Source organism: Rhodanobacter aciditrophus, assembly GCF_042679525.1.
Classification (GTDB): Bacteria; Pseudomonadota; Gammaproteobacteria; order Pseudomonadales; family Marinomonadaceae; genus Marinomonas; species Marinomonas aciditrophus.
Genome location: NZ_JBHTMN010000014.1, coordinates 111,614 through 338,194, shown reverse-complemented (window position 1 = coordinate 338,194; position 226,581 = coordinate 111,614). Strand labels below are relative to the sequence as shown.

Sequence of the window (226,581 nt, the reverse complement as noted above, 5' to 3'; positions counted from 1 at the left end):
GCAGATTAGATGTGATGCAAATAAGAAAACCCCCGCCGAGGCGAGGGTTTCCTAGAAGAGTTAATAATCGTTAGAGATTATTTTTTGAACTCTGGGTATGCTTCCATACCACATTCAGAGATATCAACACCTTCGTACTCTTCTTCTTCAGTAACACGAACACCCATGATTGCTTTGATAACCAACCAAACAACCAAGCTTGCTACGAATACCCATACGAAGATTGTTAGAGCACCAGCGATCTGGCCACCGAAAGAAGCGCCGTCGTTCGTTAGAGGTACTGCTAGAAGACCCCAAAGACCTACAACACCGTGTACAGAGATAGCGCCCACTGGATCGTCGATTTTTAGTTTGTCTAGAGTCAGGATAGAAACCACAACGATCAGACCACCTACAACACCGATTAGCGTAGCGCCAAGAGCGGAAGGAGTAGAAGGCTCAGCAGTGATGGCAACAAGACCAGCCAAAGCGCCGTTTAGAAGCATTGTTAGATCTGCTTTGCCGAATAGGATACGTGCTAGGATCAATGCGCCTACTGCACCACCTGCTGCTGCAGCGTTAGTGTTTAGGAACACCATTGCAACAGAGTTAGCGTTAGCGATATCGCCAAGTTTTAGAACAGAACCGCCGTTGAAACCGAACCAACCCAACCAAAGGATGAATGTACCCAAAGTGGCTAGAGGTAGGTTTGCACCTGGGATCGCACGTACTTCGCCGTTAGGGCCGTATTTGCCTTTACGAGCGCCAAGTACTAGAACACCTGCAAGTGCTGCTGCAGCACCGGCCATGTGTACGATGCCTGAACCTGCGAAGTCAGAGAAGCCCATGTCGCCTAGGTTGTACATGCCGAATACGTCTGCACCACCCCAAGTCCAAGAACCTTCTAGTGGGTAAATAACACCAGTCATTACCACTGCGAAAGTTAGGAAAGCCCAAAGCTTCATACGCTCAGCAACTGCACCAGATACAATAGACATTGCTGTTGCAACGAATACTACCTGGAAGAAGAAGTCAGAAGCGCCAGAGTAAATAGAACCGCCTTCGAAGCCACCTTCACGGCCAGCGAAGTCAGATAGCGTAGACGCTACGTCTACGTCTTGAATACCAGAAAGGAACCAAGTGCCGCCGTACATGATTGCGTAACCGCAAACCAAGTACATGATACAAGAGATCGCAAAAAGCGCGACGTTCTTAGTTAGGATTTCAGTTGTGTTTTTAGCACGTACAAGGCCTGCTTCTAACATTGCGAAGCCGGCTGCCATCCACATAACTAGTGCGCCACACACCAAGAAGTAAAAGGTGTCCATGGCATATTGTAAGTGAAAAATTTGATCTTGCATGTTTCGCCCCCCTAAAGGCTTGTAAGATTCGAGCAGTAATTAAACCGCGTCTTCCCCAGTCTCGCCGGTACGAATACGAACCGCTTGCTCAAGATTAACGATGAAGATTTTACCGTCGCCGATTTTGCCAGTGTTGGCAGCGTTAGAGATGGCTTCAACAACCTGGTCAGCCATGTCGTCTGCAATGGCTAGCTCGATTTTTACTTTTGGTAGAAAGTCCACAACGTATTCCGCACCGCGGTATAGTTCTGTGTGACCTTTTTGACGTCCAAAGCCTTTAACTTCTGTCACGGTAATACCTTGTACACCGATTTCAGAAAGTGCTTCGCGAACATCATCCAGTTTGAATGGCTTGATGATGGCAGTGATAAGCTTCATACCTACAGTCTCCTTAATTAAGTCTGGCTTATTGTCGTGTCGCAGGTGTTTAGAACTATACAAGGAGTGTGCCATGTTAAAGAAAAGACCGATAAAACCTGCTAATCCCTTGCTATTAAAGGGCTTGCAAGTTTAGACCTCTTTTTTTGCTCATTCACTGTAAGGAGTTTGCAAAGAGTGGTGCTGGTGCGGTTGTTCAATTTTGGTGCATTATGGCGTAATAGGCTGGTCTAAATTGTGATTTGCAGTGTTATTTGTTTGTTATTACAGATTTTTTAGTGAATAAAACTGCGCCCCTATTGGGCGTTTATGGTTTTTTTTAGGGTCTTTGTGTTGGCTTTGATTCGGGTTGTGCACTTAAAGGATGCGTTTGAGGAGTGCGATTATGGGGCATAATTGTGTACAGACATTCTTAAGTTGGACTCTTATAATGAAGAGAACAGGAATCAAACCAAGAGGTCAGTATGATTGATCAATTTATAAAGCAACTGGGCACTGGACTTGAACAAGCTGCCAGCACCCTAGGTAAGCTGCCAGCAGAAGAAATCCAAGCACAACTGCATCAAGTGGCTAAAAACACCTTAACCAAAATGGACCTTGTCACTCGAGAAGAGTTTGAGGTGCAAGCGGAGATGCTGCAAAAGTACCGTGAGAAACTTGTCCAATTGGAAGCGCGTCTAGCGGAGCTGGAAGCTACAGAAGACAAGTAAAGGTTATTTCCAGCCTTGTAACCATTGATCTTGTTGCAAGGTCTGCCAAGGCATTGGGTAGGTGTTCTTGTTATATACGGCTTCGAGCACCACTTCAGTGACGATCTCATCTTCATCTCTGATGAGTTCGGTCACAATAAAATGCTTCTCTTTATTTTTTGGAACAGCGGACGTCCACTTTGAGAGTAGTAGCTTGTTTGGGTTGAGTTTTTTCATATAGATCCTCCTATATGTAATACGTGACCTAGGGATAATTAGATTGTTTAGCCATTTCAAGGAGTGAGTATGAGCTTAGCAACTGTATACAGCCGTGCCCGTGTGGGGGTTTCGGCGCCTCTCGTTACCGTGGAAACGCATATTTCCAACGGCTTACCGTCTCTCAATATTGTAGGCTTGCCCGAAGCCGCTGTACGTGAATCGAAAGATCGTGTGCGCAGCGCCATTATCAACAGCCAGTTTGAATTTCCCTTACGACGGATCACGATCAACCTAGCGCCAGCGGACTTGCCCAAAGAAGGGGGGCGCTACGATCTTGCGATTGCCATCAGTATTTTAAAAGCTTCCGGACAGTTAGCTGAGTGCCAACTCGGCGAATATGAATTTGTGGGGGAGCTGGCACTCGCAGGGGATTTACGTGGGGTTCCCGGCGTCCTGCCTTCTGCCATGGCAGCTAAGGCTGCGGGACGCAAAATGGTCTGTCCATCGGAAAATGCAAACGAAGCAGGATTAGTCGAGCATAAAATCTACCATGCACACCATCTGACCCAAGTCACGGCGGCCTTGCTGGGGTTATCGAAACTGGAATTATGTTCTGCTGTGCCAAGAGCAGAAGTGCCTGTTCAACACCTGCGAGATATGGCGGATGTAAAAGGCCAATACCAAGCGCGGCGGGCCCTCGAAGTCGCCGCTGCCGGGGCTCATAATTTACTGTTCATTGGCCCTCCGGGAACCGGCAAGACCATGCTGGCGTCACGATTGCCAGGCATCATGCCAAGAATGATTGAATCGGAAGCCTTAGAAGTAGCGGCGGTGCAATCCGTCTCTGGGCGCAAAATGGGGATCGACTGGCATTGGTCAGAGCGGCCTTTTCGCAGCCCCCACCATTCCAGCTCCGCGGTGGCTTTAGTGGGCGGAGGATCAGTGCCTAAGCCTGGAGAAGCCTCTTTGAGCCATCGTGGCGTACTCTTCTTAGACGAATTACCCGAGTTTGATCGCAAGGTGTTGGAAGTGCTGCGTGAGCCATTAGAGAATGGCGAGGTGCACCTTTCTAGAGCCCGTGGACAAGTCTCTTACCCCGCCCGTTTTCAGTTGGTGGCTGCCATGAACGCTAGCAATGAAGCCTACAGTGGAGGCCAAGAATACTACCAATCCTCCGCCAGTCAGAAATACCTGAAAAAACTGTCGGCGCCTTTTTTAGACCGCATTGATTTGCATGTGGAAGTCCCCCCGCTACCCACGGATGTGCTCGTCAACGAACAAGAATTAGGAGAGGCCAGTGATTCCATTCGTCAACGGGTAGAAGCCGCAGTTACTCGACAACGGGCCCGACAAGGGTGCCAAAATGCTTTGTTGAGTGGCCGTGAACTGGAACGCATCTGCGCCCTCAATGATAGCGATAAGGTTTTTATGCAACAGGCACTCGATCGACTTAAGCTGTCTGCGCGGGCCTATCATAGAGTACTACGGGTTGCCTTAACCCTAGCGGATTTAGAGCAAACTACCGTGACCAGAAAACACCTGATGGAATCCCTAAGTTACCGAAAAATGGAGAAAAACATGCTTGGAAATGGGGGAGCTAGTCGTTAATCACTCAATCAGCCTTTTCTCGCTTAAAAATGATAGAAAAGGCTGTCAAATCTATTAGATGGTGTAGGATTAAAGATACTTTCCTAACGAGAGAACACCATGCAAATTAGCTTAAAACCAAGGATGGCTTGGCCGATGTTTGGTGCATTGGTTACAGCAACATTATCTACCCAAGTTATGGCCGCAGGCCAAACAGAGCTTGGGATCTCCTACTCATCTATTGAATATGTGGAACCGGGTGTCATGCGCGAAGAGGGCAACCTTTTTGGCTTCCAAGGACGCTTTACTAACTATGGCTCCACCTTTGTCGCATTGGAAGTGGACTACGCCTTCGGTGATATGGACTACGAAGGTTCTGGAACCCTCCAAGATATCCCTAATAATCTATTCGAAATGCGGGCCTTGTTTGGACCGCGCTTGTATCAGTCAACTCGGTCCCAACTGCACGCCTATGCTGGGATTGGCCAACGTTACTTATCTGATGACAGTAGTGGCATGAAAACCAGTACTCGAACCACGGGCTATACGCGGGAGCAATACTATTGGTACATACCAGTGGGGTTGAACTGGCAACGTAGCTTAGCCAGTGGCTGGGAAGTGGCATTACGTGCGGAGTACGACTACTTTATCGCCGGGCGTAATTACTCAGGTATTGATGAAGTCTGTGGTGGCAGCAGTGGGGTCTTTACTCAAGAAGGTGGTAAAGGCTATCGCTTTGCTTTGAAATTTACCATGCCTGTGTCTGATGGTGGGGGCTCCCTTGCCATAGAGCCTTACTATCGCTATTGGGACATAGGGGATTCGGACACCGACTATATTTCTACACCTAGGTGCACAGGTCCTGGGTATGGATATTACTATGAACCCCAAAATACCTCTGAAGAAGCTGGTATTGGTATACGTTGGGTGTTTTAACGTAAGTCAGTAAAGAAAAAAGAGCGGCAATAGCCGCTCTTTTTTATGGCGCTGCAGTCTCTATGAGCGATCTCGCAGCTCCGCCAGCACATGCTGAAAGAATGTTCGCACCTGCCCCCATTTCACTGGTGTCCATTCAGGGCTTAAAGCAATGTCGTCAATCTGAGTGTGTTGTGATTCTAACGAGCGTCGGCGCAATTCATCCCGAATTTGATGAATGTGTGCTTCGGTGTCATCAAGGATGATTTCGAGCTCTTGTTGAGACAGGCGTTCTAGACGGTTCATAGTGTCTTTCCTTTTTGTTCGTCAATGAATCAGAAGATTAGGCTGACCAAGATCAGTAACATTGGTACCAGGATGAATACGCCCAGTACCCAGATTGCGGCGTAGACTTTCTGCTCCGCGGCAATATCGGCTAACCATTCAGCGCCCCTGATGGGTAAGTTGCGTAAAAAAGGTAAGCCGAAAATCACCGCCACTGCGAACAGGTTAAATAGCAAGTGAACGAGCGCAATTCCCAGAGCGGATGCAGCCAGTGAACCTGTGATAGCCGTAGCCGCTAATAGAGCGGTGACAGTGGTACCAATATTGGCTCCGAGCATGAAGGGGTAGATTTGTTTTAGGCTGAAAGTGCCAGACCCCGCCAGAGGAACCATTAAACTTGTGGTTGTGGAGGACGACTGAACAAAGGTGGTCACCAATGCGCCAGAGGCGATCCCGGTAATCGGACCACGGCCAATGGCCGAATGCATGATGGCTTTAGCTCTGCCCACCATCAGCACTTTGAGCAGTTTGCCAATGTAGGTGATGGCGAAGAAAATCAAGACTAAGCCAATGAGGATCATGGCAACCCCAGCAAAGCTGCCTGGCAGCACACTTGTGGCAGTGTCTACCGCATTAACTAGGGGTTTGGTAAGGGATTTGATCACATTGATATTTGACATGGAGTAGCTTTCAGGGCTGATAAAGAAGCCCGTGAGCCAGCTGGATACCTTATCTAGTAATCCAAACATGATCTCCAATGGTAGGAAAATAGCGACGGCTATCAGGTTAAAGAAGTCATGGACTGTGGCCGCTGAGAAGGCTCGGCGAAACTCATCTTTATCCCGGACATGGCCTAAGCTCACTAGGGTATTGGTAACTGTGGTGCCAACATTCGAACCCATAATCATAGGGATGGCAATGTGAACCGGTAAACCACCCGCCACCATGCCCACGATTAAGGATGAAACCGTTGAGGATGACTGAATCAAAGCCGTGGCGATGATGCCGATGACCAAGCCCACATAAGGGTTGGAGGCAAAGGCAAATAACTCCTGTGCATGGCCGCCAGTGGCCGCTTTAAAGCCAGAGCCTATGATGCTCACAGCGCTGATTAGGATGTAGATCATCAGCACTACCAGTAACCATTGTCGCCATCTATGGCTATTGGATACCTGTGGGCTGGTTAACGCTTCTGCATTACTCATGAGAATTCCCTCTCTTTTTTAATCCATTAATAAATCAAGGCTTTTAATTAGTACCGGGATGGCACATATAATTCATTGGGAAGGGTTTGGCGCTCGTAGTCCGGGTCAAAATGACGTTCAGGAAGAGAGATTTTTTCATGCTCCACCGGACGATAGGGGATGTGATCCAGCAGATGATGAATGCAATCAAGGCGGGCGCGTTTTTTGTCGTTGCCTTCCACTATGTACCAAGGGGCTTCGGGGATATTGGTTTTAGCAAACATCTCTTCTTTGGCTTTGGTATAGGCTTCCCAGCGAACACGGGATTGCAGATCCATTGGGGAGAGCTTCCACTGTTTCATGGGATCATGGACCCGCATTAAGAAGCGCATTTGTTGCTCTTCATCGGTGATGGAAAACCAATACTTCACCAAGATAATCCCAGAGCGCACCAGCATGCGTTCAAACTCAGGTACATCATCAAAAAACTGACGCACTTGAGTTTCATCGGCAAAGCCCATCACCCGTTCTACTCCGGCTCGGTTGTACCAAGAGCGATCAAATAAAACGATTTCCCCTGCGGCGGGCAAGTGCGGCACATAACGCTGAAAGTACCATTGGGTGCGTTCTCGATCGGTGGGTTTAGGTAGGGCAACCACGCGACAAACCCGTGGATTCAGTCGCTGGGTAATGCGTTTAATCACCCCTCCCTTACCGGCTGCATCACGACCTTCAAATAACACCACGACCTTTTGTCCGGTGTGAGCCACCCAATCCTGTAGCTTAATTAGCTCTGATTGCAGTGGCAGTAAAGCTTCGAAATAAGTGCGGCGGTTGAGGGTTTCTGGGCGGCTGGATTTATAGATTCTACGCAGAGCGAGGGATAATTCCGGGTCCGAGAGCTCCATCTCCAAATCTTCGTCAAAGGCGTCAGCCAGTTCATCTTCTAGCCAGCTTGCGGCATTGGCGGCATCCTGCATATTGAGTTCCTTTCAATTAATTACTGGATAAGAACACCATAGGCGGCGGCCATTAAGGATTTATGACTAATGGACGAAAAGGAGGAATCATTTTAATGAATTAAGGGCAAGAGGGCGTTTGCTGGAAACAGATGAATGGGGCCTTTTGGCCTCATTCATCTTTGGGTTTCAGTGATTAAAAGTCGTACTGTGCACTGAGGTAAATACGGCGTCGTTCCCCAAGGTTGGAGCCGATGTTGCGGTTAAAACCAGAGGTAGCGTAAATCTCATCCGTAAGGTTTTTGATTGTCGCTTGTAGCGTCCAGTCATCAATGCGGGTTTGCCAAGTGGCGTCGTAAACTGTGTACGGCTTCACTTTTTGATGGTCACGGTTGTACTGCTGGCTTACGTATTCGGCGCCCACAGACACCGACGATGATAGGGCAGGCAAGTCGTAACGTGTCCAGACACCCAGTTGATGCAAGGGCGAGTTAGAAAAACGTCGAGAGTCCCCCGCAGCAAATTGAATGCCGTCATCATTGTCTTCTTTAATAATTGTGTCGTTATAGGCGTAGCTCACATTGGCAACCCAGCGGTCGGTAATGTCGGCTAACAGATCTATTTCCGCCCCTTGGCTACGTACCTTACCGATGGCGATCATTTTATCGCTGTCGTCTGGGTCTTCTTGCAGGACATTTTCGCGAACAATGTGGTACAGGGCGAAGTTCACGTTAAGGCGATTGTTAAGCCAGTAAGTGCGCACCCCCGCTTCCATTTGTTGGCTTTCTTCTGGGTCAAATGGCCCCCCTGACGATGCCTGCTGATCACTGGCGCTTTGTGGTTGGTAACCTGTAGAGAAAGAGGCATAGGGCTTGATGTTATCTGACCATTCATAGGTCGCCCCGATGCGCTTGTCGATGCCGTGATCTGAGTAGTTGGCATCGTTACTGCGGTTGCGGTAGTCGGTAAATTCTTCTTCAAATTGGTTGAAGCGCCCCCCAGCTACCAAGTCTAAACGGTTGGTCACTGCCCATTGATCTTGCACCAGCACACCTAGTTGTTGTGACACGGTCTGGTTGTCTTGGTTGAGGGACAGGGTGTAGCTGCTCACGTCTGCATCATAAACAGGGTTGAGTAGGCTCAGTGCATCAGGGTCGTTGGATCGGTAATAGAGGTAATCATAAGTGTTACGAGTGTAATCTGTGCCGACTAATAGTGTGTGATTCCCTAGATCAAAGACAAAGTTACTGGCCAAGCTAATGCCTTCATTGCTACGCAATTGATCTCGGTATTGGCGGTTCACCGCATCGTCCACACCATCGCTGTCGGTATCGGTTAACCCTCTAGATTCATGGTATTGCTGAGTTTCTTCGCCCTTGTAGTAACGCAATCCTAAATCCCACGAAACGGTATCGTTTAAGTACTGCTCTAGCTTTGCTTGGAAGGTTTCTGCATTTAGGGTTTGGTGGTCACCTGGTTCATTTGCGTTCCATGAATCATCCGCTAGAAAGTTGCCCTCGTCGTCCGTTGGAATGCCGCGCAAGCGAGCGCCATAAAGGGTCTGGTCGATGTTGGTGTATTGAACTGTCAGAGTTGAATCGTCATTGATGTCCCAAGCGTACCCTAGGTCAATATTTTGGTTTTCTTGATCGACGTTGTTGCGGTAAGAGCCGCTTTCATCTTTGTAAAGGGATATACGATAACGCTGACTAGCGTCTTCATTTACCGGTCCCGAGCTAGACAGCTGGGCGGATCGATAGCCTTTATTTCCCGTGCCCAGTTTGATGAAGTTTTCGGAGTCATAAGTGGGCTTTTTGGAGACATAATTGATCACACCACCGGGTTCTCCTGCACCGTATAATGCCCCTGCGGGCCCCTTAATAGCTTGCACCTCTTCCACATTGGTGAGCTGCGGAATGGTGAAAAAACCTTTATACGGATTGCCGCGCATGCCGTCATAGAGTTGCTCATCTTGGTGAAAGCCACGAAACGTCACCGTGGACACATTGTCTTGGGAAACCCCTGAAATGGAGCGATACAGATCGGTCACCTGATGAGCTGCTTGATCCTCAATTAAGGTGCTGGTGAACACTTGAACCGATTGTGGTGTTTTATCAATGTCCGTATCCGTACGTGTGCCAATATCCGTCGTATCTTCCTTGTAGTGGGATAATGCGCGTCCCGTGACGACCAAGGTGTCTAGCTCTTGGTCCGTGGACTCAGAAGTTGTGGTGTCTGCCATCAATGGCATAGACAGCGCAAGGGAGAAAGAAAGTGTTAGATATTTCATAGGGCCTTTGTTGTCATGAAATAGAGGGTGGATGAAACAGCTCAATCTTCCACTACGCACATGGGCGTATGGGAGACAGGGTCGCGGTGGATTTGTGCCTTGAGGGAGAAAACGTCCTGTAGCATGTGTGTTGTTAACACATCTTCCGGGGCGCCTTGGTATTTCAGCTCCCCTGCTTTCATCACCACCAGATGGTCGCAATAGCGTGCTGCTTGGTTAATATCGTGCAGCACTGTGATGATGGTTTTGCCTTGTTTATTAAGTTCTTGTAGCTGGTGCATCAATTCCACTTGGTGGTTGATGTCCATGTAAGTGGTGGGCTCATCAAGCAATAGGTAAGGCGTATCTTGGGCCAGTACCATAGCCAGCCATACCCGTTGACGCTGCCCTCCAGAGAGTTCGCTTACTAGGTGTTCTCGAAGCTCGAATGTGCCAGTTTGGCGCATCATTTGTTCGACGATCTGATGATCTTGTTGGCTTAGTTTGCCCCAAAAACCTGTGTAGGGGCTGCGGCCATAGGCCACCAAATTCTTTACCTTAATTCCTTCAGGAATTGGCTGTGTTTGCGGCAGCAGTGCCAGCCCTTTAGCCAATTGCTTAGAGGGGTAATCATGGAGGTTTTGTCCTTGCCAGCGGGCCTCCCCAGACATGGCTGGTAGGATACGAGCAAAGCACTTCAATAGGGTGGATTTGCCACATCCGTTTGGTCCCAGCAGAGCGATAAACCGACCTTCTGGCAGGGTGAGGTCCATTTCTTTGACAATGCTATGGCCGTTGTAACCGACACTGAGTTGGTGTGCGCTTAGGGACATGATTATTTCATCCTCATCAGGAGCCATAGGAAATACGGAGCGCCAATGATGGCGGTTAATATGCCAGCGGGCAGTTCAATAGGGGGATCAAGAGTGCGGGCTGCTAAATCCGCTGCCAATAACAAACAAGCTCCCGTGAGCATGGTGGCAGGTAGTAGGGGCTGATGTCGGCCGCCCACTAACTTGCGGGTTAAATGGGGGGCGACCAGTCCTAAGAAGCCAATCGGACCACAAATCGAGACGCAGGCCGCGGTGAGTGCCACGGCAATGGCAAGGGCACACAAACGTAATACTTGTGGTGAGACACCAAGACTGGTGGCGCTGTCATCTCCAAGGTCTAATAAGTTCAAGTATTTACTTAACCCCAAAGCGAGTGGAACCAGTACAAACCATGGCAATAGAGCGTGTAGCTGCGACCAACCCCGCCCCCATAAACTGCCTGTTAACCAGAGTAGAGCGTTGTTGATTTCAAGGGGCTTGGTAAGCATTAAGAAGTCTATACAGCTGGCCCAGAAGGCCGCGAGAGCCACCCCCGTAATAGCCAGTTTGATCGCGCTACTGCGCTTGCCGCACAGCCACCAGAGTACCAAGGCTGCTAGCAAACCGCCTACCAGTGCCACTTCGGGCAACCAGCGTGTGGAGGCTTGGCTAAAAAAGGTCATATAGAATACCGCAGCAAGCCCCGCCCCATGGCTGACCCCTAATACATCGGGAGAGGCCAATGGATTGCGAATCACCCCCTGTACCAGAGCCCCAGATAAGGCCAATCCTGCTCCCACTAAGATCGCGAGAAAGATCCGTGGCAAGCGATATTCAAAAACCGTGAAATGTTGCTCAGAGCCTGCAAACAACCCTTGCCATACTTGTGCCAAAGAGAGGGGGACGGCGCCAAACACTAGGTTGGCAACGCAAAGCAGAAGCAACAATAAAACAGCCAGGGGGAAGAATCGTTGAGCATTCATAGGGTGCGTTTTCGAACCAAGTAAATAAAGAAGGGGGCGCCAATTAGAGCGAGAATTGCCCCAGCAGGGGTTTCCATCGGATAGCCCACCCCGCGACTTAAAGTATCCGCCAAGGTCACTAAACCGGCTCCAAGTATCATGGCAACGGGTAAAAAACGGCGAAAATCCTGGCCCACTAACAAACGGGCTATGTGGGGTACGATCAAACCGACAAAGCCAATACTGCCTACAGCACTGATAGAAGCCCCCACCAGCACCAGTACCAAAAAGCTGCCAAGTAACTTGCTTCGTAGAAGGTGCACCCCCAAGTTGCGAGCGTTATCTTCTCCTAATTGAAGTAGGTTTAAGGCTGGCGTGAGCAGCAAGGCTCCTAACAGCCCAAGCGCAGCAAAGGGCCAAAAGGTTCCCCAGGTCTGCCAGCGAGCATCGGCTAGACTCCCCGCAAGCCAAGTCATGACCCCCGCCGCTTGGTCCTCTTCCATAATGACCACCGCCTTAGTAAGCGCTGCGCACAGGGCTGAGATGGCGACCCCAGCTAACACTAAGCGACCGTGTTCATTGCCGCCGATGCGCCAGGCACTACCGAGTAACATCACCAACAGCCAAGCAATGCCGCCGCCGATCATAGCGGCAATGGAAGTACTTAATGCTCCGTACAAAAAAGGTAAGGTGGAGACCAAGGCCATCCCCAGAGCCGCCCCAGCGTTGACACCTAATACAGATGGAGCAGCCAGTGGGTTGCGGGTAAGCCCTTGCATAATGGTGCCAGCGGCGGCTAAGCAAGCCCCCACTAACAAACCGGTTAATAACCGGGGGAGACGCAAATCCATGACAATTCGATGAGCCACCGTTTGGCTATCAAAAGCAACAAAGGCATGCCATACGTCCAAGCCGCTCACAGGCACAACCGACCAGGCAAACAGGTTTGACCAGCTAATGAGCAAAAGGCCTAGACACAAGGCTGTGACTAGGCTGAAGGATTTGAAAGAGGTGAGCATTGTCGGGCTTATTGTTTCCCTAGAATCTGTAATAGGTCATTGGCGATTTGCTCTGCGGCCATAATGCCTCGACAACGGGACCAAACATTAGGGTTTACTTGGTAGACATGGTGGTTACTGACAGCACGCAGAATGCTCCAAAGGGGCTCGTCTTCCCATAGATCCACAATGCTTGGGTCAGTGTAGTTGCCAACAATGAAGTACTCTGGGTTGATGGCGACCAGTTGCTCTAAACTGGTCTGACGATAGGCCGTATCATCACGGCCTGAATCAGGGGTTTGCATGCCAAGGGCTGCAATCACTCCCCCTGCGTAAGAATCATGGGTATGTAGAAACAACGCATCGGCCCGGGCCACACCAAATTGAACGTTGGCATTTGCAGGAAGTTGCTTGGCAATCTCTGCCATGGTTTGTTTGTGCTGAGCAAGACGCGCTGTCATTTCTGGCTCTTTGCCAATGGCTTTACCAATGATGGCGGCCGCTTTTAGGTTGTCTGAGTAGGTTTCTCTACGGGAAGGCAAAATCAACGTTGGCGCGATCTTTTGCAGATCGTCATAGACCGCTTCGTGGCGGGCAATGTCAGCGATGATTAGGTCTGGTTTTAACGACGCAATCACTTCTAGGCTCGGCTGGGAGCGTGTTCCCACGGATTCCCAGTCACCGACCACATCACGCACGGCAGTCAGTACGCGACTTTTGTCTTTGTCATCGGCGATGCCAATCGGTGCGACGCCCACAGCAGCAAGGGCATCGGCAAAGGAAAACTCTAACACGACAATGCGCTTTGGCTCGTAGTCAATGGTGAAGCTGCCTTTACTGTCTTGAACCGTAACGGCTTGCGCAGAGGTGGCACAAGCCAACACTAATGCAAAAGCCAAGAGAAAGCGTGATAAGAAGGGTACTGCCATGGAGTGAGTCTCTTATTTAACGTGCTAGTTTATTTAAAAGATAATGATAATGCTTATCAAATAATATTTAAAACAAAACTTAGTTTCAAAACTCACCGGTGCTTGAGATAGAGGCGGATAGTGGGGATGAAACCTGAGGTCGGCTCTCTCAATCTAGGAATAAATGGGGAAGGAGTTGTATGGAAACTGCCAGCTTATTGTTACAGACTGTAAACTAGCGGCGCTGCGAACCCGCTTAGATGAAAGTGGGTATTCCCAGCTGAAACTCTAATAATAAACGATCGGGAGCCCCCCAAATGATCATTCAGCTTTTCCCTGTTTGGGCAGTTTTGTTGTCTGTCCTCGCGTTACTTCAACCTGAATTCTTTGTCGGTTTAAAAGGCTACATCCTGCCTTTGCTGATGGCCATTATGTTGGCAATGGGTCTAACCTTGAGTCCAAAAGACTTCAAGCGTGTAGGCAAAAATGGCAAAGCAGTCGCTGTCGGCGTCTTGCTGCAATTTTTAGTGATGCCAATCACTGCGTTTTTTATCGCCATGGCGTTTGGCTTCGATAGCGAGCTAACGGTTGGTATGTTACTGGTCGGCAGTGTGGCTGGCGGTACTTCGTCAAATGTTATGTGTTACCTAGCCAAAGGTGATACGGCCCTGTCTATTTCCATGACGGCCATTTCTACGTTACTGGGTGTTGTGCTAACACCTTTATTGGTGTCTGTGATGATAGGTACTTCGGTAGATGTACCCGTTGCTTCTATGCTAATGAGCTTGGTTAAAATCGTCTTTATCCCTGTGGCTATTGGTGTACTGATTAATACGGTTGCTCACAACGCCGTGCGCAAGGCCGAGTTTATCCTGCCGTACATCTCTATGTTTGCCATTGTGTTGATCATTGCCATTGTCGTGGCATTGAGTGCAGGCAAGATTGCAACGGTTGGTGCTCTGGTGGCGGCTGCGGTGATTCTGCATAACGGTATCGGCTTAATGCTGGGTTACTTTGTTACTAGCTGGATGGGCTTCGATAAGAAGGTTTGTCGCACGATTGCCTTTGAAGTGGGTTTACAAAACTCTGGTTTGGCTTCTGCCTTGGCGATTCAATTCTTCACCCCAGGGGCAGCCTTGCCGGGTTCTATCTTCAGTGTTTGGCACAATATTTCCGGTTCCTTGATTGCGAGTTACTGGAGTAAAAAGCCTTTAAAGGCGTCTGATGACGCGCCTGCGGCGGCTGAGTTAACCAACTAGCCAGACCCAGAATGTTGCAATAGCAACCTCAGAAAAACGGGCCGCCACAAGCTGCCCGTTTTTTATTTGCCCTGAACTCAGCGATAGTATCTCGAACGCCACCACCTGAGTGGTGTAGAATGACCGCCTAATCTTTCCAATATCGTGGTGTTTATGAGTCAGCCTCTTCCTTCCATTGCTCAACGCATGCGCAACCTCAATGAGCGTCAGCTTGAGGCGGTCAAGCAGATCGACGGTCCATTGTTGGTGTTGGCTGGTGCGGGGTCGGGTAAGACCAGTGTAATCACCACCAAGATTGCCTATTTGATCCAAACCTGTGGTTTCAAAGCAAACAGCATCGTTGCTGTGACCTTTACTAATAAAGCTGCCCGTGAAATGAAAGAGCGGGTGGTCAGTATGCTGAGTAAAGAAGAAAGCCGTGGTTTGAGCATTTCCACCTTTCACACCCTTGGGCTGAATATTCTACGGAAGGAGTATCGCAAAGCAGGGCTGAAAGAAGGCTTTACCTTGTTTGACGCACAGGATGCCTTAACTCTTGTCAAAGACATTCTCGATAAAGAATTCAACGGACAAATGGATGCCGCGGGCTTTTGCCAGCACTCTATTTCCAATTGGAAAAATGATCTGATTCCCCCCAATGAGGCCATGACCAATGCAGACACGGAAGAGTTGCAGCTCGCCGCTCAGGTGTATGGCCAATACCAACGCTATATTCGCGCTTACAATGCGGTGGATTTTGACGATCTGATTTTATTGCCAGTGAGCTTGCTGATTTCCGATGAAGCCTTGCGGGACAAATGGCAAAAGAAGATTCGCTATCTGTTAGTGGATGAGTGCCAAGACACCAACGCCTGTCAGTACGAGTTGATTCGCCTGTTGGCGGGCTTTCGTCGTTGTTTTACCTTGGTAGGGGATGATGACCAATCCATCTATGCTTGGCGAGGGGCACGCCCAGAAAACCTAGATCGATTGTCGGTGGAATACCCGAATTTAAAGCTGGTGAAGCTGGAGCAAAACTATCGTTCCACAAAAACGATTTTGAAGTCTGCTAACACCCTAATCGCCAATAACCCCCACGTTTACGATAAGGCCCTGTGGAGTGACCACGAGGTGGGCGATCCGATTCGTGTCATGGTGACCCGTAACGAAGATGCGGAATCCGAGCGGGTAGCGGCGGAGATTCAATCCCGCCATTTGCGTTACAACATTCCTTACAAAGATTTCGCTATTTTATATCGCGGTAATCACCAGGCCCGATTGCTAGAGATTAAGCTTCAGGCCTACCGTATTCCTTATAAAATGAACGGTGGCACCTCGTTTTTCTCCCGTGCCGAAATCAAAGACCTAATGGGCTATTTGCGCTTATTAGTGAACCCGACCGATGACAATGCCTTTTTGCGGGTGGTGAATTTGCCCCGTCGAGACATAGGTCCTGCAACCCTTGAAAAAGTCGGTAATCTTGCCACCGAGTATGGCATCAGCCTTTTTGAAGCGGCGGGCTACAAAGCCTTGGAAGAAAGCGTCAATGGCAAGCCATTACGTAGCATTCAAGAATTTGAGCGCTGGCTAAGCAACCTTCGGGAGCGCTTGACGAAAGGCTCTCCGATCCCAGTGATCGAGCAAATGATCCATGATATGGATTACTTCGGCTGGCTTCAGGAGCAGGCTAGCTCCCCTAAAGCTGCTGAGCGCCGCATCGAAAACGTCCGTTTCTTGATTGAATCTATCCAACGAATGATGGAAGCCGCTTGGGAAGAAGACGAAGACGCGGGACTTGATCACGCCATTTCTAAGCTGCTGCTGATCGACATGCTGGAGCGCCAAGAAGAGGAAGAAGACGAAGACAAGGTGCAGTTACTGACCTTGCATGCCTCTAAAGGTCTGGAATACCCCCATGTATTCCTGATTGGCTGTGAAGAGGAGCTATTGCCTCACCGAAACAGCATTGAGAACGACGACATTGAAGAAGAGCGTCGTTTAGCCTACGTGGGCATTACCCGAGCAAAGAAAACCCTCTGCATCACCATGGCGGCTAAGCGTCGTCAGTTTGGTGAAGAAATTGATTGCTTGCCCAGTCGCTTTCTAGATGAATTGCCGGAGGAAGATTTGGTCTGGGAAGGGCGCTCGGATGAGTCTGATACTCAAAAGAAAGAACGAGGCAAGGCGTCACTGTCTGCCCTCAAAGCCATGCTTAATGACTGATTAAAAATGGAGGCAAAGGCCTCCATTTTGTTATATGCACTTAAATTACCTCAAGGCTCTTCCTAAGTACTATTACTTGGAATGCTCCACCATATACTTGATGGCATTCAATATTTCCTCATCACTGCATTGACTGCAGGTGCCCCGTGGCGGCATAGCATTTAAGCCTCTGAGGGCGCTCGCTAACAGTTCATCATAGCCTTTTGCACTGCGTGGTGCCCAATCTCCTGCATTGCCAAATTTAGGTGCCCCAGCCACACCAATAGAGTGACACATGGTGCAGACTTGATTGTAGATAGCTTCTCCGGACCGTGGTGCACTGTTGGTAATTGTGATGGAGGGAGACTCTAGCGTGTTCTGGTCGTAGGTTGCCCCGGTAGCCGTAGTCAGCCCCATAAGGCCTGTGATGCTTAATACTAACAAGTTGCGTCGCAAAAATAGGGATAATGGCTTCACATTCATTTCCTCGGCTCAAGGCTTTTGATTGAGTTTTTCTGACTAGAGATATGTTACCACGCAGCCTTTAGATAAGGTGATCTCTTGTTCTCGACGCATCTGTTTGGGCATTGTGCAAGGCTATTCATGGTCACCTCATGAAATGCTCTATCAAAAAAAACATCCAAATATTTCAATTCTTTAATTTTAACCGATTGATTTTTATTGGTTTTTAATTCCATTCAAATTCTCTATACGTGATGCGTATAGGGTATATCGTTATTTCGATTGGTCATTTTTAAGCGGTTGAGTACTCTTCGAATACGCTGTTTTTGCAAACTGTTTACGCAGTTTGTGAAAGCGCTAAGGGGGCCTCAAGGAAGAGGGAAGGCCGCCTCGTTCAAGTGAGCGTTTGAACGAGGCCGCTTTTTAAATCACACAGCTTTTTCTCCCATATACAAATTCACAAAGAACAAATCGATTTCAGCCAACGACATTTGCTTTAGCTCAAGCTTTGACAGTGTGGTGGCTGCCCAGAATTCTCTCGTGCCTCGCACGATCATAATTATGCTAAATGGAGAGTTAACATGAAAAAACGGTTAGCCGCTTTACCTCTTGCCCTGATGGCAGCTGGCGCTATTTCCACTTCTGCACACGCAGCTTCTACGCTTGTGTACTGTTCAGAAGGTAGCCCAGAAGGCTTTAACCCAGCGTTCTACACCTCTGGTACTACGTTTGATGCCAGCTCTAAAAACATGTTCAACCGCTTGGTTGAGTTCAAGCTAGGAACCACTGAAACGGAACCTGGTTTGGCAGAGAGCTATGAAGTATCCGCTGACGGCCTTGAGTACACTTTCCATTTACGCAAAGGCGTAAAATTTCACAGCACCAAGGAATTCAAACCAACACGTGACTTCAATGCTGATGACGTGATCTTCACTTTCGCTCGTCAGTGGGATGACAACCATCCGTACCACACTGTGTCTGGCGGCTCTTACGAATACTTCAACGGTATGGGTATGGGCGACTTGATCAAAGACATCGTGAAAGTTGACGACTACACAGTGAAGTTTGTTCTGACTAAGCCTGAAGCGCCATTTATCGCTAACTTGGCGATGGACTTTGCGTCTATCTTCTCTGCAGAACAAGCAGACTACTTAATGAAGAAAGGCACGCCTGAGCAACTAGACATTAACCCAGTGGGTACTGGTCCGTTCCAAAAAGTTCAGTACCAAAAAGACTCTTTGATCCGCTACACAGCGTTTGAAGATTACTGGAAAGGCAAAGCAGGCATTGACCGTCTAGTGTTCTCTATCACGCCGGATGCTTCTGTTCGTTACGCGAAATTGAAAGCGGGCGAGTGTCACGTGATGCCGTACCCGAACCCTGCGGATCTTCAGCAGATGGAAGCGGACAGCGACATCAACTTGATGAACCAAGAAGGTTTGAACGTCGGTTACCTAGCGTTCAATACTGAAAAAGAACCTTTCACTAACACGAAAGTTCGCCAAGCCTTGAACCTAGCGACTAACAAGAGCGCCATCATTGATGCTGTGTTCCAAGGTGCTGGTAAAGTTGCGAAAAACCCGATTCCACCGACTATGTGGTCTTACAACAACGACGTAAAAGACTACGCCTATGACCCAGTGAAAGCGAAAGCTTTGCTGAAAGAAGCGGGCTACGAGGACGGTTTTAAAACCAACATCTGGGCTATGCCAGTTCAGCGTCCTTACAACCCGAATGCTCGCCGTATGGCTGAGATCATCCAAGAAGATTGGAAAAAAGTGGGTGTGGATGCAGAGATCGTTTCTTACGAGTGGGGTGAGTACCTAAACCGTTCTAAGAAAGGCGAGCACGATACCGTATTGCTAGGTTGGACCGGTGACAACGGTGACCCAGACAACTTCATGTACGTATTGCTTGGCTGTGACGGCGTAGGTGGTTCTAACCGTGCCCAGTGGTGTAACGAAGAGTTCAACAACCTATTGTTAGATGCGAAAGCGACGTCTGACAAAGCAGAGCGAACTAAGTACTACGAAGAAGCTCAGCAAGTATTCAAGCGTGAAGCGCCTTGGATTACCGTTGCGCACTCCGTTGTTTACGAACCGATTCGTAAAGAAGTCAAAGGCTACAAGATTGATCCTCTTGGTGGTCACTACTTCTACAACGTAACGCTAGATAAGTAATACCCAGCACTTAGTGCTCATCCAAATCCCTCATCTGCGTGGAAGTAGATGGGGGATTTGCTGATCGGGCAGGCTCAAAAGGACTGTGCCGTTCATTACAAAACACAAGAGCTAGTCTTCTATGTTTCAATTTATATTTCGACGATTAAGTTTAGTGATTCCGACCTTTATTGGTATCACACTACTAACGTTCACTCTGATTCGACTGATCCCAGGTGACCCGATTGAGGTGATGGCGGGGGAGCGTGGTGTCAGCGCTGAGCGACACGCTGAGCTAAGTGCTCAACTGGGCTTTGATCAGCCTTTATATGTGCAATATTTCCGCTATGTAGGCGGCGTTCTACAGGGTGATTTAGGTAATTCTCTGGTCACCAAAGAGCCTGTATTGAGCGAATTCCTTACCCTATTCCCTGCAACGGTTGAGCTGGCCATCTGTGCGGCAATCTTTGCAATCTTGGTCGGCCTTCCCGCAGGCATTGATGGTGCGTAATCCTCACTATTGGGATCAGGCGTCAAACGGCAATGTTGAACGATTAGAGCTGATCCCGATTCGTTCTGATTCCACCCGTTTAGCGGCCTTGCTTACGGGGGATGTGGATATTATTTCACCGGTGGCTCCGATTGATTTAGAGCGGGTTAAGCGTACCCCTGACGTGGATGTGTTCCATATGTCGGGCACCCGCATTGTCATGTTGCAGATGAATGAGCTGCGTCGTCCTGAATTTAAAGACGTGCGCGTACGTCGAGCTATGAATCTTGCGATCAATCAGTCTTTAATCGTTGAGAAAATCCTTCGAGGGTACGGAGAAGCCGCCGCTCAGCTCAGTGCCGAGACCTTTTTGGGGCATGTTGATGCCATTCAGCCTGAGTACGACTTGGCGGAAGCCAAAGCCCTGATGAAAGCCGCAGGCTACGAAGATGGTTTCCGCGTTTCCATGATGGCTCCGAACAATCGCTACATGGGGGATGAGAAAGTAGCCCAAGCGGCGGCGGCCATGTTGGAAAAGATTAATATCAAGGTGGATTTAAAAACCTTCCCGAAAGCCCAGTATTTCCAACTGTATGATCAGCGAGCGGCGGACATCATGATGTTAGGTTGGCAGTCGGATACCTTTGATTCTAATAACATTTATGAGTTTGTGTTGGCCTGTGCTGACCCTAAAACCGGTTTTGGGGCTTACAATGCCAGCAACTATTGTAATGACGTAATCGACAGCGATATTCGCAGTGCCAATCGGGAAATGAACCCTGAGCGCCGAGTGCGAGAATTGCGTCAGATTGAAATGAAAGCCTATGAACAGGCCGCGGTTATCCCTTTGTTTTGGCAACCCATTATTTGGGCGGCGCGAAGCAATATTGAGCTGTCCAGCGTGGTAAACTTCTTAAATTTCCCTTATTGGGGGGATTTGTACATTGAGTAAAGGATTAAACATCTTCGACAGGACGTCGAGACGTTTCTAGGTAGAGCGACTGAATGCTGAGCTTTGTGTTTCGCCGTTTGATACAGGCGATTCTTGTGTTATTGACCATTAGTTTTGCGAGCTTCTTGATTCAAGGGAAGCTCGGTGATCCTGTGCGTCAAATGGTAGGGACCTCGGTGTCCGTGGAAGAACGAGATCAACTCCGGGAAGAGTTGGGTTTAAACGATCCTATGCTGGTGCAGTACACCCGATTTTTAGGTAATGCTCTGCAGGGGGATTTAGGAACGTCTTATTACTATAAAGAATCCACCTTGTCGGTGATTGGCAATCGCCTACCTGCGACCCTTGAGCTTTCTTTTTGTGCCCTGTTGTTAGTGACTCTGATTGCGACTCCCTTGGGGGTGTTTGCCGCCATCAAGCCAAAACATATCATGGCCCGTGGGGTGCTTTTGTTTAGTACTTTGGGCTTGTCGATCCCGATTTTTATCGTGGCCGTGTTTTTGATGTATTTTTTTGCCATTGAGTGGCGCTTGTTGCCCAGCTTTGGACGCGGGGAAACCACCTTGATATTTGGCTTTTGGCAATCAGGTTTGTTTAACAAAGATGGTCTGCTGCATTTGCTACTTCCGAGTTTGTCATTGGCATTTGTCATGACGCCGATTTTCATTCGCTTGATTCGTGCAGAGATGATCGACGTGCTGCAAAGTGACTACATTCGCTTTGCTTGGGCGAAGGGCATTTCTGCCCCGCGGATTTATTTTATCCATGCGTTGAAAAATACCATGTTGCCGGTCATCACGGTGGGGGGGCATCCAAGCCGGCACCTTGGTGGCTTATACCATTTTAACGGAGAGTATTTTCCAATGGCCGGGGATGGGTTTTTTGTTTATGGATGCGGTAACGCGAGTGGATGCGCCTTTGATTTCTGCTTATCTCATCGTGGTGGGGTTGATCTTTGTGGTTACTAATACCTTGGTGGATGTGGTGTATTCCATGGTGAATCCTAGGGTGCGTATTCCGGGGTACAGCTCATGAGTTTATTGCACCGTCCACCAGTGATCACCCAAGTGAATCCTACCCGTTTGCGTCATATTCTCAGTGCGATTCGAGGGGATAAGCTTGCGCTGTTTGCCCTGCTTATTTTTACCTTCTATTGCCTGGTAGCGCTGCTGGCACCTTTGTTGTCTCCCTATGATGTGACCAGTACAGGCTTTTTGGATTTGATGAATGCCGAGCTGCCACCTTATTGGCAGGGAGGCGACAGTCGCTTCTTGTTGGGCACGGATACCCAAGGGCGAGATTTGGTCTCTGTGATTCTCTATGGCACCCGTTTGTCGTTGACGATTGGTGTTTGTGCGGTCTTGATTCAGGTGTTTTTGGGGGTATGTATTGGCCTTTTATCTGGCTATATTGGCGGGCGATTAGACACCTTCTTGATGCGCTGTGCGGACATTCAATTATCCTTCTCCACCATGATGGTGGCCATTGTGGTGTTGGCGGTTTTTCAGGCTATGTTTGGCAATGCCGCGTATCAGCAACTGGCTATGTTGATGCTGATTTTGGTGTTGGGCATCGCCGAATGGCCGATTTTTGCCCGCACGATTCGAGCCTGTGTCTTGGCGGAAAAAGAGAAAGAATATGTGGACGCTGCCCGAGTCATGGGGGTCAGCAAGCTACGCATTATGTTTCGCCATATTTTGCCAAATACCGTATCGCCCATTTTGGTGATTTTGACCATTCAGATCGCCAACGCCATCGTTGCGGAAGCCGCTTTGTCTTTCCTAGGGTTAGGGATGCCGCCGACCCAGCCGTCTTTGGGAGCCTTGATTTCCTCTGGTTTTAACTATCTGTTTTCAGGGGCTTGGTGGATTTCAGTGTTCCCAAGTATTACGCTGATTTTATTGATATTTGTAATGAATTTGTTGGGTGATTGGTTACGGGATCACCTCAATCCGCAGACGACGAGGGGCTAGGGATGAGCTTACTAACCGTCAATCATTTAAATGTGAAGTTTAAGCAGCGCCACGGGGATTTAGATGCTCTCATGGATGTGAGTTTTAGTTTAAGTCGCGGTGAGCGTTTGGCCATTGTTGGGGAGTCAGGGGCGGGTAAATCCATCTTGGGCTATTCCTTAGTGAACTTGCTAAGCAAGCCCGGTTATATCGACTCTGGCTCAATCAAATTTCATGGGCGCGAACTTACCAGCCTCAGCTCTAAGCAATGGCAAGAGGTGCGTGGTAAAAAGATTGCCATGATTTTTCAGGACCCCATGATCACCTTAAATCCAGTGCTAACAGTGGGGGATCAGATGGTGGAAGCGATTCGCAGTCATACGCGCATTGGCTATGGGGATGCGAAAAAGCTCGCCATTGAAAAGCTTAGTCATGTGCGAATCTCTGCCCCCAGCCAACGCTTTGATCAATACCCACACGAATTGTCTGGGGGCATGCGTCAGCGGGTGATCATTGCCATTGTGTTGTTGCTTAACCCTGAAATCATTATCGCCGATGAACCTACTACCGCCTTGGACGTGACCATTCAGGCGGAGATCTTGCAGTTGCTCAAGCAGATCTGTGAGGAATACGGTGTGGCGCTGATTATCATCACCCATGACTTTGGTGTGGTGTCGCGCATTGCTGAGCGTACCGCTGTGATGTACGCCGGACGAATCGTGGAGCAAGGGCCCACCCTTGAGATCATTAACGATCCTCAGCATCCCTATACCCAAGGCTTACTAAATGCATTGCCCCAGATGGCTCTGCCGGGGCAACGCCTGAATCAGATTCAGGGTAATATGCCTTCCCTGAGTGAACACCCAACGGGTTGTGCATTTCACCCTCGCTGTCCTTATGCTACGGAAAAGTGCCGTGCCCAAGCGCCAGGCTTTGTGTACAGCGGTGTGTCCACGGTGGCCTGCTATGTGATCGAAGACATGCTGGCAGAGTTTGAAGCCTTAGACTCGAACGAGCCGGACAGTGATTGGCTTGCAAGAGAGGTGAACGGTGAGTAACCCTCTTATCGAAATCCGCAGTTTGGAAAAAGTCTTTCACGCCCGTTCTGAGTGGCTGTTGCCTCGATGGTTGCGCCGTAACCGCCGTGCCAAAAAACAGCACAGTGTGTTTGCTCTCAATGGCGTGTCTTTGACCGTTGAACGAGGTGAGACCCTCTGTATTGTTGGTGAAACAGGCTGCGGCAAATCCACCTTGGCTCGGGCCTTGGTAGGGCTTGAGAAACCCACCGCTGGGGAGCTTTACTACGGGGGTTACCGTACGGATATGCTCACAGACAAGGAGCGTATGCCGTTTCGTAAAAAGATGCAGATGGTGTTTCAAAATCCCTATGCGTCTTTGAATCCGCGCATGACTGTTTATCAGATTTTGAGTGAAGCCATCACACTGCACCATAAGGGATTTTCTCGCCAGCAGACGGACGATTTTATTGCTGAGCTCCTGACCTCGGTTGGGTTAAGCCAAGAGGCAGAAGACCGCTATCCACACGAATTCTCCGGTGGTCAGCGCCAGCGTATTTCCATTGCCAGAGCCTTATCGGTAGAGCCCGAACTGATCGTGGCAGATGAACCCTTGGCGGCGTTGGACGTGTCCGTACAAGCACAAGTGTTGAACTTGATGATGGACAAGCAGCAAGAGTTTGGCCTGACCTATGTGTTCATCACCCACGACTTGGCAGTGGTGGAGCATTTTGCCACCCGAGTGGCGGTTATGTACCTTGGCCGAATCTGTGAAGTGGCAAGCCGTGAAGCCTTGTTCCAGGCCCCTAAGCACCCTTACACACGAGCGCTATTGTCCTCTATTCCGCGGTTAGATGATTTATCCATTGAGCCCATTCACTTGACTGGTGAAGTCCCAACGCCCCTTGAGAAACCTATGGGTTGTAGCTTCTGCGCCCGTTGCCCGTTAGCGAATCAACGCTGTTATGAGCAGATTCCTGTGTTGCAGTTGCAACCAGATGGCAGCTCCGTGGCTTGCCATGCGGTAGAGGAGGGGCGACCATGGAAATAAGATGGTTAGAAGACTTCATCGCCTTGGCCAAAACGCGCCATTTCTCCCGTGCGGCAGACGAACAAAATGTCACTCAGCCTACTTTTAGTCGCCGAATAAAGCTGCTCGAAGAAGAGATGAAGGTCACCCTGATCGACCGCAACACCTTGCCTTTGTCACTGACTCCGGCGGGAGAGATCTTTTTGCAAAGTGCGGAGATGATCACCCGTCAACTTAGAGATGCCAAAGCTCGTTGCTTGGAAATCAAAGAGCAGGAGCAATCCCAGATTCGCTTCATCACGACCCAGTCATTGTTCCTCGGCTATTATCGGGATTTTGTGGAGCCACTGTGCCAGCGCTTGGGCATCAGCATTGATGTGAACATGAAATCCAGCGCTTGGGCAGGGGCTGACTTTATCAATGCCATGACCGGTACAGAGAGTGACCTGATGCTGTGCTTTTGGCATCCAGCCATTGGCTTTTTAAACGAACTGGACGAAGAGCATTTTGAGTACGTTACCATTGATCGTGAGATCCTAGTGCCCTGTGTTGCCACCAACGAGCAACAGCAGCCTCTGTTTGAACTGCCCGGCACCCGCAAGCAGCCTATTCCGTACATCGCTTACGACGATGCCACCTTCCTTGCACCAGCGGTGCAGCACCATTTACAACGCCAGCATGACGTTCCTCAGCTACAGATCTTGACCAGCAATATCCATGCGGCCAGCATCAAAGCCATGGTGAAAGAAGGCTTTGGGATTGGCTGGCTGCCTAAGCGACTGGTGAATGACTCCCTCAGCTTCGGCAGCCTTGCCTTAGCGGGAGAAGTGAACTGGAATGTTCCCCTAGAAATCCGCCTCTACCGAGCACGTCACAACGCCAACCCAAATTTACAACAGTTCTGGCAAAAAATGCAGGATGAGCATTTGCGGCGTTAATTGATAACAAGAAGCGTAGGTACAAAAAACAACCAAAAATAACAGCTCTCTACCTAATGTTGTGCAGGAATGTGACCCATACTCTATGCTCATTAAAGTGATTCATGGACGTCAAATCGCGGAATAGCCTGAGGGGGTAAGATGTTTTTTGGTTCACGTATACAGACATCAACACAACAACAAAAAACCGATAGCGAGCATGCGCTATTTAAGCTGAAAAGCGAGTTGGATGCGATTAAGTCCAATGCCGCTTTCATACGATTTGATCCAAACGGTGTGATCCTCGAAGCAAATAAGCTGTTTTTAGAAACGGTGGGGTATGCTTTAGAAGAGGTGGTTGGTCAGCACCATCGAATCTTTTGCCAAGAGTCCTTGGTTAAGTCAGAAGCTTATAGTGAATTTTGGGCCGATCTTGCTCAAGGGCATTCCTTTAGAGATACCTTTACTCGGGTTAAGAAGGATGGCACTTTGTTGATCCTAGAGGCGGCTTACTTTCCTGTTAAAGATGAACAAGGGGCGGTGTTTGAGGTCATTAAGATTTGTCATGATGTGACCGCCAGACAACGAAACCTTGAGTCTAAGGATGCCATTCTAGATGCGTTAGACCGCTCCCAAGCGGTGATTGAGTTTCTGCCGGATGGCACTGTTATTAATGCTAATCAAAACTTCCTTGCCGTTATGGGATACAGTCAATCGGATGTGGTTGGCAAACACCACCGTATGTTTTGTGACGATGCTTTTTATAAAGAGAACCCAAGGTTTTGGGAGTCATTGGCAGATGGCAAGCTTTCGTCTGGACGTTTTAAACGGGTAAACAGTGATGGCAAGGTGATTTGGCTGGAGGCCACTTATAATCCCATTTTAGATGAGACGGGTAAGGTCTATAAAATCATCAAATTTGCCTCTGACATCACGTCTCGAGTGAGCATTGCTATGACGGCGGTTGATATGGCCGCAGCGACATCAGAACAAACCAGTCAAATCACCACTAACGCAGTACAGGTACTCAATGAGGCTGTTAATACCTCTCACCGAATTGCGGCTCAAGTAGGACATGCATCCGAGATTGGAGAAGAGTTAAAAGAACAGTCGAAAAGTATTTCTGACATGGTGGTGACCATTCATTCGATTGCGGATCAGACGAATTTGCTGGCGCTTAATGCGGCCATTGAAGCGGCTCGTGCGGGTGACGCTGGGCGGGGCTTCTCGGTTGTGGCGGACGAAGTCCGTAAGCTTGCCAGCAACACGGCAGAGGCAACTGCTGAGATCTCTCGGGTTGTGGAGCGCAACCATGAATTGATCAATAACATAGACCAAGAGCTGGCATCCGTGTCAGGGATTGCTATGCACGGGCAAGAAAGCATCAACAATGTTTCCAATGGTCTTGAAGAAGTGCGTCAAGGAGTTGAGCAGTTCGTACAAATGGTAGAGGCCATGAAACCATCCTAATCTTTAATTTTATGGTTTAAGCGGTCTGAAGCTCTCTTTGAGTAGTGTCTTATTGCAAATGCTGACGGTGCTTGCGAGAAATAAATAAGCCGCTCGTCGAAGCGGCTTTAAAAAACTGTGGCGTCTCCACCAGGACTCGAACCTGGAATAGCCGCTTAGGAGGCGGCAGGTATATCCCGTTTACCTATGGAGACACTGGCGGCTAGTATACTGAATTCTCTTGGTGTCGCCAAGATAAGCTAGATATGTGGCTGATTTATAAGCAGTTATGGGTTTGTTAAGCGCGGCCTAAGGTGTGCTTGCTACTCACTGGGCGTGTGTTGCCGCTGGCGGTGTAGACTTTGTTTTTGCGGCTGTGGCCTTGGAGTGTTTCAAACATCACTTTATTGCGCTTTTGCAGGGTGCTGAGTATGCGGGCGTTAGTGAAGTTTTCTTTTTTACATTGCTCAAGAAGCTCGTTGCAGGCGTCGGCCATTTGTTTGACGTCGTCCATGGTGGCGGGTTGTTGGGCCAGCCAATCTTTGAAGACAAAGTCTGGAGCTTTGGCTTCTACCACACCGAATTTGATTAGCATTTTAGCGCGTTTTTGGTTAGCGGATTCGATGGTGTCGAGTAGGGATTTTTTTTCTGCGGCAAGTTGCAGGATGTCATCTGCTGTGGCGGTTGCAAGGGCGGAGCGCTCACGTGACAAAACCTCAAGCAGTTGCTCGAGGCTTTCTTTCATTTGTACAAACAGCGGGGCAAGCGGGATCATGGGGGCCAGTCGCTAATATTAGCTAAACAGGGCGTCCATAGACATCATGTTGCCAGCAAGCTTCTCAGTATCGATTTTGTACTCGCCTGCAGCAATGGCTTGTTTGATTTGCTCTACTTTGTCCATGTCGATGGCTGAACTCTCGGAGTCAGATCCTTTAGATTGCAGAGATTGAGCCACACTGCTAAGTTGCACTGTGTCTTCCGCTAGGGTTTCTTTGCTGTCTACAGATGAAGTAGACGCATTAGAAGAAGCGTTCGCTTCGTCTTTGGAAACTCGTTCGTTTTTGGTGGTTAGAGACGGTTGAGTACCGACTCCATTTAAGTTAATTGCCATGTTGCTTGCCTCCAGAAATTAGTCCGCTAACCCAGTTATCGGTTAAGCACAGCAAAACTTTAATAAAAAGTTCGAGTTTTTTAACTGAATTGAGCAAGTCGCTTATACGATCAATAGTTTACTAAAACCTCGCTGTCGCTGACAACTTTTCCGTACACAATTCGACCAGAACTGGTGTTTTCTACACGTATTTGTTGGCCTTGTACGCCATCTTCTAACGCGGTGCCATTCATTTTCACAATAATGCCGCCACTTTTAGCGGTTATGAGCACGCTACTGCCTTTTTTTACTAAGTTTGGCTTGTCAGTAAGTTGGTCGGTGATGAAGCTATTGATACGAATGTTGCGTGAGGCAATCAGGCCGTAGGGCGGGTTAGTGTCGGTATATAGGTGACCTCGCAAAGTGGATAAGTCGATTTCGCCTATATCTGTGTTACTTTTAGTGATGCGCTCTCCACGGGAGATGGGGGTGATGGCTTTAATGCCTTGAATGAAGATATGTTGCTCCACCGGTACGTAAGACTTCCAGAAAGGTTCCTCGCAGCTGATGGCGTAGGTGGTTCTACGGGTGGCTTCTGGACGTTGATTTTCTATGGTGATTTGCTCCGGTGAGCAATCAGGTAGGTAATTTAAAGCCACTTGGTTTTGTAGTTCAATGCTGATGCGAGCGTCCGGATAAATGGATTGTAGGCGCGGGTATTCTTCGTTTTTGATGAAGTGTTGGATTTGCGTTTCTATTTGTGACGCATGACTCCCAGTAGAAATAAAAAAGAGTAAGATGGTCAAAAGCTTGACTCGACCCATCGTAAATCTCCAGAGATGTGGACTTGGGTTAGTAAAAAAACAAAAATCACTCTATCATTTGGAGAGAGATTTTCATAACAATAGGGTTTCTCCCTTTTAATAGAGCGCATAATTTGAGGAGGCGTGTATGGCCGGAGTTCTCGAGAGTGTAAATCAGCGTACTCAACTCGTTGGAGAGAACCGTCTTGAGCTATTGCTATTCCGACTGAACGGCAAGCAGATTTACGGTATCAACGTTTTCAAGGTAAAAGAAGTTCTGCAATGTCCCAAGCTGACCACTATGCCACACAGTAGTCCAGTCGTACGCGGGGTTGCTCACATTCGTGGTGGCACGATTCCTATTTTGGATTTGGGGTTGGCGACGGGAGCGAGCCCTATTGAGAACATTGAGCACTGCTTTGTCATCATTACGGAATACAACCGCCGCATTCAAGGGTTTTTGGTCCGTGGTGTAGAGCGTATCGTTAACATGAATTGGAGCGATATTCAGCCGCCACCAAAAGGCTTATCCAATGACAACTATTTGACTGCCGTATGTCAGGTAGACAAAGAGATGGTTGAAATCATCGATGTAGAGCAGATCCTTTCTGAGGTGGCTCCGACTCGTCAAAACATCACTGCGGGTATCGTAACGGATGATGTTCAAACTAACGCCCAGAACCATCATATCTTGATTGTAGACGATTCCTCTGTGGCTCGTAAGCAGATCAAGCGTTGTATGGAAGATGTAGGCTTTGCTACAACGGTGTTGTGTGATGGCAAAGAAGCCTTGGATTATTTGCAAGGCATGGTCGCTGATGGTGTGGATATTACCCGTGAGTTTTCCATGGTCATTTCTGATATCGAGATGCCGGAAATGGATGGCTACACTTTGACCACTGCTATCCGTAATGACAGTCGTCTGCAAGACTTGTTTATCTTGCTGCATACCTCTTTGAGTGGTGTGTTTAACGAAGCAATGGTTAAGAAGGTTGGTGCAGATGGTTTCTTGGCGAAGTTCCAGCCGGATGAACTTGCACGTATTGCAATCGAAACGGTTGAAGCACAGGCTGAAGCTTAAGTTTAGTTGAATTTGCTTGTGCACTAAGGAGTCTGGATGCAGAGCAGTACGAATACGATTTCTCCCGGCGGGTACGATCGATTTCGCAAATACTTGCAGAAAGAGAGCGGTATTTCATTAAGCGAAAATAAGCAGTATTTGGTGGCCAGTCGCTTAGGTAAGCTACTGGAGCGTGAGAAATTCACTAAAATTGAAATGTTGGTGGATGCATTGGAGCGTGGTGGGCGTTCGGCGAAGCTTCGGGAAGAAGTGATTAACGCCATGACGACCAACGAGACCTTGTGGTTTCGTGATACGCATCCATTCAAGATTTTGAAGGATGTGGTGTTGCCTGAGTTCTCTCAGCGCCCTGTACGTATCTGGTCTGCAGCGTCTTCTACTGGCCAAGAACCTTACTCAATTAGTATGGTGTTGGATGAATATAAGCAAATGAAACCCAGTGCTTTGAAAGCAGGGGAGCGTATTGTCGCTACGGACATTTGTACTAATATTTTGATGCACGCAAAACAAGGTGAGTACGACAGTTTGGCCATTGCTCGAGGGTTGAGCCCTGATAAGCAAAATCGCTATTTTGAGAAGCTGTCTGAAAGTACTTGGAAAGTGAAACCTGCGGTGGCTTCTCGGGTAGAGTTCCGTTATCTGAATTTGATTGATTCGTTCAGCTCATTGGGAAAGTTCGACATCATTTTCTGTCGCAATGTACTGATCTATTTTACTGCCGAAACTAAGGCCGATATCTTGAAGCGTATGCATGCCAGTTTGAATCCTGGAGGGTTTTTATTCCTTGGGGGGTCAGAGGCATTGAGCGGTATGTCTTCTTTGTTTGATATTGTTCAATGTCATCCGGGTATCGTTTACCGGGCTAAATAACATTTCTTAATTTAGGCTATGCTAAAACGGCAACTCGATTTTCGGGTTGCCGTTTTTTGTTTGCCGCCTCTTGCCGCTTAAGGGTAGCTTATTTTTCAAGTTACTGAAAAATAAGGAATTTATATTTGGCACTTATCTTGCTAAACAAGTTGTAAGTAATCAAATTTTACCAACGAGGATTTCATGGCTATCTCTTTTAACGACGCATTTGCTGGACACGATAAGACGCTACTGTTTCGCAGTGCTCGTGCTTCCGTGTTAGCAAATAACATCGCCAACGCAGATACGCCCCACTACAAAGCTCGTGACATCACGTTTGATTCCATGTTGGAAGCAGAGCGTAGCAGATTGGAATTGTCAGGTGATGATGATCAGCACATTGCTGCGAGCAGTTCTTTTTCAACAGGCAGTGATGAGATGCTTTACCGCAATCCAAGTCAGCCGTCTCTTGATGGTAATACGGTGGATATGCAGCGTGAGCAAGCGGAATTTGCCCAGAACTCGTTGCAATTTGATACAAGTTTTATGTTTTTGGATAGAAAAATCAGCGGCATGAAGAAAGCGCTTACCGGAGGTCAATAATAATGTCTTTAAGTAATATTTTTGCCATTTCTGGTTCTGCGATGAGTGCCCAAACGGTTCGCCTAAATACGGTGGCCAGTAACATCGCTAACGCTGACAGTGTGGCGAGTTCAGTTGACCAGACCTATCGTGCCCGCAAGCCTGTGTTTGAGCAGATGCTGACCCAAGAGATGCGTGAACGTGGCTGGAATGCCCAAGGCGGTGTTATGGAAAATGCATCCGGTATGGGCGTTCAGGTAGCCGGTATTATCGAGTCTGATGCGCCGCTTCAACCGCGCTATGAGCCTGATAGTCCGATGGCTAACGAAGAAGGTTATGTGTTCTATCCAAATGTGAATCCGGTGGAAGAAATGGCGGATATGATGTCTGCATCGCGCTCTTTCCAAACCAACGTTGAAATCATGAATTCTGCAAAAAGCATGATGCAGAAAATGTTGACCTTAGGCCAATCCTAAGGAGGTAGGTTATGTCAGACGTTTCTTCTAATTCCGCTTTATCGAGTCTGATTTCGCAATATGGTACAGACAGTGCCAAGGCGAAGGCAGGCGTTTCAGAGGATACAACCACATCCGGTCTAACGGACAGTTCGTCTGCGTTAGCGGATCAGGATGTCTTCTTGCAGCTGTATATTGAACAGTTGAAAAACCAAGACCCAACGTCACCTCAGGAAACCGGTGATATGGTGTCTCAAATGGCTCAGTTTAGCTCACTGGAACAGTTGACCAGTATGGCGGCACAGATGTCGAGTATGTCTGAGTCTTTGATTTCCAGTCAGGCGCTTACGGCTTCTACTTTGGTGGGCTCTTATGTGTACGTTGACCAGGAAACTGCATCTGTGGTGGATGGTAGCTCAACTTACGTTAAAACGTCTTTCACGGATGATTCTGTCTCCAATACGCTGAAGATCTATAATAGTTCTGGTGAGTTGGTGGATTCGGTGTCTCTTACGGATGAAGAGTACGTTTGGGATGGCACAGACGCTGAGGGCAATGTGGTGGATGATGGTACTTATACCTTCATAGCAACCTCTACCAACAGTGATGGTGAGGTGACACAGCTGACGACACAGATTCCAGCACGCATTAATGGGGTGACCATTAACGGTGAAGATGGCACGACGTTAAACGTTGCAGATTATGGCAAGCTGGCTCTCACTGACGAGCTAGAGATTTTAGGTTAACGAGGGAATAATTATGGGTTTTAATACAGCACTTTCTGGTATCAAAGCGTCAGCTGATTTCCTCAGCACGACCGGTAATAACATTGCAAACTCTGACACCACTGGCTTCAAGAAATCTCGTATCGAGTTTGGTGACTTGTACAACACGAGTGTCATTGGCGCTGGTAGTAGTAACACTATTGGTAGTGGTGTGAGCGTGAATAACATCGCTCAAGAGTTTTCTTCCGGTAACATTGCTTACACAGATAACAACCTAGATTTGGCCATTGATGGCACAGGTTTCTTCGTCCTAGATGTGGGCGGCACCCAGGCTTACACCCGTGCAGGTGACTTTAAACTGGATGAAGAAGGTTACTTGGTCACTAATGACGGCGCCTATGTTCAGGGGTATAACGCTGTCAATGGCGTGATTGGTGGTTTCTTAGAAAACCTTGTGGTGCCAACAGAGCGTATTGCACCTGAGGCCACCAGTGAATTGACCATTGAAACTAACTTGAACTCTGAAGCGGATGACATTCCTGCGTATGTTTCTTCTACGTTTGATCCATCTGATCCAGATACTTACACCTACACTCAAACTCAGAATGTGACAGATACGGCGGGTGATCAGCATGTGGTGACCTTGTACTATGCGAAATCTGAGTCGCCAAATACTTACCAGGTATACGCAACCGTTGATGGTGATACCACAGATGCGGCGGGTAATGATTGGTTATCTGACTACTTTGTGACCTTCGATGATGAAGCAGGTACAACAAACGGTAGTGGCAGTTACGAAGCCATTTATTCAGGCACTACTGAGCCTGATGTGGGTGACCTAAGTACTTTTGTTAACTTGGCGATCAATGGTGTGGACGAAGATGGTGATACCGTGGCCTTAACATTGGACCCATCGGTAAATGGTACCTTAACGACTCCAGCAAGCTATGCGCGTCGTGACTTTGATCCAACGGATCCTGAGACCTACACCTACGGTAACACGAATACAGTTTACGATGCTCTGGGTGAGTCCCATACCATTGGTTACTACTTTATCAAGCAAGGTGAAGATAATACTTGGGAAATTAAGATTACGGTTGATGGAGAGACCACTAACGCTAATGGCGATCCATTCCTAGAAGAAGATACCAATGTGACCTTTGATTCTGAAGGTAACATCTCTGGTACTTATGTGGGTTACTCTCCATACGCGGTAGCAAACCCAACCCAATTGAGTATTACTGGATGGGATCCAACCGATGCGTTTGCAGAGCTGGAAATTGACTTGGGGGCTTCTACTCAGTACGCCCTGACAAGCTCGGATACCTTTAGTCAAAATGGTTTTGCGGCAGGTGAGTTGCAGGGTGTGAGTTTTGATGACAATGGTTTCTTGATTGCCAGCTACACTAACCAACAAACGGCAGTACTTGGGCAAATCGCTCTAGCTGCTTTTGATAACGTGGATGGTTTAACGCCAGCAGGTGATACGGCGTGGGTGGCAAGCTCTGACTCTGGAGCGGCAAATGTCGGCAAGCCGAATACGGGGACCTTTGGCAGTATTCAAGGGGGCGCGTTAGAGGAATCGAACGTAGACTTGACGGAAGAGCTGGTGGCCTTGATTGAGGCTCAGCGTAACTATCAGGCTAACAGTAAGACGCTAGAGACCGAGAATACCGTGACACAGACGATTATTAACCTTCGTTAATCGCTAAAAATATTGGATTTAAAAGCCCAGCTTATGCTGGGCTTTTTTGTGTTTGCTGTGTGGTTTGAAGTTGGCACGCTATTTGTTTATAGAAAGGTTAACGACAGTATTTTTATTAAGGGTGATGTATGGATAGAGCATTGTATTTAGCCATGTCTGGGGGGACTCAAGTCATGGATGCTCAAGGTATTCACGCCAATAACTTAGCGAACGTTGCGACCACAGGGTTTAGAGCGGATTTCGAGCAAGCTCGTTCTATGCAGGTAAACGGTCAGCACTATCCATCACGTGTTTACGCTATGACGGAAAACCCAGGTACTCGTTATGATTTAGGGGCGTTACAACAAACCGGACGAGACATGGATATCGCCATCCAAGGCGATGGTTTTATTGCAACCCTTGATGGCTTAGGGCGTGAGGTGTATTCCCGCGCTGGGGATCTTCAGCTGACGGCTGCGGGCCAGCTTGTGACAGGCACAGGTTTGCCTGTGATGGGAATTGATGGTCCTATTTTTTTGCCGCCTCTAGACTCACTTTCTATTAGCGAAGACGGCATGATTTCTATCATTCCTCAGGGTGGCGATGGCACTCAAATTACCGCATTGAATCGACTGAAGCTGGTGTCTGCGGAGCCAGAGCAATTGGTGAAGGATTCCGATGGCCTGCTGCGTACTCGTAATGGCGAAGAGTTGCCTCAAGACAATAATGTAAGGGTGTTATCTGGGTTCCTTGAAAGCAGTAATGTGAATGCGGTGGAAGAGATGACACAGATTATGGCGCTCGCCCGTCGTTTCGAAATGAATATCAAGGTAATGGATACGGTTCGCACCAACGAAGATGCGTCCGCTAGGATTTTACAGCGTAATGCCTAATAGGGATTACGACAGCTTTTTTGTAAGGGGATAATTATGCATTCTGCACTATGGGTCGCTAAGACTGGTTTGTCTGCTATGGACAGACAGTTGTCTGTGATTTCAAACAACCTTGCCAACGTTTCTACCACCGCTTTCAAGAAAGATCGTGCGGTATTTGAAAATCTGATGTATCAAACTTTGCGTGCGCCAGGTGGCTTGTCTGCTCAAAACACTGAGTTGCCTTCTGGTTTGCAGATCGGTGCGGGTGTGCGTGTAACAGGGACGCAAAAAAACTTTTCTGAAGGGGATTACAATGTCACTGATCGTCAGCTTGATGTGGCGATCCAAGGGGCGGGCTTTTTTCAAATCCTGCAGCCAGATGGCTCTATTGCTTATACCCGTGACGGCTCATTTCAATTAAACAGTGATGGGGATATTGTGGATTCTAGCGGTATGTTGTTGGAACCGAATATTACGATTGATCCCGATGTCGTAGAGATCACTATTGGCGATGATGGTGTTGTCTCTGTGCTGCGTGCTGGTGAAACGGATACAGAAGAAGTGGGCGCGATTAACACGGTCAACTTTATTAACCCGGCAGGTCTTAATTTCTTGGGTGGCAACTTGTATCAGCAAACCACTGCCAGTGGTGATCCTATTGTGGGTGTGCCTGGGGAAGATGGGTTAGGTTCTGTGAGCCAGGGGATGCTGGAGGCGTCAAACGTTAACTCGATTGAAGAGTTGGTGAATATGATTACTACCCAGCGTGCCTATGAAATGAACTCCAAGGTCATTTCTACGGCAGATGGTATGTTGAGCTTTGTGAATCAGCAACTTTAAAGGTATTAGTTATGCGTTATCTTCTTGTTTTGTTGCCGTGTGTGTTAGTTGGGTGTGCTTCCGTAGAACAAACACCAGTTTCGGATGAGCCCTACTATGCGCCAGTGATACAGCCAACCATGCAGTATTCTCAAAATACCGAAGGCGGTATTTATCAAACGGGCATGGGAGATGTATTCTTTGGTGATAAAAAGGCAAGAAGAGTAGGGGATGTGCTAACTGTTACTTTGTCTGAAAGTACCAGTTCTACCAAATCCAACGCTGCGAATGTGACCAAGTCATCGTCATCCACTATTCAGAACCCAACGATTTTGGGCGTACCTATTGGTTTGGATACGGAACTTCCTGGGATGAATAGCGACTTTGCTGGCAGTGCAGATGCCAACCAAAGTAACAGTCTGACAGGGAGCATTACTGTGACCGTTTATGAGGTTTACCCTAATGGGTTGCTGGCGGTGCGCGGTGAAAAATGGATTACCTTAAACCGCGGTCAAGAGTACATCCGCTTGTCTGGTTTAGTGCGTGAAGAAGACATCGGCTCTGACAATACGGTGGAGTCTATCCGTTTGGCGGATGCGCGTATTGCTTACTCTGGTACGGGCGAATTAGCCGCTGGCAGTGAGCAAGGCTGGTTAACCCGTATCGTTAACTCCAGTTGGTTACCATTTTAAGGTGCATGATCGATGAAGATTAAATCCTGTTTGGCTTTTGTGGTATTGCTTAGCGTGGCTTCCAGTGCTTTTGCAGAGCGCTTAAAGGATATTGCCAGTGTGGCAGGTGTGCGTGATAACCAGTTGTTTGGTTATGGTTTAGTGATCGGTCTAAATGGTACAGGTGATGATACGGATTTCACCAACCAAAGCTTTATTAGTATGTTGAACCAATTCGGCATTACCTTGCCGGATGGGGCCAGTACTGACGCGGACAACGTGGCGGCTGTGTCATTGACGGCAACCTTGCCACCTTTTTCAAAGCCTGGTCAGGCGATTGATGTCACCGTGTCTTCATTAGGGAATGCCAGCAGCTTGCGTGGCGGTACCTTGTTGCTGTCTGCTCTGAAAGGGGCGGATGGTCAGGTCTATGCTATTGCTCAAGGGAACTTGGTTGTGGGTGGATTAGGTACTAATGGTAACGATGGCTCCCGTCAGGCGGTTACTATCCCAACAGTTGGGCGTATTCCTAACGGTGCGACGGTAGAAAAAGCGGTTGCGAACAGCTTTAACCGTGGTGATACCCTTACATTTAATTTAAATCGCCCGGACTTTACCACGGCCAAGCAAGTGGTAGACACGATTAATGGTTTACTAGGGCCTGGGGTTGCCCAGTCACTGGATGCGACTTCTATTCGTGTGACGGCTCCACGTGATCCATCTCAGCGGGTTACTTTCCTATCCGTACTTGAGAATCTAGAGGTTGAATTAGGTCGTGAGCGGGCGAAGATTATTGTGAACTCGCGTACAGGTACCATTATTATTGGTCAGAATGTCACTGTGTCTCCTGCTGCGGTGACCCACGGCAGTTTGACTGTGACCATTATGGCGAATCCAGAGATTGGTCAGCCGGATTTGCCAAATGGGCAGCCCACTTTAGCGCCTCGTCAGGAAATTCAAACGGATGAGGACAGCGGACATATGTTTGTCTTTAACCCTGGTGCTTCACTTAATGATATTGTGAGAGCGGTTAACCAAGTAGGTGCTGCGCCAGGGGATGTGATGGCCATTTTAGAAGGCTTGAAACAGGCCGGTGCCTTGAACGCTGATGTGGTTGTGATTTAGGTTATCTTATGAGCCGGATAGACAATAATACCTTTTTCGCGGATTTTAACTCCCTCGCTAATTTGAAAACTCAGGCTCAAAAAGATCCTGATGCCGCGTTAAAGAAAGTTGCGCAAGAGTTCGAGGCAATTTTCATTAATATGCTATTTAAGAATATGCGTAGCGCCAATGAAACCATCGGTGGTGGTCTATTCGATAGCTCTCAAACTAAGCAATACACTGAAATGATGGATTCTCAGATGGCCCAGTCATTGGCTGGATCCGGGGGGATTGGCTTGGCTGATGCTTTGGTGCGGCAATTCCAAGGAAAGGGAAGTGGCAATAATAGTCCTGCCGATGCTCAAGAATCTGAAGCTGATTTCCTAACACGTCTGTCCACCTTAGATACGTCTCATATTCAAGCGGTGGCTAAAAAAGCCGCCCAAGAGTTAGCGGGGAATGTGTCCTTAGATAGCTCTTCTGAGACGGCCACATTAAGCGTTGATGATGTGGTGTTTTCTTCCCCTGATAGCTTTGTGGCGTCACTTTGGCCCCATGCCCAAAAAGCAGGTGAGCAGTTAGGGGTGGACCCGAAAGCCATCTTGGCACAGGCCGCCTTGGAAACAGGCTGGGGTAAGTACCCTATGGCTAAGGATGATGGCTCTCCAAGTTATAACATGTTTGGCATTAAGGCCGATCATCGTTGGGGAGGTGATCGAGCTTTGGTCAATACTTTGGAATTTCGTGGCGGCATTCCTAAACAAGAAAAAGCCTCATTCCGTGCCTACGATTCTTTTGCAGAAAGCTTTGCCGACTATGCGCAATTTTTGCAGTCCGGTGATCGGTATAAAAATGCCTTACAAGTCGGTGGCGATGCGGCAAGCTTTGCCGCTTCTTTGCAGCAAAGCGGCTATGCGACCGATCCTCAGTATGCTGAGAAAATCACTAATATCCTTTCTAGTAAATGGTTCAAATCCCTGTAAAACAATGGTTTAAGGGATATTTTGAACACCCTCTTGTAGGGCAGATCTGTACTTATTTTAAGTTGGTAAAGTAATTGCATTATCTGACGATAACAGAAGGGTAAGCCCTTCAGCTTTTTAGTTTTCACGAGGTTAGCGGAATGAGTTCCAGTCTTTATTCAATCGGTTTGTCAGGTTTGCAGTCGAGCACGGCACGCATCTCTACGACGGGTCAAAATACCGCTAACGTCGATACGGAAGGCTATAGCCGTCAATCTACTTCAACGGTGAGTGTTTCCGGTGGTGGTGTCCGTATTCAGGATACTGAGCGAGTGGTTAATCAGTATATTAACCAGCAACTTTGGTCAGATACCTCTACTTATAACTATTACGAAAGCTACCACTCCATGATGTCGAGTTTTGACGCCATCTTTGGGGAGGAGAGCGTTTCGATCTCGACTTATGTGGACAATGCCTTTAGTGCATTGCAAACAGCAAACAGCGACCCAACAGACAGTGCCGCTCGATCTAACGCTTATGCAAACTTAGATGAGTTGGTGGCTCAATATAATGAGCTGGCGGATTATATTTCGACCCAGAAAAATCTGGCTAACGAAGAAATCAACGATAGCATAGATACGATCAATAATTTGACGTCCCAGATCTCTGATCTGAACAGCCAGATCTACAAGTTGGAATCCTCTACGGGATCGACAGCTAATGAGCTCCGTGACACCCAAGAGCAATTAGTGAAAGAGCTGTCTGAGTACCTGGATGTCAAAGTGAAGTATGATGACAATGATTTGATGACAGTTAACTTGGCGTCAGGTCAGCCCCTTGTCTTACAAGGCAGTAGCAATGAGCTACGCTTATCATCTGACTCGAGTAATCCAGACAATGAACTAAGCATTAGTTTAGATTTTGGTAAATACGATGTTGGGGTGACTTCGGAAGATTTGGGGGGATCAGTGGGGGGCTTGATTTCCTTTAGGAATGAATTCGTAACCAGTGCCGAGCGCATGTTAGGTCAACAAGCTTTGGTTCTAGCTGACACCATGAACACCCAAAACCAGTTAGGCTTAGATGCAGATGGTGGTTATGGCATTAATTTGTTTTCCACCGGAGCAATTAATGTTACCCCTAACGCTAATAACAGCGATTCAGACCTGACCATTTCTGCACAGGTGACGTCAGGCTCCTCTGGGGATGTGACCACAGACACTTATGAAGTAGTCATGACGTCTGCCACGGCGTTTAAAGTGGTGACATACGATGTGTCTGGCAATATTACCGGTGAATCTGACAATGTGGATATTACTGGCAATACTGGACAGCCTTATGAAGTAGAGGGTTTAGGGGTGTCTATTACCCTTGATCCTGCGTCGTCATATGCATCAGGAGATAAATTTCAGTTTATTCCAACTAAGAATGCAGCATCGACTTTGGATCTGTCTGCTCGCTCTGGTGATGATTTAGCGTTGGCTGCGCCCATTGCGGTGTCTAGCAGTTCGTCTAATCTTTCTGATGTGGAAATAGCCATTTCCTCTATTACGAATACAGACCCGTCTTCGTCGGCTTTTGCCCAATCGGGAGGTTTGTATCCATCCGCACCTCAGACGTTAAATTTTACTGCCAGCGATGAGATGGAAGTGTTGGATGCTAACGGTAATGTGTTGGCAACTGTTACGGGTATTACTGATTATTCTAATCTGTTAGAGCAAGCAGGCTTAGCAGATGATGCAGGGTTTGATATTAGTTTGGACGGTACACCCACTGCAGGGGATACCTTCTCCATGAGCTTTAACGACTCTGGTGAGGCGGATAACTATAATGGTTTATTGTTAGCGAACCTGCAAAACGCTTCGACGGTAGGAGGCACACAAACTTACAGTGAAGCCTTTACGTCTTTAGTCACTGAAGTGGGGAGCTTGACGGCTTCTTTATCGACGAATGCGGATTCCAGTGAAGTCATTATGAATCGTTCGGAAGCGGCACGAGATGAGATTTCTGCTGTCAGCTTGGATGAAGAAGCCGTGAACTTGTTGCGTTACCAACAATCTTATACTGCCTCTGCTCAGATACTGACAGCGGCTCAAAGTACATTTGCAACGCTTATCAGTGCGTTGGGGTAGGTTATTATGCGAGTTACTAGTAATTTAATTTACAACCAGTCCATGCAGTCGATGGCCAAAGCCAATGAGCGCTTATTAAAAGTTCAAGAGCGTATCGCAGAGCAGTCAGATATTGTTCGCCCAAGCGATGACCCTAGTGGCGCTGGTCAGGTTATGCGATTGCAGGCTGATACTAAGTTGTTGGAACAGTACGAAGACAATATGACCTTGGCGACCAACTCTTTGGAGTATGAGTCTGTCGCACTGGAAAGCTTGAATGATGTGTTAGATGAAATAAATGTGCTGATGATCCAGGCGGAAAACGGCGCAAATTCTCAAGATGATCTTGATTCCATAGCGGGTGAAATTGAGAGCCTGGTTACTGCTGCAGCAGATCTAATGAACTCTAAGGATTCCAATGGTCAGTATGTATTCGCTGGTACTGACTCGAGCAGCCCCGCTTTCGAAAAAGATGCGACGGGTAAATATGTGTATTCGGGTAACGAAGCACAGAAAAACATGCAAATCTCCGAAACCATCAGTGTGGCCACCAATGACTCCGGTAAAAAAGTATTTGAGGACGTTTGGACGCGCAATACTTTCACTGCCAATGTAACAGCCGGCACTGCAACCTTATCTTTTGCAGTGTCGGATCAGGATGCCTATGATGATTTCGTTGCGAACAACTTCAGTGCTGTCGACGCGACATTGAATGACTTTACACTGACAACCGCAGCCGGTGCCCCTGATCAATTTGAATTGACCGATAGCAGTGGCAACGTTTTGGCCAGTGGCGATTATGAGTCAGGTAATGCGATTACGGTAAACGGTATGTCTTTCACACTCACTGGTGCTGTGGGTAGCACCGTTGATGTGACGATTGATACGCCTGAGCGCGATAATGTACTAAACCAAATCATGGGGGCTGTAGCCGCATTAAAAGATACATCTTTAACAGATGCGGAGCGTGATGCAGCTATGTTGGATGCTTCTAAAAGCATTTCTAATACTCAAGTCAGCATTGGTACAGCATCTTCGCGGGTGGGGGCAAGCTTAAATACTATTTCCAGCCGTACTGAATTTAACTCGTCGAAACAGATCTATAATGCCACAGCCCAAGAGAACATCGGTGGCTTGGATGTGTATGAGGCGACAACTCAGTTAGAGCTTACTGAGTCTGCTCTATCGGCCTCACAATTGTTGTTCACACGGTTGAGTGGCTTATCCCTGTTTAATTCGTTATAGATTAAGGGTATTTGATGGCGAAGTTTGATGTAACGAATCTGTTTGGTGTAGACATCGGCTTTGCCTATTTTAATGTCATTGAGCTGATAGACGCCTTGGGCATTAAAAATGATGTACTCAAGAGCAAGCGTGTTGCCAGTTTAATTAAACAACACAGTGCAAAGCATCACATAGTAACCATCGCCATCCGCCAAGTGACCTTGGCAGAACTTAAACCCATTCTTAACAGTAAATTCTTACCCTTTGACCCTTACTTTCAAGTGGGGGATATGCATACCGCTGAGCGTGAGCGATTGTATGAAGCGGAAGAAAAGCTGCTGTTTATTTGTTGGTCCCTAGCCACCGGTAAATCCATCAAAGGCTTGAAGCGCCTTAAACCAGATTTTAACACCCGTGATTGGCGTGAAATGTATGTTGCGGGGCGCAGTCTGTATCAATTGTTTCGTCAGATTCTGAACGATAATACTCGCGAGTATGTGTTGGACTATAAGCAAGGCAACGTGGATGAAGATGGTCGTGTGAATCAACCTGCTTCTGTCTCTGTACCCCCAACACCGCACGGGGGTATTTCAGAGGCAACTTCTTCGGCGACTGGGGTGATTGCTCGGCCTGATCGAGCCCTCTCTATCGAGCCAACGCCATACACAAAAGAAATCCCGGTAGCGCTTCGCTTGATGACCCAGGGCACGGCTTTGATTCAGGAGCAAGTGGCCCTGTTACAGACTGGCAAAGCCCTAGACTACCCCAAATTAAGTGGTTTTGTGCAAAAGCTGATTGCTAGCCATGAGCGTAACCCCTATGCCTTATTGTCATTGCGACACAACAAATCTGAAGACGCTTATTTAGCACAGCATACCTTGGGGTGTGCTGTGCTGGCCTGTCATTTGGCTAAAGGGCTTGAGTTAGAGCCTCGTTATGTTGAAGTGATTAGTATCGCTGCTTTGCTGTTTGATATTGGTCGCTTCAAATTACCTGCTCCCATTGTTAACAAAGCAGGGAAGTTGTCTGAAGCAGAGTACTCCTTAATGCGCAAGCATGTGCACTTTGGTGAGGGCTTGTTACAAGTGACGCCCTCAATCCCAAAAGTGGTGTATCAAATGCTTTGGGATCACCATGAAAGAGTTGATGGCTCTGGCTATCCGAATGGTAAAGAAGGAGATGAGATCAGTGTTTATGGCAAAATAGGCGCAATTGTTGATGCCTATGACTCCATGACCTCAGAGCAGCCTTTTAAGCACTCCATTACGCCAAGTGGTGCCTTGCGTAAAATGTCTAAAGAATCTGGCTTGGCCTTTGATAAGAAGCTTCTTGAACTTTTCATCAAAAGCTTGGGAAGTGTTCCTGTTGGCTCTTGTGTAGAGCTTTCTAATGGCCGCTTAGGTTTTGTGCTGACCCTGAACAAACAGCTTAAACCTTCACTTGTTAGGCAAGTCTATAGCTTACCTACTAAGACCTTTATACCTGCTGCGGACATTCCTGTGGACCGCAATGAAGATGTGTCAATTTCTAAAATTATCCTGCCATCCGACTACGACCTTAGATTTGTCGATCATATTAGTTAAATTTAGCTAAAGAATCGTCTCTCCTGCCGATAAAAGTACTGTAAGCAAGTTGTGTTATTGGGTTCCAAAAAAGTTAAAAAAAATTGAAAAATTTATTAAAGCTTTTTCACAACCAGACGATAACTTAACTAAGCAAGGCGCAACCAAATAATCAATTAAATCAAAAGGTTGCCTAAGAAATTTTACGTTCTAGGAGAAATTATCATGGCTCTTTATGTAAACACTAATACGTCTTCATTGAATGCTCAAAACAACCTAATGAAGTCAGGTAGCACACTTGATACAGCGTACCAACGTCTGTCTTCAGGCTTGCGCATCAACTCTGCTGCAGACGATGCTGCGGGTCTACAAATTTCTAACCGTTTGACCTCACAAATCAACGGTTTGAACCAGGCTGTTCGTAACGCGAACGACGGTATCTCTCTAGCACAGACTGCTGAAGGTGCCTTGGATGAAACCACAAGTATGCTACAGCGTATGCGTACTCTAGCTATTCAGTCTGCTAACGGTTCGAACACTGATGAAGACCGTGTTGCACTGCAACAAGAGATGGCTCAGCTTTCAGAAGAAATTAACCGAGTGGCTGATACAACTACTTTTGGTGGTCAGAACCTACTAGATGGCTCTTACTCAGGTACTTTCCAAGTGGGTGCGGATGCAAACCAAACGATTTCATTTTCTTTGAGTTCATCTAACTCATCGGGTACTGCTGGTGCCGGTTTTGCTGTATCAGGTATGAACTCTGCTGGTTTAGCTGCGACAGATTTGTCTATTTCTTCAGCGGACAATGCTCAGAGTATGATTTCTATTCTCGATGGTATGATTGCTGCGGTGGACTCTAAGCGGGCCGAGTTGGGTGCGGTGCAAAACCGTTTTAGCTCAACAATTAACAACTTAAGCAACATTTCTGAAAACGTGTCTGCTGCCCGTTCACGTATTCGTGACACAGATTTCGCTGAAGAGACTGCTTCTTTAACGAGCGCTCAGATCCTACAGCAAGCTAGCTCAACTATCTTGGCTCAGGCAAACCAGCGTCCTCAAACAGCCTTGTCTTTACTAGGAGGCTAGGCATAAAAAAAGAGCGGCTGATCAGGCCGCTCATTACGAAGCAAATTTCGAATGCCGGAGGCAAGAGGTTTGGCGAAGGCATTCGAAACCTTTCTCGCTTCTTTCTCCTAGAAGTGATTTTAAGCCAAGTGTTAGCGCACTTGGCTTTTTTTGGCGAAGACTTGGCGGTCTTCGCTCTTTATTTGTACAGCAAACCACGTGCCAAATTTTTAAATCATCAGTATCGATAGAATTTCAAGGAAAGGTCATTGAAAGGGCATATTTGCGCTTTTTTTACGGCGGTAGAAGAAAAAATAAAAATAAAAAAACTTGTTTGATAACAATAGATTGCCGTATCTGGCGGAGAAATATTGCCGCTAAAGGAAAAAAAATTCAAAAAAAGCCTAAAGCTTTCGTAAAGGACGCCGTTACCTACAACAAGAGGTTTATGGTGCAAATGAGATTTGGCGATCTCGGCACTCATTAGAGGTTCTGCTTGGCGGCAGGCCACAAAGGCGAAACTAGGAGGCTATTATGGCTTTATATGTAAATACTAATACATCATCGTTGAACGCTCAGAACAACTTGATGAAATCAGGTTCCACACTTGATACAGCTTACCAGCGCTTGTCTTCTGGCTTGCGTATCAACTCTGCGGCAGATGATGCAGCGGGTCTTCAAATTTCTAACCGTTTGACTTCTCAGATCAACGGTTTGAACCAAGCAGTTCGTAACGCGAACGACGGTATTTCCTTGGCGCAAACAGCTGAAGGTGCCTTAGACGAAACGACAAGTATGCTTCAGCGTATGCGTACCCTTGCAGTTCAGTCTGCCAACGGTTCCAACACTGATGAAGACCGTGTTGCACTGCAACAAGAGATTGCACAGCTTGGCGAGGAGATCAACCGTGTAGCATCCGATACTACTTTCGGTGGACAAAACCTACTGGATGGTTCTTACTCAGGTACTTTCCAAGTGGGCGCGGATGCGAACCAAACGATTTCATTCTCTTTGAGTTCATCTAACTCATCGGGTACTGCTGGTGCCGGTTTTACTGTATCAGGTATGAACTCTGCTGGTTTGGCTGCTACAGGTTTATCAATCTCTTCTTCTGACAATGCTCAAAGTATGATTTCTATCATCGATGGCATGATTGCTGCGGTTGACTCTAAGCGTGCTGAGTTGGGTGCGGTGCAAAACCGTTTCAGCTCTACTATTAACAACTTGAGCAACATCTCTGAAAACGTATCGGCTGCCCGTTCACGTATTCGTGATACAGACTTCGCCGAAGAAACTGCAGCCTTGACCAGCGCTCAGATCTTGCAACAGGCAAGTTCCTCTATTCTAGCCCAGGCTAACCAGCGTCCTCAAACTGCGCTATCCTTACTAGGTTAATATTGAGTAATGCCAAAAAGCTGGAGTATTACTCCAGCTTTTTTGTTTTGGGAGAGTACCCATGTCAATTAATTCCGATTTTTCAAAGTTATCTGTGACACCTCTGCAAACCGGCCAGGGGAATCAGCTGAGTGAGCAAGAATTTGTGAAAGAAAAGCAAATGGAAGCTCAAGTTGTACAGCAAACGGCCGATAGCAATCCTATGGACACAGGGTCTGAGAATGGCAGTGATCTTGCAAGCTCTAAGCAAGAGGCCGTCGACGAGCCAAAGGTTGAAGAAGTTAATGTCAAAATGCGACAGCTCAGTTTAGGGGTGTCATTTGAGTTAACAGACGAGTCCGAAAACATAGTTAAAGTGATTGATCAAGAAACTGGCGATTTGGTTCGTCAAATTCCTTCGGAAGAATTCTTGAAAATGTCTGATCGTCTTGATGAGATATTTGGTGAATTAAATAGCCTAAAAGGGAACCTGATCAATAGCGAAGTTTAAGTTAGCTCTTTGCTTATGAGCTAAGGGAGAAAAGTATGTCAGTTACATCACTTGGTGTTGGTTCTGGTCTAGACCTTGAAACCCTCGTAGAGAATATGATCTCGGTGCAGCGAGACACTAAGGTTAGCGCATACGAAGATAAAATCAGTGACTACGAATCAGAAGTTTCTGCCTACGGTGCGATAAAATCCGCATTAGAAAAGTTTGAAACCTCCGTCGAAACCCTTGCAGACAGTGATCTATTCACTGGTCGTACTGCTACCCTTACCCAGCCAACCAGCGGCGATATCATTTCAGTTGAGGCTGACAGTGATGCGTCTAATGGCTCCTACAATATCTCTGTTTCCCAATTGGCCCAAGGCAGTCGAAGTGTGTCCGCGGCAGGCTTATTTAGCACCTCTGATGATGTAGTCAGCAGTGTTGGTGGTGATTTAACTTTCACCGCTGGAGACGAAACCTTCACCATTAGCGTTGCGGCTGGTACGACTCTTTCTGAGCTTCGCGAACAAATCAATGATGATGAGAATAACTTTGGTGTGTCCGCTAACTTAGTAGATGACGGCTCAGGTAACGTTTATTTGACGCTAAATTCTGATGTGACAGGTGATGGCAATGATTTGGTCGTTACCAATACGGACGAATCTTTAGACAGCGTGTCTTCTGTGGCGACGGGGGCTGGTACCGCAGGGTTAAGTATTGCTGCGGATGATGCTGCTCAGGATGCAGTGATCGATGTGGATGGTATTGAAATTCGCAGCGACACTAATACCTTTGAGGGAGCTGTTTCAGGTTTAACGATCAAAACCTTGGCGGTGTCTGAAACGGACGCGAATGGTGATCCAGAAGCGGCTACAGCAACGGTAGATTACGACACTGAAACCGTTCAAGAAACCCTAGAAGGTTTTGTCTCAGCATATAACTCATTGCTCTCTGTCTTCGATACTTATACAGATTCGGATGCCATATTAAATGGCAGCAGCTTGGTTCGGGGACTTGAAGGTACCTTGAATAGCGATTTGATGACCATTTTTGATGATGCAGGCTCCTTAAGTACCATCTTTGATCTCGGTATTGAAATGGCCGATGATGGCACCTTATCTTTAGATAGCACTGCTTTCGCAGATGCTATGGAGGAAAGCTACGATGATGTGGTATCGCTTTTCTCTGGTGATACGGGGTTGGCCAGTATCATGGAAGACATGTTGAGTAATTACACTGGCTCAAGTGGCCTGTTGAAAGACATGGTTGATACGTCACAAGCTTCTGCGGATAAAACAGAAGAGTCATTGGAGAATTTCGAATATCGCATGGAGCTTTACGAAGAGCAATTACGTGCTCGATTTACGACATTGGATACGCTCTTGGCGAACTTGAGTTCCAATGGTGACTACTTGTTAACTCAGCTAAGCAGCTTAAGCAGTAGCTAATTAAGGCTCGTTGTAACATAAGAGGTTGATATGTACGCGAATAAAGGCATTCAGGCCTACAAAAAAGACTCACTTAAGTCTGATCTGGCGTCAGCAGACCCCCATCGAATTATTCAGTTGTTAATGCAAGGGGCTTTAGAGCGTTTGGCTCTTGGCAAAGGGCATATTGAGCGTCGAGATATGGCTGCCAAAGCGGCTACTCTTACGCGAGTGGTTGAAATTATTAACGCCCTGCGTGATGCGCTGGATCGTGATGCCAATCCTGAATTAGTTGATAATCTGGACTCATTGTATTCCTACATGATTGAACAGGTGAACGAGGCCAGTGCCCAACAAGACACCTCAAAGCTAGATTTAGTAATGAGACTTATGCTTGAGATTAAAGGGGCATGGGACCAGATTAGTGATGTAGCCAAGCAGGAAGCGGCACAAGCTCATGCCTAATGCCTTAAAAGATATTGAAAGCAGTGATATAGATGTGCTGGCTTTGGTGCCATATCTTGAAAAAGCGATTGCTGAAAAAGATATAGAGTCACTGCAAAAGATAGATCTTGGTCTACGGAAAATGATTCAATCGGGGGAGGTGTCACAACAAAAAGTGGCATCCCAAGCGGATGAATATCGCCATCTATATGAGCTAATTCGTCAGTCAGAAGCAGTTGTTAAATCCGAAAGAGCTGCTTTAAAAAAAGAACAATCTCATTTAATGAAAAAGAGAAAAGGCTCAAAAGGCTATTCAGAAATAGGGAAGCTGTAATGCAGGAAGATACCCTTGGCTTTAAAGTTGATGAAACTATTATCGAGAGACTGAAGCAGGGCAAGGAAAGGCTGGTTGATAATGATGATATATTTTCGGCCCAGTACAGCAAAAATATGGAAGTATTAAAGCATTACTTCCCTGATATTCACAAAGAAATGTTGGCCTACGAACCTAGCAATAAAAATATATTTTTAGAGCGAGACGGTGCTTTAAATCTTTATTTTCCAGATACAGGTTACACTCTTTTTTCGGAAGAACCCTTCACTCAAATCGACCAGAAATATCGACTTTTTCGAGAAAAACCAGCACGAACTGTTATAAATGTTGAGGCAAATCGAAAAAAACAATCTCGCCACGAATACTATCTTAGCCTTGTTCAAGAAAAGAAGATTGAAAAGAAAAAAGATTTAGCTTCCTATTCTGGGTTGCCTGATTTTATTGGTGGAGTAATTCTTTTTGGCTTTGATTTTGGCTATCAGTTGATTCGTATTCTTGATGAACATCATGTGAATCACATCTACATTTACGAAGAGAATATTGATCTGTTTTATTATTCGCTTTTTGCTATTGATTGGCAGTGGGTAGTAACGGAGATGGAAGCGCGTGATAGTACATTGCATTTCTTTCTCGGACTAGATGAAAAGAGTTTTACCAATAAATATTTAAGTGATATTCGCTACAATGGAATGTACATGGCAGCCCATACCTTCCTGTATATGGGTTACAGTCGTGAGCACATTAAATCAGTGCTCGATGAGTTCCATGACCAGTACTCCCGCCAAGTAATGGGGTGGGGTTTTTTTGATGATGGTATTATTGGTATTGGGCAATACCTTTCCCGCCGCACCTCAACATTCTTAGCGGTAACACCGAATTATGGTACTAAACAGGGCTTTAATAAAAACCTTGATTTACCTGTTTTTATTTTGGGGAATGGGCCATCACTAGATAAGAATATTGAGTTTGTTAAGGAAAATGCTGATAACGCAATTATTATCTCTTGCGGAACAACTATTAATACCTTGCGTAAATACGGTATTAAGCCTGATTATCAAGTTGACGTTGAGCGTTTGAAGCATACTGCAGAGAAACTGGCTTATATCGATAAGGAGTTTTTGTCTGGCATTACAGCTTTAACCGTGAATGTTATGCACCCCGACTTTTACGAATACTTCGATAAATGCTTAATAGGTTTGAAGCCTAGTGAGCCGATCTCATCGATTATGGCTCTAAGTAAAATTGTATCTGATGCAAACAGAAGTCGACTGATGACCATGAATTATTCGGCTCCTATTGTGGCGAATTTGGCAATGTCTTATGCCACGCTAATGGGCTTTTCTGATGTGTATTTGATTGGCGTGGATTGCGGTTTTAAAAACCCAGATGAGCATCATTCTAAGGCAAGTGGTTACTTCAAAGACGATGGTACTAGTACTGGTTTGTTGGAATATAAGCGGAATCTAGTTAAGCGGGAAGCCAATTTCGGTGGTGTGGCGTATACAACCGGTATGATGGACACATCAAGAATTCAGTTGGGTTTATCAATCTTACGCGCAAAAGAAAATAACAAGATGTTCCATTGTTACAATCTTTCTGATGGTATTAAGATTGAGGGGGCGTTGCCTTTAGCCGTAGATGATGCACTCATTATGCAATCTGGAGTTGAACAAAAAGAGGCGGTGAAGGCATATGTTTGGAAGCATTGTTCGGCAGAAGATTACGATGCAAATGTGGCAGCTGATGAAGGCTTAGCTGGAATCGAAGAGTCTTTTAGGGCCTTTTGCGATGACTCCCTCGGCTTTTTTGAGCAAGATATAAAAGATAAAAAAGATTTGTTGAGAGTGTTTGCTCAGTTCAATGCAAATATGATGAAGCAATATTATCTACAGACGCCTTATCATGCTGAGCTAATGTTTGGTTCTTTCATTTATTTTGCGAATGAGGTTCTAGATTTACTGCTGGGCTCTCCTGACGATTGTTTAGACACTGTGAGTGAAATGATAGAGCTGTTTAAAGAGCTCATTCAGGAAATGCCAGACATGCTAGCAAGTGCTCAAGACTATGTTGATAAAGGACGTGGACGTCTAGACGGGAAATTTAATGGTTAAAAATAAAGCGCCTATGGCGCTTTATTTTTTATGAACTCCCAAGAAATTGGCGTGCCACGCTCTATGTCTGAAGTCGCAATGGTGTCCAATACATCTGGTAGGTGTTTGGGAGCTAAGCCGTAACCGGGGCGAATGCTTCGAACATTATCTTCTGTCAGAGGTTCTCCTTGGCGAATGTCTTTCACCGCATACAGGGAACGACGAAACTGCACATTGCCTTTTTCTGCTTCCGTTAAGGTGTAATTTACTTTTCCTAGGGCCTGCCAGGCCATTTTGGTATCTCTGCAAAGAGCGCTTAACTCCTCTGGCTCCAATGAGAACGAATCATCAGGACCACCCCCTTGTCGATCAAGGGTAAAGTGTTTTTCAACAATCGCTGCACCCATGGCGATAGAAGTGATAGCGGTGATGTTTTCAATGGTGTGGTCTGAAAGGCCGACAACACACTCAAACCGCTCTGTCATATCAGCAACAGTGCGCAAATTATACTGATCTGCAGGGGTTGGATAGCCACTGACACAATGTAGGATCGCCAATTCGGTACAGCCTGCTTCTTTGGCAGCCTCGATCGCCTCTTGGATTTCATCTTGATTCGCCATGCCAGTTGAAATGATCAGTGGCTTTTTAGTGCGGGCGGCAGTTCGTATTAAGGGGAGGTCGATGGCTTCGAAAGAAGCAATCTTATAGGCAGGGGCATCGAGGGACTCCAGCAGTTCAATAGCAGTGGCGTCGAACGGAGAGCTAAAAATCGTTAGACCGAGCGATTTGGCTTTCTCAAATAAAGCTTTATGCCATTCCCATGGTGTGTAGGCTTGTTGATATAAGCTATAAAGCGTATTGCCATCCCATAGGCCACCGCGAATTTGAAAGTCTTCTTTATCACAATCTAGTGTAATCGTATCAGCCGTATACGTTTGTAATTTAACCGCATCAGCACCGGCTTCCTTGGCTATTTCCAGCAGTTTCAAAGCGTTTTCAAGCTTGCCGTTATGGTTGGCTGACACTTCCGCAATAATATACGGTGGGTAATCTGGGCCAATTCTTCGACCATCGATAGAGATAAATTTTGTCATAACTGGGCTCCGTTTATCGGTGGGCGCACATAGTGTTCGGAATCTATTTTGCCATAACCTGCCTTGGTGAATAAGGCATGGGAGGCCAGGTTGTCTAACAGCACCGTAGCATGAATGTGAATATGAGGATGGATAAGGTCCATTAAAGCGAGGCCTTTGGATGCGACACCTTTTCGGTAGTGATCAGGTGACACATAGATAGACACTAGATAGTGAAATGGGTGTAAGCGATCCAGTCTGACAGCGCCTAAGGCTTCATGGCTGTCTTTGATAAGGTAGAAGTAAGCATCCGCTTGAGCCAACTTACGTTGGAACCAAGCCTCATGGGTTGACCAGTCTGGTATATCAGGGGTTAAAGCATGCTGACGTGTCTTTGGATGACATTGCCATTGATAAATACGCTGGGCGTCTTGTGGTTGTGCGAGTGCTAAGTGATAACTATCCATACCTTGGGAAACGGCTTCTAATTGGTTTATTTCGGCGGCTACTCGATAGCCACCGAGTCCATCACAGATTGCCATCCCTCTTTTATGAAACCCCTGCCAATCGTTGACTAGTTGCATGACTGCTTCTGGTAACTTATGAATGTCTTCCTCTTTGAGCATCAAAGCAATATTGTGGCGACAAAGTTGTTCGCAGACATTCAATTGGTTTTCTGCAATAGGGATAATAATACTTGGAAGCCCCAAGCAGGCGCGCTCCCAACTTGTGGTTCCTGGCGCTCCTATTGCCATGTCATGGGACAGCATGAGGGCATCCATCTGATCAGAGAATGGGATATGCGTTACATTTGCTAAGCTGTCAGCTAGGCTCTTGATCTCATGATAATGAGGAGCATAAGGCGGTAAGAGCACAGTGATCTCTAGATCTAGACTACTAACTAATGAGTTCAACGCAGAACCTGTCATATTGTGCTGATCAACACCGCCAAAAGACATGAGAACTCGTATTGGGTGGTTGGAAAGGGCACGTTCATATGCATGCTCACGGGCGTTAGCAAAGGCTTGGCTGAGCAAAGCATATTGACTGCCACAAAGTACAACACCTTGAGCATCATATTCAGACTGGGAACGTCCAAGTGTCTGGTCGAGTATGATGTCTGCTGAATGGCGGCGTTTCAGGTCGTCAATAGCAAGGACGGGGACTGATAGTTGTTGCTGGATTTGTCGCTCCCAGTCTTGATCAAGAGCGTAGTGATCTACAACCACGAGTTCGATATCTTTTGCCTGATCACAAAACGCCGCAGCGTCTTCTGATTGGGTTCGAGTTAACCAACTGCCATATCCAGTGAGTAGGTTTTCTTTTGACACAGGTGTGTCTATCCCCCGTGTTGTAAACCCTCGTTCATGGATACGTGTGATTAAGTTTCCTGGTAGGGTTTGGCAATAGAATATCACCAAATGACCTTGGCTCTTAAGTATCTCGGCGAGAGCGAGGCAGCGCATTATGTGGCCACTGCCGATGTCCAGAGAGGCGTCAGCTCGTATGGCGATTTGCATGGGGGATCACATAGTGCTGGTACAAGGACTCGGCGAACAGCCAGTTTTCTAACGTATCAATATCCTGTACACGAGTTTGGGGTAATGCAACTATGGAGGCGTCGCCGTTGAAGATCGGTGTTTTATTGGTAAATGCGCTGACTTTACCCCAATAAAATTGGCCTGCATCGTGATAAGTTTTTGGAAGGTCTTGAGATCGAGTTTGCTCGAATTCCGGCATTACCATAGAGACCTTTTCGGATTGCAAAGTAATGGCTCTTTGAACAGGAAAAGCGTATTCCACTGCGCTAAACACATAGTTTAAAGCGTTAGAGCCGTTAAGTTTTTCCAGTCCTTGACGTAAGTCCTCGGCCAGTATTAATGGGGCAGTGGGGTAAATGCAACAGACGTTCTTTATGTCTGGTTGATTTGCTAAGAGCCAATTGGTCGCATGCGCCATCACATCAAGTGTGGTAGCAAAATCATCCGATAATTCTGCAGGGCGTTTAAACGGCACCTCTGCCCCAAATTCACGTGCAACGGCCGCGATTTCGTCGTCATCGGTAGAAACAATAATGCGGTCAAAGCAACCAGATGCCATGGCGGTTTCAATGGAATAAGCAATAATAGGCTTGCCATGAAAAAGCTTAATGTTTTTTCGCGGGATCCGCTTAGATCCTCCCCGTGCAGGAATAATCGCTACGTTCATGCAACAAACGCTCTATCAATGGCTTCTCTCAGAGCATTTGCAACGTAAACTTGCTCCTCATAGGTCAAATCTGGGTAGAGAGGCAAGCTTAAGCAACGCTGGTAGTATTCCTCTGATTGAGGGAAGTCTCCCCATGCGAACCCTTTTTCTTGGTAAAACGGCTGTGTGTGAACTGGAATATAGTGCACTTGAGTGCCTATTTGTTGTTCCCTTAAATACTGAAAAATCAACGCACGCTGGGGTTCTAACGCTTCAAAGAGCACAATCGGAAATAGGTGCCAACTGGAAAAGGCGTAATCTGCTTCGCTCGGTAGTTGGATTGGTAATCCTTGTAGCAGCTTGTAGTAGTTTTGTACCCGTTCACGGCGCTTTTCAATAAATTGGTTTAGGCGTTTTAATTGCGAAATACCTAAGGCTGCTTGCAGCTCTGTCATGCGGTAATTGAAGCCTAAATCCTGCTGCTCATAATACCAATCGCCGGGGGATCGGGTCTGAAATTCCCGTTTGTTTTTGGTCACACCTTGATGAACCAATAACCGCATAGCATCCGCTAACGGTTCTTTATTGGTGACGGCCATGCCGCCTTCTGCGGTGGTCATAACTTTAACTGGGTGGAAGCTGAAGACACAAATATCCGAGTACCGGCTGCCCACAGGCTGGCCTTTGAATTTGGCACCAATCGCGTGTGAGGCATCTTCAATAATATAAAAACCGTATTCTTTTGATAGCTCATGCAGAGCACGCATGTCACAAGGATGACCACCAAAATGCACTGGGATGACCACTTTAGGTAGGCGGTTTTGAAACTTGGCGAGTTCTAGCTTCTCTTTCAGTTGAATTGGACACAGGTTGTAGGTTTGAGGGTCAATATCCACAAAGTCCACTTGAGCATCGCAATATAAAGCACAATTGGCACTGGCAATGAAGGTATTGGGTGTGGTCCAAACTAAGTCACCTGGGCCAACGCCTAAGGCTAAACAGGCCACATGTAACGCTGATGTGGCACTGTTTGCAGCAATGGCATATTTACATTGGCTGAGTTCGGCAACCGAATTTTCAAATTCTGGTACTAATGGCCCCTGGGTTAAATAGTCCGACGTTAGAGCTTCACAGACGGCTTCAACGTCTGCAGCTGAGATGGATTGTCGGCCATAGGGGATAAATGCCTTACTCATTTTCGAACGCTTGAATATTTTCGACGGTTAAAAAATCAGGGTTGCTACCAGATTGGTATTCAAAGCCTGGCGCTACCAATTCACCTTTTTCGCCAATGGCATTGTTATCAAAGCTAAGCTCCCCGTGGAAAAACTTGATACTGGGAGCGATCACAAAGTGATCATGGAACTCATAAGTATGATAGGAGTCGTCTACAGGGCACATAACTTCATGCATTTTTTCCCCCGGACGAATGCCAATGTCTTCAATAGGAATATCTGGGGCGTAGGCTTGAGCTAAATCCTTAATTCGAACCGATGGGATTTTAGGGATGAAAATCTCGCCGCCACGCATACGCTCAAAGTTCTTCAGTACAAAATTGACGCCCATTTGCAGGGTGATCCAAAAACGAGTCATTTCTGGGTGTGTTACTGGGATGCTTTTCGCACCTTCTGCGACTTTCTTTTTAAATAATGGGACAACTGACCCGCGAGACCCCACTACATTGCCGTAGCGCACGACAGCAAAGCGAGTAGAGCCTTTGCCAACCGTGTTATTGGCAGCGACAAACAGCTTGTCTGAGGCGAGCTTGGTGGCGCCATATAGATTGATAGGGGCTGCTGCTTTATCCGTAGAAAGCGCAATGACTTTTTTGACATTGTTGGCAATGGCGGCTGCAATGACATTTTCAGCACCATGGATATTGGTTTTGATACATTCCATTGGATTGTATTCCGCCGCTGGCACTTGTTTTAATGCTGCTGCGTGGATTACAAAGTCCACATCTCGCATCGCTTGAGTGAGGCGGTCTTTATCGCGCACATCACCAATAAAGTAACGCATGCAGGGAGCATCGAATTCCTGTTGCATCTCGTACTGCTTGAGTTCGTCTCGGGAGTAAATGATCAATCGAGCAGGGCGGTAGTTTGCTAAGAGGGTTTCGACGTATTTTTTGCCGAATGAGCCTGTGCCGCCTGTAATTAAAATGCTTGCGTTATTGAACATGAGTCACTCTACCAATTGGATATAAAACTAATGATAACTTCTGTTATCGGCCGGGTACGAAATCTCTAAAGCACGATTTTGTCAATTTGCCTTATCTTCAAGTAATCAAAGGTGTGCGATATCTGCTATTGTAAAGCTAAATAAAACAATGTTTTATAAGTCGTAGCAAATTTTATTTTGGTACAGTCTGCGGCTTTTTTCCAACTATTGGCGCGTAGCATTGAGGAGCCCAATGTTTCAGTTTAAAGGAAACCGTCAGTATCTACATGGCACGGACTTTTATCGTTTTTCTCAGCAGTTAATGGCTCAGGCCTGTTCAGATTTCTCCCATATTTGCAGTCTTTCTTTTAGAAGCTTCGCAACACACCAATGCTCACTCAGTTTAACCGCTCCTGATGAGGCGGCTATTTCTCCCTGTAAAGGGGAAGCCATGACCCAAGCTGGTGAGAAGGTTTCATTTTGGTGGGTACAAACGGATAAGCCGGTAACAGAGCGCTATGAGTTTAATGAGGAACGTGCTGTCCATGGGGCGCTAATAAATGATGCTAAAGAAAGCATTTCAACGGCCGTTCAATATGAATATAGCACCATAGAAATGGTGGTAGCCCTGACAAAGGCGCTGCATTATGACTTTGCACCAAAGGTCGAGGGGAAATGGGTGTTTGCGCAGTTAAATGCCACAACGGCTTTGCCCGACTCATATAGCAGCCTGCAAATTAGCCTTAAAAATTATATACCTAACCGTTTTTCAGTGAGTCGAGTGCTGATTGATGACGCGGAGATTGGCACGATTCGGTTTATCGTTGGAGGTCCTTAATGACGATTGGTATTAAAGCAATTGGCAGTTATGTGCCAACGACAGCCCTAGATAACCTTGCTTTGGCTGAGTCTTTTGGAGAATCGGAAGATTTTGTGAAAGGAAAGCTGGGGGCGTTACGACTACCACGAAAGGAGGCGGACCAAGAAACCTCAGATTTGTGTGTGGAGGCGGTGAAAGCACTGCAAGCAAATACGTCTGAATTCGATCTTGATCAGGTCGATGCGATTGTAGTGGTCACTCAAAATGGCGATGGTTGTGGTCTACCTCACACAGCCGCGGTGGTGCAGAAAAAATTAGGGCTACGAACCGATATTGTTGCGTTTGATGTGTCCTTAGGGTGTTCTGGCTATGTGTATGGCTTGTATATTTTGCAAGGAATGATGCAGGCTTCGGGTTTGAAAAACGGCCTACTGATCACTGCTGATCCTTACTCAAAAGTAATTGATACGACAGATCGAGTGACTTCTATGTTGTTTGGTGATGCGGCCACAGCCACTTGGTTAGGCAGTTCTCCTGTCTTAAATCTCGGGGCGGTAGCTTATGGAACAGATGGTGAGGGCGAAGAGTTTTTGAAAGTTCATGATGGCATCTTATCCATGAACGGCCGCCAGGTGTTTAATTTCGCTGCCACTAAAGTTGCACCACACATCAAACAGGTGATCGAAAAGCAACAGCTGACAGAAGAAGATATTGATGCCTTTGTTGTGCATCAGGGAAGTGCTGCGATCGTTGATGCTATTTCGCGCCGCTTTCAACATAAAGAACGTTTTATTAAAGATATTGAAGATACGGGGAACACGGTATCCTCATCCATACCTTTATTGCTTGAGCGCCACATTCTAGCGTCGGTTAATACCTACCAAAACCTCATCGTATGTGGCTTTGGCGTGGGCTTTTCTTGGGCGACGGCCGTGTTATCAAGCAATCACTCATAAATTTTAAATACTATTCTAAAACATGCCGATGGCGGAGGGGACACCATGGTTACTCTAGAAAAATTAGTAGAATTAATGGCTCAGGCAGATATCAGTGTGGCAAAAGACGATGTTGCCCCAGAGACCACTTTTTCTGAGTTGGGGTTAGACAGCTTGGATATCTTTAATTTTTTTGTGGAAATCGACAATGAGCTAGGCGTTGCTATTCCTGATGAAGATTTTGAGCAGCTGAATTCTTTCGCTACCTTGCTTGATTACGTCAACGCAAAAGCCTAAGAGTTATTGGATGGATTATTCAAGACAAGATCTGCTCGATGCTTATCGTCGAGCAGGAGTGTGCGAAGGAAAAGTTGTTTACGTCACAGGAAACTTTGGACGGCTAGGTCGCTATGAATCCAAAGACAAGGCAACACTCTTTCAGGATCACTTTGATGTGTTAATGGAGCTGCTGGGGGAGACAGGTACTTTAGTGGTGCCCACCCATAGTTTTAAATTGGTGAATACCGATGAGCCATTCGACCCACATTTAACTCCCAGTGAAACCGGGCCATTTTCTGATTTTATTCGTCAGCAAGATATGGCATGTCGCCAGTTCCATCCTTTTTCATCTTCTACCGCCATCGGTGCACAAGCGCAGGAAATCTGTGGAGGTAAGTCTCGTCATGTTTACGGTGCAGGCACTCCCTTTGATGCCATGGTTAAGAGGGATGCTTTATTCCTTGCTCTCGGTAAAGAAGCGCGTAACAGTGTCAGTCTTGTGCATCACGTGGAGCTCGCTGCTGCTGTGCCATATCGCTATGTGAAAGAGTTTATGAAGCCTGTTGTGCGCCAAGAGGCCGTGCAGGTTGAACCCTTTTATCTGCATGTTTTGTATCGCGATATGGAGGTAGAGCGAGATCGGAATGTGACCATTATGGCGTCTTTTGAGCAGCAGCATGAGTTGCATAAAGTCCCCTTGGGGCGTTCCTTTATAGAATCTTTTTCTATGTCTCAGTTCTACGATCATGTATTGCAGTTAATGATCGAAAACCCATTTATTTGGCTCCGTAAGGAACCTCAGACTAAGCCTTTTCAAAAATGATTAACGAGCAAGAAAAAAACGCCATCTCTGGGCAGATGTACAATTGGGTTAAAGACTTGTTCCCTGTTTGTCGAAGCCTAACCGGCCCTGGAGTGAGAGAGACCCTTTCTTACATACAAAAGGTTGTGCCTGAATTAGGTGTCAAAGCAGTTCCCAGTGGCAGTCTGGCTTTTGATTGGACGGTTCCTCCTGAATGGCACATCCGCGACGCTTGGGTAGAGCATGAAAGTGGCGAGCGGGTGATTGATTTTGCTGATCACAATTTACATGTGTTGGGCTATTCCACTGCCTTTGATGGTACGGTGTCTTTAGAAGAGTTACAGGAACACCTGTACTCGATACCTGAACAGCCAGATGCGATTCCGTATGTGACGTCATACTACAAGGAGCGCTGGGGCTTTTGTCTTACCCATGAGGCTCGTCAGCGCCTGAAGCCAGGTCATTATCATGTGCATGTGGACTCTGATCTTACCCCAGGCGTGTTGAACTATGGTGAGCTTGTGCTGCCAGGGGAAACAGAAGAAGAGATCTTGCTGACCACTTATGTGTGTCACCCATCTATGGCCAATAATGAGCTTTCTGGCCCTGCTGTGCTGATGGCGCTGATTCAGACCTTAAAGGATATGCCGTCGAGAAAGTACACTTACCGATTGCTATTTTTACCTGAAACCATTGGTTCAATTGTGTACTTGTCACAGCATCTAGAGCATTTACAGCAACATGTGAAAGCTGGCTTTGTGGTGACCTGTGTAGGGGATGATCTGGCTTATTCTTACTTGCCAAGCCGAAAAGGCGGGACCTTATCAGACCGTGCTGCGCAGCATGTTCTGCGTTTTATTGGCAGTGAGGTGACCCACTACACTTGGCTAGATCGCGGTAGTGATGAGCGTCAGTTTTGTGCTCCAGGGGTGGATTTGCCCATGTGTGCCATGATGCGATCCAAATATGGGGAATACCCAGAATATCATACATCGTTAGATAACTTAGATTTTATCTCAGAAGCAGGACTATACGGCGGTTATCTTGCTTTACGTCGAGCCATAGAGGCAATTGAACACAATCATTATCCGAAGGTAACTGTGCTCTGTGAGCCCCAGTTAGGTAAACGCGGTCTATACCCAACCATTTCCTCTAAAGGCCATGCGGACCATGTGCGTGCCATGATGAACTTTATCAGTTACTGCGATGGGGAAATGGATTTGATTGAGATCGCAGAGCGAATCAATGAGCCTATTTGGGAAATAATTCCGATCATGAAAACTTTAAATCGCGAAGGGCTGATCACCTACTAAAGGTGGTCAGCAGGCTTCGCCACACATCCCACTAGGTGATCTTCCACCATGCCTGTCGCCTGCATAAAGGCATAGCAAATGGTCGGGCCAAAGAATTTAAAACCTCGTTTTTTCATGTCTTTTGAAATCTTCTCCGCCAGCGGCGTGACTGCGGGCACATCAGCGAGGGTTTTAGGAGTATTCACTGTGACTTTGTGGTCGTTAAAGCCCCAGTAATAGTCTGAAAATGAGCCAAATTCTTCTGCGATGCGTAAAAAGGCTTGGGCGTTGGTGAGGGTGGCGGCGATCTTACCGCGATGGCGAATGATGCTTGGGTCGAGTACTAAACGCTCTATGTCGTCCTCGGACATGTTCGCTACCTTAATGGGATCAAAACCGTGAAAGGCTGCTCGGTAACCTTCTCGCTTACGCAATATGGTGCTCCAGCTGAGGCCTGCTTGGGCGCTTTCGAGGACGATGAATTCAAACAAGGTGTGATCATCTTTTACGGGAATACCCCATTCTTTGTCGTGGTATTCAATGTACTCAGGGAAGCCTAGGCACCAGTCACAACGCATGTCCGCCATGGTATGTTTCCTTAGTGAGTTTAAATAAATCTGACTCTATTACCTATTTGGCGCTGGAGCAAATCTGTTTAGGGATGCATCGATTCAAAGCGTGTTTTAGCGTTATCATAGCAAGCAAACACCTGTATCAGGGGGCGTATCCTGATCGCGAGTACGATAAGGAAGAGAATTCATGTTTAAACCGACTTACCAGCAAAGCGATGTCGATGTTCAAAAAGACGAAGTGGTCTATGACGGCTTTTTTAAAATGCATAAGCGCACCTTGCGTCATCGTAAGTTCAATGGGGAATGGTCCGATACCATGACCCGAGAAATGATGGTGCGCCCCGATGCGGTGTGCGTGCTGTTATTTGATCCAGTGAAAGACAAATTACTGCTAATAGAGCAATTTCGTCCCTGTTTGCCCGCTCACGAATCCCCATGGTTATTGGAGCTGGTGGCAGGCATGGTGGAAGAAGGGGAGTCTGATGAAGATGTGGCGCGCCGTGAATCCCTAGAAGAAGCCGGAGTGGAAGTGCTGCGCATGGAATACATGATGCGTTTTGTGCCATCTCCAGGTGGGTTAGTTGAGCACTTGCGTATGTACGCAGGGGAGTTTGAGTCTGACAAGGTGGACTTGACTGCCACCATGGGGTTGGACGAAGAGCACGAAGACATCAAGTTGCATCTTATCGCAGCGGATGAGGTTCAAGGTTTGTTGGATCAAGACATTGTTAATGCGAGTACTATCATGGGCTTACAGTGGTTTATGTTGAACAAACACAAGCTACTCACAGCTTGGACAGAGAGCAAGTAACCTATGTTAGTGAAGTGGCTTCCTTGGCCTTGGGCAAAACCGTTTATCGGCTTGTTGTCGCTGGTCTTTGTGAACAGCAATATTTTGGTCTGCGGCATTGCCATTCATGCCATTGGCTTATTTGGCTGGCTCACAGGAAAGTCCAGCGCATGGTCACGCCCTAAGGTAGATATCTGGTATCGAGGTTGGGTCAGAGCCTGTGAGTGGTGGTTTCATCGGATGCTGGGGGTCACTTGGCAGTTGGATGAAAGCTTTAAGCCGAAGGCCGACCAGTGGCACCTAATTATTGCTAACCATCAGACGTGGGTGGATGCCTTTGTGTTGTTGGCCCAAGTGCAAGGGCGCGTCCCCATGCCGCGGATATTTATGAAAGATACCCTAGGCTGGCTGCCTTTGGTGGGCTCAGCAACGAAAATCATGGGCTTTCCCCATGTAAAACGTTACAGCAAGGCCAAGCTAGCACGACATCCTGAGCTGATGGGTAAGGATCTGGCCACCACACAAAAATCCTGTGAGTCGCTAATGTCGAGCCCCAGTGCTGTGATGAGTTTTGTGGAAGGGACTCGCTTTACCCTCGCCAAACATAAGGCCCAACAGTCTCCCTATGAAAAGCTACTTCGACCTAAAGCCGGGGGCATTTTCATGGTACTGCAAGCCATGCCAGGTAAGTTTACCCGCATCACGGACGTCAACATTGTTTATGGCGATAAAGTGGTGTCCTACTGGGATTTATTGTGTGGGCGCGTTGGACCTGTGCAGGTTAGGGTGCGCCATGTTCCTTTACCAGTCCGGTTTCAAGGGGCGCTTTCTGAGCAAGATAAGTCTGAGTTTTTTGAGTGGTTTAATGGCTATTGGCAAGGGAAAGATGATTCCTTAGTGGCAGATGAGGCGGACTGTTCTATCCTTGAAATGAATCGAAATGCCCCCATTAATGGTGAAAATGGTTTACAAAGTTAACAAAACGACAGCGAATGAGATGATCCATGCAACACCCATATGTACCGAATTTAGCCCAGCTACAGCTACTAGGAGAGTTGAATTATCGACGTCTCGGTAAGCTTGTGCGTGGCTATGAAGAGGACGATGCATGGCACTTCACTATTCATACGGCGGGGCAACAAAGTCATCTCTCGTTAGAGCTAACGGAAGAAAGCCGCTTTACGGCACAACTAACCCTGACGTTTTCACCGCAGATCTCCGTTAAATTACCCTTCAACAGTGATTTGGTCATGACTGTGCGCCTGTACCATGACGTAGGCATTGCTGAAATCACCGATGGTCATCGTCATTACCAAGGGGCTTATCCGTACCCCAATGACGATATGCATCATCGAGATGAGAAGTTTCGTCTAAATCAACAATTGTCTGATTTGCTTGAGCTGTGCCTGAAGCATGGCCACCGCATGACGGATCTGCCAAATATCCAATTTGCCTGATTTGGCTTAATGGCACGGAGCCTGCTATGCCCTTTTTGATGTATGTGCACGGCTTTAATAGCTCTGAAAAATCCTACAAATCTCAGCAAGTAAAACAGCGTATGGAAGCCCTTGGCTTAGGAGAGCACTTTGCTTGCCCTCGTTTGCCCTGGCAGCCAGCGAAAGCGATTGCAGAGTTATCTGATTTTATTGAACAACGCCTAGCAGAGGAGCATGAAGTGGCCTTGGTGGGAAGCTCCCTAGGCGGTTTCTACGCCACTTACTTAGGGGAGCGCTTTCAGTTGCCTGTGGTGTTGGTAAACCCTGCGGTGGAAGCGCCAAAACTCCTACGCCACTATCTTGGCCCTCAGCATAATCCTTATACTGACGAGCATTATGTATTGGCCGAGCGCCACATGGGGGAGCTGGAGGCCATCGATATCGCAGCGCCAGAGACTTCGCGCACATGGCTTATGGTGCAGGAGCAAGATGAGGTGCTGGATTACCGTGCGGCGCTTCAACGTTACCCCACACCGGCAAAGTTGACCCACGAAGAAGGGGGCGACCACAGCTTTGTAAAATTTGATCGTTTTATAGACGAAATTTTGCGTTTTAGCGGATTTTCTGTTTGAAATCTCACCATTACCTGATACTAAGTTTGCTACAACGAAAACCTCTGTTATAGACTCGTTTCAAGCTAGATTTTATTGGCGGAACCCCGCCCCGAATTTTGGAAGTACCCATGTCTGCAAAAGAATATAACGCCGGATCGATAGAAGTTCTCAGCGGGCTAGAGCCTGTACAAAAACGCCCAGGGATGTACACGGAAACAACACGCCCTAACCACCTTGCCCAAGAAGTCATCGATAACTCCGTTGACGAAGCCTTAGCAGGTCATGCGGATCGCATTACGGTCACCCTGCACAAAGATAATTCCTTGAGTGTGGAAGATAACGGCCGTGGTATGCCAGTGGATATTCACCCGGAAGAAGGCGTCTCTGGGGTGGAGTTGATCCTGACTAAATTGCATGCGGGTGGTAAGTTCTCCGGCGACAACTACCAATTCTCAGGTGGTTTGCACGGGGTTGGGGTAAGTGTGGTAAACGCCTTATCCACGTCTCTTGAAGTCTGGGTAAAACGTGGTGGTGTGCAATATCACATTGGCTTTGCAGATGGCCATAAGGTGTCCGAACTCAAGGAAGTTGGGACGGTCGGCAAAAAGAACACAGGTACAATGGTTAAATTCTCTGCGGACCCTAAATACTTCGACAGTGGCAAGTTTTCCCTGTCCCGTTTGAAGCATTTATTAAAAGCGAAAGCCGTTTTGTGCTCGGGCCTGCATGTGGTCTTCATTGACCAAAGTGGTGCAGAAGAAGCCCGTGAAGAATGGTTCTTTGAAGATGGCCTTAAAGACTATCTTGCGAAAGCAAATGAAGGCTTTGAGTTGATTCCTGAAGAGCCTTTTATTGGTGGCTTAGCAGAGAAAACTCAAGGGGTTGATTGGGCCGTACAATGGCTACCTGAAGGTGGAGAGCTGATCACCGAAAGCTATGTTAACCTCATCCCTACCGCCCAAGGTGGTACCCATGTGAATGGCCTGCGTACTGGCTTGTTAGAAGGTATTCGTGAGTTTTGTGACTTTCACAGCTTACTTCCCCGTGGCATTAAGCTTACTGCGGAAGATGTGTGGGAGCGTTGTAGCTATGTCTTGTCGGCAAAACTACAAGAGCCACAATTCTCAGGGCAAACCAAAGAGCGCTTATCTTCTCGCCAGATTGTTGCTTTCATTTCCGCAACGGTTAAAGATGCCTTCAGTCTTTGGCTCAACAAGCACGTAGACGATGGTAAAAAGATTGCCGAGCTGGTGATTAACAGTGCGCAAAAACGTATGCGTGCCAGCAAAAAAGTCGTGCGTAAAAAGGTCACTCAAGGTCCAGCGCTGCCGGGCAAGCTTGCGGATTGTGCAGGGCAAGATTCCGCTCGAAGTGAGCTTTTCTTAGTGGAAGGGGACTCGGCTGGTGGCTCAGCCAAGCAAGCCCGAGATAAAGACTTCCAAGCCATCATGCCCTTGCGTGGCAAGATTTTGAACTCTTGGGAAGTGGATTCTGGCCAAGTTTTGGCGTCACAGGAGATCCATGATATTTCTGTGGCTCTAGGGGTGGACCCTGTGGAAGATGACTTGTCGGGCTTACGCTACGGCAAAGTATGTATTCTGGCGGATGCGGACTCCGATGGTCTGCACATCGCGACCTTGCTATGTGCCCTGTTTGTTCGTCACTTTCCTGCCTTGGTTCGCAGTGGTCACGTGTTTGTGGCGATGCCGCCTCTTTACCGTATCGACTTAGGGAAAGAAGTTCATTACGCCCTCGATGATGAAGAAAAAGACATCATCTTGCACAAGCTGGCAGCAGAGAATAAGCGTGGCACCCCCAATGTACAGCGTTTCAAAGGCTTGGGTGAGATGAACCCAGCACAACTGCGTGAAACCACCATGGCACCTGATACCCGTCGTTTGATTCAACTTACCATGGAAGATCCAACGGTCACCGGCGAAGTGCTAGATAAGCTTCTGTCTAAGAAGCGTGCCAGCGACCGCAAAGATTGGTTAGAAACCTATGGCAACCTAGCGGTTGTGGATTAATCACTCTCTTGTAATAGGTTTTCAGCAAACTGCTGGAAACCTATTACACTTAATACCTAAGCAGTTGAACTAGAGACCTCTTATGCAGAACGATGCCTTACCCATTGAGGCGATGTACGAACGGTTGGACTATCACCTTCAAAAGCATGCCACGGAGCGCTCAATCATCTCTGTCTCAGAGCTTGATGGTTTTGTCTCGGCTATAGGGTGCAGCAAAGATGTGCTGGCGCCCAGTGATTGGTTGCCCGCTATTTGGGGGGCGCCAGAAGACCAGCCTAAATGGCCGATATCCGATGAAGAAGATGAATTCTATGGCTTGGTGATGCTGTTACATTTAGAAGCGGTTGATGGGTTGATTAATGGCAATCTTAACCCTGTCTATTTGGAGCACGAAGACCCTAAAGGTCAGGTGACCATCATAGTAGAAGACTGGTGTGCTGGATTTATGCGTGGTGCTCGACTTACGGGATTGTCCCATACTGGATCACGTGAGTTTATCGACGAAGTCATGGCCAGTGTACGCCTGTTTGGTACCCCGGCGGGGTGGCAAAAACTGGACGCGATGAGTGATGCGGAAGTGCAATTTTGGCGCGAATCGTTAGAGCCATCCATCGTGCGTTTGGCTCAGCACAATCACCCAGAGATTCAGATTGATTCCAGTGGCGATAGTACGCCCATCTTGCATTGACCCTAGCACATAGACAAAAAACATAGACAAAAAAGGGCGCTCATTGAGCGCCCTTTTTGATGGAGCTGTATGGGATTAACCCACTACTTTGGCGATGGACTCACATAGGTAATCGATGTTTTGATCACTTACGCCGGCCACACTCATACGGCCCGTATCAGCGATGTAGATTGAGTAATCGGAACGAAGCTTGCGCACTTGCTCTAGGGTAAGGCCTGAGTAAGAGAACATGCCGCGCTGCTTTTCAATGAAGCTAAAGTCTTTGCTAACACCGGATGCAGCAAGCTTTTGTACCAGTTGACTACGCAGTCCATTGATACGGTTACGCATTTGCGTTACTTCAGACTCCCACAGAGCATGTAACTCAGGGTTGTTCATAATGGTGTGAACCACTGCGGCACCGTGAGCAGGTGGCATGGAGTAGTTTGCGCGGATCGCTTGGCCAATGATGGAGAATGCGTTTTTCGCTTCTTCGCTTGTTTCTGCAATCACACTCAAACCACCGCAACGGTCACGGTAGATACCGAAGTTTTTCGAGAAAGAGTTGGCAATCAACATACTTGGAGTGCGCTCCGCCATGTAACGTAGGCCCGCCATGTCTTCGTTTAGACCATCGCCAAAACCTTGGTAAGCAGCATCAATCAAAGGCAACACTTTGCGCTGATTAACAAAGTCTGTCAGGGTGTGCCAGTGCTCTAGTTGTAGATCAACACCAGTGGGGTTGTGGCAGCAAGCGTGCAGCAACAATACATCGCCTTCTTTCATTTCTGCTTCTAGGAAGGTCATCATATCGTCGAAGCGAACGTCATTGGTTGCTGGGTCGTAGTACGGGTATTCAATGACTTCAACGCCTGCGGAGTTGAAGATAGAGGTATGGTTACCCCAAGTTGGATCACTGACAAATAAACGCGCGCCCGCTAGGTTTGCACTGATGAAGTCTGCTGCGACTTTAAGTGCGCCTGTACCGCCAGGAGTTTGTGTCGACTGAATGCGACCTTGTTTGATGACTTCGCTGTCTGCGCCAAGCAACAATGTCTGGATCAGTGGGGCAAAATCTGCCGCACCATAGACACCTAAGTAAGCTTTGGTTTCCTCATTAGCCACCATAATAGCTTCTGCTTTTTTAACAGATTCTAAAATAGGGGTGCGCCCTTGATCATCTTTATAAACGCCTACGCCCAAGTCGACTTTCTTTGGGTTTGGGTCTTGTTGATGGGCAACGATTAGGGCTAATAGCGGGTCACCAGGAACGGCTTTTAGGTGTTTGAACATGTCGGGATCTTTCCTTACTTATTTAGGCAAAGTATAACGATGCTTGATGAGATTAAACGCTCACATATTCTGCGCTTTTGACGATAAAATACAATTCGAAAAAGTGATGATATATGCAAACATTGAATAAACTGTCCAAAAAAATGAACACCTTTCACAGGCTGCCATGACCGCTACACTTAACGATCTATTTGAGACATTGGATAATTGGCTTGCAGAGTTTAAACCTTTGTGGGACATCGAAAGTTTTGCCGAGCTAGATTGGCCATGGCGGGCCCACTGTCCAGAGCTTTGCGAGTGGTTAACCCAGCAGCCGAACGTGCCCACCCCTGAAGCCGTGCAAAACGCTTTAGAAGAGTTCTGGCCAGAATTCAGAGCTGAGCCTAATTGTGATTGGTTATTTTCAACTGACGCTCAGGCACTTCCCTCGCCGCCTAGCTATTTCAGCCAGGGCATCAAAGGCCGAAAATGGGATCAGATTACGGCCTTTAGTCGAATGGCTCACCCCATCAGTCCGGCGGTGGAGTGGTGCGCAGGCAAAGGCCATTTGGGTAAGGTATTGGCCTATCAGCATCAGGTGCAAGTCCACAGCTTGGAATGGCAACAAAATCTTTGTGATACGGGACAGAAACAAGCTGAAGACTTATCCATCGATCAAACCTTCACCTGTACCGATGTACTGAAAGGAGAGGGGGCTCAGCCCTTATCGAAGGCTAACAGTGCTGTGGCGCTCCACGCCTGTGGCGATTTGCACCGGGTATTAATCGAACAGGCCATCGAGGCTGGTTTGCAATCCATTCAGCTGTCGCCTTGTTGTTATCATCTAACAAAAGAAACACTGTATACGCCGCTTTCTAAGCAAGGTCAAAACGCTAACGTTCAGCTTAGTCGCAATAACCTCAAACTGGCCGTGAAGGAAGTTGCTACGGCAGGCGCACGGGAGCAGCTCCTGAAACAAAAAGAGCTCACCTACCGCCTTGGTTTTGATGGGTGGCAGCGCAAAGCTCGAGGTGTAGACCATTATTTAAATGTGCCGTCTTGCGCTAAATCCTTATTAAATGAAGGCTTTGAAGCCTTCTGTGACTGGGCTATGACGCAAAAGCAACTCACTCATCTAAAGGGAAAATTATCAACGGCCGGCTTTGAGCAAGTGGGCAATGAGCGAGCCAAGCAGGTGGCCAAGATAGAAGCCATCACTCAGTATTTTCGCCGCCCTTTAGAACTCTGGCTCGTGCTAGATCGAGGGTTACAACTTGAAGAGGCCGGTTATCAGGTTCGTATCAGTGAATTTTGTGAGGCATCACTAACCCCTCGAAATTTGATGATCTCGGCTTTGCGCCCATAAAGATCCACAAGGTATTTATCGCTTGTTAATAAAAGTGATAATGATTTCTATTTACATTGTTTCTTGAAGTTTGTATTCTGCTTAGGGTTTTTACCTGAGTCAGGAGTCGAACAAAACAATGGACGCTAACACAAGCTCCCACCCATATTTGCCAGCGGATCAAGCTGAGTCTCTTTTATCTGACATTGCCACCTGGGGGAATACCACGACCATTATCATTCATGGGGGAAGTGTCTTTGAATTTAAGGGCGATTTTCCAGAAGGTAAAAACGCTCAGGGTTATTACAACCTGAAAGGTAAAACAGGCTTTGAGGGACACCTTAAGCTAGATACCTTGGATCGTATTGAACTCATCACCAAACTTCACCGAGGACGCCTCTCTCACGCATTTTCTTTCATTAAGGACGATGAGGCGGTGTTTAAAATATTTTTAGGTCGAGATGCGGACGGTAATTTGATCGAGCCTCAGGTTGCTCGATTTCACCAGCTTGAAGAGACTGCTAAAAATGACTGATGCAACAACAGTATCCAACTTAACTCAATCCACCGAAGACAAAATTCGTATTGAAATAGAGCGATTTATCTCAAGCCGTAAAAGTTTGATGTTATCCACTATCAATGAAAATAATCTTCCTTTTGCGTCCTATGCGCCCTTTGGCATAGGCAAAGACTGCTATTACATCCTTATCAGCGACATTGCGTTGCATGCTAAAAACTTGCGACACATGCCCAAGGCTTCAGCTCTGATTATTGAAGATGAAGATACAGCAGGTGAGCTGTTTGCACGAATGCGTGTGAATTATCAGATGGATGCGGAGTTGCTAGAAGTGAACTCCGAGGCTTGGAACCAAGGTTTGGCCTCTCTTGTGTCCCGTCATGGGGAGCGAGCGCAGAACTTAAGCCAGCTTTCAGACTTTAAAATGTTTCGTTTAACACCCACCAGTGGACGTTATGTAAAGGGCTTTGGCCGTGCTTACGCTATTACAGGTAATTCAACCATTTCGCATCTTCGTGAAGGGCACAAGCCTCGCTGATTTTAAGCTCTCCCTAACAGGTAAATGTAATGATAAACACATGTCATATGGTTTTTCGATGGATTCTCGCCTTTGGCTTCACTACGTTAGTTTCTGGAGCATGGGCTCAGGAGCGTCTCGTTTCCATCGGCGGCGCAGTCACCGAAATAGTGTATGCCCTAGACCAGCAGCACTTATTAGTGGGGCGTGATACCACTTCCACTTGGCCAAAAGAGGCGAATGCATTGCCTGACATTGGTTATGCTCGAGCTTTGTCCCCTGAGGGGGTGCTCTCCGTTGCGCCGACCCTGATTATTGCAGAGCAAAACACTGGGCCCCAAGAAACCATAGAAGTGTTAAAAGCCGCCAATATCCCCTATATCACCATTAAAGATGGTTACACCCGAGAGGGGATAGTCGGCAAGATTAGAGCGGTTGCAAAGGCTCTTAATGTACCTCAGCGTGGGGAGGAGCTTGCCCAGAAGGTAAATCAGCAACTGCTGAACGCGGAGCAAGCCGTCAGCCAAGTGACTGAGAAACAGAAGGTTCTCTTTATTCTTTCAACCCGTAGCGGGAAAATCATGGCCGCAGGGGCTGATACGGCTGCAAACGGTATTATTGGGCTGGCGGGCGGGGAGAATGTCTTCAGTGAGTTCACTGGCTACAAGCAGGTGAGCGACGAAGCGGTTACCCAAGCGAACCCGGATATTATTCTGATGATGGGGGCTCAAGCGGGGCGCGGTAATCATGACGCAGACAATGATGCGCTTTTTGCTATGCCTGCTCTACAAACAACGAACGCAGCTTTGAACCAGCGCGTGGTTCGAATGGATGCTTTGTTGCTGCTTGGTTTTGGTCCCCGCAGTGGGAGTGCCATCACTGAGCTACATGCTGCTATGTATCCTTAGTTGTTAGGTAAATGGATTTACCATGATTGCTATTTTGACTTCATTTTTTCCCGTCGAGAGCACCGGAGATAGAACTAAGCGGGCTAAGGCCCTGATTCTACTTTTGATCATTGCGCTTTTTTTTGTGGCTCTTGCGAGCTTAACGACGGGTGCCACCCAAACGCCATTGTATACCGCCCTGAAAACCTTGATGACGGGTCATGAGATTGGCCTTAGAGAACACATTATCTTGTTTGATATACGTGCTCCAAGAACGCTAATGGGGATGCTGGTGGGAGCCGCGTTAGCTGTGTCTGGTGCCGTGATGCAAGGGCTGTTTCGTAATCCGTTAGCCGATCCTGGGCTGATTGGTGTGAGTGCTGGTGCTGGCTTGGGCGCGATTTCAGCAATTGTCATTGGTGGCCTCTTACCCGGATATTTGCTCAGCAGTCTGGGTTATTATTTAGTCCCTGTGGCGGCCTTTTTAGGGGGCTGGATCAGCACGATTTTGCTGTATAAAGTGGCGACTCGTCAGGGTAGAACGTCGGTGGCCGTTATGTTGTTGGCCGGTATCGCCTTAGGTGCATTAACGGGTGCCTTGTCTGGGCTACTGGTCTATCAAGCGGATGATAGCCAACTTCGGGATTTGACCTTCTGGGGGCTTGGCTCTATTGCGGGAGCTACCTGGGATAAGGTGGCCATGACGGCTCCATTAATATTGCTGTCTTTAATGGTGACACCCTTTTTAGCGCGGGGACTCAATGGACTGGCCCTAGGCGAGGCCACGGCTATGCATTTGGGTATTCCGGTGCAAAGGCTAAAAAGCATCGCCATCTTAACCGTGGCAGGTGCGGTTGGGGCGGCTGTAGCGGCCTCCGGTGGTATTGGTTTTGTGGGGATCGTCGTTCCGCACTTGTTACGCTTGTTGATCGGTCCTGATCATAAATACCTAATACCGGCTTCGGCCTTGCTGGGGGCTATTTTATTACTGGTTGCCGATATGATCAGTCGAACCATCATTGCCCCAGCAGAACTGCCTATTGGGATTGTCATGGCCGTCATCGGTGGGCCATTTTTCCTTTATATTCTGCTCCGCAATCGCAACATTCTGGATTTGTAAATTATGATTGTTACCCATGACGTTGGGGTCGCTATAAGGCATAAAAGCATCATTGAAGGTGTTAATTTTGTCGCGAAGCCTAGCGAACTAGTCTCCATTGCTGGGCCTAATGGGTCTGGGAAAACCACCTTTCTGCGAGCCTTGACCGGAGAAATGGCTTACAGCGGCGATATTATGTTTGATGGTAATAACATGGTATCGATGCCAGATTGGAAGCTAGCAACCCGGCGAGCCGTATTGCCCCAATCAACTAGCCTGTCTTTTCCGTTCACTGTTTTAGAGGTCGTGCGTCTAGGGTTACGCAATGGGATGGATGGGAGCCATCCAGAGCTATTGAGCCTTGCCCTTGCTAAGGTTGGCTTGAAGGGCTTCGAACCCCGTTTTTACCAAGAACTCTCAGGGGGGGAGAAGCAGCGGGTACAGCTTGCCCGAGTATTGGTGCAGGTTTGGCATCCGGTGGTGGCTGGAGACGCCCAGTGGCTATTTCTAGATGAGCCTGTTTCTGCTTTGGATATTGGGCACCAGATTGAAGTGATGAGCATTGCTCGGGAGTTTGCTAATGCTGGTGGCGGTGTCATCGCCGTGATGCATGACTTAAATCTCGCGGCTATGTACTCTGATTCCATTGCACTGTTTGAGAAGGGGAGGCTGCTGATTCAAGACTCTCCTCCAGTTGTCATGACAAATGAGAATCTCACTCGAGCCTACCAATGGCCAATTCAAGTGAACCAACTGCCTACCGCCCCGATGTCATTTGTGTTGCCTCAAGCGTCCGCAAAATGAGGTGTACTCAGGTACTTTGAGAGTTAGCCTTAGGGCCAGTTTATCTCTGCAAGGGATTCAAATGCGGGCTTTGCAAAGAGAAAGCCTTGAAATAAATGAACTCCTAAGGATTCTAAGCAGCGATATTCTTCCAAGGTCTCAATCCCCTCTGCGATCACTGTAATGTTTAGCTCATTAAACATGGCCAGTGTATGGCGAATCAGGGTTTGACGGACTGGATTTGTGTCAATGTCACGTATCAGTTCCATGTCTAGTTTGGCGATATCGGTGGGCATGGTGCCGAGCAGTGTGAGTCCGTTATAACCGGAGCCAAAATCATCTATTGCCGTTTTAAAGCCAAGGTCTTGATAATGCCTAATGATGTTGATTAGGTGGTCATGGTCTTGAATGCGCTCATCTTCGGTGAATTCAAAGACAATTTTTTTGTAGTCAAAACCATATTGCTCAGCCGCCGCCAGTGTGGTCCGAATGCAGAGTTCAGGTTTGTAGATGGCGTTGGGCAAAAAGTTAATGCTGAGTTTGGAGGTGATTCCCAATTGGGCAGCCAGTTTTATGGCTTTCACACGGCAACTTTGATCAAACCGATAGCGGTTGCCATCATTGACGTGTTGGAAAACCTGTCCAGCGCCTTCGCCATTAATGCCTCGTACGAGGGCCTCTTGGGCGTAAATAGAATGAGTTCGTGTGTCGATAATTGGCTGAAATGCCATGGTGAATTGGAAATCAAGGTCACACCCTTTGGCGCACTCTTGGCAGCCGTACTGCTTAAAATCGGGTTGCTCCATAAAAAGCTCTCTTTCCTGTATGTCGTCACCTGTGGCTGTTAAAGATAAAGTAAAACGGGGCGCATTATCGCACTCCGTTTTGTTTGCCTATTAGATAGGATAGATCAGGGTAAATCAAAAATCAGGGCTTTGGCGCGTTGATCCGTGCTTTTTGCAAAGTGCAGGTCAGCCAGAGACTCTATTTTGGCACCGTCACCTTTTGTAAGCTGATGCTCTCCATTTAGGGTGATGCTTCCTTCCACTAGGTGTACGTAATAGTTGCGGTTTGCATCACCTTGCCAAGTGGCTTTTTGAGCATCCTCTAAGATCAGCTGTATCAACTGCATGTCTTGTTTGATCTGCAGGGTGTCTTCTTTGCCATCGGCGGTTATCACAGTGGTAAAGCCTTCTTCTTCGCCAAAGCTTTTCTGTTGGTAGCCTGGACTTCCGCCTTTTTGGTTTGGCTGAATCCAGATCTGCAAGAACTTTAACGTTTCCTCAGACGATGCGTTAAACTCGCTGTGAAAGATCCCTGAACCCGCAGACATGAGCTGATATTCACCCGCTGGTAGCTCACGGATATTGCCCGCGCTGTCTTTGTGGGCGATGACCCCTTGAGTCACCAAGCTGATGATTTCCATGTCACGGTGGCCGTGGGTTTCAAAGCCCATGGAGGGTGTCACCGTATCATCGTTGATGACGCGTAGTTGTGAAAACCCCATGTGGGCTGGGTCGTAATAGTGACCAAAAGAAAACGTATGGTGACTGTCTAGCCAGCCAAAATTAGCATGGCCACGATCCTGTGCTTTGCGTAAAGTGATCATGATTAACTCCTATAAATTGGTCTTGCGACGATATAGGAGTAGTTTATATATCGAAAAAATAAATTAAAAACGCAATATTTCGAGATTATCTATCAGTTTAACTGATGTATTTGCTAAGGAAGCCCGAATGACCTTGTTCATCGCCATTTTGCCTGTGTTCCTATTATTGATGGTTGGTGCTGCTTTTCAGCATTGGCGCTTTCCATTTGATGGCTTTTGGCAAGGGGTGGATAAGCTGGTTTACTGGTGCCTGTTCCCAGCGCTCTTGTTTTCTAAAACCAGTGTCATTGATTTCAACAACCCCATGTTGTTTGACTATGGGGTGACCCTTGTGGGGGCTATGTGCGTCACAGCTGTGTTTGTCTACCTGTTGGCCAAGGGGATAAAAGCGCCGAACCCAACAACTACCTCAATGATCCAAGCGGGGATCCGTTTTAATACCTTTATCACCTTAGCCTTGGCGGAGCGTTTGTATGGCGCTGAAGGTCTTGTCTATGCCGCATTAGGGGCGGCGGTGTTGATTCCTTCGGTGAATGTGTTTTTAGTGGTGTGCTTGGTGTCCATGCACGGTAAACCGGGTCAGTCGTTGCCGGCGTTGATTTCCAAGGAGTTGTTACGTAACCCGTTGATTTTGTCGATCGCGTTAGGGATCAGTTTGAATTTACTGGGGTTAACGCCTGTGTTGATTCTGTCGGATATGACGGAGATGTTGTCCCGTGCGACCTTGCCGCTGGTGTTGTTGGCAGTTGGTGCTGGGGTGCGTTTTACTGCGATCCGTAGTGTGGGGATGAGTTTTTGGATCTCTGCCGTGGGGCGCTTTGTGGTCTTTCCCGCGGTCGTCATTGGATTGTGTTTTGTGTTGGGGATTTCTGGCTTGGCGGCGTCTGTAGCGCTCTTGTTCGGTATTGTGCCTACGGCTACCTCGGCCTATGCCTTGGCGAAGCAGTTAGGGGGGGATGCGGAGCGTATGGCGGCGTTTATCACCTTACAAACTGGGATGTCGATGATAACGGTGCCAGTAAGCATTGCCCTAGCTCATAGTTGGTTGAGCTAAGGCAATTGCTAGGTGTTGAGATAGGTTAGTGTTTGTGGTGATGGTTGTGCTCATGGTGGTGGTGCTCAACATCCATCTCATAGAGCTCCGGCTCACCCGGATAGGAGACACCAATGTCTTGGCGAATCTCATCCATGGTCGAGAGTAAGTTCAGGGTGTCTTCCCAAAGATGGTTCGGGCTTTGCAGAACGCCTTCCTGTATGCAACGGTTTACTTCTTCCACTTCGAATTGATAACCCACCCCTTGGAAATCAAAGGTCATGGTGTGCTCTGAGCCGTCCTGTTTACATAGGGTGATGGCTTTGGCCTTGTACCATTCTTTATCAAACTCGATATAGCCATGGGTGCCAGAGATAACCGCGCGATTGGGTTGTTGAGTAATGATTGACGCTTCTAGTGAGGCCAGCTGACCACCGTCCCAGCCCAGTAGTAGCTGTTCTAGTAAGTCTACATCCGTATCCCCAACGACCGCCTGGTTCTGTACAAAGTCCGGTTTGCCGAAGATAAGCTGTGCCAAAAAGATAGGATAAATCCCAACGTCCAGAAGCGCGCCGCCCCCCAGCTCTCGGTTAAACAAACGATGACTTGGGTCTTGCTCCAAGGCAAAACCAAAGCTAGCTTGCACACTCTGGGCGTTGCCGATCTCTCCTTCTTCAACCCACTCTAGGGCTTGTTCTACTGCCGGATTGAAGCGTGACCACATGGCCTCCATTACGAACACTTCTTTGGCTTGGGCCAGCTCAAACAGCTCTTTGGCTTGGGCTTGGTTGAGGGTGAAAGGCTTTTCACACAGCACGTGCTTGCCCGCCAAGATACACGCCTTGGTGAGTTCGAAGTGAAACACGTGGGGCACAGCAATGTAGATGACGTCTACTTCGTGGCTGTTGATTAAGGAAAAGTAATCCACCATCGCCAGTTCGATACCAAACTGCTCGGCAAACGCATCAGCGCTTCCCTTGTCACGGGAAGCAACCGCTCGCAATTCGCCTGTTTTGGCATATCGAAAATCTGCTGCGAAGGCTTTTGCAATGGTGCCTGTGCCAATGATTCCCCAGCGTACTTCGCTCATAAGAGACTCCTAGTGGATATAAATGTGGTGGCAATGGTTGGATTATAGTTCACTCTGGGCTTCTAACGCAGCTAATCGTGCAGTCAAATCTGCTACCTGTTGCTCTAGCTGGGCGATACGTTGATCCACCTCATCATTCACTGGTTCTGATACTGGTTCTGGTGCAGTGCTGGCATAGGCTGCTAAATCTTGCTCGGTACAAAATAGCTCCCGGTAACGGGATTCGCGTTTACCGGGTTCTCTTGGCAGTTGCTCTGTGAAGGGGCCACCTGTCTTTTGGGTGAGATTCTCTAGCCCTTGTTCGACTTCTTGAATGCTCTGGAAGGCATATAGGCGTCCACTTCGAGAACGAAGCTCTCCCGGCGTCTGTGGGCCACGTAGGAGCAACATGCAAACGATGGCAGTCTCGCCACCAGTGAGTTGTAAATCTGAAAACTCGGTATTGCAGAAGCGGTGTTGATACTTGGCCACACGGCTTCCTTGATAAAAGTCTTCTGTCACTAGCCCACGAGATACGAGTCCATCTACCGTTTCCTGTACTTCGTATTCACTGTATTGGGTCACTGGGTCGCGACTCGATTTTTGATTACAGGCGTTTGTTAGGGCATTGATGCTCAAAGGGTAGTGATCCGGTGTCACGATGGACTTTTCCATTAAACAACCAATAACGCGGGCTTCTTTAGCCGTTAAGGCGTAATACGACATGGCAATCTCCTAAGACGATGAGTCCTTTTCCTTGATAAAGAGTGAAAAGGGCATAGTGAGCAAATGTGAAAAGCGCTTGGGCGCGAAAGAACGAGTACCGGGCATGCCTATGGCAAGTTTTTGATCTCCCTGTTGGCTATCGGGGGTGTAACTGCCAAACAGACGATCCCAGAAGCTGAGGCAGAAGCCATAGTTGCTGTTGGCTTCTTCTGTTAATCGAGAATGGTGAATACGATGCATGTCGGGGGTCACCACCAAGCGACGTAACCATTTATCCATTGGGTGTTTTAAATGGACATTGGTGTGGTTAAACATGGCGAAGCCATTGAGCAAGATATCAAACAATAGAACGGCCGCCGCAGGGACGCCCAGTAACCAGATTGCAACGGCTTTAATGACTAGGGACAGAAGAATTTCAAGGGGATGGAAGCGCACCGCTGAGGACACGTCCAATTCAGGGTCACTGTGATGTACCCGATGTAAACGCCAAAACCAAGGGACTGTATGAAACAATCGATGCTGCCAGTAAATAAGCGCATCCAAAAGAATCAAGGAGACAATCAACGCCCAAGCCTCGGGCAAATGGGTCAATGGTGCAAAAGTGGCACTGGGAAGTAGTGCTACTCCGGTTAAGATTAAAGGCTGACAGATGCGAACGAGAAGAGCGTCCAGTGCAAACAGACCTAGATTGTGGGACCACCGTTGGCGAGCATATTGAAGCGGCTTACGGGGCGCTGCCCATTGCCATGCTAGCAGCGCACTGATAAGAAAAATAAAAGCGTAAATTCGTAATGAATAGTCGATCATAGGTGTCCGTAAACCAGCTCGATGTCGCTAGTTTACACGAAATCCCTCAGTGAAGTGCCTGACTTGGTATCAGTTTTCTTTGTATATCGACCTTAACTACCGCCAGTAATTCCACTAGGACATTTAAATTCACCATGTCCAGATCATTAATGATGATGCAGTGGTCCCCTAAGTGGGTATTGCTTAGACGGTCAGCAAACTGGGTCATGTCCACATCGGCGGAATAGTACAAACATAGATTGTGCTGGTGAGGGGCGATGGCAAACAGCCAACGATCCGTCAGATAAAAAACGCTGACGCCTTTTTCTTGGATGAGGGCGGCCTCAGGGGCAATGGCAAAAATAAGTTCCGTGAGCGTTTGCAGATCCGTACTTACGTGATCATTTGGGGTTACGCTGCAATCCTTTAGCGCACTTGGGTTAAGTGTCGTCAACATAAGCACCTCCAACGGGGCTGATTGCATGGCGTATGTTGACGACTGGCTGGATGGGTTGGTTAAGACAAGCTATCGAGCGCTGCCAAAATACGATTCATGGCTTCTTCTAATTGTGATTTAGGACAACCGAAGTTTAGGCGAATAAAGTCCGGTGCGCCAAACCCCGCACCTTCAGAAATGCCCAATCCCGCCTTGCGGAAAAAGGCTTGAGGATCTTCAAGTTTGTACTCACTTATGTCCAACCATGCGAGATACGTAGCCTCGTGCTCTGCCATCTTAATCTTGGTGCCGGCAATTCGCTGTCGAATGTATTCACAATTTTTATACAAATATCCTAGTAGCTCTTGGTGCCAGTCTTGGCCTTCTCGATAGGCGGCTTCAGCCGCTACCAGGGCTAGCAAATTTGGTGCGGGAATCAGAGCGCCGCGCGCCTCATTGAAGCGTTGGCGCAACTTGGCGTTATCAATGACAGCAAAGGCATAGGCTAAACCTGCTAAATTAAATGTTTTAGAAGGGGCCATTAGCGTCACGGTTCGATTGGCGGCATCCTCATTTAGGCTGGCAAAGGGGATGTGTTGGGCGCCGTTTAAGATGAGATCGCAGTGGATTTCATCAGAAACCACTAGCAGGTCATATTGCTTAGCAAGAGCATGAATGGCTTCCAGTTCCTCGCGGCGATATACGGTGGCGCCTGGGTTGTGCGGATTACACAGCAAGATCATTTGGGCATCGGGCTTGGCACAAGATGCAGCCAGTTGCTCCAGGTCTACTGTCCAGCGATTCTCTTTGAGCCCAAAGGGAATTAGGTCTAATTCACGGCCAGCCATCAAAGGTGCTTTGGTTAAATGGTAATACACTGGGCTTGGTACAATGATCCGTGCGCTCGCTTCTGTCAGTGCTTGAACGCACAAATGTAGTGCGCACACTAGCCCTGGTAAGTGTACAAAGTGGGCAGAGTGGGGTGTCCAGTCATAGCGTGTTTGGCAATGCTCTTGAATGGCCTGCACTAATGACTTAGCAGGAAAGGTATAACCAAATATTCCCTCGTCCACACGCTTGTGGAGGGCTTCTTTTACGCACTCAGGTGCGTCGAAATCCATGTCAGCAACCCACATTGGAATCACGTCAGCTGGGTACTTGGCCCATTTATCGCTTTGCTGAGTGGTTCGGTCGTGAATTGTATCGAAACGAGACGCCAATCTCATATAAACTCCCTATCAGTGTCATGTGGTTTTGTAAGACTCAAAACATACTGCCACAGCAAAGTCGTTAGAGACACAATATTGCATAAACAGGACGTTTTTAGATAACTCAAATGGGCAGATTTAGGGTAGCGTGTAAAAAGTGATCATCTTTTTTACATAATAAGAAAAATATTTTTTCCCGCTGCATTCCTTTGTATCCGTACCTTCTGGTTGTTTGACGACTAATGTTTAGAGCTATTAAGGGTTGACCATTCCCTGACGTTCTGTCTACTATAGTTTTTATTAAATGGTTGTTTAATTAAAAGGAATGCAGATGCCTAAGGTTGGAATGCCAGAAATTAGAAAACCACAACTGATTCAAGCAACCATTACAGCAATTGATGAATTAGGGTTTCCTGGCGCAACGGTGAGCGTAATTGGTAAAAAAGCGGGCGTTTCCCCCGCGATCATCAACCACTACTTCGGTGGCAAAGATGGTTTGTTAGAAGAAACCATGCGTAGCCTGATTAAAGAATTTTTTGAGGTGTTGCATAGCGAGCTGCATAGGGCTCGAAAGGGCAGCACCCTAGATAAAGCGATGGCGATTGTGCGCGCCAGTATCAGTCAATCTCAGACGCACCCCCAAGTCGTCAAAGCTTGGATGGGGTTTTGGGCGTCAGCGATGCACAAACCAGCGCTTTTTCGCTTACAAAATGTTTATTCACGCCGCTTGCAAAGTGCGCTTGTGGCGGTATTTCGAGAGCAACTAGAGCTCGAAGATGCCCGCGAACTGGCCTTTACGGTAGCGGCTTTAATTGACGGTATGTGGCTTCGAGGCTCCCTAGCCGGGGGGATCGACAGTGACTACGCCGCCAACGTGATCAACAAGATATTGGTCACGGCATTGCCGGAAAAGGCGCAGTAGAGCGTGTTTTGAAAGCGAGGCGTGAATAAATTTTGATGACTATTTTGAATCGTGTGAGGGCTGACCTCCACACCAAATTTACCCGAAAGGAGATAATCAACATGAAATTCAAACACGCTACGTTAGCTTTGTGCATTATGGGGGCGTCCTCTTACGCTGCGGCAGAATGTTCCACTGTTCGATTCTCAGACGTAGGCTGGACCGACATCACAGCAACCACAGCGGTTGCGTCCACTGTGCTTGAGGGCTTGGGTTACAACACCCGCACACAGCTTTTGTCTGTGCCGGTAACCTACACGTCTCTTGCGAACAAGGATATCGATATCTTCTTGGGTAACTGGATGCCGACCATGGAAGCGGACATCGCTCCATACCTTGAAGCAGGCACAGTAGAAGACCTAGGTCCAAACCTTACGGGTGCAAAATACACCCTAGCGGTTAGCCAAAGTGCTTTTGATGGCGGCGTAAAGAGCTTTGCTGACATTGCTAAATACGCTCGTGAATTCAAAGGCCGTATCTACGGTATCGAGCCAGGTAACGACGGTAACCGTCTGATCCAAGACATGATCGATCAAAACGCTTTCGGTCTAGGTGACTTCCAGTTGGTGGAATCTTCTGAAGCTGGCATGTTGTCTCAAGTTAGCCGTAATGAACGTCGTAACACTTGGACAGTTTTCCTAGGTTGGGAACCACATCCAATGAACGCCAACTTTGACATGGCTTATCTTGAAGGCGGTGATGACTTCTTCGGTCCTAACTACGGTGGTGCCAACGTGCATACCAACGTACGTAAAGGTTACCTACAAGAGTGTCCAAACGTAGGTAAATTGATCACCAACCTTGAGTTCTCCCTACAAATGGAGAACGAAATCATGGGGGCAATCCTAAACGACAACGAGAAGCCTGAAGCCGCTGCAGAAAAATGGCTAAAAGCGAACCCAGCGGTTCTAGACGCTTGGTTAGACGGTGTGACGACTCAATCTGGTGGCAACGGTCTTGCTGCAGTGAAATCGTCTCTTGGCCTATAAGTCTTAATTCATTGCATATCAGGATGAGCGCTCCTGGGGGCGCTCATCCATGTGGTAAAAATATTTTCGGAGAACTTGTTATATGAATTGGCTTACGGACCATAAAATCCCCCTAGGCGATACCATGGAGACCTTTGTAAATTGGTTGATCGACGTCGCTGCATTCTTTTTTGACTTTATCTCGCTTACGCTTGAGACCCTGATCTTCAACTTGGTAGACGCCCTAGAGTGGATGAATCCGTTTGTCGTAGTAGCCCTTGTGGTAGCGTTTGTTTACTGGCTGCACCGAAGCATTGGTCTAGTGCTCTTTGTGGCAGCGTCATTCTTTTTGATCATGAACCTTGGTTACTGGCTTGAAACCATTCAAACATTGGTACTCGTGGTAACGGCCACCGCTATCAGTGTCTTGATCGGTGTTCCACTGGGTATCGCAGCAGCGCATCGACCTGCTATGTACACCATATTGCGACCTATTTTGGATCTTATGCAAACCATTCCAACGTTTGTGTACTTGATTCCGACTCTTATTCTATTCGGTCTAGGTTATGTGCCTGGTCTGATTTCAACGATCATTTTCGCCATTGCGGCACCGATTCGCCTAACCTACTTAGGCATCAGTAAAGTGCCCAATGAGCTGCGTGAAGCGGGCTTAGCGTTCGGCTGTACCAAATCTAAATTGCTTTACAAAGTGGAGTTACCAGCCGCAATGCCAAGCATCATGGCGGGCGTAACCCAATGTATCATGCTGTCCTTATCCATGGTGGTTGTGGCAGCACTGGTAGGTGCCGATGGCTTAGGTAAGCCAGTTATTCGAGCACTTAACACAGTGAATATTTCTCAAGGCTTCGAAGCCGGTGTTGCGATCGTATTGGTTGCCATCATGCTGGATCGAATTTGTAAAACACGTTCATCAAACGCGGAGGGTTAATCTATGCCAATGGTTCAAATTGAAAACCTAGACATCGTTTTCGGTAACCAAATGCGAGAGTCTCTGCGTCTATTGGACAAAGGCTTAAGCCGCCCTGAAATCCTAGCGGAAACAGGGGACGTTATCGGTGTACAAGATGCCACTATTTCTGTTGAAGAAGGTGAGATTTGTGTACTGATGGGCTTGTCTGGCTCAGGAAAATCCACACTGCTACGTGCCATTAATGGCCTAAACAAGGTGGCCCGTGGCCGTTGTTTAGTACGTGATGGTGGCCGCATGGTGGATATGGCGAAGTGTGATGAAAACACGTTACGTCATATGCGTACAAACCGCGTATCTATGGTGTTTCAGAGCTTTGCCCTGATGCCATGGCTAACCGTGCTAGAGAACGTTGCCTTTGGCCTTGAAATGCAAGGTGTGGGCAAAAAAGAGCGTGAAGATCGTGCCTTGAAACAGCTTAAAATGGTGGGCTTGTACGAGTGGCGTAACAAGAAACCAGATGAACTGTCTGGTGGTATGCGCCAGCGTGTGGGCTTGGCCCGTGCTTTTGTAATGGACTCCGACATCCTGTTGATGGACGAACCGTTTTCGGCATTGGACCCTCTGATCCGCTCCCAATTGCAAGACGAACTGATCGAGCTACAGAAGCGTCTGAAAAAGACCATTATCTTCGTAAGTCATGACTTGGACGAAGCCCTAAAAATCGGTTCTAAGATTGCCATCATGGAATCAGCTCGCATCATCCAAGAAGACGTGCCTGAGCAAATCGTATTGAATCCAGCCACAGAATATGTGGAAAAATTCGTAGCGCACACCAATCCACTGAACGTATTGCGTGGACGTGCATTGATGACGCCGGTGGAGCAACTAGGTACTCAAGAGGGTCAATGTAAGCTTTCTGACCACCTATGGGCGAATCTGCAAGATGGTAAGCTAGAAGGTGCCACCTTGCATGGTGAGCCGGTGACGATTGCTCGTTGGGACCACGGTATGGACATCGAAGACCTACCAGAAAACGCAGTGGTCGTGGCGCCAATCGATATCTCCATGCGCGACGCGGTGGAGATCCGCTACCAGTCTAAACTTGCACTCTTGCTGGAAGATAACGGTAAATGTGTAGGCGCTCTGGCAGACCATGACTTCTACCATGCCTTGCTGGGTAAACACTTCAGCCGAGCGTCTTAATATTGATTTGGTGAAATTAAAACGGAGACAATTAAAATTGCACCGGAGACAAAAAAGTTTGTGTGTCTCCATCTGGCTGAAACTTAAGGAGAATTTCTGTCTCCGAGAATTAGCCCTCTGTCTTAAAAATTAGCCTTTAACTTAAGGCCTAAAATACAAAGCCCTCATAGTTGCATGCTGTGAGGGCTTTTTTTGATAAGTGCACATGTATTGATGTCGGCAAGTTCTTAGAAGTGCGTTAGTATCAGTTATACACTCTGCTACTAAATTACGGACGATTTGCATGCCTCAAGGGATTAACAAAGCCAATCTTACTGAAACCGATATCATCACCAAGCTCGTCCTTCCTGCGGTCAAAAGTGCAGGATGGGATGATATGACCCAGATCCGCCAGGAAGTGAAACTGAAAGACGGTAAAGTGGTGGTTCGGGGGCAGATGGCTGCTCGTCAAAAAGTCAAAGCCGCAGACATCGTGCTTTACCACAAAACGGGGATGCCGTTAGCGGTCATTGAGGCTAAAGCCAACAAGTTTGAGATTGGCAAAGGTATGCAACAGGCCCTTGGCTACGCCGAGCTTTTGGAAGTGCCATTTGTGTTCTCAACCAATGGCAATGGCTTTTTATTCCATGAAAAAACCAATACCGCACAGATTGAAACTGAAATTTCCTTAGAGGATTTTCCAACGCCTGAGCAGCTGTGGCTCAAGTTCGCCCAGTGGAAAGGCTATGAAACCGATCAGTTGCCAATTGTGACGCAAGATTATCATGATGATGGTACTGGCAAAGCTCCGCGTTACTACCAGCTTCAAGCGATCAATAAAACGGTTGAAGCGATTGCCAGAGGCCAAGACCGTAACTTGCTAGTAATGGCAACAGGCACTGGTAAAACCTATACGGCCTTTCAGATTATCTGGCGCTTATGGAAGGCGCGTGCGAAGAAGCGCATTCTGTTTTTGGCAGACCGAAATGTCCTCGTGGATCAGACATTCATAAACGATTTTCAGCCGTTTGGCTCAGCCATGACGAAGATTAAAAATCGTAAGGTTGATCCATCCTACGAGATCCACTTAGCGCTTTACCAAGCCTTAACTGGGCCTGAAGAAGCGCAAAAAGCCTACAAGCAAGTAGACCCAGACTTCTTCGATCTGATCGTTATCGATGAGTGTCACCGTGGCAGTGCATCAGAAGACAGTGCTTGGCGTGAGATATTGGATTACTTCAGCAGTGCGACTCAGGTCGGTTTGACTGCGACACCAAAAGAAACAGAAGAAGTGTCCAACATCGAATACTTCGGAGATCCGATCTATACCTATTCACTGAAACAAGGTATCGAAGACGGTTTCCTTGCACCTTACAAAGTCATCCGTGTGGATATTGATATCGATGTTCAAGGCTGGCGTCCTAACAAAGATCAGACCGATAAAAACGGTCATGTTATCGAAGACCGCATTTATAACCAGAAAGATTTTGATCGATCCATTGTCATTGATGATCGAACCCAACTGGTTGCCGAAACGATCACGAACTACCTAAAACGCACCGATCCGATGGCCAAGACGATCGTCTTTTGTAACGACATTGATCATGCAGAGCGTATGCGTCAGGCTTTGGTGAACCTTAATCCTGAGCAAGTCAAAAAGAATGAAAAGTATGTGATGCGCATTACCGGCGATGATGACGCAGGTAAAGCTCAACTAGATAACTTTATCAATCCCAAAAAAGCGTACCCAGTGATCGCAACGACTTCCGAGCTAATGACCACGGGCGTAGACGCTAAGACCTGTAAGTTAGTGGTACTGGATCAAGGTATTCAGTCGATGACTAAGTTTAAGCAGATCATTGGCCGTGGCACACGTATCGATGATAGATACGGCAAACTTTGGTTTACCATTTTGGACTTCAAAAAAGCGACTGAACTGTTTGCCGATCCACGTTTCGATGGTGAGCCAGAACAAGTGAAAGTGACTTGCCCTGGTGACTTTGAAGATGATGAGATACTCGACACCATTATTGAAGGTGATGAAGACGGTATTCTAACCGATGAAAATATTGATCCAGACTCTGTTCAAGAACCGGAGAAAGAGTATCAACATGATGATTCGAGCTCATCAGATAACGGTGATTACAACCTGACAAATGATGACTGGAATGACGAAGACAAAGTTCGTAAGTTCCACGTCAAAGGTGTGAAGGTCAAAACCCTAGCTGAGCGTATCCAATACTACGATTCCGATGGCAAATTGGTCACAGAGTCCTTTAAAGACTACACCCGTAAGACCATTCATAAGCAGTTCGCCAGCCTTGATGAATTTGTTAAAAAATGGCAAGACGCTGATAAGAAGCAGGCCATTATCGAAGAGCTGGAAGAGCATGGTGTGATCTGGGAAATCCTAGAGCAAGAGGTCGGTAAAGACCTCGATCCGTTCGATATGATTTGTCATATCGTATATGATCAGCCGCCTTTGACCCGCAAAGAGCGTGCGAACAACGTCAAAAAGCGCAACTACTTCACGAAATTCGATGGTGTGGCTCAGGAAGTACTTAGCCGCTTATTGGATAAATACGCCGATGCGGGTGTGAATGAAATTGAAAATATCAATGTGCTAAAAGTGACACCATTCGATGAACTAGGCCGTCCCCTAGAAATCATCAAAAAAGGCTTTGGAAGTAAAGAGTCTTACTTCGCCGCCGTACACGATTTAGAAAACGAGCTATACCAGCCTAAATCCGCCTAATACAAAGCATTACAGCCAAAGAAACGTAACTTTTGGCTGTAATGATCTGACGTTTACGTCACTACAGAATTCAGTTAATAGAGAAACTTATGTCGATCAGTACCGTTATCAAATCCATTCAAGACATTATGCGTAAAGACGCCGGTGTAGACGGCGATGCCCAGCGCCTAGGCCAAATGTCTTGGCTACTATTCATGAAAGTCTTTGATGCACAAGAAGAAGAAGAGCTAGAATTTGAACTGGACGACTACAAAGCCCCGATTCCAGAAAACTACTTATGGCGTAACTGGGCTGCCGATCCTGAAGGCATTACCGGTGAAGAGCTTTTAGACTTCGTAAACGATGATCTGTTTCCTGATATGAAAGCGCTGAACGCTCCGCGAGATTTAAACCCGCGTGGCTTTGTGGTGAAAGAAGCGTTTAGCGATGCCTACAACTACATGAAAAACGGCACCTTGCTGCGTCAGGTGATCAACAAACTCAACGAGATTGATTTTACCGACTCTCAAGAGCGTCACTTATTTGGTGATATCTACGAGCAGATTTTGCGTGATCTACAAAGCGCGGGTAACGCCGGTGAGTTCTATACGCCACGGGCTGTGACTAAGTTTATTGTTAACCGTCTTGATCCAAAGTTGGGCGAGAACATCATGGACCCAGCGGCGGGCACAGGTGGTTTCCTTGCCTGTAGTTTTGACCATGTTAAAGACAACTACGTAAAAACCACCGAAGACCATCAAATCCTGCAAAAGCAAATCCATGGCGTAGAAAAGAAACAGCTGCCGCATTTACTATGTATCACCAACATGATGTTGCACGGCATCGAAGTGCCTTCACAAATCCGCCATGGCAATACGCTTAACAAACCGCTTTCTAGCTGGGACAGCGATATCGACGTGATCGCAACCAACCCACCCTTTGGCGGTACGGAAGAAGACGGTATCGAAAAGAACTTCCCAGCGGAGATGCAAACCCGTGAAACAGCGGATTTGTTCTTACAGCTGATTATTGAAGTGTTAAGGGAGCCATCAGCGGGTAAAGAGGGAGGTAGAGCGGGCGTGGTACTGCCAGACGGTACCCTATTTGGCGAAGGCGTGAAAACCAAAATCAAAAAGCTACTGACCGAAGAATGTAACCTGCACACCATTATGCGTTTACCCAATGGCGTGTTTAACCCATACACGGGTATCAAAACCAATATTCTATTCTTTACCAAAGGCCAGCCAACCAAAGACGTTTGGTTCTATGAACACCCGTACCCAGACGGTGTGAAGAACTACAACAAATCCAAGCCGATGAAGTTTGAAGAGTTTCAAACGGAAATCGATTGGTGGGGTAATGAAGAAGATGGCTTCGCCAGCCGCGTCGAAACCAACCAAGCGTGGAAAGTGTCTATTGATGACATCATCGCCCGTAACTTCAACTTGGATATTAAAAACCCATACCAAGAAGAAGTAGAAGTGCATGATCCAGAAGAGCTACTGGCAACTTACCAGCAGCAGCAATCGGAAATCAGCGAACTGCGCCTACAGCTGAAAAACATCCTAGGCGATGCCCTAATGAGCACGGCAAACAGCCAACAAGACGACTCAGAAGAGGAACGTGGCTAATGGCTGAGCTTCACTCTCTACAAAAAGACCTTCCACAAAAAGACAAGGTACAACAGCTGATTACCCAGCATATTGATCTCTGGACGGGCGCGGTCAAAGACAAATCCAGCGCCGGTCGTGGTGGCAGTAGTAAGCGAGAGCTTTACGGCATTAAAAAACTGCGCGAGCTAATTTTAGAATTGGCGGTACGGGGCAAACTGGTCGCCCAAGACCCAAATGACGAGCCTGCTTCGGTCTTGCTAGAACGTATTGCCGCAGAGAAAGCCGAACTAGTGAAACAAGGCAAAATCAAAAAGCCCAAAAAACTGCCAGAGATTAGCGAAGAGGAAAAGCCCTTCGAGCTACCGGAAGGGTGGGAACTATGCCGAATCGGTGAGCTATTTAATTCCATAATGAGTGGTGGCACTCCTAGTAAAAGAAATAATGATTACTGGGATGGAGATATACCTTGGGCTAGTGTAAAAGATCTCGGTTCTAGCCTATATCTAAGCCAAACTCAGGATCATATAACAGAGCTTGGTTTAGAAAATGGTAGCAAAGAAGCCCTGAAAGGAGATTTATTAATCTGTACTCGAATGGGGCTAGGTAAAATTGCTATAGTGGAGCATCGTATGGCTTTCAATCAGGACTTGAAAGCTGTTTCCTTGACTTCGTTTTTACTTCCTTTGTATTTTGTAAGGTTCTATTCAACACTCAAAATAATCGGTACTGGAACTACAGTCGCGGGTATTACACAAGAGCAGCTCTTAAACTACACTATGGCTCTCCCGCCTAAAGCCGAGCAACAGCGCATCGTCGCTAAAGTCGATGAGCTAATGGCGCTTTGCGATCTTTTGGAGCAGCAAACCGAATCCAGCCTCGATGCTCACCAAACCTTGGTGCAAACCCTACTGGATACTTTGCTACAAAGCGCTGATGCCGAAGAACTAGAGCAAAACTGGCAACGCCTAAGCGCCCACTTTGATCTGCTATTTACCACTGAGCAAAGCATCGACCAGCTTAAACAAACCATCCTGCAACTCGCCGTGATGGGCAAACTTGTACCCCAAGATCCCAACGACGAACCCGCGTCGGAGCTACTCAAACGCATCGCCGCTGAAAAAGAAGAGCTGGTTAAGCAAAAGAAAATCAAAAAACAGAAACCACTACCGCCGATCAGCGACGATGAAAAACCATTTCAACTGCCCAAGGGGTGGGAGTGGTGTCGAGCTGATGATATTTGTTATGGCATCACTTCAGGATCAACTCCACCGAAAACAGAGTTCAGCGATGGTGAAGGTGTACCTTATCTTAAAGTCTACAATATCAGGAACCAGAAAATAGATTTTGAGTACCAGCCTCAGTTTGTAAATGAGTCTTATCACATGACTAAGTTGGCGCGATCAATACTTAAGCCTGGTGATGTTGTTATGAATATTGTAGGCCCACCGTTAGGTAAGATTGCGATTATTCCGAGTACGTATGACGAGTGGAACTGTAATCAGGCAATTGTTTTTTTTAGGGCAATAGATTCGCGTTTAAGATTTTATATATATCAATATCTAGTAGCTGGACTATTCCTTAACTCAATAGAGCTAATTGGTACTGCTGGGCAAGATAATATCTCTGTGACAAAAAGTAGATCTATTGTGATTCCTATGCCGCCTTTATCGGAACAGAATCATATCGTAGCCAAAGTCGATCAATTAATGGCTCTTTGCGACCAACTAAAAGCCAAACTCGCCGACAGCAAAACCACCCAGCTAAACCTAACCGATGCCCTTGTGGCACAGGCGGTGTAGATCATTTGTAAGTAGGTAATAAAAAGGCGACTGAACAGTCGCCTTTGAAGTTGAACTTTACGCAAGCTCAAATTGATAGAAGGGTTTTAAGCGATTAAGCGCAATGGCGACGGCTTTTTCATGAAAGATTTTACTCTTTCGAGTTGCTGCTCCGACACCTGCTGGCCATTTGCTGATACCGTCCATTAGCGCTGCTTTATTGGGCTCGACTTCCTCTTTGTGGACTAGCCAATCCAGAGTTGACAGTAGCTCAAGGCCGAATGGGGTCTCGAAACCATCAATGAGTTTAATTGTTTCTGTCAAAGCCGCTTTATAAGGCTTCATTTCACTGCTTTTCAGATAAGCCTCTAAGCGTTCTTTTTGAGCATCATCAAACCAGATTACATCAAGGGGATCACTATCGCTGATACGCTTTTCACATTTTAGATAAGTACCATCCAAATGATCTAAAACATGACGAAGACGGTCTGCATAGGGGCCATAAATATTAGCTTCAAAACGCAAGTCTAAAGGGTTGTTTGTTAATTCTGGGTGACGCTCGATAGATCGTTCTAAGAACCAAGCCAGTTTTTGAACTTCCAGTAAGCTGCACTCAACGCCCAGCGTCCAATATTGACGAACAAGCTCTGCGATCATGGCGCGAGCAGGTGTCAGTTTGAGTTCACCTTTGCGTTTAGCTACATTTTGATATTGGGACGTTGGCTCGTAGACATATACATCCACATGATCCAAATCTGCAAGAATTTGCTCAATATGCGGTTTCACCTCATCCCAATTCAGTTTTCCATTGCCTGCACCTAATGGAGGAATGGCAATAGATCGCACATTGTTCTCAATAATAAATGACCTCAGATCCTTCAGTCCCTCTACAATCCATTCCATTTTGGAAGGGCTACGCCAGTGTTGCTTGGTTGGAAAATTTATAACCCATTGAGGGCCTGTGAGTTCATCTGTTGAGGTGACAAACATCTTACCTGTTTGTACTTGCTTAGCTTTACAGGCTTGCGCGTAGATAGCCATGTTTTTAGGAAAACGCTCTTTAAACATCAGCGCGATTCCTTTGCCCATTACACCTACGGTATTAACCGTGTTAACTAGGGCATCTACCTCTGCGTCGAGCAAGTTACCTTGTGTGTAATGAATCATATTAGAAATACCATTGCGTCATTTTGTAGACCTCTAGGGCAAGCGATCTTACCTGAACAGCTTGCTCCAGCTGAAGCTTAATTTCTTCAGTATAACAAATAATCCCTAATAAGCTCTGAACAGGAAGGTGCTGGTAGACAAGCGCTTCTGCTTGATAACGCTCTACTTTTTCTGGATCGTTTGCATCACGCTTGAAATCTCTATTTTGCAGAATGTTCCAGTCTAGGTTGCTTAAGTCGTTATATTCATTGAAAAACTCTGCCAACTGAGTGTAGGCATGTCGATCAGTGAATACGAAAGGAATACCGTGTTCCAGTAGCTTTGGGATTGATGAAACCAATATGACTATTTCTTCGTTACGTCTTTTTGCCACGCTGATTCCAGTATAGATGTTGTACATCATGGGAGAAAACGGCGTGAAGTAAAATGGAACGTAATCGCTTAATGTTCCGTATGGTTCAATAGGAACTGCCCTTTGTGTCCTTTTTTGAATCAGCTCAGGATTACCAATGGCTTCATAGTTAGGAGACTGAACAGCTGAATTTGCACAGTACAGCCCGTTTTCTAGAATCCAAGGGATATTACTTACATGGACAATACGCCATATAAGGCCTTTTTGAGGGTTCAAATTCTGATAGCGACCTGACATGTTTTACCCTTCAAAAAACTCTTCATCAATCTTTTTAAGATGGAGAGTTTGTTCGTCACGACTGCCAATGTTGTATCGTAACATGAGCTTAGCGAGCTCCTTTCCGTTCACAAGAACTATTCGGCTACTGAGTTGATGAGCTGTATCTTTGGCTGATGCGGTAAAGTCAGAGGTGGTAATAAACAAGCCTTTTTGTGCATTCTTTAGATTAAGTGCTCCAAAGAAATCGCGAATTTCACCAGCACCGACTTTGTTGGTTTCTGCATAGCGTTTGGCTTGGATATAAATCTGATCAACACCAAGAGGATCTTGGTTGATTACACCGTCTACACCGTTGTCACCTGATTTGCCCAACGCATGGGCGGTACTTTCTTTTGTGCTGCCGTAGCCCATAGAGAGTAAAAGGTTTATCAGTAGGTGTTCGAAGAATGCTGGTGTGACTTTACGAGTTCGTTCCAGAATATCTTCGACTAATGCGTCATTTATTTTTCTGTAAGAGGCAAGTAGTGCTTCATCAGGTGTGATGTCGTCATCATTTAAGCTCTCTGTTTGCAAAGGGGGTTGTAGGGGCAGCTTTTCAGAGTCATTGTTGCTCTGTAGTTTGAAGGCTATGAACTTTTCAAATTGGTTGAGGTAAGCGTTGTCGATTGTCTCTTTGCTTTTAACTGCCTGTATACCTTGATCAGTAATACTGAAGTGAGCTCGTCGAGTGGCTTCTAGCAAGCCGGCTTTGGTTAAATACGTTCGTGCCCAACCAATTCTGTTGTCTATAACGCGCTGTCTACCGCTGGGAAGGAGTTCGCTACGTTCTTCTTCGGAAAGCTCAAATTGCTCGGCAAGGACATCAATGACGTCTCGAAGTCTTACTTCTTCTTTGCCTTGCTGCTTAGCTTGGTAGGCAACCTCTAGGAAAGGGCGCATAAACTGCTGGTAATTTGGAATCACTGATACGTCCTTTTATCACGAAACTGCTGATACGGTTTATCCTAGAGCGTGCCTTATGTGGGTGCCCTAGATATTACTAATGCGGTCTTACAATAAATCTATCACGTTTTGTCTAGCCACCAAATTATAAGTACCCAATTAGGCCGGAAAAATGGCGCCATGTTGTCAGTGCATCTTCGATGTATGTCAATATTTGTCTGCCTGAAAGGAGGCTAAGGTACTGATGCGTCGATCGAATAGATATTTAAAAAGCCCCTAGTGTGAGAGCACTAGGGGCTTTTTTGTTGTCAGAAGTCAGCGGTTTAGGGAATCGGTTGTTGGGTGAGCTAGTCTTTTTTATCTTGGAAATTAAGGGCTTTTTGGTAGGCTGCGCGTACCCCAGAGTCCACCACTTGTAGGTAGTCCGCGGCTTTCATCTGGGACAGTCCCGCTGCGGTGGTGCCTTGGTAGGATTCGAGGAGTGAGACGGTGTCTGCTGGGGATTGTTGGAGATCCTGAATCAGCAAGCCGCTGCCTTTGAGGGTGGCGTTCACTGCACGTCTGGCCTTGTGAGACGGGATGCCTAGCCCGATGGCTGATTGCTCTAAGGCCTGTGCAAGCAAGGCAGGGTAGCCGGGTCCAGCGCCGGAAATGGCGGTGAGTACGTCAATGTGATCTTCTGAGTCATAGGGATCATGGGCCCCGAAACTGTCGAACAGATCCCCAATCAATTGTTCCAAGTCAGGAGAAAGGTCGCTCTTAGCAAACCAAGGGGTGTAAGACTGTTTTACCGAGCAAGCCCCGTTGGGGAGTGCACGGATGAGGTTTTTTGGATGATGTCGGGTGTGTAAGTCCTCACATGTTACGCCAGCCATAAAAGAAATCAGCGTTTTTCCGGTCATATCCAACGACAGCTCCGCCCAATCTTGTGGTCGGATGGACAATACGATCAGGTCGCTTGCCTCCACCAAGGCTTGGTTGTCCTGAGTAAAGGAGACTCGCTCTGGTAATGTCTGTGGAGCGGGGCGGCGGGAGGAGACAACAAAGCGAACCCCTTGCAGGTTAGGGTGATCGAGGGCGGCATGCAGGAGTGCTGATCCTAACCAACCTAAGCCACCAATAATACCTATGGTTCTGGACTGTGTTGTCATGATTCCCATTACTCCTTGTTTATGTAGCCATGGCGATGTTGGAAGCGGCGCAGTTCACTTTCTGTGGCGTCTTCTCCCGTGAACGCTTTCACATAGCCCGGCACCCATTGAATTCTCACCTCTAATGGCTCTTTGGTTTGCATGGTGATGTAACCGATTTGCACCAGATATAAGGTGCGAGCATGTACTACGGCATCAATGTTCGCTTTGCCGAATTTTTCGAACATGGCGATGAGGGCTGCTAGACGTTCGTCGTCTGCAGCCTGTACCGCTTGGCGGATCTCTTCTGATTGCAGCGACCAGCTTCGAATGGCAAATTCCAGCTTCGAGTCAAAAAGTTCTTGGTCGTACCAGCAGTCAAATATGTTTAAAGCCGCTTCCGGTAAGGTTTCAGCATAGGCTTCGACTTGCTTAATCAAACTGCCAGTATTTTTCCGTTGCCAGTAAGACACCAGCTCCCTGAGTAAGGCTTCTCGATCGGTGAAGAACCAATAAAAACTGGTTCGAGAAATGTTTAAGCGCTTAGCCAGTGTCGAAATTTTCACAGCTTCAATACCCGACTCCAACAAGATCTCTATGGCGGCTTCAAACCAAACTTCTGGTGAACCTCGCCAGCCTGAGTCGCTGCTTGCTTGCTTTTTCATGTTGCTCTAGCCCTTAACTTTTATAGAAATGTACAGAGTCGTTAAGTTGAAATTGTACATTTATGAATATTTTTAAAATAGCTTAATTTATTAATTGACGCATCTGTACATTTTTAATTAGGATCGAAAAAAAGCGGTTAATAAATAACCTAATAAAAAATATGCCAGTCCCATTCACAAAGACAAAGTCACAAAGACAAAAGTCACAAAGACAAAAGTCACAAAAGACATAAGGAGTGCGGTCGTGTCCAATGATCCTCTTTTGCAGCCCTATCAGCTCAAGCACTTGACCCTAAAAAATCGCATTATCATGACCTCCCATGAGCCGGCGTATCCAGAAGATGGCATGCCGAAAGGACGTTACCTTGCCTACCATGCAGAGCGTGCAAAAGGCGGGGTGGCCATGACCATGACCGCAGGTTCCGCTGCCGTCTCAAAAGACAGTCCGCCAGTGTTCAACAATCTACTGGTCTACAAAGATGAAGTGGTTCCTTACTTAAAAGATTTGACCGATGCAGTGCATGAGCATGATACCGCAATCATGATTCAATTAACCCATTTGGGACGTCGTACCCGCTGGGATAAAGCTCATTGGTTGCCAGTGGTGTCGCCGTCCCATCAACGGGAAGCTGCCCATCGTGCTTTTCCTAAACAACTGGAAGATTGGGATATTGAGCGCATTATAAAAGACTATGCGGATGCGGCGGAACGCATGAAAGCGGGTGGCATGGACGGGATTGAGCTACAAGCCTACGGACACCTAATGGATCAGTTCTGGTCACCTTTGACCAATACCTTAGAAGGACCATACGGAGGTTCTTTGGACAACCGTTTGCAGTTCACCTTTGATGTATTAACGGAAATGCGCAAACGAGTAGGCCCAGAATTCATTATCGGCATGCGCTATACAGGTGACGAAATGCTGGCAAATGGCATCAGTCCGGAAGAAGGGTTTGAAATCTCTCGTCGCCTGAAAGCCAGTGGCATGGTGGATTTCCTTAACGTGGTACGGGGGCACATTGATACGGATCCAGGACTGACCGATGTGATTCCGATTCAAGGGATGGCGAATAACCCCCATTTGGATTTTGCCGGTGAGATTCGTGCCGCAACGGGTATGCCTGTGCTGCATGCGGCTAAGATTCCAGACGTAGCCACCGCTCGCTATGCGGTGTCGTCAGGCAAGGTGGATCTGGTTGGCATGACCCGCGCCCATTTAACCGACCCTCATATTGTTAAAAAAATTATCGAAAAACGGGAAGAGCAGATTCGTCCCTGTGTTGGCGCCAACTACTGTTTAGATCGTATTTATCAAGGTGGCGAAGCCCTGTGTATTCACAATGCTGCGTCTGGCCGTGAGCAAACCATGCCTCACATTATCTCCAAGGCTGACACCCAGAAAAAAGTGGTAGTGATTGGTGCTGGGCCAGGGGGACTAGAGGCCGCTCGTGTGGCTGGAGAGCGTGGTCACCAAGTGGTGGTCTTAGAGGCGTCAAGCAAGGCCGGTGGGCAAGTGTTGCTGACCGCACAGAGCGAACGCCGTAGAGAGATGATGTCCATCATTGATTGGCGTATGGCTGAGTGCGAACGACTTGGGGTCACCTTTAAGTTCAATATTTGGGCCGAAGCCGAAGAAGTGGAAGCAGAGAACCCGGACGTTGTCATTGTGGCAACCGGTGGACTGCCAGACACGGAGGTATTGGCCCATGGCAATGACCATGTGATCTCTACTTGGGACATTATTTCTGGAAGCGTGAAGCCCGGCAAAAATGTGCTGATTTTTGATGACGCTGGAGACCATGCAGGGCTACAGGCCGCTGAAATCATTGCTAAGAGTGGAGCCAAGGTCGAAATCATGACTCCAGACCGCGCCTTTGCTCCCGAAGTGATGGCCATGAACTTAGTGCCCTATATGCGTACCCTGCAAGCTCTGGATACTCGCTTTACTGTCACCTACCGATTGCATGCGGTGGATAAAGAAGGCACGACCTTAAAAGCGCATATTGGTAGCGATTATGGCGGCGTGTCTCAGATAAAAGAGTATGACCAGATCATCGTCAACCACGGCGTCATCCCCCTTGATGACATCTACTTCGAGCTGAAGCCTAACTCTACAAACCTTGGGGAAATGTCCCATGATCAGCTCATTGCTGGCGTTGCACAGGATGTCCTGCGTAATCCAGACGGACGTTATCAGCTGTTTCGTATTGGGGATGCGGTGGCCACTCGCAATACACATGCGGCCATTTATGACGCCCTTCGTTTGGTCAAAGACCTTTAGTTAACCGATTGCGTGGGCAGCTCAGGTGTCTGTCCACGCATATTTTGCATAGGTAGAGGAATATGAAAGTACTGGTCGCGGTAAAACGTGTGGTGGATTACAACGTAAAAGTGCGCGTAAAAGCTGATGGTTCTGGGATGGATCTAGCGAACGTAAAGATGTCCATGAACCCATTTGATGAAATAGCCGTGGAAGAAGCCATTCGCCTAAAAGAATCCGGCGCGGCTTCAGAGGTGATCTTGGTGTCAGTGGGAGTCAGCAAGTCCGAAGAGACTTTGCGTACAGGGCTCGCTATGGGAGCCGACCGAGGTATCTTGGTTGAAGTAGGTGAGCAGGCAGTGGAGCCTTTGGCGGTGGCTAAGATTTTGAAATCTGTGGCTGAGTCAGAGCAAGTCAGTCTGGTGATTCTTGGCAAACAAGCCATTGACGACGACTGCAATCAAACCGGTCAAATGTTGTCGGCGTTACTGGATTGGCCCCAAGGCACCTTTGCCTCAGACGTGGATATAGCAACTCCAGACAAACTGAAGGTGACACGCGAAGTAGACGGTGGTCTGCAAACCTTGCAATTAACCTTACCTGCCATCGTCACAACGGACCTTCGGTTGAATGAGCCGCGATTCGCCTCCTTGCCCAATATTATGAAGGCTAAAAAGAAGCCCCTAGCCAAACTCACTTTATCGGATCTGGAATTGTCGGAAGACATCATTCAACCAAGGTTAACCATCACGAACACCGAAGCACCTGCACCGCGTCAAGCAGGCATTCAAGTGGCTAGCGTCGATGAGCTGCTTGATAAGCTTAAACATGAAGCCAGTGTGCTGTAAGGGGGATAAGGAATGACAACATTATTGATGGCAGAACATGACAACCAAACTCTATCTGAGCATACCGCCAAGGCATTGACCGCCGCTCAAAAAATGGGCCCTGTCGACATATTAGTCATGGGCGATCAATGCGAAAGTGTGGCGGAGCAAGCTTGCCTGCTTCAAGGGGTGGGGAAAGTGCTTGTCGCTCAACACCCAGACTTGGCCCATCAACTGGCTGAAACCACAGCGCAAGTTCTATTAGCCTGCGGGCAAGGTTACAGTGCCATCGTTGCGGCGGCGACCACCACCGGTAAAAACACCTTGCCACGTGTGGCAGCCAAGCTTGACGTGATGCAAATCTCAGAAGTGATTGAAGTGCTGGGTAGCGATACCTTTAAGCGTCCTATCTTCGCTGGAAATGGCATCCAAACGGTGACTTCCAATGATACGGTCAAAGTATTAACGGTACGCACTTCGAACTTTGAAGCGGCAGGTAAGGGCGCAGCATGTCCGATTGAACACCTATCCGTAACTCTGGAAACAGGACATTCAGCTCATCTATCAGATCAATTATCCGAATCCGATAGACCAGAGTTGTCTTCTGCTAAGAAGGTTATTTCTGGCGGTCGTGCACTGGGATCAGCGGAGAATTTTCAGACATTTATCTTACCGGTAGCCGATAAGCTAGGCTCCGCAGTAGGGGCCTCCCGGGCGGCGGTTGACTCGGGCTTCGCCCCTAATGATTGGCAAGTGGGGCAGACCGGCAAAGTGGTCTCCCCTGATCTATACATCGCCTGCGGTATTTCGGGGGCCATTCAGCACCTTGCAGGGATGAAAGACTCTAAAGTCATCGTAGCCATTAACAACGACGATGACGCCCCTATTTTCCAAGTGGCAGATTACCGGTTACAAGAGGATTTGTTTAAGGCTTTACCTGAACTGAGTGCGAAGCTGTAATCCTTAAATGGTATATGAGCGCCAAGCGGCGACCATTAAAAAGCCCCTAGCGTGGATGCGCTAGGGGCTTTTTTGTAAAAGGGTTCGCGTTCCCTATAAGCTCTGCTAAATTGGTGGCACTCTCAATACATTAGTGGAGCATAGGCAATGCTGGAATCCGTTAAGCGAAACAAGGATGTGCTGATCGTTTTAGCGTTGGTGGTCTTTGCTTGGGTAGGCGTTGTGGATCAATACGCAGAGCAGTACATCAATGGGTCTTTGGTCTCCGCTGGGGCATCGTTTGGTATTGCGCGGCTGTTTAATGCAACGGTTTCTGTCTTGTCTACCATTACCCTAAATGTGCCGATTGTGGGGTCGGTGCAAATTGGTCAGTTATTAGATCCATTGAACGACTTGGTGGAGGACTTTTCCTCGGTGATGAAGTACGCCATCTCGTCTTTATTGATTCAGAAATTTCTCGTAGAGATTCTCCAAACCCTTCATTTCAAAGTGTTTTTGTCCCTTTCTGGTGTGATGTATCTGGCTACTAAGTTTGTTTGGACGAGCCATCGTGTGCTGGCCTATAAGGTGTTTTTGTTCGCGGTGATTTGTAAGTTCTCGATTGCCATGGTGGCGGTGGCTAGTAGTTGGGTGGATGAAGCCTTTCTCGATGAGGCAGTACAGAAAGAATACGCCACCTTGGAGGCGTTTCCTGCTTCCCCTGATAAGTTGGACCAAGCACTGGATTTATCCCAAGAAATTAAAGCCCAAGTCGCCACAGAGTTGGAAGCAGAGCAAGCCAAACAACAGCTATTGGTGCAACAACGCCAGCGTCTAACCCTAGAAGAATCGGATCAGCTTGCCCAGATTGATAGGGTGGAAGAAGCCCTAGTGACTGCAGCAGAAGGACGCTCTGGTTTCAGTGGTTTATTCGAGAAAACAACCCAGGAGCGAGCCTTGGAGCGCCAACGTAATCGTTTGTTGGCTCAATTGCGCCGTATTCAAGGGGATTTGGATCGGGTCGAAAGAGACTTGGATGATGTGGAAGATGACATGTCAGACTTGCAAGATCGCTTAGAGGGAAAGGTGAGTACTTTCGCAAGCATTCGCGATGGCTTCAGTCGCATGACCATGGCCGCCAAAGATAAGGTGACAGGTTATGTTGACACCCTCAATCAGTCCATAGATCACTTCTTAAATTTAATTGCCTTATTTGTGTTAAAGACCATTATCATTCCCCTGCTGTTTTTGGTGATTATGTATAAGGTGTTTGTGCGCCTCTGGGGTATGACTCCGAGATCAGCTGTCGCTAAGGCCCACCAAGCGGTGAAAGAAACCCGTGAATAAATATGACGACATGGCCTGATCGCATCGGCCATGTCGTGTGACCTGCGTTAATCCAATAAGGATGGATCTTGGGCGATCATCAGGGCTTTCATTTCTTCGAAGTGCTGGCGTGAGAAGTCTTCGATTTTTTCCCAATCTTGAGCGGTTTTTTCTGCCACTTCGTCAGATAAGACATTAAGCGGCTGACCCGTTGAAAGGGCGGTCACCATGATCTGACAAGCTCGTTCTAGTGTCCAAATATCATCAAAGGCGACACCTACATCTGTTCCAGTCACCATGACACCATGGTTGCCCATTAATAGGCGACTATTGTCCTTTAACAAGCTACACAGGCGTGCGCCCTCTTCCACGGTATCTGCCATGCCGTCAAACATGGTGTCCACTGACACTCGGTTAAAATAGCGGGCAGTGTTTTGGTCGATGGGCAAAATGCGCGGATCTTTCAGGGTGGATACGGCAGTGGTGTAGACCGGGTGAAGATGCATGGCAACGCGTACATGGGGTAAACGCTGATGCAGTTGTCCGTGGATCGACCAAGCGGTGGCGTCCACTTCTGGGCGTTCTGCGGTGGAGGCGTCGTCGGCATCCAGCAACAGTAGTTCACTGGCTTTGACACGGGAGAAGTGCTTCCACTTGGGATTGATTAAAAACTGTTTGCCGTCTTCTGATACGGCAGCGCTGAAATGGTTCGCCACGGCCTCGTGCATGCCAAGGTGAGCAACAATGCGAAGGGAGGCGGCGAGGTCGATGCGAATCTGTTCTTCGGTTGAGAGGGCCATATCTGTCTCCAAAATGCGCGCTCAAGGTGAGCGCGCGGGTACTGCTGGGGGGTTATTTAGGCATCAGTTCTTCTAGATCTGCTGCCGTTGGCGCTTGGAAGTTGTACTTCTTCAGCAGCGCGGCGTATTCAGGGGTTTTGCTGAATTTCTCTAGACCTTCAATCAAGGCTTGTTTCACTTCGTCGTTGCCTTTTCTCACACCGAATCCGTTTAGAACAGCGTAGATGATGGTGTCGGAAGAAATAACGATACGGTTACCTAGTTTATCTACCACACCACGAGCTACGGCAGCATCGGTGATTTGAGCTTCTACCGCACGAGATAGCATGGCTTGAGTGGTTTGTGGGTCCGTTGGGTATTCGCTGATGGCAATGGGCTCTAGTCCGTTTGCTTCACAGTATTCTTTGGACAAGGTTTGAATCTTTTTCAACCAAGCGGTGCCGGCCATGGAGCCGATTTTGTGGCCACAGAAATCTTCTGGGGTTTTAGGCTGGTAGTCGTTGCCTTTTACCGCAAGGATGGAGACACCACTTTTAAGGTAAGGAATCATGTCGATGACTTTTAGGCGGTCAGCTGTGATGTACATGGACGAGTTGGTGATATCAAAACGACCACCACGCAGACCTGGGATAAGGTTCGCCCAGCGGGTATCGATGTTTTCCGCTTCACGTCCCATCACTTTCGCAAGACCGTCTAGAAATTCGATGTCGAAGCCAGCGGGTTTGTTGTTGTCCATGTATTCGTATGGGAAGAAGGTAATGTCAGATCCGGCAATGATTTTGCCTTCTTCTTTGAATGCTAGAGCACTCATAGACGACACAGCCAGTAGGGCGCTCACTGTGCCAACGGCAACCGAGCGAAGAGTTGAGCGAGCAATACGATTCTTAAACATCTTGGTGGTTCCTTTTGTGTGATTTTAATTATTCAGCGATTGAGTCTTTGCCAGCTTGCTGGACAAAAAACGAAGCGCCTTTGGGTTTTTGTGGCAGTTTTAGGGTATTGGGAGTGCTGCGAATTTCGCCGCTTTCTTTACCCCAAACAAGGGTGCCAGTGTGAAGACTCGGCAGTGGGTTTTCGCCGAAAGGCAGGGCATCTTCGGCGGCAAACACACTGATAAATAGGGTCCGCGGGAACTCTGTTTCATTCGGGCTTGAAGCATGCAGCAGACGGGTGTGCATAAAGCAAACGGAACCAGATGGACCGTAGCAAGAGACTGGGTTTTGACAGTATTCTTGTTCGATTTCTGGCTTCACATAACCCGTGAAACGCTCATTGTTCCAGTGTGAAAATAGGGTGCCTTTGTGGCTACCTGGGATCACCTGAAGGGGGCCGTTTTCTGGCGTCACATCACTGATCATCAGCAAGCAGGTCACTAGGTCATCATTACTATGAGGCGTAAATGGGAAGTCCTGATGCCATTTCACTTGCGTGGCAGTGTGAGGCAATTTGGAGTTGATTTTGCTGTGGTGCAAGCGTGCTCCATGACCGCCAATTAATTGACCTGCCATTTGCGCAACTTTTGATTCCAGCGCCGTGCGTTTAAAAGCTTCGGAAATCTCGGTCGGTGACGTGACGCGGCGCAGAGACGGGTGCTCTGGGGTATGGTCTTCTTCAATATCAAAGCGTGCACGACCGTCGATGGTGTCGCCCCAAGGTGCATCGTGGGAGCGGCTTTCCTCGACCCAAGCGTCAAAGTCCGCTTGTAAGTCTGCGACTTCTTTGTCAGTCAATACTGCATTGACAACGAGGTAGCCTTGTTCGTGGTACTGGTCTATTTGCCATTGTTCAAGCATGAAATACTCCAATCTGTTTCGGTTGAGCCGTTATGCTAGGGAAACGTCTTTAAGGAACGCTTCAATTCTTGGGTTGTTGCCTTCTCTGAGTACCGCTGGGGCGTCGTCACATACGATGCGACCTTGCTCCATAAAGACCACTCGATCAGAGACTTTAAAGGCGAAATTCATTTCGTGAGTGACGATCACCATAGTGATACCTTCCTGGGCCAGATCCTCGATGACCTGTAGCACTTCGTTTACCTTCTCTGGGTCGAGGGCTGAGGTTGGTTCGTCAAACAGCATGATTTGAGGACGCATCATCAAGGCACGGGCAATGGCAACACGTTGCTGTTGACCGCCAGATAACTGGTGTGGGTACTTCCAAACGTGCTCTAGCATTCCTACTTTGTTGAGAAGCTGGAAGGCCTGCATTTCTAACTCTTTGCGGGAGCCCATTTTGTGGTAGCGAGGGGCCAGCATTAGGTTTTCCAGCACGGTAAGGTGTGGGAATAAGTTGAAACTTTGGAACACCATGCCAATGTTTCGACGCAGGCTAGATTGCTCGACAAACTTGGTTTTATCTGGGCCATGGCGCAGCAGTTTCAAGAAGGATTGACCATTCAAATGGATCTCACCGTTGTCCAGTTGCTCCAAGCCATTCATTAGGCGAATAAGGGTGGTTTTGCCTGAGCCAGAGGGGCCAATGACGGAGACCACTTCACCAGAATTGATACTTAGGTTGACCGAGCCAAGTACTTCAACATTATTAAAGGCTTTGTGAAGCTTAGAGGCTTGTAGGGCTGGACCATCAAAGCTAGGCGCTTGAGAAACCGCTGGGGCTGGCGCACTTTTTACTTGTTCGATCAGTTCAGCAGAAGGTTGTTTAGTCTTGGTGTTTTTAGTGACGTCCAAGTAGTTCTCTAAACGATTAAGTAAGAAGTCGAACACAGTGACAATGGCAACATAGTAAATGGCCACGGCTGCCATGGTTTCTAATACTAGAAAGTTTTGGGTGTAAAGGCGTTGTCCCACCATTAGGACTTCTGTGAGAGAGACAACCGACACAAGGGACGTCAGTTTCACAATAGAGATGTACTCGTTGGTCAGCGCCGGCAAAGCAACCCGTAAAGCCTGAGGAATGACCACCAGCCATTGGGCTCCCACAAAGCGAATGCCAAGGGCTCTCGCCGCTTCACCTTGTCCTTTGGGAATGGAAAGTAAGCCCCCTCGATGGATCTCTGCCACGTAAGCACTTTCACACATGACCATGGCAATCAAACCCGCCCAGAAAGGGTCAGCTAAGATAGCGGCGCTGGCTGGGAAGACCTGAGGCATGTTGTAGACAAAGATCAACAACACCAGCAAAGGTAAGCTTCTGAATAACCAGATGTAAAATTTTGCGGGACCACTGAGCACGGCATATTTAGATTGCTTACCGAGCGCGAGTACGAAACCGACAATGATACTTAACACCCAGCTTGCAATACTGAGCTTAATTACAGTCCAGCTTGCCCACCAGAAGTCTGACAAGCTAAACAAACTGAACAGATAGTCCCAATCGAACATCATAGATTTGCCACCTTACTTTCAAAAAATGCATTAGAAGTTGTTGTCTGTCATAGCAATAAAACTCCTAATCTGTGCAATCACTATGTAGGCAGATCGGGAAGACTGGCAATTAGTATTTTCTTGGTTTCTAGTTTTAAAAAAACTATCTAGTACCTGGGGGTAGACCTATAAAAAAATTATGCACCGCGGTAGACAAAGGCGTTGTCACAAATGAAAAGAATGCCCCGTTTTAGAGCATTAAAATGATGATGAATTGGCATCTCGGATAGGACGTTTTTTGCTGCTTAATAATTTTATTCTTATAAATCAGCATCTTAATGTTATTTAAAAACTTTTAAATAGGCGGTGGCATTTTGGTTGCTAAATAAAAATCTATTCAATTCATATGATAAACAATATTTTGTAAATTAATCGGGGTGGTGTATGAGATATTTTACGTTGAAGCAATTGCACTATTTTACGACGGTCGTGGAGACGGAAAGCATTGCTGAAGCGTCACGCAAACTTCACATCGCACAGCCTTCCATTTCGATTGCAATTAAGAATCTAGAAGATTCATTTGGGCAGCAATTATTGATTCGACATCATGCCCAAGGGGTGTCTCTGACACCCAGTGGTCGTCGCTTTTATAACAAGGCAAGGGAGCTACTCAGGTTTTCCCATGAGTTTGAGCAAAATACCCTAGCTGACAGTGAAACCACCAGCGGAAAAATATCCATAGGCTGCTTCGAGTCCGTTGCACCTCTGTACATTCCAAAGTTGATTGCAGGTTTTAAAGCACAATACCCAGACATCGAAATTCAAATGCGCGATGGGGAGCAGCACGAAATCATGGTGGGCTTACACCGTGGGCAGTTTGATATGGCGTTCTTGTACGATTTGGAATTGGATAATTCTATTCAGAAGGAAATCCTTAATGCACCACACAAGCCTTATGCTTTATTGCCAGCCAATCACCCCCTCGCGACAAAACCTAGTGTTACTTTAGCGGAGTTAAGCCGAGAGCCTATGGTGCTATTGGACGTGATTCCGAGTCGCAACTATTTTCTTAGCATCTTCACCGAAAAGGGGCTGCATCCAGAAGTGGCTTACACATCGCCTTCCATTGAGATGGTGCGTTGTATGGTGGGGCAAGAACAGGGCTTTTCTGTACTGGTGACGCGCCCATGTAGCAAAACCACATACGATGGTAAGGCGCTGGCCTATGTGGATATTGAAGATGAAATGGAAAGCTCCACTCTGATCATGGCGCACTTAAAGACCAATGAACCAACAAAACCTGCGCAATTGTTTATGGATTATTGTCGCTCTGTGGACTTGGATTTCACGGGGGGCAAGGCTTAAATATGGGGATTTCATCTTCATAAAAATTGAGCTAGAAGAGTGCTAGGTTAATAATTTTTCTATTTAGATCGTATATTTATAATAATTTACTGAGGTTATGCGCTGCCCTAAGCTGATTTTACTCTCTATTGAGAACCTATTTAATCCGCATATAAAGGCGCGTATACATGACACACACTATCCAGAACATCGATACCCTTATCGTAGGAGCGGGTCAGGCAGGGATCGCTATGAGCGAGCACCTGACTCGTCAGCAGGTGCCTCACCTTGTCCTAGAAAAAAGCCGTATTGCGGAAGCATGGCGCACTCGTCGGTGGGACTCTTTGGTCGCCAATGGCCCAGCTTGGCATGACCGTTTTCCTGGAATGGAGTTTCCAAACGCACATCCTGATGCCTTCGTTAAAAAAGACAGCGTAGCGGATTACTTCGAAGCCTATGCTGAAAAGTTCGAAGCACCTGTGCGCACGGGGGTCGAAGTGTTGAGCGTGTCACAGACCGAAGGTGTCAGTGGTTTTGAGGTGGAGACGACTGACGGGACTTACCATGTACAACGCATCGTCTCGGCCACAGGCCCATTCCAAACGCCCATTATTCCTGCCATAGCACCCAAGGTTCAGACCGGTCTAAATCAAATCCATTCTGCGTCTTACCGTAACCCAGAGCAGCTCCCTGAGGGTGCCGTCATGGTGGTCGGTGCTGGGTCGTCTGGTGTGCAAATTGCGGATGAGCTTTTACAGTCTGGTCGTGATGTCTACTTGTCTGTTGGGCCCCATGATCGTCCGCCTCGTAGTTATCGAGGTCGCGACTTTGTATGGTGGTTGGGGGTGTTAGGCCTTTGGGATATGGCTGCAAATGAACCGGGCAAAGAGCATGTAACGATTGCTGTCAGTGGCGCACAAGGTGGCAAGACCATTGATTTTAGAGAGCTGGCGCAAGCAGGCATGAAGCTAGTGGGGCGCACAGAGTCCTTTGCTGATGGGCGAGTACGCTTTGCCAACGACCTTGCGACGAATATCCGTGGCGGCGATGCTAACTATCTTTCGTTGTTGGACCAAGCTGATGCTTACATTGCGAAAAATGGCTTAGATTTGCCAGAAGAGCCAGAAGCTCGCCAACTTTTACCTGACCCTGAATGCATGGCTCAACCAACCTTAGAGCTTGACCTAAAGGAAGCGGGGATTACTACCATTATTTGGGCCACGGGCTACTCCACAGATTACGGTTGGTTAAACAGTATTGATGCCTTTGATGAGCAAGGTAAGCCAGAGCATCATCGTGGTGTGTCCAAAGCATCGGGCGTGTACTTTTTAGGGTTACCTTGGTTATCCCGTCGCGGTTCTACCTTCATTTGGGGTGTTTGGCACGACGCGAAATACATCGCCGATCAGATTGTGATCCAGCGCCAATACCAACATTACACAGATCAAGAAGTTTAGGAGCTGCTACCATGCCAACTCATACTCGTATTCGCATGTTCAATACTAAAGAAACCTATCCCAACCAGTCCCTGGACAATGATTTGTGCCAAGCGGTTGTGGCGGGAAACACTGTCTATGTGCGTGGCCAAGTAGGCACCGATTTTGAGGGGAACCTAGTGGGTTTGGGTGACCCACAAGCCCAAGCAGAACAAGCGATGAAAAACGTGAAGCAACTGCTGGAAGAGGCGGGTAGTGACTTATCCCATATTGTGAAAACCACTACTTATATTACCGATCCGCGTTTTCGTGAGCCGGTATACCGTGAAGTGGGGAAGTGGTTGAAGGGCGTATATCCGATTTCCACTGGTTTGGTCGTTGCTGGCCTTGCTCAGCCTCAGTGGCTGATGGAGATCGATGTGATCGCCGTTATTCCAGACGCTGAATAAGAAGGGACTATTTATGACTATTTCAATAACTGCCATGTGTCCTGATTCGGGGCAATTAGGTATCGCCATCAGTTCATCAAGCATTGCCGTTGGCGCACGCTGCCCTTGGCTACAGGCAGGAGTTGGTGCGGTCTCGAGCCAAAACATTACCCTGCCAGCGTTAGGGCAGAAAACCTTAGAGAATTTGGCTAAGGGGCTGACCTCTGATCAAGCATTAAAAGCCGCCTTGGCTGAAGATAAGTTCAGCGCTTATCGCCAAGTCACCGTGATTGACACCCAAGGCAAAGCTGCTTGTTTCAGCGGTACGGAGACCTTGGGTATTCATCACATGAAAGCTGGCACAAATTGTGTGGCGGCGGGCAATATGTTGTCTGAAACGTCTGTCATTGAAGCCATGGTTGAAGCCTTTGAGCACTCCACTGGGGAGTTGAGTACACGGCTTTTAATTGCTTTAGCTGCTGGTGTTGAGAGTGGTGGTGAAGCCGGTCCAGAGCATTCTGCTGCCCTCAAGGTTGTTGACGACTACACTTGGCCTTTGGTTGACCTAAGGGTGGATTGGGCTGACCAGGACCCTGTCGGCGAGCTGGCGAAACTTTGGCAGGATTATGAGCCGCAAATGTTGGCTTATGTGACACGGGCGTTAGACCCTCGCAAGGCGCCAAGCTATGGCGTCCCAGGAGACGAATAATGACGGGTGAAGCCGGCATAGCTCATGCAGATGTGCATGAGCTGCTCAGCAAACTGCTTAGTTTTGATACCACCAGCCGAGAGTCTAATCTCGCCTTGATTCAGTTTGTGCGGGATTACTTGCAAGGCTTGGGGGTGGAGAGTGAACTGATCTTCAATGAAGAAGGAAGTAAAGCCAATCTCTACGCTCGTTTTGGGCCCGCAGGAGATGGCGGCGTTATGTTGTCTGGGCATACTGATGTGGTGCCAGTAGATGGTCAAAACTGGACCTTCCCTGCATTTGAGCTGACAGAGCACGATCAAAGATATTACGGTCGTGGCAGCACTGATATGAAAGGCTTCATCGCCTGTGTGCTTGCGGCAGTCCCCATGTTTCTCAATAAAGAGCTACGTATGCCGGTGTACTTGGCTTTTTCCTACGATGAAGAAGTTGGCTGTTTGGGGGTTAGAAGTCTAATTGATCACCTTAAGGCATCCCCTGAAAAACCAGCTCTGTGCATCATTGGTGAACCGACTTCCATGAAGCCTGTGTATGGGCACAAAGGAAAAGTAGCCCTTCGTTGTAAAGTGCATGGTAAGGCATGCCACTCGGCCTATGCGCCAGAAGGCGTGAATGCGATCGAATACGCGGCACAGTTAATAGGTAAGCTCTCCAGCCTAGCGGAGCCCCTCAGTAAGCAGCTGGATGAGCGCTTCGATCCCCCTTACAGCACAGTGCAAACGGGTGTGATTAAAGGCGGGGCGGCCCTAAATATCGTCCCTGAGTTCTGTCAATTTGATATGGAGATGCGCTACCTTCCAGGTGTGGATGCTGCAGCGACCTTTAATACTCTGGCGGATTATGCCAAGGGCACTCTAGAGCCGAAAATGCAGGCGGTTGCCCCAGAGGCTAGCATTCAGTTCGAATCGATCTCTGCTTACCCACCGCTGTTGACGGATCAACAGTCAGAATTCGCCCAATGGCTGGGTCAATGGGCTGAGAGTCAGTCTTACCAAACGGTGGCTTTTGGGACTGAGGGTGGGCTGTTTGATGAAGCCGGTGTGGCCACTATGGTGTGCGGTCCAGGCAGTATGGACCAAGGTCACAAGCCAGACGAATATGTTGAGATCGACCAACTAAAACACTGCTGTCGCATGTTGGAAAATCTTTGTTCTTGGCTGGATACTTCTGATGGGCTTTAAGTAGGCCATTCCGCATTATTTAAGGTAAAAATCTTCTGTTTATTTAATGAAGTTAGTCATCTGATGGACGATAACACTCAGCAGTCGTGTCGTCCTAAATAGATCATTATTTAAGCGGATTTTTACCATAGTTCCCCACTATTTTTTACGTTAGAATGCCGCAAATTTTGAAGTCTGTAGGTCTCTTTAGGGTTTAAGTTGTAATCTATATCTCCTAACGTACTACACTTTACTTTTTCTTGTCATGAAGCCCTTATAGCATCGCTATTTAGGTTTCGTGTCTTACTCATTTTGCCGATTCGGACGTAATTAATGCTCAAGCAAACCTTGTTGCCAATTTGGAGTCTTTTGTTTGGTGTGGCCATCATCACCATGGCAAGTGCACTGCAAAGCTCTTTGATTGGTATTCGTGCCTCTATTGAGTCGTTTAACACCACAGCCACTGGTTTGATTATGTCATCCTATTATGTGGGCTTTATCTTGGGGTCTTTGTTGGTACCAAGATGGGTGAAAAACGTTGGTCATATTCGAGTGTTTGCGGCGGTAGCGTCCTTGGCATCTATTACCATCTTGATGCAGTCTGTGGTGGTAGACCCTTGGTTCTGGATGTTGATGCGTATGGGAACCGGCTTGTGTTACGCAGGCTTGTTCATCGTGACCGAGAGCTGGTTAAACGCTATCGCCAGTAATACCACCCGTGGGCGTTTATTTTCGATTTATATTATTGAGATCTGGGCCAGCCAAACCCTAGGCCAGTTCTTACTGAATGCGGCCTCTCCAAGCGGATACGATTTGTTTATCCTTACCTCGGTACTGATTTCCATGGCTTTGGTGCCCTTGCTGTTGGTGCGAACGCCATCGCCAACCATTGAGGTACCAGAAAAGCTCAATTTGCTAGGCTTGATCAAGACGGCACCGTTAGGGGTGACGGGGGCCTTTGTGGCAGGGGTGACCTCTGGCGCCTTGCTGGGCTTAGGGGCTCTGTATGCCAAGTCTATCGGACTTAATATTGCTGAAATCTCCTTGTTCATTGGTGCCAGTTATGTGGGGGGGATGTTATTGCAATGGCCCATTGGTATGTTGTCAGACCGCCAAGATCGGCGTGTGACGATTTTGTTGGTGGGCATAATAGGCGCGATTACCGCTATGATCGTTCCTTTGGGTAACGCCAATGGAAGCTTTGTCTTGATGATGGTGGGGATGTTCTTTGTTGGGGCGTTTACTTTCCCCATGTACGCTCTTTCTTCCTCTCATATGAATGATCAGCTGCGCCCAGAGCAAGTCTTATCAGCAAGTAGTGGCTTGATCCTTTTAAATGGTGCCGGAGGGGTATTAGGGCCGTTAATTGCATCTGCGGTGATGGATATTTTCCGTATAGATGCTTTATTTATGTTTATCGCGCTGATGAACCTATCGGTGGCCCTATTTGCTATTTACCGCATTCAAAACAAACCACCAATGATTATCGAAGAGCAGGGGGACCACGTTCACGTGGGCTTGAGTGTCTCTTCGGTTGTGGCTGCGGAAATGTTGGTGGACGCAGATTCCAGTTCACCTGCCCCAGAGCCAGAATCCAATGAAGTTGAGATTAAGTTGTAATCTCGATCTGTTCTTATTTTGCCCCTTGTCTTTATAAAGTAAGGGGCGCCTTCCTAAAAATGGGCTATATGTCCTGAATGCGCATCAGCGAAACTATTTGTTGCGCATTTTTTTCCAAACGGTAGCACACCTCATTGGCGTGCTAGGTTACTATTTTGATGAAAGGTTTAGCGAAATGAGTTGCGGTTAGGGCTCATGTTGTATGTGATGTAACTGGCATGTAATGTGCTTGAGTAAAGACGTTAAAATCGAAAGTCGCTACAAATCAATGAAAAGGGTTTTATTGGTTTGCGTTCGGGTGATTCAAAATGTCACTTGATCAATGTTATTCTTAAGTGGTCTGCCGTGCTTTATTTTTTGGCGACCAACGCATCGGTTCTAAAAGGAAAAATTATGATTCGTAAATGTTTGTTCCCTGTTGCTGGCTATGGAACGCGCTTTTTGCCTGCTACTAAGTCTATGCCTAAAGAAATGCTACCTGTCGTGAATAAGCCGTTGGTGCAGTACGGTGTTGAGGAAGCGGTAGAAGCGGGATTGGACAATGTTACCTTTGTTACAGGTCGAGGTAAGCGTGCTATTGCAGACCATTTCGATATCAGCTACGAGCTTGAGCATCAAATTGCTGGTACAGCAAAAGAAGAGTACCTAGAGGGTATTCGTGGCTTGATTGATAACGTTAACTTCTCATTCACTCGTCAGCACAACATGCTGGGCTTGGGCCATGCCATCTTAACTGGTGAGCCGTTGATTGGTGATGAAGCTTTTGGTGTCGTGTTGGCGGATGATTTATGCATCGGTGAAGACGGCGAGAGTGTGATGGCGCAAATGGTAAAACTGTACAAACAGTTCCGTTGTTCTATCGTGGCCATTCAAGAAGTGCCAGAAGAAGAAGTACATAAATACGGTGTGATCGCTGGTGATTCCATGATGGAAGGCTTGTTCCGCGTGACGGACATGGTGGAGAAGCCTAAGAAAGAAGATGCACCGTCTAACTTGGCGATCATTGGTCGTTACATTTTGACCCCAGATATTTTTGACAAAATCCGTGAAACACCCCCAGGTGCTAATGGCGAAGTTCAAATCACGGATGCTATCTTGCGCCAAGCGAAAGAAGGTTGTGTCTTGGCTTACAAATTCAAGGGACGTCGTTTTGACTGTGGTAGTGTTGAAGGTTTCGTTGATGCCACTAACTACTGCTTTGAAAACTTCTACAAAGCTTAATTGGTAGCTTGTTGTGTACGAAAAAGCCAGCAGATTTTGCTGGCTTTTTTATGTTTTTCAAATGCTTAGGGCATTTTATTTGTTCAAGTGCTTGTTTAATAATGGTAACAAAGACTTGAATAGACGTGGGTTCGCACACAAAACGTTCCCGCTTTCGTAGTTTGGTGACCCATCAAAACCAGCAAACAGGCAACCTGCTTCTTTGGCAATGAACAAAGGTGCTTGTACTTCCCACTCACGTAATTCTAGACCCCATGCAGCATCTAGGCGACCTGCAGCAACGTTGGCAAGCATTAATGCTGGCGCATCGTGAAGTACCGCACGGGCACCTTTCATTGCGAGTTCGTTAAGGGCTGCGAATTGGCCTGTTGCGTAATCGATAGTGGTTTCAGTGCCTGGGAACTGAGAGCCTAGTGTTGTGCCCTCTAGAGAACGGGCAGCACCAGTACGGATGCGAGAGTTATTTAGGTAAGCGCCACGACCTTTGCTGGCGTAGAATTCGTCACGGGTTGTCGGATTTAGGACAACGGCGTGTTCCACTTTACCTGCAACCACATAGCTCATTGTGATCACGTAGCCAGATAGCCCTCGTGAGAACAAGTGTTGCCCTTGGATAGCGTCAACAATCCACTCACCTTCAGTACCTTCTTGTACTGTGCCTTGTAGACGTGTGGTGATGGTGTCAGCTGGGTAGGCTTTTGCCAAATGGTGAACGATAGTCTTTTCCGCGCCAGTACAAACGTTGTTGTACACTTCTGTTGCACTTTGACCTTGTTCTTTGTCGAACAAGAATTTTTCTTGAGCGTGGATGATGAAGTCGGCAGCAGTACGCGCTGCTTTCATAGCGACGTTAATTCGAGGTTGCATAAGATACCAATGTTGAACCAATAGGGCAGCCTCTGCCTGATAAGGCAGGAAGTTGCAGTTAAAGTGTTAAAGAGCGAAATGGGCTTTTGGCCGCATATTATGGGCGCGAATTCTAGCGGAATTAGTGCGGCTTATCCAGTTAAAAAATGGTTAAATTCTGTTCAAAATACACGCAACCTAAAATTCTTTGATACCATACCCTTTTTCGACTGACAGAATTTAGGTGTAACTCATCTTATGCAACAAAACGTTAAAATCGTCTTAGTAAATACCTCCCATCCGGGCAATATTGGCGGTGCCGCGCGTGCTATGAAAAACATGGGGTTGAGCGATTTAGTGTTGGTCGAACCCAAGCTCTTTCCCCATGAAGAGGCCACAAGCCGAGCGTCTGGAGCGACGGATATTCTTGAAAATGCCACGGTTGTCGCAACGCTTGAAGAAGCCATTGCAGAGTGTCAGTTGGTGATTGGCACCAGTGCTCGCGAGCGTCATATTCCATGGCCTTTGGTGGATCCTCGCCAAGCGGCAAATCTTGTGTTTGAAGAGTCTCTTAATACGGCTTTTGTGTTTGGTCGTGAAGATCGTGGGTTAACTAATGAAGAGTTGCAGCGCTGTCATTACCATGTGCATATCCCATCCGTCGAAGGCTTTAGCTCGCTAAACTTGGCAGCGGCAGTACAGGTTATTGCTTATGAATTACGTATGCAGGAGCTGAGCTTAAAAGACGCGCCCATTGTGAAGAGTAAATGGGATGTGCCCGCTGCCACGTCAGAGCAGGTGGACTTCCTATTGGACCATTTAGAAAAAGTGCTGGGTGATATTGAATTCTTAGATCCTAAAGCCCCGCGTCAAGTCATGACTCGCTTTCGTCGCTTGTTTCAGCGCTCCAAGCTGGACCAGCAAGAAGTGGGGATGCTACGTGGCATGTTGACGTCGATTGAGCGCCAAGCAAAGTAATCTTTTATGTTTGGGGGCATGCCCCTGACTGAACGAAAATGATCCTTGTAAGTTAAGCCTAAGGCCTGATATCGACCTGCTAGTGAAATCAGGTCGTTGAGCTTTATGGCTTAACTTGCTTGGCTCTTTTCATGACTTTGAATAAGCCATTATTAGAGGATACTCCAAGCTTGCGAAAGGCACTGTTTTTCTGGGTGCTGATAGTTTTGACGCTACGATTAAATTTTGCAGCAATTTCAGATATGGTCATTCCAGTCAAAAAGCAGCGTATCACCTCCTGCTCACGGGCAGACAAGGTCGACAGTAACGGATGAGCATTGTCGTAGGATCCTTTTGAAGAGAGTTTGTTTTTGTAATTCGTCTCAGACAGTTTGTAAGACATTTCCGAGCTCAAATACGTGACGTTAGAGGCCACTTGTCGAATCGCTTTTGGGAAGTTTGAGAGACCTTCGTTTTTACTGATAAAACCGTGAGCTCCCACTCTGAGTATCAGTGATACGTTAGCAAGAGTGTCATGGGCAGAAAGAACCAATATTCGACAATTTGGGAAACGTGTTCGAAAAGAGCGAATAAGTGATACACCATCAAGCTCTTTATGACCCAGAACAAAATCCAACAGCAAGACGTCAATGGAGGTGCTACCCGCTGCCTGCATCAACTCGTGGCTGCTCTCAAAATCACCAACAATCTCTATATCTGGGAACTTATTAAGGTAATGGATTAGGCCCTGACGAACAACTTCATGGTCGTCAAGTAACGCAACACGTATAGGCTTCATGGTGTTCAGCTGTAATGATGGCAGGAGTGAGACCCAAGAGGCTTTTCATAAGATTAGAAGCTCCAGGGTAGCTTAAAATAGCTACTACATTAATCAAACGTCATTTGTGAGCACAATAACAAAATAGCCCACCAATTCTGGTTTTACTCGTACAAAATCGCTCAATAAAGGGCTGGGCTCTCGTGGAAATGGGCTGATTCGTCTTCAAGCTTGGCTTGCAAAAGCACCTTGTCTATAAGGTCTGCTAATGGCAATTTAAGAACAGTCCTATATTTTTCTGCTGCCATTCTTAATAGATTAGCGCTTGAGGTTGCAGCGCTTTTCTCAAGCTGTCTGTGGCCTATGTACAAGTAGGATGTACTAGCCCCCCCTCATGCTTTTCCCCTTACTTGCGCCATAACGTTATCTAGTTGATAGGATATGTGAGCAAATGAATAAGAGTAAACTTACTGCGGTCTTAGTTTTGGCGGCTGCTTCGATGACTGCCCAGGCCAGTGATGGCACCATTACGTTTTCTGGCCAAATAACCGATAAGACGTGCACCATCTCAACACCAGGTGGTGGTGATTTTGCGGTTAACCTTCCGACAATGTCTATGAATTCTCTAGCAAGTGCTGGAGCCGTTGCTGGTCGTACGCCTTTTTCAATTAATCTTAGTGATTGCAGCTCTGGTAGTGTGGCAACTTACTTTGAGCCTGGCGCTACGGTTGACTTTGAAACGGGTCGTTTGAATAACCAAGCGTCCACTGACGCAGCCAGCAATGTGCAATTGCAGTTGTTAGGAGACAATAGCCAGTTCTTGCCAATTAAAGCTGCTGGGGTGGATGTTGCTCAGGATAATTCCCAATGGGTTACTGTGGGAGAGGATGGCAGCGCCACCCTTAACTACTACGCTGAGTATTACGCAACAGGTGCTGCCACTCCTGGTGATGTCGCCAGTAGTATCAAGTACACCGTAATCTACAATTGATTTAACGTCTTTAATGCGTTGATTGGCGCTTTTGCTAGTCAACGCATTGCTTCACCTAATACTTACCATTCTAGGTTTATCAATGAACGTATCGCTCTTAAGAGTGCTCTTGTTGTCAGTGCTCACGCTTCTTTTTTGCCAAAAAGTTTTCGCCAGTGTTGTGGTGAATGGCACTCGAATTATTTATCCAGCAGAGTCCCGAGAAGTGACGGTAAAGCTGGATAATCTTGGAGACTCTCCTTCATTGGTACAGGCTTGGGTGGATGATGGCGATGTGAATCAAACAGCGGATAACAGTGATGCGCCATTCTTTCTTACCCCTCCGGTTAGTCGCGTTGAGTCGGGGCGGAGTCAGACTCTACGAATCCTATTTACCGGAACCTCGTTGCCCTCTGATCAAGAGTCGGTGTTCTGGCTCAATGTGCTAGAGGTGCCGCCATCGCCCGAATCAGCTACAGGCAGTGAGAATTACTTGCAGGTCGCGTTTCGTTCGCGTCTCAAGCTCTTTTACAGACCGAAGGGCTTATCGGGGAATGCCAATAATGCCCCAGCATTACTGCGTTGGCGGCTAGTGGATGATCGCTTGCAAGTAGAAAACCCCAGTGACTACCACATATCGTTCACTGAAATTCGAGCTTTAACAGATCAGAGTGAGGTCATCCTTGACGACAAAGGGCTAATGATCGCGCCAAAACAAACTATGGAGTTTGTTGTTCCCAGATCTGCAGAGCGGTTGCGCTTCATTACCGTGAATGACTATGGCGGCCGGGTTCAACATGAGACTCGTTTAGATAGTTGAGCCACACCGTAATACTGTTATCAGGGAAGTATGAGAAGTAAACGAGAGAGGGAGTAGGCATGGATTGCCATCTTAAGTCGAGTCAGTTGATGATTTGTTTGTTGGTCAATGGATTGACCTTTACTAACTTGATACATGCCTCTTCTGACAATTCCGATTCTAATGGTCGACTTCCATCGAAAGTAGATGTGGAAGTGGCCCGTGCCCCGAAACAAGTGCAGTTTGACTCAAGCTTTCTGTCTGGCCAAGCCAAAAGTATTGACTTAACTGCTTTTGAGCATGGAAATCCTGTGTTGGCAGGTACCTATATGGTCGATGTCTACCTCAATGGGGCTTGGCAGGGACGTCGCAATTTGCATTTTAAAGGTGATGCCCAGGGGCGTGTTGATGCTTGTGTGACTTTGCCCATGTTAATCGAAATGGGGGTGGACAGCGAAGCAGTACAAGCCTCCATGCCTTCATCATCTTCTGATGCTCTCAGTTGTATGCCATTGCAGCAACGAATAAGCAGTGCCTTTGGTGTCTACGACAGTGGTAATTTGCGCTATGACATCAGTATTCCCCAAGCATTTATGCGTCGTGAAGCGCGTGGTTATGTCAGTCCTATGTTGTGGGACCGCGGTATCGATGCGGGTTTTATTGGTTACAGTGCTAGCTCAACTGCTAGTAAGAGTCGCATGGCAGGGGGGCAAAGCCGGAGTAACAGTTATTTAGGGTTGAATACCGGCTTCAATTTCGCAGGTTGGCAGTTTCGTCATGACTCTAACTTCACTTGGAGTGATGACAAAGACGGGGGTTCTGAATGGCAAGGTATCGCTACCTATGCTCAACGTGGCCTTCCAGAATTAGAAGGCATGTTGACCATTGGTGAAGCGTTTACTGGCGGTGGGCTGTTCGATTCAATTGGCTATCGTGGTGTTAACCTGACCACAGATGATCGTATGCAACCTGACTCTCTGCGGGGCTATGCTCCGGTTGTTCGAGGTATTGCCCAAACCAATGCTCGCGTTGAAGTGCGACAGAACGACCTGCTTATCTATTCAACAACCGTTTCCCCAGGTAGCTTTGTCATTGATGATTTATACGCCACGGGTTACGGCGGGGATTTGGATGTCAGTATCATTGAAGTAGATGGTCGGCGAAGTGAATTCAAGGTGCCGTTTAGCTCTGTGCCGCAAATGCTGAGGGAGGGGGTATCCCGGTATTCCCTGACAGCTGGGCAGGTCCGTGGCCTTCAAGTGAGTGATGAGCCTTGGCTATTACAGGGGACTTATCAACGGGGCGTGAATAATCAGGTCACCATGTTTAGTGGCAGTGAAATGAGTGAAGGCTATATGTCATTGCTATTTGGTGGTGCCCTGTCCACCCCAATTGGTGCTGTGTCTATGGATTTTACCTTGGCACGTACAGACCTCGGAGATTATGGTCATCATACAGGGAACAGTGTGCGATTGGGTTACAGTAAATTGCTCGATGCGACTGAAACCAACCTGACCTTAGCGGCTTACCGTTACTCAACCGAAGGTTTTTATAGCTTACGTGATGCCGTATACAGTCGTGACCTTGAATCCAGAGGTATAAACCCTATTGCTCAAGGTCGTCAAAAAAGCCAGCTTCAATTAACCCTGAATCAATCGTTAGGTGATCGTTTTGGCAATTTATACATAACAGGGTCGAAACGGGATTTTTACAACAGAAGCGGTACTGCGAAGCAATATCAAGTGGGTTATAACAATGCTTTAGGCTCAGTCAACATGGGCTTTTCTGTTATGCATACCAGTGGATCTGGTCGCTCTGATAACCAGTATTTACTGTCATTTAGTACTCCATTGGGGGGGGGGCAGTAGTCCGATGTCCATGCAGCTTGATTTTGGCGCTCGTGAACACGGAGGTTACGAGAATGCTCGCGTGGGCATTAATGGCTCAGCGGGGGAGAACAATGATCTGAGTTACGGGGTAGCTCTATCGGACTCTCAGTCAAGCGGATCCAGTGTGTCTGGTAATTTAGGCTATCGCAGCCGTTATTCAGCATTGAATGCTACCTATAGCCATACCTCTGACTACCAACAAGTGTCGGTAGGGGCAAACGGTAGTGTGGTATTGCATTCTGGTGGTGTGACTCTCGCCCCACAACGTGGGGACACCATGGTGCTAGTGGAAGCCCCTGGGGCTGAAAATGCACTGGTGTCGAATTCTTCCGGTGCACGGGTAAACCGTGATGGCTATGCGGTCGTGCCGTATGTTTCACCTTACCGACTTAATACCATCAGCCTAGACCCTCGGGGAATGGCCCATGATGTTGAGCTTGAAAGCACCAGTCAAGTAATAGCTCCTTATGCAGGGGCAATCAGCCACCTTCGATATGAAACCCGCAAAGGCAATGCATTATTAATCCAAATCCGTAATGCCGATGAGTATGGCTTGCCCTTTGGCGCTCAAATTAAGGATGAACAAGGCCAACTTGTGGGGATGGTCAGTCAAGGGCATCGTCTCTATGTGCGTAGCGAGCAAATGCAAGGTCGATTGTTAGTGGAATGGGGAAGCCACGCTGATCAACATTGTTATGTGGATTATCAAGTGCCATCAGATGCCGATGCGTCACAGAGAGGATTTATACAATTGGAGGCTTTATGCCGTTGATGTTAGCTCGTAAGAATCAAGCTTTGGTTGCTTTTTGCACGGCCTTATGTGTTCAGCAGGCCAGCGCAGCTTGTGAGCTCTACGATGATGATTTTGTCTGGCAGGATATCGCCATGGACCTTGGGCAAGTCGTTGTTCTTCCCAATACTCCGGTTGGTGGTGTGATTAAGGAGGTGATTGAACCGATTAATCGTAGTAGTGGTTATGATTTATATTGTGATGATTCGGGTGGCTCGAGGTTGTACCGTTTTATCAATGCGGCACAGCAAGTGGCTGTGCCAGGTTTTGATAATGTTTACTCTACGGATGTGGAAGGAATAGGGGTTCGAGCGTTTCGACGTACGAGCATAGACGCTTACTTCCCTGGTACACGTCCCATTAATCCAAATGACATTGGGGGGTTCTCTAGGAAGCACGTAACATCAGGGCAATTTGTGGTTCAGTTGATTAAAACATCGGAAAACCCCGGCTCAGGGCGGATTGTGCCTAATGGACGTTTCACAAGTTATCACTATGATGGCAGTCCAAATATTCCAATGCTGACTTCATCATTTTTTGGGACTGGGGCGACCGTTATCAGTCCTAGCTGTGAGGTAGAGGCTGGCAGTCGCAATATCGCAGTGGACTTTGGTGATGTGGCCAATATCGATTTCAATGGCGTTGGCTCTTATGTTGGGGGGCGTGATTTTGAAATCCGTTTAACTTGCCAAGGCGGTACGATCGACTCCTATAAGGTAAACATTCGCATAGACGCTGAGCAAGACGCTTCAAACATGCCAGGGGTACTAAAATTAAATAACGTGGCTGATAGCGCAACGGGGGTCGGTATTCAGATTGTGCAGCGTGATGGAAGTGCTGAGAAGGAAATACATTTTAACCAGGGTATCAATCTAGGTAGTGCCCAAACAGACTCTAGTGATTTAGTCCTGCCTCTTCGTGCCCGTTACGTGCAAACTGAATCCGGTCGTGTGGGAGCGGGGGTTGCCAATGGTTATGCGACATTTACGATTGAATACCCATAAGTAGATAACTCGGTCCCGCGCACCTTTTGTGACAATGACTGTGTTCGTATCCAAAGGATATGTGAATAAAAAACCCGCTTAAAAGCGGGTTTTTTATTAGTTGGTTCAGAGGTTTACTTCATTTTCGTCTCTGGACGACCATCTTGTTGCCAATGAGTGTGGAACTTCTCACCTGGCTCAGCATCGACACGCTCGTAAGTGTGGGCACCGAAGTAATCACGCTGGGCTTGTAGCAAGTTGGCTGGCAATACTTCAGAGCGGTAGCCGTCGAAGTAGGCCAAGGCAGAGTAGAAGGAAGGTGTTGGGATGCCTGATTGGGCAGCTAACACAACGGCTTCACGAAGGCCTTTTTGCTTTTCTGCCATGGCAGTTGCGAAGTATTCGTCCAGCAATAGGTTCTCTAGGTCGTGGTTCTTCTCAAATGCATCGGCGATTTTCTGAAGGAAAGATGCGCGGATGATACAGCCGCCACGCCAAATCTTAGCAACGCCGGTGAAGTTTAACGTCCAGTCGTATTCTTTTTGTGCCGCACGCATCAGCTGGAAACCTTGGGCGTAAGCACAGATTTTGGCACAGTACAGGGCGTTTTCGATGGCTTGTTCAACGGCTTCTGCGTCGATTTCAGCGGTATCGATGTCGGCAGTTAGGAAGCTTGCTGCTTTTTCACGCTCTGCAGTTAAGGTACTTAGAGCGCGTGCGTAGACTGATTCACTTATGATGCCAGCCGGTACACCCATTTGTGTGGCGCTGATAGAGGTCCAACGACCAGTACCTTTTTGACCTGCGCTGTCTAGGATCATGTCTACCAGTGGCGCACCAGTTTTGGCGTCATACTGCTGGAGGATGTCAGCTGTGATTTCAACAAGGTAGCTGTTTAGGATGCCTTGATTCCACTTCTCGAACAGCTTGCCGATTTCTTCTGGCTCGTAGCCAAGAAGTGAGCGAAGCAGGTGGTAGGCTTCACAAATCAGCTGCATGTCAGCGTATTCGATTCCGTTATGAACCATTTTGACATAATGACCTGCGCCATTAGGTCCTAGGTAGGCAGTACAAGGTTCACCCTCTGTTACTGGTTGACCTGGAGTGCGTGTCTCGATTGGTTTGCCGTTTTCGTCAACTTTCGCAGCAACGGCTTCCCACATTGGTTGTAGGTATTTCCAAGAGTCTGCATCACCACCAGGCATCAATGATGGACCAAAGCGTGCTCCGACTTCGCCACCAGATACGGCGGTGCCAAAGAATTTGAATTTTTCTTTGTATTCACTTTCACGGCGAATGGTGTCAGTCCATTGGCTGTTGCCACAATCCACAACGATGTCATCAGGCTCTAGTCCTGCATCAATTAGGTTTTTGCAAACAGCGTCAACAGGTGCGCCAGCAGGGACAAGCACTACCACAACACGTGGCGTCACCAGCATGTCGAGCATTTGCTTTAAGTTGTCACAACCAATGATTCTCGCGTCTTGGACAGAATCTGGGCGTTCTTTTGCTTCAGTATCTAGAACGTCCTGAACTTTGTCTGTATCGAGATCAAAACCTGCAACGCGATAACCATGGTCAGCTAGGTTAAGAGCAAGGTTTTTGCCCATGACACCAAGTCCAACGAATCCGATGTTGCAGCTCTGATTCACGTTTTGCATAGCTTAAGGTCTACCTTTGTTGAAAACAGGGGGAAGGTTAGAAAGAATCCTACCACGAAGCAGGCACAGTTAGCCTGCCGATTGGGAGAGGTAAAAGTTTAACTATTATGAAATTTATTATTGTGATGGGGATTTTAGACGAGTATGACGACAATTTCGACCCACAATTACGCAATAATATATTGGCTTTAACGATAGTTATCCTTTATGTCCTCTCGTCTTGGGCGCTTCATAGAAGTTATTAAACTACAGAAATGTAATTTAATTTCAATATGGGGTGTTTCATTCTGATCAACTTTTATCCTCCTATTTGCAGTAATTTCTATCAATTCATTTAAAAACAAGCACTTAATGGTTTGTCTTTCAGTCATCTATATGAAATAAAATAACACTTTGTTATATCAATATTTTTTTTTAGATTGTTTTGTTACTATGTATTCATCCCCCAATTACTAACTGACAAGAACATTTTTTCTTTTTGTTCAGAGGACCATAGCAAGATGAACACCAGAACAAACGACCAAACCATTCTACGTAACCTTAATACTGCCCAGCTTGTGGAATTTGCCATTGCTGACGGTGAAGGCGTTTTAGCTGATACTGGCGCGCTTGTAGTGAAAACAGGTGCTCGTACAGGTCGTTCTCCAATGGATCGCTTTATCGTTGAAGAAGAGACAACCAAAGATACGATTCACTGGGGCCCTGTTAACCGCCCATTCCCAGAAGAGAAGTTTGCACCGCTATGGGATCGCGTTGAAGCATATCTGGATGAAAAGAAATCGTACTTGTCAGATGTTCATGTGGGGGCAGGTGATGACTATTACATCCCTGTTCAGATGCGTACTGAAACCGCTTGGCAGCATCTGTTTGGCCGTAACCTATTTATCAACCCTGAAACTTACAACCCTGCTTCTAAGGGTGAGTGGCAAATTTTGAATGTGCCAACGTTTGAGTGTCAGCCTGAGCGTGATGGCACTAACTCTGACGGTTGTGTGATTTTGAACTTCAAAGAGCGCAAAGTTCTAATCGCTGGCATGCGTTACGCTGGTGAAATGAAGAAAGCTATGTTCTCTGTGCAAAACTACTTGTTGCCGGCTTACGATGTGTTGCCAATGCACTGTGCGGCAAACGTTGGTGCTGATGGGGACGTTACCTTGTTTTTCGGTCTGTCTGGTACAGGTAAAACTACCTTGTCTGCTGACGAGTCTCGTTTCTTGATCGGTGATGATGAGCACGGTTGGGGTAAAGACACAGTATTTAACATCGAAGGTGGCTGTTACGCTAAGACCATCGATTTGTCTGAAAAGAACGAGCCTGTGATTTGGAAAGCCATTAAATTTGGCACCATTTTGGAAAACGTTGTCCTAGACGAAGAAACTCGTTCTGCGGATTACACTGATACTTCTTTGACGCAAAACGGTCGTGCTGGTTACCCACGTCTTCATATCGACAAGCGTGCTGAAGAAAACCGTGCGGGTGAGCCTAAGGCTGTTATCTTCCTAACATGTGACCTAACAGGTGTATTGCCTCCAGTATCTGTATTGTCTAAAGAAGCAGCGGCTTACCACTTCCTAAGTGGTTACACGGCTTTGGTTGGCTCTACAGAAATGGGTGCAGGATCTGGTATTAAGTCTACTTTCTCTACTTGTTTTGGTGCGCCATTCTTCCCACGTTCTGCAGACGTGTACGCGGATCTGTTGATTAAACGTATTGAGGAGTTTGGTAGCAAGGTTTACCTAGTCAACACGGGCTGGACTGGTGGTGCCCATGGTAAAGGTGGTAAGCGTTTCAGTATCCCAACCACTCGTGCTGTGATTGCTGCGATTCAGTCTGGCGCTTTGGCTGACACAGAAACTGTTCACCTGGATCAATTGAACGTAGACATTCCTACATCTGTTGCCGGGGTGGATAGCGTTCTACTGAATCCTCGTGATACTTGGGCTGATAAAGCAGCCTACGATGAGCAAGCTAAAGGCTTGATTACTCAGTTCGTTGAGAACTTTAAGAAGTTTGAAACGGTTTCTCAAAGCATTGTGGATGCAGGTCCAAAGCTTTAAGCCTATCTTTACAAGAAAGCCGTGCATTCTGCGCGGCTTTTTTACATTCCCTTCCGGTTACCGTCTAGAGACTTGGTGTTTGTTCATGTAATCTTTCTGCATGTTTACAGACAGTCATTGCCACCTTGATTTTCAGTGCTTTAAGCCAGATTTATCGACACTTTTGAATGATTGTCATAAGGTGGGCGTAGACTCGTTTTTAGTGCCTAGTACGACCCAAGCATCTTGGGCAAATGTGATTGAGCTATCAAATCGTTATCCGCAAATCCGGATTGCTCTTGGCTTGCACCCATATTTTTTAAAGGATGGGCTTGGTGAGTACCGGGATGAGCTGGAATTAGCGCTGGCACACCCTGCTGTGGTTGCAGTGGGAGAAATTGGTTTAGATAAATGGCAAGGTATGCCTGACTATGGGCTACAGCAGCGTATTTATTATGAACAATTATGTCTGGCTAAGGGTTTAGGTTTGCCTATCATTCTTCATGCTCGTAAAAGCGAAGATGACTTGCTAAAGGTTATTCGTCAATTAAACTTCCAACATGGCGGTATCGTTCATGCCTTTAATGGCAGCTTGCAGCAGGCCAAGCAGTTTATTGACTTGGGTTTTGTGCTCGGTATTGGCGGTACAGTGACTTACCCTCGAGCTCAAAAGGCTCAACGTGTTCTGGCTGCTCTGTCGGACGCGGATTTTGTGTTGGAGACGGACTCTCCTGATATGCCCCTATATGGATATCAAGGGCAAAGAAATACACCGGAAAAAGTATTACTGGTTGCTGAGAGTGTCGCAAAGATACGTGGGCAATCCTTGACTCAACTTGCGCAAAATACCCGCGCAAATTTACAACGTGTGCTGCCGAACTGGCACGAGGTTTAAAGTTGACTAAACAACGAGATATTAATGCGCCAATGAAGGTGGTATTGCTGGGCAGTGATACGGAGTTAGGGCGCGCAATTTTAAATTACTACGACAATGATTTTGATTTTGACTGGCTTCAAACTCCCTGTGATGAAGTGATTTCTGTATTGAGATCGTCGATTATTGATACGCAATACTGTGATGCAGTGATTGATGCTTACTCTCTTCGCAGTGTGACCCAAGACGATTACCAAGAGTACTTGGAGATCTTGAAGCAAGTCGTAGGGCGAGAACAGTGTCCGTTGATGTACATGCTTAGTGGTGTGCAGGTTTTTACTGGTGATAAGGATGCGTCTTATCTTGAAAATGATGAAGCGAATGGCCGCAGTCGTCATGCGAAACGCTTGATCGAGGCAGAGAGCATTGTCTTGTCATCGGACAAAAACATTGTGTTACGGACTGGTTGGCTTTTTAGTGGCGCTCAAGATGATTTTGTCTCCAATACGATTAACTTGGTTAAGAAGGGCGTCAAAATCGAGTTTCATGATACGGCCATTGGTTGCCCAACTCCGGTAACGGATGTGGCGCGGGTTTTGCTTTCTGTAGTCAAACAAAGACATTATGGGGCACAAAATACTGGTATTTACCACTATTGCTGTTCCGAAGAGGTGAGCTGGATGGGATTGGTAGAAGCGGTATTGACCACTTCAAGCCAATTCGATGTTCAGGCTCAAACAGCCCTAGAAAGTATGGGGGATACTGCCTCCGCCTTAGAGATGGCGATAGAGGTTAAGCGTCAATCCCTCTCATGCCGTAAGATTTTTAACCATTTTGGCATAAAGCAGCGTTCGTGGCGTCCGGTATTACGAGGGCTAATCAAAGATTTGTATCAGCAGGCCTGATCTAAAGATTGGGGTAAATTAGGGAAGGTAACTAAGTGTATAAGGTGAACCTCAAAGCTGTACTTGTGGTATATGTCGTGCAATTGCTGGTGGCAGCGATTTGGTATACTGCAGCACCATCAGATGTCGCTTCAGACCTAGAGAGCTTGGCGTTGCAGCATATTAAAACTGAAACCTTGGTAGTGTTTGCGGTTGCGTTATTTCTCTATACCTATTTTAGTGGCTGGATGTTGGTGAAGAGTCACCTAACATCTGGTTTTGATATGATGTTGATGATCATAGGTAGTTGGGTTTTTGTGGTGATCCCTAATATTATCTTCATCAGTATGTTTTTAGATTTTTCTCATATCAGCATTGGCTATTTCCTTTCTTTTGGGTTTATTAGCTGTTTATTAGCGGCTTGTGTATTGCCCTTTTGGCGTGCATCTCGAACTATCTTTAAGAGTTGATCCGTCGATTGATTCGATTTGGATTGCTGCATATGGCATAAAAATGCCCGCTTTAATTGTTAAAGCGGGCATTTTGCATTTTAGATGGGCTATCTAGTGCTGTTAGTACAAGCTGCTTTCTGGCCACACAGACCATAGTGACAGGCCAGCGATGGCTGCACTCACTATGACTTGCGGGATGATGGCTTTAATTGTGCTGATGACAGTACCATCTTCTTTCATGACCCAGCCAAGTCCTATATTGACTATCAGTGCCAAATAAGCAACCAGCATGGTCCAAATAGGCAGATCGGCAAGTACATGTGCTTGGGCAAGTAAACCCGCTAAGACAAATGAGCCTAGGGTCACAGCGCTTGTGCTTGATGTATTCCAAACAAAGCGTTGGATGAGTACTAAGCCCCCCATGCTTGCGGCAAATACGCCAAGTAACTGGCCTATTAATAGGCTGCCCCCGATTGATACTACCGGTGCAGTCACGGCTGCGACCACGATCAAAGACAGTGCTGGCGCATGGGAGTAACGTTCACTCGCACCAAGTTTTTGTAATCCAGAAACAATGGCGGTGATGGCAGCAACGGCGAGCGCACAGACAATACTGATGGCTTGGCCTTGGTGTCTAAGAACTGGGTTGAGCAAGAGGTAAAAACTTACCACTAACGCAATCACCCCAACGCTCATTTTGGCTTTATCGGATAATGATGTTGTTTCAATAAATGAAACCAATAGGCCTAGTGCTAAGGTCACCGTTAAGAAGTCTAACGCTTTAGATGGCGGAAGATTCAAGCCAGTATGGATCAAAAATAGACCAACAAAAAAGCCTGCTGCGGAGCCGATCGTTGTGAGCTTTGTATTGACCTTGCCAAGTAGCAAGGTCAATACAGCAGCAACAAGAAAGGGGTAAATCGCAGTATTGAGTAGCATTATTAGGTTGGAGTTACCTGCTTCCTCGTACATAACTGCTCCTATTACTGGCGAATGCCTTCAACGAAGATTTCGATTTCAGTTTCGTCAGTCACACCAGGAATGAAGTAGCTAACGCCAAAGTCACTACGCTTGATGGTTGTGCTTGCTTCGAAACCTGCGCGGTAACCACCCCATGGGTCGTTGCCTTCACCGATCATTTCCACGTCAAACGTTACTGACTTAGTCACGCCGTGAAGTGTTAGGTCACCTGTTAACTCTTCGCCGTTAAAGGAAGTGCTGGTGAACGTCAGAGTTGGGAATTGTTTTACATCCAAAAAGTCTGGGCTACGTAGGTGCTTGTCACGTGCAGCATGGTTGGTATCAACACTGTCGGCCTTGATTGTGAAAGAAGCACTACCAGACTTTTTGTCATCATTGATAGTGAAGTTGCCTTCGAACTCGTTAAAGCGACCTGCTGTTGTACTAACGCCTAAGTGGCCTACTTCAAAAGTCACTGCAGAGTGAGCTGGGTCAACATTGTAATCTGCTGCTAAAACGCTTCCAGACGCTAGAACGGCTGTCGTTAAAAGTAATGCTTTCATAGGGGGTCTCCGCTATTCGTTGATTTATGATGAGACCAAGTATAATCAGTTTCTTTCAATACATAATTACACCGATATATAATTCACTGTTTCATATTGTGAAATAATGTTTGTGGAACTTTTTCGCTAATTAGGAGTACTGATGGATAAGCTGCAAGCGATGAAGGTATTTTGTCGAGTCTATGAAGCAGAAAGCTTCAAGATGGCCAGTGAATCACTGGACATCTCTCGACCTATGGTGACTCGTTATATCAACGCCTTGGAAGAGGAGCTGGGTGCTAAATTGCTGCATCGTAATACTCGTAATATCAGTATTACCTACGCTGGGAAGCAATACTATCGACACTGCGTGCCAATCTTAGAAGCGATTGAAGAGGCAGAAAGTGATTTAGGGGATTTAACCCATCAGCCCAAAGGTCATCTGCGTTTGAGTGTGCCGATGGATTTTGGTTTGTCCCATATGGTGCCAATTCTGAGTGAGTTTTCCAGTTTGTACCCTGAGATTAGTCTGGAAGTCGACTTCAGTGACAAGCGTGTTGATTTGACTGAGTCTGGCATTGATCTGGCAGTACGGGGCGGTGATTTAGGGGGCGATCATTTTATCGCTCGTCCTTTGTGTCGCATGCAAGGTTATGTTTGTGCTTCGCCTAAGTACCTTGAGCGTAAAGGTGTCCCTAAATTTCCTAATGAGCTGAGCCAGCATGATTGTCTGGTCTACACAAATGCGCCGAACACTGGTCGTTGGGTGTTTACAAAAGATGGTGTGACAGAAGAGGCTTCGATTAGTGGCACTCTCTCTGCCAACAACGGCGGTGCTTTGACTCGATTGGCGGTGGAAGGCGCTGGCATCATTATGCAGCCAGATTTTTTGGTAGAGAAGTATTTGAAAACTGGGGAACTGGTGCACCTATTGGATGACTATGAAACTTTCTCTGGGCAGTTTTATGCGGTCTATGCCGATAGAAAGCTGTTGCCAAAAAAGGTGAGATTACTGATCGATTTCTTAATTAAGAAGCTGCAGTAAGCGTGTGGCCAACCTTAGAATAGGGTTGGCCACACAGCTGTAAGGTATTAAACGAGGTCGTCGAATTCGTTGGCAACCTTTAGATCTACTGGCATTTCGTAGCCTGGAAGGGAAATTTGCTTATCGGTAATGTTAAGCTCTTCACCACCAAGAACGTTGAAACCAAAGCGGTAGATTGGCTCAATCTCACCACGAATTGCCGCTTCGTTGTAACGTTCTGCGGCTTTTTTAACTTCCGCATTTTTCGCTTCGTAAGCTTTCATTTGCTCTGCGCTATAGCGCTTTTGCAGCATTTCAATCGCTTTAAAAGGTGATAGCAAGACAGCTGTTGCATTGTTACCGCCAAAACCTTTGGAGTTCAGTAGTGCAGCTTTGAAGTGCTCTTTACCGTAGTCTTCGTGTTTTAGCTGGAATTTAAGCCCATCAGTGTAGACATCATCTGCCACAGCAGTAGACGTCAAGATGCCAGGCAATACACCGTGCTCCCAAACACCTAATGAAAGATGTAGCTGATCACCACCGGCTGTCCCTTGGGAGTGTCCAAGGTAAGCTTTCATAGCGGTCACTGGCATAGCTTCGGCGCCGAAGCTTGCTGCCGCTTGGCTCAATACATGGGACTCAGTGACACGGTTTTGCGGAGTACTTGTGCCGTGTGCTTGGATAAAGGTGTGTTGGGTCAGACCTTCTTCACCGATGATGTTTTGCAGGTAAGCCATTGCCTTACTCATGGTGAGGTAGTTGCCTACCCCTGGCGCAGAGATAGATTTTTTATAGCCGTCAGCAAACGCGTAGACGGCTGGGATAGCACCATAAATCGTCGCGCCTAACTCTAGGGCAAGTTCGTCGTCCATAAGTAGCGTCCATTGGCTAGATTCACCGATGGTAAAGCCACAGTTTTGGGCGAACGGACGGCAACTACGAGTATGGTCTGGCTCTTTTTGATTTTCTAGCTGATCTAATGCCAGCAGGGCAGTGTCTTCAGCCAGCGCACCCATGGTGCGGAAGCCTTCAATGATTTCAGGAGTAATAGGCGCATCACTGCCACCCACCATGGCAATACGGACCTTGCCTGATTTGATTTGCTCGACCGCACGCTCAAGGTTAAAGAAGTAGGTCGCACAAGCACCAATGGACGTGCCTACGTTGCCAACGGAGCCAAGTATGTAAGCATTTACAAAGTCTGCTGGCATTTGCGCATAACCCAAAGGCAAATGCTTAGAAGTCGTGCGTTTGCCCATTAGGGCGGACTTCAGCATACCGCCAAAGCCAAGGTCGTCCATTTGACCGATAGAGTTAGCAGCATAGACAGCCACTTGGTCTGGGGCCACATGATTGCGTACCGTGTCCCAGTCCAAGCCACTGCTTAGGACGGCATCGGATGCGCCATAAACTGTCATTTGTAGGCCGCGAGGATGGTTACGGCTCTGGTACAGTTTAGATGGGTCAAACCCGGTTGGTAGTTGACCTGCCGCTTTCACAGAAAGGGGCTTGGTATCCTTGATAAAGGTTTCTAGTGTGCCGTCTACCGTAATTTCGCTATGAGTTTTGGACAGCTCTTTTACTTGCCAGTTAGCAGGGATGTTCTCTGGTAAGGAGCGTGTCTTAACACTGAAGCTAAGCTTTTCGCCTTCGCTGACTGGCGATAGGGCAGAGCTCTTGTGCAGCACCACATTGTCTACGTCAAATAGACTAGGGTGGATGCGGCGAATCAAGGTGCGAGCGAGAAGCTCTTCACCAAAAGTATCAATCAGTGTATCAGCATCGAGTGCTTCCCCATCAGGGGTTAACCAAAGACCGTTTTGGTGCTCAGCTAGTTGAGTAATAGTTGCGAGGTCTAGGAGAACCTCCTGCTGAAGGGCTGTGGGAAGTAGATCAAAAATGATTCGACGGTATGCTTGATGAAAAGAAGTACGTCCAGCCGAATTGATTCCGCCAAAGCCTACGATAACAGGTAAACGGGCCAAAGGAATGTCCTCGATTTAGAAATGGGATAATAACGGAGGTTATTGTAATGGAAGGAAGGGAGCGACTGCCACCCTAAGCAATGGGAAAAAGCAGGTAAATCCCCCCTAGACAAGCAAAAGTTGTGTAAGGGGGCGGATTTGGCGTTATTCGTTAGGCTCTTGGTTGTCTGTGTGGACGTTAAAGCGCCATAACTCGTTGTAATCGATCAAGCTCTCGATCTCATCCACATACTCTTGCCCACGCTCAGAATATTTTTCTAAACCGTGAACCAAAGCTAAACCAGTAATCGTGCTTTCATTCGTTCTAAGCTCTGCGCGAATATTGCGTAACTCTCGATAAGCAGGGTTGCTATTAAGATTATCAATGTAGGCAAATACAGATTCGCGGGCGTCATTGAACTTACGTACTTCGTGATCGGCATCGTCAGAACGGGAGTTTGGTACTAAGCCACATCCTTTACGGAAACACCATTGGCCAAAGTAGTTGTTGCCCTCTGTTGCGAAACGTGAAGTACCCCAAGCGGACTCGTTAGCTGCCTGAGCCAAGACTAAGGAAGTGGGGATAATATCAACATATTTAAGCAGTGCTTGAATGTGCTCAGGACCGTATTCTTCGACTTTCTTAAGGCGGTGGATGCTGCGTTGGGCGCCGACCCAGGATAAGTCTTCCGCGCTAAAGGGTTGGCCCTTCGCCAAGATCTTCTCAATGCGAGCGCGATCTTCAAGCTGAAGTGCATTTTTCTCATGCACGAATGGCGTTAAGAAATTAAAGAAGGCATCTTTTCTGGTTGGAATATCTGAAATTTCGGCGAAGTTTGGTGCCTCACCGGTAATCGGATGGCTTTTAAAGTAAGCCTTTTCTTGCTCTGTTACAGGGGTTTCAGAGTCTTTGTCCTGCTTTGTGGACTGACTCTCTTTCTGTTTAGCCTTGGTAGGCGCATCTGTCTTGCTTGCCGCTTTTGATGGCTCTTGAGCAGGAGCCGGCGACGTGCTTTGAGGGTCAATTTTTATCCATAGGATAAAAATGACGATACATGAAATAACCCAAAGTAGCTTACGTTCCATAATCAACCATCTGTAATTAGCACCGATGCAAACAAGAGCGGTTAGGGGTAAACCGCTCAGTATTGCAAACTATGTATTAGCAGAACATTATCTAAAAAATTTCGGCACTTTGATAGTTTTGCGTCTAGGGATTGTCAAAACTGCTTAATTTTCCCTTAATTTCGAAGTTACATATCACTACGAAAAAGCGTGTCAGGCCCTTTAGGAACGACGCGAGTAGGGTTAATTGTGTCGTGGCTGTAGTAATAGTGTTGCTTAATATGAGTGAGGTTTACTGTCTTTGCCACGTTTGCTGTGTTGTATAAACCCTCTAAGTAGGCATTTAAATTTGGGTAATCAATGATGCGTCGTAAGTTGCATTTGAAATGGCCAAAGTAAACCGGATCAAAGCGAATCAAGGTGGTGAATAGCCGCCAGTCCGCTTCTGTGGCTTGCTCGCCAACAAGATAAGCTTGTGTTTCTAAGCGCTGCTCAAGGAAGTCCAGTGTTTCAAATAAGGGGGCTACTGCTTCTTCGTAGGCCTCTTGAGTGGTGGCAAAACCTGATTTATACACCCCATTATTGACGGTGTCATAAATGCGATCATTGATGTCATCGATCTCAGCGCGTTTTTCCTCTGGGTAATAATCATCTTGATTACCTGTTAGATCATTAAAAGCGCTATTAAACATGCGGATGATGTCTGCAGATTCGTTGGAGACAATGGTATTGGTGTGTTTGTCCCAAAGAATCGGCACTGTCACGCGACCAGAGTATTTGGGATCTGCTTTAGTGTAGATTTGATGGGCGAAGTCAGAGCCAAACAATGGGTCTCCAGTCGGAACTTGGGCGTCATCAAAACGTTCTTCCTGCTTAAATTGCCAGCCGTTCTCCAGCATGTGTGGGTGAACACAACTTACGCTGATGTGTGCTTCTAGCTCTTTCAGTTGGCGAAATATCAATGTGCGATGCGCCCAAGGACAGGCTAATGACACATACAGGTGATAGCGGCCAGACTCGGCAGGAAAGTGTTTTGAGTTGTCGGCGTCATAGTCTTTTGGTGCCACTAGCCAGTTACGAAATTGTGATTGTGAGCGGACAAATTTACCGTTAGTGGCTTTTGTGTCGTACCACTGGTCGTGCCATTTACCATCAATTAATAAACCCATAATATTCTCTCATCTTAAATTTACTGCTATTTAACTCTTATTATTAATGAAAATGCCTGCTTTTCGGGGCAAGATATTGATTTGGTTTAATCGAAAGGTTCGATGGGTTCGTTCATGCCTCAAAAAACAGGCCCCTTATTAGTCCCGCTATTTGTCTTACTTGCTGGCTTATTTGCTAGTGCCTATGTATTGGAGTTGCCAGCATTGGCACTCTCTTTATTACCGCTGCTGCCCTATATTTTGGCAGTGGTCATGGTATTTCTCGCTTGGCACTTTAATCGAGGTAAGGTGCTGCTCGCGGGTGGTTTACTGCTTTTGCCCGCTTTTTATCCCTATGTGTCCAATGGCGGTGTGCCATCAAGCTCGGCGACCATTACGGCCTTAGGGCTTGGCTTACTTTTATTACTAAAGGAAAGAGGCTTTTTTAATCGGTACGGGTTAAATCGCCTGCTGTTTCTTTCCATGCTGGTGGCTTGGAGCTTTTTTTACGAAAAGAGTTGGATCAATTTTAACTTTCTTCAGGTAATGGTGCCTGGATTCCAGATGTCCCTAACAACCTTAATCTGTTGGGCTGTCATTTTGATTACCATGCTGGTCAGTGTTGTGGTTTGGTGGCGGGGAGCAGACGGATTTTCGTCAGCGGTTTTAGTCAGTATGGTTGCACTCTTGCTGATCGAGTTTATGACGTTTTCACCACAGCAAGAAGCAGCGTTACGCAGTGCGCAAATTTTAATTTGGATTTGGTTCATCGTTGCTGAAAGCCATCGTATGGCTTTTCGAGACGAGTTAACGCAATTGCCCAGTCGCCGAGCATTGAATGAGGCAATGCTGGCATTACCCAAGTCCTATGCCATTGCTATGTTAGATGTGGATCATTTTAAAAAATTTAACGACTCCCACGGTCATGATAAAGGCGATGAGGTACTCAGAATCGTTGGCCGAGTCTTATTGAAGCATTCTGGTCCAGCTTCTGTTTATCGTTATGGAGGAGAGGAGTTTACCTTGTTGTTTAAAGGCCGCTCTTGTGACTATGCAGAGGCTATATTAGAGGATATTCGTGAGCAAATTCACTTGCAGCCGTTAGATGTCTCCAAAGATGACAAAGAAAAATTTGTAACGGTGACTGCGAGCATGGGATTGGCGATGGTCCAGCCAGATGAAAGGTCTTCTGAAGTTATAAAGCGTGCCGATGAAGCGCTTTATAAGGCTAAAAAGAAGGGCCGGAACTGCGTTGTGGTGGCCTAATTTAATAAAGTTGAACAGTCGGTCAAAAATATCTTGCGCTTTTAAAGCAAGATAGGTAATCTGACCGAATATTCAAGATTTATTGCAATGCCTGTTGCAATAACCTAGTTCGCAATGGGAGGTAACTCTCATGGCAACCGGGGCCAACGTGGTACAGCAGCGCAAAAGGTGTACGCCTAACACCGAACTGCTGTGAGGGGAACGGGGAGCTTTGCTCCCCTTTTTAATGCCTTGAAAACGCCCATAATACGGGCGTTTCAGGGTCTTAAGGCTTTATTTTTACTGTTTATTTATACAGTTTTTACCCATATTTACCCCGCTAAGTGGACACTATATGGACACTTTATTTCTCTTTTAGCTTTTCCCGTTGATCTTTATCTAATGCCTAGCTGTGCTACTATCCCCGCCGTTATTTGGATAACAAGGAATCAAGGATATGAAAGCACTTCTTTTGCCCGTTGCGGCGTCTGTTTTTCTTACTGCTTGCGGTGGCGGCGGTAGTTCTAGCGAGTCAACTTCTACGAATACCGCTATCAGTGGTGCGGTGGGATATTGGTATGGCACGTCCAGCATTTACGATAATACATATGAGTCGGTGGCGTTTGTGAACGAATCAGGGTTCACGTTTATTAACGCCGAAGGCTCTATTGTATATGGTGACCTTAATTGGAACGGTAACACGGGAACGGGGATTCTTTACGAGATAGACGGTGATGATAAATACACATATGACTCTACCGTTTCATTTAATAATGGCGCTTTATCTGCCAGCCTAAAGTATGGTTCTGATACGTTCACTTTTGCAGGCACAGGTGATACCGAAAATAACAACCAGTTTAAAAAGAGTCGTGATTTATCAGACTTAAATGGGACGTGGTATCAGTATGATGATGGGGCTAGTGACACGTTTACGATGACAAATGGTGTCGCTTCGTTGCGTTCGTTAGAACTGGGATGCCTAGTCACGGTTGTGCTAAAGGATGAAGACTACCGTTATTCCGCATTCTCAATGACGGCTACCGCCTCGGAGTGTACAGACGATAGTTTGAATGGTTCTTATTCTGCTGGTCTTGCTGCTAGTGGTGCAGAGGATGATGTGGAAACGCTGACGCTTTTTGCATATCGGGACGATGCTTGGATAGGTGGGGATTTTTATCGTCAGTAGAATTACTATTTATTCAGAATCCTCTAACTTAAGCACCACACCAAATATAGAGCTGTTATGCTTTACCTAAAGATAGACCAAGAAGATAGTTTTTTATCATTTGAGAAGGGAGTAACAGAATGGAAATTGTTAGTTATTGTGGCCGTTGGGTCAAAGCTGTAGAAAAGAATTTTGAGCTCTATGTCGCTCACGAAAACAATAGCACTTTGGACTATTTATTCGATCTAACTGCATATGATTCACTTTCCAACTGGGAAATGTTAGAGCACACGATTCATGACTCACGCGTTAGAGTATTCATGAATGAAAACCGTCTGGTAGGCTTTAAACTTATTCAAAATTCAAGTAAGTGTTTCTTTGTCTCTAGCACAATAGAAAAGTCAAACCATCTTTCCATTGATGATTGCGTTGAAAAAATTTGTGATGGGATCAATGTGATCTATGAAAAAAATGTGCTTCCATCATTGAGCTAATTCAGAGTTGTAGGGGCTTAATCTGCCCCTTTTTCTTTTCCGCTTTCTAGCTTTTGAATGCGTAGTTCGTGTTTGATCAGCACCCAGCCGATTATGATTGTGACCGTGTCGGCTCCTGTCCCTGTCAGTAGTTTGATAATTTCCAGTTCCACTATTCGCCCTCTGTGGCTTGTTCTACGCCGTTGACGATCAACGGGGCGGCAATGTTCCAGATTGCAGAGGGCACTGGCGTGAATGCTGTGCCGATCACGACAACTAACGCGCCTAGTGCTTTCTTGTTGTTGCTAATGAATTTGTTCAGTCCCTTCATGGTTTATTCCTGTGTTGGGTCGGGTAGGTTGTTTTCGATTTGTCCAGCTTGTACGGCCGCTTTCCAACGCTCGTATTGTTCGTCATTGAAAAGGGGCAGTTGGTGGCGGAACTTTTTGTCGAATGGATCGGTTTCCAGCGCGCTAGATACATAGTCCACTGCTTGATCTAGGTAGTATTCTCCTAGGAACCCAACGGCTTCGCCCACTTCACCCGCTGTTTCTATTGTGTCGTTGACGACTCGGGCGGCGCGGTTGTAGATAAACCATGCCCCCAAGCCGCCAACAACGGCCAAGGCTAGTAGTTGCTTGTCTGTAAACACAGCCATTACGCAACGTCTCCCCAAATTTCGGACACATAGTTTTGCGTCTCAGTTGGGGCGGATGCCAGCCACTTTTCACCCGCTGTTTTCATTGAGTTACTAACCGCCGTTGGTCCCCAGTTATAAGCCGCTAACGCGGTTTCCCAATCACCAAAACGCGTCTTAAGTTTCGCCAGATACTTGGCCGCGTAGTATATGCTTGCCACGGGGTTAAGCGGGTCTACCTCGGGATGCCAACGTGGGACAATTTGAGCGATACCTACGGCCCCAGCTGAACTGGTTGTTTCGCCTGCTATGATGTCTTGGCGGTAGCGGCTCTCTTGGTAGAGTAGTCGTGCTAACAGATAACGCGGCATACCGTATTGGTATTCAGCCGCCATGATGTCAGCAAGGTACGGTTGCGCCGCTTCGGGCGGTGTCCATTTTCGATTAAGCATGATGTACAGGCCAGCGGCGGCACACACCACCACTAGCCATGCCCCCTTGTTCATTACGCGGCTGGTTCTTCGGCTACTGGCTCAACGTCAGGCACTTCTACTTCTACGTCAAAGCGAAGCGTTAACGCGCCGATGATGTCAGTAGGGGTAGTGGTGCCGCGTTCGTAAGTGCGGACCAATACGCCTGTTTCGTTGGCTTCTGTTGCCAGTGAGATAGATGGATCACCGTTATCGTCTTTCTTGATCGTGGTGCGCCAGCCCTCAGACGCTAGACTGATTACGCCGCCAATCTGGTAAACGCCAAGCTCTAGACGTTCGGTTGTCATCTGTGGCTGTGTGCTGTTTTTATTTACGCCATCTGGTAGCAAGTTCAGCGCCGCTGTGGTTTGGATAATTGCCATGTTTTATGTTCCTTTTGTGATTCTTTCAGGAGTCTAAGCGCGGCGCTTAGACCGTTTTAATGAAGCCGTCAGCATCAACAATAGCCGTCTCGCCAATGACAGGAATTTCGCTCCACTCACTCCAGCCACCATTATTTGAATGGGCTGTGAATCGAGCACCACCATCACTTAGGAAGTCGATTACTGTTCGGTTTTCACCGTTGATTTCAGAACGGTAAACAACGAGTGAGCCATACAAATTAGCCAAGCCCCAACGAAGCTCAGGAGGTCGATTAGGGTTAGGGGTCTGTGATCCATTCTGAATTTTGTAAATGCCCGGCTCACGAATCACAAAAAAATCTTCTGTCGTGAGTGTTGGGCGAACCTTCATAAAAGTGTGGAGGTTGTTGATATCCGCGAATTGGCTAACGTCTGAGTTCAGCTTTGAAATCGTGGCGTTAATCGCTTCGATTTGACTATCTAGTAACGCCAAATCATTTAAGGTTGATTGAGAACCTACTTTCATTTGATTACCTCAGTAATAAAAATTTGATCGTTTGCGGCGACTGCTTGGGCAGTGACCGCGCCTGTGTATTTAGTTAATTCCACATACTGACCAGCGCGAAGCGGGATACCCGCCACAATCACCGTGTCTGTATTGTCTTCCGATGCCATGATGGTCACATCACGGCGGTTTGCATTGGCAGTGATCGTGAACGATTCCCCCGCCGTAAACGTTTTAGAAGAACTCGCCAATTCAGTGGCAGGCTTTTCTAGTGTTTCCAATGTCTGGGCTAGTGCCGTCACAATCGGGTTGCTAATGTCGCCTGTGTTGGAGACGTTCGCCGTCAGCGTTTGGGCCAGCGCGGCCACAATCGGGTTACTAATGTCGCCAGTGTTGGAGACATTCGCCGTTAGCGTTTGGGCCAGTGCCGCAACGATTGGGTTACTGATGTCGCCAGTGTTGGAGACATTTGCCGTCAGTGTTTGGGCCAGTGCCGCAACGATTGGGTTACTAATATCGCCAGTGTTAGAGACGTTCGCCGTTAGCGTTTGAGCAAGTGCCACTAAAATCGGGTCGGTGATTTCCCCAGCGTTTAGCATGTTGGTTTTCACCGTCTCACGCACAGAGAGAACTTCGGTTAGCTGTCCATCACCCGCCATATACAGGGCACCGGTTCCTGTTTTGATAACAATGTCACCCGCATAGTCGGACGCATTGCGCACGCTGAATGCCTTAAAGGGCTCATCCAGTCTCAACACCTCATTGACACCAAGAAAGTGGGGTTCCCCATCAATCACTATTTCAATTTCAGGTGAACCACTGGAATAACCGATATAGCGCCCCGTTGCGGTAATGTCCCAGCGTTCGTTCGGGTTTAAGCGCATTTCATGTTTCATTTAGCCCCCTTAGCGAGCAATGCCATTCCCAGCACAGCGACACAGCTAACACCGCCAATCACGTACATAAACTGTCTACTGTTTTCAGCCATCTTCGTTTGAAAGTTGAGGCCGTTTTCAGCAATCAGGTTTTGCCCATCCGTTGCTACAGCTGTCGCCATATGCTCCACGCGATCCGAGTTGTTACGGCTGATTTCATCAATCATGTTGGCGGCGTTTTTTGCGGTATCGACTGCCAACGTGGACGAGTCTTTCCATGCTTCGCCAACGTAGGCCATGCCCACTTCGGCTAAATCCGCGCTTTGTTCCATGGCGGCTAAACTCACTAGCTGGTTACTACCCACGCTTTGGGACACTAAATCCAACGCCCCCACAATTGCCCCGTAGTCGGTATTGGTGATTGTGTTGTTATTCCCAGCCACCACCGTTTGAGCGTTGGTGCCCTGCAAGTTGTAGTTATCAATGTCGTTGTTGGTCGTATTGCTACTTCGGCTTGATGAGCTAAATAATCCCATTACTTACCTCCACGCATTAACAACACTGCACTCAAAGCGACTGCACCACCCACCACCCACGGCACCCAATTTTGTTGGGCGCTTGTAGTGGCGGCAGGGTTGTAGTTCCCAAAAACAGCACCGCCCACGGTGTTGGTACCACCTTGGTTGGAAGCACTCGAACTAGGGGCAATCGAACCGCCGCCCATGTTCAGGCCGCCCATATCAAAGCCCGCCATTTGAGACGCCGCGGCCATTGTCATTGGGTCCATTAGCGTTTCCCCTTAGCCAAAAGCGAAAACACTCCCAATGCCGCTACGGTGCCACCGCCAATGGCTAACCATTTACCGTACTTCGTCATAAAAGCGGTTGGCTGGCTGGCGGCGGCACGTTCAGCCGCTTGTTGTGCCGCAATCGCGGCGGCAGTGTCGTCATACTTGATAACACTGGCGGTTTCCGACTGCTTGGGCATGTTGGCCGTATTTGCGGGTTCTGGGTTGGATGCTTCCACTTCACGCTCCACGTATCCGTCCACCAGTTCCCCCGCGCCGCCTTTCACTTTTTCCCACTGCTCTAGAAACCAACTCATTCCACACCCCTTACGCCAACGAGGCGTTAATGTCCGCTAGGATGTCGATGGTTTGGTTATCTGATTCGTGGTGCAATTTGAATTGCAACGAGTCGTACGCCGTCATCATCTCGTCAGACATAAAGCCCGAACCAACTGGGTTGAAGATGAAGTAACCCTCTTGAGGTGCTAGGTCTTGTTCCGCGACTTGGATGTATTCCAAGGTTTCGCGGTCTAGCTCCATACGTTTCACCACGGTGCCGCCTTTACGGGCTTCCATTTCGATCTTGGACACATTGCCCTTGATGTAGAGTGCGCGCAGTTTTGGGCCGCGGGGCAGTTTGTCGTAAACAATGACACCCTTACTCACGTTGTTGATGGTGTGACGTTCAAAGCGGCGCTCATTGGTTCGCACACGTTGGCCCATGCTGATAGAACCATCGACACCACGAATAGGCATGCCATTACCATCACGCAAAACCGTGATAGGTGAAGCAAACAAGGCACGTGCATAAAGGTAGTAGCCATTGCTTGCAGGCAATCCAGTGGAAAGACGAACACGCAATTCATGAGCATCATTCGGGCCGCTTGGACGCTCTAGTGAGTCTTGACCTGGCAGCGTACGGGCACGAACATCGGCAACATGAAAAGGGATAACCCCTTTAACCGTTGGGCGCTTGTGGTGGCGTTCCATCATTAACAGTTCGTCAGCAGACAATGGAATCGGCACGTCAGAACCGTTTGCCAGCTCTACCGCTTCAATGAATTGCGGATCAATGTTGGTGAAGATCAGGAACGAGCGAAAAACTGTGTTCGCTGGCAACGTCAAAGACAGGCGTTTGCCTTTTGTTAGCTCACCTGAAAACGGGTTTAATTCTTCGTACAAATGACGCATGGATTAACCCCCTGTAACGACAGACGCGACTTTTTTACCAGTCTTGCCTGATTTCTTCACCGCATAGACGGCGACACCAAAAGCCGCCAGACCGACACCGACAGAAACGACGGTTTTCCAGTCAACAGAGCTTTTGACCTTTTCTAATGTTTGGTTCATTTGTTCCCCTTGTGTATGAAAGGTTGTTTGTTTGCGTTTTGCAGGGGGAACGATAGAGGGCGAGATACTATGGCGGTCAACCCGCCGATAGTATCGCTATAGTATGGATAGTATGAAATTCGTTGAAAAAGTGCGCTTTTCGCCTAGCCAATGTACTTGAACGTCACTTTTTTGAAGGTGTCTTTGACGACTTTGTAGAAGTTGAGGGGATCAAGTGCCCCCATTTTTTCCGGTGCCAGTCCTGTTTGGCGTTTAATATAGTGCTGGTCATTAGCCCGTTGGATACCGATATAAGTTTCCCCCGCTTGGGTAATGAAAGATTTAGGCACTTCCTGAACCCGCTGGGTGCCAACGGTCAGAATGCCGCCATACTTACGAGAGCGCCGCCACATTTTGCCCGTCCACTTGGGCATAGATTGTTTTAGGCCCACGTCCGCCGCTTCCTCGATCACAATATCAAGCGGCTTAGAGCCATCCAACGCCGCCCACATACACATCATGAACCATTCAAACGTGACTTCATCATCGTCACCGTTCCAACCAATCCGCCCACCTTTTGCCATGACCGCTTTTAGGGCCATGAGAAATGCTTGCTTGTCGTTGTAGTGCTTGCAGGTGTGATCATTATCAGGGTCCCAAAACACCGCTCGTTTTGAGTTCTTCACAAGGTTCTTAATGGCCTGTGTTTTACCACCACCCGTAATGGCGGTGATAAAGCGGTGACGGTTCGGCAAGCTTGTATCTGCGTTAGTTGCCAAGTGCGCCCCCTTTTTCGGTTTCTGTGTCTTCTTGTTGTTTAGTGGCTTCCAATAAGTGCGAAGCACGCGCCGCCATGATTGCCGATCCAACATACAGCCCCGCTTTGATTTCGGGCTTTTCCATGAAGTCATCCACCCATGACGGCATAGAGTCACCGTACTTTTCAGCCAGTGGAACCAGCGCCGCCGCCCCCGCTTCTATTTTCTCGTCTTCTACTTCAGCCAGTGGATAGGCTTTAGACAGGCCCCACCACAGCATATTATTGAAGCGAGCCGCGAGGCGTTCCGCCCGTTCGTGGTTTTCAGCTTCTTCCTCAGCACTGGGAGCGGCTTCCTGTTCTGCTTCTTCCTGTGCGTCACTGATTAATGCATCAAGAGATAACCCCTCGTCAGGGTCACTTTCCCCCTCGAATACACTGTTTTGATCTTCTAATAGTTCATCTGTCTGCGTTTCAAATTCGTCTTTCATGCTTACCCCTTAGTAGCTTTTAGTAGTTCTGAACCCAACACCGATACACCCGCGAATACTACGAAGACACCTAAACCTAAGAGGGTGCTTGTTCCATTAGTTTGTGTTCGTGGCTTGATAGTCTCGCGGCGTGTGATTGCTGGCTTTGCGGCGGGTTCTGGCAGTGTAACTTTGAGTGTATCGGTACTATTCCCGATAGTGTCCGTTTTAGTCTCTGCAACTGGCTCTACCGTCTCGGCCCCATAAGGCGCTACGGTTTTACTATCGTGATAGTGTCCGACAGGTTTCATGGTGCTTTTCCAACGTGTCTGGATAGTCTTCCCAGTACGTTGATCCACACCACAGGCACTACAACGCACCTGTAAAAAATCACCCTTACGCTTGGTTTGTTCCACGTAGGCACAACGCCCACACTCACAAACGATTTCACCGATTACTTCCGCTTTACTGGCCATTAGCTTTAATCTCCTTTAATTCATCCACGACAGCAGACAGCACCGCATAGGCTAGGCGGCTGGATTCTTCTGCTAATTCGATTTTCTTACCCATAGAAAAGGCCCCCAGCGTATCCGCCGTGGTGAAGTTGTTGCCCAGCTTGTTGAGCCCTTTTTCGATTTTTTCCATTCTGGTCATTTGCTTAGTCATTCATTGGTTTCCTTTAGTGATAAACGGGGGGAGAATTCGGGGCGATTCCGCCCCCCGTACAGTTATTGACACGATTTCTAGGGAACGGCTTCGCCGCTCCTAAAGCCAAAGAGCCAGAGCCAATACGCTGCACTGTCCACTCGTACAGGCGTGTAATGACTAGCTCAGCGCTAGACGCTTGAAACAAGCCTTCTATGCACTGCTTAGGCTCGCCAAACTGGTTTAGCTCTTGGTTGTTGTAGAAAGGTTTGAGGGTTTGGTTACGGCCAGCCGACACGCCGCCCATCAATTCAGTAAAACGCTTCCAATCGTTACCAATGGCGGCTTGGTAAATGTCGATAAACGTTTCTGGTAGAGAGTCTTTCAAACGGCGGATTTCACGCCATACGGTCACAGAGACACCGCCCAAAAATTGAAACTGGCGGATACCGTGGCGGCTTTTCCAAGCCTGTACACGTTCGGCGGCATCGACAAAGGTGCATCCTGTGTCCTTATCAATGCCGACACACTCACCATTAGCGTCTAAGCCGTCTATGTTCTTAGCAATGTATTTGGCAACGTAAGAAGCCGCGCCGCCTTTTGCTGGGTCTAAGAATTTCTTATCAAAACGGCTGTGATCCGCGCCTTTTTCGTTACCGTCCACTTCATAAGCGTACTTTTCCATAATCGCTAGCATGCGCTTACTTTGTTTCGGGTGAACAAATAGGATCATGTGCCAATGGGGGGTGCCGTCATGGTGTGGCTCTACAGCGCGTAAACCGTAGAAGTGGATAGACTCACGAGCACACGCCGCCCTGATCTTTTTCCATTGGCCGTTTAGGTATTGCTGGGCATCCCGTGGGGAAGGGCAACCGAAGTCATAAAACTTGCGGTTACGGTGGCCTGATTTCTTATGTACTGGGTGATACTTGGACGGGCATGTAAGCGTTAAAAACCAGCCTATATGCCCATGTTCAACCGCCAAGAATTGAACGCCCTTAACCCTGACGCTCAATTCTGCCTTGTTGTGAATTGGGTTAGAAACGCTTTTACTGGCAAGGTCTGAAAGCAGAAAGCTTTGGCCGTATTGGTTAGTAGCCTCCCAGCTTTCCAGAAAAGCGCGGTTCGCTTGTTTCTGTTTGCGGTGGCGATGAATACCCCAGCGGGAAACATACGGGGACTCTTGATTGGAGACCTCACCGCATTCACGACGGATATTCTCCACGGCGCGGTAATGGCGTTTAGCTTGGCGTATCCACCACTCAGGGGTAAACATTCGAAGCATAAGAGCCTGTACTTTGTCGTCATCATGCCATTTGTCAAACAGTGCATTAACTGTTTCAGCCTCGCTTTTAACGAACTCAAAGAAGTGTGTATTTTGACGGACCAAAAAGGCTTTAGCTGACATTTCAAAACGGCGGCTTTTCTCTTTTGCCCATGCCGTGAGCTTGTCGCCTGTTAAGTCGGTAATCCACTCGTCACAGAAGTACAAACGATCCACCACACCGCGTAACCAATCCATAGCCGCTTGTTGGTTTTCACGCTTCTGACGGCGGTCTGCTTCACGTAGCACAATGTTACGCATCCCTGTTTTTTCAAGTTTGCTAATGAGCTTTACACGATCAATGGCACCACGTAGCCATGTATTAGAAGCTACATAGCCTTTTGTCTGGTCTAACTCGTCAAGACGCGAGCGTAAAAAGCCCACATCTTGAGGGCTTAAACCTGATAACAGTTCATTACGCCAAACGACACAATGAGCAGTAGGTGTAAACATAGTCACCCCCTACGGCCAGAACGGTGCGGCCATCCAGCGGCGCACAATTTTAAGCTCTCGATCATTCATGCACTTCATAGCGTGCATAAAATCAAAGTCGAACATGTCAGAGTTACCAAACCAGACAGAACCGAAGAAGCGCAATAAAACGCCGTCTTCTTTGGGGCGGTTGTGTAGCACTGTTTGGATAGACCTCATTTTGGGCATACGTTCGTCAGCGTCCCAGTATTGCTTTAGCTCGGGAGCTGCTTCGAGCATGTTAAAAAAGCGGTTTTCGGCTTCTTGATTGATCACGGCTTTTTCTTCCTTCATAGCGTGTAATAAGTGATAAAACAGGTTTTGCGGTGGTCGGGTGGTCATAAAGGCTGCAAGTTGGGAGCGGCTAAGTTCTAAAGGGGTCATTACGTCCCCCTTTAAAACGGCGCTAGCTCGTCCCATGGCTCGGCATCTAGGTCTTCGCCAGTCATGAGGAATTCAGGCTGGTGGCACTCTGGGCAGACGTTCCACCCGTCCAGAAAATGCAGTTCTGATTCAGAGCCTTTCCAGTTGCAGTCAATGCAGATTTGTTCGTAAGTAACGTCCATTGTTAGCTCCTAGAAATCTGGTGCGGTTTCAGCGCGTTGCATTTCTTTGAGTACATTCACATATACTCGTCCACCTTCCACAGGTTGATAACGAGCAATTGCACCTGTTTGCAGATCCTTCTTTACAGCTCCCTCTGTTTTATCACCAACCAAGAGAGCCCAGTTTTTAGCGCTCATATATGGCGGTAATCCAAATACAACTTGAGTCCCTTCAGACTCAATTTGTACGAATGACACCTTTTTTGGCTCTTTTGAATCTATAGACATTGGTCTACACTCCTTAACTTGTACGTTTGTGGTCGTTATAGCTACTTTTGGGTTTCATATTAGCTTTGATTGAGATGTTAGGTTTCAAATTACCAAAAGTAAAGGTTAAAAATAAACCAAAGGGCTTTTTTGAATGAATAATTCTATTGATGTGATTGAAAGGTTGAGACAGGTTCATAATGCTGAAAGCAACACTCAGCTATGTGAGGCATTAGGTGTGAGCGCTAGTGGCGTGAAAAATTGGAAAAATCGAAACGTCATTCCCTATAAGGAAGTTTGTACAACGGCTTTAGAAAAGGGGGTTTCACTTGAGTGGCTGTTAACAGGAAAAGGAGAAATGATGGAGTCAGGAAGCACAGCAAAGCATTACTCAGTGCCGCAATACGCTATTCAAGCCAGCGCGGGCGGCGGCTCATTGGTCGAAGCAGAGGCAATTGAGCAACATCTAACACTAAGTCGTGAGTGGTTAGCGCGGGAGGGAATTAATTCCAATGACCTGATTGGTATCTATGCGCGTGGCGACTCAATGGAGCCGACTATCACTAATGGCGATTCTCTACTTATTGACCGAACACAAAATATCGTAGGCAGTGACGGTGGGATATATGTCATCAACTACGAGGGTGAATTATTTGTTAAGCGAGTACAAAAGCTGCTAGATGGTCGTGTAGCGGTAACCAGTGATAATCATCATCACATGAGCATTGAAATATCAAAGCATGACTTAGACCGATTAACGATTATTGGCCGTGTTGTTTGGTTCGGTAGAAAGATAGTTTAAATAGTTTATACAGGAAGTTTGAGTATGAAATTTATAAAATTGTTCTTCTTCTTTTTTCCAAAAGAGAAAGATTTGAATTGGTATCTTAAGAATGAAAGATTGATTGCCAACTTTGTAGGCTTCATGGCTGTTATAAGCATGGCTATTCTCGTATTGTATATTTCAATTCCATTCACAATAGGCACTGAAATTAAAGGCGTGAAGATTCAAGATATAGGATCTTATCTTTCAGGAATTACATCTACAGGAGTCTTTGTTTGGCTGATTATTGGTTATTTGAACCAATCGGCCAATAATAATAGGCAAGCTTTAGAGACTAAGATTAATCTAGAGTTAACTCGAGAATCTCTTGAACTCACAAGGGCAATGTATCAAGAGGAACGATTAGGTGTGTTTAGTGCTAATCAGCCAAATTTCATTCAAGCTTTTGGGCACAAGTACGAACATGAGAATCAAACATGTATTGCTTTCTCGTTTAAAAATATCGGCTCTACATCAACCGATATCTATATAAAAAACTCGCAAGGATATTGCTGTTCAGAGGTTGTGCAGATATTGGAGAAAGGCGAGTCAGTGAAAATAAAGACTGAGTTCGCTTATTATTTGGATGTTGAGGATCAGGGGAAAATCCCAATGTTCAAAAAATGCTGGATTCATTATCGAGATAATATAGGTGTGTCTCGCCACGCTAGTGTTGAACTTTATTGGTTTTCTGTTCCTGTTTACGGGAAGCGAATTCCAAAAATACTAATAGATATGCCTGAGTCCCCAGAACAGTCTATTCCCACATTTGACATGGAGGTGGGAGGTGTCGATTAAGCAAACAAAGGACGGCTGGAAAGTAGACTTTAGGGCAGGGGGAGCGAATGGCAAACGCTACCGCAAGACGTGCAAAACCAAGGCGGAAGCCGAGCGTTACCAAAAGTTTGTAGAAGCGCAATTGGTGGCAACAGGTAAACCGTGGCAACCTCGTCCAGCCGATCGGCGTACCCTTTCTGAGATCATTGCTATTTGGTATCAGCATTTAGGTCAGCACTTGCGGTATAACGAACCCCGTTTAAGGAAAATACAACGTGTTGCTGAGGCTATGGGCGACCCTATAGCCTCAGAATTGAAGCCTAGCCAATTTAGTCAGTATCGCTCCCAGCGTATTGCCTCGGGTACAGCCCCGTCTACTGTTAACCGTGAGTTTCATTATCTGATCAGTGTCTATAACGGCTTGAATGACCTGGGGGAAATCGACTACGAAAACCCGCTTAAAAAGGTCACTGCGTTAAAGCAAAAAGACACCGAGATGCACTACCTAACGCGTTCTCAAATTGATGATTTATTGGTGGCACTACGTGACAGCTATAAACCAGAAACGGAACTGGTTGCCCGTGTTTGTCTTTCGACTGGAGCTCGTTGGGGGGAAGCGGAGGGTTTAACTGCCAGCCGTATTATCAATAACAAGGTGACTTTTACGGATACCAAGGGCGGCAAAAATAGAACCATTCCGATAGATCGCGATTTGTACAAATTGCTTAGAGCTAGAGCGAAAGAGCGCCCCTATGAGTTGTTCGACAATTGTCGGGTGTGCTTTCGTAAGACAATAGCGGAAACAGGAATTGAGTTACCAAGAGGGCAGAACACACACGTTCTACGTCATACGTTTGCCAGCCATTTTATAATCAATGGAGGCAATATTTTGGCACTACAAAGAATACTTGGACACTCTGACATTTCCATGACCATGCGTTATGCCCACCTTGCTCCAGATCACCTGCAGGACGCTGTAAAATTTAATCCGTTTAAATCAGATGGACACTAAATGGACACTCTGAAAACTATGGATAGAAAAGTCTTTTAGTTTCAATGTCTTGAGAATCGCAACAAAGTTGCTTTGCTCCCCATTTTTATGTCTAAACCTCCCGCAATCTCACTTCTATTTTCTTCTAGGCCACCCTATAAAATGCTAATATACGCAAATTAACGCGCAGTTTTAGTTCATTAATCTTGTGCGATGTTTAAACAGATGTTAGCCGAGGCACCTTTGTCCGAATCCCCTAAACGCCCTAAAGATCAGCTTAAAACTCATATTCGTGCTCAAAACCAGGCTCTTATTTTAGAGACGGCTGAGCAGGTGTTTGCACGCCAAGGGTTAGCGAAAACGACCACACAAGCTATCGCTGATGAGGCGGGGCTGCCTAAAGCGAATATTCACTATTATTATCGCTCAAAAAAAGATCTGTTAGAGGCGGTGCTTGAGCGTATCATGCAAGCATGGCTAGAGTCGGTCAGTCGCTTTAATCAAGAGGACGGCCCAAAGGCGAACCTGACCCGTTACATCAGTGAAAAGATAGACCAGTCTCGCTTGCGTCCCAGTGCATCGAAAGTATTTGCCATGGCATTAATCGGTGAAGAGCCCTTTGTGTTGGAGTATTTACGTCGGTTTTTCGTAGAAGAGTTAAAGAAAGAGCAGGCCATTATTGAAGCTTGGGCTGCACAGGGGTTAATGAAGTCTGTGTCGGTTGAGCATTTATTTATTAGTATGTGGGCGCTTACACAAACCTATGCGGATTTTGGGGCGCAGGTTAAGATTTTATTAGGTAAAGACGAGTTATCGGAAGATGACTTCGACGACGCAAAACAGTTTGTGACGCGGATGGTGTTAGTCACCTGCGGCATTGAGGAATCCTTATGAGTTTAGAAAGTGGTATCACCTTTTTTATCGCTATCTTAGTGTTCGGGATCACACCGGGACCAGGCACTTTTGCAGTATTGGCTAAAAGTTTAAGTAATGGTGTGCGCCGCACTTTGCCGCTGTCCATTGGTATGGTGTGTGGGGATATTTTATATCTGATCATGGCTTGCTTTGGCTTGGCTGCGATTGCTGAGCAATGGGAAACCTTGTTTGTGGCGATCCGTTATATTGGTGCCGCCTACTTACTCTATTTGGGCTGGAAAATGTGGACGTCTCCCGTAACGCCCATGGTTGAGGATGAGGCGTCGTCCCGTAAGCAAGGGTGGAGCGCGGCGCTGCAGGGCTTTTTGATTTCCTCATCTAACCCTAAAGTGATTTTGTTTTACATCGCATTTTTGCCCACTTTTATGGACATTACGGCGTTACGTGGTAGCGATATTGTCATCGCCTCGGGCTTGACCTTTGTGGCGTTAATGTTGGCTTTGACGACTATCTCCTTAGGGGCAGCACAAGCCCGTCGTTATATGAAGTCCGCTCGTTCCATGAAGTTTTTGAATCGTGGCGCTGGTGGCTTGATGGTCGGTGCGGGGTCGTTTTTAGCGCTGCGTTAGTGGTACAGAGATACCTTTCATATTTCTCCAATAAAAAAGGAGCAACCCTGCACCTTGCTCCTTTTGTATTGTAATTCTGCCAATTGACACTACATAAGTTTTAACATTCCGAAACTGACTTTAATCAGTCTGATTTGCTGAGATAGAGACTTATGAGTGACGAAGAGAAGTACATTGACCCTGTAGAAGACACAATTGATGGTGAGGAAGTCACTATCAGCGATCCCCGTGGTTTGGCATTGCTTGATGATGTCTTGCCCGAAATCCTTCATATTTTACCGGTTTCCAGTCGTCCATTTTTCCCTGCACAGGTGCAGCCTGTCATGGTGGATGCCGATCCTTGGGAATCCACCTTAGAAGATATTTCCGATCAGCCTCAAGCGGTGGTTGGGCTTATTTATGCTGAGCGAACCGGAAAGGGCGCTCCGCATGTGGATACTTTTAATCAAATTGGCTGTGTGGCGCGCATTCATCGTGTTGAAAAGCAAGGCGATAAGGTGACCTTCCTTGCTCAAGGTTTGAAACGGATTGAGGTCGTTGAGTGGTTAGACGACACTGCCCCATACCGTGCCCGTGTTCGTTATGTAAATGATTCTAAGGTAAAAGACGACGAGTCGAAGGCATACTCCATTGCAATCTTGGATGCTATCAAAGAGCTGATTCGCCTGAATCCTTTGTTTAGCGAAGATCTGCGTCAGTACCTTGGGCGCTTTTCTTTTAATGAGCCTGGTTTACTGGCGGACTTTGCAGCGTCAATTACCTCTGCTGAGCCGCAAGAGCTTTATGATGTGTTGGCAACGACTGCAGTGGTGCCTCGCTTAAGCTCGTCGCTCATGTTGCTGCGCAAAGAGCTTGAGATCGCCCGTTTGCAAAACGAGATCAGTGCGGAAGTGAATGACAAGATCAGCAAGCACCAAAGGGAGTTTTTCCTAAAGGAGCAGCTCAAGGTTATTCAGAAAGAGTTAGGGATTTCAAAAGACGACCGCACCACAGACATTGATATGTTTGAAGCGCGTCTAGAAGGCAAGACAGTACCAGAAGCCGCCCAGAAGAAGATTGATGAAGAATTGCAAAAGCTGAGCATCCTAGAGGTGGGTTCACCGGAATACGGCGTGACGCGCAATTATCTGGACTGGGCAACGTCTATTCCCTGGGGCGTTCACTCCGATGATAATCTTGATATTGCCAAAGCTCGAGAGGTGCTAGGAAGTCATCACTCGGGGCTAGGGGATGTGAAAGACCGCATTACTGAATTCCTAGCGTTGGGCGCTCATCGAGGGGAAATGGGCGGTTCTATTTTGTTACTTGTGGGCCCACCAGGGGTCGGTAAAACCTCTATCGGTAAATCCATTGCTGAGTCTCTGAATCGGCAGTTTTACCGCTTCAGCCTTGGGGGAATGCGCGATGAGTCTGAGATCAAAGGCCATCGCCGAACCTATATTGGTGCCTTGCCTGGTAAATTTGTACAGGCATTAAAAGACGTGGAAGTAGAAAACCCAGTGATCATGTTGGATGAGATCGATAAGATCGGCTCTTCGTTCCAAGGTGATCCTGCTTCAGCCTTGCTAGAGGCCTTAGATCCTGAGCAAAACAGCGAGTTTCTTGACCACTATTTGGACATGCGTGTGGACTTATCTAAGGCACTGTTTGTCTGTACTGCGAACCAGCTGGATACCATTCCGGCACCGCTTTTGGACCGTATGGATGTGATCCGCTTGTCCGGCTATATCGCAGAAGAGAAATTGGCCATAGCCAAACAGCACTTGTGGCCTAAGCTTTTGAAGCGCAACAAGCTGTTGAAGAAACAGTTGAACATCACTGATGCGGCGTTAAAGCACATTATTGAATCCTATGCCCGTGAAGCGGGTGTCCGTGGCCTGGATAAGTTATTACAGAAAATCCTGCGTAAGGCGGTGGTGCAGCTGATGACTGGTGAAAAAGACAGCATCAATGTAGGGGTGAAAGATGTAGAAGCCTTCCTAGGGATGCCGTATTTCCGCGCAGAGAAAACCTTGCGTGGAGTGGGTGTGGTCACTGGTTTGGCCTGGACCTCTATGGGAGGTGCAACCTTGCCAGTGGAAGCAAACCGAGTGCATGAGTTGAGCCGCGGTCTTAAGCTGACAGGCAAGCTCGGAGAGGTGATGAAGGAGTCGGCAGAGATTGCCTACTCCTATGTATTGTCCCATGCAAAAAGCTACCAGCGTAACGAGGAGTTCTTTGATAAATGCTTGGTGCATTTGCACGTGCCAGAAGGGGCGACCCCAAAAGACGGCCCAAGTGCAGGCATTACCATGGCCACGGCCTTGATGTCTTTGGCCCGGGGAGAGCCAGTACAGCGTCAATTGGCCATGACCGGTGAGCTGACATTGACAGGGCAAGTGCTCCCCGTTGGCGGTATCCGCGAAAAAATCATTGCGGCGAAACGGAGCAAGATCAATGAGGTGATATTGCCGGAAGCGAACCGCCGGGATTTTGAAGAGCTGCCAGAGTCAGTAAAAGCGGATATGACAGTGCATTTCGCAGAACGTTTTGCTGATGTTGAAAAAGTCGTATTTGCTAAGAGTGATCGAGGGCTTCATTAAATTCTCCCCATTAGATGCGTTCTCACCGCAATGAAGACGTGAGAGAATACGGGCCGAGCAAGCAATTGCTCGGCCCTTTTTATTTTCATTTATTCATCTTTGAGGACCCTGATGTCCAGGCAAGCAACGCTTACCCGAGGCTCTACGTTTAAACATGTGACTGTGATGTCTTTCACAGGCGCACTCGGTTTAATGGCGATGTTTCTTGTGGATTTGGTCGACATGTTGTTTTTGTCGATGCTGGGTGAAAAAGAAATCGTGGCAGCGGTCGGCTTTGCCAGCACTGTTATCTTCTTTACTGTGTCTTTGAGTATCGCTGTGTCCATTTCCGCCACGGCCTTAGTGGCCCGTGCCGTGGGGCAGGGAGACATCGAATTAGCACGTCGCCGAGCGACCCATGTGCTCGGTGTTGGGGTGATATTTTCCAGTGTGGTGGTGTGGCTTCTTTGGCCTCGAATTCCGGCTATTTTGCATTTCTTAGGTGCGGACATGCGTACCTTGGATTTGGCCACTGGCTATCTCCATATTCTTTTGTTGGGCATGCCTGCGGTCATGATAGGTATGATTGGCTCCGGTATTATGCGTGCTCTAGGGGATGCCAAGCGAGCCATGTACGCGACCCTCTTATGCAGTGTGGTCAATGCGGTTTTGGATCCTATTTTAATCTTTGTATTTGGCTTAGGAATCCATGGGGCGGCTATTGCATCATTGTGTGCAAGACTTTCTATGGTGGTGGTGACCTACTACGGTGTGGTGAAAGTACATCGTATGATCGGCGAATTTGATTTAATGGAATGCCTGCAAGATCTAAAGCCCATTGCCAAAATTGCCGTTCCCGCTATGTTAACGAATATGTCTTCGCCTTTGGCGAATGCCATTGTCATGGAGCATGCGGCCAGCTTTGGGGACGATGCGGTGGCGGGTGTCGCTATCATTGGGCGGGTTATCCCTGTGGTGTTTGGTGGTTTGTTTGCTTTGTCTGGTGCCGTGGGGCCTATCCTTGCGCAAAATTATGGGGCAAAACAATTCCAGCGAATGCATCATGCGATGACTAGCGCTGTGGTGTATGCCTTGGGCTATTGTCTTGTATTGTGTTCGGCCTTGTATTTGTCTCAGGGTTTTCTGGTCTCGATCTTTAATGCCAGCAATGAAACGGCAGATCTGATTCGCTTCTTTGCTACCTATGTGTCCTTTAGCTTTTTCTTCCAGAGTTTGTTGTTTATTGGGATTGCGGTGTTCAATAACCTTGGCAAACCATTAAACAGTACCTTGTTGAACTTTGGTCGGGCGACTTTGGGAACCTGGCCTTTGATTACCTTTTTTGGTCTCTTTATGGGGGCTGAAGGGGTGTTGTTTGGTCAGGCTATGGGGTCGGTGATTTTTGGATGTATTGGTTTTGTGATGGCGCGCCGCTATATCAATGAGCTGGAGTATCGCACGGAAATGACCTTGGCCGAATCCGTGCATTCCGATGAGATGTTGCCTTAGTTTTTGACGGCATGTAGGACGAACTCTTGATTGCCGTCGCCCCCTTTGATCTGGCTTTTGTTATAACTGATAACGCTAAATCCTAGCTCTCGTATCAGGTCTTTCATCTGTTGTTCCAGTTGTGCCACCTTTAGTTGATCCTTAACTATCCCGCCTTTACCAATGGCTTCTTTACCTAGTTCGAACTGAGGTTTTACCAGGGTAATAAGATGTCCTGAGGAACCTAATAGGGCAGGCAGTTGCGACAGTATTTTGGTTTGAGAGATGAAGGACACGTCCATGACTACGGCGTCGAATCCTTCCTCAGGGAAGTGTTCTCCTAGGTCTGCCTGTGTCAGATGGCGGGCATTTAATCCCTCGAGACACACAACATCATCCCGTGAGCGTAGACGAGGGTCGAGCTGGTCATGGCCCACTTCAACACCGACGACTTTTGTTGCGCCAAACTGTAACGCACAGTCGGTGAATCCCCCCGTGGATTGGCCGACATCTAATACCGTAAAGCCTTTTAAGTCCATTTGGGCCTGTTCTAACGCTCCTGATAGTTTCAGGGCGCCTCGAGAAACATACCGATCTTCGTCCGTCAAAGTGAGCTTGATTTCCCAGTCTTCTTCAATTTTGAAACTGGCTTTGGTGACCTGAGCCCAGGTGCCATTAATACAGACTTGAACTTTGCCTTCACTAATAAAGGATTGAGCTTGGGAGCGAGATTTAGTGAATTGCTTTTCGGTAAGTAATTGGTCGATGCGTTTCATGGGAATTATCTGATTTGAGTTGTGCTCATCATAGCAAAGTCATGCGATTCAAAGTAGGCTAGAGGCTTCCTACCCATGAAGTTTTAGAACTTAAGGAGATCCTTGGTATGGCACTGCCCACCTTAATAAGTGCAGCTCAGCTTAAGGCTGTTTTATCCCAGTCTGACTTGGTTGTTTTGGATTGTCGTTTCTATTTGAATGACCTATCGAAAGGTCAACAAGAATTCCATAAGGGGCATATACCAGGGGCGGTCTTTGTAGATTTACATCATGATCTAGCTGGTGCGGAAACGGAAACGTCAGGACGTCATCCGTTGCCTGATGCAAAAGCATTGTCTGCTTCAATTCAACAGTGGGGTATTGAACCCAGCTCGCAGGTGGTTGTGTACGATGACATGGGAGGAGCCTTTGCTGCTCGGGCATGGTGGATGTTGGTTCAGCAGGGAATCGAAGTGATGGTATTAGATGGGGGCTTTCCTGCTTGGGTAAATGCCGGCTATGACGTCACTTCCGTTAAAACCACTGCCACGCCGGCGAAATACTCAGTAGATGTGCAGTTTCCTTGGTTTATTTCTGAAGAGCATGTGGTGACGAATTTTGAATCAGGGCAGTTTCAACTGATTGACGCTCGGGCACAAGACCGCTTTCAAGGATTAAACGAAACCATGGATCCCGTTGCTGGGCATATTCCCGGCGCCTTGAATCGTCCATTTGCTGATAACTTGCGGCCCAGCGGCCAAATGAAATCACCGGATGTGTTGTTTGATGAGTGGAGTGCCTTGTTAGGGGAAGTGGATGTGCCGGTGGTCTATTACTGTGGCTCAGGTGTGACTGCCTGTCACAATGTGTTGGCGATGAACCATGCAGGTTTGGAGGCTAAACATGTGTACGTTGGCTCTTGGAGCCAATGGGCCAAGCGTATTCAAAGGCAGTTAGCCTTATCTGATGCTTGATAGTCATAGAGCTGTTATCAAAGTCTCTGTAAAATACCCCGTATTAAATACGTTAGTTAGGATTTATTGATGAAAATTGCTGTCGCTGGGACAGGGTATGTTGGCATTTCCAACGCCCTATTATTAGCAAAGAATAACGAAGTGGTTGCGCTGGATATTATTCCAGAAAAGGTAACACTACTTAATCAAGGTAAGTCCCCGATTCAAGATGATGAGGTTGAGCGATATCTAGCAGAAGAGACCTTAAACTTTCGCGCGACATTAGACGCTAAAGATGCTTTCGATGGGGCTGAATTTATCATTATTGCCACCCCAACTGACTATGATCCAGAAACCAATTACTTTAACACTCAGCATGTTGAGTCAGTAATCAAGACAGCGTTAGAGCTCAATCCAGCTGCCACCTTGGTCATTAAATCAACTATTCCCGTTGGTTTTACTAAAGATGCATCGGAACGTTATGGCACAGAGAATTTAATTTTCTCTCCTGAGTTTTTAAGGGAAGGTAAGGCTCTGTACGACAATTTATACCCTTCTCGAATTATCGTAGGGGAGCGTTCTGAGCGAGCGAAATTGTTTGCTAGTTTACTGGCTGAGGGTGCTGTTAAAAAAGACATTGAGATTTTGCTGACAGACGCCACCGAAGCCGAAGCCATTAAATTATTTGCTAACACCTATCTTGCTATGCGGGTTGCCTACTTTAATGAGTTGGACTCTTATGCCGCAACGCATGGGCTAGATTCTAAGCAGATCATTGAAGGGGTTTCTTTGGATCCACGTATTGGTGGTCATTATAACAATCCATCTTTTGGCTATGGCGGTTACTGTTTGCCAAAAGACACTAAACAGCTATTAGCCAACTATGAACAGGTGCCTAACAACCTGATTCGCGCCATTGTTGATGCGAACGCGACCCGTAAAGATTTTATTGCTAACGAAGTTATTAAACGCGCTCCAAAAGTGGTGGGTATTTATCGCCTAGTGATGAAAGCGGGGTCGGATAACTTCCGTGCTTCGGCGATTCAGGGTGTTATGAAACGGATCAAGGCCAAAGGAATTGAAGTGATCGTTTACGAACCCGTTATGACAGAGTCTTTGTTTTTTAACTCTCGTGTTGTGAAGGACTTAGAAGCGTTTAAAGCTGAGGCAGATGTGATTATTGCCAATCGGGTGACTGAGGAACTAGAAAATGCGCTTGAAAAAGTATTCACTCGAGATTTATTTGGTGGAGACTCTTAAGTGGCAAAAAAGGATCTCGCCTACTTTAAGAAACGTTTCGCGCGCATTGCCTATTATGTTCGCGAAACATTCGCTTTAAAAAAGCCTGTTGCCAAAGCAGAATCACTTTTAAAACACATTGAAGTGACTCCAGAACTCAAACAAAGAGTGGATTATTGTTGCAAGATAAAAACTCCCTTTACCGTTTCCAAACAGGCTACCCGTAACCAAGATTTTGCCAAAACTAAGAGCTTTGTTTATTTTGCTGATCTAAAGAGAATAGTGAGGCATTTTCCTAAAAATTTTTATTTCGACTATATCTTTGGTGATGTCATCGACGTGCCAGAGACCCCTTCGTTCGTTAAAAGTCGTCCGATTGTTGAGAACAATGACAACGCTGTGTTGTTGAAACTGAACGCAATTCGGCACTACCAGTTTTTTGAGGACTCGCAAGCTTTTTCAGAAAAGCGTCCACAAGCTGTTTGGCGCGGCATGGTCTATCACCAGCACCGTCGAGACTTTGTTGACATGTACCACGATAAGCCGTTTGCAGACGTTGGGCACAATGATGAAAAGCGCGCGGATGAGCCAAGCTATAAAGGGTTTATGAGTGTCGCTGAGCAACTGACCTTTCGTTATATTGTCAGTGTGGAAGGTAAAGATGTCGCCACTAATCTTAAGTGGGCGATGGCATCAAACTCTTTGGTTATGATGCGTAAACCACGTTTTGAAACCTGGTTTATGGAAGGGCGTCTTGAGCCCGGTGTGCATTATGTTGAGCTAAAAGATGACTTTTCTGATTTGGAGGAAAAGGTACAGTTTTACAACCTTCCAGAAAACCAAGACAAAGCACTTCAGATTATCGCCAACGCACATGCTTATGTGGCGCAATTTAAAGACAGCGACCAAGAGCTGTTAGTGAGCCTATTGGTCGCCCAAAAATACTTTGATATGCAAGCAGCACGATAAATGACGGTTTATCGTGCTTTGCGGTAAATCTCCAAATAGCCCTCTGCCATCACTTTCGGCGTAAAGTTATTTAGGTGGGCTAATGCCCCCTCTACTAGCGTTTTTTGTAGGTCTTGAGATTGGTCTAGGGCAATAATGGCATTTGATAGTGCTGAGGCATCTCCATTGGGTATTACTAGGCCAGTTTGTTCATCTTTTATAATGTCGGGGATGCCTCCTGCATCGGAAGCGATAATCGGTACCTTGGCATCGATGACATCCAAAAGGGTGGAGCCGAGCCCTTCATTTCGCGAAGGGAAGACAAAATAGTCAAAGGCATGGATATAATCTCCCACATTTGAGTGAAAGCCCAACCATGTGAGATTGGTTAAATCAGCGCTCAAGGTTTCCAGCTCTGCTTTATCTTTGCCATCCCCTAAACATAAGAATTGCAAATGGGGGTGGCTTTTCGCCAAAAGTCGAGCAGCTTCAATAATGATCTTTTGACCTTTATGTTTATCCACTAATGCGCCGATATGTCCTACCAGAGTTTTGCCGGGAAATTGGCTGCGGATTTGAGCACTTTGCTCAAGATCAAATGGCAGGTCGCCTTTCACACTGTAGACACGGTCAACATGTCCCCAGTTTTTATCTTCAAGAATGCCTTGGATAATATTGGAAATGGCAACACGGGAGAAAGCGTTGCTGTAAGTCTGTTTATTTAGCCACTTATCTTTAACGGGAGCGTCGACTCGTCGAGTCAAAATATAAGGGGTTTTCTTGAGCAAATGATGCAACCATGCCCAATGGACGGCTTTAGCTTCATGGGCATGGACAACATCCGCTTTGGGTGAGCTAAAATGACCGTCAAACTGGTGGTTGGCCGTAACATAGCTAAGGTTAGGGACATTTTTTAGGAATTGGCGTAATGGTGAGTCTTCTCGGCATACGAGTTGTTGCCTAACGTCTGCGCGCTTGCCTAATTCTGTTATTAATATGGCCGTTTGGCGCTCGCCGCCGCGAAAGCCCTTTGCTAAGTTCACATGGGTGATGTTAAGCATTTAAATCCCAAAGAAAATCTGTGTGTTGGGCGGTATAATACCTTAATTAATAGGTCGGACTCGATAATAAGTGAAAGGTGTGATGATCAAAAACGTATCGGCAGTATTGATAACCCGTGATGTGGCCCATTGCATCCGAAAAGCTTTGGATTCCTTATCCGTGTTTGAAGAAGTTATTGTGTACGACAATGGTTCCACGGATGGCACCTTAGAAATTCTTGCGGAATACAAGAATGTGCAATGTATTCAAGGGGAATTTTTAGGCTTTGGTCCAACTAAGCAAAAAGCGGTGAGCTATGCCAAAAATGATTGGGTCTTGTCCCTGGATGCGGATGAATCTTTAAGTGCAGACCTGATCGATAGCTTGGGTACGTTCGATTTCGACACCCCCGGCAAAGTAGGTGTTATTTGGCGTCATAATTACTTCTTAGGGCAGCGTGTACGTTACTCGGGCTGGGGCAAAGATTGGCTAGTGCGTTTATTTAATCGTTCTTGCCATAATTTTAACGACGCCATGGTACATGAGAATATCAACCTGTCCAAAGATAGCCAAACCATTCGTCTTGCTGGAACGATTGACCATGATGCGGTAACAGATGTGGGGCAAATGCTAGAGAAAGTGTCACGTTACTCATCACTTCGAGCGGCTACACAGAAAAAGCGCTATTCAATGCCTATGATCGTCGTGAAATCTCTGTTTGCCTTCTTCAGAACCTATGTTTTAAGGCTTGGCATATTAGATGGTAAAGCGGGCTTGGTGATCTCTGTTTCCAATGCCAATGGTGTGTTTTGGAAAAATACCAAGCGATACTTTCGAAAGTGACTTAAGAGCTCTTCCGTGAGCTCTCTTGCTGACTTTACTATTGATTTGCGATGGAGGCAGAGATTTGCTCTGGCAGTATCTGCTTTAAACAATTGGTATGCCCAAGAGGGCAGGTTCGTTTAAAGCAGGGAGAGCATTCAAGGTGTAGGTTGTGAATCACCTTGTTGTCCGTTAGTGGCGGGGTAAACAGCTCACTGGTGGAGCCATAGATGCCGTGTACCTTGGTGCCCACTGCGGCGGCGACGTGCATCAAGCCTGAGTCGTTACTCACGGCCACTTCAGCTGCTGCCAAGAGGTCAATGGCGTCTACCAGCTTGGTCGCGCCACACAGGTTGTAAGCGAATTCTCCTAGCCCCTCGGTAATGGCATTGCCATCGTCCACATCCTTTGGTCCCCCCAAAATCCATACTTGATAGCCTCTCTCGATGAGCTGCTTTGCTAGCTCACTGAAGTGCTCTAATGGCCATTGTTTGGCTGGTCCATATTCCGCACCGGCCATCATAGCCACCGCGGGGCGATCTGGGGCGAGGGAGTGAGTTTGATAAAGCTTGGCTTGATTGTTTGGGTCTACTCTCAGCTCAGGATTCGGGCGTTCTGATGGCGGATAGGCCTGATCTTTCTCGACCCCTAAAGAGACAAAGCGTTTGACGGTTTGATTTAAGACACTTTTATCTAGCTTACGGCGCTCGTTCAGGAGCCAGTAACGCTGCTCACCATGGAAGCCAACACGATGGGGCACATTGGCAAAAAAAGGCACCAAGGCGCTCTTCCAAGAACGTGGCAGAGTGATGGCGTGGTCGTATTGTTCTGGACGTAATGATTTGCCCAGTTGGCGACGAGTGGCGATACCCCATTCACCATGGCCCGTTGGCAAGGTAATGGCTTTTCTCACTTCAGGCATGCGTGCCAAAATTGGACTGGACCAAGCAGGTCCAATCACATCAATAATGGCGTCTGGGTCTTTGGCGGCCAAAGCTTTAAATAAGCTTTGGGCCATGACCATGTCACCGACCCAAGAGGGCCCAACGATTAAGTATTTAGCCACGTTGATCCAACCACACCATGTAGTCTTTTACACCTTGAGCGAGACCGCGGAAGCTGCCGTCATAGCCAGATTCCCGTAGGGCGGTGATATCGGCTTCGGTGAAGCTTTGGTAAGCGCCTTTTAAGTGTTCAGGGAAAGGAATGTATTCAATTTCCCCTTTTTGGTAATGGTCGATCACTGTTTCGGCGATGGTGCGGAATGGCTCAGCGTGACCGGTTCCTAAGTTGAAAATGCCTGACTTTTCTGGGTTATCAAGGAACCAAAGCTTGGTGTTGACTAGGTCTTCCACATAGATGAAGTCACGGCTTTGGCCGCCTGCTTCGTAGCCATCGTAAGCGCCGAATAGTTTCGGATTTTCCCCTGCAAGGACTTGATTACGCAGGTGGAAGGCGACACTGGCCATGCTGCCTTTATGATTTTCACGAGGGCCGTATACATTAAAGTAGCGGAAGCCCACGATCTGAGTGGTGGCGGTTGGCAAAATATCGCGCACGTATTGATCAAATTGAAATTTAGAGTAGGCGTACATGTTGAGCGGCTGTTCATGGTCTCGAGACTCTTTGAACACAGGGCCAGGTCCATAAACTGATGCTGAGGAAGCGTATGAAAAAGGCACTTTATGGTCTAAACACCATTTTAAAACCGCTTTGGAATATTGGTAGTTTACGTCCATCACGTACTTGCCGTTCCACTCAGTTGTGGCAGAACATGCGCCTTCGTGGAATACCGCAGTCGCTTGGATGTTCAGGGCGTCCTGCTTGATTAGGTCTAGGAAGTCGTACATATCCATGTAATCAGCAATGTCTAAATCAGATAGGTTTAGACATTTTTTGCCGTCTGTTAGGTCATCCACTAATAGGATGTCACGGATGCCTCGGTCGTTTAGGGCTTTGATGATGTTGCTGCCAATAAAGCCAGCGCCGCCGGTTACGATATACATATTAGAGTCCCGTTAAATGTGAGAGTGTCGCCATTTTAGCACTTCCGCTAGGCCCAAGAATATATGGTAACCAGTGGTGCCAGGTAATGGATAACCTTTACTGTTATTTTGCGCGTCTAGATATTCAATCCAGCGACCCTTGTCGATGAAATAGTGAGCCTCTAAAAAACGTAGGGCGTCATCAATGCGTTGGATCTTGTCTGCCATGGGAATGGCCGCAACACAGCAGGCTTTTAGGTACTCTGTGAGTGGCCAAATTCGCTTTTCTTGGTCAACTGGCAAGAGTGTGTTGCCGTCGATGGCATTGTAAATGCCGCCGTTGTTTGCCATGCCGTATTGGCTGGCTTGCTGCCAGAGGCGGTCCGCCAGGGCTAAATCTTGCTCACGCCCTGTGATGGCATAAGTTTGATGTAATAACCAAACCCATTCGAAGTGATGCCCTGGCTCGACTAGGTGTCCTGTCTCAGAGTCTAAGGACAAGTCATCGTTGAAAAATTCACGCAGGGTGTTGTTTTTAGGTTCAACAAAAGCCCTGTGGGCAAGTTCACACAGCTCAACAATGCGACCTGCATACTTTTTGTCTTGAGTCACTCCATAGGCAGCCACGAAGCCTTCTAGCAAATGCATGTGAGGGTTTTGTCGACGTACGCCAGTCGGAACAGGGTAAGCCTCTTGGTAGCCGCCAGCAGGGTGTCGCATGGTGTCATTAAGGAACTGGTCGGTACCTTCGATAAAATCAAGCGCCCGAGCATCTTGAGTGAGCTGGTAATAATGGCTGAAAGAAAACAGCACAAACGCCAGAGCATAAGCATCGCTTTGGGTGTCTTTGACCGTTAAATCGTCGTTTAAAGAAAAGATCCAGCGGTGGTCAACGTAGTAGTGTTCAATGATGAATTGGAACAACTTAGCAATAGTGTCCTCAAAACCAGATAACGCGCCACTTTGTGTACCATGGCAAAGGGTATAAAGCTGTCTACACTGGGTAAGCAGGCGGACTCGGCCAACAGGGTTTGGCTGCCACTCTAGCGTGAGGCTTTCGAGGCTGTAGCCTTGAGGTGTGAATCCATTAGCAACCCAGTTGGGAATTAGGCCTTGGAATACATGTTCGGCACAACGATCAATGCGTTTGTGCAACGTTTGAGGTATTTCCATGATGTATAATTTTGTGTGAGTCCAATTTGAATGACGGGTATGATAAGATGCTCGCCCTCAAAAATCGATGAAAAAGCGCTATGACATCTTCACATTTGAATTTCAAGAATAAGCATATCCTAGTTGTTGGTGACGTTATGTTAGATCGTTACTGGCATGGTGGCACCTCCCGTATCTCTCCTGAGGCACCGGTGCAGGTGGTGAAAGTCTCAAATGTAGAAGATCGGCCCGGCGGTGCGGCCAACGTTGCCTTGGGGCTGGCGAAGCTCGGGGTTAAGGTTTCCCTAGTGGGGGTTGTTGGCAATGATGAAAATGCCACGGCGCTACAGGCCGCGCTGGAAAAAGAAGGCGTCGATTGCCATTTTGTCACGGCAGAGAATTTACCGACGATTACCAAGCTACGTGTGATCAGTCGTCATCAACAGCTGATTCGTTTGGACTTTGAAGAGCGTGAAGACTCTTTAAGTCAAAACCAAGCGGTGGAAGCTAAGGTAGTAGAGTTACTGCAAGGTGCCAGTGCTGTCGTGTTTTCCGATTACGCTAAAGGCTGTCTTGCGGACGTTCAAACATTGATCGCTAAATCCAACGATGCGGGTGTGCCGAGTTTTGTGGACCCTAAAGGTAATGATTTTTCTATCTATCAAGGGGCTACTTTAGTCAAGCCTAACCTTGTTGAATTTGAAGCCATTGTCGGTCCTTGTGCAGACAGTAAAGAAATCGAGCGCAAGGGGCGTGAGTTACGTGAACGTTTTGGTTGGAAAGCCTTGCTGGTGACTCGCGGTGAAGATGGCTTAATCCTACTGGAAGACGGTAAAAATTCTTTCTCCCTTGCTACTGCAGCAAAAGAAGTATTTGACGTGACTGGCGCTGGGGATACGGTGGTCGCCGTGTTAACCGCTGTGTACACCACTAGCAAACGTTTTTCTGATGCGGTGGATTATGCTAACCAGGCCGCAGGTTACGTGGTGGGTAAACTCGGTACGGCATCCATCAGTGCCGAGACCCTAGAAGCCATCATGTTTGCTCGCTCCCATTCAAGTAACTTCGGTGTGTTGTCCCCAGAAGAATTGAAGGAACAGATTAACTTAGCGCAATTAAACGGTGAGAAAATCGTCTTCACCAATGGTTGCTTTGATATCTTGCACCCAGGGCATGTGGCTTACATCAAACAAGCTAAAGCCTTAGGAGATCGTTTGATTGTTGCCGTGAATACAGATGCTTCCGTAAAACGCTTGAAAGGCGAAAAGCGACCTGTAAATGACTTAACCCACCGTATGGCGGTGTTGGAAGGCATTGGTGCCATCGACTGGGTCACTTGGTTTGATGAAGATACACCACTGGAAATCATTGAAGCCTTAACCCCAGATATCTTGGTAAAAGGCGGTGATTACACGGTGGAATCCATCGTTGGGGCAGAGCATGTCATGGCCCATGGTGGCGAAGTGAAAGTGCTGTCTTTTGTGGACGGTTATTCGACCACCTCGATCATTGAAAAGGCGAACGCTTAATGTCTCAATCAGACGCTAAAAATGCCGCCTCTGGCGTGAAAATCTATTTTCGCCTGTTAGGTTATATTCGTTCCTCTTGGTGGATGTTTTTACTCAGTATTCTGGGGTATTTGATGTACTCCGCCATGGAGCCCGCTTTGGCTGCTTTGCTAAAGCACATTGTTGACGTGGTCTCTTCCGGCACTATCTCGGAAAACCGTATCCTGATTCCTGCAGCGATCTTGGGCGTATTTCTGTTCCGTGGCACAGGTACATTTTTAGGAAGCTACTTTATGGCGAAAATCGCTAATAAGGTGGTTTATGATCTACGTACAACCATGTTCGATAAATTGGTGGCCTTGCCTTCTAGTTACTACAACGACATGCCTTCTGGGCGCCTACTCTCTAAGCTTACTTACGACACTGAGCAGGTAATTGGCGCGGTGACGTCAGCCGTGAAAACCCTATTGCGTGAAGGCTTCACCGTAATTGGTTTATTGGGTTACATGCTGTACACCAATTGGAAGCTCTCTTTGCTGTTTTTATTGATCATTCCTGTGATTGGTTTTGTGGTGTCCTATGCCTCTAAGCGCTTCCGAAAATTAAGCAAAAACATTCAGAATGCCATGGGCGGTGTGTCTGATGTGGCGTCAGAGTCCATCAAGGGCCAAGAAGTGGTGAAGATTTTTGGTGGCTTTGAGTACGAAAGACAACGCTTCAGTAAAGCGGCGGATGATAATCGTCGCTCGCAAATGAAGATGGAGCTGACAAAGGCTCTGAACATTCCTGTGGTGCAATTCCTCGTTGCCATTGCCTTGGCTGTTTTGATTTGGTTGGCACTGGATCCTAACTTGAGCGCGCAAATGTCAGCGGGTGACTTCGTTGCCTTTATTGGTGCTGCGGGTATGTTGAGCAAGCCTGCTCGTCAATTAACCGATGTAAACAGCATACTGCAAAAAGGGATTGCAGCGGCTCAAAGTATCTTTGAATTCATCGATATGACGGAAGAAGTGGATCAAGGGACTAAGGCGCTACCTAAAGCTCAGGGCAATATTGAGTGGCGTGACCTGTCGTTCCAATACCCTAATACTGACCGTCTTGCGTTAAATGGCATTAATCTGACTGTACCGGCGGGCAAAACTCTGGCCTTGGTTGGGCGCTCTGGCGGTGGTAAATCCACTATGGCGAACTTGATACCCCGTCTGTACGATGTGACCGATGGGGAGTTGCTGATCGACGATCATGATATCCGCCAGTATCCGTTACGTGAATTACGTAGTCAGATTGCCCTGGTGAATCAAAACGTCGTGTTATTTAACGGCTCTATTCGAGACAATATTGCCTACGGTTACTTGCGTGATGCGTCAGAGCAAGAGGTTATTGAAGCGGCCAAGGCGGCCAATGCTTGGGAATTCATCCAAGAATTGGATCAGGGCTTAAATACGGTCGTAGGTGAAAACGGTGTGCTCTTGTCTGGTGGTCAGCGCCAGCGTATCGCCATTGCCCGAGCCATTCTTAAAAATGCGCCAATCTTGATCCTTGATGAAGCGACCTCGGCCTTGGATACAGAGTCCGAGCGTGCTATTCAGCAGGCGTTGGATACCTTGATGAAAAACCGCACCACCATTGCCATTGCCCACCGCTTATCGACCATTGAAAACGCAGACATCATTGCCGTGGTGGATCATGGCACCATCATTGAGTCAGGCTCTCATGCAGAATTATTAGAGCTAAATGGCGCCTATGCTGGCCTGCACCAAAAGCAGTTTAGCGAAGAGTAGCGAGCATGTGGTTGTACCGATTGTTATTAGCGCTGGCGTCACCACTGATTGCACGGCGAATCTGGCGCTATCACAAACGCTATGACAATTATCGGGTGACTGAAGCCCTAGGTCATTGGGGGAGTGTGACAGCGGACCTTTGGTTGCATTGTGCTTCCGTAGGGGAAGTGCTGGCGGCAAAACCTCTGGTAACCCAGTGGCTAGCGGCTAACCCTGACAAGTCTTTATTAATAACTACCGTCACTCCCACTGGGGAAGAGCAGGTGCAAAAGTGGTTTGCTGGAAAGGTCCAGCACCGTTACTTGCCGTTAGATCATGGCATGTGTGTGCGCCGTGCATTGAAGCATCTTACTTGTCCGCAGTTGGCCATCATTGAAACGGAACTTTGGCCAAATCTGCTCACAGTTGCCAAAGCAAAAGGCTTGTTTATTCAAATCATCAATGCCCGCTTAAGTGAACGCTCTGCTGAGCGCTACGGTAAGTTTGGTTTCTTTTCCCATAAGCTGATGGCTCTTCCTGATCGTTTTTTAGTTCATGCCGCAGCGGATGCGGAGCGCTTTAAGCAACTGGGTGCCCGACAGGTTTCCGTAGTGGGTAACATCAAATTTGACGTCATTGCGCCAGACGATCCCCAAGGGGCTGTTTGGCGTTCTGCGTTAGCACCGGAAGATGAGTTTGTATGGATTGCGGCCAGCACTCATCCCGGTGAAGACGAGCAATTTCTGGCAGCGCATAAAGCCCTTAAAAAACAGGTTCCTAAGGCTAAGCTTATTTTGGTTCCTCGACATCCAGAACGTTTCGATGCCGTGTTTTCCCTTTGTCAGCAGTCTGGTTTGGTGACTGCCAAACGCTCTCATGAGGATCTTGCTAGCTGGTCAGGAGCGGATATTTTGTTGGGCGATAGCATGGGCGAGATGATGCGTTACTTCGCTGTGTCGGATGTGGCCTTTGTGGCGGGTAGTATGATTGAGCGGGGTGGTCATAACCCTATTGAGCCTGCGGTGCTGGCAAAGCCAGTGTTGGTGGGGCCTCACACGTTTAACTTTGCGGACATCACGGAATCTTTGGTGGCTGATCAAGGGGCGGCTCGTGTTCAGTCTGTATCAGAGCTGGAAGATGAGCTTCTGGTTCTGCAGGACTCCCAAAAGCGTACAGAGATGGGGCAGCGAGCTTTGGCGAATGCTCAGGCTAATCAAGGAGCGCTTCAACGAGTATTACAATCTTTAGACATCTCCTAGGGTTTTGCTAGAATAGCCCGCGCGTTACAACACATTTTTTATATCTCATGGGGTGTGGCCTAGTTGGGCTGCTGAGAAACCTTGGTTGGTTAACCCATTGAACCTGAACCAGATCATGCTGGCGTAGGAATTGAGATTGCAAGTCCCATTCGGCTTCGCCATTCCAGTTATACGCCGCTCATTTACGGAGCGACTATGTCTTTTAAATCTTTTGCTTTCGCTGGGGCGGCCTTATTGGTGTCGTCTATCACTACAGCGCAAACTCTGAACGTGTACACCTATGATTCCTTCTCTTCCGATTGGGGGCCAGGGCCAAAAATCAAAGCGAACTTTGAAGCCCAATGTGATTGCGAACTGAACTTTGTGGCGTTGGATTCCTCTGTTGGTATCTTGTCCCGTGTGCAACTGGAAGGGGAAGCATCCGAAGCAGATGTGTTGTTAGGTTTGGATTTGAATGTCATGGAAGCGGCTAAAAAGTCTGGTTTGTTAGCAGAGCATGGGGTTGATACCTCTGCTGTGACCACCCCAGGCGGTTGGGACGACAAGCTTTTCGTACCGTTTGACCAAGGTTATTTTGCTTTTATCTATAACAGTGAAACCCTGGCGACACCGCCAACGTCTCTGCAAGAAGTTGTGGAAAACCCAAACCTAAAAGTGATTTACCAGGACCCTCGTACTTCGACGCCGGGGCTGGGTTTGTTGCTGTGGATGAAGTCCGTTTACGGTGATCAGGCAGCGGATGCATGGGAGCAACTTGCTAGTCATACGGTGACTGTGACCAAAGGCTGGTACGATGGGTACAGCTTGTTCTTAAAAGGCGAGGCGGATGTTGTACTGAGTTATACCACGTCTCCGGCGTACCATATTGTGGCGGAAGGGGAAGACAAGTACCAAGCGGCACTAGCCTCAGAAGGCTTTTACCCACAGATCGAAGTGGCTGCTATGTTGAAGAATGCCCCAAATAAAGCCTTGGCGGAGCAGTTCATGCAGTTCATCTTGGCTCCAGGATTCCAAAATGAAGTCGCTACTGGCAACTGGATGTACCCAGTTGTGAGTGACGTGGCACCGCTGCCTGAGGCCTTTTTAGCTCAACCACAGCCTACAAAAGTGTTGACCTTGGATGCCAAAGAAGTGGCTAAAAACCGTCAGGCTTGGGTGAATGAGTGGTTAGAAGCTACTACCCGTTAATCTTGATTTTCTCATCTTATTTACGCCCAGCTTGGCTGGGCTTCTCTCTTTATTTAGTCATTGCGGGTGCGGCATTTGCAGCACTCCTCGGCTATGCCTCGCCCAGTTCTTGGGGGCAGTATTTTGCGGATCCCTATACTTGGCGGGTTGTCCGCTTCTCACTTTTGCAGGCCAGTCTGAGTGCTCTTTTGAGTATTCTACTGGCGATCCCTATGGCGTCTTGCTTGTTTCATAGGCGCTTTTTAGGGCGACAAACCTTGTTGTCTTTGTTTGCGATTTCTATGGTGGTGCCAACCATAGTGGCGATCTTGGGGATTGTGGTGGTGTACGGTCGTAGTGGCTGGTTCACCAGTGTGTTTGGTGTGTCTTTTCCCTTGTATGGACTGGGAGGCATCTTGCTGGCACACGTGTTTTTCAATATGCCATTGGCAGTGCGAGTGATTTTGCAAGCTTACAGCTTGATTCCTGATGCTCAATGGCGGCTCGCCAGTCAACTTGGTTTATCCCGTTGGCACGTGTTCCAGTTGATTGAATGGCACTATTTGAGAAAGAACCTGCCCGGTGTTTTCTTACTGATTTTTATGCTGTGTTTCTCTGGCTTTGCGGTGGTCTTGAGTCTTGGGGGCGGTCCTCGATCCAGTACTTTAGAGGTGGCGATTTATCAGGCGCTGAGGTTTGAGTTTGATCTCAATAAGGCGAGTTACTTGTCTTTGTTGCAGGTGTTGATTTGTTCTTTAGTGGCTTTGGCGGTGTATCGTTTTGCCCCATCGGTGCGTCAGGATGTGAGCTTGTATCAGGGGGAGCGCCTGCGGTTACCTTCAAGCTGGTGGGCTAATTTGGCCGATTTCAGTGCTTTGGCGGTGGTGTTACTTTGGGTGCTGCCGCCCTTTGCCGCCATCTTGGTGCCGATTTTTAGTGCGTTGTTTTGGCAGACCTTAGGCATGGAAGATCTTTGGTGGTCCCTGTGGCATTCGGTGCGAATCGCGTTGCCATCGGGGCTTTTAGCACTAGGGATTGGGCTTAGTATTGCGGCATTAGCGCGAGCCTTGCGTTGGCGTCAGGAAACGGATGCATGGGCCCAGCGGTTGGAGCAATCGGGTAACTTAGTGCTGATGGTGCCGAGCTTAGTCTTGGCAACGGGATTGTTTTTGCTGTTTCGTAATCTCGGAGTCAGTATCAAGCATGCCTATTGGATTGTGGTTTGGGTCAATGCTGTGATGGCTTTGCCCTTTGTGTTGCGGGCCTTGATGCCGACCATTTATCAACAGGAAAAACGCTTTCGGCACTTGTATGCCCAGATGAATATAACAGGCTGGGCTCGCTTGCGTTTAGAGTGGGGGCAGATTCGTTCAGCTGCTGCGCAGGGCCTGGCTTATGCCGTGCTACTGAGTCTTGGAGACTTGGGGGTGGTGGCGTTGTTTGGCTCCAAGGGCTTGGAGACCTTACCCATGTATTTGTTTCAGCTCATCGGATCTTATCGAGTCGAGCAGGGCGCTTGTGTGGCTGTGGTGCTGATTTTGTTGTGTTTGATGTTGTTCTATGTGATTAACCGTTTGGTGGGAGGTCGCCGTGCTGTCGTTTGATCTAAAGTATCGTTGGCAAGGGTTTGATGCCCATTATCAAGGTCAGCTGGAAGCAGGTGTGACGGCCATTTTGGGAGCAAGTGGCGGGGGCAAAAGTACCCTGTTGTCTCTGCTAGGTGGCTACATCGAAGGGCAAGGAACTCTGTGTTTTGATGATCAAGATTTATTGTCTTGCTTACCCCATGAACGCCCTATCACAACGTTATTTCAGAGTGATAATTTATTTCCCCAGTTAACCGTGAAGGACAATATTGCCATTGGTTTGTCTCCTTCTCGAAAGCTGTCTTCAGAACAAGCCGCAAAAGTAACTTGGGCATTGGAACAAGTGGCTTTGCAGGAATACAGTGATAGCTTCCCTGATCAGCTGTCGGGAGGTCAGGCCCAGCGGGTGGCGATAGCTCGAGTCTTAGTACGTGAGAAGCCGATTTTACTATTAGATGAACCCTTTAGTGCTTTGGATCCTAAGTTGCGTTCGGACATGCTGCATCTGATTAAGGACCTAACGGACCAGTATGATTGGACAACCATTATGGTGACCCACAGCCCTGGAGATGTGGCGTTATTGGGAGGGCAGGTTATCTTGGTCGAGGCAGGCAAAGTTGTGGCACAAGCTGATGCAAAAATATTGCATGAGATGCCAGTGAATTCACCTTTTAACCGATATTTGCAGGTTTCAACTCGAGAGAAATAAAGCGATGATAGGTGACTAGTATCGGTTACCTATCTCACAAGGAAGCACTCTTGAGTGACGTCTATCTCGTAAAGAAAGGCATCTACGCCACCTTGGCTTATGCCTTCATCATGTCTATTACTGCCGTTGCGGCAAAACAAGTTCAAACCCAGATTGCTGTGCCTGTGTTGGTGTTTTGGCAAAGCCTGTTTTGTGTTTTGGTGCTACTGCCACAAATGTGGGGCAAGTGGGAACGACGTCCTAAAGCTGTAGTGAAAGCACACTTTCTGCGAAGTTTCGGTGGTTTTACCGGATTTCTATTTTACTACTGGTCATTGAATCATATTCCCTTGGTAGAGGCGTCTTTGCTGCGATCTTGCGCGCCTCTGTGTGTGCCCTTTGTGGTGTTGATTATGCACCGAGTCATGGTGCCTAAAGCCCGCTGGCTACCTTTAGTGATCGGCTTTGTCGGGGTGGCGTTAGTGATTAATCCCACGCCGGATCATTTTAATCCTTGGCATATTGTGGGGTTCTTATCTGCGGTGGGGTTGGCGTTTTCTATGGTGACAACGCGACTGCTTAGTAGTCATGTTTCCAGTCAAGAAACCATGCTTGTGTATTTTGTCATTTCGGCTTTGTTGTCCTTGCCCTTGGCTCTTATTCAAGGAGAAAGCCTCGCATTGCCCAGTAGCACTTGGTTTTGGGTGCTATTGGTGTCCGTGACTCTCTATGTGGGGATGTTTCTATATACCTTGGCTTACACCTATGCCCCCGCCAGCGTCGTGTCTCCAGTGAGTTATGTGGGGATAGTGTTTGCTGGCTTTTGGGGGTGGGCGATTTGGGGGCATGTCCCAGATGCCTTAGCGATTTCTGGGACTGTATTGATTTTCGTGAGCGTGTTCTTGAGCGCGCAAATCAGTCGTAAGAAGGTTTAAGAGGTTTTTTGGGCGCGATTGGCTAGTTGTTTATTGAGTAGGGTAGCAATCCCAATTCCTGAAAAGATCAGGAAGATGCCAATACCATGGAAGCCTTCCATCACTTCCCCTAAGAACAGAGTTGATAAAAAGATGCTGAACACAGGGAGCAGGTGTACAAAGTGACCTGCGGTGGTGGCACCAAGTCTTTGGATGCCTGCGTTCCAACAAATAAAGGCGCCGATGGAAGCAAATAATGACATGTAAATAATGGCTCCCCAGTTTGCTGTCGTCAGTTCAGCAAGATCTTTTGAAGAGAACAACAGGTACAAAGGAAACTGGATGCAGGTGCCGATCATGGCAGTCACGGCAAAAAAGCTCAGCAAATGCATGGCTGGGCGTTTCACTAACAACACTGAATAGATCGCCCAACTGATAGCGGCGGTTATGATCCACAAATCCCCGGATGAGACGGTTAGGTGAAGTAAGGTATCTAAGCTGCCACGGCTGACTATCACCAATGCGCCCACGGTAGAAACAAGAATGCCAAGGTTTTGCAGGCTGTTTGTCTTGGATCCAAGTAGGACTCGAGCGGTAATGAGGATCATAACCGGCATTAAAGAGTTCAGTAGTACCGCATTGGTTACTGTGGTGGACTGTAGTCCTATGTATAGGAATAGGTTGTAGTTGCAGATACCTAGAAACGCGAGGAAGGTCAGCATGGGCAAGTGTTGCTTTATCTGAGGAAGGTCCTGACGAATCTTGGGGAATGCCAAAGGTATAATGACCAAGCAAGCAATAAACCAGCGGAAGAAGGAAATGGTGTAAGGGTCGACACCGTCGCCAACGGTTAGGCGACCAAGGACATAGTTGCCAGACCAAAACAGAATGGGCAACAAGAGAAATACGAACGCGGGCATAGGGAGTCCTTTCTTAGAATTATGTGATGACTAGCTATTCGAATTTTGGCTGTCAGATATAGGTGCGAAACCATAACGCCTTCGTCCTCTAGTGTCGAGAGGGCTGGTTATATGAGCGCCCTTGCGTAATGTTTGCTCAATCTGTGGGTGGGTAAGGGATAAAGATTGGTTTTACACTAGAAAAGGTTATTTTTTATTCGCTTAGGCTTTTTAATTATAGGGTTGCGGTATATAATTCGCGTCCCCGTAATTTACTACTCCTTGTCTCACAGCTTTTTAACGGGGAAAGCGTGGAGACTAAGAACCCATAAGGAGCAATCATGCGTCATTATGAAATCGTGTTTCTGGTACACCCAGATCAAAGCGAACAAGTTCCAGCAATGATCGAGCGTTACACTAACTTGATCACTGAAGATGGCGGTCAAGTACACCGTCTAGAAGACTGGGGCCGTCGTCAGCTAGCTTACCCAATCAACAAAATCCACAAAGCGCACTACGTTCTTATGAACATTGAAGCGTCTGAAGGTGTGATGGCTGAGCTAAACGACACTTTCCGTTACAACGATGCAATCATCCGTAACCTAGTTATCCGTCGTAAAGAAGCGGTAACTGAAGTGTCTCCAATCAAAGCCTCTGAAAGCCGTGAAGAGCGTCGTCCTGCTCCACAGCGTGAAGAGAAAACAACAGAAGCTGCTGCCGACAAAGCTGCAGACGACTCTGCTGAATAATTGATTAATTAGGAGATACATTATGGCTCGTTTTTTCCGTCGTCGTAAGTTCTGCCGTTTCAGCGCAGAAGGCGTTAAAGAGATCGATTACAAAGATCTAGATACTCTAAAAGGTTACATCACTGAAACTGGTAAAATCGTACCAAGCCGTATTACTGGCACACGTGCGCGTTACCAGCGTCAGCTAGCGACTGCTATCAAACGCGCTCGCTACATTGCCTTGCTTCCATACACTGACGGTCACTTCAACTAAGAAGCGACAAAGAAGTATTACATGAGCGGTTTAGCTAACTGGGTAATGAAAAAGCGCATGAATGCTATCATAGCGGTAGCATTGTGCAGCATCATCCCAATGTTGTTTTGGTTAGGCGCTGCAGTCTTAGGACTTGTGGTACTTCGTAAAGGTGTAAAGGAAGGAATACCTGTATTAGCTTGGGGATGTTTACCAGCCATAGTGCTGTGGACGATCCAAGGGGATGCAACAGCACTCATGGTGCTGATCGACGCTTACCTGTTGGCCTATGTGCTAAGGGAAAAAGTGTCTTGGGCTTGGGTGGTTTTGGGAGCGAGTATTCTCGCAGTCATCTCTTCCTGGGTTCAGCCGCTCTTGATGGGCAATATTCTGGATTTGGTTGCAGAACTGATTCAGCAAATTTTGACCCGTGAAGGTGAAGAGTCTGTTCCCTCAAAAGAACTGATTATTCAACAGGCGGTGATCGCCATGTCTGTAATGCAGGCTTATGTTGCCGTGGCTGCGCTGTTTTTAGCACGCCGCTGGCAAGCTCAATTGTTTAACCCTGGTGGGTTAAAGAAAGAGTTCCATCAATTTAGATTGCCTTTGCCAATCGCTCTTGTACTCGGTGCAATGGTGTTGGTAGGGGAGAGTCTAGGTGGTGGCTTTGAGATTTTATCAAGAGCGGCTTTGCCGGCTCTGGTAATACCTGGTTTAGCATTGGTGCACGGTATTCTGGCACTGAAAAAAATTGGGATGGTTGGACTGGTTGCATTCTATTTGATTGGCATACTGGTTCTGAGCTCTTACTTTGCGAATATTCTGATCATGATTGCTGTGATCGATAGCTTTGTAGGGATTCGAGAACGGCTACAGTCAAAACCTTCCGACTTCAATTAAAGCTCGTTAATTTATTTTAGAGGTGATCGAGATGGATGTGATTCTACTCGACAAAGTAGGCAAACTAGGCGGTATCGGTGACGTTGTTGCTGTTAAACCAGGTTTCGCACGTAACTTTTTGATTCCAAACAAAAAAGCTGTAATGGCAACTAAGTCTAACTTAGCTTCTTTCGAAGAACGCCGTGCAGAACTTGAAGCACAAGCTGCAGAGCGTAAAGCGGCTGCTGAGACTCGTGCTCAAACGCTAGAAGGTAAAACTTTCACTATCACTGCTAACGCTGGTGACGAAGGTAAACTTTTCGGCTCTATCGGTACTCGTGACATCGCTGACGCGATCGTTGCTGGTGGCGTTGAAGTTGCTAAATCTGAAGTACGTCTTCCAGAAGGTGCTCTACGTAACGTAGGTACTTACGAAGTAGACGTACAAGTACACGCTGACGTAACTGTTACAGTTACTCTAGACGTTGTAGCACAGTAATTTCTTAGAAATTACCGTCGAATAAGAGGGCGCTCTGTTTTACAGAGCGCCCTTTTTTTATGGCAACTTTTTAAGCCAATATTGGAGTAAGTCCCTAGCGTTTTGAGGGCAGAATGATAAGCTTTGTTGTCATTTGAATTTACCGTTTCCTGAGAGTGTTTTGTGCAACTAGAAGATACTGAAGTCTCCTCGATAAAAATGCCCCCTTATTCCATTGAAGCAGAGCGATCTGTCATCGGTGGATTGATGTTAGACCCCCAAGCTTGGGATCGGGTGTCTGAGCTGGTGGTAGCAGACGATTTTTATCGCCCTGAGCATCGCTCTATGTTTGCAGTGATTGCTCGTCTAGCTGATGATTCTGAGCCCATTGATGTGGTGACAATCAGTGAGCGTTTAGATAAACGCGGCGAGCTAGAAACTGTCGGGGGTGTGGCTTACTTGATCGAAGTGGTTGAGGCGACCCCAAGCTCGGCAAACATTGGTTCTTATGCTGAGATCGTTAAAGAGCGCTCAGTGTTGCGTCGCTTGATCAGTACAACCAGCGAGATCTCTGGCCGAGCGTATCATCCTGAAGGGATGTCGGCTGCCGAGGTGTTGGACGAAGCGGAACGTAAAATTTTTCAAATCGCTGAAAACGGTGAAAAGAAAGGTGGGCCTCGTATTGCCTCCGATATCCTCAGTGCCACGGTGGATAAGATTGATGAGTTGTATCATCAGGACGGTGCTATTACTGGTTTGAGTACCGGGTTCACGGATTTGGATGCGATGACTTCAGGGTTACAACCCGCCGACTTGGTGATTGTGGCTGGGCGTCCTTCCATGGGTAAGACCACCTTCGCCATGAACTTGGTTGAAAACGCAGCCATGATTAGTGATCTTCCTGTTATCGTTTTCAGTTTGGAGATGCCGGCAGAACAGCTGATGATGCGTATGTTGTCCTCGCTAGGGCGAATCGACCAAACCCGTATGCGTTCGGGTCAGTTGATCCAAGAAGATTGGGATAAGCTAATGTCTGCGGTCAAAATGCTCAAAGACCGTAAGTTGTTTATCGATGACACGGGTGGCATCAGCCCTACGGAAATGCGCTCCCGGGTGCGACGTATTGCCCGTGAACATGGTGGTGTGGCTATGATCATGGTCGACTATTTGCAGCTAATGCAAATTCCAGGCTTCAGTGAAGGGCGTACCAACGAGATTTCTGAGATTTCCCGTTCCCTCAAAGCCATTGCCAAGGAAATGAATTGCCCTATGGTGGCGCTGTCCCAGTTGAACCGTAGTTTGGAACAACGACCAAATAAACGGCCTGTTAACTCAGACCTTCGTGAATCGGGAGCGATTGAGCAGGATGCGGACGTGATCTCCTTTGTTTATCGTGACGAGGTATATCACGAAGACTCGCCCCATAAAGGGATTGCCGAGATTATTATTGGTAAGCAGCGTAATGGTCCAATCGGCACCTGTCGTTTGGCGTTTATTGGTAAATTTACCCGCTTTGAGGACTTAGCGCCGGATGCTTATCAAGGATTTGATGACGAATAGTGTTTAGTCGTAGCTATTGCGAAAAGAACATGTAAATCTTAAGGTTAACCTAAATAAAAATACTTCATTGTTGGGAATCTCTATGCGAAAGATGTCTGTTACTAACAAGGAAAATGATTTTTCTGATCGCTATACCCTAGTCTCTAGTACTGACGTAAAAGGGCGTATTACCTTTGTCAATGACGACTTCTGTGATGTAGCGGGCTACACTCGTGACGAGTTAATTGGTCAGCCCCATAACTTAATTCGCCATCCAGACGTGCCTCCGGCTGTTTTTGCTGACATGTGGGCGAACCTGAAAGCAGGTAAAAGCTGGATGGGGATCGTGAAAAACCGTTGTAAAAACGGCGATCATTATTGGGTGAGTGCCCATGTGAGTCCCTTGATTGATAATGGTAAAGTCATTGGCTATGAGTCCGTTCGTCAAAAAGTCACCAATGAAGAGAAACGTCACGCCCAGTCCGTCTATGAGCGGGTCAATTCGGGCAAACATCCTGTGCCTGCTATGGTGCGATTTAGAGGTTGGATGTGGCGTCAAGCTTGGTTAAATGCCTTGTTCTTCGTGTTGTTTGGTGTGGCGGGGTTATTTTCACCTTACTTATGGTTGCAGATTGTCTCGCCAATCTTGGCGGTGATTGGTGCCACTATTAATTTAACTCAGCGCCAATCCCTCAAAGAAACCATAAATAAATTGTCTGATGAAGCCCATAACCCCATCGGTCAATACCTATATTTCAAAGGGGTTGGGCCCAACATCGCCATCAGTTTTGCTCAGTTGCATCAAACGGCAGCAGCCTTTACCTTCCGTCATCGTTTGTTGGTTGGTTCGCAGCAGCTGCAGCAAAGAGCCGTAGAAGCGAAGCAGAGTGTCACCTCAAATCTAGCCAATTTTAATCGTCAGCGTGATAGCTTTCAGACAGTAGTGTCTGCCACCACTCAGCTGCAGGCGAGTGTGAATCAAATCGCTGAGAACGTACGTATGGCAGCGGATGAGACAGCTTCCGTAGAAGACAAAGCCAAGGCGAGTCGCGATTTGGCGTTGAATACCGGCAACACCATGCAAAAGGTCTATTCTGAAGTGAATGCGGCGAAAGACGTGGTGGTGCAGCTTGCCAAGCAAAGCGACCGAATCAATGAGCTGGTGAACTCTATCAGTGACATTGCTGAGCAGACCAACTTGCTTGCTTTGAACGCTGCCATTGAATCAGCACGAGCAGGGGAGGCGGGCCGAGGTTTTGCTGTGGTGGCGGATGAAGTACGCGCTCTAGCGATACGCACCCAAGACGCCACACAAAGCATTCATGACACCACGGAAGAATTGAAACGTAATACTCACGATGTATTAGAAGCGATTGAGAAAGGTGCGACAGTAGCAAACGATGGTGTTTCCGGTGTAACTCAAGTGGCAGACAGCATGAGCACCATTGAAGAAGCCATCAGCCATATTGTGGAAATGACAGCTCAAATCAATTTGGCTACCTCAGAGCAGGCAGGTGTTGCCACCTCTTTAAGTGAGCAAATGATGGAAGTGGATCGTCTGAGTGTCGAGAGCATTGAGCGAGCTGAGAATATCGTGGCAAACATTGCCCATATCGAAGAAGAAGCCTATGAGCAGGGCAATCTAGCGGAGCGAATGAAGCAATAACAGCTAGTGTTAAGTGCATAAAAAAGCCGAGCATAAAGCTCGGCTTTTTTGTGGGTAGCGCATACCTTGGGGGCTCTGTGCTTTTGATTGAGCGCTATTCACAAGAGCTCTATTCACAAGAGCTCTATTCACAAGAGCTCTATTCACAAGAGCTCTATTCACAAGAGCTCTATTCACAAGAGCTCTATTAACAAGAGTTCTATTTGTAGGAGCCTCTATGAGTCACTGTGGTAAGTTTCGATGACTTGATAGATGGCGTGTCCAAGCTGCTCAATTTGAGGTTTGGTGATCACATAAGGGGGCATCAGATAAATAAGCTTGCCAAAGGGTCTGATCCACACGCCTTGCTCCACAAACATGGGTTGGATTTCATGGAGATTAACTGGCTGATGGAGCTCCACAACACCAATGGCACCAAGGCAGCGAATACTGGCCACAGCATCAAGTGATTCGCAGGGTTTTAGGGCTTCTTCAAGCCAGCTTTGCAAAGCCCCCACTTTATTTTCAATGTCATAGCTTGCCACTAAATCAAGACTGGCGTTTGCGGCTGAGCACGCCAAGGCATTGCCCATAAAGGTTGGGCCATGCATAAATACTCCGCCATCTTGGCTAATGCCTAGGGCCACCTTGTCGTTGGCCAGAGTGGCTGCCAGGGTGATGTAGCCCCCAGTAAGTGCCTTACCTAAGCACATAATATCAGGCTCAATATGGCAGTGATTAGTGGCAAACAGCTTGCCAGTTCGGCCAAAGCCAGTGGCTATTTCATCAAAGATCAGCAATATATCGAACTCATCGCATAGGGCACGAAGCTCATCCAAATAGCTCGGATTGTAAAAACGCATGCCTCCGGCATTTTGTACGACAGGTTCAATAATAAAGCCTGCCAACTGGTGGTGCTCGGCTTCAAAAAGAATGCGTATCTCTTGGAGGTAAGCTTCTTGAACAGGCTCTGTAAGACCTGTGGGTGGCGGTGAGACGAAATACTGAGGCGTTAAAGCTTGGTTAAACATGCTGTGCATGCCATTCACTGGATCACACACCGACATGGCAGCAAAGGTGTCCCCATGATAACCCGAGCGTGGGGTCGCGAAATGCTGCTTAGAGGGAAGGCCTTGGGTATGCCAGTACTGTATGGCCATTTTTAAAGCCACTTCCACAGACACTGAACCAGAGTCAGAAAAGAAGACACGCTGGAGTGACTCAGGTGTCATGCTCACTAACTTCTGTGCCAGAGCAATAGCGGGTTCGTGGGTAAGACCACCAAACATGACATGGGAAAAAGAGTGTATCTGTTGTGTCATGGCGTCATTGATGCTTGGGTGGTTGTAGCCATGAATAACGCTCCACCAAGAGGACATACCATCAATCAGCTTACGACCATCGGCTAGCTCAATTTCACAGCCTTCTGCACCCTTCACCAAAAAATGGGGTGCTGGGTGACTCATAGAAGTGTAAGGGTGCCACAGGAGTTGTTTATCGAGCTCGATGAGTTGTGCTTGGTTCATAGATGAGCAGCCAAATGTGATGAATGTGGCGGGATACTAGCGAAATTTACAGGGGCTCGCTAGTTTGAGATGGTGTGCGTGCCAAAGCGACCACAATGACTTCTTTGCTGCCTGCCTGCTTGAGTGCTTTGGCGCAGGCTTCGATGGTGCTGCCTGTGGTAATGAGGTCGTCAATCAGTATCACATAGTCCGGTGCAGGCTTTGCCACGGTAAATGCCTTGGCACTTAAGCGTTGGCGTTCTTTCTTTTTAAGGGTGTGTTGTGTTGGGCGCTCCTGGCTACGGGAAATATCAAAGGTATGAAAAGGATGCTCTAAGGTATGTTTTAAATGTGATTTTAGAAGCTTACGAATGAAGCGTGTTTGACAGTAGCCCCGCTCTAGCAGAGAGCTTCGCCCGGTAGGCACCACGCACCAGTGCCAAGGTTTTGAGAGGTCCAGCTGCTCTAGCAATGCATGGGCTAATAACTTTGCTAAGGGGCGAAATAGGTGGCCTTTGTTGTTGAATTTCGCTTGGGTGATGAGGGCACGAGTAAGACCACTGTATACCAGCGGGGCAATGACCGATTTAAAGGCAGGTGGATGGCTTTGACACTGACCACAAATGTCGATGCTGACTAGGGTGGGGCGAGCGCATTGGCCACAGTGGTGGGTGTTTGGTGTGAGGAAGGTGCGACATTGGGAGCAAAGGTTTCCTTCCCCTTTAAAACCGCAAATATAGCACTGTTCTATATTCAGCCTTTTGTAAACCTTGTTAAATATCAAGGTTGACAGATTTCTGTTGTTCATTAGTATTGCGTTCCTTGCAACAATAAAATGATGGAGCCGATACGGTGAATATTTCCACTGAACCCCGATTTGACTGGACGAGCCAAGAAGTTCAGGCATTGTTTGATTTGCCTTTTATGGATCTGCTATTCCATGCTCAATCCGTACATAGGGCACACTTTTCACCGAATCAAGTTCAAGTTAGTACCTTGTTGTCCATTAAAACAGGGGCTTGCCCAGAAGACTGCAAATACTGTCCTCAGAGTGGTCATTACAACACAGAGCTAGAGAAAGAAAAGCTCATGGAAGTGCAAAAGGTGTTGCAAGAAGCGACCTTGGCGAAAGAAAAAGGCGCAACCCGCTTTTGCATGGGGGCTGCTTGGAAGCATCCGTCGCAAAAAGATTTTCCTTACGTGCTTGAGATGATTAAAGGCGTTAAACAGCTTGGTCTTGAGTCTTGTGTCACCTTGGGGACGCTAAACGAAGATCAGGCGAAGCAACTTGCCGAGGCAGGGTTGGATTACTACAACCACAACCTTGACACGTCTCCAGAGTACTATGACAGCATCATTACCACTCGCTCCTACCAAGAGCGCTTAGATACCCTTTCTCGAGTACGAGACAACGGCGTAAAACTTTGCTGTGGCGGCATTATGGGTATGGGAGAAGAAGAGAAAGATCGTGTAGGGTTGCTGCGTCAGTTGGCCCAAATGACGCCTCATCCTGAGAGTGTGCCGATTAACATGCTGGTGAAAGTAGCGGGTACGCCTCTGGAGAACGTGGACGATCTCGATGAGTTTGATTTCATTCGTACCATCGCGGTGGCCCGTATTCTAATGCCTCATTCTCACGTGCGCCTGTCTGCGGGTCGTCAGGGTATGAGCGAGCAAACTCAAGCCTTATGTTTTATGGCGGGGGCTAACTCTATCTTCTATGGTGAAAAACTACTGACCACAGGCAACCCTGAGGCGGACAAAGACCGCTTGCTGTTTGAAAAATTGGGTATTAAACCAGAGCAACGCCATGATGTGTCTGATGAAGCGGTAGAAGAATCTATCGTTGCCCAAGCGAAAGCCCAAGAAGAGTCTAAGTTCTTTTATGATGCCAGCGTCAGCTAGTACGCCAGACTGGATTAAGCAGGCCCTAAAGGAGCGAAAATCTCAGGATTTATATCGCTCGGTACGAAAAATTGCAGGGCCTCAATCCACCCGAGTGAGTCAGGAAGGCCAGCCCTACCTGTCGTTTTGCTCAAATGATTACTTAGGACTGGCAAACCATCCTGATCTTAAGCAAGCCATGGCGGATGCCGCCCTAGAGATGGGGGTAGGAAGTGGTGCTTCTCATTTGGTCTGTGGTCATTTAGATATCCATGCTGCCTTGGAAAAAGCGTTAGCTCAGTGGCTTGGCTACGATCGTGTCTTACTGTTCAGTACAGGTTATATGGCTAATTTGGCGGTGATTTCTGCTCTGGGTAGCAAAGACCGTCCTGTCATCATGGATAAGCTTAATCATGCTTCCTTAATCGATGGGGCTCAGCTATCAGGGGCGCCGTTTCGTCGGTATTTGCATGGGGACGTGCAAAGTGCTGAAAAGCTTATGGACCGGTCTGATCAGGCTGGTATTTTGGCGACGGATGGGGTGTTCAGTATGGATGGGGACATTGCACCATTAAAGTTGTTGGCAGAGTCTGCCGCGGCTCGCCAGTGGACATTGATGGTAGATGATGCCCATGGCCTTGGTTGTTTGGGAGATGATGGGCGTGGCGCCCTGGCATTGGCTGGGCTAGATGCCTCTAAAGTCCCTTTACTAATGGGCACCTTTGGCAAGGCATTTGGTGTGGCGGGAGCCTTTGTGGCCTGTTCTGAAGATTTGGCGGAATACCTCACCCAGTTTGCTCGCCCGTTTATTTATACCACGGCGATGTCCCCTGCAGTTGCAGCAACGGTGTTAAAAAGCCTTGAGGTGATTCGATCAGAGGAAGGGCAAGCAAGGCGGCGCAGGCTAGCGAGTAATATTGAATTGTTTCGCTCACGAGCAGCGGATTGGCCTGCCCAGTTAATGGCATCGAACAGTGCCATCCAACCGATTATTGTTGGCTCCAATGGGTTAGCTCTCGCCATTAGTGAGCAGCTAAAGGCGAAGGGGATTTTATGTACCGCCATACGTCCGCCAACGGTGCCGGTGAATACGGCTCGTATACGGATTACTCTCAGTGCTGAGCACAGTCATACAGATGTGATCTATTTATGTGATACCCTAGATCGCATCTTTAATGACCTGGGTAAGTGATGGTTTATGCGTACTCCTATTGAAACAGAAGCTTTTGGTGATCCGAGTCATCCTGCGATTTTCTTCGTCCCGGGTTGGGCCATGCCGAAGGAAGTCTTTCATAGGGTGGCGCAAGCCCTGAGCAAGAACTTTTATGTGGTGCTGGCTAACTTGCCGGGTATTTCGGTGGATTCTGATTGGCACAAGCGTAATCGCTTTGGTCCCAATTACGATATTGATGCCTTAGCAGAGCAATTGATTCGTTCGGCTCCTAAGCCTTGTTGGTGGGTCGGTTGGTCGTTGGGTGGCATGGTGGCAAATTATATTGCTGCACGCCGCTCTAGTTGTGTGGAAGGGGTTATTACCCTGGGCTCAGCTCCAAAATTTGTTGCCGATGAGCATTGGCCTTTGGGGATGGAGCAAACCACGTTCGATCAGTTTGCTGAGCTGGTGCGTGAAACACCGGAAAAAGGTTATCGACGCTTTCTATCGATTCAATCCCAGGGCTGTCGCGATGAAAAAGCGACCCTGAAGCAGTTAGCATCCTTTCAGCCTAAAGAGTTGATTGACCCTGAGGCGCTAAATCGTGGTTTGGCTTTGTTGGCTCAGCTCGATGTGCGTCGAGAAATGGCTTTGCTGGATGTTCCGAATTTGCATGTGTTTGGTGCCCAAGATGGACTGGTTTCTGCTCAGGTGGTGAATGAATTGCCATCGAACCTGCTGCAGACAGTGATGGTTCTACCAGACTGTGGTCATCAGCCGTTTATTGAAGATGAGCCACAATGTGTGGCCTTAATACAACAGTACATAGATGAGCATTCAACCCGCTAATATCTCTCCTAGCTATAAGCAAAAAGTCGCCGCGCGTTTTTCTAAAGCGGCGCAGACCTACGATGATTATGCCGCCTTCCAGGAGGTGGTATTAAACCAATTATTTGCCATGGTGAATGTGTCTCAGACTGATGATGTTTGGTTGGATCTGGGCACCGGAACTGGGCGAGCCTTATCCCTGTTTGCAAGTGCTGAAACTTGTCCTAGTTTATTGGCTGCTGATATTTCTCACTCTATGCTGCAGCAAGCTCAAGGGAGAATGCCTGAGGCGCACTTTATTTGTGGGGATGCAGAGGCACTGCCGTTAAAAAGCCAATCATTGGATGGCATTTTTTCCAGTCTTGCTTTGCAATGGTGTCTCAATCAAGAGGTGTTGTTTGATGAGTTGCACCGGGTACTCAAACAAGATGGGGAGCTAGTATTCGCGACCCTGCTGCAAGATTCAATGCCGGAGCTGAATCAAGCTTGGCAGCAAGTGGATGGCTGCTCCCACCAAAATCAGTATTTGTCCTATGATGAGCTACTTAAAATCTGTCGAAGAGCAGGTTTTCAAGAGGTACAGGCCCAGCAAAACACTATTACTAGCTGGTTTCCCTGCGTCAGAGATGTGGTAGATTCCCTCAAAAAAGTAGGCGCCTCATTGATAAAAGATGGCGCTGCACCTATCAGCCCAGGTAAGTGGCGTAATTTTGAGACCCAATACGAACGCTATCGAGAAACACAGGGGCTGCCCTTGTCCTATCGTGTTGCGTTTATACGTTTGAAAAAGGTAAATCATGGCTAAACAGCAGTATTTTGTCACCGGAACCGATACGGACGCCGGAAAAACCCACGTCTGTGAAGGCTTATTGACCGCCGCTGGGCGTCAAGGGTTACGCTCTTTAGGAGTAAAGCCAATCTCCGCAGGGGCAGAATTAGTAGAGGGTAAATGGGTAAACGAGGATGCCTTGCGTATTCAGGCGGCCAGCTCGGTTAAGCTGCGATACGAGCAGGTGAACCCTGTGGTTTTTGAAGCGGCCATTGCTCCTCATATTGCGGCAGCGAAAGAGAATCGGATCATCAATGCTTCCCGTTTGGAAGGGTTTATTAAAGGCACCTTGCTTACGCCCCATGACTTCGCCTTAGTAGAAGGGGCAGGGGGCTGGCGCGTCCCATTAAATGATCGAGAGTTATTGTCCGACGTGGCAAAACGCCTGGCTTTGCCGGTGATTGTGGTGGTGAACATGAAGCTTGGATGTTTGAATCATGCCATTCTCACAATGGAAGCCATTAATCGTGATGGTTTAAAAATCGCTGGCTGGGTGGCGAATGCTGGGTTGGAAGAGATGCCTTACTTTGAGGAAAACCTCGCAACGCTCCAAGGAATGTTGTCAGCGCCTTTGCTTGGCACCTTATCAAAGCATGAGGAAAGACTTGCTGCTGAACAGGAGTTTGATGGGATACTGTCGAAATTGAGCTGATTTTTATGGGCGTGCTTCCAATATTTGTGTAAGAATTACGTAAGTATGGAATGATTAGGAAGATTCGCTTGTGGCTCCCGTAAAGCAATATTTAGTGCTGATGCTGGCTCTCTTGTCAGCGCCGGCCGTTTTCGCAGATATCACAATTGGTATGAGCGCGGGGTTTAGCGGCCCTTTGGGGCAGGATAACCTCGCCTACCGTTATGGTGTTCAAGCGGCCTTTGCCAAGCTTAATGCTCAAGGGGGAGTGAGAGGCGAGTCGTTAAAACTGGAAGCGCTCGATGACGAGTTCTCAGAAGTTTTGGCAGAGAGAAACGCCCAGCGTTTTACAAATCGCAAAAATGTTTTAGCTATTTTGGGAGGGGGGGAGCACTCTTCATTGGCGTTAGCGCGCGTAGCGGAAAGAGAAGACATTCTGTTTCTTGGTGGCGTTGCTATGCCTCCTCAAGCTCTAGATAAAACCAGAAACGTTTTAAGTGTCCGCCCCACTATGTCCACTGAGGCTGGATTCTTGTGTGAGAGTTTTAAAGCCCAAGGCATTCAACGGGTATCTGTTGTGCATCCAGAGGCCAGTGTCATGTTTGGTTTTGTGCAGCAAGCTTGCCAAGCTCAAAAAGTTGAGGTGGAGGGCGTCAGTTATCCAGCCAACTCCCTGGGTTTCCATGACACAGTTAAACGTGCTTCCGCCATCACTAATTCCGAAGTTTTACTACTAGGGGACTCCCGCACGTTAAACATCCTTTTGCGGCAATTGGGTATGTCGTTTTATGAGAATAAAACGCTCTGGTTAACATCTGCTGTGGATCCAAAATCAGTTAAGGGTCAGTTGTTGTCTATCCGCTCTCTAAAATCTGTTTCTTTTTTTGGGGCTTCTGTTTTAACAACCCCGACTTACCAGGATTACACTAAAAGTCTTGCTGACCTTAATCCTTATCTAACGCCTCATATGCGTGGATTCGAAGGCTATATAACGGCGCTAGTATTAGCTCGTGGCCTTGAAGATGTGGTCAACCCTTTTAATTTAGAGACACCCTCCGATGCGCTTAAATTGCCACTCAATGTGGTGCGCCGATTTACTGGATGGGTACAAGAGGGGAAAGACCCAGAACGCCAAAGACAGTTAATTATTGCGCTTAGTGTGATGAGCAATTTGAATTTAGGATCAGGTGCTTATCCAGGTTTTCATGCTCAGTCACGTGTTGTGGATTGGGACTTCTTTATCGTCGAAAATTAATCTGTAGGGCTGCATAACATGGATATGTCGTTGACAAATAAACAGCTTTCAAAAATCAAGTTGCCAGTATTGTTGCCACTGATTATTGCCTTTTTTCTGATTTGGCTGCTGTTTGTTGGTGTGGCGTGGCTTTGGTTTGAAAGTCTTCAGCAGCGCAGTTTACAAGAGCGTATTAACCAATTTGATGATCAGCTATTTCAAGAACAAACCAGTGTTATGGGGGCTTTGGAAGAGCGCCTAACACTGTTGGAATCGTTGATTGTCTCCAACGATATGGTTCCCCTTGAGAGTATTTTTGAGCAAACGGTTGCTGGTATGAAGTTATCCCGTTTGACTTGGGTAGATGATAATGGGGAGCTTAGATTTGAAACGGCCACCTCTCTTCTGCCATTGGATATAGCAATGGGATATGGTGATTCATTTAATAATGATGAGCGTGGACTGAATTATAAGCGGGGACTGATATTGCTCCCTACAGGCGAACTTATTTTACGTGCAGTGCAATTGCTCCCTGATGGCTTCGGTGCTTTGGTGGCCGATTATCCTTTTGTGCGAAGTATTGGCCAGCTATCTAGGGCCCATGGGGTATATACCAACCTTATTGCTGGGACTGATTCAGTTGATCCACAATTGGCTCAGGCTTTTCCTGCCATGACATTTAACCAATATGCACAACCATTTTCTGAAGCGACATTAACCATTTACAGCAGTGATGCACTGGTGAATCCAAGTGATTTCATTAGCGTTTATCAAGAAATGATGGCCAATAATGACGCAGGGCGATTTTCTTATAAAACCGGTATTGGATTGGGTGAAGAGTATTTTGACCTAGCCTTATTGCCGTTTTTTGGTGTTGAAGGTGAATTAATAGCACAAACGCTTGTGGTAAAGAATACGACCCAAGATCAAGAAGATACCCTATGGTTGCAATTGGTAGTAACTGTCGCAGCATTGCTTATTGCTGCCTTGCTACTCATGTTCTTTTATTTCCTGTTGGGGCGTATAGAGCGCCGTATCCAGTCTGGTGAATTGCAGATTCTAGAGGAGCGTGATCGCTCTGAGTCATTGCGAATTGAATCGGAAACACTGCGAATTGATGCAGAAACCCATAGGGAGCAAGCAGAGCTTGCCCGTGATGAGGCAGAAAAGGCCAGTTTAGTTAAATCAGAGTTTTTAGCCAAAATGAGCCACGAGTTACGCACGCCACTTAACGCCATTATAGGTTTATCCGAGATGATGCATGAGGATGCGAAAGAATTTGGCGATGAGGATTATGTGGAGCCTCTAGAACGAGTGATTCGTGCTTCAAAACATCTATTGAGTTTAATCAATGAAATATTAGATATTTCTAAAATAGAGTCTGGAAAAATGGAGATATATCCAGAAAACGCGGACTTAGATGCTTTGGTTACAGAGGTCATTGAAACGGCTGAAACCCTAGTGAAGGATAAACCTATTGCCTTTACGTTAGACAAGGACACCCTCGGCAGGGCGGTTGTTGACCCAACACGATTTAAGCAAGTGCTGTTTAATCTCATCAGTAATGCCATCAAATTTACCGATCAAGGGGAAGTCGGTGTCGCCGCCACAATGCATGATGGTGATGTAAAAATCAGTGTGACGGATACGGGGCCGGGTATCTCAGAGGAACAATTGTCGACGTTATTTAAGGAGTTTGTGCAATTGGACTCTAAATCTAACCGTAAACACGAGGGGACTGGGTTAGGACTTGCTATTAGCCGTAAATTTGCCCAAATGATGGGCGGTAATATCACGGTTACCAGTGAACTTGGAAAGGGTTCTACATTCACTTTTTCTATCCCTTTACGTCTTCCGAAAGTCTCGTCGACGGATGTCATAAGTGCGGATTTGCAGACTCTATTGCTGATCGATGATGATCCAACCAGTGCAGAATTAATTAGACGTCATATCCCAGAAGACGTGCAGGTAGAAGTCGCTGAAAATGGTGTACAGGCACTTGAGATAGCTCGAAATAAACGAGTCGATATGATCACCCTTGATGTGGAAATGCCCCTGTTAAATGGTTGGGATACTTTGGCAGCATTGAGAGCAGATAAGGCCCTTGCAAACATCCCTGTGGTGATTATTTCAGTTTCGGATGAGCGCCAGAAGGCTTATGAAATGGGGGCCACGGATTACCTAGTAAAACCCATTAAACAAGAGGATGTTGAGCGGATATTACACACTGCAAGTAAAGAGTCTAGTAACGCATCTTCTGTGTTGGTAGTTGATGACTCTGAGGAAATTCGGATGTCTGCTCGAAAGCTGTTTGAGCGGCTTGGGTTAACCGTATTTGAAGCGGAAAATGGTCAAGTGGCTCTGCAGCGTTTAGCGCAAGTCCGTCCCGACTTTGTCATTCTGGATTTGATGATGCCTGAAATGGATGGTTTTGAGCTGCTGCAACGAATGCGCTCAGGAGAGTTTAAAGATTTGGATGTATATATCATGACTGCTATGGAGTTAACGCCTGAGCAAAAACAATGGTTAGAAGGACGAGCGACAGCCGTGTTGAGCAAAGGTGGTGATAGCGAGGGGTCTTTTCTTTCTCGAATGAAATCGATTGTTAAAGAGGCTCGAGGATGACGGTAAAGGTCCTGTACGTTGAGGACAATGAAGACAATGTCTATATGTTGTCTCGGCGACTTAAACGCATTGGTATGGAAGTGGATGTGGCACCCACTGGTGAAGAGGGTGTTGAGAAGTGTTTGTCTGGTTCATACGATTTGATCTTGATGGATTTAAGTTTACCTGGGATTGATGGCTGGGAGGCGATTGAACAAATACGCAGAGCGGGAAGGGATTTGCCGATTTTGGCGTTGTCGGCTCATGCGATGCAAGAGCATATTGATCAGGCCCTAAAGTCGGGAGCTAATGATTTTGATAGTAAACCAGTGGACTTTACTCGATTGAGAGGCAAATTGGAGTCATTGTTATCCGGAGGCAAAGATGCCTAAGATATTGATTGTTGATGATATTGAAGATAACCGCTACCTACTTAAGCGTCGTTTGAAACGGTTTGGCTTTGACAACTGTGTCGAGGCGGACAATGGCTTTAAGGCAATTGAGCTGGTTCGAGATGAAGTGATTGATCTGGTTTTTTTAGATCTGATGATGCCCGGCATGGATGGTTTTGAAGTTCTCACTGAGTTGCGCAATCTTCAGCTGCTGGATAATCTTCCTGTCATCATGATTTCGGCCGCCGATGATTTGGAAAATGTGGCAAAGGGGATTGAGTTAGGAGCAGAAGATTACCTATCGAAACCCTTTAATCCTACTATCTTGAAAGCTCGCACAGATGCTGCCCTGGAAAAGCGTGCTCGGGCGTTGGATAAAATTCAGACCGCTCAGAATAGTGATATTTATACTGGGCTACCGAATGCCAGCGGCATGATGGCAGACAGTAAAAATTGGGATAGCTATCAGTCTGTAAAAGCATTGCAGGTGCAGTTTGTAAAGTACACGGATATCTACAACAGTTTTGGGGTAGACGGTGCAACTAAATATTTGTGTGCTCAGATAAACAAATTGACTGAGTTTTTGAATGACAGTGGCTTATGTCAGGCTCCTGCTTTATATCGCATGACCTATGACAGTGTCGCGATCACCATGCCGAATGTGTCAGATGAGGCCGTTTTTGAAATCTCAGAGCACATTATACGCACCTTGTCTGGCCAGTTTACCTCGGACACCATTTCTGTGTTGGAGGAAGTTCGTGTTGCGGCAACCGTGACGGATGAAGTGGTCGCTGCGTCAGAATTAAATCGTCAATTGGCATCTGCCATGTCCGGTACAAGCTTGCATCAACCATTTGCAGTGTATCAAGATGATGCCCAATCGGTTGTATTAGAGCGTATTTATTTAGAGGCTGATTTACGTCGTGCAATTGACCAGCGGGAGCTTGAAGTCTACTTTCAACCTCAGGTGGCGGTTGCCACTGGTGCAGTAGTCAGCGCTGAGGCGTTAGTAAGGTGGCCCCACCCAGAGCGGGGCATGATTTCTCCAGGGCAGTTTATACCGATTGCGGAGCAGGCGGGATTAATCAGTGACTTGGGGATGCTTGTAACCTCCTTAACACTAGAGGCCTTGCAGAATCTGGATACCCTTCAGAAAGCTGTGCCGATCAGTATTAATATTGCATCGGAACACTTTTTAGAATCGACTTTTGAACAGGAAATTACTCGCCTTCTTAGTTCCTACCCATCTCATTTGACGGCCTTGATTAAACTTGAGTTAACAGAGAGCACTTTTCTAGATGATAAGGCCCTGGTAAATCGGGTAATGTCTTCACTAAAGAATCAGGGAATGAAAATATCTTTGGATGACTTTGGTACCGGGTATTCGTCATTAAGCTATTTATTCCAGTTACCTATTGACCAACTTAAAATCGATAAAAGCTTTGTGGACGCGCTGGAGCTGGATAATCGAGCCCAGAGTATTTTGTCCCATATAATTGCTTTAGCCCATGACTTGGATTTTGAAGTAGTTGTTGAGGGAGTGGAGACACAGGAGCAATTGAACTGGGTTTCAGCCTCTGGTGCAGATCTTATTCAAGGGTATTTTTATTATAAGCCTTTGCCTTATAAAGATTTTATTGATGTATTGTAGTATTTAAAACACTGTCTATAGAGAGACACTGTGCTAAAGTCAGAAGTTATTAAGAATCTTTTGCATAGAGAATCATGAAAGCCTGTTTAATTGGAGTAAATCAAGAAGAGACTCAGGCGGTTGCGCCGGTGCTTCACTTTTTAGGTATTGAAGTGGTGCTCGATCCAGACTCTGGTGAGCACGTTGACTTCTTTGTCGTAGGGAGTGTCTTGGATGTTGCTCAACTGTCATTGCCTTTGCCTGCCATTTGGCTCGGGGATACCTTATCGAATGTAGAGGATTCGCTGGTTTGGAGCTGTCCAATTCCTTGGCGTCAAGAGCAGATTTTACCCGTGCTCAATCGCCTTGCTGAAACCCCGAATATGCCCCGTACTCAGGCTGTAAATTTAAATATTTACGTGCGTCATTTGGAGTCCGTTTTGATTCGTCATGCCTTGATGACCACCAATGGTGTGGTATCGAAAGCGGCAGACCTGTTGCAAATTCAGCGTACGACCTTGATTGAAAAGATGCGCCGTTACCAAATTGATAAATCGGAGCTATAAGTGAACAAGGACGAAGAAATTGCTCACTTAAGGGAAGCCTTTCTGCAGTTTGAAGAAACCTCCAGAACCCTGCAATCTTCCTATGAAGAATTACAGAGAGAAGTGCGCCAGCTCACGGCTCAGTTACAGGTCGCAGAGCAAGCTAAGCAAGAAGAAGAATCCAAAAACAAGGTGCTATTAAAGCAGTTTCAACAATTGTTTTGGTCTATGCCTGTTGGTGTGCTTCTGCTGAATGCAGAAGGCACAGTAGTGATGTCAAACCCCATCGTAGAGCGCTTGTTTGGTGAACGAATTCTAGGTGGGAGTTGGTCCCAAATCGTACCCAAAAGCTTTCGACCACAAAAAGACGATGGGCATGAAGTGACCATGGTATCGGGACGACGGGTGCGAGTAGAAACCTCTTCCTTGGGGGATGTTCCTGGGCAGCTGATCATCCTAGTTGACTTAACTGAGACTTATTCACTGCAGCGCCAGTTGGCACATCATGAGCGCTTGTCCACTATGGGTAAAATGGTGGCTGCCTTGGCTCATCAAATTCGAACCCCATTGTCTTCTGCTATCTTGTATTCAGGGCACTTAGAAAAAGAAGCGTTATCGGAAGATATGCGCATTCGATTTGCTGGGAAACTGTCGGATCGCCTGAACAATATTGAACGTCAAATCCGCGATATGCTGATTTTTTCTAAGGCCGACGTGAAACTTGATGAAAAAGTATCAACTAAGGCATTTTCTGAGTTGCTCCAAGAGCGGGTGGCTGAGCTAGCCGGTCAGAAAAATTGTGGATTCACTTGGACGGCCCATGAGAGCCTAAAGGGTATGCTTCAATGTAATCAGGAAGTGCTGATCGGTGCGCTCCTAAACCTTGTCAGTAATGGGATTGAAGCGTCAAAAGGAGTGGGGCCTATTGATGTTTCAGTGCAAGAGCGCTCGGGACAACTGGCTATTTCAATTAAGGATCACGGTCAGGGGATGAGTGAAGATCAAATGCAGCGGGTCCAAGAGGGTTTTGTGACGACTAAACAGCACGGCACTGGGCTTGGGCTTATGGTTGTAAAAGCGATCACCCGCGCTCACCATGGTTCGTTTTCATTAGAGAGTCATCTTGGGACGGGGACCACCGCCACAGTCGTTTTGCCAATAATAGGAAGTTGATATGACAGATGTGAGTTTATTAGTCGTTGAGGATGATCATGGGTTGGCTGAAGCCTTAGAAGACACTTTGTTATTGGCTGGTTACAAATGTTTGATGGTGGACAGTTCTGAACAGGCCATCCTAGAGCTTAAGCGTAAAACATTCGATATGGTGGTATCAGATGTGAACCTACCGGGTATGGATGGATATGGTCTGCTGCAACACGTGGTAGATCATTTTCCTGAATTGCCTATGATGCTGATGACGGCTTATGGTGACATCGCCCATGCGGTAGATGCCATGCGTAGTGGGGCGGTTGATTATTTATTGAAGCCGTTCCAGGAAACGGAATTACTAGAAGCCATCGCTAAACATACTTCCCATGTGGCGCAGGTTAAAAGTCATGCACCGATAGCGAAAGATCCTGCGAGTATTGCCTTAATCGATTTGGCAAGAAGGGTTGCAGTGACGGACTCCACGGTGTTGATTTGTGGTGAAAGCGGGACGGGTAAAGAAGTCTTATCCCAATACATTCATTCGGCGTCAGAGAGAAGTACTGGGCCATTTGTAGCGATAAACTGCGCGGCCATTCCTGAAAACATGCTCGAAGCCATGCTGTTTGGTTATGAGAAGGGCGCTTACACAGGGGCGGTGTCTTCTCAAGCAGGTAAATTTGAACAGGCCAACGGCGGTACCTTGTTGCTAGATGAGGTGACCGAAATGGATATTGGTTTGCAGGCTAAACTACTGCGTGTGCTTCAAGAGCAAGAAGTAGAGCGCCTTGGTGGGAAAAAGCCAATCAAACTAGATGTTCGAATCATTGCTACCACTAACCGCGATTTAGGTGAATATGTCCGTAATGGGGGCTTCCGTGAGGACTTGTATTACCGTTTAAATGTCTTTCCTTTGAAGTGGTTACCGATTCGTGAGCGTAAAGGCGATATACAACCGCTAGCAGAAGCATTATTGTTGAAGCATGCACAAAAGATGCGCCTTGATAACCCTTTGTTGACACCTTCTGCACTGAGCAAACTTGAAGCTCATTCTTGGCCTGGTAACGTTCGTGAGCTTGAGAATGTTATTCAGCGCTCGTTGATTTTGAGTGGTCAAGGTCGTATCAGTGATGAGCATATTTTATTTGATATGATTTCTGCCCCTAAAGTAGAAGAGGCCGATGAAGATGCCAGCGAAGCGGCGTCTATTTTAGGTAAAGGGGTTCAGCAACATGAGTTCCGCATTATTGCTCAAGCTCTTATTGACGCAAAAGGTAAGCGAAAAGAAGTGGCTGAGACTTTAGGCATCAGTCCTAGGACTTTACGTTATAAAATCGCTAAGATGCGGGAATGTGGCATAGAAGTTGATTGATATATAAGTCTAGTTTTTAATAGCAGTGTGCTAAGCTGTTACAAATTAATGGTTTTTTTTGGGTGTAAGTGATTATGATAACGGACAGACCTGATATTAATCAGGTGCTTTCACAGATGCGCGATTTGCGAAGTCAGGTGCAAGCCCCGAGTTCTGGACTGCAGAATCCCATGCAAACTGACACCACGCAAAGTGTCGATGGCGTGGAGCGCCCAGACTTTGCAGACATGCTTAAATCCGCAGTGGATAATGTAAATTCTTTGCAGAAAGACGCGACAAGCTTGGCGCAAGCCTATGAGCGTGGGGAAGACGGTGTGGATCTGCCCCAAGTGATGATTGGTTTGCAAAAATCCAGCGTGTCCTTTGAGGCCATGACCCAAGTGCGTAATAAGCTGGTGGATGCCTACGAAAAAATAATGAACATGCCTATTTAATGGGTTTAGACGCGGCAGTACTGAATGGATAACGTCCCAGCAGAACGATCTGAGCAAAAGCTCTATATGGAATTGTTGACGGGCTTCAATAAGTTAACGGTGATCCGTCAGCTTTCATTGATGGTCGGCTTAGCTGCGTCTATTGCTATTGCCCTAGCGGCAGTTCTCTGGTCATCTGGACCAGATTATAAGCCAGTGTTGAGCAGCATTACCGATTATAATGCTGATCAAATTGTTGAAATTCTTAATACCAATAATATCCCTTTCAAATTAGATCAAAATTCGGGCGCTTTGCTCGTTGAGTCTGACTTTTATCATCAAGCGCGACTCAAGCTCGCAGGGTCAGGTATCGTCTCAGACAATATTGTCGGCTTCGAGATTATGGACCAAGAGCAAGCCTTGGGGACCTCTCAGTTTGTGGAAACCACCCGCTACCGTCGAGGTCTGGAAGGTGAGTTGAGTCGGACAATTACCAGTTTACAAAGTGTTAAATCTGCCCGAGTGCACCTTGCCATCCCGAAAGAGTCCGTATTTGTGCGGGACACCCGTAAGCCCTCCGCATCGGTATTCTTGGAGCTTTATCCCGGTCGGCGATTAGATCGCAGCCAAGTGGATGCGATTGTGAATTTGGTGGCTTCTAGTATTTCTCAGTTAAGTGATAAAGATGTCACTGTGGTCGATCAGCGCGGCACCTTACTGACGGATAAGAGTGGTAATACTGAGCTGACGATCGCAGGCAAGCAATTTGACTATACCCGTCGTGTTGAAGATGTGATGCTGCAGCGGGTCAATAATATCCTTTCGCCAGTAGTAGGGAGTGGTCGCTTCCAAGCGGAAGTATCGGCGGATATTGATTTTACCGCGGTAGAACAAACCGACGAGCAGTACAATCCCGACTTGCTCGCATTGCGAAGTGAGCAGACCTTGCGTGAAAGAAGCTCATCTGCCTCCGCGAATGGTGGTGTTCCTGGTTCTTTGACCAATCAGCCCCCTGGAGCAGTGAATATTCCTGAAGCCACTGATGGCTCCGGTGCTGCCATTGGTGGCTCAGGTCAAGGTTCTAATGGTCAATCTCGGGAAGAAACTACCCGCAACTTTGAGTTAGACCGCAGTATCAGTTATACCCGCCGTCAACAGGGGACCGTGAGACGTTTGTCAGTGGCTGTCGTGGTGGATGATATCGCATCGGTTAATCCTGAAACCTCTGAGATTGTTAGAACGCCTTGGAGCGATGATGAGTTAAGCCGCTTGACCCTCTTGGTACGTGATGCTGTAGGTTATGACCCTTCCCGTGGTGACAGCGTCAGTGTCATTAATTCACCGTTTGCCTTGCCAGAGCCTCCTGCAGAACCAGAAAGCGTCCCTTTCTATCGTCAGCAGTGGTTTATGGATCTATTGCAGCCAGCCTTGGTGGGCTTGTTTGTTTTGCTACTATTATTGATGGTGGTTCGTCCGATTTTGAGAACCCTGAGTGAGCAAAACAAGATTGCTGTGGCGGAAGATACTGAAGCGGCAATTTTTGCAGATGAAACAGATGAAATCGCCGATGATCAGGTGTCCTTGGTGAGTGCTGAAGATGTGATGGTTCCAGGGTCTCCTGAGAAGATTGATCGACAGCTTAATGCGATTCGTGGCTTGATTGCAGAAGAGCCTGAGCGTGTTGCGCAAGTAGTAAAACAATGGGTGATGGAAGGCTAAGATGAGTGATGCTAACGCTGGAGATATGAGCTCCATTCAAAAGGCGGCTGTGTTGCTGATGTCTCTTGGTGAGTCTGATGCGGCTCAAATTTTGAAGCACATGGGGCCAAAAGAAGTACAGCGCATTGGTCAGGCCATGGCACAGTTGACTAATGTGCAGCGTCACCAAGTTGAAAAAGTATTAGATGACTTTTTGATTCTGGTTGGGGATCAGACAGGTCTAGGGCTTGGGTCCGATGGTTACATTCGTAACATGTTGAAAGAGGCGTTAGGTGAAGAAAAAGCCGGTAGTCTTATTGACCGAATTCTATTGGGTGGCAATACCACAGGTTTGGATACCTTGAAATGGATGGAGCCCCGTGCGGTTGCAGATGTGATTCGTTATGAGCATCCCCAGATTCAAGCCATTGTTATTTCTTACTTAGATCCTGACCAAGCAGCGGACATCTTGTCGAATTTTGATGAACGTGTGCGCTTGGATATTGTATTACGTGTGGCTTCTCTAGACACAGTGCAGCCTGCGGCATTACAGGAATTGAACAACATCCTTGAGCGCCAGTTCTCTGGTAATAACTCCACTAAATCCACATCTATTGGCGGCGTAAGAACGGCTGCAAACATTATGAACTTCATCGACAGTTCGGTGGAAGCTGAATTAATGGAATCGATCCGGGATGTGGACGAAGATCTTGCTGGTAGCATTCAAGACCTCATGTTTGTCTTTGATAATCTCATGGAAGTTGACGATCGTGGTATTCAGGTCATCTTGCGTGAGGTGGAATCCGAAACTCTGATCTTGGCGTTGAAGGGTGCGGACCCAGATATGCAGGAGAAGGTATACCGCAATATGTCCTCCCGTGCGGCAGACATGCTTAAGGATGACCTGGAAGCTAAGGGTCCTGTACGTGTCAGTGAGGTGGAAGTGGCTCAGAAAGAGATTCTTGCGATTGCGAGACGTTTGGCTGACAACGGTGAGATCGTCCTCGGTGGCGGCGGCGAACAAATGGTTTAATGAATGTCAGACGAAACACCGAAACAAAAAAAACTCACTGCCTATGAGCGCTGGGAGTTACCTAATCTAGACTCCAATCGCTCTTCTAAACCTCGAAGTCAAACCTCAGGTTTGGCGATCAAAGAGGATGAAGCGGTTGAGGTCACCGAAGAGATTGATGAAGAATCGTTAGTCTACGAACCTCTGACGGCGCAGCAGTTAGAAGAAATTCGTAGTGCCGCCTACGAAGAAGGGTTTGCTCAAGGTCAGGATGAAGGCTTTGAAAAGGGTAAAGAAGAGGGCTTTGAAAAAGGCCAAGAGCTTGGTTATTCAGAAGGCTTTGAAAAAGGCTTAGAAGATGGCAAAAGCGAAGCCTTTGAGAAGGGGGTTGAGCTTGCCCAAAGCCAGTTAGGAGAACTGGAACAGCTATTGAATGCCTGCCTACAAGAGTTTGAACGTCCCCTTGAACAATCTCGAGATGCTATTGAGGGTATTTTAAGAACCACAGCCAAGCGCTTGGTTGAGCATGTGCTTCATCATGAATTAGAAGAAGCTAGTGAGCAGTTACTCACAACAGAGCTCTCTAAAACGCTAACAGAACTTGCCGATTATGAGGGAAGGGCTGCTTTGAGTGTGCATCCTTCCTTGGTTGAGGCGGCTCAAGCTCTTGCCACGGATAGCCGCTTACAGATTAAAATTAAGCAGGATGAAGCCTTGTTACCTGGTGGGTTCGTGCTGGATTCTCAGGCATTCTTTGTGGACGGACGAGTTGAGACCCGTCTGCAAGAGATTTTAAGCCATTTAGACAAACCCTAGTTGGCGCCATTTATGACCAATCTGATTGATCGTTTTTTTCACCTGCAGCAACAGCCTCTGCCTGATATCGCTGTTGATATCGAAGGCAAAGTGACGCGCATGGTGGGACTGACCATGGAGGCGATTGGTTGTGTCGCTGCTTTGGGGGACCGCTGCTTGGTGCAAGTGGGGCGTAACCGCTGGGTAGAATCCGAAGTAGTCGGTTTTACTGGCGATTTGACTTATTTAATGCCTACGGAAGCCATCGATGGCATTTCCCCTGGCGCAAGGGTAAAACCTCTAAAAGCAGAGAGTTTAATGCCGGTCGGTCCGGGGCTTCTTGGTCGAGTGGTAAATGGCTTAGGTCGTCCTCTTGATGGAAAAGGGCCGATACAAGCGGAAGAAAGCATTTCTCTACAAAGCGACATTATCAACCCCCTCGAACGTAAACCGATCAGCGATTCTCTTGATGTGGGCATCAAAGCCATTAATTCCTTGTTGACCGTAGGCAAGGGTCAACGGTTAGGGTTGTTTGCTGGCAGTGGTGTCGGTAAGAGTATGTTGCTGGGGATGATGACGCGTTTTACCGAAGCTGACATTACTGTGGTGGGGCTGATTGGTGAGCGTGGCCGTGAGGTGAAAGAGTTTATTGAGCAGATACTTGGCCCAGAAGGCTTGGCTCGATCTGTGGTGGTGGCATCGCCAGCGGATGATTCCGCGTTAATGCGTCTCAGGGCAGCGGTACTGACCTCACGGATTGCCGAGTATTACCGAGATCAAGGCAAAAATGTTCTCTTGCTGATGGACTCTTTGACCCGTTATGCCCAAGCGCAGCGAGAAATAGCCCTATCTGTAGGTGAACCGCCTGCCACCAAGGGCTATCCGCCTTCTGTGTTTTCAAAACTACCGTGGTTAGTAGAACGAGCCGGTAACGGTAAAGAAGGGGGGGGCTCAGTAACGGCCTTTTATACGGTCTTGACGGAAGGAGATGACCAGCAAGACCCTATTGCTGATGCTTCTCGAGCCATTCTGGATGGGCATATTGTATTGTCTCGTCGTTTGGCGGAAGAAGGTCATTATCCTGCCATTGATATTGAAGCGTCCATTTCCCGTGCCATGCCCCATATTGTCTCCGAAGCCCATATGCAAGGGGCCATGCGAGTGAAGCAGCTGTATTCTCGCTATCAGCAAAACCGAGACCTAATCGCTGTTGGGGCCTATACAAAAGGCAGTGATCCAGAATTAGATCAAGCCATCCAGTTAATGCCTGCCATCAATGACTTCTTGCGTCAGTCATTAAGCGAAAGCTTCTCTATTGATAGTAGTTTGGAGGCTCTAGTAGCAGCGATGACTTCGGTGCCAGCCACAAACTAGACGCTAGAGTAAGTAATCGCTACTATCTAGAGGTTCCGAGGGAGTAGCATGAAAAAATCTCAGCGCATGCAAATATTGGTAGACGTTGCTAAACGTAAAGAAGACGAAGTTGTAAAGCTTCTGGCTCGTGACCGTGCACGTCTGTTAGAGGATCAGCGCAAGCTGGATGATCTTCGCGATTATGCTAGCCAATATGATCAAGAACGCAATTTGCTCGGTTTATCCCCTTACCTCACAACGAATTACCAACACTTTGTGGATCGTGTGCAACAGGCGATTCAGCAGCAGATTCTTCAGGTAAAACGCTCTCAGCAACAGCTAGATATGACCATGAAACGCTGGCAAAACGCCCGCGCGAAGACCAAGGGAATGGATTGGTTAAAAGATAAAAGTGTCACGGAAGAAGTGGCTATAGAAAACAAGCAAGAGCAGAAGCAGATTGATGAATTTGCCAGTCGATTGTTTTTTGATCGGATGAACTCTTGATGTCCGATGGCCTAGATGTCCTGACGAATCAAACTCCTAAGCTATTCTTCCAATTGGAAGAGGCGATACTTTCTCTGCCAGAAAAACCCTTATATGGGGCTTCCCGAACCCTGCTCCTGTTGTCAGAACTGGTGGCAGAGTTGTCTCTAGAGAGTAAGCATGAAGGTATATGCAGTGCCTGTGGCAGCCTTCATGACCGACTCGATCAAGCATTAGCAACCCAAGGCGGTTGGCCAAGTGCTCAGGAATCTTTGCTTATGGCATGGGTAACGGAGGCGCGCTCACAGTACTTATTGACTGAGTCATTTTACTTGCCTGAGGATTTAGGTGAATTGTTACAGCTTAAGCAGAGGATTTTCGATGCCTTTGCACCCTACGATGGTAAAGAGTCGAATACTTTAACGGGTGCTTTTGAAGGGCAACTTGGGGAGCTTGAAACAGGTTTAAATCTTTTGTCAGAGATTGGCCTTTGGTCAATTGATCACTGTGCTAATCAGCTGCCCTCCTTAGGAGTGTCTGAAGGGGGGATCGTATCTTGTGATCTTACTCTTTCAACCACATTAAGCAAAATGGACCTACAGCAGCGATGTGATACTGGCTGGCACTGGTCTGAAGCAGAGAGCTCCAGCAAGCTTGAGAGGGATGTTGTCAGCCGACTGGACCAAAATACGACGAGGGAAACGCTTTCATATTTAAAGCGCTTTGCCATTGAGCGGGAAACCTGGCGCCATAATGCATCGTTAGGGCGATTATTTGCAGATATGGAAACCAGGGTTTGCTCTCAAACTTTGGCCCTAGATACGCTATATGATTTGCATGGGGCAACGGGGTTTCATGTGGTTGCTAAAGATAGACCTCCTATAGCGGAAGCGAGAGCGGCGGTGGCCTTGATGGCATACGGCGGTGTGTTTGTCGTAACCGGTGGGGACATCTTACCCTATGAGTTGGCGTCGGTCATTTTGCCTGTTTATAAGGTATCGACTAATGGTCGAACCGTTATCATCCCTGCGTATTTTGCCGATACTCACGAACTAGACGTTATGAAAGGGACAAGGCTTTCATTAACGGAAGCGGGGTGGGGGCAATCTGAGAGCGCTGAAGAAAAGCCTGTGCTCAGAGTTTGGCGTGATCAGAGAGGTTACCTGTTAATGGGGGATGGTATTGAGAGAGCCTATGGGACGCCGGTTCGCACCAAGTGGTTACCCGATAAGGTGATTAATGTTTGGAGTGTGCGTGGTGAGCTTATGGAAGAGTATCACCTACCCGATGAATTAGATGTCAGGATACTTGCTCAAGGGGCTACTCAGTCTCCCAACGGTATTTGCCAAACCCCCATTTCGACTTTGAGTGATCAGGTTAAGATAACTGAGTGTTTAGTGTGTAAAAATTGCCGTATCCGAGTCGCCTCAATGCTAATCAGTGCAGTATTGCCAAGCGTTGCTTGTGTGCGTTTTGGTGAGTCTATGTTGTTGCTTGAGGATTCTCTTATTCCCATATTGAACCCTTGGGTAGTGATGAATAAAACGGGTGTGTTTTTAGTGTTACGAGCGGGAGGAATGGAGATTGCTGTGGGATGTCAAACCATTGAAGGAGTTCATGTTGAGCCTCGTGAAGAGGTTCAATTGGCGTCTGTAAGTGAGCTTTATCCGCAATGGGTATCAGGTATTATTCAAGATTTACAGATTGTCAGTGAAGCAGAGGTTTTTGCTTTGCATCGTATGTTGTTAGAGGCCAGTTAAATGCTAGATACGCAAAAGTCTGCTTATGATGAGTTTAATCAATCTCGTAATCGATTTTCTGACTGGATTGTACAGTATGCATTAGTGTTTACCGTGGCCTTAATTGGCTTGTTGTCAGTGATGTATTACTCCGTTAGCCAGCAATATGCATCTCAGATGGAGCGCTTACAGCAAACTCATACCTTAACGACCACAACCATGGAACTGTCTTACCGTTGGGAATTGGTTGCCCAAGAGGGTACCTACTTAGTGACAGATCTGCTGGAAGCTGAGAGGGCGTTAAAAGCAGGTGTACAAGGTTTGTTGCAACATGATGCGTCAGTGCCAGATGTGCCGAATGCATCCACCTACAACCCAGATGAGCATAAGCAGCTTGCCATCAGTCGTTTAGGTCAAATCTCTCAACTTCTTAGTTCTATTCGTTCGGAATTGGAGCGGTTTACCGTTTTTCAAAACAGTTTGTTTCCATTGCTGAGTATCGGCTGGTTGGCGTTATTCTTGTATTTGGTATGGGGCTGGAGTCGGGTACTAAAAGACCGAAAATCGGCTCTACGTTTCTTCCACTATCAGCTCGATCGTCGGCTTTCAGATCAACCTTTGTCGGCGATTCATGGTGCGCGAAACGACGAATATGGTGATTTCTCCCGTTATTTAGACAGTGTCTTATCTTCAATAGTGCATGACAACAAAGCCATTAAGCATGATATTGAGTTACGCCAGTCTGCCTTGTCTGCATCGGTTTCCATTAAATTCCTGTTGAATCAGTACCGTGAGATCGCAGTGATGAGTGAGGGCGCTTCAGAGCTTTGGGTGTTAGAGTCCTCTGCATTGGCCGAGGTGCTTGAAGTGGATGCCCATTTGGATCGCTTAGAAGGGGAGGTGGTTTCAGAAGCGTTACTGTCTGCTTCGTCCTTGTCTCCTGTCTTGATTGGCGGACAAACTTTTGTTGTGCACTCTCAGCGTATTGGTTCTAGTGAGCCATATGGTTACCTTGTGGAATTTGTTCCTCAAGTGGCGACAAATGAGTTGAAGGTGTTAGAGGCCTCGTTAAGTCTCATGTCAAACGATGTGTGGAATGCCCCCATTCGTATTTTGAATGAAAATTCCTCTTATCTCAGTTTTTCTCAAAAGCTCGAAGCTGTGCGTAGCCATGTTGCGGGTTTCCTTGAAGGAATGAACACATTTTTGCACCAATGTGGAAAAGGACATCATAAGATTACCAAACTGCAACAGTTGTCAGGTGAGCTCATTGCTACACTTCAAAGCAACCAATCAGATCAAGCCGATCAGGAGCTTTTTGAGTCCCAAGTTCAGCTTGAGGTGAAGGGTAGTAAACAAAACTTTTTGCAGGTGAGAGAGCAAATCGAGCAACGGTTTGAATTGTATGAAACCTATTTTCAGCAGCTGACAGAGTTGCAGTTGGCTCAAGGTGCTTGGGTCAACTCTGTTCATGATGGTTTAGCGAATACAAAACAAGCTGTGCTGGGGCTTTTAACTATGGCTGATGATCATCAAACGGTCAGTGCACTAGAGCATGGTATTGTGGATTTAGCTCATGATATTGATACGGTTTTAGCGGATATTGTAGAGTCGCGACCAGCGGCTCAAGGTATCCGTTTAGAGCAGATCAAAGGGTCGGAATCTGAGCTCATGGCACACCTTAATTTGGTGCAAGAACAGTTTGAAAGGATCGCTCAATTAACTCACCACAGCATAGAGAATGACAAGTAGACCAAAGGTCTATGTTTAATGTTGTGAGGCGATAAAATGATTGTTGAGCAGTTTGATGACAAAACCAATACCTTGGTACTGGTGGTGAAGGGGCGTTTTGATTATTCCTGTCAGCAAGCCTTTCGTGAAAGCTTTTTAAAGCGCTCAAAGCAGTGTCGATTCGTCGTAGACTTATCTCAAGTGAACTATATTGATAGCTCTGCGTTGGGTATGCTTTTGCTGCTTCGTGATCATGCGGGGGGCAATAAAGGGGAAGTGGTGTTAACTGGTGCCCGTGATTTTGTTGAGAACGCGTTGCGTATGGCTCGTTTTGAGCGCCTGTTTACCTTAGGTTAGGATGCTATGAAAGAACAACGGCTTAAAATTTTGGTGGCGGACGATAATCCATCGGATCGATTGTTGTTAGAGACCATGTTAAGCCAGTTTGGTCATGTTGTTGAGACTGCGGTTGATGGCCAAGATGCGGTTGAGCGCTTTGATCCTGAGACGGTTCAGTTGGTGTGTCTTGACATAAAAATGCCACGTAAAGATGGTTGGGAAGCCGCATTAGAAATACAAGCCAAAGCCCAGCATCGCCTTGTCCCAATTGTGTTTCTTTCAGGTGTCTCAGATCCCATAGCGTTGCAGAAGTGCCTAGAGGTGGGGGCCACTGACTTTATTTCAAAACCCTATAATCCAACCCTTGTTTCGGCAAAATTAAACGCGATTGCTCGATTGCTGGTGTTGCAAAATACCTTGTCAGAGCAGCGGGACGAGTTGTCTTCTCTGAATCAGCAGATGGTTCACGATCAAGAAGTGGCAAAAATTGTCTATGAGCGCATCACTCACTCTAATTGTTTGAGTGACCCTGCTTTAAAAACCCTTCATCAAGGCAGCCATACCTTCAATGGTGATGTGATTCTCGCGGCCTATAAACCCAATGGCGGTATGCATTTGCTCCTGGGGGATTTTACGGGCCATGGTTTGTCGGCAGCCATCGGGGCTTTACCCCTTGCGGATATCTTCTTCGAGTGGACGGAGAAAGGGTTCGTTATGCGGCAAATCTTGCCGGAAATTAATAAGCGTTTGCAGGCAATATTGCCGCCAAATATGTTTTGTGCGGCGGCATTTATTGATATCAACATTAATAACCGAACCATTGAGGTTTGGAATGGCGGTTTGCCTGACTTGCTATATTTTGGTCGAGATTGTGATCGTCCAAAACTGATTAAATCTGAGTCCTTGCCATTAGGGATTCTAGAGGAGCGTGAATTCGAGACAAACGTAGAGCTCCTATCCTATGAGCCTGGTGACTATTTTGTTGCTTTCACAGATGGTGTTTACGAGGCTCGCACCTCAGATAATAAAATTCGATACAACCATGCTTTGGATCCCCTTTACGAGGGGGAGGTAAAGGATCCGCCCTTCACTTGGCTTGAGCGAATGCTAGAAGAAGAAGGGATTTTGGAAGATCCCCATGATGATATTTCGGTCTTGTGTATTGATTTGTCGTCGGAAATGGTGGACCACCATATGGACCAGTCTGGTGCTGTCATGGACACCAGTTCGCCGTCTGACTTTTCTTTTGTGTATGAGCTGAATGCCGACTCCCTTAAAAACACAGATCCACTGCCTTATCTGCTGCAAATTCTGACAACTGTGCCTGGCCTTAATAAGCATTCGAGTGAAGTGTTTATGATTCTATCTGAGATGTACTCTAATGCTCTTGAGCATGGTGTGTTGCAGCTAGATTCAAACCTGAAGAAAACGGTTGAGGGATTTTCTGAGTATTATGCCCAACGGGAACAGAAACTTAATGCTCTAAGCTCTGGATACGTTCGCATTGCGGCGAGAGTCATATCAGGGGAAGCACAAGGGTCTTTGACCGTAACAGTCTCTGATAGCGGCAATGGTTTTGATGTGTCAGCAGTCAATCTGAATTCACTGGATCATGAGAAAGCTTTTAGTCGGGGACTTTCATTAGTAAACGAACTGTGTGACGAGATCGCTTTTGCCGAATCTGGGGCACAATTGACCGCAACTTATACTTGGTAAAACTGGCCTCGTATTTGCAAACTCCATAATATCTTGTGGAGGTCGCTATGATTAACAGCCCATCTTTATCCTTAACACTCACTACTCAAAAATCGTCTTCTGAGTCGCGCTTTGCTTCGCCCGCAAAGAGTGAAAGCCAGTTTGGTGATGTGTTTAGTAAGGCTTCTAATACAACGGAAGAGCGTCACAGTAGTGCCCCTGCAACCGTTGAAAACAATGATAAACCTAAAGCAGATCAAGATATTGAGCGTGTTGACTCGAAACCTGAACAGCTTACCTCTGAGATTGAATCTTCCCTAGAGAAGGACGCGGCTAACTCTGATGTTAAAAGTGAAACAGAAGAGGTAGGCGTGAGTGAAGACGTTATGGCTGACACGGATGTTAAGCCTCAGTCTGATATTGAACAGGATAAAGATGGCAAAGCCCTGCAAGAGGATGGGCAAAATGTTGCAGTCTTGCCTCCTCAGGGAGAGTCAAACGTGCCTCCTGCTCTCCCTGCTGAGGGGGAAATACATCCTGAGGTGTCCGAGGATACTGAGTCGTTAGAAGCGGAAGACACACAACTCAATGATGGCAGCATATTGCTGGATAAAGCGATAGATGGTGATGTGGCTTCAGATGGTGATGTGACTTCAGATGATGATAAGGCTCCAGAGGCAGTACTAGAGAAAGATCAAGAAGCCTTATTGGCGCAACCTATTAGTCAGTCAGCTGATGACGCAATTGAAGAGCTGGTTAAGCCCCAAGCAAATACAGATGGAGTGCTTCCTAGCACAGACAAAAAGACCAATGAACACCTAGTAAAAACACCAGAGGTTGGTCTGACTGGTCAAATGGCTTCGACTTCTACAACCAAGCTGCCAGAAACAAAGGTGGCTGAGGCCGCTGGCGTGGCCTTGCAATCTGCCAATGAAAATACAGACAAAGCGGAATCCACCAACTTAAAATGGGTGATGGAGCAGCTGTCATCAAAGTTTGAAAAAACTACCCAGACAACAAATTCCAATGTGCTAACTGTTGATCCAGATCTCAACGCAGGAGAGTTTGAGGAGGGGATAGAGCTCTCTGATGTGTTGGATGCCAGCGACTTGGATCTCGATGTAGCGCTGGCCGACGACCTTGAAACCCAACCCTCTTCGCGGAAATCTTTCGATCAAGTGCTTGCTGGTTTAACGGGGCAGACTCAAACCTGGCAGTCAGTGGCGTCCAACACCTCCCTTTCCGCGGGCGTAGCAATGCGGGGAGACACACCCGCTCAATTGACCATGCAGTCCCTGCCTGCTTCTGCTAGTTGGGCAGCAGAGATGTCGCAAAAGGTATCATGGGTTGCAAATGAAGGTATAAAAACAGCACATATTCAACTGGATCCACCTGAGCTAGGCAGTTTAACGGTGAAGGTGACCATGGATCAGGACTCCAATACCCATGTGAGCTTCGTTGCCAGTTCTGTAGCGGCAAAAGATGCCCTTGAAGGACAGATGCAAAGGTTAAGAGAGATGCTGCAACAGCAGGGTATCGACCTTGATGGCGTGGACGTGGAAGTGTCGCAAGGTAATGGTCAATCGGGGCAATCAGAAGCCTCGGGAGAGCAATCTCCTGGTGGACAAGGCTCAGGTGTGACTGGCTCAGAGGGGCTGGATGATGAAGAAGACCTAGAAAATGTTGGTTTTGTGACACCAGCAACCAAGGGTATTGATTTTTACGCATAGAAAACCATGGTGATTCGCCATAATCTTTGTAGAATAGAGAGATTAGACGCTAGTTTTTAGCGTTGTGTTTACTTGCATAGAACAAGGGTTGTATATGGCTGCGGAAGACGGACTAGATGTAGGCGCCGAAGAAGGTGGTAAAAAAGGCGGTAAGAAAAAGCTAATAATCATCATCCTGGCGGCGCTGTTAGTGCTTGGCGGTGGTGGTGCCGCGGCATACTTCTTTTTATTCAGTGGTGATGATTCTGAAGAGGTGGCTGAGGGCGAAGCTGCTCCGGAAGAAATGGTTCAGACGTCAGGTCCTGCCATTTATTTAGAATTTGATCAACCATTTGTTGTGGATTTTATGGTGTCTGGGCGTCAGCGTTATTTGCAACTTAATATGACTCTCAAATCCCGTGATCAAGCTCAGATCGATGCAGTGAAAATTCACATGCCACTTATTCGCAACAGTTTAGTGCTGCTTTTCTCCAGTCAGTCATTTGACGAGCTTCAATCCATAGACGGTAAAATGGCTCTTAAAGCCGCATCGGTTGAAACCATTAATAATATCCTAGTGCAAGAAACAGGTTTAGGTGGGATCGAAGATGTGCTGTTTACTAACTTTGTGATGCAATAGATAGGCACCTAAGATGGCTGCGCAAGACTTACTCTCTCAAGACGAAATCGATGCTCTCTTACATGGTGCAGACGATAAGCCAGATGCGGACGATAACGCCGATCCCAATGGTATTTCCTCCTATGACATAACGAGTCAGGAGAGGATCGTTCGTGGGCGCATGCCTACCTTGGAGATGATTAACGAGCGTTTTGCTCGCTATACTCGAATCAGTTTATTTAATCTATTGCGCCGCACCGCCGATGTGTCCTCCGGTGGTCTTCAAATTATGAAGTTCGGGGAGTACGTGCATACCCTGTACGTCCCGACCAGTTTGAATTTGGTTAAGTTTCGTCCCCTTCGTAGTACCGCCTTGTTTATCTTGGACGCTAAGTTAGTCTTTAAGCTGGTGGATAACTTTTTTGGGGGAGACGGGCGTCACGCAAAAATTGAGGGCCGTGAATTCACGCCCACAGAAATTCGAATTGTTCAGTTAATGTTGGAACAGGTATTCGTAGATTTGACTGAGGCTTGGGCGCCTGTGCTCAAGCTTGAGCTTGAATACATCAGTTCTGAAGTGAACCCAGCCATGGCTAACATAGTGAGCCCTAGTGAAGTGGTAGTGGTATCCACTTTTCACATTGAATTAGATGGCGGTGGTGGTGAGCTTCACATTACCTTACCCTATTCAATGATAGAGCCTGTGCGGGAATTATTGGATGCGGGTGTACAGAGTGACGTGGACGAGAAAGATGATCGTTGGGGCAAATCCTTACAACAGGATGTGAAAGAGCTCGATGTGAATTTGCAGGTCAACGTTGCCAACAAAAAAATTCGTCTTGGGGACGTATTGAAATTCAAAGAGGGGGATGTGATACCTCTTGAAATGCCCGAGTTTGTAACAGTCCGGGCCAATAATGTACCGTCCTTTAAAGGAAAATTGGGTGTCAGCAATGGCCGATATGCCGTTGAAATGATGGAAAGCTATAAAAACGGTAAGAATAACTAGGTAGTACCATGGCAGAAGAAACGAATCCTGATGCAGAAGGAATGGACAGCGAGCTAGCCGATGAATGGGCGGCCGCTATGTCGGAGTCTGGCGATGCGGAAGCCGGAGGCGAAGACATTGATGATGAATGGGCTGCGGCCATGTCAGAGCAAGAGGTTAAACCTGTTCAGTTAGAAGAACTGGGTGCTGGAAAGGCGCTGTCAGCGGGCGGTGTTGGGTCTGATATGGACCTTATCATGGATATTCCTGTGACCCTTTCAATGGAATTGGGTAACACTGAAATTGCCATTCGAAATCTACTTCAGCTGACCCAAGGGTCTGTGGTAGAGCTGGATCGTTTCGCTGGTGAGCCGCTGGATGTTTTAGTTAACGGTACTTTGATCGCCCACGGGGAAGTGGTTGTGGTCAACGATAAGTACGGTATTCGTTTAACCGATGTGGTGAGCCCAAGCGAGCGCATCAAACGACTGAAGTAGGCTGTTTGTGATCAAACAATTAGCTGTTGGCTGTCTTTTTCTTATTTCTTTTGCATCCTACGGGGAGACTTCTGGGGTCTCCCAAATGGCCGGCGCCTCTTCAATATGGCGCCTTTTTTTGGCATTAGGGATTTTGCTCGCTTTGATTCCCTTGGTTATTTGGGGATTAAAAAAACTACAAGGCTTGCAGTATAAATTGTCAAAGTCTGAGATTCAGGTGATAGCGGCCCATCCCATTACCGCTAAAGAGCGTCTATTGCTTGTTGAGGTGGATGGTCGTCGTCTTTTGTTAGGTGCGACCTCCCAGCAAATTACCTGTTTAAAAGAGCTAGGACGAAGTGATGCAAACTTTGCTGACTTAATGGATGAGCAATTATCCGATGAAAAATAGTCTTCTGTGGGTCATTAGGTTGTTATTGCCCTTGGCCATGTTGTTGCCATTGGTGTCGCATGCAGAAACGGGATTGCCTGCGGTCACTGTGACCACCAATCCTGATGGCAGCCAAGAGTATACGGTTTCCTTGCAGATACTCTTTATCATGACGGCCCTGACGCTGCTTCCTGCAGCGTTGATCATGATGACGGCGTTCACTCGAATCATTATTGTTTTGGCGATTCTCAGGCAAGCTATCGGTTTGCAGCAGTCACCCTCTAACCAGATTATGTTAGGGATGGCGCTGTTTTTAACCTTGTTTATTATGACCCCCACCCTTGATCGGGTGAATGAAGTGGCAGTGCAGCCCTATCTTAATGACGAGCTAACCTCTATGCAGGCCGTGGAAGCGGCGTCTGTTCCTGTGCGGGAGTTTATGCTGGCTCAGACACGGGAAGACGATGTGGCTTTGTATGTGAAGTTGGCTGGTAAAGAGGGGCAAATTGACTCGTTAGATGAGCTGCCCTTTACTATATTAATGCCTGCCTTTGTTACGAGTGAGCTTAAAACCGCCTTCCAAATCGGTTTTATGTTGTTTATACCTTTTCTCATCGTTGATATGGTGGTGGCAAGTGTTTTGATGGCAATGGGTATGATGATGTTGTCGCCTATTATCATATCGCTGCCCTTTAAGATTATGTTGTTCGTTATGGTGGATGGCTGGTCTATGATTATGGGAACTCTGGCTGCAAGTTTTGGGATATAGTCTATGGATCCGCAAGTCGTACTGGACTTATATGGACAAGGTTTTTACCTGATCGTTATTATGGTGGCGGCTGTGATGACCCCTAGTCTTATAGTAGGTTTAATTGTCAGTGTGTTTCAGGCGGCGACTCAGATAAACGAACAAACCTTATCATTCTTGCCTCGTTTAATTGTCACGATACTGGCAATTATGCATTTAGGCCCCTGGCTACTCACAACCTTGGTTGATTTCTTTAATCAGCTTTTTGTTGATATTCCAATGCTGATCGGCTGATGTTGGAATTAAATACCGATCAACTTCTTGCCCTGACCATCAGTTTTTTTCTGCCTTTTTTTCGTATTGGCGCTTTTATGATGGCCTTGCCTTTAATTGGCAGCCAATTGGTCAGTTCCCGTATTCGGATTCTGTTTGCTTTCGTTATTTCTATAATCGTAACCCCTGTTATTCAAATACCGAGTTACGATGCCATTTCCCCAGCCTTCATTTTATTGATTGCCGAACAGCTTATTATTGGTTGGGTGTTGGGTTTTATTGTCTCAGTGTTGTTCCAAATATTTTCTTTAGCCGGTCAGTTGGCAGCGATGAAGGCTGGCTTGGGTTTTGCTATGTCCAATGACCCTGCTAATGGTATTACTGTCGCTACTATGGGGCAGTATTATATGACTATGGCTGGGCTCGCTTTTTTAGGGACTGGCGGGCATTTGGTAATGATTGAATTCTTGGTGCAGAGTTTCGAGTACTGGCCTATTGGTAGTGGCTTTGATAGTCAGCGATACTGGGATGTGGTGACCCTTGGTGGCTGGATGTTTGAAAAGGCGCTGTTAATTGTGTTGCCTTTAGCGGTGGCAACTTTGATTATGAATATTTCTTTTGGTGTTGTTGCGAAAGCCTCTGCTCAGTTAAACGTCTTTGCTCTGGGTTTTCCCATTATTATGATGTTTTCTTTGTTTTTCTTTTGGGTCATGTTGGGGGATTTCTTGGATATTTACCGCCTTTTATTCCAAGAAATGATAACGTGGTTGAAAGATACTTGGGGATTGCGGGTCGATGGCTGAGAACGAAGACGGTACTGAAAAAACCGAAGACGCCAGTGCCAAGAAACTCTCTCAAGCAAGGGAGAAGGGTAATATTGCTCGGTCGCGAGATTTGAGTAGTGCGGCATTATTAATTGTTGCAGCGATATCCCTGTATGGTGTTGGCGCTTTAATGGTGAGGGATCTGACAAGGCTATATCATTTTAATTTTGATATTGCTCGGGAAGACATTTTTGATGTGGCCCTAATGGTGCACCATTTGTATGTGTCCATTATGGCAACGGTTGATTCCCTAACGGTCTTTATGGCGGTAGTGGCGGCTGCCGGTATTTTGGGCAGTATTATGTTGGGAGGGATGAATTTTTCCTGGGAGCCTTTAGCGCCTAAGTTAAGCAAACTGAGTCCCATACAAGGAATTAAGCGGATGTTCTCAGTTCAGTCCTTGGTGGAGCTTATTAAATCGATTTTTAAAATCGCTTTGGTGGGCGGTGTAGCCACTTTGGTATTGATGTATTACTTACCGTTTTTGAGAAGCTTAACTTTTGAATCGACCAGTTCTGCCCTTGAGCATGCAATCGAAGTATTAATTTGGGCGTTTATCTTTGTGGCGAGTTCATTGGTTTTAATTGCTGCCATTGATGTGCCGTTTCAGGCTTGGCAGCATAAAGAAAAGCTGAAGATGACCAAGCAAGAAGTAAAAGATGAGCACAAGCAGGCGGAGGGTGATCCTCAGGTTAAAGGTCGTATTCGTCAATTACAGCGGCAGGCGGCTATGCGTCGGATGATGGCGGATGTCCCTGAAGCGGATGTCATCATCACTAACCCGACCCACTTTTCGGTGGCCTTAAAATACGATCAAAAGAATGCTAGAGCCCCTATTTTGCTTGCGAAAGGATCTGATTTTATGGCGTTCAAGATCCGTGAGGTGGGCAATCACTATGATATCCCTGTGATACAATCGCCAGCGTTAGCCCGTGCTGTTTATCGGCATACAGAGATAGGTGATGAGATCCCAGAAGGACTGTTTAAAGTCATTGCTCAATTGTTAGCTTATGTGTTTCAGCTACGGCGCTCTCGAAATGGAGAGAAGCCGCCGGAAGCTATGCCCCTTTTGGATGTTCCTGAGGAATTTCAGTGGGATGGGAATATTTAATTTGCAGTATCGAGGTTTGAGTGGAATTTGATCGCCGACGTTTTGTAGGTCAAGCGCGAGGTATTCTGAGTAGTAACTTAGGTGTGCCATTCTTGCTGTTGGCTTTGCTGGCCATGATGGTGCTGCCTCTGCCTGCCTTCCTATTGGATGTCTTATTTACCTTCAATATTGCTCTGGCAATTGTGGTGCTTCTCGTGGCGGTTTACTCCATGAGACCTTTGGATTTTGCTGTCTTTCCTACGGTTCTTTTGGTGTCCACCTTGATGCGCTTGGCATTGAATGTGGCTTCGACCCGTGTGGTATTGCTCAATGGTCACGAAGGGGGAGATGCTGCGGGTAAAGTTATTCAAGCGTTTGGTGAAGTGGTAATAGGCGGTAATTATGTGGTGGGTTTTGTAATTTTCGCCATTCTCATGATTATTAACTTCGCGGTGGTCACGAAAGGTGCTGGTCGTATTTCCGAGGTAAGTGCTCGATTTACCCTAGATGCGATGCCAGGTAAACAGATGGCCATTGATGCGGACTTGAACGCGGGCATGATTGACGCGGATCAGGCCAAACAACGCCGGACTGAAATTGCTGCCGAGGCTGAGTTTTATGGCTCTATGGATGGTGCGTCCAAGTTTGTAAAAGGGGATGCTGTTGCCGGTCTTCTGATTCTCGGGATCAATATTATTGGTGGTTTGTCTATCGGTATGGCTCAGCATGATCTTGGTTTTGTTGAAGCGATTCAGGTCTATTCCTTATTAACCATTGGTGATGGGTTGGTTGCTCAATTGCCTTCTCTTATGCTGTCTACCGCCGCCGCGATCATGGTGACCCGTGTGAACGAGTCTGGTGATATGGGGCAGCAGGTTTACGGCCAGATGTTCGGCTCGGTAAAAGCTCTCTATGTGGCGGCTTCTATCATGGCGGTCATGGGGATTGTTCCGGGTATGCCTCATTTCTCCTTTTTATCTCTTGCGGCAGGGATAGCGGGACTGGCTTATTACTTAGAACGACGCAAAAAAGTGCAGGCCCAATCTAAAACCGCTTCTAAGGGTGTCAAAGCGGGAGATGATGGTAAGGCCAAACCTCCAGCTGAAACAAAAGATTTGAGCTGGGAGGATGTGGCGCCAGTCGATATGTTGGGGTTAGAAGTGGGCTATCGCTTAATTCCTCTAGTGGATAAGAGCCAAGGGGGAGAGTTGCTTTCTCGCATCAAGGGGGTGCGTCGTAAGCTTTCTCAGGAGCTTGGCTTTCTAGTGCCCAGTGTACACATTCGCGATAACTTGGATTTGATGCCGAATGCCTATCGCATCACTCTAATGGGGGTTAGTTTAGCTGAAGCGGAAGTGCATCCCGATAAAGAACTTGCGATTGATCCTGGGCAAGTATTTGGCAAGATTGATGGTATTCCGGGTAAAGATCCGTCTTTCGGCTTGGACGCTATTTGGATTGATACCAAGAAACGAGATCAAGCCCAAACGTTTGGCTACACAGTGGTAGACGTCAGCACAGTGGTAGCAACTCATATCAACCAAGTTATGCAAAAACATGCCTATGAGCTGATAGGTCATGATGAGGTGCAGCAATTACTTGGTTTGCTTAAACAGCATAACCCTAAGTTGGCGGAGGAGTTGGTGCCCAACACTGTGCCTTTGAGTGTGTTGCTTAAAGTGCTGCAGAACCTGCTACAGGAAAATGTTCCTCTGCGAGATATGCGTACGATTGCTGAGGCGATTATGGGGGTTCAACCCAAAACTCAAGATCCGATGATACTGACGGCGGCGGTGCGCACCTCATTATCTCGTATGATTATGCAGGCCTTAGCTGAAGGGGTGGAAGAAGTCCCTGTTATGACATTGGATCCGCAGCTGGAAAAAATGCTCATGCAAACCGTTCAGCAGAGCCAGCAGTCTGGGGTTAAGAATGAAGAGGCGCTTATTCTTGAGCCTCAAATGGCCGAGCAATTGCAAAAATCCTTTAAAGAGCATGCTGAACAACAAGAGGCTATGGGTAACGCACCAATTTTGATTGTGTCTGCTCCTATTCGTCCAATGTTGGCCCGTTTTATGCGTTACGGGGGAGTGAATATGTCAGTTCTCTCCTATCAAGAAGTGCCAGATCATAAGCGCGTCACGGTTGTCGCTGTAATTGGTCAATGAATCAAGGAAAACCATTGATTTTCACGCTATATTTATGAAAATCTTTCCGGTAAGCTATGGATTTGTATGCAAAAATAAACTGAAAGGACTGGTATATAAATGCAGTATAGGCGGTTTCGAGCTCCTGATATGCACAAGGCAATACGGAAAATCCGTGACGCCGTAGGGCCTGACGCTGTCATTTTGTCCAATAAAAAGCTTCCATCAGGGGAAGTCGAGATTGTTACTGTCATTGATTATGATGGTTCTGTGCCGCCAAGTTTTTCTCCTTCTTCAAGTAATAGAGCACCTGAAAAGCCGCCTGCATCAGCGCAACCAAGCCAGTCCTACAAAGAGCGTATTGAGCAGGCCCGCAATATGGATGTTCAGGGGGCAAATGAGCCTGCTGGGCGCAAACGTTCAGGTGATGCTTACGAGGTCTTTGAAGAAGCGCCGGCGCCTAGTCAACCCACATACCAGCCACCTTATGACCCAGAGCCTGTTATCGACGAAGCGCTTTCGGTCAAGCCTCATACCCATGCTCGGCCTACGGCTGACGAAGAAAAGCTTCGTGCTATGGAAGAAGAGCTGCATCAAGTACGTGAGTTATTAGAGCGCAGCCAAACGGCAACAGAAGCTGCACCTCGACCAAGCACCTCGAAGACACCGCGAAATAAGCTTCAAGAACAACTTGTGACCTTGGGTCTCTCTGAACGAGTGATTGATAAAATTGCTTCTGATCTTCAGCTAACCGGACGTGAGGAAGATTGGAAAAAAGCCTTATCGTATCTTGCGGATTGCATCCCAGTTAGAAACTCCGGTGATGCCTTTAGAGGCTGCATTGCTTTCATGGGGCCTACAGGGGTCGGCAAGACCACTTCCATTGGTAAAATCGCCGCACAATATGTTTTAAAGCACGGTCCAGGGAGTGTTGCGCTGGTGACTACTGATACTTACCGTATCGCAGCCCATGAGCAGCTTCGTACTTTTGGTCGGATTTTGGGCGTGCCTGTTGAAGTGGTAAATGAATATTCAGACCTTAATGAAGTGCTCGACAAATACTCAGATTACTCCCTTGTACTAGTGGATACGGCAGGTATGAATCCCCGCGACCGTAACCTAGAGCGTCAACTCGCTATGATGAAGCGCGCCCGCGGCCATCTGAAAAAGCTGCTAGTGTTACCTTGTACTAGTCAAAGACAAGTACTAAAAACCGTCGTAGATGTGTATTCCCAAGTGCAGCTTGATGGCTGTGTCTTGAGTAAACTGGACGAGTCAGCCTCCCTTGGTGAAGCCATAAGTGTGGTGATCGAGGAAGGACTACCCGTCATGTACGTGGCCGATGGTCAGCGAATCCCTGATGACATCGAACCTGCGCGGGCCCATAACTTAATCAGTAGAGCTGTATATACCGCCGAGCAGTTTGGCCAGCTATATGGGTCACTAAAGTATGGGAGTTAGTAAAATTATGTTATTTGTCAGAGCGTGATGTATAACTATATAGTACATTTGATCATGCCTTCACAGGCGGCAGACACAAGGTTATAGCGCATCGTATGCAACGCAAAGATGGTTACAGCACATACTCAAAGAAAGCAACGTTGTCGATTGATTCGATCGTGCAGCAGTATGACTACTTGGTAAAGAAAATTGCCTACCACTTGTTAGCGCGTTTACCTAGCAATGTAGACGTGGACGATTTACTGCAAGCGGGCATGATGGGGTTGATTGAAGCCTACAAACGTTTTGAATCGACTAAAGGCGCATCCTTTGAAACCTATGCTGGGATCAGGATTCGTGGTTCGATTATGGATGAGGTGCGTAAAAGCGATTGGGCGCCTCGTTCAGTAAGACGAAATGGTCGAGCTGTCACGACCGCGATTCGCGAAATCGAAGCGGCGACAGGTCGCGAAGCAACAGATTTAGAAGTGGCTGCTCATATGGGAATAAGCATCGACGAATACCATGATATTGTGCATTCCTCGATGTCGACCCAGTTGTTCAGTTACGAAGAAATGTTAGACAGTGAAAATGGCGGTCATGAATTAGACATTGAGTCTGATAGTGATGCCGGCCAGCCTCATCATCTAGTAGAAGAGAGTGGCTTCCAGAGTCATTTGGCACAAGAGATTGATCGTTTGCCAGAGCGTGAAAAACTAGTGTTATCGCTCTACTACAATGATGAGCTTAATTTAAAAGAAATTGGTGCCGTTCTTGGTGTCAGCGAATCACGAGTCAGTCAGATTCACAGTCAAGCTGCTATGCGGCTGCGAGCTAGGCTGAGTGATTGGCAAGATTAAAGGCTATGATAATTATGACATTACCTGTGGGTTGTGGAGGTTGCATTGGATAAAAATATGAAAATCCTGATTGTTGATGATTTCTCAACGATGAGACGTATCATCAAAAATCTGCTGAGGGATTTGGGCTTTACCAATACAGTCGAAGCAGATGATGGTACGACTGCTCTGCCAATTTTGCAGACAGGCACAATCGACTTCTTGGTAACAGACTGGAACATGCCTGGAATGACAGGGATTGAGCTGCTTCGTGCTGTGCGTGCGGATGACAAGCTCAAAACGATTCCTGTACTAATGGTAACCGCTGAAGCCAAACGTGATCAGATCATTGCTGCCGCTCAAGCGGGGGTAAATGGCTACGTGGTGAAACCTTTCACCGCTGTTGCGTTAAAAGAAAAGATTGAGAAGATATTCGAACGAATTGATTCTGCTAAGTAGGTGTCTGCATGTCTGAACGTAACGATTCAAAGCTGGGTGAATTCGAATCTGTTGTCAAAGATGGCGCAGTAGATTTACTTAACAAAATTGAAGTCGGTGATTTCAGTGGCGCGATCAAAATCATTCAAGAGTTGAGTGATGCCCGCCACAAGAGCTTTTACAACGAAGTGGGCTACCTGACCCGCAGCCTGCATGATGCGATTCGAGATTTCCAAATTGACTCAATGGAAATGATGTTGCAAAACGGCGGCGCAGTTGATTCCCCTGAAGCCACGTCTAAGATCACGGACGCTTCTGATCGCTTAAACTATGTTATTGAAATGACCAGCTCAGCTGCTAACAAGACCATGGACATGGTTGATAGCAGTGTTCCTGTTGCCAGCGAGTTGCAGAATCAGGCCCGTGAATTACACAAAGACTGGAATCGTTTGATTCAACGTGATTTAACGCCCCAAGAGTTTCGAGATTTGTACAAACGTATTGATGCCTTTCTTAAGTACACCGATGAAAGCGCGACCACACTACACACAAATCTTAATACCATTTTATTGGAACAGGGTTATCAGGATCTTACCGGACAAGTGATCACTCGAGTGAACGATTTGATTCGCGATGTTGAAGAGCGTTTGGTGCATCTCGTGTCGGTTGCTGGTCGAGTGGATAGCATTTCAGGCATGGAACACGAAGAAAAGAGCCAAGAAAATAATGATGATCGTGGTCATGGGCCAGCGATTAATAAGAAAGACAACCCTGAAGTACTGAATAACCAAGACGAAGTAGACGATCTTCTTTCAAGTCTTGGTTTTTAATAGGAGCTGCTGCGGATGAGTTTCGAGGTCGATGAAGAAATTCTACAGGATTTTTTGGTAGAAGCTGGAGAAATCCTGGAACAGCTCTCAGAGCAATTGGTAGATCTGGAGCAAAATCCAGAAGACAATGCCTTGTTGAATGCAATTTTCCGAGGGTTCCATACGGTTAAGGGTGGTGCTGGGTTCTTGCAGTTAACTGCTTTGGTTGATTGCTGTCACTATGCAGAGAACGTGTTTGACGTACTACGTAACCATCAGCGTACCGTTGACTCTGATCTGATGGACGTTGTTCTACAAGCCCTTGATGCTGTCAATGAAATGTTCGAAACCGTTCGCGCTGGCGGAGAACCAGAGCGAGCAGATCCGCAGCTTATTGAAGCGCTGAGTTATTATGCTAAACCGCCCAGTGCAGATGAACTGGCGGCCAATGACGACGAACAAGACGACACACCTGAAGAGGTCGAAGAGGCTGTTGATGATGAGCCTGTGATTGAAGAACCTGTCGCAGAAGACGTCGTAGACGATCAAACTCCTGAAGACTTGTCTGATGATGAGTTTGAATCTCTGCTCAGCGCACTAGGTTCTTCCGATACAGAGAATGATAGCGAGTCCGAATCCTCCTCTGCCGCAGATCAAGAATCCGATGAAATATCGGAAGACGAGTTTGATGCTCTGTTGGATCAGCTCCATGGTGCAGGAGCCCCTGGGGTCAGTGCCGCTTCTGATACGGCAAAAGAAGAGCCAAAGAAAGAGACTACTGAAGCACCGGCAGCAAACTCTGGTGATGATTCAGACGAAATTACAGAAGACGAATTTGAAGCGTTATTAGACCAGCTTCATGGTGGCAGTGCTCCTGGCTTGGATGAGTCAGAAAAGGCTGAAGCACCCAAAGCTGATACGAGTAAAGACGAAGCAGATAAGTCTGCACCAAGCTCTGACTCAGCTGAATCCGACTTGATTACCGAAGACGAGTTTGAACAACTGCTTGATAGCTTGCATGGTAAGGGGCAAGCGCCTGAGGCGAAAGAGCCAAAAGCTGCTGCAGCTGAAAATGCCAAAGAGGCACCTAAGTCTGAGCCGAAGAAGCCAGCATCAGAAAAACCAGCCCCAGAAAAGCCAGCTCCAAAAAAACCAGCAGCACCCAAAAAACCGACTGTTACGCCTAAGGCTGAAAAGCCAGAAGCGGAGCCTAAAGACAAAGCTAACTCGCCCGTGGTTCAAGAAACCACAGTGCGTGTGGATACCAAGCGCCTTGATGACATCATGAACATGGTCGGCGAGCTGGTACTGGTTCGTAACCGCCTTGTTCGTCTTGGCTTACAAAGCGACGATGAGTCCATGGGCAAAGCCGTTGCCAACTTGGATGTGGTGACAGGTGATTTGCAGAACGCGGTCATGAAAACCCGTATGCAGCCTATTAAAAAGGTATTTGGTCGATTCCCTCGAGTGGTCCGTGACTTGGCTCGTAACCTCAAAAAAGAAGTGAATTTAGAGCTTCGAGGTGAAGAAACCGATTTAGATAAAAACCTAGTGGAAGCCCTAGCAGACCCATTGGTCCACTTGGTGCGTAACTCGGTTGACCACGGTATTGAAGCGCCTGATGTTCGTGAAAGCAAAGGCAAGCCTAGGGTAGGTCACGTAATCTTATCTGCTGAGCAAGAAGGTGATCATATCCTTCTGTCTATCGATGATGATGGTGCAGGTATGGATGCTGATGTCTTGCGCCGTAAGGCTGTCGAAAAAGGCATCATGGACACTGACGCCGCAGAGCGTCTATCTGATGATGAAGCGTTCAACCTGATTTTTGCGCCAGGGTTCTCTACCAAAGTTGAAATTACGGACGTGTCGGGTCGTGGTGTTGGGATGGACGTTGTTAAAACGAAAATCTCTCAACTCAACGGTACCTTGGATATTAAATCCGTATTGGGTCAAGGCTCTCGTTTCAGTATTAAAGTGCCACTGACATTGGCTATCATGCCAACTCTGATGGTGATGCTGAACGATCAAGCGTTTGCTTTCCCATTGGTCAGTGTGAATGAAATTTTCCACCTTAATCTTAAGAAAACCAATGTGGTGGATGGTCAGAAAGTCGTAGTCATACGCGGTAAAACCTTGCCTATTTTCCATCTTAAGGATTGGTTAATTAAAGGTGCGGCCTACGAAGAGAAGCCAGAAGAAGCCCATGTGGTGGTAGTCCAAGTGGGCATGAATGAAGTGGGTTTTGTGGTAGACCAGCTAGTAGGTCAAGAAGAAGTGGTGATCAAACCTCTAGGCAAAATGCTCCAAGGTACACCGGGTATGGCTGGCGCAACCATCACAGGTGATGGGCGTATTGCGTTGATTCTTGATGTACCGAGTATGCTGAAATCATATGCGTCCCGTTAGTAGGTTGATAGGAGCGGTTGTATGCCAGTGAAGGTGCTGGTCGTTGATGACTCTGGTTTTTTTCGTCGCCGACTTGTAGAGATATTTAGTGCTGATCCTCGCCTGCAAGTGGTGGGAACGGCAAATAACGGTCAAGAAGCGGTTGATAAGGTTCAGTCTTTGTCTCCAGATGTGGTGACTATGGACTATGAGATGCCTGTTTTAGATGGCATCTCTGCCGTGGCTAGCATCATGAAGCTTAAGCCAACGCCTGTATTAATGTTCTCTTCTCTTACCCATGAAGGCGCTAGAGTTACCCTTGATGCGTTAGAGGCCGGTGCCGTTGACTTCATGCCGAAAAATTTCGAGGACATTTCTCGAGATTCAGCTGTCGTCAAACATGCCTTGGTGGATCGAGTACTGACGGTTGCCCGAACTCGAGTTGGTGGCCAGCTTAAACCAGCGCCAGCTGTTAAGGTCAAAGAAGCACCTAAACCTATCGTTACTGACCGGGGGGTCATTATTCCCCGCGCTCGCAAAAAAGTGAGCTTGGTGGCTATTGGCACATCTACTGGCGGCCCTATGGCGTTGCAGGCGGTTTTAACGAAACTTCCGAAGGGCTTCCCAACGCCTTTGGTGTTAGTGCAACACATGCCAGCAGCCTTTACCCATGCTTTTGCTGATCGTCTCAATAACATTTGCCAAATCACTGTCAAAGAAGCTGTTGACGGAGACAAACTTCAACCAGGTGTGGCTTTGCTTGCACCGGGTGGTAAGCAAATGATGGTTGATCCTCGCAACGGTGGTTGTGTTCGTATTCTAGAAGGGGACGAGCGCTTGAATTACAAACCATCAGTGGATGTGACCTTCGGCTCAGCGTCAAAGTGCTACCCTGGTAAAGTATTATCTGTTGTTATGACAGGCATGGGGGCAGATGGTCGCGAAGGCTCTCGAATGCTGAAAAACTCTGGCTCTAAAGTTTGGGTCCAAAGTGAAGATTCTTGTGTGATTTATGGTATGCCCCAAGCGGTTGAAAAAGCTGGCTTGGCGGACGATATCATCCATCTAGATCATATTGGTGAGCGCATCGTTAAAGAGGTCTGCTAGTGGATCTGTTAACCTTAGGTGGACTGGTATTAGCATTCTGTTCTGTTTTCCTTGCTAATTGGCTGGGTGGAGGGGAAGTGATTCTCCTGCTGAATCTGCCATCAGCGATTATCGTTATTGTGGGCAGCCTTGGGGCTGCTTTGGTGCAAAGTAGCATCAGTGAAGCGATTTCTGCATTGAAGCTACTGCGCTGGTCCTTAATGCCTCCTGTGTTTGATTTAGAAGGCAGTCGTCACACAATTAATCGTCTCGCCTTGAAAGCTCGCCGACTGTCAATTATTGCCCTCGAAAGTGACATTAAAGCGCTTCATAACACCTTTGCCACCCGTGCTTTACAAATGGCCGTTGATGGTACAGATCCAGAATTACTTGCAGACCGCTTACACGAAGAAGCGGCTCGTATTCGTGATCGACGTGCCGGTTGCATTGGCTTCTTGGAAGCTATTGGAGGCTATGCGCCAACACTAGGGATCATGGGTTCTGTGTTAGGTTTGATTCAAGCTATGGCCAACTTAGACAGTCCCGAAGCATTAGGGCAGGGCATTGCGGTTGCTTTTGTATCGACCTTGTACGGACAGGGGTTTGCCAACCTTGTTGTGTTCCCAATCTGCCGTAAGTTGTATCGTTACGCAGATCAGGAACTATTGCTAAATCAGATGTTCATTGATGGTATCCATGGCATAGCCACGGGTAAGCATCCCCAACGTTTAGATTTGGAACTTGGCGGTTATGAGCAGCTCTGAGACACGCCCTCGTCGTCGGTCTCGCCAGTTAGGTCGTAGAAATGTGCCTGACCAATCCCCCCATAAAGATCGTTGGATTCTATCCTACGCGGACTTTATAACACTTTTGTTTGCTTTTTTTGTGGCACTTTACTCGATTTCGTTAAAGCAGGCGGGAGATGAAAAAGTCTTATCTGAAACACTCAATGGTGTGTTTGATGCGGTGCAAAAATCCATTAAGCCGATTAATGTCGGAGACCCTGTAGCGGGACAGCCTGATAGTGAACAGCTAATGGAAGTCACGCCGAATAATCCATCAGAGCCCGAGAGTACCCCTCAAGAAGAGTCAGTCACGAGCCCTTTGTATACCGCCTTGAGTGAATCCATTAGTTCGCAATTCCCGCAGCTTCAAACAACCGGGCAAGTCTCCATCACGGAAGACGCCAATTGGATAACCTTGGATATGAAAGCCGGTCTTGTATTTGGTGCCGGTAGCTATGAATTGACCAATGAAGCCGTCGCGTTATTGATAGTGGTGTCTAATATTCTAAAAGGCTATCCAGCGCCGATTTTAGTGTTGGGTAACACAGATGATTTACCCACCAACTCTACTCAAATCCCAACCAATTGGCATCTTTCAAGTATGCGAGCTGCTTCAGTGGTGGATGAGTTGATTTATCGTGGAATTGACTCCAAACGGCTGGCTCCAATGGGGTTTGCTAGTGAAAACCCTAAAGTGAGAAATAGTAACGATTTTGCTAGAGCGCAAAATCGTCGAGTTACGCTGAAAATCAGCAAGCAGATGGATGCGAACGTGCACGATTACTTGTTTAATTAACAAGTTAGTGTATATGATTGCTAAAATACTCAACGTAAAAATTATGCATAGAATCTAAGGGGTCGGTGTGCACATTTGGGCGGTGGCAAATCAAAAGGGTGGTGTCGGGAAAACGACAACGGTAGTGAGTCTGTCTGGCTTACTGGCCGATGCCGGCCATAGGGTTTTGATGATAGATCTTGACCCCCACGGTTCCTTAACGAGCTATTTTCGGTTTGACCCAGATTCCATTGAACACAGTGCTTATGACCTGTTTCAAGTAAATGGCAAAATCCCTGAAGAGTTACCACGATCTTTAATCTTAGAGACGGGCCACCCAAATTTATCCCTGATGCCATCCTCTACAGCACTGGCGACTTTGGAGCGTCATGCTCAGGCCCAAGGTGGTATGGGGCTGGTTGTTTCAAAAACCCTAGCGATTCTTTGGGATGACTACGACTACGTTTTGATCGATAGCCCGCCAGTTCTGGGTGTATTGATGATCAATGCTCTTGCCGCTTGCCAGCAACTAGTGATCCCAGTACAGACTGAGTTTTTAGCGATAAAAGGTTTGGAGCGCATGATACGCACCTTGACCATGATTAATCGCGCTCGTAAACGTCCCATTCCTTATACAATTGTCCCGACTTTATTTGATCGCCGTACTCAGGCATCGAATAAAAGCTTACGAAGTTTGAAAGATTTATATGATGATGCGGTTTGGCATTCGGTCATACCTGTTGATACGAAACTTCGTGATGCCAGTACTGCCGGGGTGGCGCCTTCAGCTCTAGACGCATCCGCTCGAGGCATTAAAGCGTATGCGAGTTTGATGGATACCTTGTTGCATCCATCAGGTTAATGCCCATGAAAGATACCAAGACAAAAGACTCATTACAGAACAGTCCCCAGCAAGCACTCCAGCGTTATCTAGATGACTTGTTGCAGGAATCTACCGTTTCGACCCTAGTAGAAGATGTGACTGAAGACACGCAAGACGTGTTAGAGACGACAGAAACGGACCTTTTAGAGCCTAGCCATGAAGAGCAGGATCAAGAGGTTGCTCCAGAGCCTGCACCAGAAGAGACGCCTCAGGATGAATTTAATTTAGATGCTTTGGATGCGTCATTTGCTGATTTTGAAGACGCTATTCAGTCCCTTCAAGCGGAACAGGCACTTGAATCTCAACCAGAGCCAGAGCCTGAAATAGAGGCAACAGAGCCTGAGATGGTGAGTGCCGGTGAAGCGGAAATCCAAGACTGGCCGGTTGAGACTGACGTTGAACCACAAATGGACTCACAAGAGACTATTGTTGAGCCAGAGCCAGAGCCAGAGCCAGAGCCAGAGCCAGAGCCGCAAAAATATGTGGCGAAAACAGATCCTCTGCCTTGGGCGAAAAGCCGGTTTGAATGCTTACTTTTTTATGTAGGTGGTTTGAAGATGGCTGTGCCGCTGGTGGAGTTAGGTGGGATCTATCAATCCCATGAAGATAAACTCACCGAGATTTTTGGACAGCCTAAATGGTTTATGGGGGTTGCCAATGTGGGAGACCACAATATTCGAACCGTTGATACGGCTCGCTGGGTAATGCCTAATCACTACGAAGGTGAGCTGAAAGACAACTTTAAATTTGTCATCCAGTTGGATCGATCCGACTGGGGGTTAGCGTGTGAGCGTGTTGCCGAAGCGATTTCCCTAGAACCTAATCAAGTGAAGTGGCGGACAGATCGTAGTCGCCGTCCTTGGTTAGCAGGCACTGTCATTGATCATATGTGCGCTATATTAGATGTACAGGGATTTATTGAGTTGCTTGAAGATCCGGAGAATGGTTTTCGAAAACATTTAAAAGGTTAAGTTTGTTTGGAGGTCGCTATGACGACAGGTAGAGCTTTAAAAGAAGTAAAAGAAACGGAAGATCCAATGCTACAGTGGGTGACTTTTCGTTTAGAAAATGAGATCTACGGCGTTAATGTGATGCAGGTAAAGGAAGTCCTTCGTTACTCTGAAATCGCTCCTGTGCCAGGCGCACCAACTTTTGTTCTAGGCATTATTCACTTACGTGGCACGGTTGTCACCGTGATCGACACTTGCCAGCGCTTTGGTTTGATGTCCGGTGACATCACAGATGCAACCCGCATTATGATCTTAGAAGTGGAAGGTCATATTATTGGTATCTTGGTGGATGCGGTATCTGAAGTCGTGTATTTACGCCAATCTGAGATCGAAGTGTCTCCTAGTGTTGGCAATGATGAGTCTTCAAAATTCATTCAAGGTGTTTGCCATAAAAATGATACTTTGTTGATTCTGGTAGATTTAGATAAAATGCTTTCAGAAGATGAGTGGAGCGAAATTGGCTCGCTTTAATGTGACCTAGTTTCAGAAGGCTTTTAATGGAATCTCAATGGATTTTTAACTTACTGCTTGTTGTTCAGTTTGTGGGTATTTTGGGTTTGGCTGTGTGGGCCTTTCGTTTGTCCCGCAAGGTGAAGTCTGTTCAACAGGCAGCAAAAGAGGCGGATCTCAGTCAGAAAAAACAGGTGCAAGTGCTTGCATCGGGTTCTATTGGGATGGGACGTCGTCTAGTCGCAATTGAAAAACGCTTAAACATGGCAGTAGAGCGTCAATCAGAGTTGATTTCGAAAGAGGGGAGCAGTGTCTCCTATAATCGCGCTATGGAGCTTTTAGAAATGGGAGCGACCGTGGACGATTTGGTTTCCAAATGTGGCTTAATCCGGGCTGAAGCAGAGTTAATTAGTCTGCTGAAAAAAGAGTCCAGACGTAACCCGAATTCAAGCCAGCCCTACTGACGGCCCGATAATTAGGTCGGATTATTGATATTCTTGATGGAATGAGAGAATGCAATGATCTCGGCCACCGCTAAATATAGGGTCTCGGGTATCTCATCCCCAATCTCCAATGTCGCCAAGACCTCTACCAATTCAGGGCTTTGGTGAAGCAATACATTATTTTCCTCAGCCACCTGCATGATTCGCTCGGCTAGATAACCTGAGCCCTTGGCGGTGACTTTTGGCGCACTTTGAAAATCATACTGTAAGGCTACCGCTTTTTTCTGCTTCATCATGTCCTCACATCAATCAGTCGAGTGGAGGGGGAATCATAGGGGGATTTGGAAGGCTCTTTTAATTGGGCTCGAAAACAGTCCATGGTTTCGATTTCAACATTCTTTTGGCGTAGGCTCTCCTTCAAATCGTCTAGCTTGCCTCGGATTAGCTGCTCGGTTTCGGCTTGTTCTACAGCAAAAATAACCCCCACTTTCTGATCTTGAACACTCACTCGCGCTTCAAACTTCCCCGTTTCTTCAAATTCAAACTTCAATTGGACTAACCAACGGCGATTGTGGGGTTCCACGTCCTGGTCCTGAGAGTTGTCTCTGTCAATACGAATGTTTACTAGGGACGTGCTACGTCCGTCCTTGATCGGTAGCTCTATGCTTAATGGTAGATTTTGTCCGTCTTGTTGAACGTTTTCTACGATGTTGCGCAGCTGGTGAGTCGTGATACGTTCAATGGCTCCTGCGACTTGGTTTAATACTTGGGTTTGTGTGCTGGAGGCTGAGTTTAGCTGGCTTACTGTCTTAGGGTCGTTTGTGGCGCCGTCCAGCCGAGTGAGGTTGAGCTTTAAGTCTTGGGGAACGAGTGTATTGGTGGATAGATTACGTTCGCTGAAAGTACCTGATGTCTGCAGAGCCTGTTTTAGAGAATCTGGAGATTGGGTGAGGCTTTGCAAATTGGGAAGCTGGCGAATCAGTTGCTCTAAGGCTTGAGACACTCGTTCCGGCAGCTGGGAACCTGACTGCGCCATAGTCGTGAGTTGGCGCAACATAGTGGTAAATTCTTGGGGGGTTATCTGCTTTGGTAGAGACTGTTTAAGCCCCTCTGTTATGGTGGCTTGAGTGGGTGTTGATGTTGTTTGAGGCAAAAACTGTAGTTTGCCTTGTTTATCGACGACTACTGAGAGAGTGTCTCCAGGTTGCAGGGGATGGCGTGTGTTGAGAGTGAATGTTTCTTTGCCGTCGGTGACAGTGGCACTGAATTGGTTTGGAGACGGTGTTGTAGGCGCTGTGCTGGGTTGTTGTCCGGCTTGCGCAGGCTGAGCTGTTGTTGCGGCAGACGTGGCCCCCGTTGAAGATGTAGAGTTAGCGGACGTTTGCAGCACAGTCAGTTGAATTGGCTGACTAGCGATAGCGACTTGTGCCGTGAT

228 protein-coding genes, 1 tRNA gene, 3 pseudogenes and 1 riboswitch (1 of these 233 running past the window's edge) are annotated in these 226,581 nt (G+C 47.2%); of the genes and pseudogenes, 155 read left to right on the top strand and 77 right to left on the bottom strand.

Annotation, left to right across the window (positions count from 1 at the left end; translation table 11 throughout):
• Positions 1-77: 77 nt before the first annotated feature.
• Together ACFQ45_RS13845 and glnK are read right to left on the bottom strand one after the other, a co-directional pair.
• A complete protein-coding gene (locus ACFQ45_RS13845; RefSeq protein ID WP_377368683.1) occupies positions 78-1,340 on the bottom strand; it encodes an ammonium transporter in 1,263 nt (420 codons plus the stop codon).
• A 39-nt stretch (positions 1,341-1,379) separates the two neighbouring features.
• A complete protein-coding gene (gene glnK, locus ACFQ45_RS13840) occupies positions 1,380-1,718 on the bottom strand; it encodes a P-II family nitrogen regulator (protein WP_067204550.1) in 339 nt (112 codons plus the stop codon).
• Positions 1,719-2,182: 464 nt separating this feature from the next.
• Here glnK and ACFQ45_RS13835 point away from each other — a divergent pair, with 464 nt between their 5' ends.
• Positions 2,183-2,428: an accessory factor UbiK family protein gene (locus ACFQ45_RS13835; protein ID WP_377368681.1), complete on the top strand. Its 246-nt coding sequence runs from the start codon at positions 2,183-2,185 to the stop codon at positions 2,426-2,428.
• Between the two features lie 3 nt (positions 2,429-2,431).
• Here the strand turns inward: ACFQ45_RS13835 and ACFQ45_RS13830 are convergent, their stop codons facing one another.
• Positions 2,432-2,644, bottom strand: a complete 213-nt coding sequence (locus ACFQ45_RS13830) for a TIGR02450 family Trp-rich protein (protein ID WP_377368679.1) — start codon at positions 2,642-2,644, stop codon at positions 2,432-2,434.
• A 69-nt stretch (positions 2,645-2,713) separates the two neighbouring features.
• On the opposite strand from ACFQ45_RS13830, the gene ACFQ45_RS13825 reads away from it, so the two are divergent.
• Positions 2,714-4,234 (top strand): YifB family Mg chelatase-like AAA ATPase, encoded by a 1,521-nt coding sequence (locus tag ACFQ45_RS13825; protein ID WP_377368677.1) that lies wholly within the window; start codon positions 2,714-2,716, stop codon positions 4,232-4,234.
• Between the two features lie 99 nt (positions 4,235-4,333).
• Positions 4,334-5,149 carry a hypothetical protein gene (locus ACFQ45_RS13820; RefSeq protein WP_377368675.1) on the top strand — a complete coding sequence of 272 codons (816 nt, stop codon included), beginning with the start codon at positions 4,334-4,336 and terminating at the stop codon, positions 5,147-5,149.
• A 60-nt stretch (positions 5,150-5,209) separates the two neighbouring features.
• Here the strand turns inward: ACFQ45_RS13820 and ACFQ45_RS13815 are convergent, their stop codons facing one another.
• From ACFQ45_RS13815 to ACFQ45_RS13780, 8 genes are all read right to left on the bottom strand, one after another.
• Positions 5,210-5,434 (bottom strand): hypothetical protein, encoded by a 225-nt coding sequence (locus tag ACFQ45_RS13815; RefSeq protein ID WP_377368673.1) that lies wholly within the window; start codon positions 5,432-5,434, stop codon positions 5,210-5,212.
• Between the two features lie 29 nt (positions 5,435-5,463).
• Positions 5,464-6,618 carry a Na/Pi symporter gene (locus ACFQ45_RS13810; RefSeq protein WP_377368671.1) on the bottom strand — a complete coding sequence of 385 codons (1,155 nt, stop codon included), beginning with the start codon at positions 6,616-6,618 and terminating at the stop codon, positions 5,464-5,466.
• A gap of 47 nt (positions 6,619-6,665) precedes the next feature.
• Positions 6,666-7,577, bottom strand: coding sequence for a polyphosphate kinase 2 (ppk2, locus tag ACFQ45_RS13805; protein ID WP_377368669.1), 912 nt, complete (start codon positions 7,575-7,577; stop codon positions 6,666-6,668).
• 175 nt (positions 7,578-7,752) lie between these two features.
• Positions 7,753-9,846, bottom strand: coding sequence for a TonB-dependent siderophore receptor (locus ACFQ45_RS13800; protein ID WP_377368667.1), 2,094 nt, complete (start codon positions 9,844-9,846; stop codon positions 7,753-7,755).
• Positions 9,847-9,887: 41 nt separating this feature from the next.
• On the bottom strand, positions 9,888-10,658 hold the full coding sequence (gene fecE, locus ACFQ45_RS13795; protein ID WP_377368665.1) for a Fe(3+) dicitrate ABC transporter ATP-binding protein FecE: 771 nt from the start codon (positions 10,656-10,658) through the stop codon (positions 9,888-9,890).
• Positions 10,659-10,660: 2 nt separating this feature from the next.
• Positions 10,661-11,620, bottom strand: a complete 960-nt coding sequence (fecD, locus tag ACFQ45_RS13790) for a Fe(3+) dicitrate ABC transporter permease subunit FecD (RefSeq protein ID WP_377368663.1) — start codon at positions 11,618-11,620, stop codon at positions 10,661-10,663.
• Positions 11,617-12,618, bottom strand: coding sequence for an iron chelate uptake ABC transporter family permease subunit (locus tag ACFQ45_RS13785; RefSeq protein WP_377368661.1), 1,002 nt, complete (start codon positions 12,616-12,618; stop codon positions 11,617-11,619). Before ACFQ45_RS13785 ends, fecD begins: the two co-directional genes overlap by 4 nt.
• Positions 12,619-12,626: 8 nt before the next feature.
• The gene (locus ACFQ45_RS13780; protein ID WP_377368659.1) at positions 12,627-13,526 is read right to left on the bottom strand and encodes a Fe(3+) dicitrate ABC transporter substrate-binding protein; all 900 of its coding nucleotides are present in this window, start codon (positions 13,524-13,526) and stop codon (positions 12,627-12,629) included.
• Positions 13,527-13,822: 296 nt separating this feature from the next.
• Here ACFQ45_RS13780 and ACFQ45_RS13775 point away from each other — a divergent pair, with 296 nt between their 5' ends.
• Positions 13,823-14,764: a bile acid:sodium symporter family protein gene (locus ACFQ45_RS13775; protein ID WP_377368657.1), complete on the top strand. Its 942-nt coding sequence runs from the start codon at positions 13,823-13,825 to the stop codon at positions 14,762-14,764.
• Positions 14,765-14,917: 153 nt separating this feature from the next.
• Positions 14,918-16,966 carry a DNA helicase Rep gene (gene rep / locus ACFQ45_RS13770; RefSeq protein ID WP_452600462.1) on the top strand — a complete coding sequence of 683 codons (2,049 nt, stop codon included), beginning with the start codon at positions 14,918-14,920 and terminating at the stop codon, positions 16,964-16,966.
• Positions 16,967-17,038: 72 nt separating this feature from the next.
• Here the strand turns inward: rep and ACFQ45_RS13765 are convergent, their stop codons facing one another.
• Positions 17,039-17,422: a c-type cytochrome gene (locus ACFQ45_RS13765; RefSeq protein ID WP_377368655.1), complete on the bottom strand. Its 384-nt coding sequence runs from the start codon at positions 17,420-17,422 to the stop codon at positions 17,039-17,041.
• A gap of 566 nt (positions 17,423-17,988) precedes the next feature.
• On the opposite strand from ACFQ45_RS13765, the gene ACFQ45_RS13760 reads away from it, so the two are divergent.
• The 10 genes and pseudogenes from ACFQ45_RS13760 to ACFQ45_RS13715 all read left to right on the top strand — a co-directional run bounded on the left by ACFQ45_RS13760 (position 17,989) and on the right by ACFQ45_RS13715 (position 27,393).
• Entirely contained in the window at positions 17,989-19,587 is a 1,599-nt protein-coding gene (locus ACFQ45_RS13760; RefSeq protein WP_377368653.1) for an ABC transporter substrate-binding protein, read from the top strand.
• 121 nt (positions 19,588-19,708) lie between these two features.
• Positions 19,709-20,077 carry an ABC transporter permease gene (locus ACFQ45_RS13755; protein WP_377368651.1) on the top strand — a complete coding sequence of 123 codons (369 nt, stop codon included), beginning with the start codon at positions 19,709-19,711 and terminating at the stop codon, positions 20,075-20,077.
• Positions 20,022-21,008: an ABC transporter substrate-binding protein gene (locus tag ACFQ45_RS13750; protein ID WP_377368649.1), complete on the top strand. Its 987-nt coding sequence runs from the start codon at positions 20,022-20,024 to the stop codon at positions 21,006-21,008. The genes ACFQ45_RS13755 and ACFQ45_RS13750 overlap by 56 nt, the downstream gene beginning before the upstream one ends.
• 53 nt (positions 21,009-21,061) lie before the next feature.
• Positions 21,062-21,796 (top strand): annotated as a pseudogene (locus ACFQ45_RS13745) (ABC transporter permease); the annotation flags it as partial.
• A 40-nt stretch (positions 21,797-21,836) separates the two neighbouring features.
• A complete protein-coding gene (locus ACFQ45_RS13740; RefSeq protein WP_377368647.1) occupies positions 21,837-22,043 on the top strand; it encodes an ABC transporter permease subunit in 207 nt (68 codons plus the stop codon).
• Positions 22,040-22,981: an ABC transporter permease gene (locus tag ACFQ45_RS13735; RefSeq protein ID WP_377368645.1), complete on the top strand. Its 942-nt coding sequence runs from the start codon at positions 22,040-22,042 to the stop codon at positions 22,979-22,981. Before ACFQ45_RS13740 ends, ACFQ45_RS13735 begins: the two co-directional genes overlap by 4 nt.
• Before the next feature lie 2 nt (positions 22,982-22,983).
• Positions 22,984-24,018 carry an ABC transporter ATP-binding protein gene (locus ACFQ45_RS13730; RefSeq protein ID WP_377368643.1) on the top strand — a complete coding sequence of 345 codons (1,035 nt, stop codon included), beginning with the start codon at positions 22,984-22,986 and terminating at the stop codon, positions 24,016-24,018.
• Entirely contained in the window at positions 24,011-25,027 is a 1,017-nt protein-coding gene (locus tag ACFQ45_RS13725) for an ABC transporter ATP-binding protein (protein WP_377368641.1), read from the top strand. Before ACFQ45_RS13730 ends, ACFQ45_RS13725 begins: the two co-directional genes overlap by 8 nt.
• The gene (locus ACFQ45_RS13720; protein ID WP_377368639.1) at positions 25,018-25,944 is read left to right on the top strand and encodes a LysR family transcriptional regulator; all 927 of its coding nucleotides are present in this window, start codon (positions 25,018-25,020) and stop codon (positions 25,942-25,944) included. Before ACFQ45_RS13725 ends, ACFQ45_RS13720 begins: the two co-directional genes overlap by 10 nt.
• 141 nt (positions 25,945-26,085) lie before the next feature.
• Positions 26,086-27,393, top strand: a complete 1,308-nt coding sequence (locus ACFQ45_RS13715) for a methyl-accepting chemotaxis protein (protein ID WP_377368637.1) — start codon at positions 26,086-26,088, stop codon at positions 27,391-27,393.
• 118 nt (positions 27,394-27,511) lie between these two features.
• Here ACFQ45_RS13715 and ACFQ45_RS13710 read toward each other — a convergent pair.
• From ACFQ45_RS13710 to flgA, 4 genes are all read right to left on the bottom strand, one after another.
• Positions 27,512-27,587: transfer RNA gene (locus ACFQ45_RS13710), tRNA-Arg, on the bottom strand.
• Positions 27,588-27,670: 83 nt separating this feature from the next.
• A complete protein-coding gene (locus tag ACFQ45_RS13705) occupies positions 27,671-28,147 on the bottom strand; it encodes a flagella synthesis protein FlgN (RefSeq protein ID WP_377368635.1) in 477 nt (158 codons plus the stop codon).
• Positions 28,148-28,165: 18 nt separating this feature from the next.
• Complete coding sequence (gene flgM / locus ACFQ45_RS13700) at positions 28,166-28,483, bottom strand: flagellar biosynthesis anti-sigma factor FlgM (protein ID WP_377368633.1); 318 nt, start codon at positions 28,481-28,483, stop codon at positions 28,166-28,168.
• A 110-nt stretch (positions 28,484-28,593) separates the two neighbouring features.
• The gene (gene flgA / locus ACFQ45_RS13695; RefSeq protein ID WP_377368631.1) at positions 28,594-29,286 is read right to left on the bottom strand and encodes a flagellar basal body P-ring formation chaperone FlgA; all 693 of its coding nucleotides are present in this window, start codon (positions 29,284-29,286) and stop codon (positions 28,594-28,596) included.
• A 127-nt stretch (positions 29,287-29,413) separates the two neighbouring features.
• On the opposite strand from flgA, the gene ACFQ45_RS13690 reads away from it, so the two are divergent.
• The 21 genes from ACFQ45_RS13690 to ACFQ45_RS13590 all read left to right on the top strand — a co-directional run bounded on the left by ACFQ45_RS13690 (position 29,414) and on the right by ACFQ45_RS13590 (position 51,217).
• Complete coding sequence (locus ACFQ45_RS13690; protein WP_377368629.1) at positions 29,414-30,346, top strand: chemotaxis protein CheV; 933 nt, start codon at positions 29,414-29,416, stop codon at positions 30,344-30,346.
• A gap of 36 nt (positions 30,347-30,382) precedes the next feature.
• A complete protein-coding gene (locus ACFQ45_RS13685; protein WP_377368627.1) occupies positions 30,383-31,216 on the top strand; it encodes a CheR family methyltransferase in 834 nt (277 codons plus the stop codon).
• Positions 31,217-31,399: 183 nt separating this feature from the next.
• Positions 31,400-31,798, top strand: a complete 399-nt coding sequence (flgB, locus tag ACFQ45_RS13680; RefSeq protein ID WP_377368625.1) for a flagellar basal body rod protein FlgB — start codon at positions 31,400-31,402, stop codon at positions 31,796-31,798.
• Positions 31,799-31,800: 2 nt separating this feature from the next.
• Positions 31,801-32,253, top strand: coding sequence for a flagellar basal body rod protein FlgC (gene flgC / locus ACFQ45_RS13675; protein WP_377368623.1), 453 nt, complete (start codon positions 31,801-31,803; stop codon positions 32,251-32,253).
• Positions 32,254-32,264: 11 nt separating this feature from the next.
• A complete protein-coding gene (locus ACFQ45_RS13670) occupies positions 32,265-32,978 on the top strand; it encodes a flagellar hook assembly protein FlgD (RefSeq protein ID WP_377368621.1) in 714 nt (237 codons plus the stop codon).
• A 13-nt stretch (positions 32,979-32,991) separates the two neighbouring features.
• Entirely contained in the window at positions 32,992-34,662 is a 1,671-nt protein-coding gene (locus tag ACFQ45_RS13665) for a flagellar hook-basal body complex protein (protein WP_377368619.1), read from the top strand.
• A gap of 128 nt (positions 34,663-34,790) precedes the next feature.
• Positions 34,791-35,534, top strand: coding sequence for a flagellar basal-body rod protein FlgF (gene flgF / locus ACFQ45_RS13660; protein WP_377368617.1), 744 nt, complete (start codon positions 34,791-34,793; stop codon positions 35,532-35,534).
• Between the two features lie 36 nt (positions 35,535-35,570).
• The gene (gene flgG, locus ACFQ45_RS13655) at positions 35,571-36,356 is read left to right on the top strand and encodes a flagellar basal-body rod protein FlgG (RefSeq protein ID WP_377368615.1); all 786 of its coding nucleotides are present in this window, start codon (positions 35,571-35,573) and stop codon (positions 36,354-36,356) included.
• An 11-nt stretch (positions 36,357-36,367) separates the two neighbouring features.
• Positions 36,368-37,027: a flagellar basal body L-ring protein FlgH gene (gene flgH, locus ACFQ45_RS13650; protein WP_377368613.1), complete on the top strand. Its 660-nt coding sequence runs from the start codon at positions 36,368-36,370 to the stop codon at positions 37,025-37,027.
• 12 nt (positions 37,028-37,039) lie between these two features.
• Positions 37,040-38,131: a flagellar basal body P-ring protein FlgI gene (locus ACFQ45_RS13645; protein ID WP_377368611.1), complete on the top strand. Its 1,092-nt coding sequence runs from the start codon at positions 37,040-37,042 to the stop codon at positions 38,129-38,131.
• 8 nt (positions 38,132-38,139) lie between these two features.
• Positions 38,140-39,093, top strand: coding sequence for a flagellar assembly peptidoglycan hydrolase FlgJ (gene flgJ / locus ACFQ45_RS13640; protein WP_377368609.1), 954 nt, complete (start codon positions 38,140-38,142; stop codon positions 39,091-39,093).
• A 140-nt stretch (positions 39,094-39,233) separates the two neighbouring features.
• Positions 39,234-41,204, top strand: a complete 1,971-nt coding sequence (gene flgK, locus ACFQ45_RS13635) for a flagellar hook-associated protein FlgK (protein ID WP_377368607.1) — start codon at positions 39,234-39,236, stop codon at positions 41,202-41,204.
• Positions 41,205-41,210: 6 nt separating this feature from the next.
• Positions 41,211-42,428, top strand: a complete 1,218-nt coding sequence (gene flgL / locus ACFQ45_RS13630) for a flagellar hook-associated protein FlgL (protein WP_377368605.1) — start codon at positions 41,211-41,213, stop codon at positions 42,426-42,428.
• 14 nt (positions 42,429-42,442) lie between these two features.
• Positions 42,443-43,990 carry an HD-GYP domain-containing protein gene (locus ACFQ45_RS13625; protein ID WP_377368604.1) on the top strand — a complete coding sequence of 516 codons (1,548 nt, stop codon included), beginning with the start codon at positions 42,443-42,445 and terminating at the stop codon, positions 43,988-43,990.
• Between the two features lie 204 nt (positions 43,991-44,194).
• Positions 44,195-45,058 (top strand): flagellin N-terminal helical domain-containing protein, encoded by an 864-nt coding sequence (locus ACFQ45_RS13620; protein WP_377368602.1) that lies wholly within the window; start codon positions 44,195-44,197, stop codon positions 45,056-45,058.
• Positions 45,059-45,571: 513 nt separating this feature from the next.
• Positions 45,572-46,432: a flagellin domain-containing protein gene (locus tag ACFQ45_RS13615; protein WP_377368600.1), complete on the top strand. Its 861-nt coding sequence runs from the start codon at positions 45,572-45,574 to the stop codon at positions 46,430-46,432.
• 61 nt (positions 46,433-46,493) lie between these two features.
• Complete coding sequence (locus ACFQ45_RS13610; protein ID WP_377368598.1) at positions 46,494-46,922, top strand: flagellar protein FlaG; 429 nt, start codon at positions 46,494-46,496, stop codon at positions 46,920-46,922.
• A 35-nt stretch (positions 46,923-46,957) separates the two neighbouring features.
• Positions 46,958-48,349 carry a flagellar filament capping protein FliD gene (fliD, locus tag ACFQ45_RS13605; protein ID WP_377368596.1) on the top strand — a complete coding sequence of 464 codons (1,392 nt, stop codon included), beginning with the start codon at positions 46,958-46,960 and terminating at the stop codon, positions 48,347-48,349.
• 30 nt (positions 48,350-48,379) lie between these two features.
• A complete protein-coding gene (gene fliS / locus ACFQ45_RS13600) occupies positions 48,380-48,793 on the top strand; it encodes a flagellar export chaperone FliS (RefSeq protein ID WP_377368594.1) in 414 nt (137 codons plus the stop codon).
• Positions 48,786-49,106, top strand: a complete 321-nt coding sequence (locus tag ACFQ45_RS13595; RefSeq protein ID WP_377368592.1) for a hypothetical protein — start codon at positions 48,786-48,788, stop codon at positions 49,104-49,106. Before fliS ends, ACFQ45_RS13595 begins: the two co-directional genes overlap by 8 nt.
• A complete protein-coding gene (locus ACFQ45_RS13590; protein ID WP_377368590.1) occupies positions 49,106-51,217 on the top strand; it encodes a motility associated factor glycosyltransferase family protein in 2,112 nt (703 codons plus the stop codon). The genes ACFQ45_RS13595 and ACFQ45_RS13590 overlap by 1 nt, the downstream gene beginning before the upstream one ends.
• Before the next feature lie 11 nt (positions 51,218-51,228).
• Here ACFQ45_RS13590 and pseI read toward each other — a convergent pair whose 3' ends face one another.
• Genes pseI through pseB form a run of 5 tightly spaced genes read right to left on the bottom strand, consistent with a single transcriptional unit; the run spans position 51,229 to position 56,637 of the window.
• Entirely contained in the window at positions 51,229-52,290 is a 1,062-nt protein-coding gene (gene pseI / locus ACFQ45_RS13585; protein ID WP_377368588.1) for a pseudaminic acid synthase, read from the bottom strand.
• On the bottom strand, positions 52,287-53,789 hold the full coding sequence (pseG, locus tag ACFQ45_RS13580; RefSeq protein ID WP_377368586.1) for a UDP-2,4-diacetamido-2,4,6-trideoxy-beta-L-altropyranose hydrolase: 1,503 nt from the start codon (positions 53,787-53,789) through the stop codon (positions 52,287-52,289). The genes pseI and pseG overlap by 4 nt, the downstream gene beginning before the upstream one ends.
• Entirely contained in the window at positions 53,767-54,477 is a 711-nt protein-coding gene (pseF, locus tag ACFQ45_RS13575) for a pseudaminic acid cytidylyltransferase (protein ID WP_377368584.1), read from the bottom strand. Before pseF ends, pseG begins: the two co-directional genes overlap by 23 nt.
• A complete protein-coding gene (gene pseC / locus ACFQ45_RS13570; RefSeq protein WP_377368582.1) occupies positions 54,474-55,652 on the bottom strand; it encodes a UDP-4-amino-4,6-dideoxy-N-acetyl-beta-L-altrosamine transaminase in 1,179 nt (392 codons plus the stop codon). The genes pseF and pseC overlap by 4 nt, the downstream gene beginning before the upstream one ends.
• Positions 55,645-56,637: a UDP-N-acetylglucosamine 4,6-dehydratase (inverting) gene (pseB, locus tag ACFQ45_RS13565; RefSeq protein WP_377368580.1), complete on the bottom strand. Its 993-nt coding sequence runs from the start codon at positions 56,635-56,637 to the stop codon at positions 55,645-55,647. Before pseB ends, pseC begins: the two co-directional genes overlap by 8 nt.
• A 232-nt stretch (positions 56,638-56,869) precedes the next feature.
• Between pseB and ACFQ45_RS13560 the strand changes: the two genes are divergently transcribed.
• From ACFQ45_RS13560 to ACFQ45_RS13540, 5 genes are read left to right on the top strand one after another with little or no spacing between them, the layout of a single operon-like run.
• Positions 56,870-57,454 carry a hypothetical protein gene (locus ACFQ45_RS13560; RefSeq protein WP_377368578.1) on the top strand — a complete coding sequence of 195 codons (585 nt, stop codon included), beginning with the start codon at positions 56,870-56,872 and terminating at the stop codon, positions 57,452-57,454.
• The gene (locus tag ACFQ45_RS13555) at positions 57,454-58,392 is read left to right on the top strand and encodes a ketoacyl-ACP synthase III (RefSeq protein WP_377368577.1); all 939 of its coding nucleotides are present in this window, start codon (positions 57,454-57,456) and stop codon (positions 58,390-58,392) included. The genes ACFQ45_RS13560 and ACFQ45_RS13555 overlap by 1 nt, the downstream gene beginning before the upstream one ends.
• Before the next feature lie 45 nt (positions 58,393-58,437).
• Positions 58,438-58,668: an acyl carrier protein gene (locus ACFQ45_RS13550; RefSeq protein ID WP_377368576.1), complete on the top strand. Its 231-nt coding sequence runs from the start codon at positions 58,438-58,440 to the stop codon at positions 58,666-58,668.
• A 10-nt stretch (positions 58,669-58,678) separates the two neighbouring features.
• On the top strand, positions 58,679-59,473 hold the full coding sequence (locus ACFQ45_RS13545; protein ID WP_377368575.1) for an AAC(3) family N-acetyltransferase: 795 nt from the start codon (positions 58,679-58,681) through the stop codon (positions 59,471-59,473).
• Positions 59,470-60,765 (top strand): DUF4910 domain-containing protein, encoded by a 1,296-nt coding sequence (locus ACFQ45_RS13540; RefSeq protein ID WP_377368573.1) that lies wholly within the window; start codon positions 59,470-59,472, stop codon positions 60,763-60,765. Before ACFQ45_RS13545 ends, ACFQ45_RS13540 begins: the two co-directional genes overlap by 4 nt.
• Here the strand turns inward: ACFQ45_RS13540 and ACFQ45_RS13535 are convergent.
• Positions 60,762-61,331 carry a DNA-3-methyladenine glycosylase I gene (locus ACFQ45_RS13535; protein WP_377368571.1) on the bottom strand — a complete coding sequence of 190 codons (570 nt, stop codon included), beginning with the start codon at positions 61,329-61,331 and terminating at the stop codon, positions 60,762-60,764. The genes ACFQ45_RS13540 and ACFQ45_RS13535 overlap by 4 nt on opposite strands.
• Positions 61,332-61,503: 172 nt before the next feature.
• Here ACFQ45_RS13535 and ACFQ45_RS13530 point away from each other — a divergent pair, with 172 nt between their 5' ends.
• The 6 genes from ACFQ45_RS13530 (at position 61,504) to ACFQ45_RS13505 (ending at position 66,871) form a co-directional block, all read left to right on the top strand.
• The gene (locus tag ACFQ45_RS13530) at positions 61,504-62,127 is read left to right on the top strand and encodes an NUDIX domain-containing protein (protein ID WP_377368569.1); all 624 of its coding nucleotides are present in this window, start codon (positions 61,504-61,506) and stop codon (positions 62,125-62,127) included.
• Between the two features lie 3 nt (positions 62,128-62,130).
• Positions 62,131-63,084 (top strand): acetyltransferase, encoded by a 954-nt coding sequence (locus ACFQ45_RS13525; protein WP_377368567.1) that lies wholly within the window; start codon positions 62,131-62,133, stop codon positions 63,082-63,084.
• A 26-nt stretch (positions 63,085-63,110) separates the two neighbouring features.
• Positions 63,111-63,563 (top strand): DUF1249 domain-containing protein, encoded by a 453-nt coding sequence (locus ACFQ45_RS13520; protein ID WP_377368565.1) that lies wholly within the window; start codon positions 63,111-63,113, stop codon positions 63,561-63,563.
• A gap of 26 nt (positions 63,564-63,589) precedes the next feature.
• Positions 63,590-64,174 carry a YqiA/YcfP family alpha/beta fold hydrolase gene (locus ACFQ45_RS13515; protein WP_377368563.1) on the top strand — a complete coding sequence of 195 codons (585 nt, stop codon included), beginning with the start codon at positions 63,590-63,592 and terminating at the stop codon, positions 64,172-64,174.
• Positions 64,175-64,284: 110 nt separating this feature from the next.
• The gene (gene parE, locus ACFQ45_RS13510; protein ID WP_377368561.1) at positions 64,285-66,183 is read left to right on the top strand and encodes a DNA topoisomerase IV subunit B; all 1,899 of its coding nucleotides are present in this window, start codon (positions 64,285-64,287) and stop codon (positions 66,181-66,183) included.
• 82 nt (positions 66,184-66,265) lie between these two features.
• Positions 66,266-66,871, top strand: coding sequence for a UPF0149 family protein (locus ACFQ45_RS13505; RefSeq protein WP_377368559.1), 606 nt, complete (start codon positions 66,266-66,268; stop codon positions 66,869-66,871).
• A 75-nt stretch (positions 66,872-66,946) separates the two neighbouring features.
• Here the strand turns inward: ACFQ45_RS13505 and ACFQ45_RS13500 are convergent, their stop codons facing one another.
• Positions 66,947-68,143 carry an amino acid aminotransferase gene (locus ACFQ45_RS13500; protein WP_377368557.1) on the bottom strand — a complete coding sequence of 399 codons (1,197 nt, stop codon included), beginning with the start codon at positions 68,141-68,143 and terminating at the stop codon, positions 66,947-66,949.
• A 166-nt stretch (positions 68,144-68,309) separates the two neighbouring features.
• Here ACFQ45_RS13500 and ACFQ45_RS13495 point away from each other — a divergent pair, with 166 nt between their 5' ends.
• The 6 genes from ACFQ45_RS13495 to ACFQ45_RS13470 all read left to right on the top strand — a co-directional run bounded on the left by ACFQ45_RS13495 (position 68,310) and on the right by ACFQ45_RS13470 (position 73,291).
• Positions 68,310-69,488 carry a methyltransferase gene (locus ACFQ45_RS13495; protein ID WP_377368555.1) on the top strand — a complete coding sequence of 393 codons (1,179 nt, stop codon included), beginning with the start codon at positions 68,310-68,312 and terminating at the stop codon, positions 69,486-69,488.
• Positions 69,489-69,606: 118 nt separating this feature from the next.
• Positions 69,607-70,002 (top strand): heme utilization cystosolic carrier protein HutX, encoded by a 396-nt coding sequence (gene hutX, locus ACFQ45_RS13490; protein WP_377368553.1) that lies wholly within the window; start codon positions 69,607-69,609, stop codon positions 70,000-70,002.
• Positions 69,995-70,522, top strand: a complete 528-nt coding sequence (locus ACFQ45_RS13485) for a HugZ family pyridoxamine 5'-phosphate oxidase (protein ID WP_377368551.1) — start codon at positions 69,995-69,997, stop codon at positions 70,520-70,522. Before hutX ends, ACFQ45_RS13485 begins: the two co-directional genes overlap by 8 nt.
• 29 nt (positions 70,523-70,551) lie before the next feature.
• Positions 70,552-71,409, top strand: coding sequence for a heme/hemin ABC transporter substrate-binding protein (locus ACFQ45_RS13480; protein ID WP_377368549.1), 858 nt, complete (start codon positions 70,552-70,554; stop codon positions 71,407-71,409).
• 22 nt (positions 71,410-71,431) lie between these two features.
• Positions 71,432-72,508 (top strand): FecCD family ABC transporter permease, encoded by a 1,077-nt coding sequence (locus ACFQ45_RS13475; protein ID WP_377368547.1) that lies wholly within the window; start codon positions 71,432-71,434, stop codon positions 72,506-72,508.
• Positions 72,509-72,511: 3 nt separating this feature from the next.
• Complete coding sequence (locus tag ACFQ45_RS13470; RefSeq protein WP_377368545.1) at positions 72,512-73,291, top strand: heme ABC transporter ATP-binding protein; 780 nt, start codon at positions 72,512-72,514, stop codon at positions 73,289-73,291.
• 29 nt (positions 73,292-73,320) lie between these two features.
• Here the strand turns inward: ACFQ45_RS13470 and ACFQ45_RS13465 are convergent, their stop codons facing one another.
• The gene (locus ACFQ45_RS13465; protein WP_377368543.1) at positions 73,321-74,076 is read right to left on the bottom strand and encodes an EAL domain-containing protein; all 756 of its coding nucleotides are present in this window, start codon (positions 74,074-74,076) and stop codon (positions 73,321-73,323) included.
• Positions 74,077-74,180: 104 nt separating this feature from the next.
• Positions 74,181-74,879, bottom strand: a complete 699-nt coding sequence (locus ACFQ45_RS13460) for a pirin family protein (protein WP_377368541.1) — start codon at positions 74,877-74,879, stop codon at positions 74,181-74,183.
• 127 nt (positions 74,880-75,006) lie between these two features.
• Between ACFQ45_RS13460 and ACFQ45_RS13455 the strand changes: the two genes are divergently transcribed.
• Entirely contained in the window at positions 75,007-75,933 is a 927-nt protein-coding gene (locus ACFQ45_RS13455) for an AEC family transporter (protein ID WP_377368539.1), read from the top strand.
• Positions 75,934-75,958: 25 nt separating this feature from the next.
• Here ACFQ45_RS13455 and ACFQ45_RS13450 read toward each other — a convergent pair whose 3' ends face one another.
• Genes ACFQ45_RS13450 through ACFQ45_RS13430 form a run of 5 tightly spaced genes read right to left on the bottom strand, consistent with a single transcriptional unit; the run spans position 75,959 to position 80,155 of the window.
• Positions 75,959-77,002, bottom strand: a complete 1,044-nt coding sequence (locus ACFQ45_RS13450; RefSeq protein ID WP_377368537.1) for a Gfo/Idh/MocA family protein — start codon at positions 77,000-77,002, stop codon at positions 75,959-75,961.
• 42 nt (positions 77,003-77,044) lie between these two features.
• Complete coding sequence (locus ACFQ45_RS13445) at positions 77,045-77,707, bottom strand: YceH family protein (RefSeq protein ID WP_377368535.1); 663 nt, start codon at positions 77,705-77,707, stop codon at positions 77,045-77,047.
• Positions 77,708-77,716: 9 nt separating this feature from the next.
• The gene (locus tag ACFQ45_RS13440; protein WP_377368533.1) at positions 77,717-78,514 is read right to left on the bottom strand and encodes a sterol desaturase family protein; all 798 of its coding nucleotides are present in this window, start codon (positions 78,512-78,514) and stop codon (positions 77,717-77,719) included.
• Between the two features lie 46 nt (positions 78,515-78,560).
• Positions 78,561-78,950: a hypothetical protein gene (locus ACFQ45_RS13435; RefSeq protein ID WP_377368531.1), complete on the bottom strand. Its 390-nt coding sequence runs from the start codon at positions 78,948-78,950 to the stop codon at positions 78,561-78,563.
• Positions 78,951-79,009: 59 nt separating this feature from the next.
• Positions 79,010-80,155, bottom strand: coding sequence for a MalY/PatB family protein (locus ACFQ45_RS13430; RefSeq protein WP_377368529.1), 1,146 nt, complete (start codon positions 80,153-80,155; stop codon positions 79,010-79,012).
• 313 nt (positions 80,156-80,468) lie between these two features.
• Here ACFQ45_RS13430 and betI point away from each other — a divergent pair, with 313 nt between their 5' ends.
• The 7 genes from betI (at position 80,469) to ACFQ45_RS13395 (ending at position 90,325) form a co-directional block, all read left to right on the top strand.
• Positions 80,469-81,059, top strand: a complete 591-nt coding sequence (betI, locus tag ACFQ45_RS13425) for a transcriptional regulator BetI (RefSeq protein WP_377368527.1) — start codon at positions 80,469-80,471, stop codon at positions 81,057-81,059.
• Between the two features lie 101 nt (positions 81,060-81,160).
• Positions 81,161-82,087: a choline ABC transporter substrate-binding protein gene (locus tag ACFQ45_RS13420; RefSeq protein ID WP_377368525.1), complete on the top strand. Its 927-nt coding sequence runs from the start codon at positions 81,161-81,163 to the stop codon at positions 82,085-82,087.
• An 82-nt stretch (positions 82,088-82,169) separates the two neighbouring features.
• Positions 82,170-83,015 (top strand): choline ABC transporter permease subunit, encoded by an 846-nt coding sequence (gene choW, locus ACFQ45_RS13415; RefSeq protein ID WP_377368523.1) that lies wholly within the window; start codon positions 82,170-82,172, stop codon positions 83,013-83,015.
• Between the two features lie 3 nt (positions 83,016-83,018).
• Positions 83,019-84,200 carry a choline ABC transporter ATP-binding protein gene (gene choV, locus ACFQ45_RS13410; protein WP_377368521.1) on the top strand — a complete coding sequence of 394 codons (1,182 nt, stop codon included), beginning with the start codon at positions 83,019-83,021 and terminating at the stop codon, positions 84,198-84,200.
• Between the two features lie 295 nt (positions 84,201-84,495).
• Positions 84,496-86,934, top strand: coding sequence for an EcoAI/FtnUII family type I restriction enzme subunit R (gene hsdR, locus ACFQ45_RS13405; protein WP_377368817.1), 2,439 nt, complete (start codon positions 84,496-84,498; stop codon positions 86,932-86,934).
• Between the two features lie 89 nt (positions 86,935-87,023).
• The gene (locus ACFQ45_RS13400) at positions 87,024-88,544 is read left to right on the top strand and encodes an N-6 DNA methylase (protein ID WP_377368519.1); all 1,521 of its coding nucleotides are present in this window, start codon (positions 87,024-87,026) and stop codon (positions 88,542-88,544) included.
• Positions 88,544-90,325 carry a restriction endonuclease subunit S gene (locus ACFQ45_RS13395; protein ID WP_377368517.1) on the top strand — a complete coding sequence of 594 codons (1,782 nt, stop codon included), beginning with the start codon at positions 88,544-88,546 and terminating at the stop codon, positions 90,323-90,325. The genes ACFQ45_RS13400 and ACFQ45_RS13395 overlap by 1 nt, the downstream gene beginning before the upstream one ends.
• Before the next feature lie 57 nt (positions 90,326-90,382).
• Here ACFQ45_RS13395 and darG read toward each other — a convergent pair whose 3' ends face one another.
• From darG to ACFQ45_RS13370, 5 genes are all read right to left on the bottom strand, one after another.
• The gene (darG, locus tag ACFQ45_RS13390) at positions 90,383-91,471 is read right to left on the bottom strand and encodes a type II toxin-antitoxin system antitoxin DNA ADP-ribosyl glycohydrolase DarG (protein WP_377368515.1); all 1,089 of its coding nucleotides are present in this window, start codon (positions 91,469-91,471) and stop codon (positions 90,383-90,385) included.
• Between the two features lies 1 nt (position 91,472).
• Positions 91,473-92,120 (bottom strand): type II toxin-antitoxin system toxin DNA ADP-ribosyl transferase DarT, encoded by a 648-nt coding sequence (gene darT, locus ACFQ45_RS13385; protein ID WP_377368513.1) that lies wholly within the window; start codon positions 92,118-92,120, stop codon positions 91,473-91,475.
• Positions 92,121-92,123: 3 nt separating this feature from the next.
• Entirely contained in the window at positions 92,124-93,065 is a 942-nt protein-coding gene (locus ACFQ45_RS13380) for a restriction endonuclease (RefSeq protein ID WP_377368511.1), read from the bottom strand.
• Positions 93,066-93,391: 326 nt separating this feature from the next.
• Entirely contained in the window at positions 93,392-94,195 is an 804-nt protein-coding gene (locus tag ACFQ45_RS13375; protein ID WP_377368509.1) for a pyrroline-5-carboxylate reductase family protein, read from the bottom strand.
• An 8-nt stretch (positions 94,196-94,203) separates the two neighbouring features.
• On the bottom strand, positions 94,204-94,839 hold the full coding sequence (locus ACFQ45_RS13370; protein WP_377368507.1) for a TetR/AcrR family transcriptional regulator: 636 nt from the start codon (positions 94,837-94,839) through the stop codon (positions 94,204-94,206).
• 244 nt (positions 94,840-95,083) lie between these two features.
• On the opposite strand from ACFQ45_RS13370, the gene ACFQ45_RS13365 reads away from it, so the two are divergent.
• From ACFQ45_RS13365 to ACFQ45_RS13350, 4 genes are all read left to right on the top strand, one after another.
• Entirely contained in the window at positions 95,084-97,120 is a 2,037-nt protein-coding gene (locus tag ACFQ45_RS13365; RefSeq protein WP_377368505.1) for an oxidoreductase, read from the top strand.
• 62 nt (positions 97,121-97,182) lie between these two features.
• Positions 97,183-97,947, top strand: coding sequence for an electron transfer flavoprotein subunit beta/FixA family protein (locus tag ACFQ45_RS13360; protein ID WP_377368504.1), 765 nt, complete (start codon positions 97,183-97,185; stop codon positions 97,945-97,947).
• Positions 97,948-97,959: 12 nt separating this feature from the next.
• Positions 97,960-98,886: an electron transfer flavoprotein subunit alpha/FixB family protein gene (locus ACFQ45_RS13355; protein WP_377368502.1), complete on the top strand. Its 927-nt coding sequence runs from the start codon at positions 97,960-97,962 to the stop codon at positions 98,884-98,886.
• Positions 98,887-99,033: 147 nt separating this feature from the next.
• The gene (locus ACFQ45_RS13350) at positions 99,034-100,212 is read left to right on the top strand and encodes a hypothetical protein (RefSeq protein WP_377368500.1); all 1,179 of its coding nucleotides are present in this window, start codon (positions 99,034-99,036) and stop codon (positions 100,210-100,212) included.
• Between the two features lie 47 nt (positions 100,213-100,259).
• Here the strand turns inward: ACFQ45_RS13350 and ACFQ45_RS13345 are convergent, their stop codons facing one another.
• From ACFQ45_RS13345 to ACFQ45_RS13330, 4 genes are read right to left on the bottom strand one after another with little or no spacing between them, the layout of a single operon-like run.
• Entirely contained in the window at positions 100,260-100,991 is a 732-nt protein-coding gene (locus ACFQ45_RS13345; RefSeq protein WP_377368498.1) for a class II aldolase and adducin N-terminal domain-containing protein, read from the bottom strand.
• A 52-nt stretch (positions 100,992-101,043) separates the two neighbouring features.
• Positions 101,044-101,883, bottom strand: a complete 840-nt coding sequence (locus tag ACFQ45_RS13340) for an ABC transporter substrate-binding protein (protein WP_377368496.1) — start codon at positions 101,881-101,883, stop codon at positions 101,044-101,046.
• Between the two features lie 28 nt (positions 101,884-101,911).
• A complete protein-coding gene (locus ACFQ45_RS13335; RefSeq protein WP_377368494.1) occupies positions 101,912-102,784 on the bottom strand; it encodes a phytanoyl-CoA dioxygenase family protein in 873 nt (290 codons plus the stop codon).
• A 30-nt stretch (positions 102,785-102,814) separates the two neighbouring features.
• Positions 102,815-104,335 carry an amino acid ABC transporter permease/ATP-binding protein gene (locus tag ACFQ45_RS13330; protein WP_377368492.1) on the bottom strand — a complete coding sequence of 507 codons (1,521 nt, stop codon included), beginning with the start codon at positions 104,333-104,335 and terminating at the stop codon, positions 102,815-102,817.
• Positions 104,336-104,758: 423 nt separating this feature from the next.
• Between ACFQ45_RS13330 and ACFQ45_RS13325 the strand changes: the two genes are divergently transcribed.
• The 7 genes from ACFQ45_RS13325 (at position 104,759) to galU (ending at position 112,232) form a co-directional block, all read left to right on the top strand.
• Complete coding sequence (locus tag ACFQ45_RS13325) at positions 104,759-105,679, top strand: LysR family transcriptional regulator (RefSeq protein ID WP_377368490.1); 921 nt, start codon at positions 104,759-104,761, stop codon at positions 105,677-105,679.
• Between the two features lie 167 nt (positions 105,680-105,846).
• Positions 105,847-107,115 carry a flavin-containing monooxygenase gene (locus ACFQ45_RS13320; RefSeq protein WP_377368488.1) on the top strand — a complete coding sequence of 423 codons (1,269 nt, stop codon included), beginning with the start codon at positions 105,847-105,849 and terminating at the stop codon, positions 107,113-107,115.
• Positions 107,116-107,126: 11 nt separating this feature from the next.
• Positions 107,127-107,543, top strand: coding sequence for a RidA family protein (locus ACFQ45_RS13315; RefSeq protein ID WP_377368486.1), 417 nt, complete (start codon positions 107,127-107,129; stop codon positions 107,541-107,543).
• A gap of 13 nt (positions 107,544-107,556) precedes the next feature.
• Positions 107,557-108,231 carry a DUF1028 domain-containing protein gene (locus ACFQ45_RS13310; RefSeq protein WP_377368484.1) on the top strand — a complete coding sequence of 225 codons (675 nt, stop codon included), beginning with the start codon at positions 107,557-107,559 and terminating at the stop codon, positions 108,229-108,231.
• On the top strand, positions 108,231-109,412 hold the full coding sequence (argE, locus tag ACFQ45_RS13305; RefSeq protein ID WP_377368482.1) for an acetylornithine deacetylase: 1,182 nt from the start codon (positions 108,231-108,233) through the stop codon (positions 109,410-109,412). Before ACFQ45_RS13310 ends, argE begins: the two co-directional genes overlap by 1 nt.
• Before the next feature lie 312 nt (positions 109,413-109,724).
• The gene (locus ACFQ45_RS13300) at positions 109,725-111,011 is read left to right on the top strand and encodes an MFS transporter (protein WP_377368480.1); all 1,287 of its coding nucleotides are present in this window, start codon (positions 109,725-109,727) and stop codon (positions 111,009-111,011) included.
• Between the two features lie 393 nt (positions 111,012-111,404).
• Positions 111,405-112,232 carry a UTP--glucose-1-phosphate uridylyltransferase GalU gene (galU, locus tag ACFQ45_RS13295; protein WP_377368478.1) on the top strand — a complete coding sequence of 276 codons (828 nt, stop codon included), beginning with the start codon at positions 111,405-111,407 and terminating at the stop codon, positions 112,230-112,232.
• 75 nt (positions 112,233-112,307) lie between these two features.
• Here the strand turns inward: galU and ACFQ45_RS13290 are convergent, their stop codons facing one another.
• A complete protein-coding gene (locus ACFQ45_RS13290) occupies positions 112,308-113,099 on the bottom strand; it encodes an inositol monophosphatase family protein (protein WP_377368476.1) in 792 nt (263 codons plus the stop codon).
• A gap of 237 nt (positions 113,100-113,336) precedes the next feature.
• Between ACFQ45_RS13290 and ACFQ45_RS13285 the strand changes: the two genes are divergently transcribed.
• Entirely contained in the window at positions 113,337-114,056 is a 720-nt protein-coding gene (locus tag ACFQ45_RS13285) for an RNA methyltransferase (RefSeq protein WP_377368474.1), read from the top strand.
• A 103-nt stretch (positions 114,057-114,159) separates the two neighbouring features.
• Here the strand turns inward: ACFQ45_RS13285 and ACFQ45_RS13280 are convergent, their stop codons facing one another.
• Positions 114,160-114,834 carry a response regulator transcription factor gene (locus ACFQ45_RS13280; RefSeq protein ID WP_377368472.1) on the bottom strand — a complete coding sequence of 225 codons (675 nt, stop codon included), beginning with the start codon at positions 114,832-114,834 and terminating at the stop codon, positions 114,160-114,162.
• Positions 114,835-115,264: 430 nt separating this feature from the next.
• Here ACFQ45_RS13280 and ACFQ45_RS13275 point away from each other — a divergent pair, with 430 nt between their 5' ends.
• The 5 genes from ACFQ45_RS13275 to ACFQ45_RS13255 all read left to right on the top strand — a co-directional run bounded on the left by ACFQ45_RS13275 (position 115,265) and on the right by ACFQ45_RS13255 (position 120,265).
• Positions 115,265-115,804: a fimbrial protein gene (locus ACFQ45_RS13275; protein WP_377368470.1), complete on the top strand. Its 540-nt coding sequence runs from the start codon at positions 115,265-115,267 to the stop codon at positions 115,802-115,804.
• A gap of 82 nt (positions 115,805-115,886) precedes the next feature.
• A complete protein-coding gene (locus tag ACFQ45_RS13270) occupies positions 115,887-116,603 on the top strand; it encodes a fimbrial biogenesis chaperone (protein WP_377368468.1) in 717 nt (238 codons plus the stop codon).
• Between the two features lie 59 nt (positions 116,604-116,662).
• The gene (locus ACFQ45_RS13265; protein WP_377368466.1) at positions 116,663-118,450 is read left to right on the top strand and encodes a fimbria/pilus outer membrane usher protein; all 1,788 of its coding nucleotides are present in this window, start codon (positions 116,663-116,665) and stop codon (positions 118,448-118,450) included.
• 4 nt (positions 118,451-118,454) lie between these two features.
• Positions 118,455-119,243 (top strand): fimbria/pilus outer membrane usher protein, encoded by a 789-nt coding sequence (locus ACFQ45_RS13260; protein WP_377368464.1) that lies wholly within the window; start codon positions 118,455-118,457, stop codon positions 119,241-119,243.
• Complete coding sequence (locus ACFQ45_RS13255; RefSeq protein WP_377368462.1) at positions 119,234-120,265, top strand: fimbrial protein; 1,032 nt, start codon at positions 119,234-119,236, stop codon at positions 120,263-120,265. The genes ACFQ45_RS13260 and ACFQ45_RS13255 overlap by 10 nt, the downstream gene beginning before the upstream one ends.
• Positions 120,266-120,378: 113 nt before the next feature.
• Here ACFQ45_RS13255 and gndA read toward each other — a convergent pair whose 3' ends face one another.
• Positions 120,379-121,905 carry an NADP-dependent phosphogluconate dehydrogenase gene (gene gndA / locus ACFQ45_RS13250; RefSeq protein WP_377368460.1) on the bottom strand — a complete coding sequence of 509 codons (1,527 nt, stop codon included), beginning with the start codon at positions 121,903-121,905 and terminating at the stop codon, positions 120,379-120,381.
• A gap of 500 nt (positions 121,906-122,405) precedes the next feature.
• On the opposite strand from gndA, the gene ACFQ45_RS13245 reads away from it, so the two are divergent.
• The 4 genes from ACFQ45_RS13245 to ACFQ45_RS13230 all read left to right on the top strand — a co-directional run bounded on the left by ACFQ45_RS13245 (position 122,406) and on the right by ACFQ45_RS13230 (position 126,169).
• Entirely contained in the window at positions 122,406-123,962 is a 1,557-nt protein-coding gene (locus ACFQ45_RS13245; protein ID WP_377368458.1) for a phosphoenolpyruvate carboxykinase, read from the top strand.
• A 100-nt stretch (positions 123,963-124,062) separates the two neighbouring features.
• Positions 124,063-124,836: a TatD family hydrolase gene (locus ACFQ45_RS13240; protein WP_377368456.1), complete on the top strand. Its 774-nt coding sequence runs from the start codon at positions 124,063-124,065 to the stop codon at positions 124,834-124,836.
• 2 nt (positions 124,837-124,838) lie between these two features.
• A complete protein-coding gene (locus ACFQ45_RS13235) occupies positions 124,839-125,720 on the top strand; it encodes a sugar nucleotide-binding protein (protein ID WP_377368454.1) in 882 nt (293 codons plus the stop codon).
• A 35-nt stretch (positions 125,721-125,755) separates the two neighbouring features.
• Positions 125,756-126,169 (top strand): hypothetical protein, encoded by a 414-nt coding sequence (locus ACFQ45_RS13230; RefSeq protein WP_377368452.1) that lies wholly within the window; start codon positions 125,756-125,758, stop codon positions 126,167-126,169.
• 102 nt (positions 126,170-126,271) lie between these two features.
• On the opposite strand, the gene ACFQ45_RS13225 is transcribed toward ACFQ45_RS13230, so the two are convergent.
• Positions 126,272-127,123: a hypothetical protein gene (locus tag ACFQ45_RS13225; RefSeq protein WP_377368450.1), complete on the bottom strand. Its 852-nt coding sequence runs from the start codon at positions 127,121-127,123 to the stop codon at positions 126,272-126,274.
• A gap of 11 nt (positions 127,124-127,134) precedes the next feature.
• A complete protein-coding gene (locus tag ACFQ45_RS13220) occupies positions 127,135-127,674 on the bottom strand; it encodes a YceI family protein (protein WP_377368448.1) in 540 nt (179 codons plus the stop codon).
• Positions 127,675-127,816: 142 nt separating this feature from the next.
• Between ACFQ45_RS13220 and ACFQ45_RS13215 the strand changes: the two genes are divergently transcribed.
• Positions 127,817-128,698, top strand: coding sequence for a LysR family transcriptional regulator (locus ACFQ45_RS13215; RefSeq protein WP_377368446.1), 882 nt, complete (start codon positions 127,817-127,819; stop codon positions 128,696-128,698).
• A gap of 47 nt (positions 128,699-128,745) precedes the next feature.
• Here ACFQ45_RS13215 and ACFQ45_RS13210 read toward each other — a convergent pair whose 3' ends face one another.
• The 3 genes from ACFQ45_RS13210 to ACFQ45_RS13200 form a co-directional block, all read right to left on the bottom strand.
• Entirely contained in the window at positions 128,746-130,662 is a 1,917-nt protein-coding gene (locus ACFQ45_RS13210; RefSeq protein ID WP_377368444.1) for a beta-ketoacyl synthase, read from the bottom strand.
• Positions 130,663-130,806: 144 nt separating this feature from the next.
• Positions 130,807-131,727: a glucosaminidase domain-containing protein gene (locus tag ACFQ45_RS13205; protein ID WP_377368442.1), complete on the bottom strand. Its 921-nt coding sequence runs from the start codon at positions 131,725-131,727 to the stop codon at positions 130,807-130,809.
• 167 nt (positions 131,728-131,894) lie between these two features.
• Entirely contained in the window at positions 131,895-132,875 is a 981-nt protein-coding gene (locus ACFQ45_RS13200) for a glutathione S-transferase family protein (protein ID WP_377368441.1), read from the bottom strand.
• 114 nt (positions 132,876-132,989) lie between these two features.
• Here ACFQ45_RS13200 and ACFQ45_RS13195 point away from each other — a divergent pair, with 114 nt between their 5' ends.
• The 3 genes from ACFQ45_RS13195 to ACFQ45_RS13185 all read left to right on the top strand — a co-directional run bounded on the left by ACFQ45_RS13195 (position 132,990) and on the right by ACFQ45_RS13185 (position 135,758).
• Entirely contained in the window at positions 132,990-134,120 is a 1,131-nt protein-coding gene (locus ACFQ45_RS13195) for a GGDEF domain-containing protein (protein WP_377368439.1), read from the top strand.
• A 436-nt stretch (positions 134,121-134,556) separates the two neighbouring features.
• Entirely contained in the window at positions 134,557-135,285 is a 729-nt protein-coding gene (locus ACFQ45_RS13190) for a hypothetical protein (protein ID WP_377368437.1), read from the top strand.
• 119 nt (positions 135,286-135,404) lie between these two features.
• On the top strand, positions 135,405-135,758 hold the full coding sequence (locus ACFQ45_RS13185) for a hypothetical protein (protein WP_377368435.1): 354 nt from the start codon (positions 135,405-135,407) through the stop codon (positions 135,756-135,758).
• Positions 135,759-135,775: 17 nt separating this feature from the next.
• Here ACFQ45_RS13185 and ACFQ45_RS13180 read toward each other — a convergent pair whose 3' ends face one another.
• The 20 genes from ACFQ45_RS13180 to ACFQ45_RS13085 form a co-directional block, all read right to left on the bottom strand.
• The gene (locus tag ACFQ45_RS13180; RefSeq protein WP_377368433.1) at positions 135,776-135,910 is read right to left on the bottom strand and encodes a hypothetical protein; all 135 of its coding nucleotides are present in this window, start codon (positions 135,908-135,910) and stop codon (positions 135,776-135,778) included.
• Positions 135,910-136,068 carry a hypothetical protein gene (locus ACFQ45_RS13175; RefSeq protein ID WP_377368431.1) on the bottom strand — a complete coding sequence of 53 codons (159 nt, stop codon included), beginning with the start codon at positions 136,066-136,068 and terminating at the stop codon, positions 135,910-135,912. The genes ACFQ45_RS13180 and ACFQ45_RS13175 overlap by 1 nt, the downstream gene beginning before the upstream one ends.
• Positions 136,069-136,071: 3 nt before the next feature.
• Positions 136,072-136,395 (bottom strand): hypothetical protein, encoded by a 324-nt coding sequence (locus ACFQ45_RS13170; protein WP_377368429.1) that lies wholly within the window; start codon positions 136,393-136,395, stop codon positions 136,072-136,074.
• On the bottom strand, positions 136,395-136,880 hold the full coding sequence (locus tag ACFQ45_RS13165; protein WP_377368427.1) for a lytic transglycosylase domain-containing protein: 486 nt from the start codon (positions 136,878-136,880) through the stop codon (positions 136,395-136,397). Before ACFQ45_RS13165 ends, ACFQ45_RS13170 begins: the two co-directional genes overlap by 1 nt.
• Entirely contained in the window at positions 136,880-137,227 is a 348-nt protein-coding gene (locus ACFQ45_RS13160; RefSeq protein WP_377368425.1) for a phage tail fiber protein, read from the bottom strand. The genes ACFQ45_RS13165 and ACFQ45_RS13160 overlap by 1 nt, the downstream gene beginning before the upstream one ends.
• A 46-nt stretch (positions 137,228-137,273) precedes the next feature.
• A complete protein-coding gene (locus ACFQ45_RS13155) occupies positions 137,274-137,732 on the bottom strand; it encodes a pyocin knob domain-containing protein (protein ID WP_377368423.1) in 459 nt (152 codons plus the stop codon).
• Positions 137,729-138,607 carry a hypothetical protein gene (locus ACFQ45_RS13150; RefSeq protein WP_377368421.1) on the bottom strand — a complete coding sequence of 293 codons (879 nt, stop codon included), beginning with the start codon at positions 138,605-138,607 and terminating at the stop codon, positions 137,729-137,731. The genes ACFQ45_RS13155 and ACFQ45_RS13150 overlap by 4 nt, the downstream gene beginning before the upstream one ends.
• Positions 138,604-139,122, bottom strand: a complete 519-nt coding sequence (locus ACFQ45_RS13145; RefSeq protein ID WP_377368419.1) for a hypothetical protein — start codon at positions 139,120-139,122, stop codon at positions 138,604-138,606. Before ACFQ45_RS13145 ends, ACFQ45_RS13150 begins: the two co-directional genes overlap by 4 nt.
• Positions 139,122-139,373, bottom strand: coding sequence for a hypothetical protein (locus ACFQ45_RS13140; protein WP_377368417.1), 252 nt, complete (start codon positions 139,371-139,373; stop codon positions 139,122-139,124). The genes ACFQ45_RS13145 and ACFQ45_RS13140 overlap by 1 nt, the downstream gene beginning before the upstream one ends.
• Positions 139,373-139,690, bottom strand: a complete 318-nt coding sequence (locus ACFQ45_RS13135) for a hypothetical protein (RefSeq protein WP_377368415.1) — start codon at positions 139,688-139,690, stop codon at positions 139,373-139,375. Before ACFQ45_RS13135 ends, ACFQ45_RS13140 begins: the two co-directional genes overlap by 1 nt.
• 10 nt (positions 139,691-139,700) lie before the next feature.
• On the bottom strand, positions 139,701-140,564 hold the full coding sequence (locus ACFQ45_RS13130; RefSeq protein ID WP_377368413.1) for a hypothetical protein: 864 nt from the start codon (positions 140,562-140,564) through the stop codon (positions 139,701-139,703).
• A 3-nt stretch (positions 140,565-140,567) separates the two neighbouring features.
• The gene (locus tag ACFQ45_RS13125; protein WP_377368411.1) at positions 140,568-140,723 is read right to left on the bottom strand and encodes a hypothetical protein; all 156 of its coding nucleotides are present in this window, start codon (positions 140,721-140,723) and stop codon (positions 140,568-140,570) included.
• 143 nt (positions 140,724-140,866) lie between these two features.
• Positions 140,867-141,481 carry a hypothetical protein gene (locus tag ACFQ45_RS13120; RefSeq protein WP_377368409.1) on the bottom strand — a complete coding sequence of 205 codons (615 nt, stop codon included), beginning with the start codon at positions 141,479-141,481 and terminating at the stop codon, positions 140,867-140,869.
• Positions 141,471-141,950, bottom strand: a complete 480-nt coding sequence (locus ACFQ45_RS13115) for a hypothetical protein (RefSeq protein ID WP_377368407.1) — start codon at positions 141,948-141,950, stop codon at positions 141,471-141,473. Before ACFQ45_RS13115 ends, ACFQ45_RS13120 begins: the two co-directional genes overlap by 11 nt.
• Before the next feature lie 2 nt (positions 141,951-141,952).
• Entirely contained in the window at positions 141,953-142,405 is a 453-nt protein-coding gene (locus tag ACFQ45_RS13110; RefSeq protein ID WP_377368405.1) for a hypothetical protein, read from the bottom strand.
• On the bottom strand, positions 142,395-142,595 hold the full coding sequence (locus ACFQ45_RS13105) for a hypothetical protein (RefSeq protein WP_377368403.1): 201 nt from the start codon (positions 142,593-142,595) through the stop codon (positions 142,395-142,397). Before ACFQ45_RS13105 ends, ACFQ45_RS13110 begins: the two co-directional genes overlap by 11 nt.
• 13 nt (positions 142,596-142,608) lie before the next feature.
• The gene (locus ACFQ45_RS13100; protein WP_377368402.1) at positions 142,609-144,351 is read right to left on the bottom strand and encodes a replication endonuclease; all 1,743 of its coding nucleotides are present in this window, start codon (positions 144,349-144,351) and stop codon (positions 142,609-142,611) included.
• A gap of 9 nt (positions 144,352-144,360) precedes the next feature.
• A complete protein-coding gene (locus ACFQ45_RS13095) occupies positions 144,361-144,753 on the bottom strand; it encodes a hypothetical protein (protein ID WP_377368400.1) in 393 nt (130 codons plus the stop codon).
• Positions 144,754-144,764: 11 nt separating this feature from the next.
• The gene (locus tag ACFQ45_RS13090; RefSeq protein ID WP_377368398.1) at positions 144,765-144,935 is read right to left on the bottom strand and encodes a hypothetical protein; all 171 of its coding nucleotides are present in this window, start codon (positions 144,933-144,935) and stop codon (positions 144,765-144,767) included.
• Positions 144,936-144,944: 9 nt separating this feature from the next.
• Positions 144,945-145,202: a hypothetical protein gene (locus ACFQ45_RS13085; protein ID WP_377368396.1), complete on the bottom strand. Its 258-nt coding sequence runs from the start codon at positions 145,200-145,202 to the stop codon at positions 144,945-144,947.
• A 133-nt stretch (positions 145,203-145,335) separates the two neighbouring features.
• Here ACFQ45_RS13085 and ACFQ45_RS13080 point away from each other — a divergent pair, with 133 nt between their 5' ends.
• The 7 genes from ACFQ45_RS13080 (at position 145,336) to ACFQ45_RS13050 (ending at position 153,347) form a co-directional block, all read left to right on the top strand.
• Positions 145,336-145,983: a LexA family transcriptional regulator gene (locus ACFQ45_RS13080; RefSeq protein ID WP_377368394.1), complete on the top strand. Its 648-nt coding sequence runs from the start codon at positions 145,336-145,338 to the stop codon at positions 145,981-145,983.
• A 24-nt stretch (positions 145,984-146,007) separates the two neighbouring features.
• The gene (locus ACFQ45_RS13075; RefSeq protein WP_377368392.1) at positions 146,008-146,802 is read left to right on the top strand and encodes a hypothetical protein; all 795 of its coding nucleotides are present in this window, start codon (positions 146,008-146,010) and stop codon (positions 146,800-146,802) included.
• A complete protein-coding gene (locus ACFQ45_RS13070) occupies positions 146,792-147,793 on the top strand; it encodes a phage integrase (protein WP_377368390.1) in 1,002 nt (333 codons plus the stop codon). Before ACFQ45_RS13075 ends, ACFQ45_RS13070 begins: the two co-directional genes overlap by 11 nt.
• A 192-nt stretch (positions 147,794-147,985) precedes the next feature.
• Positions 147,986-148,666: a TetR/AcrR family transcriptional regulator gene (locus ACFQ45_RS13065; protein ID WP_377368388.1), complete on the top strand. Its 681-nt coding sequence runs from the start codon at positions 147,986-147,988 to the stop codon at positions 148,664-148,666.
• Positions 148,663-149,277 carry a LysE family translocator gene (locus ACFQ45_RS13060; RefSeq protein ID WP_377368387.1) on the top strand — a complete coding sequence of 205 codons (615 nt, stop codon included), beginning with the start codon at positions 148,663-148,665 and terminating at the stop codon, positions 149,275-149,277. Before ACFQ45_RS13065 ends, ACFQ45_RS13060 begins: the two co-directional genes overlap by 4 nt.
• Before the next feature lie 152 nt (positions 149,278-149,429).
• Positions 149,430-151,859 (top strand): endopeptidase La, encoded by a 2,430-nt coding sequence (lon, locus tag ACFQ45_RS13055; RefSeq protein ID WP_377368385.1) that lies wholly within the window; start codon positions 149,430-149,432, stop codon positions 151,857-151,859.
• 111 nt (positions 151,860-151,970) lie between these two features.
• A complete protein-coding gene (locus ACFQ45_RS13050) occupies positions 151,971-153,347 on the top strand; it encodes an MATE family efflux transporter (protein WP_377368383.1) in 1,377 nt (458 codons plus the stop codon).
• On the opposite strand, the gene ACFQ45_RS13045 is transcribed toward ACFQ45_RS13050, so the two are convergent.
• Positions 153,344-154,102: a TlyA family RNA methyltransferase gene (locus tag ACFQ45_RS13045; RefSeq protein WP_377368381.1), complete on the bottom strand. Its 759-nt coding sequence runs from the start codon at positions 154,100-154,102 to the stop codon at positions 153,344-153,346. The two genes, ACFQ45_RS13050 and ACFQ45_RS13045, sit on opposite strands and share 4 nt — an antisense overlap.
• A 107-nt stretch (positions 154,103-154,209) precedes the next feature.
• Here ACFQ45_RS13045 and ACFQ45_RS13040 point away from each other — a divergent pair, with 107 nt between their 5' ends.
• The 3 genes from ACFQ45_RS13040 (at position 154,210) to ACFQ45_RS13030 (ending at position 157,242) form a co-directional block, all read left to right on the top strand.
• On the top strand, positions 154,210-155,055 hold the full coding sequence (locus ACFQ45_RS13040) for a sulfurtransferase (protein WP_377368379.1): 846 nt from the start codon (positions 154,210-154,212) through the stop codon (positions 155,053-155,055).
• Between the two features lie 69 nt (positions 155,056-155,124).
• Positions 155,125-156,294 (top strand): nucleotide sugar dehydrogenase, encoded by a 1,170-nt coding sequence (locus tag ACFQ45_RS13035; protein ID WP_377368377.1) that lies wholly within the window; start codon positions 155,125-155,127, stop codon positions 156,292-156,294.
• Positions 156,295-157,242: a glycosyl transferase family 90 gene (locus tag ACFQ45_RS13030; RefSeq protein WP_377368375.1), complete on the top strand. Its 948-nt coding sequence runs from the start codon at positions 156,295-156,297 to the stop codon at positions 157,240-157,242.
• 8 nt (positions 157,243-157,250) lie between these two features.
• Here the strand turns inward: ACFQ45_RS13030 and ACFQ45_RS13025 are convergent, their stop codons facing one another.
• Complete coding sequence (locus ACFQ45_RS13025; RefSeq protein ID WP_377368373.1) at positions 157,251-158,282, bottom strand: glycosyltransferase family 4 protein; 1,032 nt, start codon at positions 158,280-158,282, stop codon at positions 157,251-157,253.
• Positions 158,283-158,364: 82 nt separating this feature from the next.
• On the opposite strand from ACFQ45_RS13025, the gene ACFQ45_RS13020 reads away from it, so the two are divergent.
• A complete protein-coding gene (locus tag ACFQ45_RS13020) occupies positions 158,365-159,105 on the top strand; it encodes a glycosyltransferase family 2 protein (RefSeq protein ID WP_377368815.1) in 741 nt (246 codons plus the stop codon).
• Between the two features lie 37 nt (positions 159,106-159,142).
• Here the strand turns inward: ACFQ45_RS13020 and waaF are convergent, their stop codons facing one another.
• Genes waaF through ACFQ45_RS13005 form a run of 3 tightly spaced genes read right to left on the bottom strand, consistent with a single transcriptional unit; the run spans position 159,143 to position 162,242 of the window.
• Positions 159,143-160,150, bottom strand: a complete 1,008-nt coding sequence (gene waaF / locus ACFQ45_RS13015) for a lipopolysaccharide heptosyltransferase II (RefSeq protein WP_377368371.1) — start codon at positions 160,148-160,150, stop codon at positions 159,143-159,145.
• Positions 160,143-161,090, bottom strand: a complete 948-nt coding sequence (gene rfaD, locus ACFQ45_RS13010) for an ADP-glyceromanno-heptose 6-epimerase (protein WP_377368370.1) — start codon at positions 161,088-161,090, stop codon at positions 160,143-160,145. The genes waaF and rfaD overlap by 8 nt, the downstream gene beginning before the upstream one ends.
• A gap of 12 nt (positions 161,091-161,102) precedes the next feature.
• Positions 161,103-162,242 carry an AGE family epimerase/isomerase gene (locus ACFQ45_RS13005; protein WP_377368368.1) on the bottom strand — a complete coding sequence of 380 codons (1,140 nt, stop codon included), beginning with the start codon at positions 162,240-162,242 and terminating at the stop codon, positions 161,103-161,105.
• 80 nt (positions 162,243-162,322) lie between these two features.
• Here ACFQ45_RS13005 and hldE point away from each other — a divergent pair, with 80 nt between their 5' ends.
• From hldE to ACFQ45_RS12970, 7 genes are all read left to right on the top strand, one after another.
• Entirely contained in the window at positions 162,323-163,750 is a 1,428-nt protein-coding gene (gene hldE, locus ACFQ45_RS13000) for a bifunctional D-glycero-beta-D-manno-heptose-7-phosphate kinase/D-glycero-beta-D-manno-heptose 1-phosphate adenylyltransferase HldE (RefSeq protein WP_377368366.1), read from the top strand.
• Positions 163,750-165,510 (top strand): lipid A export permease/ATP-binding protein MsbA, encoded by a 1,761-nt coding sequence (msbA, locus tag ACFQ45_RS12995; protein WP_377368365.1) that lies wholly within the window; start codon positions 163,750-163,752, stop codon positions 165,508-165,510. Before hldE ends, msbA begins: the two co-directional genes overlap by 1 nt.
• 5 nt (positions 165,511-165,515) lie before the next feature.
• Positions 165,516-166,748 carry a 3-deoxy-D-manno-octulosonic acid transferase gene (locus ACFQ45_RS12990; RefSeq protein WP_377368363.1) on the top strand — a complete coding sequence of 411 codons (1,233 nt, stop codon included), beginning with the start codon at positions 165,516-165,518 and terminating at the stop codon, positions 166,746-166,748.
• A 38-nt stretch (positions 166,749-166,786) separates the two neighbouring features.
• Positions 166,787-166,896: riboswitch (TPP riboswitch) on the top strand.
• Positions 166,897-166,943: 47 nt separating this feature from the next.
• A complete protein-coding gene (gene thiB, locus ACFQ45_RS12985; RefSeq protein ID WP_377368361.1) occupies positions 166,944-167,936 on the top strand; it encodes a thiamine ABC transporter substrate binding subunit in 993 nt (330 codons plus the stop codon).
• Positions 167,912-169,519, top strand: coding sequence for a thiamine/thiamine pyrophosphate ABC transporter permease (gene thiP / locus ACFQ45_RS12980; RefSeq protein WP_377368359.1), 1,608 nt, complete (start codon positions 167,912-167,914; stop codon positions 169,517-169,519). Before thiB ends, thiP begins: the two co-directional genes overlap by 25 nt.
• On the top strand, positions 169,506-170,210 hold the full coding sequence (locus ACFQ45_RS12975) for a thiamine ABC transporter ATP-binding protein (protein ID WP_377368357.1): 705 nt from the start codon (positions 169,506-169,508) through the stop codon (positions 170,208-170,210). Before thiP ends, ACFQ45_RS12975 begins: the two co-directional genes overlap by 14 nt.
• Before the next feature lie 50 nt (positions 170,211-170,260).
• Positions 170,261-171,124 (top strand): DMT family transporter, encoded by an 864-nt coding sequence (locus ACFQ45_RS12970; protein WP_377368355.1) that lies wholly within the window; start codon positions 170,261-170,263, stop codon positions 171,122-171,124.
• Here the strand turns inward: ACFQ45_RS12970 and ACFQ45_RS12965 are convergent.
• A complete protein-coding gene (locus ACFQ45_RS12965) occupies positions 171,121-172,023 on the bottom strand; it encodes a DMT family transporter (RefSeq protein WP_377368353.1) in 903 nt (300 codons plus the stop codon). The two genes, ACFQ45_RS12970 and ACFQ45_RS12965, sit on opposite strands and share 4 nt — an antisense overlap.
• A gap of 317 nt (positions 172,024-172,340) precedes the next feature.
• Here ACFQ45_RS12965 and rpsF point away from each other — a divergent pair, with 317 nt between their 5' ends.
• From rpsF to ACFQ45_RS12930, 7 genes and pseudogenes are all read left to right on the top strand, one after another.
• A complete protein-coding gene (gene rpsF / locus ACFQ45_RS12960; protein ID WP_452600464.1) occupies positions 172,341-172,751 on the top strand; it encodes a 30S ribosomal protein S6 in 411 nt (136 codons plus the stop codon).
• A 22-nt stretch (positions 172,752-172,773) separates the two neighbouring features.
• Positions 172,774-173,004 (top strand): 30S ribosomal protein S18, encoded by a 231-nt coding sequence (rpsR, locus tag ACFQ45_RS12955; protein WP_055461955.1) that lies wholly within the window; start codon positions 172,774-172,776, stop codon positions 173,002-173,004.
• Between the two features lie 21 nt (positions 173,005-173,025).
• The gene (locus ACFQ45_RS12950; RefSeq protein ID WP_377368349.1) at positions 173,026-173,883 is read left to right on the top strand and encodes a hypothetical protein; all 858 of its coding nucleotides are present in this window, start codon (positions 173,026-173,028) and stop codon (positions 173,881-173,883) included.
• Between the two features lie 31 nt (positions 173,884-173,914).
• Positions 173,915-174,361 (top strand): 50S ribosomal protein L9, encoded by a 447-nt coding sequence (gene rplI / locus ACFQ45_RS12945; RefSeq protein WP_377368347.1) that lies wholly within the window; start codon positions 173,915-173,917, stop codon positions 174,359-174,361.
• Positions 174,362-174,523: 162 nt separating this feature from the next.
• Positions 174,524-175,900 carry a replicative DNA helicase gene (gene dnaB / locus ACFQ45_RS12940; protein WP_377368345.1) on the top strand — a complete coding sequence of 459 codons (1,377 nt, stop codon included), beginning with the start codon at positions 174,524-174,526 and terminating at the stop codon, positions 175,898-175,900.
• An 82-nt stretch (positions 175,901-175,982) separates the two neighbouring features.
• Positions 175,983-177,545, top strand: a complete 1,563-nt coding sequence (locus ACFQ45_RS12935; protein ID WP_377368343.1) for a methyl-accepting chemotaxis protein — start codon at positions 175,983-175,985, stop codon at positions 177,543-177,545.
• A gap of 109 nt (positions 177,546-177,654) precedes the next feature.
• Positions 177,655-177,789: pseudogene (locus ACFQ45_RS12930) on the top strand (pentapeptide repeat-containing protein); the annotation flags it as partial.
• On the opposite strand, the gene bioA reads toward ACFQ45_RS12930, so the two are convergent.
• Together bioA and ACFQ45_RS12920 are read right to left on the bottom strand one after the other, a co-directional pair.
• Positions 177,761-179,050: an adenosylmethionine--8-amino-7-oxononanoate transaminase gene (gene bioA, locus ACFQ45_RS12925; protein ID WP_377368341.1), complete on the bottom strand. Its 1,290-nt coding sequence runs from the start codon at positions 179,048-179,050 to the stop codon at positions 177,761-177,763. The pseudogene ACFQ45_RS12930 and the gene bioA sit on opposite strands and share 29 nt — an antisense overlap.
• Positions 179,051-179,096: 46 nt before the next feature.
• Positions 179,097-179,837, bottom strand: a complete 741-nt coding sequence (locus ACFQ45_RS12920) for a ComF family protein (RefSeq protein WP_377368339.1) — start codon at positions 179,835-179,837, stop codon at positions 179,097-179,099.
• A 50-nt stretch (positions 179,838-179,887) separates the two neighbouring features.
• Between ACFQ45_RS12920 and bioB the strand changes: the two genes are divergently transcribed.
• The 44 genes and pseudogenes from bioB to ACFQ45_RS12700 all read left to right on the top strand — a co-directional run bounded on the left by bioB (position 179,888) and on the right by ACFQ45_RS12700 (position 225,167).
• A complete protein-coding gene (bioB, locus tag ACFQ45_RS12915; protein WP_377368813.1) occupies positions 179,888-180,934 on the top strand; it encodes a biotin synthase BioB in 1,047 nt (348 codons plus the stop codon).
• Positions 180,915-182,105, top strand: coding sequence for an 8-amino-7-oxononanoate synthase (bioF, locus tag ACFQ45_RS12910; RefSeq protein WP_377368337.1), 1,191 nt, complete (start codon positions 180,915-180,917; stop codon positions 182,103-182,105). Before bioB ends, bioF begins: the two co-directional genes overlap by 20 nt.
• 6 nt (positions 182,106-182,111) lie before the next feature.
• A complete protein-coding gene (locus tag ACFQ45_RS12905) occupies positions 182,112-182,915 on the top strand; it encodes an alpha/beta fold hydrolase (protein WP_377368335.1) in 804 nt (267 codons plus the stop codon).
• A complete protein-coding gene (gene bioC / locus ACFQ45_RS12900; RefSeq protein ID WP_377368333.1) occupies positions 182,896-183,699 on the top strand; it encodes a malonyl-ACP O-methyltransferase BioC in 804 nt (267 codons plus the stop codon). Before ACFQ45_RS12905 ends, bioC begins: the two co-directional genes overlap by 20 nt.
• Entirely contained in the window at positions 183,692-184,375 is a 684-nt protein-coding gene (bioD, locus tag ACFQ45_RS12895) for a dethiobiotin synthase (RefSeq protein ID WP_377368331.1), read from the top strand. Before bioC ends, bioD begins: the two co-directional genes overlap by 8 nt.
• A 70-nt stretch (positions 184,376-184,445) precedes the next feature.
• Entirely contained in the window at positions 184,446-185,609 is a 1,164-nt protein-coding gene (locus tag ACFQ45_RS12890; protein ID WP_377368329.1) for an ABC transporter substrate-binding protein, read from the top strand.
• A gap of 18 nt (positions 185,610-185,627) precedes the next feature.
• Entirely contained in the window at positions 185,628-188,213 is a 2,586-nt protein-coding gene (locus ACFQ45_RS12885) for a response regulator (protein WP_377368327.1), read from the top strand.
• Positions 188,210-188,584 (top strand): response regulator, encoded by a 375-nt coding sequence (locus tag ACFQ45_RS12880; protein ID WP_377368325.1) that lies wholly within the window; start codon positions 188,210-188,212, stop codon positions 188,582-188,584. Before ACFQ45_RS12885 ends, ACFQ45_RS12880 begins: the two co-directional genes overlap by 4 nt.
• Positions 188,577-190,235: an EAL domain-containing protein gene (locus ACFQ45_RS12875; RefSeq protein WP_377368323.1), complete on the top strand. Its 1,659-nt coding sequence runs from the start codon at positions 188,577-188,579 to the stop codon at positions 190,233-190,235. The genes ACFQ45_RS12880 and ACFQ45_RS12875 overlap by 8 nt, the downstream gene beginning before the upstream one ends.
• Positions 190,236-190,309: 74 nt before the next feature.
• Entirely contained in the window at positions 190,310-190,780 is a 471-nt protein-coding gene (locus ACFQ45_RS12870) for a helix-turn-helix domain-containing protein (protein ID WP_377368321.1), read from the top strand.
• Positions 190,781-191,932, top strand: a complete 1,152-nt coding sequence (locus tag ACFQ45_RS12865) for a sensor histidine kinase (protein WP_377368319.1) — start codon at positions 190,781-190,783, stop codon at positions 191,930-191,932.
• A gap of 1 nt (position 191,933) precedes the next feature.
• Entirely contained in the window at positions 191,934-193,277 is a 1,344-nt protein-coding gene (locus tag ACFQ45_RS12860) for a sigma-54-dependent transcriptional regulator (RefSeq protein ID WP_377368317.1), read from the top strand.
• Positions 193,278-193,393: 116 nt separating this feature from the next.
• Positions 193,394-193,711, top strand: coding sequence for a flagellar hook-basal body complex protein FliE (gene fliE, locus ACFQ45_RS12855; protein ID WP_377368315.1), 318 nt, complete (start codon positions 193,394-193,396; stop codon positions 193,709-193,711).
• Between the two features lie 24 nt (positions 193,712-193,735).
• Positions 193,736-195,409, top strand: coding sequence for a flagellar basal-body MS-ring/collar protein FliF (gene fliF, locus ACFQ45_RS12850; protein WP_377368313.1), 1,674 nt, complete (start codon positions 193,736-193,738; stop codon positions 195,407-195,409).
• A gap of 25 nt (positions 195,410-195,434) precedes the next feature.
• Positions 195,435-196,421: a flagellar motor switch protein FliG gene (gene fliG / locus ACFQ45_RS12845; RefSeq protein WP_452600463.1), complete on the top strand. Its 987-nt coding sequence runs from the start codon at positions 195,435-195,437 to the stop codon at positions 196,419-196,421.
• A gap of 3 nt (positions 196,422-196,424) precedes the next feature.
• The gene (locus tag ACFQ45_RS12840; protein ID WP_377368309.1) at positions 196,425-197,216 is read left to right on the top strand and encodes a FliH/SctL family protein; all 792 of its coding nucleotides are present in this window, start codon (positions 196,425-196,427) and stop codon (positions 197,214-197,216) included.
• 12 nt (positions 197,217-197,228) lie between these two features.
• Entirely contained in the window at positions 197,229-198,569 is a 1,341-nt protein-coding gene (gene fliI, locus ACFQ45_RS12835; RefSeq protein WP_377368307.1) for a flagellar protein export ATPase FliI, read from the top strand.
• Between the two features lie 48 nt (positions 198,570-198,617).
• Positions 198,618-199,055, top strand: a complete 438-nt coding sequence (gene fliJ / locus ACFQ45_RS12830; protein ID WP_377368305.1) for a flagellar export protein FliJ — start codon at positions 198,618-198,620, stop codon at positions 199,053-199,055.
• The gene (locus ACFQ45_RS12825) at positions 199,055-200,794 is read left to right on the top strand and encodes a hypothetical protein (protein WP_377368303.1); all 1,740 of its coding nucleotides are present in this window, start codon (positions 199,055-199,057) and stop codon (positions 200,792-200,794) included. Before fliJ ends, ACFQ45_RS12825 begins: the two co-directional genes overlap by 1 nt.
• Positions 200,795-202,525 (top strand): hypothetical protein, encoded by a 1,731-nt coding sequence (locus ACFQ45_RS12820; RefSeq protein WP_377368301.1) that lies wholly within the window; start codon positions 200,795-200,797, stop codon positions 202,523-202,525. It begins immediately after the preceding gene.
• A gap of 36 nt (positions 202,526-202,561) precedes the next feature.
• Positions 202,562-202,861, top strand: coding sequence for an STAS domain-containing protein (locus tag ACFQ45_RS12815; protein ID WP_377368299.1), 300 nt, complete (start codon positions 202,562-202,564; stop codon positions 202,859-202,861).
• Between the two features lie 6 nt (positions 202,862-202,867).
• Positions 202,868-204,559 carry a SpoIIE family protein phosphatase gene (locus ACFQ45_RS12810; protein WP_377368297.1) on the top strand — a complete coding sequence of 564 codons (1,692 nt, stop codon included), beginning with the start codon at positions 202,868-202,870 and terminating at the stop codon, positions 204,557-204,559.
• A 47-nt stretch (positions 204,560-204,606) separates the two neighbouring features.
• Entirely contained in the window at positions 204,607-206,268 is a 1,662-nt protein-coding gene (locus ACFQ45_RS12805) for a flagellar hook-length control protein FliK (RefSeq protein ID WP_377368295.1), read from the top strand.
• Between the two features lie 94 nt (positions 206,269-206,362).
• A complete protein-coding gene (locus ACFQ45_RS12800; RefSeq protein WP_377368293.1) occupies positions 206,363-206,887 on the top strand; it encodes a flagellar basal body-associated FliL family protein in 525 nt (174 codons plus the stop codon).
• 13 nt (positions 206,888-206,900) lie between these two features.
• Positions 206,901-207,875, top strand: a complete 975-nt coding sequence (gene fliM, locus ACFQ45_RS12795; RefSeq protein ID WP_377368291.1) for a flagellar motor switch protein FliM — start codon at positions 206,901-206,903, stop codon at positions 207,873-207,875.
• Between the two features lie 227 nt (positions 207,876-208,102).
• Positions 208,103-208,351, top strand: a pseudogene (fliN, locus tag ACFQ45_RS12790) (flagellar motor switch protein FliN); the annotation flags it as partial.
• A 118-nt stretch (positions 208,352-208,469) separates the two neighbouring features.
• Positions 208,470-208,742 (top strand): flagellar biosynthetic protein FliO, encoded by a 273-nt coding sequence (gene fliO / locus ACFQ45_RS12785; protein ID WP_377368289.1) that lies wholly within the window; start codon positions 208,470-208,472, stop codon positions 208,740-208,742.
• Complete coding sequence (fliP, locus tag ACFQ45_RS12780) at positions 208,732-209,490, top strand: flagellar type III secretion system pore protein FliP (RefSeq protein WP_377368287.1); 759 nt, start codon at positions 208,732-208,734, stop codon at positions 209,488-209,490. Before fliO ends, fliP begins: the two co-directional genes overlap by 11 nt.
• A gap of 3 nt (positions 209,491-209,493) precedes the next feature.
• The gene (gene fliQ, locus ACFQ45_RS12775) at positions 209,494-209,763 is read left to right on the top strand and encodes a flagellar biosynthesis protein FliQ (protein WP_377368285.1); all 270 of its coding nucleotides are present in this window, start codon (positions 209,494-209,496) and stop codon (positions 209,761-209,763) included.
• Entirely contained in the window at positions 209,763-210,545 is a 783-nt protein-coding gene (gene fliR, locus ACFQ45_RS12770) for a flagellar biosynthetic protein FliR (RefSeq protein WP_377368283.1), read from the top strand. The genes fliQ and fliR overlap by 1 nt, the downstream gene beginning before the upstream one ends.
• A complete protein-coding gene (gene flhB / locus ACFQ45_RS12765; protein WP_377368281.1) occupies positions 210,538-211,677 on the top strand; it encodes a flagellar biosynthesis protein FlhB in 1,140 nt (379 codons plus the stop codon). The genes fliR and flhB overlap by 8 nt, the downstream gene beginning before the upstream one ends.
• A gap of 20 nt (positions 211,678-211,697) precedes the next feature.
• Positions 211,698-213,824 (top strand): flagellar biosynthesis protein FlhA, encoded by a 2,127-nt coding sequence (gene flhA / locus ACFQ45_RS12760; protein ID WP_377368279.1) that lies wholly within the window; start codon positions 211,698-211,700, stop codon positions 213,822-213,824.
• A gap of 99 nt (positions 213,825-213,923) precedes the next feature.
• Positions 213,924-215,264 carry a flagellar biosynthesis protein FlhF gene (gene flhF / locus ACFQ45_RS12755; RefSeq protein WP_377368277.1) on the top strand — a complete coding sequence of 447 codons (1,341 nt, stop codon included), beginning with the start codon at positions 213,924-213,926 and terminating at the stop codon, positions 215,262-215,264.
• Positions 215,265-215,359: 95 nt separating this feature from the next.
• A complete protein-coding gene (locus ACFQ45_RS12750) occupies positions 215,360-216,103 on the top strand; it encodes an RNA polymerase sigma factor FliA (protein WP_377368275.1) in 744 nt (247 codons plus the stop codon).
• Between the two features lie 45 nt (positions 216,104-216,148).
• Positions 216,149-216,541 carry a chemotaxis response regulator CheY gene (cheY, locus tag ACFQ45_RS12745; protein ID WP_115468559.1) on the top strand — a complete coding sequence of 131 codons (393 nt, stop codon included), beginning with the start codon at positions 216,149-216,151 and terminating at the stop codon, positions 216,539-216,541.
• Between the two features lie 8 nt (positions 216,542-216,549).
• Positions 216,550-217,350: a protein phosphatase CheZ gene (locus ACFQ45_RS12740; protein ID WP_377368273.1), complete on the top strand. Its 801-nt coding sequence runs from the start codon at positions 216,550-216,552 to the stop codon at positions 217,348-217,350.
• Between the two features lie 15 nt (positions 217,351-217,365).
• Positions 217,366-219,735, top strand: coding sequence for a chemotaxis protein CheA (locus ACFQ45_RS12735; RefSeq protein WP_377368271.1), 2,370 nt, complete (start codon positions 217,366-217,368; stop codon positions 219,733-219,735).
• Positions 219,736-219,756: 21 nt separating this feature from the next.
• Positions 219,757-220,821 carry a protein-glutamate methylesterase/protein-glutamine glutaminase gene (locus tag ACFQ45_RS12730; protein ID WP_377368269.1) on the top strand — a complete coding sequence of 355 codons (1,065 nt, stop codon included), beginning with the start codon at positions 219,757-219,759 and terminating at the stop codon, positions 220,819-220,821.
• Positions 220,821-221,564, top strand: a complete 744-nt coding sequence (locus ACFQ45_RS12725) for a flagellar motor protein (protein WP_377368267.1) — start codon at positions 220,821-220,823, stop codon at positions 221,562-221,564. Before ACFQ45_RS12730 ends, ACFQ45_RS12725 begins: the two co-directional genes overlap by 1 nt.
• Positions 221,551-222,381, top strand: a complete 831-nt coding sequence (locus ACFQ45_RS12720; RefSeq protein ID WP_377368265.1) for a flagellar motor protein MotB — start codon at positions 221,551-221,553, stop codon at positions 222,379-222,381. The genes ACFQ45_RS12725 and ACFQ45_RS12720 overlap by 14 nt, the downstream gene beginning before the upstream one ends.
• 67 nt (positions 222,382-222,448) lie before the next feature.
• Positions 222,449-223,222 carry a ParA family protein gene (locus ACFQ45_RS12715; protein ID WP_377368263.1) on the top strand — a complete coding sequence of 258 codons (774 nt, stop codon included), beginning with the start codon at positions 222,449-222,451 and terminating at the stop codon, positions 223,220-223,222.
• 5 nt (positions 223,223-223,227) lie between these two features.
• On the top strand, positions 223,228-224,214 hold the full coding sequence (locus tag ACFQ45_RS12710) for a chemotaxis protein CheW (RefSeq protein WP_377368261.1): 987 nt from the start codon (positions 223,228-223,230) through the stop codon (positions 224,212-224,214).
• 18 nt (positions 224,215-224,232) lie between these two features.
• A complete protein-coding gene (locus tag ACFQ45_RS12705; RefSeq protein WP_377368259.1) occupies positions 224,233-224,724 on the top strand; it encodes a chemotaxis protein CheW in 492 nt (163 codons plus the stop codon).
• Positions 224,725-224,750: 26 nt separating this feature from the next.
• Positions 224,751-225,167 (top strand): DUF2802 domain-containing protein, encoded by a 417-nt coding sequence (locus ACFQ45_RS12700; RefSeq protein ID WP_377368257.1) that lies wholly within the window; start codon positions 224,751-224,753, stop codon positions 225,165-225,167.
• 11 nt (positions 225,168-225,178) lie between these two features.
• On the opposite strand, the gene ACFQ45_RS12695 is transcribed toward ACFQ45_RS12700, so the two are convergent.
• Together ACFQ45_RS12695 and fliK are read right to left on the bottom strand one after the other, a co-directional pair.
• Positions 225,179-225,442 (bottom strand): EscU/YscU/HrcU family type III secretion system export apparatus switch protein, encoded by a 264-nt coding sequence (locus tag ACFQ45_RS12695; protein WP_377368255.1) that lies wholly within the window; start codon positions 225,440-225,442, stop codon positions 225,179-225,181.
• A protein-coding gene (gene fliK, locus ACFQ45_RS12690) for a flagellar hook-length control protein FliK (protein WP_377368253.1) crosses the window boundary here: on the bottom strand, positions 225,439-226,581 show its 3' portion. 498 nt of this gene lie beyond the right edge of the window; only the last 1,143 of its 1,641 coding nucleotides appear in the window; the start codon falls outside the window, past its right edge — the gene reads right to left on this strand; the stop codon is at positions 225,439-225,441. Before fliK ends, ACFQ45_RS12695 begins: the two co-directional genes overlap by 4 nt.

What these genes read in the sequence shown, in the direction of transcription:
- ACFQ45_RS13845 (WP_377368683.1), bottom strand. Translation starts at nt 1,340, where the DNA reads ATGCAAGATCAAATTTTTCACTTACAATATGCCATGGACACCTTTTAC.
- glnK (WP_067204550.1), bottom strand. Translation starts at nt 1,718, where the DNA reads ATGAAGCTTATCACTGCCATCATCAAGCCATTCAAACTGGATGATGTT.
- ACFQ45_RS13835 (WP_377368681.1), top strand. Translation starts at nt 2,183, where the DNA reads ATGATTGATCAATTTATAAAGCAACTGGGCACTGGACTTGAACAAGCT.
- ACFQ45_RS13830 (WP_377368679.1), bottom strand. Translation starts at nt 2,644, where the DNA reads ATGAAAAAACTCAACCCAAACAAGCTACTACTCTCAAAGTGGACGTCC.
- ACFQ45_RS13825 (WP_377368677.1), top strand. Translation starts at nt 2,714, where the DNA reads ATGAGCTTAGCAACTGTATACAGCCGTGCCCGTGTGGGGGTTTCGGCG.
- ACFQ45_RS13820 (WP_377368675.1), top strand. Translation starts at nt 4,334, where the DNA reads ATGCAAATTAGCTTAAAACCAAGGATGGCTTGGCCGATGTTTGGTGCA.
- ACFQ45_RS13815 (WP_377368673.1), bottom strand. Translation starts at nt 5,434, where the DNA reads ATGAACCGTCTAGAACGCCTGTCTCAACAAGAGCTCGAAATCATCCTT.
- ACFQ45_RS13810 (WP_377368671.1), bottom strand. Translation starts at nt 6,618, where the DNA reads ATGAGTAATGCAGAAGCGTTAACCAGCCCACAGGTATCCAATAGCCAT.
- ppk2 (WP_377368669.1), bottom strand. Translation starts at nt 7,577, where the DNA reads ATGCAGGATGCCGCCAATGCCGCAAGCTGGCTAGAAGATGAACTGGCT.
- ACFQ45_RS13800 (WP_377368667.1), bottom strand. Translation starts at nt 9,846, where the DNA reads ATGAAATATCTAACACTTTCTTTCTCCCTTGCGCTGTCTATGCCATTG.
- fecE (WP_377368665.1), bottom strand. Translation starts at nt 10,658, where the DNA reads ATGTCCCTAAGCGCACACCAACTCAGTGTCGGTTACAACGGCCATAGC.
- fecD (WP_377368663.1), bottom strand. Translation starts at nt 11,620, where the DNA reads ATGAATGCTCAACGATTCTTCCCCCTGGCTGTTTTATTGTTGCTTCTG.
- ACFQ45_RS13785 (WP_377368661.1), bottom strand. Translation starts at nt 12,618, where the DNA reads ATGCTCACCTCTTTCAAATCCTTCAGCCTAGTCACAGCCTTGTGTCTA.
- ACFQ45_RS13780 (WP_377368659.1), bottom strand. Translation starts at nt 13,526, where the DNA reads ATGGCAGTACCCTTCTTATCACGCTTTCTCTTGGCTTTTGCATTAGTG.
- ACFQ45_RS13775 (WP_377368657.1), top strand. Translation starts at nt 13,823, where the DNA reads ATGATCATTCAGCTTTTCCCTGTTTGGGCAGTTTTGTTGTCTGTCCTC.
- rep (WP_452600462.1), top strand. Translation starts at nt 14,918, where the DNA reads ATGAGTCAGCCTCTTCCTTCCATTGCTCAACGCATGCGCAACCTCAAT.
- ACFQ45_RS13760 (WP_377368653.1), top strand. Translation starts at nt 17,989, where the DNA reads ATGAAAAAACGGTTAGCCGCTTTACCTCTTGCCCTGATGGCAGCTGGC.
- ACFQ45_RS13755 (WP_377368651.1), top strand. Translation starts at nt 19,709, where the DNA reads ATGTTTCAATTTATATTTCGACGATTAAGTTTAGTGATTCCGACCTTT.
- ACFQ45_RS13735 (WP_377368645.1), top strand. Translation starts at nt 22,040, where the DNA reads ATGAGTTTATTGCACCGTCCACCAGTGATCACCCAAGTGAATCCTACC.
- ACFQ45_RS13730 (WP_377368643.1), top strand. Translation starts at nt 22,984, where the DNA reads ATGAGCTTACTAACCGTCAATCATTTAAATGTGAAGTTTAAGCAGCGC.
- ACFQ45_RS13720 (WP_377368639.1), top strand. Translation starts at nt 25,018, where the DNA reads ATGGAAATAAGATGGTTAGAAGACTTCATCGCCTTGGCCAAAACGCGC.
- ACFQ45_RS13715 (WP_377368637.1), top strand. Translation starts at nt 26,086, where the DNA reads ATGTTTTTTGGTTCACGTATACAGACATCAACACAACAACAAAAAACC.
- ACFQ45_RS13705 (WP_377368635.1), bottom strand. Translation starts at nt 28,147, where the DNA reads ATGATCCCGCTTGCCCCGCTGTTTGTACAAATGAAAGAAAGCCTCGAG.
- flgM (WP_377368633.1), bottom strand. Translation starts at nt 28,483, where the DNA reads ATGGCAATTAACTTAAATGGAGTCGGTACTCAACCGTCTCTAACCACC.
- flgA (WP_377368631.1), bottom strand. Translation starts at nt 29,286, where the DNA reads ATGGGTCGAGTCAAGCTTTTGACCATCTTACTCTTTTTTATTTCTACT.
- ACFQ45_RS13690 (WP_377368629.1), top strand. Translation starts at nt 29,414, where the DNA reads ATGGCCGGAGTTCTCGAGAGTGTAAATCAGCGTACTCAACTCGTTGGA.
- ACFQ45_RS13685 (WP_377368627.1), top strand. Translation starts at nt 30,383, where the DNA reads ATGCAGAGCAGTACGAATACGATTTCTCCCGGCGGGTACGATCGATTT.
- flgB (WP_377368625.1), top strand. Translation starts at nt 31,400, where the DNA reads ATGGCTATCTCTTTTAACGACGCATTTGCTGGACACGATAAGACGCTA.
- flgC (WP_377368623.1), top strand. Translation starts at nt 31,801, where the DNA reads ATGTCTTTAAGTAATATTTTTGCCATTTCTGGTTCTGCGATGAGTGCC.
- ACFQ45_RS13670 (WP_377368621.1), top strand. Translation starts at nt 32,265, where the DNA reads ATGTCAGACGTTTCTTCTAATTCCGCTTTATCGAGTCTGATTTCGCAA.
- ACFQ45_RS13665 (WP_377368619.1), top strand. Translation starts at nt 32,992, where the DNA reads ATGGGTTTTAATACAGCACTTTCTGGTATCAAAGCGTCAGCTGATTTC.
- flgF (WP_377368617.1), top strand. Translation starts at nt 34,791, where the DNA reads ATGGATAGAGCATTGTATTTAGCCATGTCTGGGGGGACTCAAGTCATG.
- flgG (WP_377368615.1), top strand. Translation starts at nt 35,571, where the DNA reads ATGCATTCTGCACTATGGGTCGCTAAGACTGGTTTGTCTGCTATGGAC.
- flgH (WP_377368613.1), top strand. Translation starts at nt 36,368, where the DNA reads ATGCGTTATCTTCTTGTTTTGTTGCCGTGTGTGTTAGTTGGGTGTGCT.
- ACFQ45_RS13645 (WP_377368611.1), top strand. Translation starts at nt 37,040, where the DNA reads ATGAAGATTAAATCCTGTTTGGCTTTTGTGGTATTGCTTAGCGTGGCT.
- flgJ (WP_377368609.1), top strand. Translation starts at nt 38,140, where the DNA reads ATGAGCCGGATAGACAATAATACCTTTTTCGCGGATTTTAACTCCCTC.
- flgK (WP_377368607.1), top strand. Translation starts at nt 39,234, where the DNA reads ATGAGTTCCAGTCTTTATTCAATCGGTTTGTCAGGTTTGCAGTCGAGC.
- flgL (WP_377368605.1), top strand. Translation starts at nt 41,211, where the DNA reads ATGCGAGTTACTAGTAATTTAATTTACAACCAGTCCATGCAGTCGATG.
- ACFQ45_RS13625 (WP_377368604.1), top strand. Translation starts at nt 42,443, where the DNA reads ATGGCGAAGTTTGATGTAACGAATCTGTTTGGTGTAGACATCGGCTTT.
- ACFQ45_RS13620 (WP_377368602.1), top strand. Translation starts at nt 44,195, where the DNA reads ATGGCTCTTTATGTAAACACTAATACGTCTTCATTGAATGCTCAAAAC.
- ACFQ45_RS13615 (WP_377368600.1), top strand. Translation starts at nt 45,572, where the DNA reads ATGGCTTTATATGTAAATACTAATACATCATCGTTGAACGCTCAGAAC.
- ACFQ45_RS13610 (WP_377368598.1), top strand. Translation starts at nt 46,494, where the DNA reads ATGTCAATTAATTCCGATTTTTCAAAGTTATCTGTGACACCTCTGCAA.
- fliD (WP_377368596.1), top strand. Translation starts at nt 46,958, where the DNA reads ATGTCAGTTACATCACTTGGTGTTGGTTCTGGTCTAGACCTTGAAACC.
- fliS (WP_377368594.1), top strand. Translation starts at nt 48,380, where the DNA reads ATGTACGCGAATAAAGGCATTCAGGCCTACAAAAAAGACTCACTTAAG.
- ACFQ45_RS13595 (WP_377368592.1), top strand. Translation starts at nt 48,786, where the DNA reads ATGCCTAATGCCTTAAAAGATATTGAAAGCAGTGATATAGATGTGCTG.
- ACFQ45_RS13590 (WP_377368590.1), top strand. Translation starts at nt 49,106, where the DNA reads ATGCAGGAAGATACCCTTGGCTTTAAAGTTGATGAAACTATTATCGAG.
- pseI (WP_377368588.1), bottom strand. Translation starts at nt 52,290, where the DNA reads ATGACAAAATTTATCTCTATCGATGGTCGAAGAATTGGCCCAGATTAC.
- pseG (WP_377368586.1), bottom strand. Translation starts at nt 53,789, where the DNA reads ATGCAAATCGCCATACGAGCTGACGCCTCTCTGGACATCGGCAGTGGC.
- pseF (WP_377368584.1), bottom strand. Translation starts at nt 54,477, where the DNA reads ATGAACGTAGCGATTATTCCTGCACGGGGAGGATCTAAGCGGATCCCG.
- pseC (WP_377368582.1), bottom strand. Translation starts at nt 55,652, where the DNA reads ATGAGTAAGGCATTTATCCCCTATGGCCGACAATCCATCTCAGCTGCA.
- pseB (WP_377368580.1), bottom strand. Translation starts at nt 56,637, where the DNA reads ATGTTCAATAACGCAAGCATTTTAATTACAGGCGGCACAGGCTCATTC.
- ACFQ45_RS13560 (WP_377368578.1), top strand. Translation starts at nt 56,870, where the DNA reads ATGTTTCAGTTTAAAGGAAACCGTCAGTATCTACATGGCACGGACTTT.
- ACFQ45_RS13555 (WP_377368577.1), top strand. Translation starts at nt 57,454, where the DNA reads ATGACGATTGGTATTAAAGCAATTGGCAGTTATGTGCCAACGACAGCC.
- ACFQ45_RS13550 (WP_377368576.1), top strand. Translation starts at nt 58,438, where the DNA reads ATGGTTACTCTAGAAAAATTAGTAGAATTAATGGCTCAGGCAGATATC.
- ACFQ45_RS13545 (WP_377368575.1), top strand. Translation starts at nt 58,679, where the DNA reads ATGGATTATTCAAGACAAGATCTGCTCGATGCTTATCGTCGAGCAGGA.
- ACFQ45_RS13540 (WP_377368573.1), top strand. Translation starts at nt 59,470, where the DNA reads ATGATTAACGAGCAAGAAAAAAACGCCATCTCTGGGCAGATGTACAAT.
- ACFQ45_RS13535 (WP_377368571.1), bottom strand. Translation starts at nt 61,331, where the DNA reads ATGGCGGACATGCGTTGTGACTGGTGCCTAGGCTTCCCTGAGTACATT.
- ACFQ45_RS13530 (WP_377368569.1), top strand. Translation starts at nt 61,504, where the DNA reads ATGTTTAAACCGACTTACCAGCAAAGCGATGTCGATGTTCAAAAAGAC.
- ACFQ45_RS13525 (WP_377368567.1), top strand. Translation starts at nt 62,131, where the DNA reads ATGTTAGTGAAGTGGCTTCCTTGGCCTTGGGCAAAACCGTTTATCGGC.
- ACFQ45_RS13520 (WP_377368565.1), top strand. Translation starts at nt 63,111, where the DNA reads ATGCAACACCCATATGTACCGAATTTAGCCCAGCTACAGCTACTAGGA.
- ACFQ45_RS13515 (WP_377368563.1), top strand. Translation starts at nt 63,590, where the DNA reads ATGCCCTTTTTGATGTATGTGCACGGCTTTAATAGCTCTGAAAAATCC.
- parE (WP_377368561.1), top strand. Translation starts at nt 64,285, where the DNA reads ATGTCTGCAAAAGAATATAACGCCGGATCGATAGAAGTTCTCAGCGGG.
- ACFQ45_RS13505 (WP_377368559.1), top strand. Translation starts at nt 66,266, where the DNA reads ATGCAGAACGATGCCTTACCCATTGAGGCGATGTACGAACGGTTGGAC.
- ACFQ45_RS13500 (WP_377368557.1), bottom strand. Translation starts at nt 68,143, where the DNA reads ATGTTCAAACACCTAAAAGCCGTTCCTGGTGACCCGCTATTAGCCCTA.
- ACFQ45_RS13495 (WP_377368555.1), top strand. Translation starts at nt 68,310, where the DNA reads ATGACCGCTACACTTAACGATCTATTTGAGACATTGGATAATTGGCTT.
- hutX (WP_377368553.1), top strand. Translation starts at nt 69,607, where the DNA reads ATGGACGCTAACACAAGCTCCCACCCATATTTGCCAGCGGATCAAGCT.
- ACFQ45_RS13485 (WP_377368551.1), top strand. Translation starts at nt 69,995, where the DNA reads ATGACTGATGCAACAACAGTATCCAACTTAACTCAATCCACCGAAGAC.
- ACFQ45_RS13480 (WP_377368549.1), top strand. Translation starts at nt 70,552, where the DNA reads ATGATAAACACATGTCATATGGTTTTTCGATGGATTCTCGCCTTTGGC.
- ACFQ45_RS13475 (WP_377368547.1), top strand. Translation starts at nt 71,432, where the DNA reads ATGATTGCTATTTTGACTTCATTTTTTCCCGTCGAGAGCACCGGAGAT.
- ACFQ45_RS13470 (WP_377368545.1), top strand. Translation starts at nt 72,512, where the DNA reads ATGATTGTTACCCATGACGTTGGGGTCGCTATAAGGCATAAAAGCATC.
- ACFQ45_RS13465 (WP_377368543.1), bottom strand. Translation starts at nt 74,076, where the DNA reads ATGGAGCAACCCGATTTTAAGCAGTACGGCTGCCAAGAGTGCGCCAAA.
- ACFQ45_RS13460 (WP_377368541.1), bottom strand. Translation starts at nt 74,879, where the DNA reads ATGATCACTTTACGCAAAGCACAGGATCGTGGCCATGCTAATTTTGGC.
- ACFQ45_RS13455 (WP_377368539.1), top strand. Translation starts at nt 75,007, where the DNA reads ATGACCTTGTTCATCGCCATTTTGCCTGTGTTCCTATTATTGATGGTT.
- ACFQ45_RS13450 (WP_377368537.1), bottom strand. Translation starts at nt 77,002, where the DNA reads ATGAGCGAAGTACGCTGGGGAATCATTGGCACAGGCACCATTGCAAAA.
- ACFQ45_RS13445 (WP_377368535.1), bottom strand. Translation starts at nt 77,707, where the DNA reads ATGTCGTATTACGCCTTAACGGCTAAAGAAGCCCGCGTTATTGGTTGT.
- ACFQ45_RS13440 (WP_377368533.1), bottom strand. Translation starts at nt 78,514, where the DNA reads ATGATCGACTATTCATTACGAATTTACGCTTTTATTTTTCTTATCAGT.
- ACFQ45_RS13435 (WP_377368531.1), bottom strand. Translation starts at nt 78,950, where the DNA reads ATGTTGACGACACTTAACCCAAGTGCGCTAAAGGATTGCAGCGTAACC.
- ACFQ45_RS13430 (WP_377368529.1), bottom strand. Translation starts at nt 80,155, where the DNA reads ATGAGATTGGCGTCTCGTTTCGATACAATTCACGACCGAACCACTCAG.
- betI (WP_377368527.1), top strand. Translation starts at nt 80,469, where the DNA reads ATGCCTAAGGTTGGAATGCCAGAAATTAGAAAACCACAACTGATTCAA.
- ACFQ45_RS13420 (WP_377368525.1), top strand. Translation starts at nt 81,161, where the DNA reads ATGAAATTCAAACACGCTACGTTAGCTTTGTGCATTATGGGGGCGTCC.
- choW (WP_377368523.1), top strand. Translation starts at nt 82,170, where the DNA reads ATGAATTGGCTTACGGACCATAAAATCCCCCTAGGCGATACCATGGAG.
- choV (WP_377368521.1), top strand. Translation starts at nt 83,019, where the DNA reads ATGCCAATGGTTCAAATTGAAAACCTAGACATCGTTTTCGGTAACCAA.
- ACFQ45_RS13400 (WP_377368519.1), top strand. Translation starts at nt 87,024, where the DNA reads ATGTCGATCAGTACCGTTATCAAATCCATTCAAGACATTATGCGTAAA.
- ACFQ45_RS13395 (WP_377368517.1), top strand. Translation starts at nt 88,544, where the DNA reads ATGGCTGAGCTTCACTCTCTACAAAAAGACCTTCCACAAAAAGACAAG.
- darG (WP_377368515.1), bottom strand. Translation starts at nt 91,471, where the DNA reads ATGATTCATTACACACAAGGTAACTTGCTCGACGCAGAGGTAGATGCC.
- darT (WP_377368513.1), bottom strand. Translation starts at nt 92,120, where the DNA reads ATGTCAGGTCGCTATCAGAATTTGAACCCTCAAAAAGGCCTTATATGG.
- ACFQ45_RS13375 (WP_377368509.1), bottom strand. Translation starts at nt 94,195, where the DNA reads ATGACAACACAGTCCAGAACCATAGGTATTATTGGTGGCTTAGGTTGG.
- ACFQ45_RS13370 (WP_377368507.1), bottom strand. Translation starts at nt 94,839, where the DNA reads ATGAAAAAGCAAGCAAGCAGCGACTCAGGCTGGCGAGGTTCACCAGAA.
- ACFQ45_RS13360 (WP_377368504.1), top strand. Translation starts at nt 97,183, where the DNA reads ATGAAAGTACTGGTCGCGGTAAAACGTGTGGTGGATTACAACGTAAAA.
- ACFQ45_RS13355 (WP_377368502.1), top strand. Translation starts at nt 97,960, where the DNA reads ATGACAACATTATTGATGGCAGAACATGACAACCAAACTCTATCTGAG.
- ACFQ45_RS13350 (WP_377368500.1), top strand. Translation starts at nt 99,034, where the DNA reads ATGCTGGAATCCGTTAAGCGAAACAAGGATGTGCTGATCGTTTTAGCG.
- ACFQ45_RS13345 (WP_377368498.1), bottom strand. Translation starts at nt 100,991, where the DNA reads ATGGCCCTCTCAACCGAAGAACAGATTCGCATCGACCTCGCCGCCTCC.
- ACFQ45_RS13340 (WP_377368496.1), bottom strand. Translation starts at nt 101,883, where the DNA reads ATGTTTAAGAATCGTATTGCTCGCTCAACTCTTCGCTCGGTTGCCGTT.
- ACFQ45_RS13335 (WP_377368494.1), bottom strand. Translation starts at nt 102,784, where the DNA reads ATGCTTGAACAATGGCAAATAGACCAGTACCACGAACAAGGCTACCTC.
- ACFQ45_RS13330 (WP_377368492.1), bottom strand. Translation starts at nt 104,335, where the DNA reads ATGATGTTCGATTGGGACTATCTGTTCAGTTTGTTTAGCTTGTCAGAC.
- ACFQ45_RS13325 (WP_377368490.1), top strand. Translation starts at nt 104,759, where the DNA reads ATGAGATATTTTACGTTGAAGCAATTGCACTATTTTACGACGGTCGTG.
- ACFQ45_RS13320 (WP_377368488.1), top strand. Translation starts at nt 105,847, where the DNA reads ATGACACACACTATCCAGAACATCGATACCCTTATCGTAGGAGCGGGT.
- ACFQ45_RS13315 (WP_377368486.1), top strand. Translation starts at nt 107,127, where the DNA reads ATGCCAACTCATACTCGTATTCGCATGTTCAATACTAAAGAAACCTAT.
- ACFQ45_RS13310 (WP_377368484.1), top strand. Translation starts at nt 107,557, where the DNA reads ATGACTATTTCAATAACTGCCATGTGTCCTGATTCGGGGCAATTAGGT.
- argE (WP_377368482.1), top strand. Translation starts at nt 108,231, where the DNA reads ATGACGGGTGAAGCCGGCATAGCTCATGCAGATGTGCATGAGCTGCTC.
- ACFQ45_RS13300 (WP_377368480.1), top strand. Translation starts at nt 109,725, where the DNA reads ATGCTCAAGCAAACCTTGTTGCCAATTTGGAGTCTTTTGTTTGGTGTG.
- galU (WP_377368478.1), top strand. Translation starts at nt 111,405, where the DNA reads ATGATTCGTAAATGTTTGTTCCCTGTTGCTGGCTATGGAACGCGCTTT.
- ACFQ45_RS13290 (WP_377368476.1), bottom strand. Translation starts at nt 113,099, where the DNA reads ATGCAACCTCGAATTAACGTCGCTATGAAAGCAGCGCGTACTGCTGCC.
- ACFQ45_RS13285 (WP_377368474.1), top strand. Translation starts at nt 113,337, where the DNA reads ATGCAACAAAACGTTAAAATCGTCTTAGTAAATACCTCCCATCCGGGC.
- ACFQ45_RS13280 (WP_377368472.1), bottom strand. Translation starts at nt 114,834, where the DNA reads ATGAAGCCTATACGTGTTGCGTTACTTGACGACCATGAAGTTGTTCGT.
- ACFQ45_RS13275 (WP_377368470.1), top strand. Translation starts at nt 115,265, where the DNA reads ATGAATAAGAGTAAACTTACTGCGGTCTTAGTTTTGGCGGCTGCTTCG.
- ACFQ45_RS13270 (WP_377368468.1), top strand. Translation starts at nt 115,887, where the DNA reads ATGAACGTATCGCTCTTAAGAGTGCTCTTGTTGTCAGTGCTCACGCTT.
- ACFQ45_RS13265 (WP_377368466.1), top strand. Translation starts at nt 116,663, where the DNA reads ATGGATTGCCATCTTAAGTCGAGTCAGTTGATGATTTGTTTGTTGGTC.
- ACFQ45_RS13260 (WP_377368464.1), top strand. Translation starts at nt 118,455, where the DNA reads ATGTCCATGCAGCTTGATTTTGGCGCTCGTGAACACGGAGGTTACGAG.
- ACFQ45_RS13255 (WP_377368462.1), top strand. Translation starts at nt 119,234, where the DNA reads ATGCCGTTGATGTTAGCTCGTAAGAATCAAGCTTTGGTTGCTTTTTGC.
- gndA (WP_377368460.1), bottom strand. Translation starts at nt 121,905, where the DNA reads ATGCAAAACGTGAATCAGAGCTGCAACATCGGATTCGTTGGACTTGGT.
- ACFQ45_RS13245 (WP_377368458.1), top strand. Translation starts at nt 122,406, where the DNA reads ATGAACACCAGAACAAACGACCAAACCATTCTACGTAACCTTAATACT.
- ACFQ45_RS13240 (WP_377368456.1), top strand. Translation starts at nt 124,063, where the DNA reads ATGTTTACAGACAGTCATTGCCACCTTGATTTTCAGTGCTTTAAGCCA.
- ACFQ45_RS13225 (WP_377368450.1), bottom strand. Translation starts at nt 127,123, where the DNA reads ATGTACGAGGAAGCAGGTAACTCCAACCTAATAATGCTACTCAATACT.
- ACFQ45_RS13220 (WP_377368448.1), bottom strand. Translation starts at nt 127,674, where the DNA reads ATGAAAGCATTACTTTTAACGACAGCCGTTCTAGCGTCTGGAAGCGTT.
- ACFQ45_RS13215 (WP_377368446.1), top strand. Translation starts at nt 127,817, where the DNA reads ATGGATAAGCTGCAAGCGATGAAGGTATTTTGTCGAGTCTATGAAGCA.
- ACFQ45_RS13205 (WP_377368442.1), bottom strand. Translation starts at nt 131,727, where the DNA reads ATGGAACGTAAGCTACTTTGGGTTATTTCATGTATCGTCATTTTTATC.
- ACFQ45_RS13200 (WP_377368441.1), bottom strand. Translation starts at nt 132,875, where the DNA reads ATGGGTTTATTAATTGATGGTAAATGGCACGACCAGTGGTACGACACA.
- ACFQ45_RS13195 (WP_377368439.1), top strand. Translation starts at nt 132,990, where the DNA reads ATGCCTCAAAAAACAGGCCCCTTATTAGTCCCGCTATTTGTCTTACTT.
- ACFQ45_RS13190 (WP_377368437.1), top strand. Translation starts at nt 134,557, where the DNA reads ATGAAAGCACTTCTTTTGCCCGTTGCGGCGTCTGTTTTTCTTACTGCT.
- ACFQ45_RS13185 (WP_377368435.1), top strand. Translation starts at nt 135,405, where the DNA reads ATGGAAATTGTTAGTTATTGTGGCCGTTGGGTCAAAGCTGTAGAAAAG.
- ACFQ45_RS13175 (WP_377368431.1), bottom strand. Translation starts at nt 136,068, where the DNA reads ATGAAGGGACTGAACAAATTCATTAGCAACAACAAGAAAGCACTAGGC.
- ACFQ45_RS13170 (WP_377368429.1), bottom strand. Translation starts at nt 136,395, where the DNA reads ATGGCTGTGTTTACAGACAAGCAACTACTAGCCTTGGCCGTTGTTGGC.
- ACFQ45_RS13165 (WP_377368427.1), bottom strand. Translation starts at nt 136,880, where the DNA reads ATGAACAAGGGGGCATGGCTAGTGGTGGTGTGTGCCGCCGCTGGCCTG.
- ACFQ45_RS13160 (WP_377368425.1), bottom strand. Translation starts at nt 137,227, where the DNA reads ATGGCAATTATCCAAACCACAGCGGCGCTGAACTTGCTACCAGATGGC.
- ACFQ45_RS13155 (WP_377368423.1), bottom strand. Translation starts at nt 137,732, where the DNA reads ATGAAAGTAGGTTCTCAATCAACCTTAAATGATTTGGCGTTACTAGAT.
- ACFQ45_RS13150 (WP_377368421.1), bottom strand. Translation starts at nt 138,607, where the DNA reads ATGAAACATGAAATGCGCTTAAACCCGAACGAACGCTGGGACATTACC.
- ACFQ45_RS13145 (WP_377368419.1), bottom strand. Translation starts at nt 139,122, where the DNA reads ATGGGATTATTTAGCTCATCAAGCCGAAGTAGCAATACGACCAACAAC.
- ACFQ45_RS13140 (WP_377368417.1), bottom strand. Translation starts at nt 139,373, where the DNA reads ATGGACCCAATGACAATGGCCGCGGCGTCTCAAATGGCGGGCTTTGAT.
- ACFQ45_RS13135 (WP_377368415.1), bottom strand. Translation starts at nt 139,690, where the DNA reads ATGAGTTGGTTTCTAGAGCAGTGGGAAAAAGTGAAAGGCGGCGCGGGG.
- ACFQ45_RS13130 (WP_377368413.1), bottom strand. Translation starts at nt 140,564, where the DNA reads ATGCGTCATTTGTACGAAGAATTAAACCCGTTTTCAGGTGAGCTAACA.
- ACFQ45_RS13125 (WP_377368411.1), bottom strand. Translation starts at nt 140,723, where the DNA reads ATGAACCAAACATTAGAAAAGGTCAAAAGCTCTGTTGACTGGAAAACC.
- ACFQ45_RS13115 (WP_377368407.1), bottom strand. Translation starts at nt 141,950, where the DNA reads ATGAAAGACGAATTTGAAACGCAGACAGATGAACTATTAGAAGATCAA.
- ACFQ45_RS13110 (WP_377368405.1), bottom strand. Translation starts at nt 142,405, where the DNA reads ATGGCCAGTAAAGCGGAAGTAATCGGTGAAATCGTTTGTGAGTGTGGG.
- ACFQ45_RS13105 (WP_377368403.1), bottom strand. Translation starts at nt 142,595, where the DNA reads ATGACTAAGCAAATGACCAGAATGGAAAAAATCGAAAAAGGGCTCAAC.
- ACFQ45_RS13100 (WP_377368402.1), bottom strand. Translation starts at nt 144,351, where the DNA reads ATGTTTACACCTACTGCTCATTGTGTCGTTTGGCGTAATGAACTGTTA.
- ACFQ45_RS13095 (WP_377368400.1), bottom strand. Translation starts at nt 144,753, where the DNA reads ATGACCCCTTTAGAACTTAGCCGCTCCCAACTTGCAGCCTTTATGACC.
- ACFQ45_RS13090 (WP_377368398.1), bottom strand. Translation starts at nt 144,935, where the DNA reads ATGGACGTTACTTACGAACAAATCTGCATTGACTGCAACTGGAAAGGC.
- ACFQ45_RS13085 (WP_377368396.1), bottom strand. Translation starts at nt 145,202, where the DNA reads ATGTCTATAGATTCAAAAGAGCCAAAAAAGGTGTCATTCGTACAAATT.
- ACFQ45_RS13080 (WP_377368394.1), top strand. Translation starts at nt 145,336, where the DNA reads ATGAATAATTCTATTGATGTGATTGAAAGGTTGAGACAGGTTCATAAT.
- ACFQ45_RS13075 (WP_377368392.1), top strand. Translation starts at nt 146,008, where the DNA reads ATGAAATTTATAAAATTGTTCTTCTTCTTTTTTCCAAAAGAGAAAGAT.
- ACFQ45_RS13065 (WP_377368388.1), top strand. Translation starts at nt 147,986, where the DNA reads ATGTTTAAACAGATGTTAGCCGAGGCACCTTTGTCCGAATCCCCTAAA.
- ACFQ45_RS13060 (WP_377368387.1), top strand. Translation starts at nt 148,663, where the DNA reads ATGAGTTTAGAAAGTGGTATCACCTTTTTTATCGCTATCTTAGTGTTC.
- lon (WP_377368385.1), top strand. Translation starts at nt 149,430, where the DNA reads ATGAGTGACGAAGAGAAGTACATTGACCCTGTAGAAGACACAATTGAT.
- ACFQ45_RS13050 (WP_377368383.1), top strand. Translation starts at nt 151,971, where the DNA reads ATGTCCAGGCAAGCAACGCTTACCCGAGGCTCTACGTTTAAACATGTG.
- ACFQ45_RS13045 (WP_377368381.1), bottom strand. Translation starts at nt 154,102, where the DNA reads ATGAAACGCATCGACCAATTACTTACCGAAAAGCAATTCACTAAATCT.
- ACFQ45_RS13040 (WP_377368379.1), top strand. Translation starts at nt 154,210, where the DNA reads ATGGCACTGCCCACCTTAATAAGTGCAGCTCAGCTTAAGGCTGTTTTA.
- ACFQ45_RS13035 (WP_377368377.1), top strand. Translation starts at nt 155,125, where the DNA reads ATGAAAATTGCTGTCGCTGGGACAGGGTATGTTGGCATTTCCAACGCC.
- ACFQ45_RS13025 (WP_377368373.1), bottom strand. Translation starts at nt 158,282, where the DNA reads ATGCTTAACATCACCCATGTGAACTTAGCAAAGGGCTTTCGCGGCGGC.
- ACFQ45_RS13020 (WP_377368815.1), top strand. Translation starts at nt 158,365, where the DNA reads ATGATCAAAAACGTATCGGCAGTATTGATAACCCGTGATGTGGCCCAT.
- rfaD (WP_377368370.1), bottom strand. Translation starts at nt 161,090, where the DNA reads ATGTATATCGTAACCGGCGGCGCTGGCTTTATTGGCAGCAACATCATC.
- ACFQ45_RS13005 (WP_377368368.1), bottom strand. Translation starts at nt 162,242, where the DNA reads ATGGAAATACCTCAAACGTTGCACAAACGCATTGATCGTTGTGCCGAA.
- hldE (WP_377368366.1), top strand. Translation starts at nt 162,323, where the DNA reads ATGACATCTTCACATTTGAATTTCAAGAATAAGCATATCCTAGTTGTT.
- msbA (WP_377368365.1), top strand. Translation starts at nt 163,750, where the DNA reads ATGTCTCAATCAGACGCTAAAAATGCCGCCTCTGGCGTGAAAATCTAT.
- ACFQ45_RS12990 (WP_377368363.1), top strand. Translation starts at nt 165,516, where the DNA reads ATGTGGTTGTACCGATTGTTATTAGCGCTGGCGTCACCACTGATTGCA.
- thiB (WP_377368361.1), top strand. Translation starts at nt 166,944, where the DNA reads ATGTCTTTTAAATCTTTTGCTTTCGCTGGGGCGGCCTTATTGGTGTCG.
- ACFQ45_RS12965 (WP_377368353.1), bottom strand. Translation starts at nt 172,023, where the DNA reads ATGCCCGCGTTCGTATTTCTCTTGTTGCCCATTCTGTTTTGGTCTGGC.
- rpsR (WP_055461955.1), top strand. Translation starts at nt 172,774, where the DNA reads ATGGCTCGTTTTTTCCGTCGTCGTAAGTTCTGCCGTTTCAGCGCAGAA.
- ACFQ45_RS12950 (WP_377368349.1), top strand. Translation starts at nt 173,026, where the DNA reads ATGAGCGGTTTAGCTAACTGGGTAATGAAAAAGCGCATGAATGCTATC.
- rplI (WP_377368347.1), top strand. Translation starts at nt 173,915, where the DNA reads ATGGATGTGATTCTACTCGACAAAGTAGGCAAACTAGGCGGTATCGGT.
- ACFQ45_RS12935 (WP_377368343.1), top strand. Translation starts at nt 175,983, where the DNA reads ATGCGAAAGATGTCTGTTACTAACAAGGAAAATGATTTTTCTGATCGC.
- bioA (WP_377368341.1), bottom strand. Translation starts at nt 179,050, where the DNA reads ATGAACCAAGCACAACTCATCGAGCTCGATAAACAACTCCTGTGGCAC.
- ACFQ45_RS12920 (WP_377368339.1), bottom strand. Translation starts at nt 179,837, where the DNA reads ATGAACAACAGAAATCTGTCAACCTTGATATTTAACAAGGTTTACAAA.
- bioF (WP_377368337.1), top strand. Translation starts at nt 180,915, where the DNA reads ATGATGCCAGCGTCAGCTAGTACGCCAGACTGGATTAAGCAGGCCCTA.
- ACFQ45_RS12905 (WP_377368335.1), top strand. Translation starts at nt 182,112, where the DNA reads ATGCGTACTCCTATTGAAACAGAAGCTTTTGGTGATCCGAGTCATCCT.
- bioC (WP_377368333.1), top strand. Translation starts at nt 182,896, where the DNA reads ATGAGCATTCAACCCGCTAATATCTCTCCTAGCTATAAGCAAAAAGTC.
- bioD (WP_377368331.1), top strand. Translation starts at nt 183,692, where the DNA reads ATGGCTAAACAGCAGTATTTTGTCACCGGAACCGATACGGACGCCGGA.
- ACFQ45_RS12885 (WP_377368327.1), top strand. Translation starts at nt 185,628, where the DNA reads ATGGATATGTCGTTGACAAATAAACAGCTTTCAAAAATCAAGTTGCCA.
- ACFQ45_RS12880 (WP_377368325.1), top strand. Translation starts at nt 188,210, where the DNA reads ATGACGGTAAAGGTCCTGTACGTTGAGGACAATGAAGACAATGTCTAT.
- ACFQ45_RS12875 (WP_377368323.1), top strand. Translation starts at nt 188,577, where the DNA reads ATGCCTAAGATATTGATTGTTGATGATATTGAAGATAACCGCTACCTA.
- ACFQ45_RS12870 (WP_377368321.1), top strand. Translation starts at nt 190,310, where the DNA reads ATGAAAGCCTGTTTAATTGGAGTAAATCAAGAAGAGACTCAGGCGGTT.
- ACFQ45_RS12860 (WP_377368317.1), top strand. Translation starts at nt 191,934, where the DNA reads ATGACAGATGTGAGTTTATTAGTCGTTGAGGATGATCATGGGTTGGCT.
- fliE (WP_377368315.1), top strand. Translation starts at nt 193,394, where the DNA reads ATGCGCGATTTGCGAAGTCAGGTGCAAGCCCCGAGTTCTGGACTGCAG.
- fliF (WP_377368313.1), top strand. Translation starts at nt 193,736, where the DNA reads ATGGATAACGTCCCAGCAGAACGATCTGAGCAAAAGCTCTATATGGAA.
- fliG (WP_452600463.1), top strand. Translation starts at nt 195,435, where the DNA reads ATGAGCTCCATTCAAAAGGCGGCTGTGTTGCTGATGTCTCTTGGTGAG.
- ACFQ45_RS12840 (WP_377368309.1), top strand. Translation starts at nt 196,425, where the DNA reads ATGTCAGACGAAACACCGAAACAAAAAAAACTCACTGCCTATGAGCGC.
- fliI (WP_377368307.1), top strand. Translation starts at nt 197,229, where the DNA reads ATGACCAATCTGATTGATCGTTTTTTTCACCTGCAGCAACAGCCTCTG.
- fliJ (WP_377368305.1), top strand. Translation starts at nt 198,618, where the DNA reads ATGAAAAAATCTCAGCGCATGCAAATATTGGTAGACGTTGCTAAACGT.
- ACFQ45_RS12825 (WP_377368303.1), top strand. Translation starts at nt 199,055, where the DNA reads ATGTCCGATGGCCTAGATGTCCTGACGAATCAAACTCCTAAGCTATTC.
- ACFQ45_RS12820 (WP_377368301.1), top strand. Translation starts at nt 200,795, where the DNA reads ATGCTAGATACGCAAAAGTCTGCTTATGATGAGTTTAATCAATCTCGT.
- ACFQ45_RS12815 (WP_377368299.1), top strand. Translation starts at nt 202,562, where the DNA reads ATGATTGTTGAGCAGTTTGATGACAAAACCAATACCTTGGTACTGGTG.
- ACFQ45_RS12810 (WP_377368297.1), top strand. Translation starts at nt 202,868, where the DNA reads ATGAAAGAACAACGGCTTAAAATTTTGGTGGCGGACGATAATCCATCG.
- ACFQ45_RS12805 (WP_377368295.1), top strand. Translation starts at nt 204,607, where the DNA reads ATGATTAACAGCCCATCTTTATCCTTAACACTCACTACTCAAAAATCG.
- ACFQ45_RS12800 (WP_377368293.1), top strand. Translation starts at nt 206,363, where the DNA reads ATGGCTGCGGAAGACGGACTAGATGTAGGCGCCGAAGAAGGTGGTAAA.
- fliM (WP_377368291.1), top strand. Translation starts at nt 206,901, where the DNA reads ATGGCTGCGCAAGACTTACTCTCTCAAGACGAAATCGATGCTCTCTTA.
- fliP (WP_377368287.1), top strand. Translation starts at nt 208,732, where the DNA reads ATGAAAAATAGTCTTCTGTGGGTCATTAGGTTGTTATTGCCCTTGGCC.
- fliQ (WP_377368285.1), top strand. Translation starts at nt 209,494, where the DNA reads ATGGATCCGCAAGTCGTACTGGACTTATATGGACAAGGTTTTTACCTG.
- fliR (WP_377368283.1), top strand. Translation starts at nt 209,763, where the DNA reads ATGTTGGAATTAAATACCGATCAACTTCTTGCCCTGACCATCAGTTTT.
- flhB (WP_377368281.1), top strand. Translation starts at nt 210,538, where the DNA reads ATGGCTGAGAACGAAGACGGTACTGAAAAAACCGAAGACGCCAGTGCC.
- flhF (WP_377368277.1), top strand. Translation starts at nt 213,924, where the DNA reads ATGCAGTATAGGCGGTTTCGAGCTCCTGATATGCACAAGGCAATACGG.
- ACFQ45_RS12750 (WP_377368275.1), top strand. Translation starts at nt 215,360, where the DNA reads ATGCAACGCAAAGATGGTTACAGCACATACTCAAAGAAAGCAACGTTG.
- ACFQ45_RS12740 (WP_377368273.1), top strand. Translation starts at nt 216,550, where the DNA reads ATGTCTGAACGTAACGATTCAAAGCTGGGTGAATTCGAATCTGTTGTC.
- ACFQ45_RS12735 (WP_377368271.1), top strand. Translation starts at nt 217,366, where the DNA reads ATGAGTTTCGAGGTCGATGAAGAAATTCTACAGGATTTTTTGGTAGAA.
- ACFQ45_RS12730 (WP_377368269.1), top strand. Translation starts at nt 219,757, where the DNA reads ATGCCAGTGAAGGTGCTGGTCGTTGATGACTCTGGTTTTTTTCGTCGC.
- ACFQ45_RS12720 (WP_377368265.1), top strand. Translation starts at nt 221,551, where the DNA reads ATGAGCAGCTCTGAGACACGCCCTCGTCGTCGGTCTCGCCAGTTAGGT.
- ACFQ45_RS12710 (WP_377368261.1), top strand. Translation starts at nt 223,228, where the DNA reads ATGAAAGATACCAAGACAAAAGACTCATTACAGAACAGTCCCCAGCAA.
- ACFQ45_RS12705 (WP_377368259.1), top strand. Translation starts at nt 224,233, where the DNA reads ATGACGACAGGTAGAGCTTTAAAAGAAGTAAAAGAAACGGAAGATCCA.
- ACFQ45_RS12700 (WP_377368257.1), top strand. Translation starts at nt 224,751, where the DNA reads ATGGAATCTCAATGGATTTTTAACTTACTGCTTGTTGTTCAGTTTGTG.
- ACFQ45_RS12695 (WP_377368255.1), bottom strand. Translation starts at nt 225,442, where the DNA reads ATGATGAAGCAGAAAAAAGCGGTAGCCTTACAGTATGATTTTCAAAGT.